Origin of the sequence: Pseudomonas cavernicola (assembly GCF_003596405.1) — a bacterium.
GTDB lineage: Bacteria > Pseudomonadota > Gammaproteobacteria > Pseudomonadales > Pseudomonadaceae > Aquipseudomonas > Aquipseudomonas cavernicola.
Map to the genome: position 1 here is coordinate 1,707,104 of NZ_QYUR01000002.1, position 228,143 is coordinate 1,935,246.

Sequence of the window (228,143 nt, forward strand, 5' to 3'; positions counted from 1 at the left end):
ATGAGGTGCATGCCGCGCTGGACGACCTGATCGCCATTGCCGATACGCTGAGCCGCCGTTATCCGGAAGTGCCGCTGTATTTTGATCTCGGTGAGCTGCGTGGCTATCACTACCACACCGGCGTGGTGTTCGCAGCGTTCGTGCCGGGGGTCGGTCAATCGATTGCTCAAGGTGGTCGCTATGATGATATCGGTGCGGACTTTGGTCGGGCGCGCCCGGCGACAGGCTTTTCCACTGATCTGAAAACGCTGGTGACCCTGGGGCAAATGGAGCTGGATGAGCCTGCTGCGGGTATTTGGGCGCCGGACAATCATGATCTTTATCTATGGAAAGCTGTGCAGCGGCTGCGTGGCGAGAACTCCCGTGTAGTTCAAGCGCTGCCTGGCCAGGATGTGGCTGCAGCGCGCGAGGCTGGCTGTGATCGCCAGTTGGTGCTGAATGATGGGCGCTGGCAGGTCGTGCCGCTGGCTTCTTAAGTTTTTCCGCCGGCCGCGGCCGGCATCAAGCTTCCGCGAAGAGGACAAGTGTTATGGGTAAGAATGTCGTAGTCCTGGGCACCCAGTGGGGTGATGAGGGCAAAGGCAAGATCGTCGATCTGCTGACCGAGCATGCTGCTGCCGTAGTGCGTTATCAGGGCGGTCACAACGCAGGTCATACCCTGGTGATCGACGGCGAGAAGACCGTGCTGCACCTGATTCCGTCAGGTGTTTTGCGCGAAGGCGTGCAGTGTCTGATTGGCAACGGCGTGGTTGTCGCGCCGGATGCGCTGATGCGCGAGATCATCAAGCTGGAAGAAAAAGGTGTGCCGGTGCGTGAGCGCCTGCGTATCAGTCCTTCTTGCCCGCTGATTCTGTCCTATCACGTGGCGCTGGATCAGGCGCGCGAGAAGGCTCGTGGCGAAGCCAAGATCGGTACCACTGGTCGTGGTATCGGCCCGGCTTACGAGGACAAAGTGGCTCGGCGCGGTCTGCGCATCGGTGATCTGTTCCATCGTGAGCGTTTCGCTGCCAAGCTCGGTGAGTTGCTCGATTATCACAACTTTGTGCTGGTCAACTATTACAAAGAGCCGGCGATCGACTTCCAGAAAACCCTGGATGAGTGCATGGAGTATGCCGAGCTGCTGAAGCCTATGATGGCTGACGTGACGGCTGTTCTTCACGATCTGCGTCGCGACGACAAGGACATCATGTTCGAGGGGGCCCAGGGCTCGCTGCTGGATATTGACCACGGTACTTATCCCTACGTCACCAGCTCCAACACCACTGCCGGTGGCATCGCCACCGGCTCCGGCTTTGGTCCGATGTACCTGGATTACATTCTCGGCATCACCAAGGCCTACACCACTCGTGTTGGTTCTGGTCCGTTCCCGACGGAGTTGTTCGACGACGTGGGCGCTTTCCTGGCCAAGCGTGGTCATGAGTTTGGTGCGACCACGGGCCGTGCTCGTCGTTGCGGCTGGTTCGATGCGGTCATCCTGCGTCGCGCGATCGAAATCAACAGCATTTCCGGCCTGTGCCTGACCAAGCTCGATGTGCTCGATGGTCTGGAGACTATCCGCATCTGTGTCGGCTACAAGAACGAACGCGGTGCGGTGATCGATGCGCCAACTGATGCGGACAGCTACATCGGCCTGCAGCCGGTGTACGAGGAAGTGCCGGGCTGGAGCGAGTCGACGTTGGGGGCGAAGAGCTTGGATGAACTGCCGGCGAATGCGCGGGCCTATATCAAGCGTGTGGAGGAGTTGGTCGGCGCGCCGATCGACATCATCTCCACTGGCCCGGATCGCAACGAGACTATCGTGCTGCGTCATCCGTTCGCTTAAGTCGCTGTAATCTGTCAAAGGGTCGCCATGTGCGGCCCTTTGTCGTTTTAGGATGCCTGTCGCACGGGCTGGCGGCATGGCCTTTGCTGTGAGCTATGCATCCCTGAGGTTGCCGTCATATTTGTGGCGGATGTTGGAGGTTCTAGCCGTGTCCGCCATTCTTTCCCTGTTGCGTAGCCGCTTGCTGCGCCCTGTATTCATTGCGCTCGGTATTGCGCTTCTGGTGCAAGTCCTGGTTGCTGTCGCGCTAACGCGGGGCACGGTCGGTGCGCTTGAGGTGGACTTGAGGAGTCGTCTGGGCGCCGATACGCAGCGTCTGTCCGCTGAGCTGGAGCTGGCTGGGCGTGAGGTTTCTTCCGGGCTCGATAAGCTATCGTCGCGAACCCGTGAGCGGCTCACGGCAGGCCTTTCTTCGCGTCTCGAAGAAGAGCAGGCGCAGCTGCGCGGCACTCTGGAGCAGAACCTCAAGGATTCCGCGAATGACATGGCGCAGCTGCTCGCGGCCGTGGCGCCGAGGGCAATGTGGGATGGCGATGTGCCAACGCTTTCAGAGTTCGCGCGCCGCGCGCAGCGCAATCCCAATGTGCTGTTTGTGGTTTATGACGATGCTCAGGGGCAGCACCTGACGCGCTATCTCAACCGGGAAAATGCTTCGATCAAGGTTTTGCTGGAGAAGGGGCGGGGCGCGCGGGCGTTGGACAAGGTGCTCGATGCTGCGCGTAGCGATCCTTCGGTGTACTTCATTGAGGCGTCGGTCAGCCCGAATGGAGTGGAGATCGGCAAGGTCTTGATGGGGGTTTCCACTGCGTCAGTTGATCGGGAGTTGGCGGCACTGGATAAGCGCTTCGCTGCACTGATTGCCAGTGGCGATCAATTGGTTGCCGACAGCCTGGCGGGTGCGGCGACAGACAGTTCTGCCGCGCTGACTGCGCGCTTGCAGGCTGCTCAGGCCGAGGCCGCCGGAATGTCTGAAGGCGCTCGGAGTGCTGTGCAGGAGGCGGCCGGCACGCTGCGTTGGCGTATCGGTGTTGGGCTGGCGCTGGTCGGGTTGGCGGTTTTACTGGCGTTGGCGTTGGTGCTGGGGCGACGCGTCGTCAGTAAGTTGCATTTGCTGATTGCCGCCCTGAATGACTTGGCCGCAGGTGAGGGTGATTTGACGCGGCGTATCGAGGTAAACAGTCGGGACGAGATCGGCGACATGGCGGCAGCGGTTAACCGGTTTGTCGCGAAGCTGCAGCCTATCGTGCGTGAGGCGGGCGAAGTGGCCGTGAGCACGGGGGTGGAAATCAAAGGCCTGGCGTCGCGCAGTGTGGCGGCGGAGGTGGCGGCTGAGCGCCAGCGTGATGAGGTCGCTGGCAGCCTGCAGGCGTTAGCGGTGATGGCAGGCGATGCGCAGGCTGAGAGCCGGGCCATGCAGGCGGCTTTGCAGCGCGTCGTATCGATTCGCCAGGCGGCTAGCGAAAATGCGGTGATTGCCGCCAAGGTCGGCACCTTGATCGAGGAGCTGGTGGCGCGAGTGGGGGCGGGCTCGGCTGTGATCGAGCGTCTCGCGCGCCAAAGCGAGCAGATCGAAGTGGTGTTGACGGTGATCCATGGCATCGCCGAACAGACCAATCTGTTGGCCTTGAATGCCGCAATCGAGGCGGCCCGGGCGGGTGAGAGTGGGCGTGGTTTTGCGGTGGTGGCTGACGAGGTGCGTGCGCTGGCAAGCAAGACCCAGCAATCCACTGGTGATATCCAGGCCCATATCGATGCCTTGCAGCAGGGCGCACGCGAGGCTGTATCGGTTATCGGTCGCGCCGGTCAGCAGGCTAACGAAGGTTTGCAGGCGCTGCGCGATAGCGCGCGACTGCAGCAGTCGGTGCAGTCGGCAGTCGATGACGTGCATGCTGCTATCAATGCTGCGACCCAGGCGGCGGCCCAGCAGGCCGATGGTGCGGATGCGGTGCGTGGGCGGGTCGAGGTCATTCATGTCGAGGCGCAACGAGCTGCAGCTGCTGGAGCGGCGACAGCCGCCAGTGGGCGAGTGCTGGATGGCCTGGCTGTGCGACTCAAGGCAAGCCTCGGGCAGTTCCGCGTTTAAGTGGTGCCAGGGCTCGTCAGGCGCTAAGCGCAGGAGCACGATAAGCCGGGCAGATGCTCGGCTTTTTATTGGGTGGTATTCCAGCTGGAGGCGTTTCGACGGATGTGGTCGGATGGGGTTGCGTGCCGATTCGCAGGCACAAAAAAACCGGCGCTAGGCCGGTTTCTCTGTTGCCAAGGATTGGTAGATCCTTGGTCTGTAATTGGTGCCCAGGAGAAGACTCGAACTTCCACGATGTTGCCATCGCTAGGACCTGAACCTAGTGCGTCTACCAATTCCGCCACCTGGGCGTTGATTTCGCTGATTGCTCATCTACTTTCAACTACAACGACGTTTGCCGTCGTTGTGGGCGCGAAATATACGGACCAGCTTTAAGGTTGTAAACCCCTGATGTGAAAAAAAACTTTATTCATGCCATCGGGCAGACCAAGATAGCGTTTTCGCGCTTCAATAGGCGTATGGCAAAAATACTTTATATAGATAAGGCGAACTCTCTCTAATGGCCGATTGGCAATCCCTCGATCCCGAGGCCGCCCGTGAAGCGGAAAAATACGAAAACCCCATCCCCAGTCGCGAGCTGATCCTGCAGCACCTCGCCGATCGCGGCTCGCCGGCGAACCGCGAGCAACTGGTGGAAGAATTCGGCCTCTCCACTGAAGAGCAGCTGGAAGCCCTGCGTCGTCGACTGCGTGCGATGGAGCGCGATGGTCAATTGATTTACACCCGCCGTGGCACCTATGCGCCGGTGGACAAGCTCGATCTGATCCTTGGTCGCATCAGTGGCCATCGTGATGGCTTCGGCTTCCTGATCCCTGACGATGGCAGCGATGACCTGTTCCTGAGCCCGGCGCAGATGCGCCTGGTATTTGATGGTGACCGTGCTTTGGCGCGAGTTTCCGGCCTCGATCGGCGTGGTCGCCGCGAGGGGGCGATTGTGGAAGTGATTTCGCGAGCCCATGAAAGCATCGTCGGGCGCTACTACGAAGAAAGCGGCATCGGCTTCGTGGTTGCCGACAATCCGAAGATCCAGCAGGAAGTGCTAGTGACGCCGGGGCGTAACGCGAATGCCAAGCAGGGTCAGTTCGTCGAGGTGAAAATCACCCACTGGCCGACTCCGCGCTTCCAGCCCCAGGGTGATGTGGTCGAAGTGGTTGGTAACTACATGGCGCCGGGGATGGAGATTGACGTAGCTCTGCGTAGCTACGACATCCCCCATGTATGGCCGGAGGCTGTGCTCAAAGAAGCCGCCAAGCTCAAGCCGGAGGTCGAAGAGAAAGACAAAGAGAAGCGTGTCGACCTGCGTCATCTGCCGTTTGTCACCATCGACGGTGAGGATGCGCGCGACTTCGATGACGCGGTGTTCTGCGAGAAGAGCGGCGGCAACTGGCGCCTGTTCTCCGGTGGCTGGCGCTTATATGTAGCCATCGCTGACGTTTCCCACTACGTCAAAATCGGCTCGGCTCTGGATGAAGAGGCCCAGGTACGCGGTAACTCGGTGTATTTCCCCGAGCGCGTGGTGCCAATGTTGCCGGAGCAGCTGTCAAATGGCCTGTGCTCGCTGAATCCGCAGGTCGATCGTCTGGCCATGGTCTGCGAGATGACTATCTCGAAAACCGGCAAGATGACCGACTATCAGTTCTACGAAGCGGTGATCCACTCCCATGCGCGTCTGACCTACAACAAGGTCAGCGCGATCCTCGAGCAGCCGAAAAGCGCTGAAGCCAAGCAGCTGCGTGGCGAGTACGCGGATGTCGTGCCACACCTCAAGCAGCTCTATTCGCTCTATCAGGTGTTGTTGGCGGCACGTCACGAGCGTGGTGCCATCGATTTCGAAACCCAGGAAACCCGCATCATCTTCGGCTCGGGCCGCAAGATCGCGGAAATCCGCCCGACCACGCGCAACGATGCACACAAGCTGATCGAGGAGTGCATGCTGGCCGCCAACGTGGCCACTGCAGAGTTCCTCAAGAAGCACGAAATCCCTGCACTCTATCGCGTGCATGATGGCCCGCCGCCAGAGCGCTTGGAGAAGCTGAAAGCCTTTCTGACCGAGCTCGGCTTGTCCTTGCACCGTGGCAAGGCCAAAGAAGGCCCGTCCCCCAAGGACTATCAAGCCTTGCTCGAGAGCATCCGCGAGCGTGCGGACTATCACCTGATTCAGACGGTGATGCTGCGTTCGCTGAGCCAGGCGGTTTACAGCGCCGACAACCAGGGTCACTTCGGTCTGAATTACGAGGCGTATACCCACTTCACTTCGCCGATCCGCCGTTATCCGGACTTGCTGACCCACCGTGCGATTCGCGGGGTGATTCGCTCCAAGTCCGACACGCCGCACGTTAAGCGCGCGGGTGCCATGACGATTCCAAAGGCGCGGATCTACCCCTATGACGAGCCGACGCTGGAGCAGTTGGGCGAGCAGTGCTCGTTGTCTGAGCGGCGCGCGGATGAAGCCACTCGCGATGTGGTGAATTGGCTCAAATGCGAGTTCATGAAAGATCGCGTCGGCGAAACCTTCCCGGGCGTGATCACCGCGGTGACCGGTTTTGGTCTGTTCGTCGAGTTGCAAGACATCTACGTCGAGGGGTTGGTGCATGTCACGGCGTTGCCGGGCGACTACTACCACTTCGACCCGGTCCATCATCGCCTGGCTGGCGAGCGTACCGGCCGCAGCTTCCGCCTGGGTGACAGCGTTGACGTGCGAGTGATGCGCGTTGATTTGGACGAGCGCAAGATCGACTTCGAGCTGACGCAAAGCGTGATCGATGCGCCGATCGGCCGTAAGGGTCGTGGTGCTGCACCTGCCGCAAAAGGCGGGCGCGAGCGGGCGGAGAAGAGTGCGGCGGCCAAGGGCGATGCTCTCCTGGCGAATACCGATGTGAGAAAAAGCCGGGAGGTGAAGCAGGCGCTGCTGGCCGAAGCCAAGGGCGGCGGTCGCTCGGGCAAGGCTAAGGCAAGTGCTTCCGCGCCAGCCAAGAGCGCAGCCAAGCCGGGCAAGCCGAGCAGTCATCGTAAAGGGCCGGCCAAGTCCGGTTCTGCACCTGCCGGGAAGAGCGGCGGGGCGCGTAAGCCTAAGGCCAAGTCATGAGTCAGTTGGAAAAAATCTACGGCGTACATGCCGTAGAGGCGCTATTGCGTCATCACCCCAAGCGGGTCAAGCAGATCTGGCTGGCGGAGGGTCGCAATGATCCGCGCGTACAGGTGCTGATCGAGCTGGCGGCGCAATCGCGTGTGTCGGTGGGTCAGGCCGAGCGCCGTGAGCTGGATGCCTGGGTCGAAGGCGTGCATCAGGGCGTAGTGGCGGAGGTCAGCCCCAGCCAGGTGTGGGGTGAGGCGATGCTCGAGGAGTTGTTGGATCGCGCCGAAGGCCCGCCGCTGCTGCTGGTGCTGGACGGCGTGACCGATCCGCACAACCTCGGTGCCTGCTTGCGTACGGCCGATGCGGCGGGCGCGCTGGCGGTGATCGTGCCGAAAGACAAGTCGGCCACCCTCAATCCCACGGTGCGCAAGGTGGCTTGCGGTGCGGCAGAGGTGATCCCGCTGGTGGCCGTGACCAATCTGGCACGCAGCCTGGAAAAGCTCCAGCAGCGCGGTCTGTGGGTGGTTGGCACGGCGGGCGAGGCTGAACAGGAGCTTTATCAGCAGGATATGACCGGCCCGACCGTGTTGATCATGGGCGCTGAAGGTAAAGGTATGCGCCGCCTGACTCGCGATCATTGCGATTACCTGGTGCGCCTGCCAATGGCCGGTAGCGTCAGCAGCCTTAACGTGTCTGTCGCCACGGGCGTCTGCCTGTTCGAAGCCATGCGTCAGCGTCGCGCCCAAGCACCGAAATAAGCCTGCGTGAGGCTAGGCCTGGGCTGCTCCAGCGTCTTGGTCTGGCCTGGGTCTGCTGTTCAAATAATCACCAATTGCCTTGCGCGGCCCAGGGCCCTTCTCTAGAATGGCGCCCCTTGCCGTGACGGCAGGCGCTTATGTGCCTTTCAGTTCAGCAAGACAAACAGTGTCATTCACTCCTTGTCTGACCGCTTTTGGCGGCAGGCTACAACCCGTAAGGAGCATTTATGCGTCATTACGAAATCATCTTTCTGGTTCACCCGGACCAGAGCGAGCAAGTCGGCGGCATGGTTGAGCGTTACACCAAGCTGATCGAAGAAGACGGCGGCAAAATTCACCGCCTGGAAGATTGGGGCCGTCGTCAGCTGGCCTACGCAATCAACAATGTTCACAAGGCTCACTACGTGATGCTGAACGTTGAGTGCACCGGCAAAGCCCTGGCTGAGCTGGAAGACAACTTCCGTTACAACGATGCCGTGATCCGTAACCTGGTCATCCGTCGCGACGAAGCCGTAACTGGCCAGTCCGAGATGCTCAAGGCTGAGGAAAATCGTAGCGAGCGCCGCGAGCGTCGTGATCGTCCTGAAAGCACTGACTCCGTCGATGGCGATGACAGTGACAGCAGCGACAGCGACAGCGATAACGCTGACGAGTAATCCACGGATCTATTGAGGAGCCACTCTCATGGCACGTTTCTTCCGTCGTCGTAAGTTCTGCCGTTTCACCGCTGAAGACGTGAAGGAGATCGATTACAAAGATCTCAACACTCTGAAAGCCTATGTGTCCGAAACCGGCAAAATCGTTCCTAGCCGTATCACCGGTACCAAGGCTCGTTATCAGCGTCAGCTGGCCACCGCTATCAAGCGCGCCCGCTTCCTGGCCCTGCTGGCCTACACCGACAGCCACGGCCGCTGAGACCGGAAGGTCGACAAGAAGTAAGGGATAGATCGCATGCGCGCCTTAGCTGAGTTCATCATGCGCGGTCGCATGCAGGCCACTCTCGTAGTGGTGGGTTGCGCAGCGTTGCCGCTGCTGTTCTGGTTAAGTGCTGCCGCAGGTTGCCTGGTGCTGCTGCGGCGCGGTCTGAGCGATGCTGCTGGCATCCTGGTTTGGGCCCTGCTACCGGCTTTGGTCTGGTGGTATTTCGGCGAGCCGCGCACCTTATTGGTGCTGCTCGGGTCGCTGGGGTTGGCGTTGTTGTTGCGCGCCGGCCAGTCCTGGACTCGTGTGCTGCTCTGCAGCGTGGTTTTAGGCCTGGTGTATGGCTTGGTTTTGGGTGCGGTGTTCCGCGAATTCATCGAGGCATTGGTGGGAGAGTTGCAGAAACTCTTGCCGCAGGCACTCGGTGAACTCCACCGACAGTTGTCGGTGGATGAGCGAGCGCATCTGGACGCCTTGCTGGCGCCTGTACTGACCGGATTGTTGGCAGCGGTGCTGCAGATTGTCAGTCTGCTATGCCTGATGCTTGGGCGTTATTGGCAGGCGGCGTTGTATAACCCTGGTGGTTTTGGCCGCGAGTTTCGCGCGCTGCGACTGCCGTCAGCGTTGGCGATGTTGCTGCTGGTGGGCATGCTGCTGGGGCCCAATCTGGGTTCGCAGCTGGCGATGCTGACACCGTTGTGCAGCGTACCGTTGGCGTTCGCCGGGCTGGCCTTGCTGCATGGGCTGGTGGCTGAAGGGCGACTAGGCAGGTTCTGGCTGGTCGGGTTGTACGTAACCCTGCTGCTGTTTATGCAGTTGATCTATCCGTTACTCGTGGTATTGGCCATTGTCGACAGTCTGATTGATTTTCGCGGACGCCTGGCGCGCAAGAACGGCGCCGGCCCTGCGAACGGTGAAGGTTAAAAGTTAAGAGGTAAGACCCAAATGGAAGTCATCCTGCTGGAAAAAATCGCCAACCTGGGCAACCTGGGCGATAAAGTGAATGTTAAGGCCGGTTACGGTCGTAACTTCCTGCTGCCGTTCGGCAAAGCCACCGCTGCTACCGCTGCGAACGTTGCTGCGTTCGAAGTGCGTCGCGCCGAGCTGGAAAAGCTGGCTGCAGAGAAGAAAGCTTCTGCCGAGGCTCGCGCCGCCCAACTGGCTGAGCTGGAGGTGACCATCACCGCCACCGCCGGTGACGAAGGCAAGCTGTTTGGTTCGATCGGTACTCACGACATCGCCGATGCCCTGACCGCCTCTGGCGTGGAAGTGGCGAAGAGCGAAGTTCGTCTGCCGAACGGCACTATCCGTCACGTTGGCGAGTTCGACGTCGCTGTGCACCTGCACTCCGACGTTGAAGCAACCGTCCGCGTTGTCGTGGTGGCTGCCTAAGAGCCTGCTCACGATCCAAACGAGCGAAGGTCAGGCAAGGCAAAAACTGGCGAAGAAGCGCAGTTTACGAGTTGTAAATGAGCATCTGAGCCTGTTTTTAACGCAGCATCACCGAGCGTAGCGGATCGTGAATAGGTTCTAAGCAACGCCAATCGCCTAGCACCTCGAGTGCCGGGCGGTTAACATCGGGCACGGCCCCGCGCGAGCGGAGTCGTGCCTTTTGTCTTTCTGTACCCCTGATTCTGTGTGGCCATGAACGATATCTCCATCCCTGAGCAGTACGATCTGCAAACCTCCGCCCTCAAGGTGCCGCCGCACTCCATCGAGGCCGAACAGGCCGTGCTCGGTGGCTTGATGCTCGACAACAACGCCTGGGAGCGGGTGTTGGACCAGGTTTCCGATGGTGACTTCTATCGGCATGACCACCGTTTGATTTTTCGCGCCATCGCCAAACTGGCCGACCACAATCAGCCGTTCGACGTCGTTACCTTGTCCGAGCAGCTGGACAAGGAAGGGCAGACTTCCCAGACCGGCGGCCTCGCCTATCTCGGTGAGTTGGCGAAGAACACCCCGTCGGTGGCCAACATCAAGGCTTATGCGCAGATCGTCCGTGAGCGGGCCACCCTGCGCCAGTTGATCGGCATCAGCAACGAGATCGCCGACAGCGCCTTCAATCCGCAAGGTCGGGCCGCGGCTGAGATTCTCGACGAGGCCGAGCGGCAGATCTTCCAGATCGCCGAAGCGCGGCCGAAGACCGGCGGCCCGGTCGGCGTCAACGCTTTGCTGACCAAGGCCATCGACCGCATCGACACTCTGTTCAATACCGGCGACGGCATCACCGGCCTGTCCACCGGTTACACCGATCTCGATGACAAAACCAGCGGCCTGCAGCAGGCTGACTTGATCATCGTCGCCGGTCGTCCGTCGATGGGTAAAACCACCTTTGCCATGAACCTGGTGGAAAATGCCGTACTGCGTAGCGACAAGGTGGTGCTGGTGTACTCCCTGGAGATGCCAGGCGAATCGCTGATGATGCGTATGCTGTCCTCCTTGGGGCGCATCGATCAGACCAAGGTGCGTTCCGGTCAGCTGGACGACGACGATTGGCCGCGCCTGACCTCGGCAGTCAACCTGCTCAATGACCGCAAGCTGTTTATCGATGACACCGCCGGCATCAGTCCCTCGGAAATGCGCGCGCGTACCCGCCGGCTTGTCCGCGAACATGGTGATATCGGTCTGATCATGATCGACTACCTGCAGCTGATGCAGATCCCAGGCTCCAGCGGGGACAACCGGACCAACGAGATTTCCGAGATCTCACGCTCCTTGAAAGCCCTGGCCAAAGAGTTCAACTGCCCGGTAGTGGCCCTGTCGCAGCTCAACCGCTCGCTGGAGCAGCGGCCGAACAAGCGCCCGGTGAACTCCGACTTGCGTGAATCCGGTGCGATCGAGCAGGACGCCGACGTGATCATGTTCGTCTATCGCGACGAGGTGTATCACCCGGAGACCGAACACAAGGGCATTGCCGAAATCATCATCGGCAAACAGCGGAACGGCCCGATCGGCTTCATCCGTCTGGCGTTTCTCGGCAAGTACACCCGCTTCGAGAACCTTGCCCCAGGCAGCTACAATTTCGACGACGACGAGTAATCACCGGCCCGAACCTACTGCGCGTCACCCAGGCTGTGTCGCGCGGTGCTCGCCATCCTCATGGACATTAAGTCCACTACGGTTGCTGCGTTCCGGGCTTCTTGCCTGTGTCGCGCTCGCTACGGTTTGGCAGGCGGTTTACCTCAATAAAACGGGCGCCAGGGGTTAAACTGGGCGCCCGTTTTGTTTTAGGACGACGTTGCATGCGCCCGCTTGTTGCCACCATCGATCTTGCGGCCATTCGCCATAACTATGCGGTCGCCAAGCGCTGCGCGCCGGGGCGTGAGGCATTTGCGGTGGTGAAGGCAAATGCCTATGGGCATGGTGTGCGTGAGGTGGTCGGCAGCCTGCCGGAGGCCGATGGCTTTGCGGTGGCCTGCCTGGAAGAGGCGGCTGAGGTGCGGCGGGTGAATGCCGAGGCGCGTGTCCTGTTGCTTGAGGGCTGCTTCGAGCCGGCGGAGTACCACTCTGCTGCGCAGCTGGCTCTGGATGTGGTGGTGCAGGGGGCGGAGCAGGCCGAGGCATTGCTCGCCGCTCAGCTGCCCGGGCCGCTGAATGTCTGGCTCAAACTCGACAGCGGCATGCACCGGCTGGGCTTTGCCGCTGATCAGCTGCGGCATTGGCATGCGCGTCTGGCTGGCGCGACGCAGGTCGCTGAACTCAATCTGCTCAGTCATTTCGCCTGTGCCGATGAGCGTGGTCACCCACTCACCGAGCAGCAGGTGGAGGCCTTCCTCGATCTGCTCGATCTGGACTTTGACCAGCGCTCGTTGGCCAATTCGGCCGCCATCCTGACCATCCCGGCGGCTCATATGGATTGGCTACGACCGGGCATCATGCTCTATGGCGCCACGCCTTTCGTCGATCTGACGGCCAAGGAGTTGGGGTTGCGCCCGGCGATGTGTCTGACCGCGCAACTGATCGGCCTGCGTGACGTCGCGGTTGGCGAGAGTGTCGGCTATGGCGCCTGCTGGGTCGCGCAGCGGCCTTCGCGGATCGGCACGGTCAGTTGCGGTTATGCTGACGGTTATCCGCGGCATGCGCCTTCAGGTACGCCACTGGTGGTGCGCGGCCAGCGCGTGCCACTGGCGGGGCGGGTGTCGATGGATATGTTGGCAGTCGATCTGACCGATCTTCCCGAGGCGCAGTTGGGCGATGCGGTCGAGTTGTGGGGCGCGCAATTGCCGGTCGATGAGTTGGCCCAGGCCTGCGGCACTATCGGTTACGAGTTGCTGACTAAGGTCACCGCTCGCGTGCCGAGGCGTTATCGCAGCTTTTGACTCTCTAGTCCGTAGGGCGGAACACCCGCAGGGTTTTCCGCCGGATGCGTAACTACCCTTCTCGATGGGTGTCGCTTGCCGCTCCCTACAGGCGTCGGAAACGCTGCGCGGTTCCGACCTACGCGACTGAAACCCAGCGCCACGGTCGGATTTGGTTAAATTTTGTGCTATATTCCGCGCCCGCGATTTTCCTCTTGAACGCCATCGGTCACCGACATGCAAGCAGCCAAGCCGTTATTCGACTATCCCAAATACTGGGCCGAATGTTTCGGGCCCGCACCTTTCCTGCCGATGAGCCGGGAAGAGATGGATCAGCTTGGCTGGGATTCTTGCGACATCATCATCGTCACCGGCGATGCCTACGTCGATCACCCGTCCTTCGGCATGGCTATCATCGGCCGCCTGCTCGAGGCCCAGGGCTTCCGCGTGGGCATCATCGCGCAGCCGAACTGGCAGTCGAAAGACGACTTCATGAAGCTCGGCGAGCCGAACCTGTTCTTCGGCGTCGCGGCCGGCAACATGGATTCGATGATCAACCGCTACACCGCCGACAAGAAAATCCGTTCCGACGACGCCTACACCCCAGGCGGTTTGGCCGGTAAGCGTCCGGATCGCGCCAGCCTGGTGTATAGCCAGCGCTGCAAGGAAGCCTACAAGCACGTGCCCATCGTCCTTGGTGGCATCGAGGCCTCCTTGCGCCGCATCGCCCATTACGATTACTGGCAGGATAAGGTTCGCCACTCGATCCTGATCGACGCCTGCGCCGACATTCTGCTTTACGGCAACGCCGAGCGCGCCATCGTCGAGGTCGCCCAGCGCCTGTCCTACGGTCAGAAGATCGAAGAGATCACCGATATCCGCGGCACCGCCTTTATCCGTCGGGATACCCCTGAGGGCTGGTTCGAGATCGACTCCACCCGCATCGACCGTCCGGGCAAGATCGACAAGATCATCAATCCCTACGTTAACACTCAGGATACCCAGGCCTGCGCCATCGAGCAGGAAAAGGGCCCGGTGGAAGATCCGCAGGAAGCCAAGGTCGTGCAGTTGCTGCCGAACCCCCGGTTGACCCGCGACAAGACCGTGATCCGCCTGCCGTCCTTCGAAAAGGTCCGCGGGGATTCGGTGCTCTACGCTCACGCCAACCGCGTGCTGCACCTGGAAACCAACCCGGGCAACGCCCGTGCGCTGGTGCAGAAGCATGGCGAGGTGGATGTCTGGTTCAACCCGCCACCCATCCCGATGACCACCGAAGAGATGGACTACGTGTTCGGCATGCCCTATGCGCGCATTCCGCACCCCGCGTACGGCAAGGAGAAAATCCCGGCCTACGACATGATCCGTTTCTCGGTGAACATCATGCGCGGCTGCTTCGGTGGCTGTACCTTCTGCTCGATCACCGAGCACGAAGGGCGGATCATCCAGAACCGCTCAGAAGAGTCGATCATTCGCGAGATCGAAGAGATTCGCGACAAGGTCCCCGGCTTCACCGGCGTTATCTCCGATCTTGGCGGGCCGACCGCGAACATGTACCGCATCGCCTGCAAGAGCCCGGAGATCGAGTCCGCTTGTCGCAAGCCTTCGTGCGTGTTCCCGGGCATCTGCGAGAACCTGAATACCGACCACTCGTCGTTGATCCAGCTGTATCGCAGCGCCCGCGCACTGCCGGGCGTGAAGAAGATCCTGATCGCCTCGGGCCTGCGTTACGACCTGGCGGTCGAGTCGCCGGAGTATGTGAAAGAGCTGGTCACCCACCACGTCGGTGGCTACCTGAAGATCGCCCCGGAACACACCGAGGAAGGTCCGCTCAACAAGATGATGAAGCCGGGCATCGGCAGCTATGACAAGTTTAAGCGGATGTTCGAGAAGTACTCGAAAGAGGCCGGTAAAGAGCAGTATCTGATCCCGTATTTCATCGCCGCGCATCCTGGCACCACCGACGAGGACATGATGAATCTCGCCTTGTGGCTGAAGAGCAGTGGCTTCCGGGCGGACCAGGTGCAGGCGTTTTATCCCTCGCCGATGGCCACCGCCACCGCCATGTACCACTCCGGGAAGAACCCGCTGCGTAAGGTCACTTACAAGAGTGACACGGTGAATATCGTCAAGAGCGAGCAGCAGCGCCGTCTGCATAAGGCCTTCCTGCGCTACCACGATCCGAAGGGCTGGCCGATGCTGCGTGAGGCGTTGACCAACATGGGCCGTGCCGACCTGATCGGTCCCGGCAAGAACCAGCTGATTCCGCTGCATCAGCCGGCCACCGACAGCTATCAAAGTGCTCGTCGCAAGAACTCGACACCGGCTGGCAGCCACAAGGTCGGTAAGACTCAGGCGCTACTGACCCAGCACACGGGCTTGCCGCCGCGCGGAAGTGATGGCAGCAACCCGTGGGACAAGCGCGAGGCCGCCAAAGCTGCCGCTTTCGCCAAGGGTAAAGAAGAAGCCAAGGCGCGCGCGGATGCGAGCAAGGGTAAAGGCAAGAAGCCTGTGAAACGGCCAGTCGTACCGCGCTAATTTGCCGCGATCAGCAAAACGCCAGCCTTCGAGCTGGCGTTTTGCGTTTTTGCAGATTGATCTGTGCGATAGCGCGGCGTCGGCAGGGGTTGGTTTTCGTTTTAATTGGTACTATGGTACCAATATTGTGAAAAGAACCTCCGCGGAGCCTGCCATGCGTATCGCCATTCTGTCCCTGCTTGCCGTATCTGTATTGCTCGCTGCCTGTGGTGAGCAAGGCAAGGCGCCGAGCACTCTGGTCGACTTCCAGAAGGAGCTGCAGGCCAAGCTGATCAAGGCTAAGGCCGGTGAGGTCATCGAGATCCCGGCCGGCACTTACCAACTCGACCGCAGCCTGAGCCTGAAAGCCAGCGGCGTGACCATCAAGGGCGCGGGCATGGACAAGACCATCCTCAGCTTCAAGGGCCAGAAGAGCGGCGCCGAAGGATTGCTGGTGGACGCCTCGGACTTCACCATCGAAGACCTGGCGTTCGAGGACACCAAAGGCGACTCGCTGAAGGTGGTCGGTGGCAAGAACATCGTCATCCGTCGCGTGCGAACCGAGTGGACCAACGGCCCAGCGGCCGAGAACGGCGCCTACGGCATTTATCCGGTGCAGACCGAGAACACCCTGATCGATGGCGCCATCGCCATCGGCGCCTCGGATGCCGGCATTTACGTCGGTCAGTCACGCAACGTGGTGGTGCGCAACAGCCGCGCCGAGCGCAACGTCGCCGGTATCGAGATCGAGAACACTATCGGCGCAGACGTTTACGACAACATCGCCACCGGCAACACCGGCGGCATCCTCGTGTTCAATATGCCCAACCTGCAGCAGGCTGGGCGCGCCACGCGGGTCTATCACAATCAGGTGCAGGGCAATAACCACGCTAACTTCGGCCACAAGGGCACACCGGTTGCCAGCGTGCCGGCTGGTTCTGGCGTGGTGATCAATTCCAACGACCTGGTCGAAGTCTTCGACAACGATATCGGCGAGCACAGGACCGCCAACGTAATCGTCAGCAGCTACTTCAGCACCGGTTACACCAATCTCTCCACCACCGAAGCCTTCGACCCTTATCCGGAAGGCATCTTCATCTATGGCAACCGTTTCGGGCCAGGTGGCGACAGCCCGGACAACCTCGAGCTGAAGGCGCTGAAAATCACTCAGTACGGCCTCAATGGCCGCCTGCCGGACATCCTCTGGGATGGCTACTTCAACCCGGCAAAACTGGTGGACGGCACGCTGCCGGCGGATCTGGCGATCTGCATCGATAACGGCGAGGCTGGCTTGATCAACGTCGACGGCCCGAATGGCTACAAGAACATCAGCACCGACATGAGCAGCCACAAATGCACGCTACCCAAACTGCCGGCCATCGACCTGGCTTCGGCCAAGGCGGGGCAGGGTGCATGAAGCGTTCGCTATTCCTGTTAGGTGCGTTGCTGCTTGCCGCTTGCGGTAAACAGCCGGCGCCGTTGTACCTGCCGGAAGGCGACAAGTATCCGCAAACGCTGAGCGAATGGGGCCTGCTCAAGCTCGGCGACGGCCACCTGCAAGCGGCCGCCGAGGTGTTGCCCTATGACCTCAATACACCGTTGTTTACCGACTACGCGCACAAGCTGCGCACGGTCTGGATGCCGGCGGGCGAGTCGGCGCAGTACGCGGAGGAGCATTTCGACTACCCCGTTGGCACTGTGCTGAGCAAAACCTTCTATTACCCGAAGGATCAGCAGGGCCGCCTGCGGCAAAGCAACCTCGATGATCGTGACCCGAAAAATGGCCTGACTCTGGCGCGGGTGCAGTTGATCGAAACGCGCATCCTGCTCAAGCAGAAAACCGGCTGGGTGGCATTGCCTTACGTGTGGGACGCGCAGCAGAAGGAGGCGCATCTGGAATGGGCCGGCGAGAGCCAGACGCTGAGCCTGCTCGATGATCAAGATCGGGCGCTGGCCGTCGACTACCAGGTGCCGGACGCCAACCAATGCGCCGGCTGCCATGAGGAGCGGCATGGTGAGGGCAGCAACCCGCTGGGCCCGAAAGCGCGTCATCTGAATAAGGATTTCGTCTACGCCGAGGGCTCGGACAATCAGCTCAAGCAGTGGCAGCAACGCGGCCTGCTCAAAGGCTTGCCGGTCGAATTTGCTGGCGTGCCACAGAACGCGTTGTGGGGCCATCCGCGCGAAGGCGAGAGCCTGGAGCGACAGGCGCGCAGTTACCTCGATGCCAACTGCGCGCACTGCCACAATCCCAAGGGGCCGGCGCGAACTTCCGGATTGCTGCTCGATCCAGCGACGCCGTTGGGTATTCCGGTCGGCCTGTGCAAGCAACCAGTGGCGGCGGGCAAAGGCTCGGGCGATCGGCTGGTGGATATCCACCCCGGCCATCCCGAGAAGTCCGTGCTGATCTATCGAGTGGAAAGCGTCGACCCCAGCGTGATGATGCCGGAACTCGGCCGCTCGGTCGTGCATCAGGAAGGGGGTGAGTTGCTCACCCGCTGGATCGTCAGCCTTGACGGCGGTTGCTGACGGCCTTGCGCAGAGGCGTGTCGTGAGCCGCCTGTGCAGCCCAGCAAGAGAGGTACTGCGGGCATTGGCATAACCTCAACCCTGACCCGGGGATTAGGTTCCGTACGGAAAGTGCCGGCGGGCTTCGCGCATGATGCTGCGTTAAACACAGGCTCAGCAGGCAGCTTGTTGCTAACGCGCTCTAGCGCGGCCTCGAAGGGGCGAGCGAAGCGAGTCATGCTCATTTACAGCGCGTAAACTGCGCTTCTTCGCCTGTTTTGACTCGCTGGAGCTCGCCCTTCGGGCCAGCCGGCGGCTGTTACTCCGCTCCGCTCCGCTGCGTTGCGCCTTGCCTGATCTTCGCTCGGCGACTTTTCATACAGAACCTAGGCGCTAGGGGTTGCGTCTGCCGGCGCTTGATCAGTAGCTTCGTCAGTGGACGACTCGGCTTGCTCCAGTTGCGCCTGCTCGGCCTGAGCGGCGTTTTTGCGCTGCAGTTTTTCCTCTTTCTTCTGCTCTTTGGCGAGATCGCGCTGACGCTTGGCGAAGGAATAATTAGGTTTGGCCATTGGTGATCCTCTCTCGTGGGGGCGATGTTGTTGTGGATTATGCCAGTGAGTCCTTTGACTTTGGGGTGTTCTCGACGATTCGCCCCGATTAAAACGTAATTATCCGCCTAGCAAGCCCCGAACGCTCCGACTACTTCACCTCAGCAGGTACATCCGGGCGGAGCGGCAACGCGCTGTTGTCGCTTGCCGGGCGCGGGTGCTGATGGATTTGCCTGGGTTTATCGCTGCGCAGCCCTGCCAACGGCTTTGCAAACCGCTCTACGGGCTTATCCGCGCTGCTTAATTTTCCAGCCAACCTGCGGTTGTCGTGCTAGCTTTTTTGAGTCATTCCCAAGCACTAGGCGCATAACCATGGACGAAACAACGATCGTTAATGTGGGTACGGAAAAATTCAACTCGCTGGTCAACCTGGCTTCGCAGTACGGCGCGGCGTTTGCCATCAAGATTCTCTCGGCGATTGCGTTCTGGGTGATCGGCCGCTGGCTGATCGGTTTCGCCGTCGGCCTGGTGCAGAAGTCATTGGGCCGGCAGAAGGTCGACCCGACCGTGCTGCGCTATGTCGGCTCCTTTATCACCGTGACACTGAACATCATCTTGGTGATCGGCATCCTCGGTTTCTTCGGGGTGCAGACTACGACCTTCGCGGCGTTGCTGGCGGCGGTCGGCCTGGCCATCGGTATGGCCTGGTCTGGGCTGCTGGCGAACCTGGCGGCGGGCGGTTTTATCATCGTGCTGCGGCCGTTCAAGGTTGGCGATTTCATCAGCGCCGGTGGCGTGACCGGCACAGTGGTCGAAATCGGCCTGTTCGTCACCGCGATCAACACCCCGGACAACGTGTTGACCTTGGTCGGCAATAACAAGATCTTCGCCGACAACATCCAGAACTACTCGCACAACACCTTCCGCCGGGTGGAGTTGAAGGCGCAGCTGTCGGGTGCGGCGGACTATCAGACGGCCATCGAGTTGCTGAAGAGTCGTATCGCCGCGATCCCCAACGTCCTGGCCGAGCCTGCGGTAGATGTCGAGATCCTCGAGATCAATCTGGTCGGCCCGGTGCTGGCGGTGCGCCCGTATTGCCATAACGACCAGTACTGGCAGGTGTATTTCGACACCAACAAGATGATCAAAGATGCCCTCGGCAAAGGCGGCTTCCCGGCGCCAATGCCGGCGCAGACGGTGATCATGCAACAAGCGAGCTAGTTGCAGGCTGGGCAGGAGGGCTGTGTACGGCGCAATTAACCGAGGGGCATGGCGCCGTATGCAGGGTAATGGGCTATTGCATTGACCCGGGGAAGGTCTGATCCGAGACAATCAGGCCTTTGACCAGGGTTCTAACCTGCTTATCCAGCTGTTGAAACTGGCCCAGTCGAGACGTTTCGAACTCGTAAGTCAGGACTAGATTCTTATCCAGCATGCTGTTGGCCCGGCACCATCTGAACGCGGCTTGCGGGTCAATGTCGCAGACCATGTAGAGCAATTCCGCGGTCTGCCCAGGCTTGGCAATCAGCAACTGTTGATTGCTCCAGGCCGAGCCTTTTGCCGGCGGCGGGGCGGTGCGGAAGATGCGAAAGCCATCCGCGGCGTTGGGTACTTCCTCGGTGAAAATATCGCCGGTCTCGTAGTTGAGGCCTCTTTCCACGGGCGTGTTGCCACACAAGTCGTCCTGGCAGCTAGGCTGACCCACGTCGAGCGTCAGGCTCAGTCTGATTTTGACCCGTTGTTTTAACGGGTGTCGGGCGGTTGGCGTTCTTCGCGGGCTAGCGCCGCCCGCATTCAGCTGCTGCATCCACAGGCTCAGTGGCACTAAGTCAGGACCGCCGGCATCAAACTCAATGTCGTGCTGCGGCTTCTCGTGGATGTATGGCGTCCAACTCAGATAGGCGCGCGGGATGTCCAACTTGACGATCCGCCGTGCGCTGCCTTCAGACGTCGCGATGAACTCACTGCCCTTGGCCGTGCCGGTCGACAGCGTGATGTGCACGAGATCAAGGCTGGCCGAACGTGAGGCCAGAGGGCAGCCAGGCGGGTAGACGGAGCAGGCGAAGTCGCTATAGCCCGGCCACAGGAGTTTTCCTGCAAGCCAGACCAGCAGGGCGACTAGCAGCACGCCGCCGCTCAGCAGGAGGTTTCTTTTACTCATGGCATGCAACCCCTCTGGGCCGCCCATCCGTGTTCAGGCATCTGCGTCAGCTCGGCTTACGATCCACCCACTTGGGCTCGACGGCCGGCTGCCAGTTGCCCAGCGCTGCCAGCAGCTCAGACGGTGACTCGTTGATCTGCAGCATGGCGCGATGATGGTCGCGGACGAAGCGCTCGACGACCAGATGGTCGAGGAAGTCGTTGAGCTTGGCGTAGAAGCCGTTCACTTCCAGCAGCCCGAGCGGCTTGCTGTGGTAGCCGAGTTGGCCCCAGGTCCAGACCTCGAAGAGTTCTTCCAGGGTGCCGAGGCCGCCGGGCAGCGCGATAAAGGCGTCGCTGAGCTCCGCCATACGCGCCTTGCGCGCGTGCATGCCGTCGACCACTTCCAGGCGGGTCAGGCCTTTGTGGCCGATCTCGGCTTCTTCCAGGCTCTGCGGGATGATGCCGATGACTTCGCCGCCGGCGGCGAGGGCGGCATCTGCCACGATGCCCATCAGGCCCACGGCGCTGCCGCCGTAGATCAGACGGATGTTACGTTCGGCCAAGCAGCGGCCGAGGGCGATGGCGGCTTCGCGATAAACCGGGTTGGCACCGGGGCTGGCACCGCAGAACACGCATATGGAACGCAGGGACATCATCTACTCCGCGGGTTGAGAATGCTCACAGAGTAATGGCTGCGGTGTCGGCGACCAAGCACTAGGCGGGGTGTCGTTCATCCGGGCAGGTACCACTGGCGCCGCAGGCATAGGCGGCGAGCAGGCTTTGCAGAAAGTTCATGGTGAATACCTCGCGGGTCGGTGAATGCGGCCATGCTAAGCCCGCCGCTGGCGCCAGTCCGGTTGATTGTCTCGATGGCGGCAATAGCTCGGTCCGGCCTCATTGGCTGCGCCCTGGTCATTCCGGAACCGACCCCGGCAGGCAGAGTCCGGAAAGCTGCGGTCTGTTGCCGCAGGTCATGGGAACTCGCTGGCGACTCAGGCAGTCTCCCCTTTGGGCCTGTTGCCCAGACCGCCAAGGAGATTCCCATGATTCGCAAGCTCGTCGTTGCATCCGTGCTGGCCCTGCTCAGTGCGCCCCTGCTGGCTGCTGAATGTTCGGTGGAGGTGCAAGGCACTGACCAGATGACTTTCGATGTCAAAGAGATCAAGGTCAGCAAAAGCTGCAAAACCTTCACCGTGAACCTCAAGCACGCCGGCCAGTTGCCGAAGAACGTGATGGGCCACAACTGGGTTCTGAGCAAAGCCGCCGATTTGAGCGGGATCGCCGCTGATGGCATCGCCGCTGGCGTGGACAAGAATTACCTGAAACCCGATGACGCCCGCGTGATCGCCCACACCAAGCTGGTCGGTGGCGGCGAGTCGGACTCGGTGAGCTTCGATGTAGCGAAGCTGGCCACCGGCGAAAGCTATGAGTTCTTCTGCTCCTTCCCAGGGCATTCGTCGCTGATGAAGGGCGCCGTGACCCTGGTCGACTGATCGCCGCAGGTAAAGCAAAGGCCGCTTTTTCGAGAGCGGCCTTTCTGCTTGTGCTAACGGGCGTTGCGCGAGTCGGTCATCTTGAAGATGCCCTGGGCATTGCTGCTGTCGAAATGCAGATCGAGCTGATCACTCTCGTCGTCGATCTCGCGTTGTATGAACTCGACGAAGGAGCCCGGCACTTCACGCTGGACGCGCTGGCCGGTGGCATTGAGAAAGGTCCGCTGCACCTGCACCGCTTTGTAGGCGGTTTGCATGACTCGGCGGGAGCTGGAGACTTCGATGCTGTCTTTCATCGGGCGGTCTTTGGCCCTTTGCTCTGCGACCACACGTTCGAGATCGCGGACCCGGTCGGTCAGGTGGTTGAAGCGATTGCCTTCGGTGGCGATCCAGGCCATTTCCGCGCTTTCCCTGAGCAACAGCTGATAGTCGCTTTCCCGCACCACGGAATGCTGACAGTCGAAGGCCCGATACAGCGCTGGCAGCAGGGTTCGTGCCTCTTCCGGACTACAGTGGCGAGTCAGGCGCAGGCCTTTGAGGATGCTTAAATGCTCTGCTTGCAGCGGGTCGCGGCTGCTCTCGACGACACGGCTGACCGCTTGCTGGAAGGCTTCGCTGAAGCGCCCCGGATGCAGCTCGGAGACGAAGAGCTGGGCGATATCCGCCGGCAAGTCCTGCTGCCGATAGGCATAGCCAGTCATGTTCAGCTTGGTCAGCGGGTAGGTGCGCACATCGGTGAAGCCCAGCGGTTCCAGCAAGCGGGTGAAGGCCAGGCGGCCGCGTGGCAAGTCACCGTTCTCCGGCCAGTCGACGGTGCGAATGGCGCCGTGGTCGAAGTTCACCTTGCGACCTTGCATGAGCTGTTCGGCGACATAGGTGCGGCCAGCGGGCACGGCCTCCACCAGTTTGTGGAACAGGCAGAGGTTGAGTGCCTCGGCCAACCAGGCGCGGTGCAGGGCTTGCTCGCTATTGGCGAATTCCTGCAACCCTTCAGGTATTTCGACGTGGGCGAAGACCCAACTGGCAGCAGGTTGGCCAATGGCCGAGGCGACCAGGTTCAACAAGCGTGTGGAGGTGGGCATGGTGTGGGTGGCTCTGAGGGTGAAAGCGAGCCTGTATAAAAGCCGGCGCCGACGCGCGCGGCAAGTGAAAAAAAACGCCGGGTTCATTCCATTTATTCTTGCTGGCCGCTGCGGTCTGCCTAGGCTCTGCCGGTAGGGTAGCGCGGCCTAAGCCTCTGGTGCCGTTTCGAGGTGCTCGCGTATCCAGCTCACAAAGTCGCGCACCTTCGGCACCTCGGCGGCGCGTTCCGCATAGGCCAGGTAGTAGGCATTGCTGCTCGCCAGGCTGTGTTGCCAAGGGATCACCAGTTTGCCCTCGGCCAACTCTTCTTCCACCAGGAACCGCGGCAGCAGCGCGACACCACAGCCGACCTGGGCAGCGCGGATGCACATGTAGAAAGTGTCGAAACGTGGCCCGTGATAGCTGTGTTCGGTTTGCCGATCCTGGCTCTGGAACCACTCGTGCCAGGCCTCCGGGCGGGTCGCGTTTTGCAGCAGCACCAGTTCGGTCAACTGGGTCGGATCGCTGAAAGGCTCGGCCGGTAAAGCACTGGGCGCGCAGACTGGGACCATTTCTTCGCCGAATAGTCTGATGCACTCAGCCCCAGGCCGCGCGCTCTGACCGAAGAAGAAGGCCACGTCGCTGCGGCCTTGCGCCAAGTCGTCGGGCTCCAGCTCATTGCGCACATCCAGGTGGATATTCGGGTGACGCAGGCGCCAGCCCTTGAGCCGCGGGATCAGCCAGCGTGAGCCAAAGGTCGGCAGCGTGGAAACCCGCAGCACCTCGGTCTCGCCGCCGTAGGAGCGCAGGTAGTGAGTGGACATCTCCACCTGGGTGAGGATCTTGCGCACCTCGACGAGGTACAGCGAGCCGGCTGGCGTCAGTTGCAGGCTGCGACGCACGCGACGAAACAGTAAGTGCTGAACCAGCTCCTCAAGTTGCGCGACCTGCTTGCTCACGGCGCTCTGGGTCAGGCTCAGCTCTTCCGAGGCGCGGGTAAAGCTCAGATGCCGCGCCACGGCTTCGAAACATTGCAGGGCGGTCAGTGAGGGCATGTGGCGCTTGAGCATGGCGATCCTCATTGTGTCTGGGAGGGCTTTGGCATGAATAAACGGAATGATATATGGAGTAAAGGTCGTTTGTTGGCGCGCAACAGTCCAGTTATTACTGCTGCCATTGCCCCGTCTGTTATTACCCGGCCGTTATTACTTAGTCACTTCAGGTGGAGAACTCATGGTTACCTCATTGCTCGATAAGTTGGGCGTCGCCCCGCAGCGTTATCAACAGGGCGGTCATGCCATCCACACCCCCATCGACGGCAGCCAGATCGCTACGGTGCAGTTGCAAAGTGGCGCCGAAGTCGAGCAGCAGATCGGTCGCGCCGAGCAGGCATTCCAGGCCTGGCGCAAGGTGCCGGCGCCGCGTCGCGGTGAGTTGATCCGGCTGTTCGGCGAAGCGCTGCGCCAGCACAAGGCCGAACTCGGCGAGCTAGTGTCCTGGGAGGCTGGCAAGATCACCCAGGAAGGCCTGGGCGAAGTGCAGGAGATGATCGACATCTGCGACTTCGCCGTCGGTTTGTCCCGTCAGCTCTACGGCCTGACCATCGCCTCCGAGCGCCCCGGCCACCACATGCGTGAGACCTGGCACCCGCTTGGCGTAGTCGGGGTGATCAGCGCGTTCAACTTTCCGGTCGCGGTGTGGGCCTGGAATACCACGCTGGCGCTGGTCTGCGGCAACTCGGTGGTGTGGAAGCCCTCGGAGAAGACGCCGCTGACGGCACTGGCTTGCCAGGCGCTGTTCGATGGCGTGGCCAAGCAGTTCAGTGAGGCGCCGGCTTATCTCAGCCAAGTCATCATCGGTGCGCGGGAGGCGGGCACGGCGTTGGTGGAAGATCCTCGCGTGGCGCTGATCAGTGCCACCGGTAGCACCCGCATGGGCCGTGAAGTGGCGCCGAAAGTGGCGGCTCGTTTCGCCCGCTCGATTCTCGAACTGGGCGGCAACAACGCGATGATCCTGACGCCCAGCGCCGACCTCGATCTGGCGGTGCGCGGCATCCTCTTCAGTGCCATCGGCACAGCTGGGCAGCGTTGCACCACGCTGCGTCGCTTGATCGCCCATGAGTCGGTTAAAGACGAGATCGTCAGTCGTTTGAAAACCGCTTACGCCAAGGTGCGCATCGGCCACCCGCTGGAAGGCAACCTGGTCGGCCCACTGATCGACAAACACGGCTTCGACAGCATGCAGGATGCGCTGGAGCAGGCGTTGAGCGAGGGCGGCAAGGTGTTCGGCGGGACACGGCAACTGGCCGAGCAATTCCCTAATGCCTATTACGTGGCGCCGGCTATCGTCGAAATGCCGGAGCAGAGCGAAGTGGTCTGCACGGAAACCTTCGCCCCGATTCTCTACGTGATCGGCTATAGCGATTTCAACGAAGCGCTGCGCTTGAACAACGCCGTGCCGCAGGGGCTGTCCTCCTGCATCTTCACCACCGATGTGCGTGAGGCGGAGCTGTTCATGTCGGCAGTCGGCAGCGACTGCGGCATCGCCAACGTCAACATCGGCCCCAGCGGCGCGGAGATTGGCGGCGCCTTTGGCGGCGAGAAGGAAACCGGTGGCGGTCGTGAGTCCGGCTCGGATGCTTGGCGCGCCTATATGCGCCGGCAGACCAATACGGTGAACTACTCCCACGAGTTACCGTTGGCGCAAGGTATTACCTTCGATTGAATGGCTCCTGCCGGTGTGGGCGTGACTAACACTGCGCTTACAGGAAATTTGTCGACGTTAAGGATTCGGGAATGACGCTGCGCCAAGAATGCTTGTGGGAAAAACTGACACCTGAGCGGCCAAAAGCCAACGCTCTGAGCGGCGCGCTGAAGGTCGATGTCTGCGTGATTGGTGCCGGCATCACCGGACTGTCCGCCGCGCTGCACCTGCTCGAGCAGGGCAAAAGCGTGTGTGTGCTGGAGGCCCACGAAACCGGGCAGGGCGGCTCGGGGCGCAACGTCGGGCTGGTCAACGCCGGCATATGGATTGCCCCGGACGAAGTCGAGTCCGGGCTGGGCCAGGCGGTCGGCAGCAAGCTGGTGACGACTATGGGAGCGGCGCCGGCACTGGTGTTTTCGCTGATCGACAAATATGCCATCGACTGCCAGGCGCGCCGCGAAGGCACCCTGCACATGGCGCATAACGCTCGCGGAGTGGCCGACCTGCAAAGCCGCTGCGGGCAATGGCAGCGCCGTGGCGCGCCGGTGGAGATGCTGACGGGCGCGGTTTGTCATGAAGCGACTGGCACGCAACGGATCGCGGCGGCCTTGCTCGACCGGCGCGCCGGCACGCTGAACCCGATGGCTTACACCAGCGGCTTGGCGAACGCGGTAACCAAGTTGGGTGGCAAGCTGTTTCACCATTCAGCGGTCACCCGTCTGGAGCGTCAAGGCTCGACGTGGTGCGTGATCACCGAACGCGGCGCGGTCAATGCCGAGCAGGTGGTTATCGCCTCGAATGCCTACACCGAAGGCGAGTGGACTGAGCTGCGGCGCAATTTCTTTCCCGGCTTCTACTATCAGGTCGCCTCCGCACCACTCGGCGGCGAGGCGGCCGCGCGCATTCTGCCGGGCGGCCAAGGGGCCTGGGATACTCGGCAAGTGCTCAGCAGTATTCGCCGGGATGCCGCGGGCCGTTTGCTGCTGGGCAGCCTCGGCAGTGGTACGAATAAACCAGCCTGGTTCCTGCGGGCCTGGGCCGATCGGATTCAGCAGCATTACTTCCCCGAGCTGGGCGCAGTGGATTGGGAAAGTACCTGGACCGGCACCATTGCCTTCACCCCGGATCACCTGATGCGCCTGTTCGAACCGGCGCCTGGCCTGGTCGCAGTGACCGGTTACAACGGCCGCGGGGTGACTACCGGCAGTGTGGTGGGCAAGGCTTTCGCCGACTACTTGGTGAGTGGCGACGCGCAAGCGTTACCGATGCCGTTACAACCCATGCAGAACGTTACCGCGGCCGGCCTGCGCAGCTGTTTGTATGAGGCGGGCTTCTCGCTGTACCACGCCGGGCAATGTTTGCGTGTCGTTATTTGACAGCTTGAGGTCGGTTTGACGGTGATCTTCCTGGGCCATCTGTGCGGCACTGGGGCCGGTATTTTGGGGGCTGGGGTTAACGCGGACTGGCTTAAGCCGACGCGGGGTTTTCACGGTTTTTCGGGCGAATCGCAACAGTGCGCAAGCCAGTAGATTGCGCACCAGTCATGTGCAAATATCAGCCCCCTGTCTATTGTTACTTGGCGTATTGGTGGATTCCGCCGATGCTGCGTCCAGGAATGTTTTCGGTTTCCTGTTTTATTCGAGTAAGTCTCTGATTTAAAACATTTAATGCGAGGTGAGCAGCGCACAAAAAAGACGTTAAGGGCGATCTCAAAATATAAAAATTAATGGCACGCCACTTGCTCTCGTTACTCCCCGAAGTACGAGCGCAACTCAAACCCTCAGGAGCAAAACTCCATGTCGCAGAAGATTTTCAGAAAAGGCTTTCTGGCTCTCGCAGTTACCACTGCATTAGGAATCTCTGCCGTCGCACAGGCGGACGTAGTAATTGGTGTAGCAGGCCCTCACACAGGCGCCAACGCATCGTTCGGTGAACAATATTGGCGCGGTGCTTCCCAGGCAGCTGAGGACATCAATGCTGCCGGTGGCGTGAACGGCGAAAAGATCAAACTGGTCAAGGCCGATGACGCCTGCGAACCCAAGCAGGCCGTGGCAGTGGCCAACCGCCTGGTGGATCAGGACAAGGCGCTGGCCGTGGTCGGCCACTTCTGCTCGTCCTCGAGCATCCCGGCTTCCGAGGTGTACGACGAGGCGGGCGTGATCGCCATGACCCCCGGCTCGACTAACCCAGTGGTCACCGAGCGCGGCCTGTCCGGCATGTTCCGCATGTGCGGGCGTGACGACCAGCAGGGGGTCGTCGCCGGCAACTATATCGTCGATACGCTGAAGGCGAAGAAGGTCGCCATCCTTCACGACAAGGACACCTACGGTCAGGGCCTGGCCGATGCGACCAAGGCGCAGCTGGCCAAGCGCGGCGTGAAGGAAGTGCTCTATGAGGGGCTGACCCGCGGCGAGAAAGACTTCAATGCCCTGGTCACCAAGCTCCGTGCCTCCGGCGCCGAAGTGGTCTACTTCGGTGGCCTGCACCCAGAGGCAGGGCCGCTGGTACGGCAGATGCGAGAACAAGGTCTGACCGCCGTATTCCTCTCCGGCGACGGCATAGTCACCGACGAACTGGTCACCACCGCCGGCGGGCCGCAGTACACCAAGGGCGTGCTGATGACCTTCGGTGCCGACCCGCGGAAGATTCCGGATGGCCAGCCGGTGATCGAGAAATTCCGCGCCGGCGGCTTCGAGCCGGAAGGCTACACCCTGTATGCCTACGCCACGTTGCAGGCATTGGCGGCGGGCTTCAATGGTGCTGGCGCGAACGATGCGGCCAAAGCCAGCGAATGGTTGAAAAGCCATCCGGTGCAGACCGTGCTGGGCAAGAAGGAATGGGACAAGAAGGGCGACCTGAAAGTCTCCGACTACGTGGTCTACGAGTGGGACGGCAACGGCAAATACCACCAGCAGTAAGCACTAGCTCGGCTAATCGCTCAGGTGCCACCCGCGCCTGAGCGGTTGGTGCCTTCCGGGAGCTGCTGAGTCGTCAACCCCGCTCACCGCTGCAATCAGTGCCGAGGTTATTCAGCAGTACCCGTCTGATTTCACTTGAGGAGGCCGGCCGAACCCAAGGCCGGTTGCCCCAACAGACGAGACTGAGTCAATGGACGGTATTTTCCTGCAGCAAATGATCAACGGGCTGACCCTCGGGTCAGTCTACGGCCTGATCGCCATCGGCTACACCATGGTTTACGGCATCATCGGCATGATCAACTTCGCCCATGGCGAGGTGTACATGATCTCCGCCTACCTCTCGGCGATCACCCTGGCGCTATTGGCCTACTTCGGCCTGGAATCCTTTCCGCTGCTGATCCTCGGCACACTGCTGTTCACCATTCTGGTGACCGCCGTGTACGGCTGGGTGATCGAGCGAGTCGCCTATAAACCGCTGCGCAACTCGACCCGGCTGGCACCGCTGATCAGCGCCATCGGTATGTCGCTGATCCTGCAGAACTACGTGCAGATCAGCCAGGGCGCGCGCCAGCAAGGCGTGCCCACGCTCCTCGACGGCGCGCTGAAGCTGAATATCGGTGAGGGCTATGTGCAGTTGACCTATACCAAGGTCTTCATCCTGATCGCCGCGTTCGCCGGCATGGGCTTGCTGACCTACGTGATCCAGCACACCAAGCTCGGGCGGATGTGCCGGGCGACCCAGCAGGACCGCAAGATGGCCTCGATCCTCGGCATCAATACCGACCGGGTGATCTCCTACGTGTTCGTCATCGGCGCCGCCATGGCCGCATTGGCCGGTGTGCTGATCACCATGAACTACGGCACCTTCGACTTCTATGCCGGCTTCATCATCGGTATCAAGGCGTTCACCGCCGCCGTGCTCGGCGGCATCGGTTCGCTGCCCGGCGCGATGCTCGGCGGGATCATTCTCGGCGTCGCCGAGGCGCAGTTCTCCGGCATGGTCAACACCGACTACAAGGACGTGTTCTCCTTCTCCTTGTTGGTGCTGATTCTGATTTTCCGACCACAAGGGTTACTCGGTCGCCCACACGTGGCAAAGGTGTAAGCATGTCCTCAGCCATTCATAGCAAGTCTCTGGAACTCAAGTCCTCAGCCATTCATAACAAGGCTCTGGATCTCAAGAAGAGCCTGGTCGATGCGATTCTCGCCGGGTTGATAGCGCTGATCGTGTTCGGCCCGATCGTCGGTGTAGTGCTCGACGGCTACAGCTTCAATCTGCAGTTCGAGCGGGTCGGCTGGATCATCGCGGCGGTGATGCTCGGCCGTTTCGCCATCAGCCTGTTCATGCAAACCAGCAAAGGCCTGGCCATCGCCCAGACGTTCGAAAACACTGGTTCGGGTGTGCATGTGCTGCCGGCGAACTACAAAACCAGACTGCGCTGGATCATCCCGCTGGTCATCGTCCTGGCGGTGATCTTCCCCTTCTTCGCCAGCAAGTACTTGCTGACGGTGGTGATCCTCGGCCTGATCTACGTACTGCTCGGCCTCGGCCTGAACATCGTGGTCGGCCTGGCCGGGCTGCTCGACCTGGGCTACGTAGCGTTCTACGCGATCGGCGCTTACGGGTTGGCGCTGGGTTATCAGTACCTCGGCCTGGGCTTCTGGACGGTGCTGCCGCTGGCGGCGCTGATGGCGGCGCTGGCCGGGGCGTTACTGGGCTTTCCGGTGCTGCGCATGCACGGCGACTACCTGGCCATCGTCACGCTCGGCTTCGGTGAAATCATCCGGCTGATCCTCAACAACTGGCTGTCCTTCACCGGCGGCCCGAATGGTATGCCGGCGCCGTCGCCGACCTTCTTCGGCCTGGAGTTCGCGCGTCGGGCCAAGGATGGCGGGGTGCCCTTTCATGAGTTCTTCGGCCTCGCCTACAACCCCAATATCAAGTTCCTGTTCATCTACGTCGTGCTGTTCCTGGTGGTGATGCTGGTGCTCTACATCAAGCACCGCCTCACGCGGATGCCGGTCGGCCGCGCCTGGGAAGCGCTGCGCGAGGATGAGATCGCCTGCCGCGCCATGGGGCTGAACCATGTGCTGGTGAAGCTTTCGGCCTTCATGCTCGGCGCCTCCACTGCCGGTCTGGCCGGGGTGTTCTTCGCCACCTATCAAGGCTTCGTCAATCCGTCGTCGTTCAACTTCTTCGAGTCGGCGATGATTCTCGCCATCGTCGTGCTTGGCGGCATGGGCTCGACCGTGGGGGTGGTGATCGCCGCCTTCGTGCTGACGGTGGCGCCGGAATTGCTGCGCAGCTTCGCCGAATACCGGGTGCTGCTGCTGGGCCTGCTGATGGTGCTGATGATGATCTGGCGTCCGCGTGGCTTGATTCGGATCAGTCGCAGTGGCTTCGTCCCGCGTAAAGGAGTAGCGCCATGAGCGACGAAATCGTCCTGTCCGTGGATCGCCTGATGATGCATTTCGGTGGGATCAAGGCGCTCAACGATGTCAGCCTGAACATCAAGCGCAACAGCATCTCGGCCCTGATCGGCCCCAACGGCGCCGGCAAGACCACGGTGTTCAACTGCCTGACCGGCTTCTACAAAGCCACCGGCGGCAGCATCAAGATGAAGGCCCGTGGCGCCACGACCGATGTGATCAAGGTGCTCGGTGAGCCCTTCCGGGCGACGGACTTCATCTCCCTGAAAACGCTCGGCAGCCGCCTCTACTACAAGATGTTCGGCGGCACCCATCTGGTCAACCGCTCGGGGCTGGCGCGGACTTTCCAGAACATTCGCCTGTTCCGGGAAATGTCGGTGATCGAGAACCTGCTGGTGGCGCAGCACATGTGGATCAACCGCAACATGCTCGCCGGGATCTTCAACACCCCGAGTTTTCGCCGCGCCGAAGAGGCGGCGCTGAACCACGCCTTCTACTGGCTGGAAGTGGTCGACTTGGTGGACTGCGCCAACCGCCTGGCCGGTGAGCTGTCCTACGGCCAGCAGCGCCGCCTGGAGATCGCCCGCGCCATGTGCACGCGGCCGCAGATCATCTGCCTGGACGAACCGGCGGCAGGCCTCAATCCGGCGGAAACCGAAGCGCTCAGCCGCATCATCCGGCTGCTGCGCGACGAACACGATCTCACCGTGGTCTTGATCGAGCACGACATGGGGATGGTCATGAGCATTTCCGATCACATTGTGGTGCTCGACCATGGTGAGGTGATTGCCGAAGGGCCGCCTCAAGCCATTCGCCACGATCCCAAGGTGATCGCTGCCTACCTGGGCGCCGACGAGGAGGAGCTGGTATGACTGCACCTCTTCTCGAACTGAAAGAAATCGATGTGTACTACGGCCCGATCCAGGCGTTGAAGCAGGTCAGCCTGCACATCAACGAAGGCGAAACGGTCAGCCTGATCGGCTCAAACGGTGCGGGTAAATCCACTCTGCTGATGTCGATTTTCGGCCAGCCGCGAGCGACAGGCGGGCAGATCATCTATCGCGGCACGGACATCACCCACAAGTCGTCGCACTACGTCGCCTCCAATGGCGTGGCGCAGTCACCGGAAGGGCGGCGGGTGTTCCCCGACATGAGTGTCGAGGAAAACCTGCTGATGGGCACCATCCCCATCGGCGACCAGCACGCCGACGCGGATATGCAGCGTATGTTCGAGCTGTTCCCAGTGCTCAAGGAACGGCGCAATCAGAGGGCGATGACCATGTCCGGTGGTGAGCAGCAGATGCTCGCCATCGCCCGGGCGTTGATGAGTCGGCCCAAGCTGCTGTTACTCGACGAGCCGAGCCTGGGCCTGGCGCCAATCGTGGTGAAGCAGATCTTCCAAACCCTGCGCGAACTGGCCAAGACCGGCATGACCATCTTCTTGGTGGAGCAGAACGCCAACCATGCGCTGCGGCTCTCCGATCGAGGTTACGTGATGGTCAACGGCGAGATTCGCCTGACCGGCACGGGGCAGGAGCTGCTGGTCAATCAGGAAGTGCGTAACGCCTATCTCGGCGGGCATTAGTACTGGCCGCCCCCTCTTTCACTGGGAGAGGGGGCGGGTTCGGCGGCGAGGGAAACTGCGCCGCCCCTTACAACCCGGGTCTCAACGCCGCCGTTTCCTTCACCCGTCAATCTTGCCGATGTCTCCTGGTGCGCGGGGTGAAGAAGGGGCGGCCCAAGGAGTCATCCGATGCAAACCCTACGGTTTTTCACCAACGCCGATGTCGCTGCGGCGCTGGCGTATGCCCCATTGATCGAAGCCTTGCGCAAAGGTCTGGCCGAGACTTGCTTGAGCCGGCGGGGGCGTAGGTTGGTGCTGAGCACAGCGATGCCCAACAAGGAGTCGCCTGCGACTCCCGTGCTCAGGGTTTACACATAGAAGCCCAGCCTTGCAGGCCGGTCGTTGGGCATCGCCTTCGGCTCAGCACCAACCTACGCGCCAACGGTTTTGCGCATTGCCTGCACCGTTACGAGAGCGGCATTAGGCACTTAGGCCGAGTTTATCCACCGTGCTGTCGCCCCCCACTATAAAGTGCAAAGTTTTCCCCAAAAGCTGTGGGGCGTTCTGTGGATAACGTGGGTAAAGCTGTCAGGCAGCCATAGCAGCAGCGCTCTTGCGGGCTTTGGTGGTTTTTTGATCATCTGCTTTTTTAGAGTCAAAACAGCGATTTATCCACTTTATCCACTGTCGTCTGAAGCGCTTTGCAGAGTTGCCCCCAACTACTGTGGGTAGGCTTGTGGGTAAGTGCGGGAGCAATGTCTTGAGCCCATAGCTGGTAGGGCTTTGCGCCGATTGATCAAGATTTGATCAGGTGCTTCGAATTGCCATCGGCGGCACGTAGGTCCCTCCTGAGTCAAGGGATAAAGCAGCTTTTTCAAAGGTTTAGCGCATGGTTTTGGTGGCCGTGGAAAAGTTATCCCAGGAGCCTGTGGAGCGAACTGTGGATAAGGTGGGCAAAGCTTAGCTTGAACCTATCCTGGCGTGGCTTCGGCAAAGTTGTACGTTATTTGATCAGGTGCTCGCTGTCGGGTCTGAATCAACTTGTGTGCTGCCGCGCCAAGCTGAAAACGATGACGTACCCTATGGCTTACTAACTGCGCCGCCAGTGTTGCACGTTACCCAATGGCCTGACTGTATTGATGGTCGTATTTCGCGGCGAGTAGCTGATCAAGGAGAACACTATGACTTCGACTTTGTTTATTACCGGCGCTACTTCCGGCTTCGGCGAAGCCTGTGCCCGGCGCTTTGCCCAGGCCGGCTGGTCGCTGGTGCTCAGTGGCCGCCGCGCGAGCCGCCTGCAGGCGCTCTGCGATGAGTTGTCGGCACTCACCGATGTATACCCGTTGGAGCTCGATGTGCGTGACCGGCATGCGATGGAGGCGGCGATTGCTACCTTGCCGGCGAAGTTCGCCAAGCTGCGTGGGCTGATCAATAACGCCGGGCTGGCGCTCGGTACTGACCCGGCGCCGCAGTGCGATCTGAATGACTGGGACACCATGGTCGACACCAACATCAAGGGCCTGATGTACAGCACCCGCTTGCTGCTGCCGCGGCTGATCGCCCATGGTCGTGGCGCGAGCATCGTCAACCTCGGCTCGATTGCCGGCAGCTATCCCTATCCGGGCAGCCATGTGTATGGCGCGACCAAGGCATTCGTGCGGCAGTTCTCGCTGAGCTTGCGCTGCGACCTGCAAGGCACCGGCGTGCGGGTGACCAATATCGAGCCGGGGCTGTGCGAGAGCGAGTTTTCCCTGGTGCGTTTCGGCGGTGATCAGGCGCGCTATGACGCGACATACGCGGGTGCCGAGGCGATTCAATCGGAAGACATTGCCGAGACGATTTTCTGGGTACTCAACCAACCGGCCCACATCAACATCAACACCCTGGAGTTGATGCCGGTGAGCCAGACGTGGGCGGGTTTCGCTATTGATCGCTCAGCGAACTGACCCGGGTCGAGCGACCGAGTAGTTGCAGGGCGCGATCCGGGTAATCGGTGATCAGGCCTTGGGCGCCCATGTCGAGCAGATGGCGCATCGCCGGCTGCTCGTTAATGGTCCACAGCTGCACATTCAGGCCGCGCGCCTGCGCGGTATGTAGCAGGCTGTTGCTGGCGACTTCCAGGCTGCCACTGCGTTCGGGGATTTGCAGGGCCTGGTAAGACGGCGACAGCAGCGCGCCGAGGCCGATCCAATTCAACGCGACGAGCAGGCGCACCGAGGTCGGCCCGGCGGATGTGGCCACGCCCGGGCACACTTCGCGAAAACTCTGCAGGCTGCGGTCGTAAAAACTGCCGACTAGCACCCGATCACGCTGGCCGCTGGCTTCGAGCAACTGGCACAGCTGCGCTTCCATGCCACTATCCGGCACCTTGATCTCGACTACTTTGGCCTTCTGCGGGAAGCGCGCCAGCACCTCGGCGAAGGTCGGGATGCGGATGCCCTGATCGCGGTACGGATAGCTTTCGCCACCGTCGGCGGTCCACCGGTAGCCGGCGTCCAGGGCTTGCAGCTCGGCCAGGCTGAGCTCGGCGACCTTCCCCGAACCATTGGTGGTGCGATTGATCTTCGCGTCGTGGATCACTACCAGTTCGCCATCACGGCTGCGTCGGAGATCCATTTCCAGCATGTCGACGCCCAACGCGTTGGCCCGCTCAAAGGCGAACAGGCTGTTTTCCGGCCACAGCCCACGGCCGCCGCGATGGGCAATCACCAGCGGCTGGTCACCCAGGCTAGCGAGCACCGCCGGGGTGCTGGTCGGCGTACTGGTCAGCGCCAGTCCAGCGAGAGCGGCAACGATCAACAGCAGCGGAGCGAGCAGAAAGCGGGCGAAGCGCAGCATGGCATTTTCCAATCAAGGGGAGCGGGCGTGGCACAGCAAACGCGCAGACTATGACAAAGGTGTGACGAGAGGGCGAGGGCTGCAAGGCGGACTTGATAACCACATGGCATTGCGTCCGATAACGGCGGGGGAAATGTCGAGTTAGTGCGTCAACCCGCGCAGACAGCTATCCAGCTGCCGCGTGCAACCTGGACATGTGGCTGTGCGATTCGAGGCCTAACCCGCCGATCTGCTCGTTGAGCTTTAGCTCTGCGCGCTACCCAGGCCTTGCCAGTGCTTGGCACCGATAAAGATGAAGCGCAGTTGCTGGATCATCTTCGCTTGCGGGGTAAGGTGTGCGGGCAGCTCCATGGCCGGTGGGTCGATCAGCTCCGGCAGGGTGGCGAATACGGTTTTCACCACCAAGTCGGCAATCACCGCCTGGGCTGAGGGATCCAGGTGCTGCAGCTTGGGCATGCTGGCGAGATCCGCCACCAGGTCGGCGGTGATGCCTTCGCGCAGGCTGCCGAGGGACTGACGCACCAACTGTGAACCGCCGTACTGCTCACGGGCGAGGAACAGGAACTGCGAGCGATTGGCGGTGACGGCGCTGAGGAAGATGCGCACCGAGGCGTCGATCACGCCGCCCAATTCGAACTCGTTATGGCGCACTACGCGGATGGTTTCGCGGAAGGTCTCGCCGACCTCGGTCACCAACGCTAGGCCGAGCTGATCCATATCGCTGAAGTGCCGATAGAAGCCGGTTGGCACAATGCCGGCGCTGCGCGCCACTTCACGCAGGCTCAAGCTGCCAAAACCGCGGCCGCTGTCCATCAAGTTGCGTGCCGCACCCATCAAGGCTTGGCGGGTTTGCTGTTTCTGTTCGGCGCGAGGCGGCATGCGGGACGGGTTTTCTCGGGAGTGGCGGCGGCTAGTGCGGGCACTCTAACAAATGGGCTTTGCAGGCGTCGAACCTGGCTCAGTGAACAAGGGTTGACTGAGCTGGCTGGATTCTGGCAGTTCAGTGAGCAACTGTTCACTGAGAGCCGTCGGCATGGCTGTTATTCCACTCGCTCTGGCTCGCCGCTGCGCCTGACGCCCTTGCTCGGCCTGCTCCGCAGCGCTTTGGCGCAGGGTTTTAATGCGCCAGTCAGCCTGCTGCATTACGTGCGTGAACAGGGGCAGCGGGCTTTTGTTGAAGGGCTGCATGCCCTGCAGGCGCAGTACAGCAATCTACAGGTGCGTTGGGTGCTGAGTGGTGATGCAGCGCGGCCTGGCGCTATGCGGCACTGGCTCGCGAGGTGCGCGAGATCGCCGAGCGTTACGGTCAGACCTACAACAGCGGGCGGCTGAGCGCGCAGTTCGCGACGGCGTTGCAGCGCATCTGGATCTATCGCCTGCCGAACTGCGAGCGGTTGACGGATTGATTAAACCTGCAGAATAAAAAGCCCGGCAATCAGACCGGGCTTTTTATTCTGGCAAGACGTTGCTTTATACCGCACGGCGTTGCTCCAGCAGACGGTCGGAGCCACCCTCGGCAACCCGCAGGTGCTGCTGACCAGGAGTGCGTTCAGCGCCGTCCGCGGCTACGCGGAAGCGGTCTTGCCCAGGCGTGCGGTCGGCACCGTCGGCGGCTACGCGAAGACGCTGCTGGCTTGGAGTACGGTCAGCGCCATCTGCGGCGACACGAACGCGCTCGAGAAGGCGATCAGCACCCCCTTCGGCTAGGTTGCGATCTAGCGGGCTGGCTTCTTGCTGGCTGTCTTTTACTTCTTCAAAGGTCGGTTGCGCGTCCCTTGGCAGGGCGAAGGCATTGGTCGCGAGGACGCTGAGGGTCAGGCTGAGCAGTAATTTGGTTTTCATGGCGATCTCCGAAGAGCGGGTGGTAGTGGGTTCGGAGGCAATACTAATTTCTACGTGGGGAATAAGAAGTTGAGCCGCTCGATAGTGCATATCGATGCTTTCAATGATGGCTTGGAAGGCTCTATCACGGTACTTTCAGGCGATCAATGGGGCGCTTGAGTTAAACGGCGCGGCGCTGTTCCTGTAGACGGTCGGAACCACCCTCGGCAACGCGATCATCCACGTCGATGCTACGGCGAACTTCAAAACCGAACAGTTGGATATGACCATCGATCCCGAGTCCAAGGGCATGCGCATCCTTTCCCTACGTTCATCGCTGTATGTGCGCGGCACCTTCAAGCAGCCGGATGCTGGAGTGAAAACCGTACCGTTGCTCGCCCGCGGCGCCGGCATGCTGCTGTTGGGTGCGGTTGTGGCTCCGGCCGCTGGCTTGCTGGCGTTGGTTGCGCCGAGCGGCGAGCGGGAAAACCAGTGCGCCCAGTTGCTACAACAGCTCCCGCGACCGGGGAAATAACCGCGGCAGACCCGCCAGGGCGTGCAGCCAGGCCGGAGCAACGTCGGCGTGCCCTTCGCCATGCGGGCGCTAGACTGAAAACAGTGGAAACGGCATTTCCCCGTGCGCCAGGTGGAGGTGCAGCATGGATATCCGTGAAGGCTTTATCGGCAGTATCGGCAACACCCCGCTGATCCGCCTCGGCCGGCTCAGCGCCGAGACCGGTTGCGAAATTCTCGGTAAGGCCGAATTCCTCAACCCCGGCGGCTCGGTGAAGGACCGCGCCGCGCTCTACATAGTGCGGGACGCCGAACGGCGCCGCGCGCTACGCCCCGGCGGCACCATAGTCGAGGGCACCGCCGGCAATACCGGAATCGGCCTTGCCCATATCAGCGCCGCGCGCGGCTACCGCTGCATCATCGTGATCCCCGACAACCAGTCGCCGGAGAAGCTGGAGCTGCTGCGGGTGCTCGGCGCCGAGGTGCGTCCAGTGCCGCCCAAGCCCTACAAGGACCCGGACAACTACCAGAAGATTGCCGGCCGCCTCGCCGCCGAATTGCCCAATGCGATTTGGGCCAACCAGTTCGACAACCTGGCCAACCGCCAGGCGCACTACGAGACCACCGGACCGGAGATCTGGCGTGATACCCAGGGCCAGGTGGACGCCTTCGTTTGCGCCACGGGCACTGGCGGAACCCTGGCCGGCGTCGCCCGCTACCTCAAGGAACGCAACCCCAAGGTCCGCATCGTCCTCGCCGATCCTATGGGCAGTGCGCTCTACCACTGGGTGCTGAGCGGCGAACTGCATGCCGAGGGTAGCTCGATCACCGAGGGCATAGGCACCACGCGGATCACCGCCAACCTGGAGGGCACGCCGATCGACAGCGCCGTGCAGGTCGACGACCAGCACTGTGTGAACATGGTCTACCGCCTGCTGCGGGAGGAGGGCTTGTTCCTTGGCGGCTCCTCCGGGATCAATCTGGTCGCTGCTGTGCGGGTGGCCCGCGAGCTGGGCCCAGGACATACGGTGGTGACCTTGCTGTGTGACCGCGGCGGGCTCTACTCCCAGCGCCTGTTCAACCCCGTTTGGCTGAGTGAGCGGGGCCTGTCGCCCGCCTAGGCCTCGTTCAGAAGTGGCTCCAGCAGCGCCTGCATGCTGCGCCAGTGCGAGCCTTCCCAGAACAGCCGGTGGCAGTGCTCGCAGGTCAGGAAGTGCTGGTAATGCTCGCGTACCGCCGGCGGTAGTTGCTCGACGATCTGCGCCTTGTCGACGCTGTGCAGAGGCGCGTTGCAGTGCAGGCAGAGGCTGAAGGGGAGCACGCTGCGTGCCAGGTCGAGCCGTTCGAACAGCTCGCGCAGCTGCTGGGCCGGCTTCAGCGCATGCACATAGCAGCCGTGGCTGATGATCCGGCGCTTGAGCAGTTCGCGGTCGCGGGTCAGCACGATGCGCCCTTCGGCGGCGGCCAGGGCGGCGATCTGTTCGTCGCGGAATTGGTTGTCGTAGAGAGTGTCGAAACCGGCCATACGCAGCAGGTGAGCCAGTGCTCCAAGATGAGCGTCGGCAACGAAGCGCAAGACCCGCAGAGGTTGCTCGCGCACCTTGAGCAATGGGCTGATATCCAGCGTCTCGAACTTGGGGTAGACCGCCACCCGATCGCCGTCCGCCAGCAGCCGCTCGAAGCCCACCGACTCGCCATTGACCAGCACCAGCTCGACCTCGGTATGCGGCACTCCAAGCGCCTCGATCATATGCTTGCAGGTCGCCGCTCGTGCACAGACACAGGTGAACGCCAGCCGACGGCGCTCGGCCGGGAGGAAATCGTTGAGCTCCTCGTAGAAGCGGAAGGTGGCGGTGACCATCTCAACACTATGGCAGTCGCCACGCAGGCTTGCCTGATGCTTGCGCTGCGCGGCGGATATTGAGCAGGTTCTAAGGTCTGCTGGTTGCTGCTTAGAGGGGGGCAGTGGTGGCTAATAGCCCCCTTCGTGCACGGGGCGCTTACTTACGCGCTCGTTGCTCTCCATCTGCGCACAGGTCATGAAGCCTTTGCCGTCCACTTCGCCGTCCGAGTCGAAGCTGACGTAATAGGCCTGCTGATGGCCATCCTTATCCAGAATGTAGTTGTTGCAAGTGCCGGGGCTCTCGGTGCGCCGCAGTTCTGTTGAGGGTGTGCCACCGATAGTCAGAACCTGAGCCTTGGTCATGCCTTTCTCGACATTTTTCGGTAACGGCTCGTTGTGGTAGGTCAGGTAATCGGTCGGGTTCTCCAGCTTGCTGGAGCAACCCGCCACTGCAGCCAGTACACAAAAAGCCACGAGGGTTTGCTTGTACATGGTGTCGTTCCTTGTGGTTAGCCTTTAAGGCTTGCTTGATTTGGAGTCGAAAGTACTTGGCTAGTTCGCCTGCGTTGCCCGGTAGGCCTGGGATGCGGGTGGCTAACACCTGCTTCAGAGTTTGATAAGTCGTGGCAATGCCATTAACCCTATGCCGATCGCCAACAGCCAGTACAGGTCGGTAACGAAATAGCTGTAGCCCATCAAGGCGATGCCGGCGATCAGGTGATCCTGCTTCTTTCCATAGATGAAATAACCCAGCCCAATCGAGCCAAATACAACGCCGCCCAGCAGTGACGCGGAACTGTCCAAAAACACCTCGTGCGCAGGCCGCCTAGGGGGGGGTGCCGTCAGCCCAAATTGGCCCTTTTGAGTGTAGGCGTGACGCCGGCAACATGAGGTTACGTCGCGCACGTTATGGCGTGCACGGCGCAATGCTCGTTTGGTTGTGTTTGCTAAAGTTGTGACTTGGGTAACCCGGCCGTTGAGAAAGGTAGCGAGCGACGCCAGGGCCGCACCCGTTCCCTACGGGTAGCGGCATTCCCCACATCCATGTGGGTCACAAGGTGCGACGCAGCAAAGCGGAGTAACAGCCGAAGGCTGGCCCGCAGGGCGAGCGTGGCGAGTTAATCCGTCGGAAAAGCACAGTTCACGTGCTGTAAATGAGCATTTTTAGGCTGACTTCAGCGCTGCATAGCGCGCGAAGCCCGCAGCAGTTTTTCAATGGCTTGCTAAGGCTGACGGCTGTGACAAGGCCTGGCATTGCGCTTGTTTAGTCGGTACGCCGCTCGTGCGAAAGAGACCGAGCGCTATATGGAGCTTGAAATAATGTACACGCAGCGCCTTCGCAGCATCAGTTTGGCAATCATCGCGGGCCTGGTTATCAGCGCGTGCTCCGAGCCGGTTGCGCCGGCTAAGGTCAGCTTTATCAACCAGGTTTGGCGTGTCAGCGAGTCGAGCACAATTGCGCGCGGCATGCTCTATGTCTTTCTCTCGGACGGTACGCTGGTGCTGGCCTCGGCTAATAACAAACCGGCTTTCGGTGCCTGGAAAGCCGAAGGTGCAGGGCTGACCATGATCGAGGAGGGCAGACCCTACAAAGTCGAGGTCCTGAAGTTGAGCCGCGACGAATTTCGGCTCCGTATTCACAACCCAGGTCAGCCGGTCGAGATCACCCTGGTGCCCGCTGACCAGCCCTAAGAGCTGGTTCTAAGCGGCGGAGCAGTTCCACGTGCGTGTCGGCAAAGGCAAAGCACTGGCTAAGCTTCGTCGGCATGCTGCGCCTATGCACAGTCCACCTAGTGGCCTGTGTGGCTAGTTCAATTAGTCAATTTCGGCGCCTGAAGCCCCGATACTGCGTTGCCGCTCCTCGCCATAGCCCAGCTATGACTCGTCACGGCGCCTTGTCTCAGGACTCCAGGCATCCGAACTTGAGTTAACCAACTAGCCGTACAGGCCACTAGAAGCCTCATGAATATGGTTCGTATCCCTGTGCTGGCGCTGGTTTTGCTGGTTTCCCCTCAGGTTTTTGCCGCTACCGCTCAGCAAGAGAAGATGACGTCGTGCAATGCCGAGGCCACCAGCAAGACGCTCAAGGGCGATGAGCGCCAAGCCTTTATGAGCACCTGCCTGAAAGCTGGTAGTACCCCGGCAGCGGCAACAGCAACCACCCCGCAAGAAAGAATGAAGTCGTGCAATGCCGATGCCGCCAGCAAAGCGCTCAAGGGCGATCCACGTAAGACCTTCATGAGCGAGTGCTTGAAGAAGAAATAAGTCGCTTAACATCGGGGCCGTCTCAAACGCACTGCTGTCAGTCAGTCGAGCCCGGACAAATTCCCGCCCATTCGTAGCTCGTCGCCATCGAGATTCGGCAGCGTCACTGGCGTAATCAGTGCGCTGACCGAGAGTGAGGCATTACTGCGCGTTTTCAGTCGCCTGCTGCAGGCGTTGGTTATTCAGCGCATTGGCCTGATCGATCTGTTGTTTGAGCTGGGTCATCTGTTGCTGCGCCTGCTCCGCTTGTTTGGCCTGCAGGGTCGCCGTTGCGGCAGTCTCCCCAAGCCCGCAAGCGGCTAACGCGAGTGTGGCGATCAGCGTAGTGGCTGCCTGAACGATATTCATGGGGGGCTCCTGCCGGTTGGGTTTGTCTGTGCAACGCTGGCCATGCATAGCCGGGTGGTTGGATGCGGCAACTGTAACGTGCGGAGCAGAAAGCTCGAAAGCGCTTCATAAACCGCCGCGGTTACCGACACACTGTGCTTGGCGTCGGCAAACGGCTGCCGCTTTGGGTTATGCCTCGCTGCCAAATGACCGGAATCATGAATAAACAACGTATCCATCAGCTGATTATCGACAAGCTCGTAGCCGACTTACAGATCGCGCAGGGTGCGCTGCAAACTGCCTATGAGGCGGCGACCCACGAGGAGAATATTGCCGAAAATAAATATGACACCCTCGGCCTGGAGGCCGGCTATTTGGCGCACGGCCAAGCGAAGCGGGTGGCCGAAATTGAGCAGGCGTTAACGGCTTATCGGCAGTTGCTGCTGCGGGCCTTCGATCCGTCGAACGGTATTCAACTGACCGCGTTGGTGCGGCTCGAGCTGGAAAGTGGCGCGCAACGCTTGCTGTTTCTCGGCCCGGATGCCGCTGGTTTGAAGATCGTGGATGCCGGCCAGGAAGTCATGGTCATCACCCCGCGCTCACCCATGGGCCAGAGCCTGCTGGGTAAGGCGCGGGGCGCGCTGGTAGACATCAGCGTGGCCAATCAGCGGCAGGAATTTGAAGTGCTGGAAGTCGTTTGACTTCTAGCCTCCCCCTGGTAGAGAGGGAGGCTGGGCTCTAGACCGTAGGCTGGGTAGAGCGATAGGTAAACGAATCAGCCGTAACGCTTCTTCGCCTCGATGGCCAAACCGCTGCCGATGCTGCCGAAGGTATTGCCCTCGGCATGCCGGGCGTTGGGTAGCAGCACATTGATGCTCTGGCGCAGGGCCGGGATGCCGCTGGAGCCACCGGTGAAAAACACCGTGTCGATGTGTTCGGTGCTGACATTGGCATCGCTGAGCAATTGCATGACGCTGCCGCTAATGCGTTCCAGCAAGCTGGCGATGGACTCGTCGAAACCGGCACGATCCAACTCGACCGACAGGCCTGATTCGATCCGGTCGAGTAACACGGTACGCCGCTCAACCTCGGTTAGCTCGATCTTGGTTTGTTCGATCTGCATCGCCAGCCAGTGTCCGGCGCGCTGTTCGATCAACTTGAAGAAACGGTCAAATCCGGGCGTGTCCAGCGCGTCGTAACGCATATTGCGCAACGCGGTCTGCGCCTGCTGCGAATAGACCGCGTTGATGGTGTGCCAGGTGACCAGATTGAGGTGATGACTGGTGGGCATGTAGGCCTGATTCTTCATCCGGCTGCCATAGCCGAACAGCGGCATGACCCCGCTCAGGCTCAACTGCTTGTCGAAATCGGTGCCGCCGATATGCACGCCACCGGTGGCCAGGATGTCCTCGTGGCGCTCGGCGAGCATGTGCCGCTCGGGGCCAGACGGATCAACGAGAAGTCCGAGGTGCCACCACCGATGTCGACGATCAGCACCAGTTCTTCACGCCCGATCGTGCTCTCGTAATCGAAGGCGGCGGCGATCGGTTCGTACTGGAACGAGATGTCCTTGAAACCGAGCTTCTTCGCCACGGCCACTAGGGTATCTTCGCCTTCCTGGTCGGCTTTTTCGTCATCGTCGACGAAAAATACCGGGCGTCCCAACACCACTTCTTCGAATGAGCGCTCGGCAACCGCTTCGGCGCGGTTTTTCAGTTCACCGATAAAGAAACCAAGGATGTCCTTGAACGGCAAAGCACTGCCGAGTACGGCGGTTTCGCTCTTGAGCAGTTTCGAGCCCAGCAGGCTCTTCAGCGAGCGCATCAGGCGGCCTTCGTAGCCTTCCAGATATTCATGCAGGGCCAGCCGGCCATATACCGGGCGGCGTTCTTCGAAGTTGAAGAACACCACCGACGGTAGGGTGATCTTGTCGTCTTCCAGCGCGATCAACGACTCCATGCCAGGGCGTAGCCAGCCGACAGTGGAGTTGGACGTGCCGAAATCGATGCCACAGGCACGAGCGGGAAGCGCGTTTTTCATGATGTGTTCCGGTTAAAGACAGCCGCGTAGTGTACCGCGAGAGGGTGGGGCGATGCTGTAGCAGGCTACGGCTTGGCGATGAAGGGGAGGCGGGACGGTTAATTGATCCTGGTCCGAAAGACCTGGGCTGGCGCAATCGGGCATTTACTATTCTTCGCGCCAGTCAGCGGCGACTAAGTCGCAAGGGACTCAGCCGCCGCTGTTCTGCTTCGCGCGCGATGCAGCCTGGTTTAATTGATCGTGTTCAGTTTCACCACGTCACCGGAAACCGTCGTGGTGTAACCGGTCAGCACCCAGGCCCAAAACCAGTCTTCTTGAATCTGTGTGTTGATCAGCGCGTCGCCGCCTTTGGATTTGATCGCGGCATTTTGCGCGCGAACAAAGCGGTTGTTTTGCTGAATTGGGATGAGCCCGAACAGGAGCAGGCCGGTGGCGCTCGCCTGGCTATGACCGACGACGGTGTATTGGCTGTTATCCAGGTTCTGCGCCTTCATCGGGGTGCCAGTGCAACCGCTGATAGTCAGGGTGAACAGCAGTGCGGCGATGATTTTGCTGACGTTTTTCACAGGTGTTTCTCCATGAGGTGATAGCCCAGGGATTCATTCCCTGAGGGCGGGTAATTTAAAGGTTGTTGCAGGAAATTAGAATCGGGAACTACCGAGTAAACCGGGTATTTCTCCGCTATCTGGAGTGAGATGAGCCCTGTTCGGAACGTAGGCCGGGTTAGCGGCGCAAGCAAATCCGTAACAACCCACGCAATCGTAAACGCCGCGTAACCCGGCAATGCGATGGCACTGGCGCGAGTGTATCGCCGGGTTACGGCGCGTCCTAGATTGCCGCATGGCTACGAGCCGGAGCGCGCCTCACCCAGCCTATCGCACCAGATAGTTCTTCACCCCGGTGAAGATGATTTGCGCCGCCAGTGCGCAGACGAACAAGCCCATCAGCCGGCTGACAATCTGCAGCCCTTGCTCGCCGAGCAGGCGCTCAAAGCGGTCGGAGAGGTAGAGCACGACACCGACCGTCAGGCTGGCCAGCACGATGCCCAGCACCGCCACCAGCTTATCGTCCCAATGCGGTTGGCCGGCACCCATCACCAGCATCGCACCGATGGTGCCGGGGCCCACTGTCAGCGGGATGGTCAGTGGCACTATGGTGACGTCCTGCTGCACGTTTTCGCTTTGCACCGCAGGGCTGCCCTGAGCCATGCCCAGCGCGGAAATGAATAGCACGCTGCCGGCGCCAATGCGGAACGCATCGATGGTGATGCCGAATACGGTGAAGATATTCTGGCCGAACAGGTACAGCAGCACGCTGGCGATCACCACGCCGCCGGCGACTTTCCAGGCCAGCTTCTTGCGTTCCTTCACCGTGTAGCCGCGGGTCAGGCTGATAAAGCAGGAGAGTACGAAGAAGGGGCTGTAGAGCACCAGCATCTTCAAGTACAGGCTGAATAGCTCGGACAGCATGGGCTTGGCTCGTAGTTGGAGGTGGGGCCCGCGCCGAGCTCGGGCCTTGTAACGTCAACCGACGCCATTCGCAGAGGGCTCAGATGACCGGGCGTTGTTAGCTTCGCGCTGGCGGCGCAGTTCGCGTTCAGAGACCCAGTGTTCGATCAGTTCACGCAGTTGCGAAAGCTCCACCGGCTTGGCCATATGCCCGTCCATGCCGACCAGGCGTGCGCGCTCTTTATGTTCGGCGAGGATATGCGCGGTGAGCGCCACCACCGGGGTGCGGCTGCGCTTCTCTGCGGCTTCCCAGGCGCGTAGTTGCTGGGTGGCGGAGAAGCCATCGAGTACCGGCATCTCGCAGTCCATCAGCACCAGGTCGTACTGCTGGGCTTTCATCGCGATCAATGCTTCCTCGCCATTGCTGGCGGTGTCCGGTTGCAGGTTGAGTTTGCCGAGCATGCCGCGGATCACCTTGGTGGAGATGCTGTTGTCTTCGGCGACCAGGATGCGGAAGTCGCTAGGCACATTCAGCGGCGCACTCGCCAGGGTTGGTGCCCAGTGTATGGCGCCGCCATGTTTGCGCTGCGCCAGCTCGTCGGCGAGGGTGGTTTTTAGCGTATAGCCGGCTACCGGCTTGGCCAGGATGCGTTTGATCCCGGCGTTGCGGGCGATGATTTTGCTCGGAGCGTTGCTGATGCCAGTGAGCATGACCAACAGGATGTCGTGGTTGAGGCTGGGGTCTTCCTTGATCTTCGCCGCCAGCTGCATGCCACTCATGCCGGGCATGTCCTGATCGAGCAGCACCGCATCGAAGTATTCGCGGATGTGCGCCTTGGTTCGTAGCAGGGCCAGGGCCTCTTTGCCGGAAGGCACCGCACTGACCGTCAGGCCCCAGGCACTGCACTGCTGCACCAGGACTTTGCGGCAGGTGTCATTGTCATCGACCACCAGCAAACGAGCGCCTTGCAGTGTGCCGTCGAGGTCGGCGGTGGGGTGTTCCAAGCGTTCGGCATCCAGTGGCAGGGTGAGCCACAGGGTGTTGCCCTGGTTGCTACCGCTCTGGATGCCGAATGCGCCGTTCATCAGGCGCACCAGTTGGCGGGCGATGATCAGGCCGAGACGGCCGCCGAGCTTGGTGGCGGCGAGGAAGTCTTTGCTGTGCAGTTCGGTGTTGAGCAAGGCGTCGCGCTCGCTGCTCTCCAGCGGGCGGCCGCTGTCCTGTACGGCAATCCGGAGGCGTGGGGCATCGGCGCTGGTGTCCAATGCGACCACCAATAGAATCTCGCCTTCGTCGGTTTGCTTGAAGGCGTTGTCCAGCAGGCTGAGCAAGGTCTGGCGCAGGCGTGTCGGGTCACCGCTGATCACCCGTGGCACTTGCGGCTGCATAAAGCTGATCAGCTCGACTTTCTGCTGTTCGGCTTTGGCGCGGAAGATGTCCAGGCAATCATCGATCAGCGCATTCAGGTCGAACTGCACGTCATCCAGCTCGATCTGTCCGGACTCCAGCTTGGAAATGTCGAGGATCTCGTTGATCAGCGTCAGCAGCTCGTTACCTGCGCTGTGAATGGTCTGCACATAGTCGCGTTGCTTGGCCGAGAGCGGAGTCCCAAGCAGCAATTCGGTCATGCCCAGCACACCGTTCATTGGTGTGCGGATTTCGTGGCTGATCTTGGCGAGGAATTCGGCTTTTGCCTTCAGTTCGGCGGAGCTGGCGGCGAGCTCCCGGCTGATGCTGAAGTCGTCCTGAATGATTCGTCGCTGGCGCTCGCTGAGTGCGATGCTAAGCATGAAACCGCTGAGGGCGGCCACGCTCAGCAGACCGAAAGCCAGCCATTCGGACTGCACCGCCCAGTAGCCGAACAGCGCCGGCAGGGCTCCGATGAAGGCTAGGTTAAACACCAGCAGGGCCAGGGTGAATAGTCGTGCTGGCTGATAGCCGTGCTGCCAGTGAAAGGCGGCAACGACCAAGATGCTCAGGCTGCTCACAGCGGCAATCACGTACACCAGTTGGTTGAACTGCAGGTTGCTGGCGATCAACAGCACGATGCAGGTCAGGCCGATCAGCACGCTTTCGCCGATCAGTACGCGCCGTAACGAAGTGCTTGGGCAGACCTTGTGGAAAAAGCTGCCGGTGAAGGACAAGCCACAGAGCATCGCCAGTAGCATCGACAGATTGGCAATCTGTGGCTGAGCGGTCTGCCAGTCAGCCAACCACGGAGTGCTGATCCCCAGCACGCTCAGGCTGGTTCCCAGAAAGCAGACTTGGGTGGCTGCTAGCCACAGGCTGCTGCGTATGCGGGCGTAGGCAAAGCGCACGAGGTTGTAGAGCAGCAACATGCCAAAAGCGCCGAGCAGCAGGCCATAGAGCAATGGGCGAGTGTCGTCGGCGGCCATCGCCGCGGCCGACTCGAGGCTGATGCTTGGGCGCAGAGCATGGGTTGAGGCCAGGCGCAGGTAGATATCCAGCGGCTCCTTGGCCGCCGGTAGCGGCAGCAGGAAATCGCGGCTGGGCAGCGGGCGGCTGGCAAAGGGTAGGCGGCTGCCGGTGCGGGTGTTGGCGAGTAGTTCATCGCCTTGCAGCGCATACAGATCGAGGAAGTCCACATACGGGGCGAAGACCCGCAGCAGGTGTTCCCGGTCACTGGCAGGCAGACGGTAGTGCAGCCACAGCGCAGTGTTCCCACCGGGGGTGTAGAGCTGCTTGAGATCGACCGGGCCGAACTGCGGGAGATAGCGCGGGGAGCGGACTTCATCCAGTTGCAATGAGGCTTCGCTATCGATCAGGGCGAACCATTGCCCTTGCTCGGTTGCCTGCGCCGGGGATAGATTGAGCGCAGTCAACAGCAGGCTGACAATGAGTCCTATGGCGATCCTAAGCCCGCGCACGGTGAAATCCCTTCGAATGTGAATCGACCGATTATAGCCAAGCGCCTGCTTGGCGGTAATACGCAAAAGGCAGCCAAATGGCTGCCTTTGCACGCTTTACAGCTTGTTCTACGAATTCAGGCGCTTAATCCTCGCCGCGTTCGCGGGCGATGGCCCGATAACCGATGTCGTGACGGTAGAAACAGCCATCCCAGTCGATCTTCGCCGCCAGCGCATAGGCGTTGTGCTGGGCCTCTGAGACGGTCTCGCCAAGGGCAGTGGCGCAGAGTACGCGGCCGCCTGAGGTGACTACCTGGCCGTCCTTGAGCGCTGTGCCGGCGTGGAACACTTTGCCCTGGTCGCTGACGGCAGCGTCCAGCCCCCTGATCGCCGCGCCTTTGGCGTAGTCGCCGGGATACCCACCGGCAGCCAGCACCACCCCCAGGCTGGGGCGCGGGTCCCACTGTGCTTCGATTTTATCGAGGGCTTCGGCCAAGGCGCCTTCGACCAGCAGCAGCAGGCTCGATTGCAGCCGCAGCATGATCGGCTGGGTTTCCGGATCGCCAAAACGGCAGTTGAACTCGATGACTTTCGGTTTGCCGGCCTTGTCGATCATCAGCCCGGCATACAGGAAGCCGGTGTAAACATTGCCCTCGCTGGCCATGCCACGCACGGTCGGCCAGATCACTTCGTCCATGGCCCGTTGGTGTACCTCGGCGGTAACCACCGGTGCCGGCGAATAGGCGCCCATGCCGCCGGTGTTCGGGCCGCTATCGCCGTCGCCAACGCGTTTGTGATCCTGGCTGGTGGCCATCGGCAGCACGTTGTGGCCATCGACCATGACGATAAAGCTGGCTTCTTCGCCGTCGAGGAACTCTTCGATCACTACGCGCGAACCAGCGTCACCGAAGGCATTGCCGGCGAGCATGTCGCGCACGGCATCTTCGGCCTCGCCCAGGGTCATGGCGACGATCACGCCTTTGCCGGCGGCCAGGCCGTCAGCCTTGATCACGATCGGTGCGCCTTTCTCGCGCAGGTAAGCCAGCGCCGGCTCGACTTCGGTGAAGTTCTGGTAGTCGGCGGTGGGGATATTGTGCCGTGCGAGGAAGTCTTTGGTGAAAGCCTTGGAGCCTTCCAGCTGTGCGGCGCCAGCCGTTGGGCCGAAGCACTTGAGGTTGCGGCTGCGGAACAGATCGACCACGCCCGCTACCAGTGGTGCTTCGGGGCCAACGATGGTCAGACCGACGTTCTGCTCGGCGAAGTCGGCCAGCTGCTCCAGCGCGAGTACGTCGATGGCGACGTTCTCGCACTTGGCTTCGGTGGCGGTTCCGGCGTTGCCCGGGGCGACGAAGACTTTCTCAACGCGCGGGTCTTGCGCAACTTTCCAGGCCAGTGCGTGTTCGCGGCCACCGCTGCCGATGATCAAAACATTCATTTCGAAACCTCGATGACGCTAATTCTTCGACCAGGAGGCTAAACCCCCAGCTCTTCTAAAATCTACACATTACGAGGTCGCAATGAAGTAGGTGGATGCAAGGCGTGGATGGCTACGACAAGCGCAGTTGCCTATTGGCAATGAGCATTGGCGAAGTCGTCCGCAACGCAGCAGACGCCTGCTTCAGTGCGGCCGTCTTCAATGACGGAAGTGGCGCATGCCGGTGAATACCATGGCAATACCGGCTTCGTCGGCGGCAGCGATCACTTCGTTATCGCGCATCGAGCCACCTGGCTGGATCACCGCGGTGATGCCAACCTTGGCGGCATTGTCGATGCCGTCGCGGAACGGGAAGAAGGCGTCCGACGCCATCACCGCCCCCTGCACCTGCAAGCCGGCATGTTCGGCCTTGATCGCGGCGATGCGGGCGGAGTTGACCCGGCTCATCTGCCCGGCGCCGACACCAATGGTCTGGCGGTTCTTGGCGTAGACGATGGCGTTGGATTTGACATATTTGGCGACTTTCCAGGCGAAGATCAGGTCGTGGATTTCCTGTTCGCTTGGCGCGCGCTGGGTCACCACCTTCAGATCATCTGCGCTGATCATACCGATATCGCGGCTCTGTACCAGTAGGCCACCGTTGACCCGTTTGTAGTCCCAGGCGGAAGTACGTTCGGCGGCCCATTCTCCGCATTCGAGCAGACGCACGTTGGCTTTGGCGGCGACCACTGCGCGGGCGGCAGCGCTGACTTTCGGCGCGATGATGACTTCGACGAACTGACGCTCGACGATGGCTTTGGCGGTTTCTGCATCGAGTTCGCGGTTGAAGGCGATGATGCCGCCGAACGCCGATTCGGTGTCGGTGGCGTAGGCCAGTTCGTAGGCCTGGCGGATGCCGCCTTCGCTGTCGAGGGCCACAGCCACGCCGCATGGGTTGGCGTGCTTGACGATCACGCAGGCCGGCTTGACGAAGCTCTTCACGCATTCCAGGGCGGCGTCGGTGTCGGCTACGTTGTTGAACGACAGCTCCTTGCCTTGCAACTGGATCGCGGTGGCGATGCTGGCTTCCACCGGCTTGGCTTCCACGTAGAACGCCGCGCTCTGGTGCGGGTTCTCGCCGTAGCGCATCTCCTGGGCCTTGATGAACTGGCTGTTGAAGGTCCGCGGGAAAGCGCCACGGTCTTCGGTGCTGAGCGTCTCGGCGGCCTGGTTCACGGTGCCGAAGTAGTTGGCGATCATGCCGTCGTAGGAGCTGGTGTGCTCGAAGGCCTTGAGCATCAGGTCGAAACGCTGGGCGTAAGTCAGGCCGCCGGCTTTCAGGCTTTCCAGCACGGCGCTGTAATCGCTGGCGTTGACCACGATGGCCACGTCTTTGTGGTTCTTGGCCGCCGAGCGGACCATGGTCGGGCCGCCGATGTCGATGTTTTCGATGGCGGTCGGCAGGTCGCAACCCGGTTTGGCAACGGTCGCTTCGAAGGGGTAGAGGTTGACTGCGACCAGGTCTATCGGCTTGATCCCGTGCTCGGCCATGATGGCGTCGTCGATGCCACGGCGACCCAGGATGCCTCCGTGAATTTTCGGGTGCAGGGTCTTCACCCGGCCATCCATCATTTCCGCGAAACCGGTGTAGTCGGCGACTTCCACGGCGGCCACGCCATTGTCCTTGAGCAGCTTGAAGGTGCCGCCGGTGGAGAGGATTTCAACCCCAAGGGCTGACAGCTCACGGGCGAACTCAAGGATTCCGGTCTTGTCGGAAACGCTGATCAGGGCGCGGCGGATAGGCAGACGGGTGGTTTGGTCGGTCATCTCAATTTCCATCTAAAGCAGAGAAATCAGCAAAAAAGGGCGGCCATTTCATCAACAGGGGCCGCCCTTTTTCGTTTGAGTGCATGCTTACAGCAGATCGTATTGCTTGAGCTTCTTGCGCAGCGTGCCGCGGTTCAGCCCGAGCAGTTCGGAGGCCTTGGTCTGGTTGCCCTTGACGTAGTTCATCACGGTCTCCAGCAGCGGTGCCTCGACTTCGGAGAGCACCAGGTTGTAGACGTCAGAGACATCCTGCCCATCCAGATGGGCAAAGTAGTTGTGCAGCGCCTTTTCCACATTGCCGCGCAGGGTCTGGCCCTCTTCGCTCGGCGTGCTCAGGTGCTGTTTCAAATTGACGTTATCGGTCACGGGTGCAATTCCACTCACTAGTGTCTCAGTCATCATCGTCATGCAGCCACCCCTTCTCCGTCGTTATGACGTTCGGCGAAATACTGCCGAACGTTGGCGCATTGCACGTCCGTGTTCTCCAGACGATTGAATTGGGCGCGAAACTCCCTGGCGCCCGGCAGGGTGGCTAGATACCAGCCGACATGTTTGCGGGCGATACGCACGCCCATCACATCGCCATAGAAACTATGTAGTTCGGCCAGATGCTCTAGCAGAATGCGTTCCACTTCGTGCAGCGTTGGCGCCGGCAATTTTACGCCGGTGCGCAGGTAATGCTCGATCTCACGAAAAATCCATGGCCGCCCTTGCGCGGCACGCCCAATCAGCAGGGCATCGGCGCCGGTGGCCGCGAGCACGTGCTGGGCTTTCTCTGGTGAGTCGATATCGCCATTGGCAAACACCGGAATCGACACCGCCTGCTTGATCGCGGCGATGGTCTCGTACTCGGCCTCGCCGGTGTACAGGTCCGCACGCGTGCGGCCATGCACGGCGAGCGCTTGAATGCCCGATTGTTCGGCGATCTTCGCTACAACAATGCCGTTTTTGTTCTCGCGATCCCAGCCGGTGCGGATTTTCAGGGTCACCGGCACGTTCACCGCGGCCACCACGGCCTGCAGAATCGCGCTGACCAGTGCTTCATCCTTCAACAGCGCAGAACCGGCGGCCTTGTTGCAGACCTTCTTGGCCGGGCAGCCCATGTTGATGTCGATGATTTGCGCACCCAGTTCGACATTCGCGCGCGCGGCATCCGCCAGCATCTGCGGATCGCCGCCGGCAATCTGCACCGAACGGGGTTCCGGGTCGCCGGCATGAATCAGCCGTAGGCTCGATTTGCGGGTGTTCCACAGGCTCATATCGCTGGTGACCATCTCCGATACCACCAGGCCCGCGCCAAGGCGGCGACAGAGTTGACGGAACGGGCGATCAGTGACTCCCGCCATGGGCGCGAGTATCAACTGATTGGGCAATGTGTATGGACCGATGCGTACCGCCGACATGGGGCTTCCCTGCTGAAAAGGCGGATATGGGAGTGCGAAAAAGGGTTGGCATGATACCCGCTCTCGATAACTGGATAAAGGCTGTTCTGGATAAATTATGAACAGTTATTGGCGGCTCACGGTGCCTGCGGATGGCCGTGAAAATGCCAAAAGCCAGTGCGCGGCGGTTACTCGGGCGAGTGGAAACTCAGGCTGTAATTCACGGCCTTGGTGCCTGGGTCGAGGATGTCGAGGGAAATGTGGATCGGCGTTTGCGGTGGCATTTCGGCCTGACCGGCAAGCTCACCCGCCAGATATTCGCTGGGCTTGAAACGACGACTGGCAAGTAATTGGCCGTTGATATCGGCGAAGCGTATTTCCAGCAAGGGGAAGGGTTGGGCGAAAGATGCGCGGTTGTAGAGAATCGCGTCTACCACCAGGGCGCCAGTGAACTCCGGGTGGCTGCGCACCACCAGGTTGCTGCTCTTGATCAGGCTGATCTCGACCTTGGACGGCAGGCTGCAGCCGAGGCTTGGGCAGAACTGCTCGAACCAGGGGCGGTACTGATCCTGACGCGCCAGTTCGTCGAAATGGTAGGCGATATATTGGCTGGCCAGGGCGACCGCGCCGATCAGGTTCAGCAGACCCCAGCCCAGCCAGCGGCCCCAGGGTTTGCGCCGTTCTTGCCAGTCGAGTTGCAGGGGCTCTTCAGCCAGATTGAATAGCCCGTCGTCACGCAGCCCAGGTTCGCTGCGTCCGGGGTTTTGCAAGGTTCTGACGGAGGCAAAGCTGTTGTCCTGATCGTCATGGTCGTCAGTGGCGGACAAGCTGACATCCGGCTTGTCGCGCTCGGCGCTGAGCTTGAAGTCGTGCTCCAGTTCCTCATCATCGCCCTCATTCGTGGCGTCTGCGTTGTCGCGGGCCAGTGCTGGCTCATCGCTCACCAGGCTGGAAGGTGGTACTTCGGCTGGCGGCGCGGCCACGGGCGGCGGCGCTACTGTCGATGCAAGAGGTGCGGTGGGGGCAGCACTAACCCTGGCCGGGCGTGACGCGGGCTCGTCCTTGAGGAGTGCCTCGGTCCAACTTTCGTCGTGCTGCTCGCGCGCTTTTTCCGGCGCTTTGAGGAGGTTCTCGGCCGATTTCGGGTTGGGCTCCAGGGCGAGAAACTCTTGCGAGAGTTGCAGTTCCTGCTGCTCAAGCTTGGCCAGCTCTTCATCGAGGCTGTCGAGGTCGAGGTCGTCATGAATCCACAGCGTGTCGCTGGCAGCTTTGCCGGGCGGCGTGGCGGGTTGGCTGGCAGGGGTTGCCGGGCGGGGCGGCTGCGCGGTGGTCGGCGGCGGGCTAGCGGCTGCTTTAGCGACGGCCGGTTGTGCGCCGAGAAGCTGTTGCGCGGCATTGAATACATGTAAGCAGGCTCCGCAACGCACTGCGCCATGGGCTGCGCCCAGCTGTGCGCGGCTCACGCGGAAGCTGGTGCGGCAATGGGGGCATTGGGTGACGAAGCTGGCGGTCATGCAGTAATCCGGCGTTCTACGCGAGTAAATCGGAGCGATTAGTCTAACTCAAGGCGGCTGCGGATGGCGCCTCAGAGCCTGTTCATGATCTGCTGCGCGCGCGACGATCTTGAACGGGCTCTCAGCGGCGGCGGCCGGTGATACGTACCCAGCCGTCTTTTTCTGCCGTGGGATCCAGCTCGAAGGCATCGCTGTAGGCCGCGCGCACTTCTTCCGCCTGTTCGGCGAGGATGCCCGATAGTGCCAGGCGCCCATTGGTCTGAACCAGCGAGGTGATTTGCGGGGCTAATTGCACCAGCGGGCCGGCAAGAATGTTGGCGACCACCACTTCGGCAGGTTGTTGTGGCAGATCGGCCGGCAGGTAGAGCGGAAACAATGCCGGATCGATGCCATTGCGCCCGGCGTTGTCGCGTGAAGCTTCCAGTGCTTGCGGGTCGATATCGGTGCCGACCGCCTGTTTGGCGCCCAAGAGCAGTGCGGCGATGGCGAGGATGCCGGAGCCGCAACCAAAATCCAGCACAGTGCACCCTTGCAGGCTTTGGCCGTCCAGCCACTCCAGGCAGAGTGCGGTGGTCGGGTGGGTGCCGGTGCCAAAGGCCAGGCCTGGATCGAGCAGCAGGTTGACGGCGTCCGGTTCCGGCGCGGCATGCCAGCTGGGCACGATCCACAGGCGCTGGCCAAAACGCATGGGCTGGAAGTTGTCCATCCAGCTGCGTTCCCAGTCCTGGTCTTCGATGCGTTCGAACTGGTGCGGCGGCAACGGCGTGCCGGTCAGCAGTTCGAGATGCGCGAGCAGGTTGGCTTCATCGGTGTCGGCTTCGAACAGGGCGAGCAGGTGCGTGTGCGACCAGAGTGGCGTAGTGCCGAGGTCCGGTTCGTAGATCGGCTGGTCTTCGGCGTCCATGAAGGTTACCGACACGGCGCCGACGCCGAGCAGGGCGTCTTCGTAGGTTTCCGCCTGTTCCGGGCTGATGGCGAGACGGACTTGTAACCAGGGCATGACAAACCTCTTGAGCGATGACGCAGCGAGCCGATGACAGGGGCTGGCGCAATTGGCGGGCAAGCTTACTTGAGGGGCGAGCTGGCTTCCACCGCTTCAGGTTAGGCGCAAACGACAAGGGCCGCCCGTGGGCAGCCCTTGTCGTGGTGCGGCATGCAGCTTAGTGCTTATCCATACCCAGTTTCTTTTCCAGGTAATGGATGTTGACACCGCCTTTGCAGAAGCCTTTGTCACGAACCAGATCGCGATGCAGCGGGATGTTGGTTTTGATCCCGTCGACGACGATCTCGTCCAGCGCATTGCGCATGCGCGCCATGGCTTCGTCACGTGTGGCGCCGTAGGTGATCAGTTTGCCGATCAACGAGTCGTAGTTCGGCGGCACGGTGTAACCGCTGTACAGGTGCGAGTCGACGCGCACGCCATTACCGCCCGGCGCGTGGAAGTGCTTGACCTTGCCGGGGCTCGGCATAAAGGACGAAGGGTCTTCCGCGTTGATCCGGCATTCCAGCGCGTGGCCACGGATCACTACATCTTCCTGCTTGATCGACAGCTTGTTGCCAGCGGCGATGCTGAGCATTTCCTTGACGATGTCGATGCCGGTGACCATCTCCGACACCGGATGCTCCACCTGCACGCGGGTGTTCATCTCGATGAAATAGAAATGGCCGTTCTCGTAGAGGAACTCGAAGGTGCCGGCGCCGCGGTAACCGATCTCGATGCAGGCACGCACGCAACGATCCAGCACTTCGGCCCGGGCCTTCTCGTCGATGCCCGGGGCTGGCGCTTCTTCCAGAACCTTCTGATGGCGGCGTTGCAGCGAGCAGTCGCGGTCACCCAGGTGGATAGCGTTGCCCTGACCGTCAGACAGCACCTGCACTTCCACATGGCGAGGGTTGGTGAGGAACTTTTCCAGATAGACCATCGGGTTGCCGAAGTATGCGCCGGCTTCGGTGCGCGTCAGCTGGGCCGACTTGATCAGCTCTTCCTCGTCCTGCACCACGCGCATGCCACGACCACCGCCGCCGCCAGCGGCCTTGATGATCACCGGGTAGCCGACTTCACGGCCAATCGCCAGAGCGGTTTCTTCGTCTTCCGGCAGCGGGCCGTCGGAGCCCGGTACGGTCGGCACGCCGGCTTTCTTCATGGCATCTTTGGCCGAGACCTTATCGCCCATCAGGCGAATGGTCTCGGCTTTCGGGCCGATGAAGGCGAAGCCGGATTTCTCGACCTGTTCGGCAAAGTCGGCGTTTTCCGCGAGGAAGCCATAGCCCGGGTGGATCGCCGTGGCGCCGGTGACTTCCGCCGCCGCGATGATTGCCGGGATATGCAGGTAGGATTGGGCGGCGGATGCCGGGCCAATGCACACCGTTTCGTCGGCCAGGCCCAGGTGCATCAACTCGCGGTCGGCGGTGGAGTACACCGCCACGGTCTTGATGCCCAGTTCCTTGCAGGCGCGGAGGATGCGCAGGGCGATCTCGCCGCGGTTGGCGATCAGAACTTTTTCCAACATCGCAGGCTCTCCGCGGTTCAAACGATGGTGAACAGCGGCTGGTCGTATTCCACCGGCTGGCCGTTCTCCACCAAGATGGATTCGATAACGCCGCTGGTTTCAGCTTCGATGTGGTTCATCATCTTCATCGCTTCGACGATGCAGAGGATGTCGCCTTTCTTCACGCTCTGGCCGATCTCGACGAAGGCCGGCGCGGTCGGCGCGGGGGTACGGTAGAAGGTGCCGACCATCGGCGAGCGCACCACGTTGCCGTTCAGCTTGGCGGCGGCCGGAGCGGCTGCTTCGGCGGCTGGCGCTGCAGCGACGGCAGCAGCAATTGGTGCCGGGACCGGGGCGGCATACATTTGCGGCGCGGCAAACTGTGGTTGTTTGCCATGGCGGCTGATCCGTACGGACTCTTCGCCCTCGCGGATCTCAAGTTCGTCGATACCGGACTCTTCCAGCAGCTCGATCAGTTTCTTAACTTTACGAATATCCATTAAGCGGCAACTCCCAAGGGTAAGGTCAGGGGCGTTCAAGTTGTTCCAGGGCAGCCTCCAGGGCCAGCCGGTAACCGCTGGCGCCAAGGCCGCAGATCACTCCCACGGCAACGTCGGAAAAGTAGGAGTGATGGCGGAAAGGTTCGCGTTTGTGCACGTTGGACAGGTGCACTTCGATGAATGGGATGCTCACCGCCAGCAACGCGTCACGTAATGCGACGCTGGTATGTGTAAATGCCGCCGGATTGATCAGGATGAAGTCCACCCCTTCGCCCGGTGCGGCGTGGATGCGGTCGATCAGTTCGTACTCGGCATTGCTTTGCAGATAGAGCAGGTGGTGGCCGGCTTCACGGGCGCGGCGCTCCAGATCAAGGTTGATCTGCTCGAGAGTGACGGCACCATAGACGCCGGGTTCGCGAGTGCCCAGCAAGTTCAGATTGGGACCGTGCAGCACCAGTAATGTGGCCATGTGGTTGTCTTCCTTCTTTTCACGCTGCGCAGGACTATGCCGCAGAGTGGTAAAGGCTGTCTAGTTGTCAGCAGTAGCCGACACGATGCCCGCTGTTTGCGGCAAATGTATGACACTCTGCGTTAAAGCCTGTTTTCAACGCAGCTTGGCCAGGTGCAGCAGATATTGAACAGATTCTTAGCGGGTGCTGGCTTTGCGCAGCCGTTCGGCAAAGTTGCCCGCATCGATCTCACCTACGACACGTAAATCCGCCCATTCGTCACCTTGGGGCGAAAAAAACAGAATCGCTGGTGGGCCGAACAGTTGGTAGCGATCGAGCAGGGCTCGTTGTTCGGGGGTGCTCGCGGTCATGTCGAAGCGAATCAGCCGGTAGCCGGCAAGTTGGCGGACGACTTCCGGCGCGGTCAGCACCTCGCGTTCGATCACTTTGCAGCTGATGCACCAGTCGGCGTACCAGTCGAGCAGCAGCGGTTGGTTGGCGGCTTTGGCGGCGGCGAGGGCAGTGTCCAGTTCGCTTTGGGTGTTCAGGGTTTGCCAGCTGCCGCTGACTACCGAACTGCTCGTGCTGGCTGTGCTGTCGGTCAGCGATGGGCGGCCGAGCGGGCGTAGCGGGTCGGATTCGCCTCGCAGAGCGCCGACCCAGGCGCTTAGGGCGTAAGCCAGCAGAGCCAGGCCAGCCAATTGGGCTAAGCGCTGACGGGGCGACTTATAGCTGAACTCCAAGGCCCCGAGGAACAAGGCTACGCCGCCGGCCAGCAGCCCCCAGAGCGCCAGCCCCCAGGCGCCGGGTAGCACGCGTTCAAGCAGCCAGACCGCCACCGCCAGCAACAACACACCGAAGGCGTTGCGCACGATGATCATCCAGGTGCCGCTCTTCGGTAGCAGGGCGGCACCGCCAGTAGCGAATAGCAGCAGCGGTGCACCCATGCCGAGGCCTAGGGCGAACAGCTTGAGCCCGCCGCCGAGGGCATCGCCGCTGGCGCTGATATACAGCAGCGCGCCGGCCAATGGCGCGGAAACACAGGGTGAAACCAGCAGGCTGGAAACCACCCCGAGCAGCGCCGCACCCCACAGCGAACCGCCGCGGGCGTTGCCGGCCAGGCGGTCCAGAGGCTCGCTGAGTAAACGCGGCAGGCGCAGCTCGAAGACCCCGAACATGGCCAGGGCGAACACGCCGAAGAACAACGCGAAGGGCACCAGTACCCAGGCCGATTGCAGGCGCGCCTGCAGATTCAGTTCGGCGCCGAATACGCCCATCAGTGCGCCGAGCAGGGCGAAGCAGGCGGCCATCGGCAGCACGTAGGCGAGTGACAGACTCAAGCCGCGCAGGCCGCCGATCTGCCCACGCAGCACGACCCCGGAAAGGATCGGCAGCATCGGCAGCACGCAGGGGGTGAAGGTCAGGCCGAGTCCGGCGAGGAAGAACAGCGCCAGTTCGTGCCACCTCCAGCCGCTCTGGCCTAGAGGTGGCGTGGTGGTGGCAGCCGCTACCTCGCCGACGTCCAGGCGTTCGGTTTCCGGTGGGTAGCACAGACCCTTATCCGCGCAGCCTTGATAAGTCACCTGCAGGCTAAAGGGCAGTTGGTTTGGATTTTTTAGCGGCAGTTCGACATCGAGTACGCCGTAATACACCTCGACATCGCCAAAGTAGGCGTCGGTCTTCTGTTGGCCGGTGGGCAGCTGAGCCACGCCGTTGGCGATATCCGTGGGCTCGAGCCGAAATTGGAAGCGGTGGCGGTAGAGGTAATAGCCCTCGGCGGCGACAAAGCGCAGCTTGACCGATTGCGCGCTGCTTTCCACCAGGCTCAAGCGGAAGGCTTCGCGCACCGGCAGGAAGTCCGCACTGTTATTCAGCGGCGCACCGAGCACCGGGCTTGGGCGGTTGTCGAAAAAGCCCGCGCTGGCAGGCAGGGCGAGCAACAGCAGGATCAGGCTGAGCAGGCGGCGCATGGAGGTCTCGCAAGTCGAAGATGGCGCAATGATAACGGAAAGCCGGCTGCTGCGACCGAGACACCGGGACGCTGGCGCGAGCACCGATGAGAGCGGCATCGCTGCGTGCGGGTTCCGGCTGCTGGGCGTGACATGGGGTCGCAGTCTTGGGTTTGCGCAAGAGGCTTGGGGGGTATCCCCGCTCGACCGGATGCTTTTCACCAGGCAGCAGAGACTTTGCTGAGTGTAGGAGCGAATTTATTCGCGATGGGGCAGCACCGAGTCGCTCTTGTTCGCGGATCAATCCGCTCCTACAGTCGGGCAGTCATTTCGGGGGTTACAGGCGAAACGCCTGCACGGCCGTATGCAACTGGCCGCCCAGCTCCAGCAACTGTTCGCCCTGGCTGCGCCCGTGGCCGATGCGCAGGAGGTTATCGCCGCCGAGTTGGTGGATGCGCTCGCTATGACCGCGGATTTCGCTGACGGCACCGCTTTGCTGGGCGGTGGCATCGGCAATACGTTCGGCCATGCTGGCGATGGTGCGGATCGCCGCGACGATTTCGTCCAGCGCACCGTCGGCGGCCTGGGCCTGACTGGCGGTGGCTTCGGCATGCTCGACCTGGCTGCGCATGGCTTCTAGCGACTGCCTTGCCGCCTGTTGCAGGCGGGCGATCAACTGCTGGATCTCACCGGTGGCACCGGCGGTGCGTTGAGCCAGGGAGCGCACTTCCTCGGCCACCACGGCAAAGCCGCGGCCGGTTTCGCCGGCGCGGGCCGCCTCAATGGCGGCGTTCAGGGCGAGTAGATTGGTTTGCTCGGCGATGGCGCGGATCACCGTCAGCACGCTGCCGATGGTCGCCGACTCCTCCGCCAGGCGCTCGATCGCCTGGGCATTGCCCTGCACCTCGCCAACCAACGCGTGTAGCCCGGTCAAACTTTGGCCGATCACGCTTTGCCCGTGTTCCAGTGCCCGGCCCGCTTCGCGGCTGGCGTCGGCGGCGTGGCTGGCATCGCCGGCGACCTGTTGGATGGTCGACTCCAGATCGCCCAGCGCGTCGCGGATTTGTTCGGTGTCGCCGGCTTGACGCTCGGCGCCGCTGTGCAGGCCGCTGCTCAGTTCGGCCAGGGTACGACTGCTGCCGGCGACCTGTTCGGCATGTAAGCGGATGGTGCCGACCAGGTCGACCAGATAGGCGCGCAGACGGTTGAGTGATTCTTCGATGTCGCGCAGTTCGCGGGTGCGCGCGTCCAGGCGGATGTCTGCGCCGAAGTCGCCCTCGGCCCAGGCTGAGAGTGCCGGTGCCAGGCGGCTGAGCACTTGGCTGAGGCGGCGCTGGATGGTGTCGATGGTCAGCGCGATCAGCAGAATCAGGCCGATCATCAGGCCCTGAAGCAGCCGAACCTCGCCTTGAATGCGCCCGTGTTCGGCACGCACGGCCGGGGCCAAGGCGGCCAGGGCTTGCTGCGCGGCGCTGACTTTGGCACGGGTGGTGTTGGCCAGTTCGGCGCGGCGCTGGATCAGTTCGCGGGTGCGCGCGAGTTCCGCCGGGTAGCGCTTCAGCAGGCTGGCGAAGTCGCGTTTGAGGGCAATGCCGCGATCTTCCGCCTGCCGACTGTTGTTAGGACTGAGGCTGTCACTGGCCAGGCCCATCAGCGCGGCAAAGTCATCGGCGCCCGAGTTGGTGCTTTCGGCAACGCCTAGCAGCGGCAGCGTTTCCAGGCTTTCGGCTTGGCGATTTAGGGCGCCGAGTTCGCGTTCGATATCCGCGGCCAGTTCGTCGCGGCCGCTGCTGATTAGCTTGCCGCGGGCATGGCTGAGGCGGGTAAGGTGCTGGGCCGCGCGCAGCAGCGGGGCGTGGTAGTCGGCGGCGGCGCTGTTGGCGCTGGCCTCGACATACTCTGCCAGTTGCTCAAGGGCGCCGCTCATCTCGCGTTCGGCTTGCAGTAAGAGGCCCTGGGGGTCGCCGGCTAGTTTGCCGGCGGCGAGCAGCTCGTTGGCGCTAAAGGCACGCAGCTCGCCGAGGCTCGGGCGCAGGTTGTCGGCGAGCTGCGCCGGCAGTTCGTCGAGTGCCTGTTGCAGGCTGTCGATGGCTTGGCTGGCACGGCTATGCCGTAGCGCGTCGCCGCTGGCGAGGTAGTCCTGGATATTGCCCGCGACGTCGGTCTGGAACTGTTGCGACAGGCTCAGGTAGCGCTCCATCAGTAGATAGGGGCGTTCCAGGGCGCGCTGCGACCACCAGAGGGTCGCGCCCAGGGCCAGGCAAACGGCAACCAGTAGCAGGGTATTGAGGTTGGTAAGTAGCTTCAGGCGCATGCGAGGCTCGACCGGCGGTGGGACGGTAAGTCTCGGAATTTATTGCGCTTTCATTGCAAGGTGATGACAGCGTGAGGGGCGTCACGGTTTGCCCGGGACGCCACTGCTGAGTCGGCGCGGCCTAATCGGCGAAGATTTCCACGCGGTTGCGGCCGCCATGCTTGGCAACATACAAGGCCTCATCGGCCTGTTTCGACAGGGTATTGATATCCATGCCTTCGTGCAGTTGGGCGATGCCACAGCTAAAAGTGCACGACAGATCCTTTGGCTGTGCCGGGTAGTGGATTTCGGCGAAGCGTCGGCGAATTTCGTCGAGCACCTTGCGCGCGGTGCTGGCATCGGTGTCCGGCAACACCACGGCGAACTCTTCGCCGCCGTAACGGCCGATATGGTCGGTTTTGCGCAGGCGCTGCTTGAGAAACAGCGCCAGGCTCTTGATTACCCGATCGCCCATCGGGTGACCGTAGGTGTCGTTGACCTTTTTGAAGTGGTCGATATCGAGCATGGCGAAGGTCAGCGGCTGGCTTTCGCGGCGTGCGCGAAAGCTCGTGTCTTCCAGCAGTTGGAGGATATGGGTGTGGTTGTACAAGCCGGTCAGGCTGTCGCGCACCATCCGTGCTTTCAGGTTGCGCGCACGGCCTGCGCGGTTGCGCACGGTAGCGATCAGATGGCGCGGTTTGATCGGCTTGGTGAGGAAGTCGTCGCCGCCTTCGCTCATCGCGTCGAGTTGCTTGTCCAGATCGTCTTCGGCCGACAGGTAGATGATCGGCACGCTGACGTAGCGGTCGTTATGGCGGATCACCTTGGCCAGTTCGGTGCCGTTGCACTCCGGCATATACATATCGAGGATGATCAGGTCCGGCTGGAACTCGGCCAGTGCGGCCATCGCCTGGATCGGATCGACCAGCGTGTGGGTGACGATGCCGGCGCTGTTGAGTACGCGCTCGGTATGCGTGGCCTGGGCGCGGGAGTCGTCGATGATCAGCACGCGGTAGGGTTCGTACTGGGCTACATGGGTGAGGACTTCGATCCGTTCCAGCAGGCTGGAGGCGTCCAGGCTGCCGGTGAAGAGTTCTTGGCCTCCGGCGCGCACGGCCGCCAGCCGGGTCGGGGTATCGGTGTCTTCGTGGCTAAAGAACAGCAGCGGCAACTTCTGCTCCAGGCCTTGCTGGATTTCGGCCGCTAGTTGCAGGCCAAGCCCTGTGCCTGCGAAGTCGATTTCCATGAGGATGGCGGCCGGATGACGCTCGAGCATGGCGGCGCGAAAGGCATTGGTATTGTCGAACGGCTGGGCGATCAGGCCGAAGAACTCCATCTGCTGGGCCAGACGCCCGGCACGCTCACGATCCTGCAAGGCCAGGTAGACCGGCTTGCGCAGCGGCGGCAGGAAGGTTTGTTCGAACTGGTCGCCATGCCGCAGGCCGGTACGCGACAGGCGCTGCATCAGTTGGTTGAGTTCGGTGATCAGGCTGCTGGTCAGGCGCCCGCGGTTGGCGGTGCTGGCCTCCAGGCAATTGGCGATGCCTTGTGCCAGTTGCGCGTGTTCGGCTTGCTCGAAGCGTTCGGCATACCGCAGCAGCCGCAGATTGGCTTCGGCCAGCTCCGCATCGCTCCATTCGCTTTGCTGTAGCCGTTGCCAGACTTCCAGCACTTGCCGCGCCTGGTGGATAACCCGTTGGGCAAAGTGGTGTTTGAGGCGGTCGCGATTGGGGTCTTCTTGCTCGGTCATGGACTGACTTCTTCTTATTTTGTAGCGCCGCAGGGTAGCCTGAATGATGGCTCTATGCTACCACTGGTCTTTAGGTACGCCAGTACCGCCGATCATTTGTGGCCAACCTTCGATCTGCTGCTGGGCGGTTAGTTCGTTTACCTGCCGCGGTATCCGTAGGCTGCGCAGAGCCGTTTTTGGCGAAACCCAGCCTACGTCCTGCGCCGACTATAAGTTTGCGCTGTCGGCGCTGCGCATCGACTAGCGCTTCCCTTATAGTGCGTGGCAGGACGGCAACCCTAGTGGGGGTTGTGGTCGAACACCTGAATTCGATGATTGAAGGACATGGCCATGCTGAACTGGAAGAACCGCGCGGGCAGCTTGCGCGACAGTGTCGACGACTCGGTGGATGACGTGCGCAGCTACCTTGGTGGCCTCTGGCTCAGCCGGGCGCTGGGTTCGCTGGTGGGCCTCTATCTGCTCGTGGCGCTGGTGGTCGGCTGGTATTGGAGCCAGGAGCCTGAGCTGTTCCCGGTGCAACAGAATGCTCAAGCGGCCGCCGAGAAGGCGCACCGCCAGTTGGTCAACGGTTACACCACGGTGGAAACCTTGAAACAGGTCGTCGGCACCCTGCTCGACAAGCCGGGCGGCTACCTGTCCAACGACATCGCCCCGCCGGGCTTGTGGCTGGACAATATGCCGAGCTGGGAATACGGCGTGCTGGTGCAGGTGCGTGACCTATCGCGGGCGCTACGCAAAGACTTCGCCCGCTCGCAAACGCAATCCACCGAAGACCCGGATCTGGCCAAGGCCGAGCCGCGTTTCAACTTCGATAATAAAAGCTGGGCACTGCCGGAGAGCGAGGCGGAATACCGCGAAGGGATCAAGTCGCTGGATCGTTACCTGGCGCGTCTGGCTGACCCGAGCCAGCCGAATGCGCAGTTCTATACCCGTGCCGACAACCTGAATAATTGGCTGGGCGATACCGCCACGCGTTTGGGCTCTTTGTCCCAGCGCTTGTCCGCCAGCGTCGGCCAGGTCCGCCTGAGTGCTGGGCTGAAGGACAACGCCGCGCTGGTCGCCGCCGGTGAGGGGGCGACAGCCGGTGAAACCACCTATGAAACGCCATGGCTGCAGATCGACAACGTGTTCTATGAGGCGCGCGGCCAGGCCTGGGCGTTGTCACACTTGCTGCGGGCGATAGAGGTGGACTTCGCCGACGTGTTGGCGAAAAAGAACGCCGCCGTCAGCGTGCAGCAGATCATCCGCGAGCTGGAGGCCTCGCAGGAGCCGCTGTGGAGCCCGATGATCCTCAATGGCAGCGGTTATGGGGTGCTGGCGAACCACTCGCTGGTGATGGCCAACTACATCTCGCGGGCCAACGCCGCGATCATCGACCTGCGTCAGTTGCTGAGCCAGGGCTGATCGATGGCTTTTTCACCCAGAGAGGCGGCCCACCGGGCAGCCTCCGACGCAGAACGGATCGCCTGGGTCGATGAGGTCGATCAACTCCTTGGTGGCATGCCGCGGTTAGCCCTGCGCGAGCGCGGGCTGATCGGCCGCGGCACCTTTATCCTGTTGTTCAACTCGGCCGGTGAGCTCTGCGTGCATCGGCGCACGCTGAGCAAGGCGCTGTACCCCGGTTATTGGGATGTGGCCGCTGGCGGTATGGTGCTGGAGGGCGAGAGTTACGCCGAGTCCGCGGCCCGTGAGCTGGAAGAAGAGCTGGGGATTGCTGGAGTGCCCTTGCGCGAGCACGAGCATTTCTTCTTCGATCAGCCGGACAACCGTCTCTGGTGCGCGGTGTTTTCCGCCGTCTCCGATGCGCCGTTACGGCTGCAACCGGAAGAGGTACTGGAAGCCCGCTTCATGCCGATCGAGGCCGCGCTGGCCGAGGCGCAAGACAAACCTTTCTGCCCCGACTCCCTGGCTGCTCTGAAGCGCTATCTGGCATAGGCTGGAATACGGCGAAGCCTTTCCCAGCGTATACCGAGGTGTTTGCTCATCAGGCGGATGGAAGAGTGTCATCCACCCTACGTCGTTAGGTGAAAACCGGTCAGGTCGCTAATCCGCCGAATAATGGCGCAATTTCGCTATTAGCATTGGTGGTTTTTGCCGTTACACTGCGCGGCCTTTTCAAGCCAGAGCCTCCCGGCTCAGGTGCGCTGCCCCTGCCAGAGTGGGGCTTCGCGGCTGACAACCGTCAGCCAGTCGCTTTCAGGTCTATTTCAATGATCAACTGCTGAGATAGCCCTTCTGACCCCTATGAGGATAGCCCGGTGGTCAAGAAAGCTTCGTCCTTTGCCGCCCTTGGCGGTTTGGTGTTTTCCACCGATGCAGGCCGGCATTGCCCGGACTGCAGCCAGCCGGTGGATGCCTGTATCTGCAAGCAGAGTGTCATCCCCGCCGGGGATGGGATCGCCCGTGTGCGTCGCGAAACCAAAGGTCGCGGCGGCAAAACGGTGACCACCGTGAGCGGTGTGCCGCTGGCCGAAGAACCGCTCAAGGAGCTGGCCAGCCAGCTCAAGCGGCGCTGCGGCTGCGGTGGTTCGCTGAAGGACGGGGTCATCGAGATTCAGGGCGACCACGTGCAACTGCTGCTGGATGAACTGATCAAACACGGCTTCAAAGCGAAGAAATCTGGCGGCTAGCCCGGCACTTTCTAAACTTCTGCTTTGGGGCGTCGGTCAATACCTCAGCAATCGTCATTTCCAATGCTTATTCTGCTTCGATCCGCCGTGGTCGGAGCTTTTGATTTCTTGATAGAAGGGGACCTCGATGTCCGTACGACGCACACGTAAAGATGACGGCAGCCAGTGGACCGTAGCGGACAGCCGTAGCGTCTATGGCATTCGCCATTGGGGCGCCGGCTATTTCGCGATTAACGACGCAGGTCGAGTTGAATCGCGCCCGAGTGGCCCGCACAGCGCGCCGATTGACCTGTTCGCCCAGATCGAAGAGCTGCGTAGCAGTGGCTTGTCGCTGCCGTTGCTGGTGCGCTTCCCGGACATTCTGCAAGACCGCGTGCGTCAGCTGACCGGTGCCTTCGACGCCAATATCGCCCGTCTCGAGTACCAGAGCCGCTACACCGCGCTGTACCCGATCAAGGTCAACCAGCAAGAAGCGGTGGTGGAAAACATCATCGCCACGCAGGACGTTTCCATCGGCCTGGAGGCCGGCTCCAAGCCCGAACTGCTGGCCGTGCTGGCGCTGGCGCCGAAGGGCGGCACCATCGTCTGCAATGGCTACAAGGACCGTGAGTTCATCCGCCTGGCGCTGATGGGGCAGAAGCTCGGCCACAACGTCTTTATCGTCATCGAGAAAGAATCCGAGGTGCAGTTGGTGATCGAGGAGGCGGCCGAGTTGAAGGTCGCTCCACAAGTCGGCCTGCGCGTGCGCTTGTCTTCCCTGGCCTCGAGCAAGTGGGCCGATACCGGTGGCGAGAAGTCCAAGTTCGGCCTGTCGGCGGCGCAGCTGTTGTCGGTGGTCGAGCGTTTTCGCAAGGCGGGCCTGGATCAAGGCATCCGTCTGCTGCACTTCCACATGGGGTCGCAGATCGCCAACCTCGCCGATTACCAGCACGGTTTCAAAGAAGCCATCCGTTACTACGGCGAGCTGCGTGGTCTGGGCCTGCCGGTCGACCATATCGACGTTGGCGGTGGCCTGGGCGTCGACTACGACGGCACCCACTCGCGTAATGCCAGCTCGATCAACTACGACATGGACGACTACGCCGGCGTGGTGGTGGGCATGTTGAAGGAGTTCTGCGACGCCCAGGAGCTGCCGCACCCGCATATCTTCTCCGAGAGTGGCCGTTCGCTGACCGCGCACCACGCGATGCTGGTGGTGCAGGTGACCGACGTCGAGAAGCACAACGACGATGTGCCGGTCATCGACGACAAGGAAAGCCTGCCGGAAACCGTGCAATGGCTGGTCGACCTGCTCGGCCCGACCGATCTCGAGATGGTCACCGAAACCTACTGGCGCGCCACCCACTACATGAGTGACGTCGCCAGTCAGTACGCCGACGGCAAGATCAGCCTGACCCAGAAGGCGCTGGCCGAGCAGTGCTATTTCGCCGTCTGCCGCCGTCTGCACAACTCGCTGAAGGCCCGCCAGCGTTCCCATCGTCAGGTGCTGGATGAGCTGAACGACAAGCTCGCCGACAAATACATCTGCAACTTCTCGGTGTTCCAGAGCCTGCCCGATACCTGGGCCATCGGCCAGGTGCTGCCGATCCTGCCGCTGCACCGTCTCGACGAAGAACCGCTACGCCGCGCGGTGCTGCAAGACCTGACCTGCGATTCCGACGGCAAGATCAAGCAGTACGTCGACGAGCAGAGCATCGAAACCAGCCTGCCGGTCCACGAAGTACGCGAGGGCGAAGACTATCTGCTGGGCATCTTCCTGGTCGGCGCCTACCAGGAAATCCTCGGCGACATGCACAATCTGTTCGGTGACACCGATTCGGTGAACATCTACCAGAACCCGGACGGCAGCGTGTACCACGCCGGGATCGAAACCCACGACACCATCGAGGACATGCTGCGTTACGTGCATTTATCGCCGGAAGAATTGATGACCCATTACCGCGACAAGGTCGCCAGCGCCAAGATCAGCGCCCGCGAACGCACGCAGTTTCTCGACGCTTTGCGTCTGGGCCTGACCCGTTCGTCGTACCTGTCGTCCTGAGGTTGTCTGCGTCTAGAAGCCCGGCCCAGGTCGGGCTTTTTTATGCGCAAGACGGGTAGGGCTGCCTCGCAGGTTGGTGCTGAGGGCAGTGATACCCAACAAGGAGTCGCCTAGCGATTCCCTATGTATCAGCCGATCACCCCATAACCGCGCGCCATCAGCGCCGCCAGCAGCGGCATGATCAACAGCAACAGCAGTTCCAGGCGAATGCTCATGATCGTCAACTTGGCTTGCCGTGGGCTGATTTGCGGAACTTGGCCGGCCTTCAGCGCATTGCGCCAGTTGAGGAAGGTGAAAGTTGGCAGGACCGAGACCAGCGCAATTAACAGAAACAACCCCAGCTTGGCGTGGAACAGGCTGTTATGCAGGTAATAGGTTGCGCCTTTGCCGTACCAGATGACTCGCGCCGCGCCGGTGGCCAGCACCAGGCCGGCCGTCAGGCCGTAGGCGATATCCACACGGGTCAGACTGCGCGCCCGCTCCAGATCCAGCGGCAGCTTGAACAGCCGATGCTCCAGCACCAGCAGGGCGAACAGCAGAAAGATCGACAGGTAATGCAGGTATGCGGCGATGGCTTCGGCCATGGGGATTCCTTTCAGGTCGTCACGGGGCTGGTGTTATTTATCAGGTGTAAGCGCTGTTAGCGGCGTACTCGACGGCTTGCTAACTCCTTCAAGCGTGGGCCGCTCTAAGCCAAGCATCGTTATAGCTCAGGCGCCAGGCGATCGCGCCGAGGCACAGCCCGCGCAGCAGCATAAAGCACAGAAACGCCAGCCACAGGCCGTGATTGCCCAGGCTTTGCAGGCTCCAGGCGAGTGGTATGGCCAGCAGTACGCTGAGCAGCATGGCGTTGCGCATTTCCCGCGCACGGGTGGCGCCAATGAACAGGCCGTCGAGCACATAGCTCCACACCGCAATCAGCGGCAACAGCGCGAGGTAGGGCAGGTAGATCTGGGCGATGGCGCGCACCGCGGGAATGTCGCTTTGTAGCTGGACAAACAATGGGCCGGCGAGCAGGAAGAACAGCGCAAAACCCAGGCTGGCCAACAGCGACCAGCCGCCGGCCACCACCAGGGAACGACGCAGAGCGGTGCGGTCACGGGCGCCAATCGCATGGCCGCACAGCGCTTCTACGGCATGCGCCAGGCCATCGAGGGCGTGCGCGGTGAGCAGCAAACCGTTGAGCAGCAGGGCATTGGCCGCGACAGTTGCGTCCCCCAGGCGAGTGCCCTGTACGGTGACCAGAAAGAACACCAGCTCCAGCGCCAGGGTGCGGATAAAGATGTCGCGGTTCACCGCCAGCAACGGTCGCCAGTTCAGCCAGCGGCGCAGCGCGGCCCAGTCGACTTGGCCCGGATACTTGAGCAGCGCCTTGCGCGTCAGCGCCAAGCCGAGCAGGGCGCCGCTCCATTCGGCCAGCACCGAGGCGCGCGCGGCACCGACCACGCCCCAGTCCAGGCCAAGGACGAACCACAGAGCCAGCAGCACATTGATCAGGTTGGTGGTCAGCAAAATCGCCAGCGGCGCACGGGCGTTCTGCGTGCCGAGAAACCAGCCGACCAGCGCGTAGTTGGCCAACGCGGCAGGCAGGCCGAACAGGCGGGTGGCGAGAAAGTCGCGGGTCAGTTGATTCAGCTCCGCCGACGGCTGCATCAGGCCCAAGGCGACGCCGCTCAAGGGCACGGCGAGTAACCCCAGCAGCAGCGCCAGGCCCAGCGCCAGCAGCAGGCCTTGGCAAAGGATCTGCCGCAGCGCGCCGCCATCCCCACGCCCGGCGGCCTGGGCGGCGAAGCCGGTGCTGCCCATGCGCAGGAACCCCATGGCCCAGACCAGCAAGGTGTACAGGCTACCGCCGACCGCCACCGCCGCCAGTTGATAGGCATGCGGCAGATGGCCGACCACGGCGCTGTCGACCAACGCCACCAGCGGCACCGAGAGGTTGGATAGAATCATCGGCGCGGCCAGCGCCCAGACTCGTCGGTGGGTCGGTGAGTGTTGCCAGGCGTCGCGCAGCATAAGGTCGCTCCAGAGGACGCAGCATTATAGGGGCCGCAGGTTGCCGTGTGCGTGGCGATGCGGGGCCTGTGGGCCGTTTCGTTGGTGGATAGAAGAGCGTTATCCACCCTCCGTCTGTAGGAGCGGATTTATCCGCGAACGAAAACGACTCGGTGTTGCCCCATCGCGAATAAATTCGCTCCTACAATCAGGGCGAAACCAGTGGCGTATGGATAACGCTTTTCTTATCCACCTGTGCTCTTTCCCCGGCATCAGCAGTGCCGCTCGGCTATAGTTCTCGGCTTCTGTTTCCCCGAAATGTCGGAGCACTAAATGCCGAAGAAAGGATTGCTTCTGGCGCTTGTCCTGAGCCTGCTCAGTGCTTGTGATTCCTCCACCCCCGAGCAGCCCGCCGCGACCTCGGCGCCGCCCGAAAGCCAACAGGCTAAGCCAAGGCCGGAGGTGGATCTACCTACCTTGGCCAAGCGCTACGCCGGTCGCGAGCTAACGGTGGTGGACGTCTCCGAAGTCCAGTTGGACGGCGCCAGCGCGCTGTCGGTGAGCTTCGGCGTGCCGCTCGATCCCGAGCAGAAGTTCGCCGACAAACTGCACCTGGTCGACAGCAAAAACGGCAAGGTCGACGGCGCCTGGGAGCTTTCCGACAACCTCATGGAGCTGCGCCTGCGCCATCTGGAACCGAGGCGCAAACTGGTGCTGACGGTGGACGCCGGCCTGCGCGCGGTGAACGATGCCACGCTGGCCGAGGACTTCATCAGCCAGCTGGAAACCCGCGACCTGGAGGCCAGCATCGGCTTCGCCAGCCGTGGTTCGCTGTTGCCGACCCGCCTGGCCGAAGGCCTGCCGGTGATCACCCTGAACGTCGACAAGGTCAACGTCGAGTTCTTCCGCATCAAACCGCAAGCCCTGCCGGCCTTTCTCAGCCAGTGGGGGCGCGGCACCAGCCTGGGCACCTGGGAGGCTCGCGAGTTATTGCCGATGGCGGATCTGGTCTATGGCGGCCGCTTCGATCTGAACCCCGCGCGCAACACCCGCGAAACGCTACTGCTGCCGATTGCCGGGCTGCAGCCGTTCAAGCAACCCGGCGTCTACCTGGCGGTGATGCGCGGCGCCGGCACCTACACCTATTCGCAGCCCGCCACGCTGTTCACCCTCAGCGATATCGGCCTGTCGGCGCACCGCTATCAGGATCGTCTGGACGTCTTCACCCAGGCCCTGGAAGGCGGCAAAGCGCTGGACAGCGTCGAGCTGGAACTGCTCGATGGCTCCGGCCGCGTGCTCGCCACGGGCAAGACCGATGGCGCCGGCCATGCCGAGCTGCCGCTGGCGCCCAAGGCCGAAGTACTGCTGGCCCGCCAGGGTGAGCAGACCAGCCTGCTCCGGCTAAACGCTGCGGCGCTGGACCTGGCCGAGTTCGATATCGCCGGGCCGCAAGCACACCCGCTGCAATTTTTCGTGTTCGGCCCGCGGGATCTCTACCGCCCCGGTGAAACCGTGCTGCTCAATGCCTTGCTCCGAGATGCCGATGGCCGCGCGGTGAAAACCCAGCCGGTGAGCGTCGAGGTGCGCCGCCCGGACGAACAAGTCAGTCGCAAATTCGTCTGGGAGGCGGACGCTTCCGGCCTCTATCGATACCAGCTGCAACTCGCTGGTGAAGCACCGACCGGGCGCTGGCAACTGCTGTTCGACCTCGGCGACGGCAAGCCGCAGCTGTATGAATTCCTGGTCGAAGACTTCTTGCCAGAGCGCCTGGCCCTGGAACTGAAGGGCAGTGATACGCCGTTCGCGCCAGCGGACAACGCCCAGTTCAGCGTTAATGGCCGTTACCTCTACGGCGCGCCAGCGGCGGGTAATCGCTTGAGCGGGCAACTGTATGTGCGCCCGCTGCGCGAAGCGGTTGCGGCGCTGCCGGGTTACCAGTTCGGTTCGGTGACTGAAGAGGAGCTGAGCCAGGATATCGAGTTGGACGAAACCGTCCTGGACGCCGATGGCGAAACCACCCTGGATATCCAAAGCAAGTGGGCCGATGCCAAGTCGCCGCTGAAGTTGATCCTCCAGGCCAGCCTGCAAGAATCCGGTGGGCGGCCGATCACCCGGCGCATCGTTCAGCCGGTCTGGCCGGCCGAACGCCTGCCGGGACTGCGGGGGTTGTTCGAGGGTGAAGAGATCGACGCCGATGGGCTGGCCGAATTCGAATTGTTGGTGGCCGACCCGGCCGGTAACAAGCTGGCTGCCGATAGCCTCAAGGTGCGCTTGATTCGCGAGCGTCGCGACTATTACTGGAACTACTCCGAGAACGACGGCTGGAGCTACCACTACAACGAGAAGTACCTGAACCTCAGTGAAGAAACACTCAGCGTGCGGGCCGGCGGCACCGCCAAGGTCAGCTTCCCGGTCGAGTGGGGCCCCTATCGCGTCGAGGTGGAAGATCCGCAAACCGGTATCGTCAGCAGCCTGCGCTTCTGGGCCGGCTACCGCTGGCAAGACAACACCGAAGGCGGCGCGGTGCGCCCCGACCAGGTCAAGCTGGCGCTGGACAAGCCCGCCTATGTCGACGGCGACACGGCCAAAGTCACGGTCACGCCGCCGTCGGCCGGCAAGGGGTATTTGCTGGTCGAGTCGAGCAATGGGCCGCTCTGGTGGCAGGAAATCGAAGTGCCGGCCGAAGGTAAAAGCTTCGACATCCCCATCGCCAAAGACTGGGCGCGGCATGATCTGTATGTCAGCGCCCTGATCATTCGCCCCGGCGAGCGCAAAGCCAATGTCACACCCAAACGTGCGGTCGGCCTGCTGCATCTACCGCTGGAGCGTGCACCGCGCAAGCTGGCGCTGACGTTGACGGCGCCGGAGAAAATGCGGCCCAAGCAGCCGTTGACGGTCAAAGTGCAGGCGAAGAATGCCGATGGCAGCGTGCCGAAACAGGTGCAAGTGCTGGTCGCGGCGGTGGATGTCGGCATCCTCAACATCACCGAATACCCGACACCGGACCCGTACTCCAGCTTGTTCGGGCGCAAGGCTTACGGCGTTGACCAGCTGGATATCTATGGTCAGCTGATCGAGGCCGGCCAGGGCCGTTTGGCCAGCCTGGCCTTCGGCGGTGACGCGGCATTGGCCAAGGGCGGCAAACGCCCGGACACCAGCATCACCATCGTCGCCTTGCAAAGCCAGCCGCTGAACTTGAACGAACAGGGCGAAGGTGAAGTCAGCCTGGATATCCCCGAGTTCAACGGCGAGCTGCGGCTAATGGCGCAAGCCTGGACGGATGAACGCTACGGCATGGCCGAGGGCAAAACGGTGGTGGCGGCGCCGCTGATCGCCGAGCTGTCGGCGCCGCGCTTCCTCGCCGGTGGCGATGAAACCACGCTGGCACTGGACCTGAGCAACCTCACCGATAAAACCCAGCAACTGGACGTGCAACTGAGCGCCGCAGGTCAACTGGACTTGGCGCAAAGCGCCGGCGGGCAAGTGGCGCCTGTGCAATTGGGCAAAGGCCAACGCATCACCCTACGCATTCCGGTGCGGGCCCTGGGTGGTTACGGACAGGGTCGTTTCAAGGTAACGGTGCAGGGTTTGGACCTACCGGGTGAAAACCTGCCGCCGTTTACCCGCGAGTGGACGCTGGGCATTCGTCCGGCTTACCCGGCGTTGCTCAAACACTTCCGTGCGGTGCTCAAAGGCGAAACCTGGAGCCTGCCGGACGGTGCGCTCGATGCCTACGAGCCGGCCAGTCGTGAGGGGCTGTTGGCGCTCTCGAGTCGCCCGCCGCTGAACCTCGGCGAGCAGATTCGCGCGCTCAAGGCCTATCCCTATGGTTGCCTGGAACAAACTACCAGTGGCCTGTACCCGTCGTTGTACGCCGACGCCGCCAGCCTCAAACGCCTCGGCCTGATTGGCGAGCCGGATGAACAGCGGCGCAAATCGATCGAACTGGGCATCGAACGCCTGCTCGGGATGCAGCGCTATAACGGCAGCTTCGGTCTGTGGGGGGCCGACGGCGATGAGGAATATTGGCTGACCGCTTACGTCACCGACTTCCTCCTGCGGGCCCGCGAGCAAGGTTTCGCCGTGCCGCCAGAGGCGCTGAAAAAGGCCAGCGAGCGGCTGTTGCGTTACTTGCAGGAGCGTAGCCTGATCGAGGTCAGCTATAGCGAAAACGCCGATCACACCCGCTTCGCCGTGCAAGCTTACGCCGGTTATGTGCTGGCGCGCAGCCAACAGGCGCCGCTGGGGGCTTTGCGCACGCTGTTTGAACGACGCGCCGACGCCTTGTCCGGCCTGCCGTTGGTACAGCTGGCGGTAGCCCTCAAGCAGATGGGCGACCAGCCGCGCGCCGACGACGCCCTGGCGGCGGGCTTGATGCGTGCGCGGAAAGCCGATGACTGGCTGGCGGACTACGGCAGCCCGCTGCGTGATCAGGCGCTGATCCTGGCCCTGCTGGAGGAGAACGACCTGGCGGCGAACAGCCGCGAGGAAAGGCTGTTCGCCCTAGCGGATGAGCTGGCGGCAAATCAGTACCTCTCGACCCAGGAACGCAACTCGCTCTACCTGGCGGGCCGCGGCTTGCTGAGCAAGCCTGAACGCGACTGGACGGCAGAGTTGAGCACGGCTGGGGTGGTGCGCGAGTTGAGCACCGCCCAACCGGCGCTGAAGCTGGAGGGTGCGGGGCTGGCCGCGCCGCTGACGTTGCGCAACGGTGGCAGCGAGCCGCTCTACCAGCGACTTACACTCTCCGGTTATCCGTTGGCCGCACCGGCTGCCGGTGGCGAGAATCTCAGCATCCGCCGCGAGTACTTAGGCATGGATGGCGAGCCGCTGGATCTGGCGGCGCTGGAGAGTGGCGAACTGGTGTTGGTGCATCTCGCCGTGGAAGCCAAGCAGCGCGTGCCGGATGCCCTGGTGGTAGACCTGCTGCCAGCCGGCCTGGAGCTGGAAAACCAGAACCTTGCCCAGAGCGCCGCCAGCCTGGCCGACGCCAGCAGTGCGGTGAAGGAATGGCAGCAGTCCATGCAGAACGCCAACCTGAAACACCAGGAGTTCCGTGACGACCGTTATGTCGCCGCGCTGGATGTGGGCGAATATGGCACTACCCACCTGCTCTACCTGGCCCGCGCCGTGACCCCCGGCCGCTACCGCGTGCCGCCGCCGCAAGTGGAGTCGATGTACCGTCCGAACTGGCAGGCACTCGGTGAAACCCCGGCAACTCTGGTGATAAAGGGCCGATAAGCCTGGTTGATTATTGATGGTTCCCACGCTCCCGCGTGGGAACCCCGCCTCGGACGCTCTGCGTCCGCTGTTGGCAGACGCGGAGCGTCTTGGGCTGCATTCCCACGCGGAGCGTGGGAACGATCAAAGGACAGTCAGCTAATTGATGGTTCCCACGCTCCCGCGTGGGAACCCCGCCTCGGACGCTCTGCGTCCGCTGTTGGCAGATGCGGAGCGTCTTGGGCTGCATTCCCACGCGGAGCGTGGGAACGATCCAAGGGCGATCAGCTGATGATCAAGCTCAGCAACCACAGCCCGAGCAGCAACATAAGCGTGCCCACGAGGAACGAGCGGCGGATGAAGGCGCGCCCGGCGTTGAACACCAGGAGGAGTCCGAGCACCAACGCGACAATGCTGAGCAGCGATGGTGTGATGCCCAGTGCGCGCGATAGGCCATTGATAAACTGGCTGCCGGCGTTGCCAATCAGGTGCAGAAAGCCACTCAGTCCTTCGACGATAAAACGGATCACGGCGCCAAGTGCTTGGCCGAGCCAATCGAAAAAGCCTTCTACCTGCATGCTGAATTCCTGGGTGGTGAGTGTTGTGGGCGTGCTGCGGATCGGTGCCGGCGCTGCAGTTTAGGCAGGGCTCTGGTGTCATAAATTCTGCCGCCCGTGGCGCTGCTCGAAGGCATTGCGCGCTAGCCGATCAGGCGGACGGAGCTCGCGACGCCGTAAGGTAACCGAACAGTGTGCGGCGCACTCGTTGTTCCAGGTGCGTGGCAGCGTTTTCCTCACGCTCGCCTGCCGCAGCGACCAGACCTTTGCTCATGACCAGCAGGTCGCCGGCGATGCCGCCCTAGGCGGCCAAGGCACCGTGCATCTGTGCATCTGTGCATCGGCGCGGTCGCGCAGGGCGACCCGTTCAAGTCGAATCGGGTCGGCGCCGCGCGCGTTACGGGTGCCAATGGGCAGGCGGCCTTCTGCAACATCCAGCCCCCGCGCCAGGGCCGGGCGGCGCATTGGGTGTTCGGCCGCGGCGCGCTCCCTTATGCTGTCCGCCGTGCTCCGTCGGACAGCAACCTTTGATGCCGGTTATCCCGCCTTTTCTCCACGTTTTCCATGCACGCTTGGCCAGGCTTTGGTCCTGGCTGCGGCGGCCCTGGATTGCTACGCCTTTGCTTCTGGTGGTGCTGCTTTGGTCGGCAGATAGGCTGTTCCCGCTGCAGTTGCCCGGCGATGACCTGGCCCGTGTGGTGTTGGCCGAAGACGGCACGCCCCTCTGGCGTTTTGCCGATGCCGAGGGTGTTTGGCGTTACCCGATCACACCCGAGGAAGTTTCGCCTTATTACCTGGAGGCGCTGCTGACCTACGAGGACCGCTGGTTCTATCAGCACCCGGGGGTTAATCCGCTGGCGTTGTTGCGTGCGGCTTGGCAGAACCTCAGCGGTGGGCGCGTGTTGTCGGGCGGCAGTACGTTGTCGATGCAGGTCGCGCGGCTGCTCGATCCGCATTCGCGAACCTTTGCCGGCAAACTGCGTCAGCTGTGGCGCACCGCGCAGTTGGAATGGCACCTGTCGAAAACGCAAATCCTCACCCTCTACCTCAATCGCGCGCCCTTCGGTGGCACGCTTCAAGGTGTTGCGGCAGCCAGTTGGGCTTACCTCGGCAAGCCGCCGTCGCAGCTGAGCCGTGGTGAAGCGGCCTTGCTCGCGGTGTTGCCACAGGCGCCCAGCCGCCTGCGCCCGGATCGGCACCCCGAGCGTGCGCAGGCGGCGCGCGATAAAGTGCTCAAGCGTGTCGCCGAGTTCGAGGTGTGGCCAAAGCTGGCGGTCAGGGAGGCCCTGGAAGAGCCGGTGCTGCTGGCTCCTCGCCAGGAACCACGCCTGGCGCCGTTGCTGGCGCGGCGGCTGAATAAAGCGGATAGCCCACCCTTGATTCGCACCACCCTCGATGCCGCCTTGCAGCGGCGCTTGGAAGATTTGTTGCTTGGCTGGCGCGCGCGCCTGCCGGAGCACACCTCGGCGGCGATTCTGGTGGTCGAGCACGAGAGCATGGCGGTGCGCGCCTATTTGGGGTCGGTGGATATCGGCGATCAGCGCCGCTTCGGTCATGTCGATATGGTCAGCGCCCAACGCTCGCCCGGTTCGACGCTGAAACCCTTTCTCTACGGCATGGCCCTGGACGCCGGGTTGATCCACTCCGAATCGCTGTTACAGGACGTACCGCGGCGTTACGGCGACTACCGCCCTGGCAACTTCTCCAGCGGCTTTACCGGCGCGGTGTCGGCCAGCGAGGCGTTGGCCACTTCGCTCAACTTGCCAGCAGTACAGTTGCTCGAAGCCTACGGGCCGAAGCGCTTTGCCGGCGAATTGCGCGGCGCCGGCGTGCCTCTGGCGCTGCCGCCGTTGGCCGAGCCGAATCTGGCGTTGATCCTGGGGGGCGCCGGTAGTCGTCTGGATGAGTTGGTCACGGGCTACAGCGCCTTCGCCCGCGCCGGCAAAACCGCGCGGCTGCGCTTTCAACCCGAGGACGGCTTGAGCGAGCGGCGCCTGCTGTCACCTGGTGCAGCCTGGATCGTCCGACGGATTCTCAGTGGCCAGGCCCGCCCGGATCGCGACCCGCGCGCGCAACTGGTACAGCGGCCGGTGCTGGCCTGGAAGACCGGCACCAGTTACGGCTTTCGCGATGCCTGGGCGATTGGCGTCGGTCCGCGCTATTTGATCGGTATCTGGATCGGTCGTCCGGACGGCACCCCAGTGCCCGGTCAATTCGGCCTGGCCTCGGCAGCTCCATTGCTGCTGCAGGTGCACGATCTACTGGTCAACCGCGACAGCCAGCGCGGCATCGCGGCGCCCGTGGACGTGGTGCCGCAGAGCATCGGTGTGGCGGCGATCTGTTGGCCACTCGGCCAGCCGCTGCTCAAGGGCGATCCGAATTGCCGATGCCAGCGTTTCGCCTGGACGCTCGACGGCACTACGCCGCCGACCTTGCAGGCCGAGGATCAGCCGCTGGGCTTGGGCCTGCTGCAAAAAGTCTGGCTCAACCCGAAAGGCCTGCGCGTGGACGCCAGTTGCCCCGCTGCCACGCCTCATGAGCTGGCGTTCTGGCCGGCGCCGCTGGAACCCTGGCTGCCGCGTCGCGAACGGCGTGCCGCTCGTCTGCCGGCGCTGGACCCAAGCTGCCCGGCGCAACTGCCGCCGGCAGTGGCACCGCTGTCCATCGTCGGCGTACGCGAAGGCGATAGCCTGCGCCGGCCGGCCGCCAGCGCCGAACCTCTGCGGCTGAAACTCACTGCCTTGGGTGGTGGCGGCCACCGCTGGTGGTTCCTGAACGGCGCACCGCTGGCCGATAGCGCGGCGGAAACTGCAATCAACCAACCCCTCGAGCGCAGCGGCCGTTATCAACTCAGCGTGCTCGACGAGTCCGGGCAAACTGCACGGATCGAGTTCAATGTGCTTGACTGAACCTTATGGCCCCGCTTCGCGCTGGGTTCAACGTGCAGCAAACACCGTCAGCGGCCCGCGTTTGCTTGCACACACCGCCGCTGCGCCCCGCGGCTATATCCCTGGCCGAGAAAGAATAGTTTCGTAGGATGGACAACGGGCTCCCCGGAATTCGCTGAGCAACCTAAGGTTTTCGACCTCGAGCAATAGGGGGTTTGATGATTTCTCTGGCGGTAGATAGTGGTGGTACGCATACCCGTCTGTTGTTGGTGGCGCAATTGTGCCGACCGTCAGCCGCCGCGCGGGGGACCGAGTAAATGGCTGGGCCGGCTGAGCTGCGGCAACCGCCGAGGCCGCGCTGGCTGTTCCTGCGACTGGTCGTGCCGTATTGGAACTCTGCCGGGAAGTGGAAGGTGCGCGGTTTCATCCTGGCACTGCTGCTGCTCACCCTGGCCCAGGTCAGCCTGGTGATCTGGATGAATTACTGGAGTCGCGCGCTCTTCGATGCCCTGGAAGATAGGTCGTTAAGCCGCTTTCTGTTGCAGCTCGGCACCTTCGCGGTGATCCTCCTGCTGACCATTGGCGTTACGGCGCTGCATATGCAGGCCAAGCGCTGGCTACAGCTGGACTGGCGCAGGTGGCTGACGGCAAAGGTCCTCGACCGATGGATGGCGCACGGGCATCACTACCAGTTGCAGCTGACCGAAGGTGAGCATGACAACCCCGATGGACGTATCGCTGAAGATATCCGCGTCGTCACCGAAAGCGCGATCGCCCTGACTCACTCACTGGTCTATTCGCTGCTGATTTTCGGTAGTTTTGTCGACATTCTGCTGGCAGTTACCGGCAGTGCCCACTTACCCGGGACCTCCCTGTTGGTGCCGGGTTACATGGTGATCCTGGCGTTTGCTTACGCCGGCGCCGGCACGTTGTTCGGCATGCTGCTCGGGCGTCCGTTGATCAATGCGACCAACAAGCTACAAACCGCGGAGGCGAATTTCCGCTTTGGGCTGGCGCATTCACGGGAGTGTTCCGAGTCGATTGCGCTGATGCGTGGCGAAGGGGTCGAGCGGCAGAACTCTACGGCTTATTTCGCCGAGTTGGGCCGCCGCTGGTATCGCCAGACCCTCGGCTACCTGGGGATTGTGTCGTTTTCTTCGGGCTACGGTGTGCTGTTGCCGGTATTCCCGATCCTGGTCGTGGCACCCCAGTACATTGCCGGCAGCATGACCCTGGGGGTGTTGATGCAGTCCGCGCAAGCCTTCCAGCAGGTGACCTCGGCACTCTCCTGGCCGATCGATAACCTCGCCGAGCTGGCACGCTGCCGGGCTTCCGCGGATCGGGTGATGAGCCTCTACAACGACCTGCTGCGACTCGAAGAGCAGGTAGCCAAGCCGCAAGAGCATCGCATCAACCTGGTGCAGTCGAACCGGGCCGAGCTGGTGCTGCGCGATCTGTGCATCGCCAACCCAGACGGGCAGATTCTGATCGAGGGTCTCAACACGGTCATCCAGCGTGGCGAGCGGGTGCTGATTGCCGGCGATCCGGCGGTCACCACCAGCCTGTTCAAAGTGCTGGCAGGCTTGTGGCCGTGGGGGCATGGCAAGGTCTGGCTGCCGGCGGGGCAGGCGATCAGTTTTCTGCCGCAGCGGCCATTTCTGCCGTTCAGCAGCTTGCAGTCGGTGCTGAGTTATCCGCTGCCGGCGGATACCTTCGCTGCCAGTGCCATGCAGCAAGCCCTGGAATGCGCTGGGATTGCCTGGCTGGCGTCGCGCCTGGGCGAGGTCGATAACTGGGATCGCGTGTTGCCGCTGCGTGTGCAGCAACGCCTCGGCATTGCCCGGCTGTTCCTGCAGCAGCCGGCCTGGGTGTTCATCGAAGAGGCGACCAATGCCTTTGACCCCAAGGGCGAGGAAAGCATGATGGACATGCTGCACCGCGAACTGCCCAGCGCGACGCTGCTGGCTATCAGTTTTCATACCGGCCTTGAGCCTTACTACCAGCGCAAACTGCTGCTCAATCGCCTGCCGCAAGAGAAGTTCCTCAGCAGCAGCGCGCCGGTCTACGCGCTAAGAGAAACTTGAGGGCAACCAGCCGCGCTGGACGCATTCGCGAAAACACCAGGCCGGCGTGGTTTCGGTTTTATAACTCCAGAAGAACCAGCCCAGGTATTTCTCGAAGGTCAGCAACTGGGCGGCGGCATAGCCACGATACGCGGTGTCTTGCTGGAAGCTGTCCATGCTCTCCAGGGCGTGGTTGAACGGCCCTTCTGCCCAGAGCGAGACCACTTTCAGGTCGAGGCCCAGGCTCCACTCGGCGCAATACGCCGGTATCCCCAGTTGCTCGATGAGCGCATCGGCTTCGGCTTTCCACTGGCCGCTGGCTTTATGCAGGTGCGTGTAGATATCGCTGTCAATGTCACCGCGCTCAAAGCACTGGTAGCGATGGATATCAAACACCACGTTGGCGAATTCCGGCGGCTGCATAAAACCCAGGTACTCCTCGAAGGAGCGGAAGCCGTCATGGAAGACCACGCTGACCCGGTCGGCCTTGCAGTACCGGCGGATGCGCTGGTAGGCGTCGAGGTTGTAGCTCTTCAGGTACTCGGTCGGCACGTCCCAGCGCGGTTCGTTGAGGACCTCGATGGCATGCAGGCTGGGCTGGCCGTGGTAGCGCTCGGCCAGGCGCTCCAGCACCTTCAGCGAGTGCTCGCGGTATTGCGCCTGGGTGTGCCATTCGCAGACATCCTTGATTCCGCCGTTATCGAAGCCGTTCTGGCAGCCGGGGGCGGCATGCAGATCCAGGACAATCTTCAGCTGGAGTTCTTCCGCCCAGGCGAACGCCCGGTCGAGTACCTCGAGCCCGCCTTCGACAAAGGGGTAGCGGCTCTCGCCATAGCTGCGGTGATAGGGGTAATCCGGGCCGAATATCCAGTGGCCGACTGGAATGCGCACGGCATTGATGCCGCGCTCGTGCAGCCAGACAAAGTCCTCGCGGCTGATAAAGCTGTTCCAGTGCTGCTGTAGTTTTGCCGTGGCCTGTGCGCCCATCTCGGCACACCAAGTGGTTTCATCGACGGCCTGCAACCCTTCGAACAGGCTGGGGGTCATCCATTTCTCCAGAACCAGCCAGCCGCCCAGATTCACCCCACGCAATTTCATGCCGGGGTTGGCGTGGACAGGGATTTTTTGCTCCATGACGGCGCTCCTTTAACCAGAAAGGACTGCGGCGAGAGACCGCGACGGCTTAAGCATAGATGGGCCGCCCATGCTGACAACCAACCCTTGAGCGCAGAGGCCGCTATCGGCTAGGCAACACAAGGTTGGCGCTGAACGCAGTGATGCCCAACAAGGAGTCGCTCCGCGACTCCCTTTGCCCGATCTCGCGCTTGGAAGCCCGGCCTTGCAGGCCGGTTGTTGGGCATCGCCTTTGGCTCAGCACCAACCTACGCGCCAACCCACCTCCGCGTGCTCGACAAGTCCGGGCAAACGGTGCGGGTCGAGTTCAGTGTGCTTGACTGAAACGTGTCTGGTGCAGCATCGCGCTAGGCTCCAAATGCAGCGAACACCGCCACCCCAAGCGTTTGCTGAAACACCGTCGTATTTCCTGGCCGAGAAAGAATAGTAAGCTGCCTACCTATGACTACAGTGCCGCAAGCAGGAAGCGCCCGCCTGGAAGCCTCAGCTACCCCGCCGAGTTTGTTTATCTCCGGGGACTGGACCCTGCCGTATTACACCGACCTTGCCCGCGAAGTCGCCGAAATTCGCTCGGGTCTCGACGCTGGTACTCAGGTGGTTCTCGATGGCCTCGGTGCGCTGGATACCGCTGGCGCGGCGCTGTTGGCTGAGCTGCTCGGGGCTGAGCGTTTGCAGAGCCTGGCGAGCAGTGCGCCGGGGCTGGCCGCTGCACGGCGCGCTTTGCTGCATACGGTTGGCAGCGCACTGACGGAATATTGCAAACCGGAAAAGCCCAAACACGGTTCGGTTTTGATCGAATTGCTGGCCCACATTGGCAGTGCGGTCGAAGCCATCTGGCGGCAGATCATTGCGCTGCTGGCCTTTATCGGCCTGACCTTGGAAACCCTGGCGCTCAGTCTGTTCCGGCCGCGTAGCTGGCGGGTTACCTCGCTGGTCGCGAACATTGAGCAGACCGGGCTGGATGCCGTGCCCATCGTTGTGCTGCTGACCTTTCTGGTCGGTGCGGTGGTGGCGTTTCTCGGCGCCACGGTGCTGGCTGAGTTCGGTGCCAGCATTTATACCGTCGATCTGGTGGCCTTCGCCTTTCTCCGTGAATTTGGCGTGCTGCTCACGGCGATCCTGATGGCCGGGCGCACCGCCAGCGCCTTTACCGCGCAGATCGGTTCGATGAAGGCCAACGAGGAAATCGACGCGATCCGCACTCTGGGCCTTAATCCAATCGAGCTGCTGGTACTGCCGCGGGTGCTGGCGATGCTGGTGACGCTGCCGATCCTGACGTTTCTGGCCATGTTCGCGGGGATCATCGGTGGCGCCGTGGTTTGCGTTCTGGCGCTGGATATTTCGCCGGCGATGTTCATGTCGATCCTGCAACGCGATATCGATGTCCGGCATTTCATCGTCGGCTTGGCCAAGGCGCCGGTATTTGCCTTCCTGATTGCGGTAATCGGTTGCCTGGAGGGCTTCAAAGTCAGTGGCAGCGCTAAATCGGTCGGCGACCACACCACCTCCAGCGTGGTGCAGTCGATCTTCGTGGTGATCCTGCTGGACGCCGTCGCTGCGTTGTTCTTCATGGAGATGGGCTGGTGAGCACGAGTCCCGCAGTTGCCCGCGAGGCGATTATCCAAGTGCGCGACCTGAGCAACCGCTTTGGCGCGCAGGCGGTGCATGAGCACCTCGATCTGGATGTCCAGCGCGGCGAGATACTCGGCGTGGTCGGTGGCTCGGGTACCGGCAAGTCGGTGCTGCTGCGCACCATCGTCGGTCTGCGGCGCCCGACTTTCGGCAGCGTGCAGGTGTTCGGTGAGGATTTGTTGAGCCTGTCAATCGGGCGCCGCTCGCAACTGGAGCGCCGCTTCGGCGTGCTGTTCCAGGCCGGCGCGTTGTTTTCCTCGCTGACCGTGACGGAGAACATCGCCCTGCCGCTGATCGAGCATGCCGGGCTCAGCCGCGCCGACGCCGAGCACTTGGCCGGGGTGAAGTTGGCGCTGGTCGGTTTGCCTGCCAGTGCCGCGAATAAATATCCCGACTCGTTGTCCGGTGGCATGGTCAAGCGCGCTGCGCTGGCCCGCGCGTTGGCCCTGGACCCGGAAATTCTGTTTCTCGATGAGCCGACCGCCGGCCTCGATCCGATCAGCGCGGCGGCTTTCGATCAGTTGCTTTTGACCCTGCGCGATGCACTCGGCCTTACGGTTTTTCTCGTGACCCACGACCTCGATACGCTCTACACCATTTGCGACCGGGTCGCGGTGCTCTCACAAAAACGCGTGCTGGTAGTCGGTAGCCTTGAGACGGTGGCGGCCGCTGACGATGCCTGGGTGCACGCCTATTTCCACGGTCCGCGCGGCCGTGCGGCCCAGCAGGCGGGCGAACGTCTGCCGGAGACTCTTTGATATGGAAACCCGTGCCCATCATGTATTGATCGGCCTGTTCACCGTGCTGGTGGTGGCCGCTGCGTTGTTGTTCGGCTTATGGCTGACCAAGTCCAGCGCGGACAGCGAGTTCACCCTCTACGACATCGTCTTCAACGAGGCGGTGACTGGTCTGTCGAAAGGCAGTGCGGTGCAGTACAGCGGGATCAAGGTCGGCGATGTCGTCCAGCTCAAGCTCGACCCGAAGGACCCGCGTAAGGTGCGGGCGCGCGTGCGGCTGGCTGGCGATACGCCGGTCAAGCAGAACACGCGGGCCAAACTGGCGCTGACCGGCATCACCGGTGGCGCATTTATCCAGCTGCACAGCGGTTCGCCAGATAGCCCAAAGCTGGAGAGCGAAAATGGCGAGGTGGCGGTGATCGTCGCCGACCCGTCGCCGATCAGCACGCTGCTGGCCAATGGCGAAGACCTGCTGACCAACATCAATAAATTCGTCGATAGCGCTAACCAGATGCTCTCCCCGGAGAATGCCGCGCGTATCAGCCGAACCCTGGAGCATCTGGATCTGGCGACCGGGGTGCTCGCCGAGCAGCGCAACGATATTCGCGAGATGGTGCAGCAGTTGGCCAGCGCCAGTAAACAAGCCAGTCTGACCCTCGAGCAGAGTGCGCAATTGATGCGCACAGCCAATGGCTTGCTGGACAAGCAGGGCAAGGGGGCGTTCGACGGCGCGCAGCAGGCGATGGCCGCACTGGAACGGGCCAGCCGCAACATTGCCCACTTGCTGAACGACAACCATGACTCGCTCAACGCGGGTGTTCAGGGCTTGAGTGAAATCGGCCCGGCGGTCAGTGAGCTGCGGGAAACCCTCAGTGGGCTGCGCTCGATTACGCGTCGGCTCGAAGAAGACCCGGCGAGTTACCTGCTCGGCGGCGACAAGACCAAGGAGTTTGAGCCATGAGGCCATCCCTGCAGCCGCTTCGTTTGTGCTGCCGTTTGCGTTTGCTCTGCGCGAGTGCGCTGTTGGGCCTGCTGTCGGGTTGCTCGCTGCTGCCACATGCCGAGCCGAACGATGTGTACCTGTTGCCTGGTAGTGTTAGCCGCCAGACCAACAGCGGCACTGCTGTCGATTGGTCTTTGCGCGTCGCCAAACCGCAGGCTAACCAGGTGCTGGATAACTCGCGCATCGCGGTGCTACCCGAAGGCAGCCTGATCAGCAGCTACAAGGGCGCCCGCTGGAGCGATGCCGGCCCGGTGCTGCTGCGCGACCGTCTGATCGAAGCCTTCCAGGCCGATGGCCGGATCACCTCGCTCAGCAGTGACGACACGCAACTTCAGGCCGATCTGGAACTGCTCAGCGACCTGCGGGCGTTTCAGAGCGAATACCGCACCGGGCAGCCCGAGGTGGTGATCCGTCTGGATGTGCGGCTGGTGCAAAGCGCTACCCGCAAGATCGTCGCGATGCAGCGCTTTGAGACGCGTCAGGCGTCCAGCAGCGCGCAAGTCGCGGATGTGGTCACGGCGTTCGGCCTGGCCAGCAATGCGCTCGCCGGGCAACTGCTGACCTGGACCCTGCAACAAGGGCAGCTGCAGGCCCGGAACCTGCGCTGACACGCGGCCTCAATACATACAGTCCGCGTCAAGGGGCCCGTTGTCGTTCAATTAGGGACAACTCGCAGACAGGAGGCAGCCGTAGGTTGGCGCTGAGCGCAGTGATGCCCAACAAGGAGTCGCCCGCGACTCCCTATGCTCGGTCCCGCGTTTGGCAGCCCGGCCTTGCAGGCCGGTTGTTGGGCATCGCCTTTGGCTCAGCGCCAACCTTGTATGTTGTTTTCCGTCAACCGGGTTAGCCTTTCAGGCCCTGCGCTTGACGCAGAGAAGCAGTTACTGGGGAGGCCGTTCCAACCTGGAGGTGAGTTCACACTCAACCTCGTCCGTAGATTGGCCCCCCGCCTCATTGCCCACCGCGTGGAGTATCTGGAAGCCAGCTCATTGAGGTGGACTTCGCATCACAAGGTTGCAGCGGCAAGAAGTGCGAGGTCGGGGAACCGGTAGCTATTGTTGCTCAAATGCCGGGCGAGATGAAATCAATGAGCGTATTTGTCGGTGTGGATGTGGGTGCCAAGACAGTTGTCTTGGCATGGCGAAAGGGTGGTCGCACGCGGGGCAAGCTGGACATCCAGCAAACGCCCGAGGGGCACGCCCAGGCGGTGGAGCGGATTAAAGCGCTAGAAGCCGTCCAAGTCGTGATGGAGGCCACCGGCGTTTACTACTTGGACTTGGCCGTTGCCTTGAGCAAGGCCGGGATCGTCGTGTCTGTCATCAACCCCAAAAGCTTCCACCACTTTGCCCAACTCAAGTTGGCGCAAAGCAAGACCGACCCGCTAGACGCGGCCCTCCTGGCCGAGTACGCCGAGCGGATGACGCCAGCCCCTTGGACTGCGCCGGATACCCTCCGTATGGCGCTGCGTGACATCGGCCGACAAATCAATCGGCTGACCGCGACCCGTACACAAGCCAAGAACCGCCTGCACGCCTTGCGCTCCAAACGTGACACGCTGGCGCTGCTGATTGAAGACGAAGTTGAAGCGGTCGAGAGGCTGGATCAGCGCATCGAGCGACTCAGCAACGCTGCACAGCGCCTGATTGCCGAGGACGCCGTGTTGAACAGTCAGTTTCAGCATCTGCTGGCAGCCAAAGGTGTTGGCGTTGCCAGTGCTATTGCGTTACTGGCTGAACTCAGTGTCCTGCCCCAGCATCTGAAGGCGCCGCAAGTCAGTCGCTATGCCGGGCTAGATATCCGCCTGTGCCAATCGGGCAGTAGCGTCAATAAGGCTTCACGGCTGAGCAAGGCGGGTAATGCCTATCTACGAAGCGCCCTCTACATGCCGGCACTGAGCGCGGTACGACATGACCCAAACGCCAAGGCCTTCTACCTGTCCCTACAACGCCGTGGCAAAAAGAAAATACAGGCCGTATGCGCCGTCATGCGCAAGTACCTGACCGGGCTTTGGGCTTGCATCCAACTGGGCGAACCCTTCGACTCCAGCAAGCTATTCAGCAAAATCCATCTGGCTGAAGCTTGACGTCCAACAGAGTATCTACGGATTTACAGAGTGCCGGCACAGTTGTCCGACGCTTAACTGAACAGCATTAGCCCCTTGTCGCACTTTTTCGGCTCGCTTCAGGGCCTGCGTTTGTCGCTTCTTCTAAGCGAGGAGGCTAATGGTGCTTTGGCTTTTCCGGTACGCTCGTACAGCTATTGTGCACAATGTAAAACATCTCTCAAGCCCCTATAGCCTCTGGTCGATAACTCGGAGCGGCGGTCACAAAACAGCAGTATTTATGGTTGTTTTGTATACAATCAGCCGCGACTTTTTCCGGATAAAGGTAACTCTCCATGCGCCTCTGGCAACGCAGTATTCAGTGGCAGCTGATCCTCAGCATGGGGGCGGCACTGCTCGCCAGCATCCTGATCGTGGTCGGCATTTATACGGTGGTGGTCAACCGCCTGGCCGAGCGGGCACTGGTCGAACAGGCTTTGCCAGCCAGTGTGGCGGTAATCGGTAATGATCTTGAGCGGATCCTCACCGAGCCGTTGACCGCCGCCCGCGGCATCGCCGAGAACAGCATGGTGCAGGAGTGGCTGGCCGGCGGCGAAGATCCGGCGCAGCAGGAGGCTTTTCTGCGTTACCTGAAAAGTGTGCAGAGCCAGCAGCAGGCCTTGACGACGTTTATCGTCGGCCTGGACAGCGGCCATTACTTCACCGACAAAAAGCTGGACCGCACTTTGACCCGCGGGCCGACGGAAAATGCGTGGTTCTATAGTTTTGTCGATGGCGGCGAAAACCGTGCGGTGGTTATCGACACGGACAAGTCTACTCACCTGCCAACCCTGTTTATCAACCAGCGCATCAGCCTGGGCGGCAAGACCCTGGGGATCGCAGGCTTGGGTTTTGACCTGGACGCCATGTCGGAATTGGTACGCAACTTTCGCTTCGGTGAAAGCGGGCGGATCTTCCTGATCAGCGCCGATGGCCGGGTCAAGGTGCATGCGCAATCCGAGTTCAACGACAGTCGTGAGTTGCGTGATTTGCTCGGCGCAGACGCCGCCCGCGAACTGCTCGCCAGCAAGGGCAAAGCGGTGCATTTCGAGCGTGATGGCGAGGCCTACCTAGCCCTGGCTAAACCCTTGAAGAGCCTCGGTTGGCTGTTGGTGAGCGAGGTGCCAGAGGCGGAAATTTACGCCGAAGCACGCCAGGCGCTGCTGACCAGCAGCCTGATTGGCCTGGTGGTGGCGTTGTTCTCGCTCGGCTTGGTGGTGTTGCTGGCCCGTGGTTTGGTGCGGCCGATTCGCCAGGTCACCGCGGCGTTGGTAGAGATTGGCGGCGGCGGTGGCGATCTGACGCGGCGTTTGGATGAGTCGCGCGCGGATGAACTGGGCGATCTGGCGCGCGGTTTCAACCGTTTTATCGGCAGCCAGCGGGAGCTGATCGGTGCCGTGCTGGCCACCAGCGAGCGGCTGGGCACGGCCGTCGGCCAAGTGGCTCAGGTGGTGGAGAACACCGCCGGGCGTGCCGGCCAGCAACAGGAAATGACCGATATGGTGGCCACCGCGGTGCACGAGATGGGCCTGACCGTACAGGAAATCGCGCGCAACGCCAGCAGTGCGGCGAGTACCTCGCAGAGTGCGCGTGACGAGGCGGTGCAGGCGCGTCAGGTGGTGGGCAGCTCTATCGCGCAGATCAAGAAGATGTCCGGCGATATCGGCCACGCGGCTGGGGCGGTTAGCGAACTGGCTGACGAGGTCGCATCGATTGATCAGGTGCTCTCGGTGATCCGGGGGATTTCCGAGCAGACCAACTTGCTTGCCCTGAACGCAGCGATCGAGGCGGCACGGGCCGGCGAGATGGGCCGTGGTTTTGCCGTGGTCGCCGATGAGGTGCGCACCCTGGCCAGCCGTACTCAGGCTTCCACCGGTGAGATTCAGCAGATGATCCAGCGGCTAAAAACCGGGGCGCAAACCGCAGTTAGTTCCATGCACGCGGGGCAAGCGGCGACCGGCACGGGCGTTGAGTCCAGCCAGCGCACTGGCGAGGCGCTGGGCTCGATCACCGAGCAGATCGAAAAAATCAGCGATATGAATACGCAAGTGGCGGCGGCGACTGAAGAGCAGTCCTCGGTGACCGAGGAGATCAACCGCAACGTGCAGGGCATTGCCGACCTGGCTCACGCGACCTCTGGCGAGGTGCAGGTTTGCCGCGAGGATTGCCAGACGCTGCGCCGTCTGGCGAATGACCTGGCGCAGCAGATGGGCAGTTTCCGCCTCTGAGCCGCCGGGGTGCGGCCCAGTGGCCTGTGTGGCTAGTTCAATTAGTCAATTTCGGCGCCTGAAGCTCCGATGCTGCGTTGCCGCTCCTCGCCATAGCCCAGCTATGACTCGTCGCGGCGCCTTGTCTCAGAACTCCAGGCATCCGAACTTGAGTTAACCAACTAGCCGTACTGGCCACTAGCCTTCTGGCTGAGCCAGCACCAGGCGGTCGCGGCCGGCTTCCTTGGCCCGGTAGAGGGCGTCGTCGACCCGCTTGTAGAGGGCTTCGGCGCTGCCGCCGCGCAGTGGGTCGTAGGTGCCGACGCCGAGGCTGGCGGTCAGCGGCATCCACTGCTGCTGGCAACTGAAGCCGCTGGCGGCGAGCTCGGCGCGGAAGCTTTCCGCCAGTTGCCGGGCCTGTTCCAGGGGGGTGTCCGGCATCAGCACGCCGAACTCCTCGCCGCCCAGACGCAGCAGGGCATCGCTGTCGCGGCGGAACGCCCGGCACATGCGCTCGGCGAAGGCGCGCAGGCATTCGTCGCCCACCGCGTGACCGTACTCGTCGTTGACCTTCTTGAAGAAGTCGATATCCAGCAGCACCAGCGACAGCGGGCTGCCGTGGCGCAGGGCGTTGGCCAGCAAGGCCGGGAACAGGCTGTTGAACCGATGGCGGTTGCCCAGCTGGGTCAGGCCGTCGGTGTGGCCCAGCGCTTCCATCCGCTCGCGCTGCTCCAGCAGTTGCAGTTCCAGGTCCAGGGTGTTGCAGTATTCGCGGTGGCTGCGGCTCTGGGCCAGCAGCAGGTAGCTGAGGTAGAGGGCCAGGGTCGCCAGCTCGCCGAGGTGCGCCGCGGCATCCGGCAGGAGCACCGCGAGCCCTGGCAGATAGAGCAGCAGGATGGCCAGGGCACCGCGGCTGCGATCCATCGAGAAGGTGAAGGCCATCGCCGCACTGATGGCGATGGTGCTGATGGCGGCGATCGACTGCGAGGGGGCGAAGTCAATGGTCTGCAGGGTCCAGGCCTGAACTAAGCCCCAGCCCAGGGCGTTGCCGCAGACCAGCCAGGCTTGCAGGTCCAGCCAGCGGCGCAGATCGCTTTCTGCATGCCCGGCGGGCAGCCGGTGCAGCCAGCGCAGGATCAGAATCAGGCTGAAGAAGGCCGTGGTGCCCAGGCCCAGCAACAAGTGCGCGCCCGGCGCGGCGCTGAAGCCCCAGACCAGCAGCCAGGCCAGCAGGTAATAGATGCCGCCTAGGCGCGTCCGTGATTGGGTGTGCTGGGCCTCGCGCCAGAGGCGGAAGGCGTTCGGTGCGCGGGGGAGGTCGGCGTCGGTCATGCGTTGTGACCAAAAGTACGGCATGAATTGAGCTTAGGTCGGCGCTGTCAAAGCGCCATCTTTTGTTGCGGTCAGCCGCGACGAATCAACCAGATGCCGACGACGATCAGTAGCAGCCCGGCGATCTTGCCTAAGCCCACTGGCGTCTCGCGAAAGCCTGCCCAGCCGAAGTGATCGAGTAGCAGCGCCATGCCGAGCTGCCCGGCCAGCACCAGCGTCATAAACAGCAAGGCGCCGATCCGTGGGCCGGTGAAGGCGGCGGTGGTGATAAAGAACGCTCCGAGCAGGCCACCGCTCCAATGCCACCAGGTCAGCCCTTTGAGGGCCGCCAGGGTTGGCACCTCGCGTTGCATCAGTACTAGCAACAGCAGCGCCAACGAGCCAATCAGAAAGGAAATCAGCGCTGCGGCCAGCACACTGGATACCTGTTTGGCTAACTGGCCATTGATACCGGCTTGCAGCGGCAGAAAGGCGCCAGCGATGAGTGGCAGGGTTAGCAGCCACCAGGCGGGAGCAGGCATGGCAAATTCCTTGAGGGGAAAGGCCGCCTAGTATGCCGTAAGCATGCCTGACGAATTTTCTGCGGTGCATAACTGTGGGTTGCGACTATGTACGCAAAAGAAAATCTATGTTTGAAATTTTAATTCAGTGTTTACAGAGATTGAGGTTTTTTTGTTGTGCGTATTCTAACTGCTTGAATGGCTGCTGTTGTTAGGTGGTCAACTAGCTGAGGTGATTTTTATAAAGCTTTGGCTGTTTTTATGAGACTGATTTTATTGGATTTTTGGTTATATCCTTTGGATTGCTTAGTTTGGGGTGGAGTGGCTGTTATATAAGTTGTTAATACCAAGTTCAGGGTTGTTGTGTTGGTCCGGATGCTCTGTTATCTCGCCAACGGATGAAAAGTCTTCTTGGAACTTAAGATATTTTCGGTGTGGTGGAGTTGAGCAGAAGGGATCGCCGTTCCTGGGAACGCTTGCTACAACTCTATGTCGTGATTAATGCCGCGCGTACCTGGTTCAACCAGCAGCCGATAGTGGATTCACGGTTGTCCTCCGCCGCGCTGGACCCGCGTTTTGGTGATGCGCATGACTACAACTTTGCCTTGGGGTTGCCAAGCCGATGTCCGACGAGGCATTGGACAGCCACAACCGCCGGTCGCGTGTCCGCTCAGCTCCAGTTATCAACTCTAAATGAACGCGTGCAAATGAATACGCCCAAGCGCTGGATCATGGTGCTTGGGCGTATTCACTAAACAGGAGCGATTCAGCATTTGACGGCCTGCACCCGCGGTAACGGAAACAGGCAGTTGAGGGTCTCGAACAAGCGTTCGTGGTAAATCGGCTTGCGGAAGAAATCGAGTACCTGCAAACGCAGGACGCCAATCACATCGTCCATCTCCGCGTGCCCGGAGGTGACGATTACCGGCAGGTGCTGCCGTGAAGTGTGTTCCCGGAGTCGCTGAATCAAACGCAGGCCGCTTTCCTCAGGCATGCGCAGGTCGGTGATGACCAACGCGATATCCGGGTGACGGCTGAGTTGAGCCAGGGCAAGTTTGACCGAGGTGGCGGTATGGCAACAGAAGCCTTCACCTTCGAGCAGTTCCGTCAGCTCGAGGAGAATGGCTTCGTCGTCATCCATCAAGAGCAGTTCCTGACGTATTGGGACGTGGAGGTTCATGGGATGGGCTCCTGCCGAGGTGTGTCCATTGCTTGGCATTAAACATTTTCGTGGGCCCTCAATGAGCCATGCACCTGAGAGCCCCTTAAAAGCTTAGTGGCGCCCCTACAACGTGGGGCTGAATCGCCCCGGGTTTCGTGGAGGCCTCAACTCTTGAGAAGATGAGGCCATGAGAAAGACCACGACCTACTCCCCCGAAGTCCGTGAACGTGCTGTACGCATGGTTCTGGAGCACCTGAACGACTATCCGTCCGAGTGGGCGGCCATCGAGTCCATCGCCCCCAAGATTGGCTGTGCAGCGCAAACCCTACATGGCTGGGTGCGTCGTTATCAGACCAACACCGGGCAGCGGCCCGGTCAAACCACGGAAGAGCATGAGCGCATCAAGACGCTGGAGCGAGAAGTGCGAGAGCTGCGCAAGGCCAACGAGATCCTGCGCCTGGCCAGTGCGTATTTTGCCCAGGCGGAGCTCGACCGCCGCACCAAGTCCTGAGGGCGTTTGTTGACCAGCATCGTGACCGTCTTGGGGTCGAGTCGATCTGCCGCGTCTTGCGGATCGCCCCATCCGGTTACCGGAAGCATGCAGCCCGGCTTCGTAACCCCGCACTGCGCTCCTGTCGTGCTCGGCGTGACGAGGTGTTGATCGCGGAAATCCAGCGAGTGTGGAATGCCAACATGCAGTGCTATGGCGCGATGAAGGTCTGGAAGCAACTCAGGCGAGAGCGCGTCGATGTGGCCAGGTGCACCGTGGAGCGTTTGATGCGTCAGGTCGGATTACAGGGCATACGGCGTGGTCAGGTCGTGCGGACAACGGTATCGGGCGACCAAACCGTATGCCCGCTGGATCGTGTCCAGCGTCAGTTCCATGCCGACCGGCCTAACCAGCTGTGGGTGTCGGACTTCACCTACATTTCGACCTGGCAGGGATGGTTGTATGTGGCCTTCGTGATCGACGTATTTGCACGCCGTATCGTCGGCTGGCGAGTCAGTACCAGCATGAAGACCGACTTCGTACTGGATGCCTTGGACCAGGCCCTGTATGACCGCCAGTCCAGTCGTACGGGCGGCCTGATCCATCACAGCGACCGCGGCAGCCAGTACGTCTCGATTCGCTACACCGAACGCCTGGCCGAGGCCGGCATCGAGCCCTCGGTCGGCAGCAAAGGCGATAGCTATGACAATGCCCTGGCCGAAACCATCAACGGGCTGTACAAGGCAGAGCTGATTCACCGGCAATCATGGAAGAGCCGCGAGGCTGTCGAGCTGGCCACCCTGAAGTGGGTGCACTGGTACAACCACCAGCGTCTGCTGGGCTCAATCGGCTATATCCCGCCGGCGGAGGCTGAGACAAACTTCTACCGGCAACAAGCCAGTCAGGCCATTGCGGCCTGACTTAAACGAAACGGCCTCCACAATAGCCGGGGCGATTCAGGCTGATGGCCGTGAAGATGGCACTCACGCGTGTGCTGATTGGGCCGCTGAACGTTACCAAAACCACCGCCACATTGGCGTACTCGATACCGGAGGCACTCTCTTCTTCTTTTGCGAATACTTTGCATCTCTGCAGCAGAGACTTCATGGGCATGATGTCGCTCCTTGCGGGTGGTTAAGGGCAGTCTGAATAAGTCGTCATGCCCGCGCTGGCGGGCATCCAGCTACACCGTAACTCCTACGTTCCCGCCTACTCGGGAACGACGTAAAAAAACTTGGTCAGAGCTTCCTTAAATTGCGTGCAACGAGCTGAGCGATGTCGATGCTGCTGTGCTTTGTAAATGTAAGAAGTTATAGGACTAAAGTCGAGTCGATAGCTATAAATGCTGACGATAATCAGTGCTGATTCGGCGTCATGGCAGTGCGCAAGCGGTTTTAACGCCTTGCGTTAGCCGCTGACTAAAGTATTACTAAATTACTGTTCGTTCTTTGCATCTGTATCTATGCTTCAAAAAAGCTTGAGATGGGGTGATGGCCATGTGCCGTCATGGCAGCAAGCGTAATAAGTCTCAAGGGTAAAGGGGGGCGACCGAATGGATAGTCGGGTGAACGAACGCTTACCCAACCGCCAGTTGGGCAAGCTTACGGCCTTGTTTTGCCGCCAGCAGGATGCCGACGCGACGTTGCTGGCCACCCATCTGGCCTTGGCCGTGCAGCAGACAGGGCAGCAGACGCTATTGCTCGATCTGGGCCTGCCGCATGGCGACAGCCTGGACCTGTTGAGTCTGGAGGCTTCGTTCCAGTTCGCTGACGCACTGCGCAACCTGCGCCGCTTGGATAATGCCCTGATCGACAGCGCCTTCTGCACCCATGCTTCGGGCCTGCGTTTGCTGGTGCTGTCGGCCGCGGGCGAGACGCTTGAGCATGCCAGTGCAGCAGAGCTTTACCTGCTGCTGGGTGCATTACGTCAACACTTCCAGCACATCGTCGTGAACCTTGCGGGGCAGCCGGATAGTGAGGCTTTGCGCTTGCTGGTCAGCAACTCCGACCAACTGCTTTGGTGTGCCGACCAGAGCGTGCCGAGCTGCCGGCGCAACCTCTCGCTGCTCAGCCAATGGCGCGAGCATGGGGTAAAGCTGGGGCACGCCAGTTTGCTGATCGATCGTTACTTGCGCGGGGTGGTACCGGATGATCAAGCCCTGAGTAAATCGTTCGCTCTTCCGGTTATTGAGGTGCTGCCATTTAGCGTTGAGGTGCGGATGAATGCCAAGAACCAAGGCCGTAGTCTGTTCGAGGTCGCGCCGCGGGAGCGTTTGAGCCAGCGTCTGAAATTGCTTGGTGAACAGCTGGCCGAGATCGACAAACCTGCGCCGCCGCCGCGTGGCTGGCTACGCCGGTGGGGAGGCTCGAAATGAGCGTCGACGCACTCTTTGGCGCTACCGTGCGGGGCATGCCCAGGCCGGGCAATACGACGCCCAGGGCCTCAAGCTGGTGCTGCACCGCTACATCATCGATGCCATCGACGATGACGGGGTGAATATTCTCGAAGGCGTGCGCTCGGCGGTTGCCCAGTACGTCATCGACAAGGTGGTCGAGTATGCCGGCCGCCATCAACTGGCTGTCTCGCGTTATGAAATGGAGCAGATGGCCGAGGAGCTGGTCGATGGGTTGACCGGTTTTGGCGCGAAACCAACCCCGATTTCGACCCCTGGATTGCCTTACGCGCAGAGAAAACCGAGGCCGTGGTGCGACTGCTGGTCGAGGACAACGGTGGCGGTATCGATCCACGGCTGTTGGAGCGCATCTTCGAGCCCTTCTTTACCACCAAGCCGGTGGGCAAGGGCACGGGCCTCGGGCTGTCGGTCAGCTACGGTATCGTCGAGCAGATGGGTGGGCTGCTGAGTGCCGAGAATTCGGCTGAAGGCGCACGCTTTATTATCAGCCTGCCGTTGGCAGAGGCCGCCATCCCCGCGCCATGATGCCGAGCGGCAGCCTATTGGAGTGCACAAATCCATCCGCACGGCTTAGCGAGACGGTACCAGCGCAGGGGTCAGTGCGGTGGATATTGCGAGAGCACCTTGCCGACTGTCTCGCGGATTGCCGCTTCGCGCTCGGTGGGGCTCGGCGGGACGCTACGCATGATCTGCTCGGCACTGCCGCGCCAGACCAGCTTGCCGTCCTTGCCGTCGAACAGGTCGACCTGGATGGTGGCGACTTTGTAGTCGTAGTTGCGTGTCTCGGTGTAAGCCGGACCACCCCAGTAGCCGTTCCAGTAACCGCCCCACATACCTCCGTAGCTGGTGCTGACCTGGTTCTGGCGATTTTCGACGATCAGCCATGTCTGGGCCTTGAGGTCTGACTTGGCACCGACCGGCGCCGGGTGTAGGCCGCGTTGGTCGAGCTGCTGGCTGACCGCTTCACGGATGCGTTGTTCGGTGAGATCGCTTTTGATCCGCGGGTCGTCCGGTCGGTACTGCAACGCCGGTTCTTGCCAGCTCCAGCTGCGATATGCGCCGAAGTCGCGAGTAGCGTCGAAATCACGGCTGAGTTGGTCGGTCTGGCAAGCGGCCAGCAACAACAGGATGGGGACTAAGAAAAAACGGGGGGACATGATTGCATCTCCGGAGCTAGAGCCTCTATCCAAGCGCAAGCGGAGAGCCGCCGCAAGCGCATATTGCAACGGCGCGTGAACCCCTATCCGTAGGCTGGGTAGAGCCTTTTTTTGGCGAAACCCAGCTTGCGGTCTTGATTGCTGGGTTTCGCTTCGCTCTACCCAGCCTACGCAAACGGTATGACCTAGTTCGGCGGGTAGTCGCTCAGGGCTTGCTGTACCGCGGAACGCAGAGCAGTGGCGCGTTCCGACTGGCTGCCGCGGCTATCCGTTTCGGCGCTGCCACTCCACACCGCCTGGCCATTGCCGGCGTCGAACAAGTCAATGCGCACCACCATGACTTCCTCCTCGTAGGTGCGCACCAGCGGCACGCTGCCATACAGGCCATAGTTGTTGCCGTAGGGGCCGTAGCCGTAATAGCTGCCGTAGTTATCCTGCACTTGGCGCAAGCGGCGCTCCACATGCATATTCGCGGCGACGCGCAGGTCGGCCTTGGCGCCTTGTTGAGCCGGGCGCAGGCCGCGTTGATCGAGGCTGGTGCTCAGGGTTTCCTGCACGAGTTCCGGGCTGGCCCAGGAGGTGCCGGCCGGTAGGTGGCCATCCAGCCAAGCCCAGGTACGGTAGCGCCCGTAATCGCGCGGCGCGGCGGGGTAAGAGCTGAGATCGAGGGTATTAGCCGCCTGAGCTGGAGCCGGTGGTAAGGGGTTGGAGCTGGCGGTATAGGGGTTGCTGCCCTGACAGGCAACAAGGCTCAAACAGCACGCCAACATACAAATACGGCGATTCATCACGTCCTCCGGGGCGACTCGTTAGAGCGGGCGGCAGATCCAGTGCAGATAGCGTCCAAGGCCCATGAAGCTCGGGTGGCGGCGGTGCGCTAGCTCCATTTCCAGCAGGTCGATCAGCTCGGCCTTGGCTTGGAATTCCACCGGCATATAGTCGTGAAATACTCGCACACCGCTTTGAGTTTCGACCTTCCAGTGGCCGGCTAGTTGCGCTGCCAGCTCACGTGGGTCAAGCGGCCGCTGCGGTGTCAGGCTTTGTTTTTCACCGGCAAACTCTTGTTTGCGCAGCTTGCGGAAGTGGCCCTTGAGCAGGTTGCGGTAGATCAGCGCATCGCGGTTGTAGAAGGCCAGCGACAGCCAGCCGCCAGCCGCCGTCAGTTGGTGCAGTACCGGCAGGATCGCGTGAGGTTCGGCCAGCCACTCCAGCACCGCGTGGCAGATCACCAGGTCATAGGGTTCGGTCAGTTGGCCGAGCAACTCCTGCCAGGGCGCCTGAATGAAGGTCGCGCTCTGCCCGGCCGCGGCGAAGCGCTCGCGGGCGCCCAGCAGCATGGGCTCGGCGGGTTCGCTGACGGTGACCTGATGGCCGCGCTCGGTCAACCACAACGACATATGCCCCAAGCCGGCGCCGATATCCAGCACCCGCATTGGGCGGTCCGGCAGGCTTTCGGCGAGGTCGGCCTGGAGCACCGCCAAGCGAATCGCGCCCTTGGCGCCGCCGTAGATCTTCTCGGCGAAACGCGTCGCCAGTTCATCGAAGTGTCGGTCGCTCATTTTCCGAACCGCCGTTCGCCATCGGCCAGTTTGGCGCGCACGGCCTGCTCCATATCGATGCCGAGTTCAGCGCAAAGCAGCAAGAGATACAGCACGATGTCGCCGACTTCCTGGCCGGCGTGCTCCAACTGGTCGGCCGGCAATTGCCGTGACTGGTCTTCGGTGAGCCACTGGAATATTTCCACCAGCTCAGCCATCTCTACGCTGGCGGCCATGGCCAGGTTCTTCGGGCTGTGGAAGCCGCTCCAGTCATTGCTGTCGCGAATGGCGTGCAGGCGGGTGGTGAGTTCTTCGAGGTTCATGCGGCTCTCCGGGTCAGAGCCGCATTGTTTCACGGGGCGCGCCCTAGATCACCCGCCAGCTACCGCTCATATGCGGGATGCCGTCTTGCCCCTGCAGTTTGAACTGCCCGCTGGGCGCCACATCGCTGGCTAGCAGGGTGGCTTCGCCGGGCAGCAGTAGCGGTTTCTGGAAGCGCACCTCAACCACATAACCGGCGGCCGGCAGCCGTTCGCCGAGGGCGGCCAGCGCGCGGGCCTTGTTCCACAGGCCATGGGCGATGGCGCGGGGGAAGCCGAACAGCTTGGCGCTGAAGGCGGACAGATGGATCGGGTTGTAGTCGCCTGCCACCCTGGCGTAGCGCCGGCCAATATTCGCCGGCGCCTGCCACTGCGCGATTTCGCCCAGCGCCAGCGGTTCGTCCTCGGCGCGCTGGATTGGCTGGCCGTTCAGGCGCAGGGCTCGGCAGAGGATGCGGCTGTCGCCTTCCCAGAGCAGACCGAGCTGGTCTTCGAGACGGGTAATCAGGCTGAAGACCGCGCCCTTTTCGTGTGGCTGGAGGTTTTCCACCTGCACGCTGACGCTGAACGGGCCGAGGCCGCCGAGCTGGCGCAGCACGCGGATGCGATTTTCCAGGTGTACCAGGCCGAGCAACGGGAAGGGGAAGGTCTTGTCAGTGAGCAACTGCATTTGCAGCGCGAAGGCGAGGATATGCGGGTAGGTCGGCGGTAACCGGCCGTCATCACTAAAGCCGCAGATCTGCCGGTAACGCGTCAAATGCCCTGGGTCGACGCTGACCGAGCAGCGCAGACCGTGGCTGGGCAGGGTCTGCCCGGTTACGCCGCGGCGCAGTGCGGCACGAGCGAATAGACCGGGCAGAGCCGGCGGGGCGGGCAGGTCGAGCCAAGCGGTGGCCATGGATAATCTCCTTGTTCAGATGCCAGCAGCTTAGTCCGCCACACTGCGGCTACATTGGCCGCGCGGCGTGCTCGCCTGGCAGGCGAGTCAATCAGCTTGAGCCGCAAGGCCAAAGCTGCATAAGATGACCACGCCTCACGGACAATAAGAACCTATAAAAAATGCTGCGTGATCTGACCGACGATGTGGCGCTGATGCGCCCGGTGATCGACGCCTTGCGGGCCAGTGGAACCGACCCCGATCGGGTGCTGGTGCGTGTCGGCTTACCACCCGGTGGCTTGCCCGCCGGGCGCTTCCCCCATTCTGCCCAGGCGCTGTTCTGGAAGGCCGCCGCCGACGAGTGCGCCCAGGAGCACATCGGCCTGTATTTGGCGCGCAATCTGCCGGCGTTCCATGGCCTGCTGCTGGAGTATCTATTCCTCTCCAGCGAAACCTTCGGCGACGGTTTACGCCATGCCCTGCGCTACGTGCGTCTGCTTTCCGACACCTTGAACGCCAAGCTGGAAGTCGAGGGCGAGCGTGCCACCCTGGTGCTCGGCATGATGGTCGGGGTGCCGCGACATTTTCCGGAAATGCTCGCCGGTGCGGTGATTCGCCTATTTGCCGCGTTGACCGAGGGCAACTTCAGGCCCTACGCCGTGCAATTGATGCACTGCGAGGGCGCGCCAGCAGAGCATTACGTCGATGTTTACGGCTGCCCCGCGCAGTTGGGGGCCGAGCGTTATGCCTTGCTGTTCGACGCCGCCGTGCTGAACCAGGCCTCTCGCCATGCCGCACCGGAATTGCTGCGGATGCACGAGTCCCTGGCGCGCCGGCAATTGGCCGAGGTGGAACGTCTGGACCTGGTGCGCAAGGTGCGCGAACTGATCGGCGAGCTGTTGGTTGAGAGCGGCGCCACCCTGGAACAGGTTGCCGGTAGCTTGAACATGCCGCCGCGCCGGCTGCGTGAACGGTTGGCTATGGCCGGGGTGCGCTTCAACGATCTGGTCACCGACTACCGTTGCCGGCTGGCCAAAGAGTTGCTGCTCAAGACCGATGAACGCATCGAAGTGATAGTCGAACGCACCGGCTTCTCCGAGCCAAGCACGTTCTACCGGGCGTTCAAACGCTGGGTCGGAGAGACCCCGGTGGAGTTTAGGAAACGCGGCAAATTGTAGGCTGGGTAGAGCCGTTTTTTGGCGAAACCCAGCTTTGCGACGGTGGCCTAGCTGGGTTTCATGAGGTGCATCCATGCACCTCGCTCTGCGGGTAGCTAAAGTTGTGCAAAACGGCTTTCCTGCTGTTTCGTCGCTGCGCTCTACGCCAGTGCGTAGGGTGGGTTAGCCGCGAAGCGGCGTAACCCACCGACCGGTCCGGCAGCACCCTACGCCCCCAGCAAACTCTGCCCACACACCCGCAGTACCTGCCCGCTTACCGCCCCGGAACTCGGTTGAGCGAACCAGGCCACGGCTTCGGCGACATCTTGCGGCAGGCCGCCCTGGCCCATGGAGTTCATGCGCCGGCCGGCTTCACGGATGGTCAAGGGAATGGCGGCGGTCATCTGTGTCTCGATAAAGCCTGGCGCCACCGCATTGATGCTGATGCCGCGTTTGCCGAGTGCGGGAGACCAGGCCTGGGCCAGGCCGATCAGGCCGGCTTTGCTGACCGCGTAGTTGCTCTGGCCCATGTTGCCGGCGATGCCGCTGATCGACGCGAGCAATACCACGCGAGCGTTATCGTGCAGCTTGCCAGCCTCCAGCAGGGCCTGGGTCAGCAGTTGTGGCGCGCGTAGGTTGACGTCGATCACCGAGTCCCAGAAAGCATCGCTCATCTTCGCCAGGGTCTTGTCGCGGGTGATACCGGCGTTGTGCACCAGAATATCCACCCCTTCTGGCAGCGCTTCGATTAGTTGCGCCGCCGCATCTGTCGCGCAGATATCCAGCGCTATGCTGCGCCCGCCGAGGCGAGCGGCGAGGGCGTCGAGGGCGTCTTTGACTTGCGGCACATCCAGCAGCAGCACTTGTGCACCATCGCGCGCCAGGGTTTCCGCGATGGCGGCGCCGATACCACGGCTGGCGCCAGTCACCAGGGCTGTCTGCCCGGCCAGCGGCCGAGTCCAGTCTTTCACTTGCTCCGCACAAGCGCTCAGGCGGATGACTTGGCCAGAGACGTAAGCGCTTTTCGGTGAGAGGAAAAAGCGCAGGGCACCTTCCAACTGATTTTCGGCACCCTTGCCGACATACAGCAGTTGCACGCTGCCACCACGGCGGATCTCCTTGCCGAGCGAGCGGGTGAAACCTTCCAGCGAACGTTGCGCGCTGGCGGCGAACGGGTCTTTGAGCGACTCCGGCGGCCGTCCGAGTACCACCACCCGAGGGCATTGAGCCAAGCCTTTGAGGGCCGGCTGGAAGAAGTCGCGCAGCTCACGCAACTGCTCGGCGTTGCTGATACCGCTGGCGTCGAAGATCAAGGCCTTAAGTTTTGGGCCGTGCTCGGCGGTCCAGCGGCTCAGGCCGAACTGGCCATCCTGCTGGGCGAAGGCGGCATCGGTCAGGCGATTCAGGCAGCCACTGGCGGCTTCGGCCAGCACTCCGCCGCTGATCAGCAGGGCCCCATCGACCGGCCGAGTCCGTCCGGCCATCCAGCGCTCCAAACGCAGCGGAGCAGGCAGACCGAGGGCGCCGACCAGGCGACGGCCCAGAGCGGAGTTGGCGAAGTTCAGATAACGGTCGGACATGGCAGTCGGCTCCTGCTGGCGAATCAAATGTGGGCCCACTCTACGCAGCCCGACAGACTGCGCAATTGACCGTGCCGCCTGCCGTGCTGGCAAGGCGGCCAATGCGAGGCGGGCGGGGCAAGCTAGTCTTGTGCCCACTTATCCCGCAAGGAGTCACCCATGACCCAGCTGCGTCGGGTCGCCATTGTCGGCGGCAACCGTATCCCCTTCGCCCGCTCTAATACCGTGTACGCCACCGCGAGCAATCAGCAGATGTTGACGGCGGCACTTGAAGGCCTGATCGAGCGCTACAACCTGCATGGCGAGCGCTTGGGTGAAGTGGTGGCTGGCGCGGTGCTCAAGCATTCACGCGACTTCAACCTGACCCGTGAATGCGTGCTGGGCTCGCGGCTGGCGCCGGAAACCTCGGCTTATGACCTCCAGCAAGCCTGCGGAACCGGCCTGGAAGCGGCGATTCTGGTGGCCAACAAGATTGCCCTCGGGCAGATCGACAGCGGCATCGCCGGCGGCGTCGACACCACCTCCGATGCGCCGATCGGGGTCAACGAAGGGCTGCGGCAGATTCTGCTGGAGGCCAATCGCGGCAAGTCCACGGGCGACAAGCTGAAAACCCTGCTGAAGATTCGTCCGCGCCATCTGGCGCCGCATATCCCGCGCAATGGCGAGCCGCGTACCGGCTTGTCGATGGGTGAGCATTGCGAGCAGATGGCACAGACCTGGGCCATCCCCCGCGATGAACAGGACCAACTGGCCGTCGCCAGCCACCAGAAGCTCGCAGCCGCTTATGCCGAGAGCTGGCACGACGACCTGCTGACGCCGTTCCTCGGCTTGACCCGCGACCAGAACCTGCGCCCGGAGATCAGCCTGGAGAAGTTGGCGACCCTCAACCCGGTGTTCGACAAAGGCCCGCGCGGCACCCTGACCGCCGCCAACTCGACGCCGCTGACCGACGGCGCCTCGGTGGTGCTGCTGGCCAGTGAAGAGTGGGCCAAGGCCCGCGGCCTACCGATTCTGGCCTACTTCAAGGATGGCGAAGCGGCGGCGGTGGACTTCGTAAAAGGTAAGGAAGGCCTGCTGATGGCGCCGGTGTACGCCGTGCCACGTCTACTGGCGCGCAACAAGCTGAGTTTGCAGGACTTCGACTATTACGAAATTCACGAGGCCTTCGCCGCCCAAGTGCTTTGTACGCTGAAGGCCTGGGAAGATCCTGAGTACTGCAAGACCCGGCTCGGCCTGGACCAGGCGCTAGGTTCGATTGACCGTAGCAAGATGAACGTCAAAGGCAGCTCGCTGGCCGCCGGCCATCCGTTCGCGGCCACCGGCGGGCGCATCGTCGCCAACCTGGCCAAGCTGCTGTCGGTGGCGGAGCAGGGCCGTGGCCTGATCTCAATTTGCGCCGCCGGCGGTCAAGGTGTGACTGCGATCATCGAAAAGTAATCCAACCGCTGTGACCGCAATTCAGCGCGGCCACAGGATGTAAGCAACTCCGTGATTCTCTTCGTTTTGAGAGCGGCGGCCCGTTTCGGCGGTGCCGCCTTTTTTTGTTCTGTATGGAGCGGACACAGGGTGTAGGAGCGAATTTATTCGCGATGGGGCAGCACCGAGTCGCTCTTGTTCGCGGATGAATCCGCTCCTACAAAACCCAAGCCCTCAGTGCTGGCCATTCCCCGGCTGCAACAGCGAAGTCGGCACCCGGCCATTGAAGGGGGTGGAGAGGATGATCGAGGTCTTGCTCGCGCCGTACTCCGAGAGCCGGTCGATCAGCGATTGCAGCTCGTTCATCGAGGCGACGGCGGCGTGCATGATCACGCAGGCATCGCCGGTCACACGGTAGCAACTGGTCAGCTCTGGGAAGCGTTCGAGTGCCGCCAGGCTTGAGTGCGATTGGTGAGTGGCGATGCGCAGCTCGATCATGCACTCGATCGGCAGGCCGAGTTTGCTGACGTCGACATTGGCCTGATAGCCGCTGATCACGCCGCTGCTCTCCAGCTTGGCCACCCGTTCGGCGACGGCGGGTGGCGACAGGTTGACCCGCCGCGCCAACTCGGCAAATGACAGGCGGCCGTCTTCGATCAGGGCGGTCAGAATCAGGCGGTCGTATTTATCCATGCTGAAACTCCAGGCCGTGTGAAAACTACTGTGCTCGGTTATACCGCGTTAAAAACAGGCTCAAAATGCTCATTTACACTACGTAAACTGCGCTTTTTCATCTGTTTTTGCCTTGTCTAACCTTCGCTCGCTACGTTTTCACACGGCCTAACTCGCAAATTTCGAATCGTTGGTTATTCGCTAAAAATACCATTGAGAATAAAGTTTTCACGCTAATAAACGTTTGTTCGCTATTAGCTCTCCTGGATAAGCCTCATAAACTATCCGCTCACTTCTTCGCCTTGTCGAGTCGAGCATGAGCACGCGCGTCGTCCGTTTTCCCCTGTTGCTGCTCGGTGCGTTTGCCGCGCTGTATCTGATCTGGGGCTCCACCTACCTGGCTATCCGTATCGGCGTGGAGTCCTGGCCGCCGCTGTTGATGGCTGGTATCCGCTTTCTCGTCGCCGGCTGCCTGATGTATGCCTGGCTGCGTTGGCGTGGCGTGCCGGCGCCAACCGGGCGTGAATGGCGCGCGGCTGGGAAGATTGGGTTTCTGCTGCTGGCCTGCGGCAACGGCGGGGTGACGGTGGCCGAACATTGGGGCGTAGCTTCCGGCGTGGCGGCGTTGGCGGTGGCGACGGTGCCGCTGTTCACCTTGTTGTTCGGGATGTTCTGGGGCCAGCGCAATACCAAATTGGAATGGGCCGGCATTGCCCTCGGCCTGCTGGGGATCGCCTTGCTTAACCTGGGTTCGAACTTGCAGGCGAGCCCGGCGGGCGCGGCGTTGATCCTGTTCGCCGCGGCCAGTTGGGCGTTTGGTTCGATGTGGGGCAAGTCACTGCCGTTACCCAACGGACCGATGGCCAGTGCGGCGGAGATGCTCGTGGGGGGCGCGGTGCTGCTGATCGGTAGCCTGCTCAGTGGCGAGCGGCTGACGCAGATGCCCAGCGCCGCCGGTTGGGGCGCCTTGGCCTATCTGGTGCTGTTCGGCTCGATCATCGCCTTCAGTTCCTACCTCTACCTGCTCAAGCATGTGCGTCCGGCGGCGGCGACCAGTTATGCCTACGTCAATCCGGTGGTGGCAGTGCTGCTCGGCATCCTCTTCGCTGGCGAACAGATCGGCAGTGCGGAATGGCTGGCGATGGTGGTGATCGTCAGTGCGGTGCTGCTGATCGGCCTGCCGCAGTGGCGCCAGCGTCAGGACGAACTGGCGGCTGCGGCTGATTAATGCTCGCCCGGGGCCGACCTAGGAGCCTGTTCATGATCTGCTGCGCGTCGGCCTCCGGCCCACCCTGATCACCGGTAGTGCATATACGTGCTGGTGTCCGTCGATGAAGTCGGGAAGCCGGTTGAAGTGCCGCCCGATGGCGGTCTATGTGGCCATTGCCCTCAGGTCTTTGGCTAGCTCTGGCCAGAGCGGCGATTGGCTCATGACGCGGGTGGCAGAGATGCGCTGCTGGCCGAGCAGTTCGAAAATGGCTGCGCTGATGGACAGCGATTGGGCGAAATCGTCGGCGCACAGCGTCAGCCGTTTCACTAGGCCTTGGCCCCGTAAAACGCCCAGAGCCGGCTCAAGACGAAGGTCACCCCAGCCACCACCAGCAGCACTATGAGCAACGCTACGCGGTAGTCCAGCGGAGTGGTGCACAGCAGGATGAAATACAGCGTCTCGTTGAGCAGAAAGCCAAAGCTGGCCACGGCGAAAAAGCGCGGCAAGGTCTGGCGGTGGGGCAAGTGCCCCGCCTCGAAAGTCTTCAGGCGGTGGCCCCAGTAACTTACCTGGAAGGCCACCAGATAGGCCAGGACGTTGGCGAACAAGGGCGCCAGGCCCAGCGGCACCAGTAGGCTGACCACCAGAAAATGCACCAGCAGGGCGGTTACGCCGACGATGGCAAACCAGAACAGTTCACGACTCATGGTTTGCCGGGTTCATTGAATCGGGTGATTTTGCTGATCAGGTAGGTCGGCCGTTGTTTCACCTCGTTGAAGATCCGCCCGATGTATTCGCCGAGAATCCCGATCGATAACAGTTGCACGCCGCAGAGGAAGGTAATGGCCACCGTCAGGGTTAGCCAGCCGGACAGCGGGTTGCCGAACAGCTGTGTGCGCAAGAACGCCCAGCCGGCGTAGGCAATCGCCAGCAGCGAGATGCAACTGCCGAGCAGGGTCCAGATGCGCAACGGCATGTTGGAGAAGGCAGTCATCCCGGTCATGCCGAGGCTCAGCAAGCGGCGGAAGTTGAAGCTGCTGGTGCCGGCACGGCGTTCCTGGTATTCGATTTCCAGGGCCAGTTGGGAAAACCCCACCCAGTTGTAGAGCCCTTTCATAAAGCGGTTGCGTTCCGGCATCTGGCGCAGGGCGTCCAGCACGCAGCGGTCGAGCACGCGGAAGTCCTGAGTGTTCTGCGGAATCTTGTGCGCTGTGCCGCTGTTGACCAGGGCGTAGAACGTGCGAGTGAAGAGCCGCGTCGCCAGCCTCTGGTGTCCGCGGTAGGGGCGTACGCTGTAGACCATGTCATAGCCGTTGCGCCATTGCCTGAGGAACTCGGGCACCCTTTCCGGCGGATGCTGAAAGTCGCAGTCGATCAATACCGCGACATCGCCCTGGGCATGGTCGATCCCGGCGGTCAGGGCCATTTCTTTGCCGAAGTTGCGCGACAACTGAATCAGGGTCACCGGCAAACCGATGGTTTCGCTGCAGACACGCTTGACGGTGTCGTCCTGGCTGCCGTCGTCCACCACCAACAGCTCATGCCGGTAGCCGGCCGTGCTGAGCACACGGTGCAGGGTTTGCAGCATCGGGACGATATTACTTTCTTCGTTGTAGGCCGGGATGATGCAGCTCACCAGCGGGTCTAGCGGGCGCTGGATCGCGCGTTGTTCGAGGGGGTAGGAGTGCACAAAGGTGTCCATCATGGCTTCACCTGACTGGTCCTGAATCCGTTGCGTTCGCGCAACAACAGTATGTGGTCTTTTCTCACCGGGATGCTGGCGACCTGTTCGAAACGCGCCAACAGCTCGGCGGGGAGTTGCGGGCGGTCGGCGGCGTTGAGCACCAGATAATCGCGACTCGGGTGGTCGGTCAGTTGCTCGAGTTGCGCGGCGTCATGGGTGGTTTTCGCGCGGCCGGCGGAATAGAACTCGGCAGAGAATTCGCGGCGGCTGTCCCAGTACACCAGAGCACTGTCCTGGGTCGGCTGCGCATGCTGCCAGGCGGCAATCACGGCCTTCTGCGTGCGCAGGAACTGATCCGAGCTCAGGGCATTGAGCAGCAACAGCACGCCGAACAGTGCCCCGGTGCTAGCGGCGATCCAGGGCAGGCTGCTGCGCTCGGAAGGGCTGCGCGCACGGCTCCACAGCTCGGCGAACAACAGTGCGCAACCGGGCAGCATGGGCAACGAGTAGGGGAAAATGATATGGCCCGAGAGGCTGAAGAACAGCGGCGTCATCACCGTCCATAGGCACAGATAAAGCAGCCAGCCTTCCTGATCCGGCAGCAATGCACTGAGCTGGTGGCGCTGGCGGAACAGCCAGACGAGCATGGCGATCGACCAGGGGAACAGGGCGCCGAGTGCATAGAGCCAGATCAGCCCGTGCGGGGTGTTGTGGGCGAAGCCGTACTTGTCGCCGTGCCAGCCAGGGTCGAGGAAGCGGTGGACGTTTTCGCCCATGATGAAGTAGTCGAGAAAGCCGGGGGTCCGCGCTTCGGCCAGCAGGTACCAGGGCAGCGCGATGACCAGCATCAGCAGGCTGCCGGTGATCCACGGCAGGTTATGCCAGAGGTCCTGCCACTGCTTGCGGAGCAGCACCCAGAAGAAAATCGGCAGGCCGGCGAGCACCAGAGCCAGCGGCCCCTTGGCCAGCAAGCCGAGGCCCAGCCCGACAAAGAACAGATAACGCCACAGGCGCTCTGGCTGGCGCATAGCGTGCCAGAACGCCACTTGGCTCAATGTGACGCAAAACAGAAAGGCGGGGTCGGTCATCACGCTGCCAGCGGCGATGAAGAACAACAGACCACCGGCGAGAAACAGCGTCGCCGCGGTTGCGGCATCTCGACCGCTATGCCGCCGCGCGAGATCGAAGGTCAGCCACAGCGTGGCGAGTGAGACCAATAACGAGGGGAGTCGTGCGGCCAACGCGTTCTGCCCAAACAGGCCCATGGCCGAGGCTGACAGCCAGGTCGACAGCGGCGGCTTGGCCCAGAACGGCACGCCATAGTCATGCAGCGGGGTTACCCAGTTGCCGGTTTCCAGCATCTTGCGGGCAATCTCGGCATAGCGGGCTTCGGTCGTGTCGGTCAGCGGGATGTAGTACATCAAGACCACACGCATGACCAGCAGGGCCAGGAGAACCAAGAGCGCCGTGCGTTGCCAGGTCAGGTGTCGAGAATCTTGCATGGGGGAAACGGCCTCTAAACGCGACATCGAAGCGTGCTGGCCGTGCTCGGTACAGCAGCGCTGATACTGGGGTTGAAGGCTGTCAAACGATTCTGGCTAATCATCGCGCTACCCTGCGGTTATCCGGTTGGTAAAAATCTTGGTCGATGAGCAGGCTCTGCCGTAGCGGCCGCACAGCACCGTCTGTATTAAGTAAAGATGGCATTGCGACAAAGCACATAAGCGCCGAGCGGACACCCGTAGCATTCGCTGGGCGTCCACCAGAGAAAGCCTGCGGTGGGGCTAATCGAATGTTTGTGAAAAATTGCGCCTTAGCTAGCGCTCAGGTAACGAGGCTCGGTTGGCGCCGGTTGCAGGTTTGTGCGGCAATAAAAAGCCCCGCACGCGGGGCTGAGACGTTGCTTGATACGGTCGTTGAGGACGGCCGCGCGTGATCAATAACCGACGGTAAAGCGCTGTTGCCGATGCTGTGGCTGCTCGGTCTCGTCGAGCAGGGCTACAGCCAGGTCGGCGACGCTGATGCTGGCCGGCGCCTCGCCATTCATCAGCAACTGTTCGCCACCGAGGCGGAACTGCCCAGTGCGCTCGCCCGGTTGCAGCAGCGCCGGCGGGGAGAGGAAGGTCCAGTCCAGTGAGTGTTCTTCGCGCAGCAGTTGCAGGGCCTGGCGTGCGCCCTCCGCACCGTCTCGGTATTTGGCCGGGAAGTCCGGGGTATCGATCAGTTGCAGCCCCGGTGCGACGTACAGGCTGCCGGCACCGCCGACTACCAGCAGGCGCTCCACTCCGGCCTGCTTGACCCCGGCCACGATGGCTTGGCTACCTTGAATAAACAGCGCCCGGATATCCGCCTTGCCCCAGCCTGGGTTGAAGGCGCTGATCACCGCGTCATGCCCGGCGACAGCCTGCGCGACTGCGGCGGCGTCATAGGCATTAACCTTTAGCGCAGTCAGATTGGCGTGTCGCGGCAGCTTCTCCGGGTGCTGGACGATAGCGCTGACCTGATGGCCGCGATTCAAGGCTTCTTGCAGAACTGCTGCGCCAACAAAGCCGCTGGCGCCGATCAGTGCGAGTTTCATGAGCTGTCTCCAAGTGTGGTGATTCGACGGGAAAGATAATCTCAGATGGATAAATGTGAGAAAAATAGGCTAAAAAGGCTTTAACAATTAAGCAGGGCTTAATAATGGAGCAGTTAAAACGTATGGCGGTGTTTGCCACGGTGGTGGACAACGGCTCGATGGTGGCCGCCGCCGAGGTACTGGGCATGACGGCCTCGGCGGTTAGCCAGCAGATCCGTCGGTTGGAGGAGAGCACTCAGATCAGCCTGCTGCACCGCACCACCCGCAAGCTGACCCTCACCGAGGCTGGCGCCACCTTCTACCGCAGCTGCGCGCAGGTCCTGGAACTGGCCCAGCAGGCCGAACAGCGGCTGGCCGAGTTGCGCGATGCGCCGGTCGGTGAGCTGCGTATCGCCGCACCGGTGGGGTTTGCCGGCGCACGGCTGTGCGCGGCGTTGGCACCATTGCTGGCGGCGCACCGGCAACTCAGGCTCAAACTGTTCTTTCATGATGAACAGATCGATCTGATCGAGCAGCGCATCGATATCGCCATCCGCGTCGGCAACCTGGAAAGCTCCAGCCTAGTGGCGCGGCATATTGCCGACTGGAACTCGGTGCTGTGCGCGGCGCCGGCTTATCTGGCGCGCCAAGGCCCGATCGACCGGCCGGAGCAGTTGATTGGCCTGGACTGGCTAAGCCTGAGTGCCAATCCGCAGCCGCAGCAGTTGATCCTGCGCGGGCCGGGTGGGGCGGAGCAGCGGTTACGGATCGACAGCCGGATCTGCAGTAACAACATCATCGCCGCGCGCGAGTTTGCCCTGGCTGGCATGGGCATTTCCCTGCAGCCGGAGCCGGAAATCCGTGCCGAGCTGGCCAGTGGTCGGCTGCTGCGGGTGTTGCCGGAGTGGCAAGCACCACAACTCGGCATCTATATAGTGACCCCACGGCGCGATGCGCAGCCGGCCAAAGTGCGCTACGCCATCGAGGCGCTGCGGCAACACTTACTCGCCGTCTGAGTTCAACACATAAGCGCGCCACTTCGCGTTCAGTGGTCGGCATCTGCGGCGCGCTGTGAGAGGATGGCGCACATTACAGCTGTTGAGCTTGGCAACACCTGAATCCAGGAGTCTGTCGGGCTCAGGCTTTTTGCAGTACAACCGTTCTAAGATCGACAGACTCCAAGCAACAAAGGACCCGCGATAAAAACTGATGAAGACTCCAAAACGCATTGAACCCCTGATTGAAGATGGCTTGGTCGATGAGGTGCTGCGCCCGCTGATGAGCGGTAAGGAAGCCGCCGTCTATGTGGTGCGCTGCGGTAAAGAATTGCGCTGCGCCAAGGTCTACAAAGAAGCGAACAAACGCAGCTTCCGCCAGGCCGCCGAGTATCAGGAAGGCCGCAAGGTGCGTAACAGCCGTGATGCGCGGGCCATGGCCAAGGGCTCCAAATACGGCCGCAAGGAACAGGAAGACAACTGGCAGAACGCCGAAGTGGCCGCCTTGTTCCGCCTGGCCAACGCCGGCGTGCGGGTGCCCAAGCCGTATGACTTCCTCGAAGGCGTGCTGCTGATGGAGTTGGTGGCCGACGGCTACGGCGATGCGGCGCCGCGTTTGAATGATGTGGTGATGGAGTCGGAGCAAGCGCGCGAGTACCACACCTTCCTGATCCGCCAGATCGTGCGGATGCTTTGCGCCGGGTTGGTGCATGGCGATTTGTCCGAATTCAACGTACTGCTCGACGCCGACGGCCCGGTGATCATCGACCTGCCGCAGGCGGTGGACGCGGCGGGCAATAACCACGCCTTCAGCATGCTCGAGCGGGATGTCGGCAACATGGCCACCTACTTCGGCCGTTTCGCCCCGGAGCTGAAAACTACCAAGTACGCCAAGGAAATGTGGGCGCTGTACGAGGCCGGCACCCTGCATCCGCTCAGCCCGCTGACTGGCGAATTCGACGAGCCGGAGGAGTTGGCCGATGTCGATGGCGTGATCCGCGAAATCGAAGCGGCGCGTTTGGACGAGATCCGCCGCCAGGCCGCCCGCGCCGAGGTGGATGGCCCACCGAAAGCCGAAGAACCGCCACCGCCGCCGTGGCTGCAGTAGGCTTCGACTGAAGCCTTATCCGTAGGCTGGGTAGAGCCGTTTTTTAGCGAAACCCAGCTTGCGGCTGAATCGACGCCGACTGTTGCCCAGTAACGGTACTCATACATTCCCCAGACAAGCTGCTAGCGTGCTCTGAGCCACCTCGGAGCGTTCGCCATGTCCTTGCCTCACGCTTTGCTCGCCTTGCTGGTGACCCTGATTTGGGGCATCAACTTCGTGGTGATCAAGGTCGGCCTGCTGTTCGTCGGCATGCATCTGGGTATGCCAGCCGGGCTGTCTTCGCTGGTGCTGCAAAGCCAGGTGTTCTTTACCGTGCTGATCGCCACGCTGTTGCTGGGTGAACGCCCCACGCTGCGCGCCCTGGCTGGCTTGCGCACTGGTGTTCGTCGGGCTGGCGATCACCGTGCTGCCAAAAGATCTGTTGCGGCGGCTGGTCAGTTGGTAGGGTGGCTAACCTTTTTTTCTCCACCGAGCGCTGCTTCTTCAGTGGCAAGCGCCATTCGACGCCAGGTCTTTAAGGATCGGGCAATCCGGACGCTGATCGCCGTGGCAGTGTTCGACCAGATCCTCCAGGGTGTCGCGCAGGCCACTGAGTTCGGCGATCTTGAGGTTGAGTTCGTCGATATGGCGGTGCGCCAGCGCTTTTACATCGGCGCTGGCGCGTTGGCGGTCTTGCCAGAGGGCGAGCAATTTGCCGACTTCCTCCAGCGAAAACCCCAGGTCGCGTGAACGCTTGATAAACGCCAGGGTGTGCAAGTCCTGCGCATTGTAGCGGCGGTAGCCGCTGTCGCTGCGGCTGGCTGGCTGGAGCAGGCCAATGGCTTCGTAATAACGAATCATTTTGGCGCTCAGGCCGCTGATTTTGGCTGCTTGGCCGATGTTCATCACTCTCTCCAGGTCATTCTGCTAGGAGCCAGTTCTGCTCGCGATCGCCAGCAGAGCTGGCTCCTACAGGTTCAACGTCGGGCACCGCACGGGTTAGGTGTGATCTTTAGGTTTCCAGGTTTTCAGTAGCAGCGCGTTGCTCACCACGCTGACACTGGACAGCGCCATGGCGGCTCCGGCGAGCACCGGGTTGAGCAGACCGAAAGCCGCCAGCGGAATACCGACCAGGTTGTAGATAAAGGCCCAGAACAGGTTTTGCCGAATTTTGTTGTAGGTGCGCCGGCTGATCTCCAGCGCCGCCGGCACCAGCCGTGGGTCGCCGCGCATCAGGGTGATGCCGGCCGCGTGCATGGCCACATCGGTGCCGCCGCCCATGGCGATGCCGACATCCGCGGCGGCCAGGGCTGGGGCGTCGTTGATGCCGTCACCGACCATCGCCACCACGGCGTTTTTTTGCAGTTGGGCGATGATCGCGGATTTGTCGGCAGGTAGCACTTCGGCATGTACATCGGTGATCCCCAGAGCGGCGGCCACAACCTGGGCGCTGCCGTGGTTATCGCCGGTAATCAGGTGGCTGCGGATGCCGCGCGCGTTCAACTGGCGGATCGCCTGCGTGGCGCCAGGCTTGAGACTATCACCAAAGGCGAACAGGCCGAGCACCCGGGGCTGCGGCGCCTGTTCGATCAGCCAGGACAGGGTGCGGCCCTCGGCCTCCCAGGCCTGAGCCGAGGCCGCCAGTTCGCCGGCCGGCAAGCCGCTTTCTGCCAACAGTCGGCGATTGCCCAGGGCCAGTTGGCGACCGTCCACGGTGCCGGCTATGCCACGACCGGCCAGCGCCTGGCTGGCAGTGGCGCTACTCACCTCGAGGCCGCGCGCCTGGCAGGCGGCCAGCACGGCCCTGGCCAATGGATGTTCGCTGCCCCGTTGCAGCGCCCCCGCCAGTTGCAATAAACCATTGTGATCCCCGCCAACACCGTGATCCTCTTTGCCGCCGTCATCCCCGCGAAGGCGGGGACCCAATAAAGAGGCAAGGTGGACGATTTGCGCGGTGCCCGAGGTCAGGGTTCCGGTCTTGTCGAAGGCAATGGCGCTTATCGCATGGGCGACCTCCAGGGCTTCGGCGTCCTTGATCAGGATGCCGTGGCGCGCGGCCACGCCGGTGCCGGCCATGATCGCAGTCGGTGTGGCCAGGCCCAAGGCGCAGGGGCAGGCGATCACCAGCACCGCCACCGCGTTGAGCAGCGCGGTTTCCAGCGAGCTGCCGGCCCTCAGCCAGCCGAGCAGAGTGGCGGCGGCAATGGCGATGACCAGCGGGACGAAGACCGTGCTGACCTTATCCACCAGCTTCTGGATCGGCGCCTTGGCCGCCTGCGCGTCTTCCACCAGGCGGATGATCCGCGCCAGCACGGTTTCCCCGCCGAGGGCGCGGGTGCGCACTAACAGCCGGCCTTCGCCGTTGATGGCGCCAGCGGTAACCGGGTCGCCGGGTTGCTTGGGCACCGGCAGGTTTTCGCCGCTGATCAGCGCTTCGTCGGCGTGGCTCTGGCCTTCGATGACATCGCCATCTACCGGGAAGCGCTCACCGGGCTTGACCACGATGAGATCGTCCAGCCGCAACGCGGCAATGGCGACCGGCTCTTCGTGACCGTCGCGCAGGCGAATGGCGTGCTCCGGGCGCAGCGCTTCGAGGGCGCGGATGGCGCTGGCGGTCTGGCGCTTGGCACGGCTTTCCAGGTATTTGCCGAGCAGCACCAGGCTAATCACCACGGCAGCGGCTTCGAGGTACAGGTGCGGCATGGCGCCGGCGGGGGCCGTCCACCATTGATAGAGGCTTAGGCCATAGGCCGCGCTGGTACCCAACGCGACCAGCAGATCCATATTCCCGGCGCCAGCGCGCACGGCTTTGTAGGCCGCTTTATAGAAGCGCGCGCCGAGGATGAACTGCACCGGCGTGGCCAGGGCGAACTGGGCCCAGACCGGCAACATCCAGTGCAGGCCAAACCATTCCAGCAACATTGGTGCGAGCAGTGGCAGCGCCAGCGCAATCGCCAGCAACACGGCCCAACGTTCGTGTTGCAGGTGCTGTTCGGGAGAGGTGGCGGGGCGGCTCTCATCCAGTCTTTCTGCGTGATAGCCGGCGGCCTCGATGGCTTGGAGGAGAAGGCTGCTGTCGAGGCTGTCGAGCACTTGCAGATGCGCGCGTTCACTGGCCAGGTTGACGGTCACCGAGCGCACTCCGGGGACTTTTTCCAGGGCGCGTTCGACGCGGCCGACACAGCTGGCGCAGGTCATACCGTCGATGGCGAGTTCCAGGCGCTGGCTGGGGACCTGGTAACCGGCGCTTTCCACCGCGTCGATCAGGGCCGGCAGGTCGGTGTCGGCCGCCTCGATGCGCGCTTGCTCGGTGGCCAGGTTGACGCTGGCGCGTTGTACCCCTGGGACTTTCTGCAAAGCCCGTTCGACGCGGCCGGCACAGCTGGCGCAGGTCATACCGGCGATGGGCAGGTCGAAGGCGGTCAAGCTGGACATGGAGCGATCTCCTGTGAGTTCGCCCACAGGATCAACCTTGACCCCTGGGCAAGGTCAAGCCTTTGCTCAGAACTTATTCTCAGCGGCTGGTCGGGGCCGCCAGCAGGTACAGGCCTTCGGTGCTGAGGGCGATGCGGTATTTGCGGATTTCACCGGCCCGCAGGTTGATCAACTGGCTTTTGAGCTGGGCGATACCAGGCCGACAGATACCGGGGCCAACCAGGCTGAGACGCACCGAGACAGTGCCCGGCGGTAAGTTGAAAGAGACCGACTGCCCCTGGTAAAGGCGTGCGGCCAGTTGATCCTGCAAATACAGGCCAATGTCGCAGGGATTGGCGACCTCTAAACGTTCGCGGGAGATGATCAGCACGCCATAGCCGTCGGATTGTGGCGTCTTGGCATCGGGTACTTCAGCCAAGGCCCAGGGCGGCAGCACCAGTACGGCAAGCCAACTAAGGTTGAAGCGACGCATGCAACACCTCCTGGTCGGCAAGAGCCTGCTGGAATGTTGGCCGAGTTGTGGGTTGTCGACAAGTTTAGGCCGGTCACGGTCTTGACCTTACCCAGGGGGCAAGGTCGATGCTTGAAGCACAAGATTCAGTTATCCGTTCACTCAGGAGAGTAAGCATGCAAACGTTCAAGGTGCAGGGCATGTCCTGCGGACACTGCGCGCGGGCCATCACTCAGGCGCTGCAAGCGCGTGATCCGCAGGCCGAGGTGCAGGTGGATATCGCCGCCGGCGAGGTGCGGGTGGCCAGCCACTTGCCGCGGGAAACGGTAGCTGCGGCAATTCGAGAGGAAGGTTACGCGGTGAGTCCGTAGGGCGGGCTTCAGCCCACCGATGCAAGGTTTTCGGTGGGCTAAAGCCCACCCTACAAAGCCGCGCGCGGGCCATCACTCAGGCGCTGCAAGCGCGTGATCCGCAGGCCGAGGTGCAGGTGGATATCGCCGCCGGCGAGGTGCGGGTGGCCAGTCACTTGCCGCGGGAAACGGTAGCTGCGGCAATTCGCGAGGAGGGTTACGCGGTGAGTCCGTAGGGTGGGCTTCAGCCCACCGATGCAAGGTATTCGGTGGGCTGAAGCCCACCCTACAAAGCTCGCTGCTATTGCCAGTCGCGGGCCAAGCCGCGAAACAATGCGTCGATCATCGCGGCGGTGTCGTGCAAGGGATCGAACAGCGTCGGGTCGCGCAGCCAGTCACTGAACAGGCCGACGATCATCGCGTGCAGGGCGCGAGCGGCGAGGTGCGGGGTCATGCCCGGTTGCAGGCGGCCGCGCGCATCGGCACGGCTCAGCAGCTCCTCACAGAGGGCGATGAACTGGTTGATAAAGGCATTGTGGCGGTCTTCGGCGTCACGCAACTCATCGGTGAATTCGCAACGGTGCAACAGGATGGTGAGGATACGCCGCCGCTGTTCATCCCGTGCCAGGTTCTCCAGGGCTTCCACGCAGAGATTGCGCAGAGTCTGCAGGGGGTCTTGCTCGTTGCAGCAGGATAGGAATTCGGCCATTTGCTCCGGAGGCAGGCGCACTTGATTGAGCATTTCGTGAAACAAATGGGCCTTGTTCTGGAAATGCCAATACACCGCACCGCGGGTCACCTCGGCGCTGCGGGCGATCTGCTCGAGCGTGGTGTGGGCCACGCCCTTTTCCAGAAACAGCATTTCCGCCGCCAGGAGGATGGCACTGCGGGTCTTCTCGGCTTCTTCTTTAGTGCGGCGCATGGCGGCTAGGGTATTTCTGGCTAGGCTCTTGTTTGGGGACTGAGTGTAATGAGTTTTATGCCGATATTCTGTTTACAAGCATGAATGTATGTAATTAGCATCGCTGCTCGGTTGCTTTCGCCCGCTTTGGCTTGTCATGGAGACCTCTATGTTGTTTGCTCGCCGCTTTTCTTCTGTCCTCAGGATTTTTGCGCTCAGTACCGCTTTGGGACAGTACGCACTGGCGGCCGACGCCCCTGTTGCAGCCCCGCCTGCGCCAGAGGTCACGGTGGAAACGGTCAGCGTCGCGCCCTTTCCGCTGGAGCTAGAGTACGCCGGGCGCACCGCTGGTTACCGCGAGGTGGAGGTGCGGGCGCAGGTCAGCGGCATTCTGCAGCAGCGCACCTACGATGAGGGCAGTCGGGTCAAGCAGGGGCAAATTCTGTTTCGCATCGACCCCAGGTCTTACCAGGCCGCTCTCGGGCAGGCCAAGGGCGCGCTCGCCCAAGCCGAGGCGCGCTATCGGCAGACCGGTCGCGATCTCAAGCGGATCCGCGAGCTGGAGAAAAAGGGCTACGCCAGCGAGAGCGAGCTGGATAACGCGATCTCCAACTTCGAGCAGAGCAAGGCCAATGTCGAGGCGGCCAAGGCCGAGGTGCAGGCCAAGCAGATCGACCTCGACTACACCACGGTAGAAGCGCCGATCTCGGGCATGACCAGCAAGGAAACCCGCTCGGAAGGTAGCCTGGTCGCGGCGAACGATCCGAATACCAGCCTGCTGACCCAGCTGACCCAGCTCGATCCGCTCTATGTCAACTTCGCCTACCCGGACACCGAGGCCGAGCGCCTGCGTGACGGGGTGCAGAGCGGCGAGCTGGTGCTGCCGGCGGACGGTAAGTTGTTTGCCGTGCTCAAGTTCGGCGACGGCAGCGCCTACCCACTCGAAGGGCGGGTGGACTTCACCGACAGCTTCGTCAATACCGGCACCGGCACGGTCAGCGCCCGTGCCGTGGTGCCCAATCCTGAGCAGAAACTGCTGCCTGGGCAGTTCGTGCGGGTGCTGATCAAAGGCATCAGCCGACCGAATGCCGTGACCGTGCCCGAGCGCGCGCTGGCACAGGGGCCGCGTGGCACCTTCGTGTATGTGGTCGACGACCAGGGGATGGCGCGGGTGCGCCAGGTCGCCACTGGGCAGACCTCCGGCGGTCGCTGGGTGATCGAGTCCGGCGTCGCCGCCGGCGACCGGGTGATTGTCGAGGGCCTGCCGAAGGTGCGCCCCGATCAGCCGGTCAAGGCGGTCGAGGCCAGCGCCAAACCGTCTGAAACCCAACCCGCCAAAAAGTCCTAAGGAGCGCCTAACGTGATTTCGCGCTTCTTTATCGACCGACCGATCTTCGCCACGGTCATTTCCATCGTCATCGTGCTGGCCGGCCTCGCCGCCATGCGTGCGCTACCGATCGCCCAATACCCGGAGATCCTGCCACCGCAGGTCTCGGTCAGCGCTTCCTATCCGGGCGCCAGCTCCCAGGTTATCGCGGAAACCGTGGCCGCACCGCTGGAGCAGGAAATCAACGGTGTCGAGAACATGATCTACCAGCTGTCCAACTCCGACAGCAGCGGGGCCATGAGCCTGACGGTGTATTTCCAGGTCGGCACCGACCCGGACCAGGCCACCATCAACGTCAACAACAAGGTGCAGGCGGCGCTGGCTAAATTGCCCGAGGAGGTGCGCCGACAAGGGGTGAAGGTGGAGAAGAAATCCTCCGACATCCTCCAGGTGATCACCCTGTACTCGCCGGACAATTCGCGCGATCCGATCTTCATCAGCAACTACGCGCTGATCAACGTGATCGATGAGATCAAGCGTCTGCCCGGTGTCGGCGACGCCAGCCAGTTCGGCTCCAAGGACTACTCCATGCGCATCTGGCTGCGGCCGGACAAGCTGGCACAGTACGACCTGACCCCGAGCGATGTGGTTAATGCGATTCAGGAGCAGAACTCGCAGTTCGCCGCCGGCAGCTTTGGCCGGCAGCCGCTCAAGCAGGAGCAGGACTTCACCTATACGGTGACTACCCAGGGTCGCTTCACCAAACAGGCGGAGTTCGAGAACGTCATCCTGCGCACCGATGCGACCGGTGCCAGCCTGTTGCTCAAGGACGTCGCCAGGGTCGAGTTGGGCGCCCAGGACTACTCACTGATGACCTCGCTGAACGGCCAGCAGAATGCCGCATTCGGCATCTACCTGCAGCCGGGGGCGAATGCCCTGGACACCGCCGATGCGGTAGAGGCGACCATGGAGCGTCTGGCCAAGCGCTTCCCGGAGGGCATCACCTACAAGATCCCCTACGACACCACCAAGTTCGTCAAGGTCTCGATCAAGGAGGTGATCCACACCTTCTTCGAGGCGCTGGCGCTGGTGGTGCTGGTGGTTTTCGTCTTCCTGCAGAACTGGCGCGCCACGCTGATCCCGGTGCTGGCGATTCCGGTGTCGTTGATCGGCACCTTCGCCGGTATGTACATGCTCGGTTTCTCGATCAACCTGTTGACCCTGTTCGGCATGGTGCTGGCCATCGGTATCGTCGTGGACGACGCCATCGTGGTGCTGGAGAACGTCGAGCGGGTAATGCGCACCGAGAAGCTCGGCCCGCGTGACGCGGCGATCAAGGCGATGGAAGAGGTGACCGGGCCGATCATCGCGATCGTGCTGGTGCTCTGTGCGGTATTCATCCCGGTCGGTTTTCTCGGTGGCCTGGCTGGGCAGATGTACAAACAGTTCGCGATCACCATCGCGGTCTCGGTGGCGGTTTCCGGGCTGGTGGCGCTGACCTTGTCGCCGGCACTCTGCGCACTGCTGCTCAAGCCCGGCGAGCATGAGCCGGCGGCGCCGTTCCGCTGGTTCAACCGGGTCTTCGATCGTGCCACCGCCGGTTATGGCGCCGGGGTGCAATTCTTTCTCAAGCGCTCGGCGGTGGGTCTGTTGCTGTTCGGCGGGATGATCGCGCTGATGGTCGTGCTGTTTGGCCGGGTGCCAGGCTCTCTGGTGCCGGACGAGGACCAGGGGTATGTGCTCAACGCCTACTTCCTGCCGCCAGCGGCCTCGCTGACCCGTACCGAGAAAGTCACCGGTGCCGTCACCGAGGAGTTGATGAAGCACCCGGCGGTGCAGGATGTGGTGACCTTTGCCGGCTTCGACATTCTCACCTTTGGCACTCGCAGCAACGCCGGGGTTTCGTTCGTGCCGTTGAAGGATTGGGACGAGCGGACCACGCCGGAGCTGGACGCGCGCAACCTGACCCATGAGTTCATGGCCATGGGCGCGAAGCAGAAAGATGGGGTGGTGATGACGTTCAATCCGCCGCCGATCACCGGTATGAGTACCACCGGTGGCTTCGAGGCGTACATCCAGGATCGCAGCGGTGGCAGCAGCGAGCAGCTGCAAGCGATGGTGCAGAAGTTCCTCGCCGAGGCGGCCAAGCGCCCTGAGCTGGCGGGGGTCAACACCACCTTCAACGCCGATGTGCCGCAGTACTACATTGATCTCGACCGCACCAAGGCACGTGCCTTGGGCGTGGCGGTCAACGATGTGTTCACCGCCATGCAGGCGACCTTCGGCAGCTACTACGTCAACGACTTCACCCTCTACGGGCGAACCTGGCAGGTCAGCCTGCAGGCCGAGTCGGAGTTCCGCCGCAAGCCGGAAGACCTCAGCCAGGTTTACGTGCGCTCGGCCAGCAATGACCTGGTGCCGCTGTCGTCGCTGGTGAGCGTGCAGCGCATCCTTGGGCCAGACAGCTACGCGCGCTTCAACGTCTACCCGGCGGCCAAGGTGCTCGGCGGGCCGGCCAAGGGCTACAGCTCGGGGCAGGCGCTGGCGGCCATGCAAGAGGTGGCCGATCAGGTGCTGGGCGAGGATTACAGCATCGGTTGGATTGGCTCGGCCTACCAGGAGCTGGCGTCCCAGGGCTCCGGCAGTACTGCGTTCGTTTTCGGCTTGATCATGGTGTTCCTGATCCTCGCCGCGCAGTACGAGCGCTGGACCTTGCCGGTGGCAGTGGTCACCGCGGTGCCCTTCGCGGTATTCGGCGCGATCCTGGCGATCTGGCTGCGGGGTATCCAGAACGATGTGTACTTCCAGGTCGGCTTGGTGACCTTGATCGGTCTGGCGGCGAAGAACGCCATCCTGATCGTCGAGTTCGCCGTGCTCTGCCGGGAACAAGGCATGGGTATCTACGAGTCGGCGCTGGAGGCAGCCAAGCTGCGCTTCCGGCCGATCGTGATGACCTCGCTGGCCTTCATCCTCGGTTGCGTACCTTTGGCCATTAGCAGCGGCGCGGGTTCGGCCAGCCGCCACTCGATCGGTACCGGGGTGATTGGTGGCATGCTGGCCGCGACCATCCTGGCGACCTTCATGATTCCGATGTTCTACCTGTTGGTGGAGTCGGCGGCAGCGAAGCTCAGCAAAGATAAGACCCCCGAGGCTGTGGTTCACGACGAGTAGAAGAGTAGGGGGGCAATCCACCAACCGAGCCAACGGGCCGGCCGCCTGTTGGCGGTGCCTTCGGCACCGATGGTGGGTGCAACCACCCTACATTGCTGAGTGCGTCTGTTGTTGGATATCCGATGAATCTACGAGTGCTCTTGATCCTCGGTGCGTTAAGCGCTTTCGCACCGTTGGCGATCGATTTTTACCTCCCGAGTTTTCCCACGCTGGCGCGGGTTTTCGCGACAGATGTCGAACATGTGCAGCTGTCACTGGCGGTCTACTTTATCGGCTTGGCGATCGGCCAGTTGGCTTATGGGCCGCTGGCGGATCGTTATGGCCGGCGCGGGCCGCTGCTGGTCGGCGTGCTGCTGTTCACCCTGGCGTCGGTGGCTTGTGCGCTGGCTCCGAGCTTGGAGTGGCTGATCGCTGCCCGTTTCGTTCAGGCGCTTGGCGGCTGTGCCGGGATGGTGGTGTCGCGCGCGGTGGTGCGCGACCTCTGTGACCCTATCCATTCGGCCAAGGTGTTTTCCCAACTGATGCTGGTGATGGGCCTGGCGCCGATTCTGGCGCCGTTCGCCGGTGGTGTGCTGTTGGGGGTTTTTGGCTGGCAGTCGATTTTCTATTGCCTGACCGGGTTCAGTGCGTTGTGCGCAGTAGGTGTTGCGCTCTGGTTGCCGGAGACCATCCCCGTTGGTTTGACGCGCCCGCCACTGCGCGGTGCCTTCAGGCAATACCAGCGGCTGTTCGCCAATAGCCAGTTCATCGGTCATGCGTTGACCGGCGGGGTGGCGATGGCCGGGATGTTCGCTTACATCGCCGGTTCGCCGTTCGTGTTCATCGAACTGTATGGCGTGCCGGCCGAGCACTACGGTTGGCTGTTCGGTAGCAATGCGGCGGGCTTCATCCTAATGGCTCAGGTCAACGCGCGGATGTTGCGCCGCCATGGCCCGGCGTATTGGTTGGTCAGGGTGGTGTGGTTCTACCTGGCTTGTGCGCTGATCCTGCTCGGGCTGACGGCACTGCGCCCGGCGGCACTATGGCCGCTACTGATTCCACTCTTTGGTTGCATCGCCAGCCTCGGTTGCATCATCCCCAACGCCTCCGCGTGCGCCATGGCCGGGCAGGGCACGCATGCGGGCAGTGCTTCGGCTTTACTGGGCTGTTTGCAATTCGGCGTAGCCGCCGGTGCGGCGGCTTTGGTCGGTGCGCTACACAATGGCACTGCCTTGCCGATGGCGCTGGTGATCAGTCTGTGTGGTGTCTCGGCAGTGGTGATCGCGCAGCTCACCGCTCGCGCCGGGCCAACCTCACCGCACGGTTTGGGGCCGTACCCTTAGCCGGCGACTCGTTGCTCTATGGCTGGGAAAACGTGTGGCGCGCGCAGCCGCGCTTCGAGGGTGGCGACGAACGCACGAGCCTCGGCCTCGCTGCGAAAGGTCACCGCATGTTGATCCAGGCGTACCTGCCAGCAGGTCCCTTGGGGCTTGGAGAGCGTACGAATAAGGATGTTCATGGCTGCCTCCCGCTGATCGAAGAATGTGCAGTCTAGTCCGCACGCATGAACTTTCTTTGACCTGGATCATCCGCCCGACTGACGGTCGCCAGTCTTTCAGACAGGCAATTGTTCGGGACTTAACGCGGCGCTGCTGAAACGCTAATCCTGGCCACGCCGCAGGTTGCCGCATGGCTGCCGACAACCTGCAGCTCGCAGATCAAAAGCTTTCCAGCACGATTTTGCCTTTGGCCTTGCCGCTTTCAAGCAGGGCATGGGCGCGGCGCAGGTTGCTCGCATTGATACTGCCGAAATGTTCGCCCACGGTGGTTTTCAAAATGCCGCTGTCAATCAACTCCGCCACCCGATTGAGCAGCTTGTGCTGTTCGAGCATGTCCGCGGTTTCGAACAGCGAGCGGGTGTACATGAACTCCCAATGCAGCGACAGGCTCTTGCGCTTGAGCTTGACCACGTCCAGCGCTTTCGGGTCGTCGATCAGCGCCAGTTTGCCTTGCGGTGCCAAGGCTTCGATCAGTTGATCGAAGTGTTGGTCGGTCTGCGTCAGGCTGGCGACATGGGTGACCTGCCCGATGCCGATGCGCTTGAGCTCGGCACTCAGCGGCTGGCTGTGGTCGATCACGTGATGGGCGCCAAGCTCGCGCACCCAGGCTTGGGTTTCGGGGCGTGAGGCGGTGCCGATCACGGTCAGGCCGGTGAGCTGGCGTGCCAGTTGGGTCAGGATCGAACCGACGCCGCCGGCCGCGCCAACGATCAGCAGGCTTTGTTGCTGGTCGGTTTTGTTCTGCGCAATCTGCAGGCGCTCAAACAGCAGTTCCCAGGCTGTGATCGCGGTCAGCGGCAGGGCGGCCGACTGGGTGAAGCTCAGGTTTTTCGGCATGTGTCCGACGATGCGCTCATCGACCACGTGCCGCTCGCTGTTGCCCCCCGCGCGGTTGAGGGCGCCGGCGTAGAACACCTTGTCGCCGACTTCAAACAGGCTGACGTCGCTGCCGACGACTTTGACCACGCCGGCCACATCCCAGCCGAGTACTTTGGCCTGGCCGTTTTCTGGCTGCACGTTCTGGCGGATCTTGGTATCCACCGGGTTGACCGAGATGGCTCTGACTTCGACCAACAGGTCGCGCGGCCCAGGTGTTGGTTCCGGCAGTTCGATGTCTTGCAGCGACTCGGGGTTGTCGATGGCGAGGGACTGGTAATAGGCGATGGCTTTCATGTTGGCTCCTTAGAACCTGTTCAATATCTGGCTGCGCTTGCTCATGCAGCGTTGAAAACGAACTCAAAATGCTCATTTACCACACGTAAACTGCGCTTTTGACTCGCTACGCTCGCCCTGCGGGCCAGCCTTTGGCTGTTACTTCGCTGCGCTACGTTGCGTCCGTTTTCGCCTTACCTGAGCGGCGCTCGCCTAGATCTTGAACAGGCTCTTGGGTGAGCGGATCAGGCGATGCATTACAGCGGGTTGGCGCAGTGGGGCAGCGGTGCTTATCCGTTAACTGAATCCATGGTCGACTATTTCGCGAAGTAGAAAAACCGGGTAGAGATAGAGTCTCCTTCAACTATTTGTTGAAAATAAAGGGCTGAACCATGTTGCGCCTGGATGACCTGCAAATCGTGGTGCGGACTGCCGAGCTCGGCAGTTTGTCCGCCGCAGCCCGTGCCTTGGACGTGTCGCCGGCAGTCGCTAGCGGGGCGCTCAAGCGCTTGGAGCGCCAGCTGGATGTACGACTGTTTGCCCGCTCCACCCGCAGCTTGCGCCTGACCCCGGAGGGCGAGCAATTCCTCGGCTATGCGCGGGCGGCTTTGCAAAACCTAGAAGAAGGTCAGCAACAACTGGCCGGGAGTAAGGTTGGCATCAGCGGCGTATTGCAGCTCTCGGCACCGTCCGATTTTGGCCGCAACGTGCTCCTGCCCTGGCTCGATGAGTTCCAGCAGGAGCACCCGCAACTGAGCCTGCGGCTGCTGCTCGGCGACCGGGTGGCCGATCTGTATCGCCAGCAGGTGGACATCGCCATTCGCTATGGCACGCCGGAAGACTCCAGCCTGGTGGCGTTGCCCCTGGCGGCAAGCAACCGGCGAGTGCTCTGCGCAGCGCCGGCGTACCAGCACCAGCACGGCGAACTGCGGCGGCTGGATCAGCTGGCGCAGCACAATTGCCTGCTGTACATGCTCGGCGGGCGGCTGCATGAACGCTGGCGCTTTCAAGACGGCAAGCGCGAACTCAGCGTGACGGTGAGTGGCAATCGCGTCAGCGATGATGCAGACGTGGTACGCCGCTGGGCCGTGGCTGGTCGCGGCGTGGTCTACAAGTCTTGGCTGGATGTCGCGGACGATGTGCAGGCCGGCCGTTTGCGGGTGTTGTTGCCTGAGCTGCGTGGCGAGTTGGCACCGCTTAACCTAGTCTGTACTCATCGCGCCCAACTGAGTAAAGCGGTGCATTTGCTCCGTGAATTTATCCAGCGCCGCTGCGCCGAACTGCTGGTACGGAAGCCGTGGTCTGGCTAGTTCAGGAGCTTCTGGCTGCGGCAATCGAGCACAGGGCTGGAGCTTGCTATCCGAGGGTGCAATGCTAATGTGCTGTTTCAAAAATAACTGTTCAATTTTGGCGGCGTCTTTTGCCGCCATACTGCGTTGCCGCTCCTCGCCATAGCTGAGCTATGACTCGTCGCGGCGCCTTGTCTGGCAACAAAATCCACTCGCCAATTCTTGAACGTATTTCCGAGACAGCACACTAGAGTCGCGGCCATGGAACTAGCGCGTACTGATCGTTCGCTCATTGCATGGATGCTGTATTTCAGCGTCCTGTTCAATGTGCTCGCCTGCGGTATTGGTCACGGGCAAATGCTCGGCTTGAGCCTGAATGGCGTCGGAGGGGCATTCTGCTCGGCCGAAGGCAACTCCGGCCCGACCCTGGATTCCGGTGCTGGAACCGTATCGGACAGTACCTGGTCGAGCACCTTCAGTTGCCCGCTGTGCGGTACGCTCAGCCTCGGTCTGGCCTTGCTGTTCTGCCTCAGCTGGTTGCGCCGCGCGCCTGACAGTCTGCGCCCTGCGCATGAACCATTCAGTAAGGCTCCTCCCCGCTATACCTGGCCCTCGGCCAACCCCCGCGCCTCCCCCTTCTAACTCTCCTGCTCGGCCCCCGTAGTCGCCTATCGGTGCGCGTTTCCGTGCGTCTGACTTGGCCCGAGGGCGCCGTCACAGCCAGCAGCTGCGCGGGCATGGCAAAGCCTATCCCGCTGCAACCGTGACCAATTACGAGCAGTTCTTTCCCCGAGTCCAATGGGCTGCTGTGGCCTTGCGCTACAGCTAAGAGGTGGCCGGGGGTCGCCAAGTGAAAGTTATAAGAAGAATCCGAGGAGAGCGGTATGCGTAATTTTCCTATCCTGAGCTTGTTTGCGCTGGGCGCCGGCATTTCACCCTGGGCTTTGGCCGAGCACGTGGAGCTCAAAGACACCTTGGTCACAGGTGAATATCAGAAGGACCCAACTGCACCGACTATTGCCGAGAAACGCGCGGACTTCTCGCACGTGCCTGGCGGCGCATCGGTAGTCGATGCGGAAACTTACAAGACAGGCCGCAGCAGCACCCTGCAAGATGCCCTGGGCCTGGCCACCGGGGTGTTCATCCAGCCGCGCTTTGGAGCCGAGGAGGCGCGCCTGTCGATTCGTGGCTCCGGCCTGCAACGCACCTTCCACGGCCGTGGCCTGCTGCTGATGCAGGACGGCGCCCAGGTCAACCTTGCCGACGGCAGCTTCGACTTCCAGACCATCGAGCCGCTGGCCGCCGACCACATCGAAGTCCTGCGCGGCGCCAACGCCTGGCGCTATGGCGCGGCGAACCTCGGCGGGGCGATCAACTTCGTCACGCCCACCGGCAAGACGGCGCCACCGGTGGATCTGCGCTATGAAGGCGGCAGCTTTGGCTATCACCGCCTGTATGGCGCTTTTGCCCAGGACTTCGGCGACTGGGACGGTTACCTGAGCATTTCCGACTCAGCCCAGGACGGCTTTCGCGACCACGCAAAGCAGGACAACCAGCGTTACTTCGCCAACCTCGGCGGGCGCATCAATGAGCGACTGTCCACCCGGGTTTACCTGACCCATGTGGAGACCGACTCCGAACTGCCCGGCAACCTGACCAAGGCGCAGCTGCGCCGCGACCCCGAGCAGGCCGCAGCGGGCAACATCACCGGCGATCAACGCCGTGACTTCACCCTCAACCGCGTCGGCAACATCACCACGCTGCAACTGGATGACGGTCACAGCCTGGAGCTGTCCAGTTACTACAGCGAGAAATCGCTGTGGCACCCGATTTTCCAGGTGTTGGATATCAACAGCGAAGACTACGGCCTGCGTCTGGCGCACAAATGGGAGAACGAGCAAGGCTGGCGTTGGACTGGCGGCGTCGAAGCCAGCCAGGGGCGCAACTGGGACTCGCGCTACGTTAACGTCCGCGGGCACAAGGGGCGCAAGGTCAACGAACTGCACCAGACCGCGCGCAACCTGAACGCCTTTGGCGAGCTGGAGGTGCCGCTGGCCGAGCGCTGGGCCTTGATCGGTGGCGTTGCCTGGCTGCACCAGGAGCGCGATGTCGACGACCGCTTCAAGTGCAACGCCTTCGTCACGGCCTTCTGCTTGCCGCAGGATGAGTCGTTCAACGAAACCTACCTGGGTCGTGTTGGTCGTATCGGCCTGCGCCATGACTTGGCCGAGGGCGTGCAGTTGTTCAGCAACTTCAGCCAGAGCTTCGAGCCGCCGACCTTCAGCGAGCTGACCGGCGGCCAGGTGGTGACCAGGAACGACGCACAGAAGGCCAACTCCCTCGAAGCCGGCCTGCGTTGGTCGCGTGACAACCTCGACCTGGATCTGGCGGTCTATCGCAGCGAAATCCGCGATGAGCTGCTGGCGCTCAACGACGGCAACGGCCAGCCGCTGGGCACCATCAACGCCGACCGCACTGTCCACCAGGGCGTCGAGCTGGGCGGGGCGCTGACTCTTGGCCAGATCGTGCTGCGCGGCCAGTACCTGTTCAATGATTTCCGCTTCGACAACGACGAGGTCTACGGCGACAACCGCCTGGCCGGCACTCCCCGCCAGTTCATCAAGGGTGAGGCGTTGTGGCGGCAGGAAGGCTGGTATGCCGGCCCGACCTTTGAGTGGGCGCCAAACCACTACAACGTCGACCAGGCGGAAACCCTGTTCGCTGAAGGCTATGCGATCTGGGGCCTGAAGGGTGGCTATCGACCGAGCGAAGGTTTCGGCTTCTTCGTCGAAGGCCGCAACCTTTCCGATAAAACCTACATCGCCACCACGGGCGTGATCGCCGATGCCAAAGGCCGGGACAGCGCGCAGTTCCTCCCCGGCGATGGCCGCAGCGTGTTCGCCGGCCTGGAGTGGCGGCTATGAGCCCTGTCCGAATTTTCGATTGCTTACCTACAACCGCTGAGTCGCAACCCAGGAGAGACACCATGACCCTGACCAAATCCCTGTTGTTGACCACCCTGCTGACCTGCGCCTGGGGCGTCTCGGCGCAGGAGTACCAGGCCGGAGACCTGCACATCGAGCATCCGTGGTCCCGGGAAATGCCCACGAATGCGCCCACCGCCGCGGCCTACTTCGTCGTGCATAACCAAGGCACCAGCGCCGACCGCCTGCTCGGTGCGGACACCCCGGCAGCAGGCAAGGCCGAACTGCATGAGCATGTGCACAAAGACGGCCTGATGAAGATGCAGCAAGTCCAGGCCGTGGACATCCCCGCTGGTGGCGAGGCGGCCTTCGCATCCATGGGTTACCACGTGATGTTGTTCAACCTGACGCAGCAACTGCGTGACGGTGAGCGCTTCCCGCTGACCTTGCACTTCGAGAAAGCCGGTGACGTGAAGGTTGAGGTGGCGGTGCAGAAAGAAGCGCCCGCAGAACATAAGCACGAACAACAGAACTGAGCCGACGAGCCCTTTTCGCTGAGGGCTCATTCAAGAGGAGTCTTAATCATGACCGAGCCAAGTGGTTCCTTCTACAACCAGGCCTGGCGTTGGCATTTCTATGCCGGGCTGTTCGTGATCCCGTTCCTGATCATGCTGTCGCTGACCGGCATCGTCTACCTGTTCAAACCGCAACTGGATAACCTGCTCTACGCCGACCTGCTGTTGGTGCCGCAGGGCGAGCAACTGCTCAGCGCGGATCAGCAACTGGCGCTGGTCAAACAGGCCTATCCGCAGGCGGCGATCAGCCAGTACTTGCCTCCGGTGGATGTGCAGCACAGCGCACAATTCGTGGTGACTGAAGGCGAGCGCAAGCTCAATGTGTTTCTCGATCCCTACCAAGGCACCGTGCTTGGCACGCAAGACGCCGTGAATAACCTGCAAGCGATCGCCCGCGCCCTGCACGGCGAGTTGCTGATCGGTAAGTTCGGTGATCGGCTGATCGAATTGGCCGCCGGCTGGGCCGTCGTCCTGGTGGTGTCCGGGCTGTATCTCTGGTGGCCGCGCGGCAATGGTTTGCGCGGTGTGCTGTGGCCACGCCTGGCCAATCGCGGCCGGCTACTCTGGCGCGATGTGCATGCGGTTACCGGCTTCTGGGGGGCGCTGCTATTGCTGTTCATGCTGCTGACGGGCATGACCTGGACCGGCTTCTGGGGGGAGACCTTCGCTGGTGTCTGGAACCGCTTCCCAGCCGTGATGTGGAATGAGGTGCCGAAGTCCGCTCAGCAAGCGCGCAGCCTCAACACGGCAGAGGGGCAGACCGTCGCCTGGGCGGTGGAAAATACGCCGATCCCGGCCTCCGATCCGCATGCCGCGCACACTGGGCAGGCCATGAACTCCTCGGCGCCGGTTGCTGCGCAAGTCAGCCTGCAGCAGATTCTCGACATAGCCCGCGCCCAGGACGTGGTAGCGGGTTACAGCGTGACCCTGCCCAAGGGTGGGGAAGGGGTTTACACCATCGCGGTATTCGCCGACGACCCGCGCAACGATGCGACCCTGCATGTCGATCAATACAGCGGCAAGGTGTTGGCCGACGTGCGCTGGCAGGACTATGGCGCGGTGGCGAAAAGCGTGGAAATGGGCGTGGTGCTGCACGAAGGCAAGTTCTTCGGTCTGGCCAACCAACTGCTGATGCTGGCGGTCTGCCTGCTGATTTTGCTCAGTTCGATCAGCGGTCTGGTGATCTGGTGGATGCGCCGCCCACAAGGCAGTCTTGGCGTGCCACCGCTGCGTCACGACCTGCCGCTGTGGAAAACCGCGTTGGTGATCGTTGCCGTGCTCGGTGTGGTTTTCCCATTGGTCGGTGCTTCGCTGGTGGTGATTGGCGCGCTGGATTGGTTGCTGTTTTCGCGCCTGGCGCGTCCCCGAGCAGTGTTGGAAAGATGACGAGAAGCAGTAGCGGCTGAGAATTATTGCTGGCTTAAACCGGCGCATGGACTTATTTTTACGCGGCAATCCCAACCGCTCGAGGAGATTCACATGCGTAAACTTCTGTTGCTTGCTCTCGCCGTCGCTAGCCCGCTGGCGTTCGCCGGGCCGGAATGCACCACTGCCGACAAGGCGCAGTGGCAGGATCAAACCAAGTTCCAGGAGAACCTCAAGACCCAGGGCTACGAGATCAAGAAGTTCAAGGTGACCAAGGGCAACTGCTACGAAATCTACGGCTTCGATAAGGACAAGCGCAAAGTCGAGATCTACTTCGATCCGGTCAGCGGCAAGGTGGTCAAGGAAGAAGTCGAGGGCTAATCCATGAGCCAGGAAACCCTACGCCTTTGGGACCCGGTGGTGCGTGTGTGCCACTGGTCACTGGTAGTCGCCTTTTTCTCCGACTACTTCTTCAATGAAGCGGGCGATGGCTGGCACCGTTGGCTCGGTTACTACGCAGTGGCTTGCGTATTGCTGCGTCTGGTGTGGGGTTTCATTGGTTCAGGAGCGGCGCGTTGGGAGGACTTTTGGCCGACCCCGGCGCGCCTCACCGAGCATGTGCGGGCACTGCTCGGCAGGCAGCCGCATCACCGCCTCGGGCATTCGCCGCTGGGCGGGTTGGTGATGATTTTGATGTTGTCGTTGATGCTGGGGCTGGGCATCACCGGCTTTATGCTGGAAGAAATCGACTACTTCTGGGGCGAAGACCTGCCGCGGGATGTGCATGTGTTCTTCGCCGATGCCCTGTTTGCCCTGATCTGCCTGCATGTGACGGCGGCGCTGGTCGAGAGCTTTAGGCTGAAGGAAAACCTGCCCTTGTCGATGATCACCGGGCGCCGTCGGCAGCGTTAGCGCAGGCGCTTACTCCGCGAGCCGCGTGGGCTGAAGCCCACCCTACAGAGCTGGTAGATCACTGGGTTTGACCCATCCCCGCTGGCAAGCTGGCACCGTTGCGTGCGGCAATTTGTACACCGCCGTTGGCAATGGCGCTGGTGGCCAGATCGAAGACGATGGGATCGCCGCCGTCACGGGGGGCCGCGAAGGCGATCGGGTTGGTGCCGAACAATGCGCTATGGCCGCCATGGGGCACGACGCAGGCAAAGCTGTTGACCAGGTTGAGCGCCACCAGCCCTTCGCGGGCAAAGGGCTCGACATCGGGCCAGAACGCGGTGAAGTGGTGGGAATTGCGAATAGCCAACACAGCGATACCTGAGTTTCGGGCCTTTTCCACCAGCAATTGGCAGGCTGCGGCCAAGGCCGGTTGGGCGAAGCCGTTCGCCGCATCGACCCGCACAAAGCTCGCTGCGACATCCTCGACCACGGGCAGCGCCCGGCGTCCATCCAGCTCGCCGTAAAGCGGGCAAACGGGCTGTTATGACTTGAAGTATTTTTCCCGCACGGCGGCAACGGCGGCCGCCCTGAGCATAGCGATAAACAGCTGCTCGACATCGCTGAGTGGCAGGTTTTCCGGGGTCACCAGGTACACCTCGTTGACCGGCAAATTTTCATAGGGCGGCAGCTGGAAGAGGATGTTCTGCTTCACGAAGGGTTTGGCCCCCTCGACCGTCAGAGCACCAAAACCGACCCCCGCCAGAATCAGGCGGCGCACCTCCTCCTCGTTCGAGGATACCGCCACCAGCTTGCCCCAGAACTGCTGCTCGGCGCGTACCGAGCTGACCGCGCTAAGCCCCTCGCCCGGCTGGTCGCTTTCAAAGGACACGTACGACAGGCCGCGCAAATCCGCGGCCGTCAGCTCTGTGCGACCGTACAAGGGATGCCGGGAGCCACAGTAGAAGGCCATCTGTTCATAACCGAGCAAGTCGAAATGCAGGCCGGTCTGGGCGGTTTTCTTGTTGCTGATACCAATATGCAGCCGCCCTTCCGCCACCGCATTGACGATATCGGCGCTGGGCTGGGCATTGATGCTGATCAACACATTGGGATACAGGCCATGGAACTGCGCCAGGCTGTCATCGAACGACTGACAACTCACATGGCTGGCGACCTGCATATTCAGCTCGCCCAGCACCGCGTCGGCTTCGCCGGCAAACTGTTCGGCCATGTTGTCGATGATGCTGCCGGCCGACGAAACATATTCGTACACCCGCAGCCCCTGCTCGGTTAAGGAAAACATGCCTTTCTTGCGATGGATCAGGCGCATGCCCAGGTGCGCCTCCAGGCGCTTCAAGGCATTGCTGACACTCGGCTGGCTCAGCGACAGTTTGCGCGCCGCGCCGGTGATGCTGCTTTCCTCGACAATCACCAGGAAGGTGTACAACAGGTTCCAGTCCAGATTGCGCAACAAACGCTCACGCGGTGACAACATACGATTCTCTCCCAGGCCAGCCGTCACGGCATGTGCACCGGGCACAACATAGCACTGGCAGCCAGGCCGCGGGCAACTGCACGCCAGGCCGCAAGGGCGCCAAACAAAGCGCCCGAATCGTGAGATCCGGGCGCCTGTGGTTGCACCATCAGTGGGGACGACGCCTCAGTCGACGTCATAGGCCAGCAGGTCCTGGTATTCGGCACGGCGGCGGATCAGGCGGCTGCCTTGCTGCAGATCCACCAGCACCGCGGCGGCAGACTGGCGACCGCAGTACTCGGTCATGTTTTCCAGTGCGTAGGCGCCGACATCGAGCAAGGCGATCACATCACCGATCGCGGTGGCGGCCGGCAATTCACGCATATTGGGTTGATTGATCAATACCTCTTCCAGCAGGCCCCGGTGCTCCTGCAGCGCCGGCGCGGCATTCAGCAAGGCGTTCACCGCACCCTCGCCTTCGATGTCGTAATAGGTGTCGCTGCTGTCGCACAGCGGCCCCACCATGCGGCAGTGCTTGGTCAGCACGTCATCGGCGCGCGAGGCGTTGAGCATATGGAAATACCAGCCGTTATAGATATCGAACAGCACGCTGTAACCGGCATCCAGGTAATACACCGGGTGCTGCTGACGCTGTTTTTCCGCCTCGATGCGGGTGAGCAAAATCGCCGTATCGCTGACCATGCTGCGGCCCGGCTCGACAATGATTTCAATCTGCTCGCCCAACGCCTGGGCAATCGGCTTGATCAGATGTTTGGACAACAGGGCGAAATCGATCGTGGTGCGATAGTTCTCGCAATAATGCGCGGCGACGGTTTGGAAGTTGTCCGCCGCGCTGCTGTAGTTTTTCGGAAAGCCACCGCCCAGGTTCACATGCTCAAGCGGGTAAGGCAGCATCTCCGCCACCTGCTGGAAATAGCCGATCAGGAAGTCCGCTTCCGCCTCATACACCGCAATGTCATTCACCTGGGTGCCGATATGGGCGTGGATGCCGACCATCTTCAAGGCCGCCGGATGTTGCACGATCAGCGCGATGGCTTCGGCCTGCTCCAGGCTGGTCATACCGAACTTGGAGGCCGAGGTGCCGGTCTGCCAGCCGGCCGCCGCGCCGCCCTTGATTTCCGGAATGATGCGCAGGGTCACCTGCGCCTGCTGCTGCAACTCAGTCGCCACCGCGAGGATGCGCGCAAGCTCCGACAGCGAGTCGACGTTGATGGCCTTGATTCCGGCGGCAATCACTTCGCGCAGTTCGCCGATCTGTTTGGCCACTCCGTTGAACACCATGTCCGCCGGGGAATATCCGGCGGCCCGCGCCTTGTAGAACTCGCCGCCGGAATTGACTTCCACCGACAAGCCGCAGTCTTTGAATACCTTCAACACCGCCAGGTTGGCGCAGGCCTTACTGGCAAAGCAGACGCGGGTATTGGCATGTTCGCGGCGGAAGTTACCCAGAATATCCAGGGCATTTTCCCGCAATTTGGCTTCCGAGTAGACATACAGCGGTGAACCATAGCGCGCCAGCAACTCAGCGGCGTTAACCCCATCGATCAGCAATCGATTATTTTCACTATTAAGGTGCTGTTTTCTTTTCCATGGGTGCAACGAGACAACTTGACTCATAATTGATCACTCATTTATGCAAGGGCAGTATTTAAGTTTTGGCTAATTAATCAGTGCTGGCTGGCTAACAACCGACGCAAGTTGCTGGACTGCGGAGAGTTGAATAACTGTTCCGGGCTGCCCTGCTCTTCAATCCGCCCCTGGTGCAAATACACCACCTTGGACGACACCTCGCGGGCAAAGCGCATTTCATGGGTGACCATGATCATGGTGCGGCCTTCCTGGGCCAGCTCGCGAATGACCAGCAGCACCTCGTTGACCAGCTCCGGGTCCAGCGCCGAGGTGGGCTCATCGAACAGCATCACCTCCGGGTCCATGGCCAAGGCGCGGGCAATGGCGACCCGCTGCTTCTGCCCACCGGACAGGCATTCCGGGTACATATGACATTTTTCCAGCATGCCAACCCGTGCTAGCAGGGTTTTCGCCTGCGCCTCGACCTCGTCCTTGTTGCGCTTGAGCACGATGCAAGGCCCCATCATCACGTTCTCCAGCACCGTCATATGCGGCCACAGATTGAACGACTGGAAGACCATGGCCAGACGCGAACGCACCCGCTCGATTTGCCGCTTAAAGCGCCGGGAACGGCCGCCGCGCAAGTTGGGCGCCAGATCGAGTTCCTCGCCATGCACCCGCAACTTGCCGCTGTCCGGAAACTCCAGCAGGTTCATGCAGCGCAGCAAGGTGCTTTTGCCCGAACCGCTGGAGCCGATAATGCTGATGACATCATGCTTTTGCGCCGACAACGAAACGCCTTTCAGAACTTCGACGCCGTCAAACGACTTGTGCAATTCCTCAACTTGCAACGCCGCATTGTTATTGTTAATTGCGTTCATGATGAAGCCCCTGTCTGTACCCGCGTTGCGAGTGGTAGGTCTTTACGTGGTTCGGCAACCCGACAACGCATATGCCGCGTCAAATATCTTTCCAGCCGGCGCCAGAGCAGAACAAACACCGTGGTCATCGCCAGATAAATAAGTGCCGCCCAGAAATACACCGACAAATCGAAGGTCTGCGAGAATATCCGCCGTGTTTGCCCCATCACATCGAGCACCGTAATCACGCTGACCACGGCACTGCCCTTCAACAGCAGAATGATTTCATTACCCAGGGCCGGAAACGCAATCCGGTAGGCATTCGGCAAGATGATCTTTCGATATTGCTGGAACTTGGACAAACCCAGGGCAATGCCAGCCTCGATTTCGCCATAGGGCACGGCCCTCAGGCCACCACGCAATATTTCCACTTGATAGGCGGTGGAGTTGAGGGCGAAGGTCAGCAGTGCACAGTAATAAGGGTCGCGGAAGAACCACCACAGGCCGATCTCGGTCAACTCTGCGCGAAACTGCCCCGAGCCGTAATACACCAGGAACAACTGCGCCAGTAATGGCGTGCCGCGGAAAAACGACACATAGACCCTGATTGGCCAGCGGTAATATGCCTGTTCGCTGCGCCGCAGAATGGCCAGCGGCAACGACAGCGAGCAGGCAATCACTACGGCAATCACCGTGATCTGCAGGGTCATGTTGGCGCCGGCCGTTAACTGACTGGCATAGCGGGTTAAAATTTCAATCATGCTGTTTACCCTCTGCCGTTATGCCGCGCGCAAGCCGCGGTTGGCCCGTTTTTCCATGCGCGCCAGGCAACACTCGAACAGGATGCAAATCGCCCAATAAATCAGGCATACCGCCAGAAAGAATACGAACGGCTTCTTGGTTGTCCCGACCGCCACATTGGCCATGCGCATCAGGTCATTCAGGGCAATCACCGAGACCAGCGCCGTGTCTTTCAACAGGTTGATCCACAAGTTGCCCAGGCCCGGCAGCGCCAGGCGCAGCAGCTGCGGCAACTCGATCAGGCGGAAGATGGTGAAGCGCCGCACGCCCAGGGCCTGAGCGGCTTCCAGCTGGCCCCTGTCCAGCGCCTGCCAGGCCCCGCGCAGGACTTCGCTGGCATAGCCGCCGAAGACCATGCCCAGCGCCAGCACCCCGGCCAGAAACGGGCTCAACTCGAAATAGCCGGACTGCGGGCTGTACCACTTCAGCAGGCTGTTAATCCCCAGCCCGACGCCGTGATAAATGATGAACAGCGTCAGCAACTCGGGCAGCCCGCGGATGGTGGTGGTAAAGGCCACCGCCAGTGAACGGGACACGGGGCGACCGAATAGGCTCACCGCCGCCACCAGCAAACCCAGCAACAAACCCACCGGCAAGGTCGCCACGGCGAGTGACAGGGTGACCCCCAGGCCACTCAGCAACTCATCGCCCCACCCGCCATCACTGAAGCTCAGGTATTTGAGCCACTCCATAGGACATCCTCTTCGCGATCACCAAGGCACACATCTCAACCGGCGCGGAATTACTTTTTCAGCGTCAGCAGGTTGACCGAGAAGAACTTGTCGTTGATGGCTTTATAGGTGCCGTCGGCAATCAGCGCGGCCAGGGCAAGGTTCAGGGATTCACGCAGCTTGTCATCGTCCTGGCGCAGGGCGATGCCGACACCCTGGCCGACATATTGCGGATCGCTGATCGGCTCGCCGGCCAGCTTGCAGCAACTGCCGTCGTCCGACTTCTGGGTCCAGTCGAGCATGGGAATCATGTCGCCTACCTGCGCATCCAGACGCCCGGAAACCAGGTCCAGGTTCACCGCATCCTGGGTTGGATACAGGCGCACATCGGAATCGGGGAAGACGGCGGTCAGATAGTCGGCCTGGGTGGTCGAGCCTTGCGCGCCGATGGTTTTACCGGCCATGGCGGCCGGGGAGAAATCACTCAGGGACGAGTCCTTCGGCACCACGAAGGTCATCGCCGATTTTTGGTAGGGGTCGGTGAAATCGACTTTCTGCCGGCGCTCATCGGTAATGAACATCGAGGCGATGATCAGATCGTATTTGTTCGCCAGTAAGGCCGGGATGATGCCGTCCCAGTCCTGGGCCACGAACGAACATTGGGCCTGCATTTTTGCACACAGCGCGCGGCCAATTTCGATATCAAAGCCGGCCAACTTGCCGTCGGCGGTAAAATAATTGAACGGTGGGTACGCCCCTTCCGTGGCGATGCGCAAGGTAGGTGCTTCAGTCGCTATGACTGCGGTGACCGGAAGCATGGCGACCACGGCAGACAGTGCCAACGAACGTAGAGTCTTATTCATATTGTTTTCCTCTGGAGTCAGGTTTCGCGCTGAGAGGGCTAGCCGCATCGCCACCCCCTTTGGAAGCAGGCGTTGCTGGAGCCTGCGAATTAGCATCTGCCGCGCCCTAGCATTTATCAAATGCATAGTTTTTATATCATGCATAATCGCAGGCTATGCATTTGCCCTGCAGTGGCTCCAACCTTCCACGTCAGCTAGTTGTCGCCTGAACTGACTCATCAAAACGGCAAATCAGGCCAGCGCCTAGGCCGGGAGCGGCGCCATCGCGGGAGTGTCGAGCAGAAGCTGGCCATGGCTCGCGAGAGCCTGGATCCAGGACAAAGCGTTTCGGTTGTGGTTCGACGCAACGGCATCAATGCCCACGTATGGTCACGACCAAGCTGGCCTTCTCGCGCAGCTTCGACTTCCAGATCTACCTCTGGGCGGCAGTGCTGTATCTGCTGATTGTCGAAGTCGTGAGGCGTAGTTTGAAAATCATCGAAGGGCGCTTGAGGCGTCACCTGGGTTAGGCCACTTTTCACTGGGCGCTGCGCGGTGAACCGTGTGCGCCAGAGTCCGAAGGATTAATCCATGCACTGCGAAACCATGGTTCTGGGGGCCGGCATTGTCGGCGTCTGCACCGCGCTACACCTGCAAGCCCGTGGCCGCAAGGTCGTGCTGATCGACCGCGGCGAGCCGGGCAGCGGCACCAGCCATGGCAATGCCGGGCTGATCGAGCGCTCCCGCGTGATCCCTTACGCCTTCCCCCGACAGCTTTCCAGCCTGCTGCGTTATGGGCTCAACCGCGAGTCAGACGTGCGCTACAGCTTTAGCTACTTGCCCAAAGTCGGACCTTGGCTGTTCAAGTACTGGCAGAACTCGTCGCCACAGCGCCTGGCAGAAGCCACCCGGGCCATGTTGCCGTTGGTGGAGCGTTGTGTGGTTGAGCACGACTTGCTCGCCGAGGCGGCCGGGATCACCGAACTGATCAAAGCCAGCGGCTGGATCGGGGTCTTCCGTAACCAGCCGGCCTTTGACAAGGGCTTGGCCGAAGCAGCGGCACTCAAACCCTATGGGTTACGTTATGAGGTGCTGAATAAACAGCAGCTGCACGAACGCGAGCCGAGCCTGCATGACAACGCTCTGGGCGGCATTCACTGGCTGGACCCGAAAACCGTCAGCGATCCCGGCGCCTTGACCCGTGGCTATGCGGATTTATTCGTTAAGCGTGGCGGCCAGTTCGTCAAAGGTGATGCTTTGACTTTGCAACAGGTTTCCGGTCAATGGCAGGTCAGCAGTGAGCAGGGGCAAGTGCTGGCAGCCGAAGTGGTCGTCGCCCTCGGCCCGCAATCCGCGGCGTTGTTCGAGCCCTTGGGTTATCGGATTCCGCTGGCGATCAAGCGCGGTTATCACATGCACTATGGCTCACCACCGGGCGTGCAATTGCTGCACTCGATTGTCGATACCCAAGGCGGCTATGTCCTGGCGCCCATGGCCCAAGGCATACGCCTGACCACCGGTATCGAATTTGCCGCCAGCGACGCACCGGTCAATGAAATCCAGTTACGCCGCTGCGAAGTCATCGCCCGCACGCTCTACCCACTGGGCGAACGCCTCGACCCGGAGCCGTGGCTCGGTCTGCGCCCGTGCTTGCCGGATATGCGCCCCGTGATCGGTCCGGCACCCCTGCACAAAGGGCTGTGGTTCAACTTTGGTCACGCCCACCATGGCCTGACGCTGGGTCCGGTCAGCGGTCGCTTGCTGGCGGAAATGATGACCACCAATACGCCCTTTACCGATCCCGCACCCTACAGCGCCGAGCGCTTCAACTAGGTTGGAGGCAAGACCATGTCAGCGACCAACACCCAAGCGCAGCGTGTCGAGACGCTCGCCCAGCCAGTCGCCGCTGCGCTTGATACGCGCAAGGTGGCCGTGGCTATCGAAGGCTTGAACAAGTTCTATGGTGCTTATCATGTACTGCACGACATCAACCTGAGTGTGCGTGCAGGCGAGCGCATCGTTTTGTGCGGGCCGTCGGGCTCAGGTAAGTCCACCTTGATTCGCTGCATCAACCGCCTGGAAATTGCCGAGGTCGGTAGCATTCTGGTTAATGACACCGACCTCTCCCTATCGACCCGTCAGGCGGCGAAAGTGCGCGGTGAGGTGGGTATGGTGTTTCAGCACTTCAACCTCTTTCCCCATATGAGCGTTCTGCAAAATTGCACCTTGGCGCCGATGTCGGCGCTCGGCTATTCGCGGAAAAAAGCCGAAGAGCTGGACCGAGGGATTTAAAAGCGCAAGGCCAGGTTGGCACCCAGCAGCAATAACCCACAGAAGAACCACTGGCGAAAGCGCTCCTGGCTGATCCGTTGACGTAGCCACTGGCCGAGGAACATCCCGCCCAGCGCCGGTAGCAAGGCCAGCAGCGAAGCACCGAATAACGGCCCCTGTTGCAGCGTATCGCTATGCATCAGGCTGATGGCTAGGGCAAGGGTGGAGGCCATGAAGGATAATCCCAGCGCCTGAATCAGCTCCTCCTTCTGCAAACCCAGCGCCTGCAGATAGGGTACGGACGGAATCACAAAGACCCCGGTGACAGCCGTGACGGCCCCCGTGAGTGCGCCGATCACCGGGGCAAGCCAGTGCTCGGTGGCCGGCGTCACCTGGAAATGCACCTTGCCCAGCCCGAGCAGCGCATAGGCCACCAGTGCGATACCGAGCACCGAAGTGGCGTAGTGGAGTGGTTGACTGCCGAGCAGCCAGCTGGCGGCCAGGGTGCCGATGAAGATCCCCAGCAGCATTGGCCAGAGCCTGTGCAACAGCGCAGTGAAGCGTGAACCGCCGGTCAGTTGCCAGATATTGGTGACCACCGAGGGCGCAATGAGCAAGGCGGCCGCCTGCAATGGCGGCATGCTCAGACCGAGCAGGCCAACCGCGATGGTAGGCAGGCCGAGGCCGACCACGCCTTTGACGAAGCCGGCGAGGAGGAAGGTCAGGGCGATGAACAGGATCAGTGGAGCGCTAGGTTCGAACATGGCCGGTTTTGCATCCTTGTATGGGAGCCCGCTATGCGGCTGGCTTGGCGGGCGTTGATTTCCTGTTCAGTATGTTGGCCTGCCCAGTGGGTTGTTTCGCCATGGAGTGAACAATGGATTACGCACCGAATATCAGCTTGATCGCCTCCCTGCTCGCCGACCCTGGGCGGGCGGCAATAATCTGGGCATTGATGGATGGCACCTCAAGGCCGGCTGGTGAGCTGGCGATTCTCGCCGACCTGTCGCCATCTTCTGCCAGCGGCCACTTGGCACGCCTGACCGAGGGTGGCGTGCTGACCTTGGAGGCGCGCGGCCGGAGTCGCTATTACCGGATCGCGGCAGCGGAAATCGGCGCAGCGGTAGAGGCCCTGGTCAGTGCTTCACAAGCCAGTCAGACGCAGCGTGCCCGCGCCATCCCGACTTCGCGCAGTACGCCGTTGCCTCTGCGTCATGCACGCACCTGCTATGACCACTTGGCCGGAGAGCTGGCGGTTGCGGTGTACGAGCGCATGCTCGGCGCGGGCTGGATAGTGCAGGACGGCAAACGCGTGGAACTCACGGCAAGCGGCGCCAGCGGCCTGGCGGAGCTGGGCATCGATGTGCAGGCCGAAAGCAAACGCCGCCGCCAATTCGCCTGTGCCTGCCCCGACTGGAGCGAGCGTAAGCCGCATCTGGGCGGCGCCTTGGGGGCGGCGTTGTTGCAAGCGTGTGTGCAGTTGCGTTGGCTGCGGGCGATGAAGGACTCGCGGGCGTTGCATGTGTCCCCCAGCGGTAGCCGGGAAATCCCGCGCATTGCGGCGCAGGTCTCCCGCTAGCGCTCAGCCTTTGACCAGTCGTGCATCCAGGCTGTTCTGCGCCAGGCGCTTGGCCTGCTCTTCGGTCATGCCCAGGCTTTGGTGCAAGGCGGCGAAGTTCTCGGTGACGTAGCCGCCGAAGTACGCCGGGTCGTCCGAATTCACCGTGACCTTCACGCCTTGCTCGAGCATGTCGAGGATGTTGTGGTGCTTCATGTCCTCGAACACGCAGAGCTTGGTGTTCGACAGCGGGCAGACGGTCAGCGGGATTTGCTCGTCGATCAGCCGCTGCATCAGGAGCGGGTCTTCGCTGGCGCGTACGCCATGGTCGATGCGGCTGACCTTCAACAGGTCCAGGGCTTGCCAGATGTATTCCGGCGGGCCTTCTTCGCCGGCGTGGGCGACGGTCAAAAAGCCTTCGCTGCGCGCGCGGTCGAACACCCGTTGGAACTTGCTCGGCGGATTGCCCATCTCGGAACTGTCCAGGCCGACGGCAAAAAAGGCGTCGCGATAGGGCAGGGCTTGCTCGAAGGTTTTCTGTGCGTGTTCTTCCGGCAGGTGGCGGAGGAAGCTGAGGATCAGGCCGCTGCTGATACCGAGCTGCTGGCGACCATCTTTCAGTGCCGTGGCGATCCCGTTGAGGGCGACCTCGAAAGGAATACCGCGCTCGGTGTGGGTTTGCGGATCGTAGAACGGTTCGGTGTGAATCACGTTCTGGGCTTTGCAGCGTTGCAGATAAGCCCAGGTCAGATCGTAGAAGTCCTGCTCAGTGCGCAGTACAGCGGCGCCCTGGTAATAGAGGTCGAGGAATTCCTGCAGGTTGTTGAAGGCGTAGGCACTGCGCAGGGTTTCCACGTCGGCCCAGGGCAGGGCGATCTTGTTGCGCTCGGCCAGGGCGAACAGCAGCTCCGGTTCCAGTGAGCCTTCCAGGTGCAGGTGCAGTTCGGCCTTGGGCAAGGCGTTGAGCCAGTCGTACATAAGTCAGAGCCTGGTTTGCGGGTAATGCCGAGCAGTTTAGCTGACCGGCAGGACAGAATCCCCAGTGAAGCAACGGCTTTGTCTACGCTGCCTGTTGCGCAGTCGCGTGACAACAACTACCTGGCCACAACGTCGAACCCGTAGGAGCGAGCCTGTGACCCACATGGATGTGGGGAATGCCGCAAGCCGTAAGGAACGGCTGCGGCCTCGCGAAGCTTTTGTGTTGCCTGCCTTCGCTAGCAGAGCTAGCTCCTACAAAGAGCTGCCGTTGCGCAACTGCCTGACGACAACGCCGAACCCGTAGGAGCGAGCTTGCTCGCGAAGCTTTTGCGTTGCCTGCCTTCGCTAGCAGAGCTAGCTCCTACAAAGAGCTGCCGTTGCGCAACTGCCCGACGACAACGTCGAACCCGTAGGAGCGAGCTCTGCTCGCGAAGCTTTTGCGTTGCCTGCCTTCGCTAGCAGAGCTAGCTCCTACAAAGAGCTGCCGTTGCGCAACTGGCTGACGACAATGCCGAACCCGTAGGAGCGAGCTCTGCTCGCGAAGCTTTTGTGTTGCCTGCCTTCGCTAGCAGAGCTAGCTCCTACAAAGAGCTGTCGTTGCGCAACTGGCTGACGACAACGCCGAACCTGTAGGAGCGAGCTTGCTCGCGAAGCATGTGATTGCCTGTGTTCGCGAGCCAGCCCCTGCGGTTGCTTTACCCCGCGATCAACTGGCGCGCCGCCTCACGGTGCGAGCGGATCAGCTGTTGCAGGTCGAGCCCTTCAATCTGCCCATCGACTACCCGCCAATTGCCGCCGATCATCACCCGGTCGGCCCTATCGGCGCCGCAGAGCAGCAAGGCCGAGAGCGGATCGTGGCTGCCGGAGAAACGCAGTTCATCCAGCTTGAACAGCGCCAGGTCAGCCTGTTTGCCGACCGCCAACTCACCGATATCGCTGCGACCGAGTAGCTTGGCCGAGCCGCGGGTGGCCCAGCCGAGGGCCACTTGCGGGGTGATCTTCTCGGCACCATAGCGCAGCCGTTGCAGGTACAGGGCCTGGCGGGCTTCGAGGATCAGGTTGGAGGCATCGTTGGAGGCCGAGCCATCGACTCCCAGACCAATCGGCGCGCCGGCTGCTTCCAGATCCAGGGTCGGGCAGATGCCCGAGGCCAGGCGCATATTCGAGCTGGGGCAGTGGCAAATGCCAGTGCCGGCGGCGCCGAGGCGGGCGATTTCGTCCGGGTTGAAGTGGATGCCGTGGGCCAGCCAGGTACGCGGGCCGAGCCAGCCGACGCTGTCCAGATAATCCACGGTGCGCAGACCAAAGCGTTGCAGGCAGAAGTCCTCCTCATCGAGGGTTTCCGCCAGGTGCGTATGTAGGCGCACGTCATGTTTTTCTGCCAGTTCGGCGCTGGCGCGCATGATTTCCGGGGTGACTGAGAACGGCGAGCAGGGAGCCAGGGCGATCTGGATTTGCGCCCCGTCGCCACGCTCATGGTACTGGCCGATCAGCCGTTGGCTGTCCTCCAGAATCACTTCGCCCTGCTGCACGGTCTGCTGCGGTGGCAGGCCGCCATCGGCTTCACCCAGACTCATCGAACCACGGGTGAGCATGGCGCGCATGCCCAACTCACGGACTACGTCGACCTGGACGTCGATGGCTTCTTCCAGGCCACCGGGGAACAGATAGTGGTGATCCGCCGCCGTGGTGCAGCCGGACAGCAGTAGTTCGGCCAGCGCCACCTGTGTGGCCAGCGCCAGTTTCTCCGGCGTCAAGCGGGCCCACACCGGGTAGAGGGTTTTCAGCCAGGGAAACAGCGGTTGATTGACCACCGGCGCCCAGGCGCGGGTGAGGGTTTGGTAGAAGTGGTGATGGGTGTTGATCAGCCCCGGCAGCAGCACATGCTCGCGGGCATCGAAGGTTTGATCGCAGGGTGTCGCGGGTTGCTGGCCGGCAGCGAGAACTTCGGCGATCACGCCGTTTTCAATCACCAGGCCACCACGGGCGTCGAGGTCATTGGCGGTGAAGATGGCTTGCGGGTTACGCAGCCAGAGACGGTTAGCAGCCATTGGCAGGCTCCTCTGAGGTTTAAGTTCAGGTTCGCCAGCTCAGTTTTACCCTGTCTGCTGATCCAGGTACGCCCCGCTCGATAGCCGCGGGGCGTGGCGGCAAAGATAAAGCCTTAAGCCGCACTTGTCATGTGTCGTGCTGGCTTTGGTAAGTGTGGACTTATCCCCACGTCGTTGCCGCGCAGGCGGGAAACCAGAGCGTTACACGCCTGAGCTCTAGGCCTTCACCAGGGAATGGTCTGGCCCTGATAGTCGATGAAATGATGCTCACCGCTGCCGGCGTAGCGCTCAATCTGCGCCAGCAGCCCCAGGCAGCTGGTCTCGACATCCAGGGTGGCCCCTGCGCCGCCCATGTCGGTCCGTACCCAGCCCGGATGCAGCGACAATACGGTCAGTTGGTTCTCGCCCAGTTCGCAGACGAAGCTGTTGGTCAGCGAGTTGAGGGCGGCCTTGCTCGCCTTGTACAGCGCCAGATTGCTGCCTTCCTGGTTGGCGACACTGCCCAGCACCGAACTCATGAAGGCCAGCACGCCGCTGCCCTTGCGGAGATGCAGGGCGAAGCGTTCGGCCAGGCGAATCGGCGCTATCGCATTGGTCATAAACAACTGCGCGACTTCTGCCGCGGTGGCGGCGCTGGCGGATTGGTGCGCCGGGCCGGAGATCCCGGCGTTGACGAACAGTAGATCGAACACCTGCCCCTCAAGCCGCTGCTCCAGCGCGCTTAATTGCTGGGCGTCGTCGATATCCAACTGTTCGATCTGCACGCCGGGCAGTGCTTGCAGCGCTTCGGCGCGCGCCAGATCGCGCACGCTGGCGGTGACGTGCCAGCCGTCCGCCTGCAACTGTTTCACCAAGCCCAGGCCAAGCCCGCGCGAGGCGCCGATGATCAATGCTGTTTTTGCCTGTGCCATAGCCGTACCGATGCCCCGTCACGATGAGTTCAAGCCACAGCATACCGGCAAGCAGGTGCGAGGCCGAACCCGCTTTGACTCATCAGTTAACGGGTACATAGCCAATTTAGTCCGTCGGCGCCTGACTCCGTAGGCTGGGTAGAGCGCAGCCTACGGTCTGCAGCCCACCACCGTCGCCAGCTCGGTCCGCGACCGTAGGTTGGTGCTGAATGAAGTGATGCCCAACAAGGAGCCGCTTGCGGCTCCCGGCACAAACGTGGTTCCAGGGCACCGAGCGCCGGCTCGCCGTTTCATAGACACCGCAGCGCCTCGCGGCCACGGCTGATATCCGTCACCAGCCGCTGCAGTTCATCGAAACGTGCCGCCGGTACAGCCAGTTGCAGCTCGGCGCCGCTGGCATCGAAGGCTTCGCTTTCGAGCAGCGCTTCCAACTCAGGCAGGCGCGCCTTGAACAGCGGCAGTTCGGCAAAGCTACAGTGAAAGCCGCAGCGCGTGCGCGCCACCAATGCGACCCGTTCGGCTGCCTGCAGGCACTTGCTGGCGCTGCCGCCATAGGCGCGCGCCAAACCGCCGGTGCCAAGTTGGATGCCGCCGTACCAGCGAGTAACGACCACCGCCACCTGATCGCAGTCCTGCCCTTCGATGGCCGCGAGGATCGGCCGGCCTGCCGTACCACCGGGTTCGCCGTCATCGCTGAAACGGTACTGCTGGCCGACCTTCCAGGCCCAGCAGTTGTGCGTGGCGCTGCGATCGCTGACCTGCTCGATAAAGGCCTGTGCTTCGGCCGCGCTGCTGACCGGTGCGGCCTGGGCGAGAAAGCGGCTTTTGCGGATATCCTCGCGGTACTCGCAAGGCGCACTGAGGCTGAAGGGCATGCTTAAACGGCCGGCGGTGTCAGCCCACAACCTTTGAGGATGATGTGGGTCAGGTTGGCGGTGGCGGTGCTGAAGTCGCCCTTGCTCAGCTTCTTGCGCCCGGTCAGGCGGCAGATCTGCACGGCAAAGTCGGCGTAGTGCTGGGTGCTGCTCCAGAGCAGGAAGATCAGGTGCACCGGGTCGACCGGATCCATCTTGCCGGCGGCGATCCAGGCGGCGAACACCGCCGCACGGCCACGAAACCAGTGCTGGTAATCCTGGTTGAAGTGTTCGGACAGGCATTCGCCGCCGCTGATCACTTCCATGGCGAAGATCTTCGAGGCGAGCGGCTGACGGCGGGAGAACTCCATCTTGCCTTCGATGTAGCGAGCCAGCGCTTCGGCCGGATCGTCGTCGACGGTGAGGGTGTTGAAGGTGTTGTCCCAGAGCCCGATGATATTGCGCATCACCTCGATATACAGCCCCAGCTTGTTGTTGAAGTAATAGTGCAGGTTGGCCTTCGGCAGGCCGACAGCCTGCGCGATGGTGTTCATGCTGGTGCCCTTGAAGCCGTGGCGGGCGAACTCTTCTTCGGCGGCGGCAAGGATCGCTTCTTCGTTTTTCTGGCGTATGCGCCCGACAGGTTTGCCGACGGGTCTGGCGCTGTGCGCGGGGACTTCAAAGGTCATGGGGCGATTCCGGACTGTTCAGGGAGCGGAGCGAAAGCACAGATAACCCACTGTCGGCGAGGTGACAAGCGCAAGGCGCAGAAAAGCGCCGCCGCTCACTCCCCCCTAGGCAGCGAAAACATAACTCTACGTAGGTTGGCGCTGAGCCTGTGATGCCCAACAACCGGTTCAAAGAACCGGCGCTTGGAGTTCCGTTTGGTTCACGTCTGCAATGGGAACCGCAAGCGGCTCCCTGTTGGGCATCGCTTCGCTCAGCGCCAACCTACCGATAGCGGATCGGCCCGGTGGTTGTGGTGGGCTATTGCTCACGTGGTTCGAGTTGCTGCTCCTTCCGCCCGCCCAGGTACCAACCCAGCAGGCCCCACAGGGCGGCGCAGATTGCGCCCACTAGCGCGACCAGCAACACGCCCTGGGCGAGGGTGTCGAGCAGTGCCTTGGCCCAGCCGCTGATGGCGTCGCCGGCGCGGTAGACCACGGTATCGATGAAGTTCTTCGCCTTGTATTTGGTCTGCGCGTCGAGCGGTGCGAAGAGCATTTCCCGACCGGGCCGGATGAAGGCGTATTCGCCCACGCGACGCACGATCATCAACGCTGCCAGCGCGGCGAAGGTCGGCGCCAGGGCCAGGCCGAGGAAGCCCAGGCAGACCAGCAGCGGCACCCCGGCGAGCAGCACGCGCAGACCCAGGCGTTGGGCGATGCGTCCGGTGATGAACAACTGGGCGAGCAGGGAAAGCAGCTGCACGGTGAAGTCGATCAGGCCGAACACGCGAATCTGCTCGTTGCCGTCGGGGAAGGTCTGCGCCACCAGCCGCGCCTGCTCGAAGTAGAGGAAGGTGCTCGCTGTGGCCAGGAGGATGACGAAAGCGCCGATGCCCAGCAGGTAGGGCGAGGTCAGCACGCCGGTGATGCCGCTGAACGGGTTGCCCGACACCGGTTCGCCCGGGTGCTCGCTGATAGGCGCGCCGGGTCGCCCCGCGCCGCCCACCGCGCGCCAGGCCATCAACTGATGCTTGGCCAGCAGGGTGACGCCCAGCAAAAGGGCGGCGCACAGGGTTAGCCCGCTCTCGCCGAGGATATTGATGAACAGCGCCCCCAGCGCCGGGCCGGTCAAGCCGCCACAGCTGGCACCGGCGGCGATGAAGGCGAACAGACGGCGCGCCTGGGGGGCGTCGAACACATCGGCCATCAGGCTCCAGGCCACGGACACCACGAACAGGTTGTAGACGGATATCCACACGTAAAACACTCGCGCCAGCCAGAGGTTGTCCCCGGCTTGTTTGAACAGCACGGCGAACGCCAGCAGGTTTAGGACGAAGAAACCGTATACCCAGTCGATGTAGCGTGCACGCGGCACCCGCGAGTTGAGCCAGGCGAACAGCGGCACGGCGGCGAGCATGACGACGAAAGTGGCGGTGAACAGCCATTGCAAGTTCTCCACGCCGCCCCGGATGCCCATCGCCTCGCGAATCGGCCGCAGCATGAAATAGCCGCTGAACAGGCAGTAGAACAGGCCGAAGCCACTCAATGCAGCGAGCAGTTCGGCGGGCCTGGCGTTGATCGCCATAGCCAGGCGCTGAGCTGGTGTCATGGGTGCTCCCTCTCCCCCTGCCCCTCTCCCAAGGGGAGAGGGGAGGTGATCGGCGTTGCAGTACATGCATTGGAAAAGCGCAAAACCTGTAGGAGCGGGCGATGCCCGCGAAGCTCTTGCTTGAATGGCTTTCGCGAGCTGAGCTCGCTCCTACGAAGAGCTGCAGTCTGGCTCGACATCTAATCTCCCGCGTCCCCTATCCCAGAGGGAGAGGGGAGGTCTTATCCCGGCAGCATCTCAGGCAAACGCCTGCGCGATCTTCTCCCGCAGTGCCGCATCCGGCAGGCGGCCAAGGCCTGCCTTGAGATTGTCGGCCATGTAGCGCGGGTTGGAGGTGGCGGGGATCACCACCGTCACGGCCGGGTTGGCGAGGATGAACTTGAGCAGCAGTTGCGCCCAGGAAGTGGCGTCGGTCTCCATCGCCCAGTCCGGCAACGGCTCGCCCTTGACCCGGCTGAGCAACTGGCCGCGCTGGAATGGGCGGTTGATCAGGGTGGCGATGCCGTGCTCGGCGCAGTAGGGCAGCAGGCGTTTCTCGGCGTTGCGTTCGGCCACCGAGTAGTTGACCTGGACGAAATCCACCCGCTCCTCGGCCAGCACTTCGAGCAGGTCGTCGTGGGCAGCCTCGCGGGAATGAGTGATGCCGATGTAGCGCACCTTGCCCTGCTCCTTGAGCTCGCGCAGCAAGTCGAGCTGGGTGCGGGTGTCTTGAAGGTTATGCACCTGCACCAGATCGAGCTTGTCGGCCTGCAATGCGCGCAGGCTGGCTTCGAACTGCGCCATACCGCGCGAGCGGCCAGTGGCGGAAACCTTGGTGGCGAGAAAGGCCTTGCCCTGGGTGCCGGTGCGTTTCAGCAGCTCGCCGGTGACCGCTTCCGAGGCCCCGTAGCTGGGTGCGGTGTCGATCACCCGGGCGCCACCGTTGATGAAAGTGCGCATCACCTCATCCAGGGGCTCGAGGCTGTCATCGTCGAGATCGACGTCGAAGGTGCGCGAGGTGCCCAGGCCGATCACCGGTAGTGCCTCGCCGCTGGAGGGAATCTTGCGTTGCAGCAGTTGGCCGGGCACGGCGAAGGTGAAGCGCGGCAGCAGGGGCGTGACGGCGGCGAGGGTGAGCAGGGTGGCGCTGCATTGAAGGAAGTGACGACGGCTAGGCATGGTGTCCTCCGTGGTAGCACTGCACTGGGATGTTGGAAGCCCGTGTGGGATGCGCCAGTGGCGCACCGTTCGAGCATAGTCCGGTGACCGCTGCGCTCTACAGGCTGCGGCCGCCTAGTTGTTACCTGTTGTGTCGACCTTCGACAACGCGGCGCCCTTGCCCAGACTGATACGGAAGCAGGGCGCTAGCTGGTCGCTGCCAACGCATCGAGAAAACTCTCCAGCACCAGATGCGGCCTGCGTCCCTTGCGCGTCACCGAAGCGAGGCTGAGGTCATAGAAGCGCGTCGCCGCTTTCAACGCCCGCAAGCGGCCTTGCTGCACCCACAGGCTGGCGTAGTGGTCCGGCAAGTAACCGATATAGCGCCCGGTGAGAATCAGAAAGGCCATGCCCTCACGGTCCGAGGCGCTAGCCGTGCAGTTCAACGCCTGGTATCGCGCTTGAATCTCAGGCGGCAGGCGGAAGGTCGGGGCGATGGCATCCTGGCTATTCAGGCGCTCATCCGTCAGCTGCTGGTCATCGACATAGAACAGCGGATGGCCGACCGCGCAGTAGAGCAGTGAGCGTTCGCTATACAGCGGCTGATACTCCAGCCCCGACAGCGTGCTGGCCTGCGGCACCACGCCAACGTGCAGGCGGCCGTCGAGCACGCCTTGCTCCACCTCGCTCGGCGGGGTCATGCGGATCTGGATGTGCACATCCGGCCCGCGCTCCTTCAGCAACGCCAAGGCGTGGGTAATGCGCATGTGCGGCAGGGTCACCAGGTTATCGGTCAGGCCGATGTTCAGCTCGCCGCGCAAATGCTGGTGCAGGCCGTTCACTTCGGTGCGAAAGCTTTCCAGGGCACCGAGCAGTTGCAACGAGGATTGGTAAACCTCGCGGCCTTCCTCGGTCAGGGCAAAACCGGCACGCCCGCGTTGACACAGACGCAGGCCCAGGCGCTGCTCCAGGTCGCTCATCTGTTGGCTGATCGCCGAGCGGCCGATGCCCAGTACGCTTTCCGCCGCGGAGAAGCCGCCACACTCCACCACGCTGCGAAAGATCCGTAGCAGACGGATATCGAAGTCGCTGACTTGGGCCAAGGGGGCGGGGCGGCGGTTGCTCATGGTTTAGTAAAAGCCAATCTGAGGATTAGAAGAGTCGTGTTTTTCAGACTTTATGCCCGTGGCACCTTATCGGCAAGACATTGAACCGTAGGAGCGAGCTTGCTCGCGAACAGTTCGCTAGCAAGCTCGCTCCTACGCTTGCCTTATCCGCCCAAAACGAGGCCGCCCATGAACATGCCGCAAACCGCCGATCTCTCCCTGGCCAGCCAGCTGAAGCTGGACGCCCACTGGATGCCGTTTTCCGCCAACCGTAATTTCCAGCGTGATCCGCGTTTTATCGTCGGCGCTGAGGGCAGCTACCTGATCGATGATCAGGGCCGCAAGATTTACGACAGCCTGTCCGGCCTCTGGACCTGCGGCGCCGGGCATACCCGTAAGGAAATTCAGGAAGCCGTGGCCCGTCAACTGGGCACCCTCGACTATTCGCCGGCCTTCCAGTACGGCCACCCGCTGTCGTTCAGGCTGGCTGAGAAAATCGCCGACCTGACCCCGGGCGAGCTGAACCACGTGTTCTTCACCGGCTCCGGCTCCGAGTGCGCCGACACCACCGTGAAGATGGCCCGCGCATACTGGCGCCTGAAAGGCCAGGCGAGCAAAACCAAACTGATCGGCCGTGCCCGTGGTTACCACGGCGTCAACATCGCCGGCACCAGCCTCGGCGGCATCAACGGCAACCGCAAGCTGTACGGCCAGTTCATGGACGTCGACCACCTGCCGCACACCCTGCAGCCGGGCCTGGCGTTTACCCGTGGCATGGCTGAAACCGGTGGCGTCGAGCTGGCCAACGAGCTGCTGAAACTGATCGAACTGCATGACGCCTCCAACATCGCCGCCGTGATCGTCGAGCCGATGGCCGGCTCCGCTGGTGTGCTGGTGCCGCCGCAGGGCTACCTGCAACGCCTGCGCGAGATTTGCGATGCGAACAACATCCTGCTGATCTTCGACGAAGTGATCACCGCCTTCGGTCGTATGGGCAAAGCCACCGGTGCCGAATACTTCGGCGTGACCCCGGACCTGATGAACGTCGCCAAGCAAATCACCAACGGCGCCATCCCGATGGGCGCAGTGATCGCCAGCCGCGAGATCTACCAGACCTTCATGAACCAGGCGACCCCGGAGTACGCCGTGGAGTTCACCCACGGCTACACCTACTCGGCCCACCCGGTCGCTTGCGCGGCTGGCTTGGCCGCACTGGAGTTGCTTGAGCGCGAGAACCTGATTCAGCAATCCGCCGAACTGGCGCCGCACTTCGAGAACGCCCTGCATGGTTTGAAAGGCGCGAAGAACGTGGTCGATATCCGCAACTGCGGTCTGGCCGGTGCGATCCAGATCGCCCCGCGTGACGGCGACGCCATCGTCCGTCCGTTCGAGGCTGGGATGAAGCTGTGGAAAGCCGGCTTCTATGTACGCTTCGGTGGCGACACCCTGCAATTCGGGCCAACTTTCAACGCCAAACCGGCTGACCTCGACCGCCTGTTCGATGCAGTCGGCGATGCCCTGAATCAGCTTGATTGAACGGAACGCCAAGATGAAACGACCCCAGGCCGTGCCAACCGTGCAAGTGAACAACGAGCGGGTGATCGTCACCGAATGGCGCTTTGCGCCAGGTGCCGAAACCGGCCACCACAGCCACGGTTACGACTACGTAGTGGTGCCCATGACCAATGGCACCCTGCTATTGGAAACCCCCGAGGGCGACAAGCACGCACCTCTCACGGCTGGGCAGGCGTATTTCCGCAAAGCGGGAGTCGAGCACAACGTGATCAACGCCAGCGCGCATGAAATCGTCTTCGTCGAAACCGAAATCAAATAAGCGCTGCCCAACGCAACGCTGACGCAATTTACCCCCTCTCCCTTCCAGGGAGAGGGCGGGGGAGAGGGTAAAAACTCACCCCAACCCTACAAGCCTTAAACAAGAGAGCCGACCATGAGCACCATCAAGCACCTGATCAACGGCGAGTTCGTGACCGACACCGGCCGCACTGCCGACGTGTTCAACCCGTCCACCGGCGAAGCGATCCACAAAGTCCCGCTGGCCAGCCGCGCCACCGTGCAACAAGCCATCGACGCCGCTAAAGCCGCCTTCCCGGCCTGGCGCAACACCCCGCCAGGCAAGCGTGCCCAGGTCATGTTCCGCTTCAAGCAACTGCTCGAAGCCAACGAAGCGCGCATCGCCCAGATGATCAGCGAAGAGCACGGCAAAACCCTCGAAGACGCTGCCGGCGAACTTAAGCGCGGCATCGAGAACGTCGAGTACGCCAGCGCCGCGCCGGAAATCCTCAAGGGCGAATACAGCCGCAACGTCGGCCCGAACATCGACGCCTGGAGCGACTTCCAGCCGCTCGGCGTGGTTGCCGGCATCACCCCGTTCAACTTCCCGGCGATGGTGCCGTTGTGGATGTACCCGCTGGCGATTGCCTGCGGTAACTGCTTCATCCTCAAGCCGTCCGAGCGCGACCCAAGCTCCACCCTGCTGATCGCCGAACTGCTGAACCAGGCCGGCCTACCCAAAGGCGTGCTCAACGTAGTGCACGGCGACAAAGAAGCCGTCGACGCGCTGATCGAAGCCCCGGAAGTCAAAGCCCTGAGCTTCGTCGGCTCCACCCCGATTGCCGAATACATCTATGCCGAAGGCACCAAGCGCGGCAAGCGCGTACAAGCCCTGGGCGGCGCGAAAAACCACGCGGTGCTGATGCCCGACGCGGACCTGGACAACGCCGTCAGCGCGCTGATGGGCGCCGCCTATGGCTCCTGCGGCGAGCGCTGCATGGCCATCTCCGTGGCAGTTTGCGTGGGTGACCAAGTCGCCGACGCGCTGGTCGCCAAACTGGTGCCGCAAATCAAGGCGCTGAAAATCGGTGCTGGCACTTCCTGCGGCCTCGACATGGGTCCGTTGGTCACCAGCCAACACCTGGACAAAGTCAGCGGCTATGTCGCCGACGGCGAAAATGCCGGTGCGCAACTGGTGGTAGACGGCCGTGGCCTGCAAATCGCCGGCAACGAGGGCGGCTTCTTCCTCGGCGGCTGCCTGTTCGATCACGTGACCCCGGACATGCGCATCTACAAAGAAGAAATCTTCGGCCCAGTGCTCTGCATCGTTCGGGTGAACAGCCTGGAAGAAGCCATGCAACTGATCAACGACCACGAATACGGCAACGGCACCTGCATCTTCACCCGTGACGGTGAAGCGGCCCGCCTGTTCTGCGACGAGATCGAAGTCGGCATGGTCGGCGTCAACGTACCCCTGCCGGTGCCGGTGGCCTACCACAGCTTCGGCGGCTGGAAGCGCTCCCTGTTCGGCGACTTGCACGCCTACGGCCCGGACGGCGTGCGCTTCTACACCCGCCGCAAAGCCATCACCCAGCGCTGGCCGCAACGTGCCAGCCATGAGGCGTCGCAGTTCGCGTTCCCAAGCTTGTAAGGGTTCGCGGAAAACAAAAAGGCCAGTCGAGAGACTGGCCTTTTTGTTTTTATGTGATCGCTCCCATGCTCCAGCGTGGGAGCGCAGGCTCCGCGTCCGAGCAGACCAACGCCGAGCCTAATGGACGCTGGAGCGTCGAGGGCTGCATTCCCATGCAGAGCATGGGAACGATCACGCGTTAGCCACCGGGCTGGCTTAAACCTTTTTCACAAACTCCGACTTCAGCTTCATCGGGCCAATGCCGTCGATTTTGCAGTCGATGTCATGGTCGCCATCGCATAGACGGATGTTTTTGACTTTGGTGCCGACCTTCACCACCAGCGAGGTACCTTTGACTTTCAAGTCCTTGATCACGCTAATCGTGTCGCCATCTTGCAAGACATTGCCGACCGCATCCTTGATCACCTTATCGCCATCGGTCGAGGCTTCAGCCGCGTCACCCGCAGACCATTCATGGCTGCACTCCGGGCAGACCAGTTGCTGGCCGTCTTCATAGGTGTATTCGGAATTGCATTTGGGGCAGGGCGGCAGAGTGCTCACGAAGGATCCTCACGATCAGGAATGCTAAAGGCCGCAAATTGTATAAGGTTTTGATGGCCTTGAGGCTTTGGCGGGCCAGAGGGTAAAGGGGGGCTCATACCTGATCGTTGATCGTTCCCACGCTCTGCGTGGGAACGCAGCCCTCGACGCTCCAGCGTCCATCAGGCTCTGAGTGGGAACGATCAATAGGGTGGGTTGAGCCCGCCACAATCGCCCGGCCGATCTGCCACGACTCATGCCTTATGGAGCCGGTGCTGGTGCGGGCTCCGGTAGGTTCAGCACGCCCGCATCGGTAAAGCGCACGGTTCCCCAGAAGCCACCAGCCAGCTTGCCGCGCATTACATAAGGCAAGTTCTGGCGCGGCACAGTGCCGGCCATGCCCCAGGCCTGGCGCACCACGGAGAAGGCCGAAATCGTCACCGGCACGCTGAGCAGCGATTCGCCAAAGCGCGGCACCTGCCCGCGCTGGTCACTCACCCCGCTGGCCAGCGGCAGGTCGTTTACCTCGAGTTCCAGTGCCACACCGTTGTAGTCGATGGCGGCGTCATTCGGGTTCTGCACCCGCAGCTTCACCGCAAAGCGTATCTCCAGGCCCTGGCCCGGCAGCGGTTCCAGCCCCACCAGATCGATGCGTAGCGGGTCGCGCTGGCTCAGGGTGCTGCAGGCCACCAGGCTTAGTGCCAGCAAGCTGCAGGCAGCAAGGCGCAGAAGGTTGAGGAGGGGCTGACTGGCGTTGCGGCGCATGGCATGGCTTCCGGTTCGGGGTTGTTGCATAGAGTAAAGGACAGGTTCCGGCCAGGGCTTTGCTCAATCTGGCGTTGCGGAGGGGGCCGTCGGCCTTGATGGTTCCCGCGCTGCGGACGCTCTGCGTCCGGTGTTGCAGACGCGAAGCGTCTAGGGCTGCATTCTCACGCGGAGCGTGGGAACGATCAGCACCGCATTCCCCTTTTTAGTCGTATTCCGCTTCCTCATGCTCCCCCAGCAGCCTGCGCTGTCTCGGCGTGCATGCTGCAATCACTTCGGGATTGAACTGCCACACCAGGTAGGGCGAGAACTTCTGCGCCAGCATGCGCCGGCCGTAATGCACTTGTAGCAGGTAGCGCGTCCGGTCTGCCGTGCGGTTGCGGCTGCCGGCGTGCCAAAGCTCGCTGCGAAAGAACAGCACATCGCCGGCCTGGCACAGCACCGGCTCCGCAGCCCTGCCTTGCCACTGATTTTCTCCCGCCACAGGCTTGCGCCCGGCGCGATGGCTGCCAGGTACGACCAGGGTGGGGCAGAGGTCTTCGCTGATGTCATCGAGGTAGAGGTGAGCCGTGCAGATCTGCATAGGCAACACGAAGGCCGGGGTGGCCAGCAGGGCTGGCGGCAATTCCATCGCCAGATAATCCAGATGCAACTCGGCGCCGATAAAGCCGGGGTGGCAGCGCCACGCCGTTTGGCCGATCACATGACAGTCCGCCCCCAAGGCGGCCTCGGCCAATTCGATTACGCCCGGCGGGTCGAGGTAGGGCAGCCACAGGGGATCGCGGTTGAACACGCATTTGTAGTGATCGAGCAGACCGGTGTAATCCCAGTGCTCCGGTCTGAGCCGGTCGATGGCTTCACGCAGTTCGGCGGTCTGCTGCGCGCCCAGTACGCCGGGGAGCAGCACGAAACCCTGTTCATGCAAGGCTTGCTGGCGGGTGGCGGTAAGCCTTGGGTCGATGGTGGCAGTACTCATGGCGCGCTCCCTTCAATCCCCACTTAGCATGCTTGCATGATCGCTGCGGTTTGAAAATTACCCCTGCGAAGTGCCTGAAGACTGGAGCCCGGAGGATGGGTGTCACTACGCTCCTCGGCCCTGACGGTCTGCGCTTCTACATCCGCCGCAAGGCCATCATCCAGAGCTGGCCACTGCGTGCGAGTCATGAGGCTTCGCAGTTTGCGTTCCCACATTTGCTATGGGCGATGGGTGCGTCCGCTGCGGCCAGTGGTGGATAAGAGAAGCGTTATCCACCCCTACGAAGACTGATGATCCAACGCTGGGTGGAAAACCCGCGAAGCGGTTTCCCAACGAGCGGACTTCTTGGCTGGCTCGCTGCATCCGTGCACGCCGAATTGAATATAGATCAGCCTCTTCGATGATTTGCAGATTGCGCCCCGCCGCTGTGAACGGAGCGACGAGTTGTTCGTCTGATTGGCTATGGAAGTTTATAGCGATTAGTTTTATTAAATAAAAAAACGTAACAATATCAATAGATTACTAATCAAAACTTACTATTCTTGAATGCAGACAAAATATTGACTTGGTTGTGCCGCGCAACTAATACCTTAAACACGCTCAAGCAATAAAAGTGTTCGATGCGCTTGAGTGGGGTGCTCAGACATATGTGCCGGCTAGGGCAATGGCGCGCAGTCTGTCTGGGCCGCCCTTCAGGTATCGGCTGGCGCTTTTATCACGCCTGCCCGTGCAGGCAGATGGTGTGACAACTTCTTCAGTGCCATCCGCAACATCCGGCAGAGCGTGCCGTGACTTTGGCTCTTTGGCGTCGTGCAGTGAGAGGGAGGCTGTGAAATGGACAGAGTGGGCGCCGAGGCAGAAAAGATACAGCCAGCATCGGCTCGCGTCACCGCTACACGAGCCGCTAGCAGATATCCCGTCAGGCGCCTTTTGTGCTTTCTAGCCGGCCTGCTTGTGGCAGCGCTGGGCGCGGCTGACGAACCTCAGGGCAATGACAATCAGGGTAATGACAAGTGGCTGGAGCCGGCACGTTCCAAGCTCATGCATGTGATTGGTGGGATGCCGTTCTTTCCGCATCGGGCCAATACCACGGACAACGCCGTTTTGAATGTGAAGGACTTCGACGATGCCCAGGTCTGTGGCGCTTGCCATACGGAGATCTACAGGCAATGGCGCTCTTCGATGATGGCCCAAGCCTGGGATGAACCCATCTATCGGGCCTTGCTCAAGCATGCGAGCGAGGCCACCGATGGGCGGGTCGATAACTTCTGCACCGGCTGCCATAGCCCGATCGGCCTCACGACCGGGCAGATTACTTCGGAACTCAACCGCTCCTCGATTGAAGACAGCACAAAGAATCATCCGATGCCTGGGGTCGACTGCGAGACCTGCCACAACATCAGTGCCCGCACCGGCCTCGATAACGGCGCTTATGTCTTGAGCCCGCGAGCGAACGGTAAACCGACTAAGTTCGGCCCGCGTAAAGATGCCGTTTCGCCTTATCACGACACCGTGTATTCCGCTCTGCACACGCGCTCGGACTTTTGCGCGACCTGCCACAATGTCACGCACCCGTTCAGCAGCGTGGCGGTCGAGCGTACCTATGACGAATGGCTGGAGAGCCCCTACAGCCTCAACGATGAAACCTGCCAGGACTGCCACATGCCGGGTTTTGCGGGTAAGGCCGCGATCATGGGGCCAGACCGCGAGCAGGTCGCCTCGCATTGGTTCAGCGGGGCCAACGCTACGGTGCTTGCGTATCTAGGCCAGCACGAAGGCGCGCAACGTGCGCGCGACATGCTCGCACGCGCGGCGGCAATTCATTTTCAGCAACTGCCGGCAGCCATCATGCCCGGGCACTACACCTCGGTAGCGGTCAAGGTTGCCAATGTCGGCGCCGGGCACAAGCTGCCGACCGGTTTTCCGGAGGGGCGAGAGATCTGGATCGATTTCCGGGTGCTGGATGCCAGTGGTCGCGAGCTCTATCGCCTGGGCTCGATCAAGGACGGTAAGACCGAGAACGGCACGCGAAACTTCAAGGTGCGCCTGGGCGACAAGGACGGCAATGAGCTAGATGTAGAGGTCTGGAATGCCACGCAAATTCTCTCGGATAACCGCATTCTGCCCAAGGGCTACGATACTCGGGAGTTCTCCTTCCTAGTGCCGGCCGATGCCGTCGGGCCGCTCACATTGACTGCGGAGCTGAACTACTGGCCGTTTTCGCAGAAGCTGGCCGACTACCTGCTCGGCAAGGATAAGTTGCAGGTGGAAATCTCCCGGATGGCCAAAGTCACGCAGAGCGTACCCCTCTCGACAAATCTGCCAACCGCAGGGACAGGAGGCGCTGCCAGCGCCGTGCAGTTTTAGGTGTGCATAGTCGGTGTCTGGGTTGTGCCCAGGCCTCTCTCACCCCGCCCCGCTCTGGTGTCCTGGCCACTGCGCATGCTTCACCTCGTTGCGCCTTGCTTCGAGGGGAGGAGGGCTTTCGACAGGGGTTCGCTGTGCAACAAATACCTTTAGTTGGAGCCTCGGGAAGCGCTACGGACTCATGCGGGGCTGAGGCCGCGAATGCTCTGTTTCAGGTTCACCCTTGGTGTAAAAAATAAAAAACTAACAAAACGTCTGCATTTGTAAAAAAACGTTTAGTTACAGCATGTTAAATGATTATTTAGCCTCCTAAACAAAACGATTTGGCGACTTTTATGGAGCCTTTCGGCTGTAATCGTTTGACATATTTTACGAGCTAGGCAGACTGCGCCGCCGTGGAGTCAGGCAAATAGGCCGCTGCTGGGGCCGTAACAGCCCATTCCGTGGTGCGCTTTGCCTGGCCTGCCAAGCTAAAAACAAAAACATCTGCCGGTCGCGGCAACGTCTGCTTGAGCTTCCCTTGTGTGAGCGTGCAGACCGACGACGGGCTAGAGCCATTGGAACAAGAGCAAATGCTGATTTGGTTTGTTACAGGTTACCTGCTGATCACTCTGGGTATTGGTTTCTACGCCTCCACCCGCGTACGCAACTCGAATGACTTCGCTGCTGGGGGGCGCAGTATGTCGTTCCCGATTGTGGCGGCAATGGTCTTTGCCACATGGTTCGGCTCGGAAGCCGTGCTGGGCATTCCGGCCACGTTTATCGAAGAAGGTTTCGCCGGGATCATCGAAGACCCCTTCGGCTCATTCGGCTGCCTGATGCTGGTGGGCCTGGTCTTCGCCCGCCCGCTGTACCGGATGAACCTGCTGACCATCGGCGATTTTTTCCGCAAGCGCTTCGGCCCCAAAGTCGAGCTGATCACCAGCCTGGTGATCATCGGCTCTTACCTGGGCTGGATCGCTGCGCAGCTCACCGCGCTGGGCCTGGTCTTCAATGTGCTCTCTGATGGTTCCATCAGCACCACCAACGGCATGCTGATCGGCACGGCGATCGTGCTGGTCTACACCTTGTTTGGCGGCATGTTGTCGGTGGCGTTTACCGACTTCTTCCAGATGGTCATCATCGTCGTCGGCCTGGGATATCTGACTTGGCTGATTGGCGACATGGCCGGCGGCGCCGACGTGGTGATCAGCCATGCGGCGGCAGCGGGCAAGTTCACCTTTATCAACAGCTTCGAGCCCAAGGATATCGTCGCCTTCATCGGTGCGGCGGTGACCCTTATGTTCGGCTCGATTCCGCAGCAGGACGTGTACGCTCGCGTGATGTCGGCCAAGACCGAGAACATCGCCGTGCGCGCCACGGTGGTCGGCGGGGTGTTCTACCTGTGCTTCTGCATGCTGCCGATCTTCCTCACCTATGCCGCGTTGATGATCGATCCGGAAATGGTCAAGAAATGGCTGGCGGAAGATGCGCAGATGATCCTGCCGCACCTGATCCTCGAGCGCACGCCACTGTTCGCCCAGATCATGTTCTTCGGCGCGCTGCTCTCGGCGATCCTGTCGACCGCTTCTGGCACCCTGCTGGCGCCATCGGTGACTTTCACCGAGAACGTGCTCAAGCGCTTTATGCCGGAGATGAACGACCGTCAGTTCCTTAAGGCCATGCGCGTCAGCATCTTCTTCTGCGCCATCGCGACCTTGAGTTTCGCGCTGTACTCCGATGCGAGCATTTACGAGATGGTCGGCAATGCTTACAAAGTGACGCTGGTGGCTGCCGTGGTGCCGTTGTTCGCCGGGCTGTTCTGGAAGCGCGCCACGACCCAGGGCGCTTTGTTGGCGGTTGCTTTCGGTCTGCTTTCCTGGGGGACGTTGGAGATGACTTATCAGGACGCTGATTTCTGGCCGCCCCAGTTGGCCGGTTTGCTATTCAGTCTGCTGGGCATGCTGCTGGGTTCGCTGTTGCCGCAGTTCTTGCAGGACAAGCAGGCGCCTGCAGAGGCCCCGGTTTTCGCTGGGCAAGAAGCCTATTAAGGCATTGCAAATGCGGTCATAGAAAAGCTGGCGGTTCTGTAGGTCTCGCTTCTTCTCGCAACTCTCTCAGCCCCGATTCGCTCCCCGCGGATTGGGGCTGACTTTTTCCAGGCTGGAAAGTGGGGCTGGCGAGGTAAGCGTCTTAAGTCGCTTCTTCTATATATAGGTAGAGATACGCCAGGTGAGACCGTTTCAGGCTTGCGGGTCGCAAGTCGTAGGGTATGACAAAAAGCTTTCAATAAGTGCTTGACGGTTGATTTGCTGGGCCTATAATGCGCACCACTTCCGGCGCAGACCTCTCGGAAAACTTCTTAGATAACAAGAAGTTAGCTTTAAAAGAGGGGTTGCAAAGCAGCGAAGCTGTGTAGAATGCGCCGGGCTGACAGGGTGGTGGTTGAGCCGTGTTGTCGGTCTGCTGGAGGATCGAAAGCGGTTGAATGAGGTGGTTGACAGCGGTTTGAAACGCTGTAGAATTCGCCTCCCGCTGACGAGAAGCCTGGCTTGATCGGAAGCGCAAGTGGTTGAAGTTAATCAAGAAAATTTGAAACTTCGTTGAAATAACCGCTTGACAGGATGTGAGGCTGCTGTAAAATGCGCGCCTCGGTTGAGACGAAAGACTTAACCAACTGTTCTTTAACAACTGAATCAAGCAATTCGTGTGGGTGCTTGTGAGGTAAGACTGATAGTCAACTGATTATCAGCGTCACAAGTAACTCTTCGTGAATTCAAAGAGTTTAATTGCGATTGCTGAGCCAAGTTTAGGGTTTTCTCAAAACCCAAAGATGTTTGAACTGAAGAGTTTGATCATGGCTCAGATTGAACGCTGGCGGCAGGCCTAACACATGCAAGTCGAGCGCAGCACGGGTACTTGTACCTGGTGGCGAGCGGCGGACGGGTGAGTAATGCCTAGGAATCTGCCTAGTAGTGGGGATAACGTTCGGAAACGGACGCTAATACCGCATACGTCCTACGGGAGAAAGTGGGGGATCTTCGGACCTCACGCTATTAGATGAGCCTAGGTCGGATTAGCTAGTTGGTAGGGTAAAGGCCTACCAAGGCGACGATCCGTAACTGGTCTGAGAGGATGATCAGTCACACTGGAACTGAGACACGGTCCAGACTCCTACGGGAGGCAGCAGTGGGGAATATTGGACAATGGGCGAAAGCCTGATCCAGCCATGCCGCGTGTGTGAAGAAGGTCTTCGGATTGTAAAGCACTTTAAGTTGGGAGGAAGGGCATTAACCTAATACGTTAGTGTTTTGACGTTACCGACAGAATAAGCACGGCTAACTCTGTGCCAGCAGCCGCGGTAATACAGAGGGTGCAAGCGTTAATCGGAATTACTGGGCGTAAAGCGCGCGTAGGTGGTTCGGTAAGTTGGATGTGAAATCCCGGGCTCAACCTGGGAACTGCATCCAAAACTGCCGAGCTAGAGTATGGTAGAGGGTGGTGGAATTTCCTGTGTAGCGGTGAAATGCGTAGATATAGGAAGGAACACCAGTGGCGAAGGCGACCACCTGGACTGATACTGACACTGAGGTGCGAAAGCGTGGGGGAGCAAACAGGATTAGATACCCTGGTAGTCCACGCCGTAAACGATGTCGACTAGCCGTTGGGATCCTTGAGATCTTAGTGGCGCAGCTAACGCATTAAGTCGACCGCCTGGGGAGTACGGCCGCAAGGTTAAAAACTCAAATGAATTGACGGGGGCCCGCACAAGCGGTGGAGCATGTGGTTTAATTCGAAGCAACGCGAAGAACCTTACCTGGCCTTGACATGTCGAGAAGTCTGCAGAGATGCGGATGTGCCTTCGGGAACTCGAACACAGGTGCTGCATGGCTGTCGTCAGCTCGTGTCGTGAGATGTTGGGTTAAGTCCCGTAACGAGCGCAACCCTTGTCCTTAGTTACCAGCACGTTATGGTGGGCACTCTAAGGAGACTGCCGGTGACAAACCGGAGGAAGGTGGGGATGACGTCAAGTCATCATGGCCCTTACGGCCAGGGCTACACACGTGCTACAATGGTCGGTACAAAGGGTTGCCAAGCCGCGAGGTGGAGCTAATCCCATAAAACCGATCGTAGTCCGGATCGCAGTCTGCAACTCGACTGCGTGAAGTCGGAATCGCTAGTAATCGTGAATCAGAATGTCACGGTGAATACGTTCCCGGGCCTTGTACACACCGCCCGTCACACCATGGGAGTGGGTTGCACCAGAAGTAGCTAGTCTAACCGCAAGGGGGACGGTTACCACGGTGTGATTCATGACTGGGGTGAAGTCGTAACAAGGTAGCCGTAGGGGAACCTGCGGCTGGATCACCTCCTTAATCGACGACATCAGCTTCCTTATAAGCTCCCACACGAATTGCTTGATTCATTGCGAAAGACGATTGGGTCTGTAGCTCAGTTGGTTAGAGCGCACCCCTGATAAGGGTGAGGTCGGCAGTTCGAATCTGCCCAGACCCACCAATTGTTGTGGGGTTGGCCTTGTACGAATATGGGGCCATAGCTCAGCTGGGAGAGCGCCTGCCTTGCACGCAGGAGGTCAGCGGTTCGATCCCGCTTGGCTCCACCATACAGACGCCGCGAGAGTTCAGAATTGAATATTCCTGGGGTGACCTGGTTGAATATTGACTTCTGGTCTTTGACTAGTAAGTAACAATCGTTCTTTAAAAATTTGGGTATGTGATAGAAAGAATAGACTGGTCACCCTTTTCACTGGGGGTGTGATCAGGCTAAGGTAAAATTTGCGAGTTTAATTGCGAATTTTCGGCGAATGTCGTCTTCATAGTATAACCAGATTGCTTGGGGTTATATGGTCAAGTGAAGAAGCGCATACGGTGGATGCCTTGGCAGTCAGAGGCGATGAAAGACGTGGTAGCCTGCGAAAAGCTTCGGGGAGTCGGCAAACAGACTGTGATCCGGAGATATCTGAATGGGGGAACCCACCTAACATAAGTTAGGTATCTTGCACTGAATACATAGGTGTAAGAAGCGAACCCGGGGAACTGAAACATCTAAGTACCCGGAGGAAAAGAAATCAACCGAGATTCCCTTAGTAGTGGCGAGCGAACGGGGACTAGCCCTTAAGCTTCTTTGATTTTAGCGGAACGCTCTGGAAAGTGCGGCCATAGTGGGTGATAGCCCTGTACGCGAAAAGATCTTAGAAGTGAAATCGAGTAGGACGGAGCACGAGAAACTTTGTCTGAATATGGGGGGACCATCCTCCAAGGCTAAATACTACTGACTGACCGATAGTGAACTAGTACCGTGAGGGAAAGGCGAAAAGAACCCCGGAGAGGGGAGTGAAATAGATCCTGAAACCGTATGCGTACAAGCAGTGGGAGCCCACTTTGTTGGGTGACTGCGTACCTTTTGTATAATGGGTCAGCGACTTATTTTCAGTGGCGAGCTTAACCGAATAGGGGAGGCGTAGCGAAAGCGAGTCTTAATAGGGCGTTTAGTCGCTGGGAATAGACCCGAAACCGGGCGATCTATCCATGGGCAGGTTGAAGGTTGGGTAACACTAACTGGAGGACCGAACCGACTACCGTTGAAAAGTTAGCGGATGACCTGTGGATCGGAGTGAAAGGCTAATCAAGCTCGGAGATAGCTGGTTCTCCTCGAAAGCTATTTAGGTAGCGCCTCGTGTATCACTGCTGGGGGTAGAGCACTGTTTCGGCTAGGGGGTCATCCCGACTTACCAAACCGATGCAAACTCCGAATACCAGCAAGTGCGAGCACGGGAGACACACGGCGGGTGCTAACGTCCGTCGTGAAAAGGGAAACAACCCAGACCGTCAGCTAAGGTCCCAAAGTTATGGTTAAGTGGGAAACGATGTGGGAAGGCTTAGACAGCTAGGAGGTTGGCTTAGAAGCAGCCACCCTTTAAAGAAAGCGTAATAGCTCACTAGTCGAGTCGGCCTGCGCGGAAGATGTAACGGGGCTCAAACCATACACCGAAGCTACGGGTATCACTTAGGTGATGCGGTAGAGGAGCGTTCTGTAAGCCTGTGAAGGTGAGTTGAGAAGCTTGCTGGAGGTATCAGAAGTGCGAATGCTGACATGAGTAACGACAATGGGTGTGAAAAACACCCACGCCGAAAGACCAAGGTTTCCTGCGCAACGTTAATCGACGCAGGGTTAGTCGGTCCCTAAGGCGAGGCTGAAAAGCGTAGTCGATGGAAAACAGGTTAATATTCCTGTACTTCTAGTTATTGCGATGGGGGGACGGAGAAGGCTAGGCCAGCTTGGCGTTGGTTGTCCAAGTTTAAGGTTGTAGGCTGGGTGCTTAGGTAAATCCGGGCGCCTAAGGCTGAGAACTGATGACGAGTGCTCATTAGAGCGCGAAGTGGTTGATGCCATGCTTCCAAGAAAAGCCTCTAAGCTTCAGATAACTAGGAACCGTACCCCAAACCGACACAGGTGGTTGGGTAGAGAATACCAAGGCGCTTGAGAGAACTCGGGTGAAGGAACTAGGCAAAATGGCACCGTAACTTCGGGAGAAGGTGCGCCGGTGAGGGTGAACGATTTACTCGGTAAGCCCATGCCGGTCGAAGATACCAGGCCGCTGCGACTGTTTATTAAAAACACAGCACTCTGCAAACACGAAAGTGGACGTATAGGGTGTGACGCCTGCCCGGTGCCGGAAGGTTAATTGATGGGGTTAGCTAACGCGAAGCTCTTGATCGAAGCCCCGGTAAACGGCGGCCGTAACTATAACGGTCCTAAGGTAGCGAAATTCCTTGTCGGGTAAGTTCCGACCTGCACGAATGGCGTAACGATGGCGGCGCTGTCTCCACCCGAGACTCAGTGAAATTGAAATCGCTGTGAAGATGCAGTGTATCCGCGGCTAGACGGAAAGACCCCGTGAACCTTTACTATAGCTTTGCACTGGACTTTGAATTTGCTTGTGTAGGATAGGTGGGAGGCTTTGAAGCGTGAACGCCAGTTTGCGTGGAGCCAATCTTGAAATACCACCCTGGCAACTTTGAGGTTCTAACTCAGGTCCGTTATCCGGATCGAGGACAGTGTATGGTGGGTAGTTTGACTGGGGCGGTCTCCTCCTAAAGAGTAACGGAGGAGTACGAAGGTGCGCTCAGACCGGTCGGAAATCGGTCGTAGAGTATAAAGGCAAAAGCGCGCTTGACTGCGAGACAGACACGTCGAGCAGGTACGAAAGTAGGTCTTAGTGATCCGGTGGTTCTGTATGGAAGGGCCATCGCTCAACGGATAAAAGGTACTCCGGGGATAACAGGCTGATACCGCCCAAGAGTTCATATCGACGGCGGTGTTTGGCACCTCGATGTCGGCTCATCACATCCTGGGGCTGAAGCCGGTCCAAGGGTATGGCTGTTCGCCATTTAAAGTGGTACGCGAGCTGGGTTTAGAACGTCGTGAGACAGTTCGGTCCCTATCTGCCGTGGACGTTTGAGATTTGAGAGGGGCTGCTCCTAGTACGAGAGGACCGGAGTGGACGAACCTCTGGTGTTCCGGTTGTCACGCCAGTGGCATCGCCGGGTAGCTATGTTCGGAATAGATAACCGCTGAAAGCATCTAAGCGGGAAACTAGCCTCAAGATGAGATCTCACTGGAACCTTGAGTTCCCTAAAGGGCCGTCGAAGACTACGACGTTGATAGGTGGGGTGTGTAAGCGCTGTGAGGCGTTGAGCTAACCCATACTAATTGCCCGTGAGGCTTGACCATATAACACCCAAGCAATTTGCTTAACGGCGAATTGATGAGTGTGAAGACGAGACCGAAAGTTCGTCAAACTCGCGCAAGACTGTCTATCACAGACCCAATTAGGAGTAGCGCGTCAGCGACACTCCAGCCGAATTGCTTGACGACCATAGAGCGTTGGAACCACCTGATCCCATCCCGAACTCAGTAGTGAAACGACGCATCGCCGATGGTAGTGTGGGGTCTCCCCATGTGAGAGTAGGTCATCGTCAAGCTTAATTCCAAACCCCACACACCATCGGCGATGCGTCGTTCACTACTGAGTTCGGGATGGATCAGGTGGTTCAACGCTCTATGGTCGTCAAGCAATTCGGCTGGAGTGTCGCTGACGCGCTACTCCTAATTGGGTCTGTGATAGACAGTCTTGCGCGAGTTTGACGAACTTTCGGTCTCGTCTTCACACTCATCAATTCGCCGTTAAGCAAATTGCTTGGGTGTTATATGGTCAAGCCTCACGGGCAATTAGTATGGGTTAGCTCAACGCCTCACAGCGCTTACACACCCCACCTATCAACGTCGTAGTCTTCGACGGCCCTTTAGGGAACTCAAGGTTCCAGTGAGATCTCATCTTGAGGCTAGTTTCCCGCTTAGATGCTTTCAGCGGTTATCTATTCCGAACATAGCTACCCGGCGATGCCACTGGCGTGACAACCGGAACACCAGAGGTTCGTCCACTCCGGTCCTCTCGTACTAGGAGCAGCCCCTCTCAAATCTCAAACGTCCACGGCAGATAGGGACCGAACTGTCTCACGACGTTCTAAACCCAGCTCGCGTACCACTTTAAATGGCGAACAGCCATACCCTTGGGACCGGCTTCAGCCCCAGGATGTGATGAGCCGACATCGAGGTGCCAAACACCGCCGTCGATATGAACTCTTGGGCGGTATCAGCCTGTTATCCCCGGAGTACCTTTTATCCGTTGAGCGATGGCCCTTCCATACAGAACCACCGGATCACTAAGACCTACTTTCGTACCTGCTCGACGTGTCTGTCTCGCAGTCAAGCGCGCTTTTGCCTTTATACTCTACGACCGATTTCCGACCGGTCTGAGCGCACCTTCGTACTCCTCCGTTACTCTTTAGGAGGAGACCGCCCCAGTCAAACTACCCACCATACACTGTCCTCGATCCGGATAACGGACCTGAGTTAGAACCTCAAAGTTGCCAGGGTGGTATTTCAAGATTGGCTCCACGCAAACTGGCGTTCACGCTTCAAAGCCTCCCACCTATCCTACACAAGCAAATTCAAAGTCCAGTGCAAAGCTATAGTAAAGGTTCACGGGGTCTTTCCGTCTAGCCGCGGATACACTGCATCTTCACAGCGATTTCAATTTCACTGAGTCTCGGGTGGAGACAGCGCCGCCATCGTTACGCCATTCGTGCAGGTCGGAACTTACCCGACAAGGAATTTCGCTACCTTAGGACCGTTATAGTTACGGCCGCCGTTTACCGGGGCTTCGATCAAGAGCTTCGCGTTAGCTAACCCCATCAATTAACCTTCCGGCACCGGGCAGGCGTCACACCCTATACGTCCACTTTCGTGTTTGCAGAGTGCTGTGTTTTTAATAAACAGTCGCAGCGGCCTGGTATCTTCGACCGGCATGGGCTTACCGAGTAAATCGTTCACCCTCACCGGCGCACCTTCTCCCGAAGTTACGGTGCCATTTTGCCTAGTTCCTTCACCCGAGTTCTCTCAAGCGCCTTGGTATTCTCTACCCAACCACCTGTGTCGGTTTGGGGTACGGTTCCTAGTTATCTGAAGCTTAGAGGCTTTTCTTGGAAGCATGGCATCAACCACTTCGCGCTCTAATGAGCACTCGTCATCAGTTCTCAGCCTTAGGCGCCCGGATTTACCTAAGCACCCAGCCTACAACCTTAAACTTGGACAACCAACGCCAAGCTGGCCTAGCCTTCTCCGTCCCCCCATCGCAATAACTAGAAGTACAGGAATATTAACCTGTTTTCCATCGACTACGCTTTTCAGCCTCGCCTTAGGGACCGACTAACCCTGCGTCGATTAACGTTGCGCAGGAAACCTTGGTCTTTCGGCGTGGGTGTTTTTCACACCCATTGTCGTTACTCATGTCAGCATTCGCACTTCTGATACCTCCAGCAAGCTTCTCAACTCACCTTCACAGGCTTACAGAACGCTCCTCTACCGCATCACCTAAGTGATACCCGTAGCTTCGGTGTATGGTTTGAGCCCCGTTACATCTTCCGCGCAGGCCGACTCGACTAGTGAGCTATTACGCTTTCTTTAAAGGGTGGCTGCTTCTAAGCCAACCTCCTAGCTGTCTAAGCCTTCCCACATCGTTTCCCACTTAACCATAACTTTGGGACCTTAGCTGACGGTCTGGGTTGTTTCCCTTTTCACGACGGACGTTAGCACCCGCCGTGTGTCTCCCGTGCTCGCACTTGCTGGTATTCGGAGTTTGCATCGGTTTGGTAAGTCGGGATGACCCCCTAGCCGAAACAGTGCTCTACCCCCAGCAGTGATACACGAGGCGCTACCTAAATAGCTTTCGAGGAGAACCAGCTATCTCCGAGCTTGATTAGCCTTTCACTCCGATCCACAGGTCATCCGCTAACTTTTCAACGGTAGTCGGTTCGGTCCTCCAGTTAGTGTTACCCAACCTTCAACCTGCCCATGGATAGATCGCCCGGTTTCGGGTCTATTCCCAGCGACTAAACGCCCTATTAAGACTCGCTTTCGCTACGCCTCCCCTATTCGGTTAAGCTCGCCACTGAAAATAAGTCGCTGACCCATTATACAAAAGGTACGCAGTCACCCAACAAAGTGGGCTCCCACTGCTTGTACGCATACGGTTTCAGGATCTATTTCACTCCCCTCTCCGGGGTTCTTTTCGCCTTTCCCTCACGGTACTAGTTCACTATCGGTCAGTCAGTAGTATTTAGCCTTGGAGGATGGTCCCCCCATATTCAGACAAAGTTTCTCGTGCTCCGTCCTACTCGATTTCACTTCTAAGATCTTTTCGCGTACAGGGCTATCACCCACTATGGCCGCACTTTCCAGAGCGTTCCGCTAAAATCAAAGAAGCTTAAGGGCTAGTCCCCGTTCGCTCGCCACTACTAAGGGAATCTCGGTTGATTTCTTTTCCTCCGGGTACTTAGATGTTTCAGTTCCCCGGGTTCGCTTCTTACACCTATGTATTCAGTGCAAGATACCTAACTTATGTTAGGTGGGTTCCCCCATTCAGATATCTCCGGATCACAGTCTGCTTGCCGACTCCCCGAAGCTTTTCGCAGGCTACCACGTCTTTCATCGCCTCTGACTGCCAAGGCATCCACCGTATGCGCTTCTTCACTTGACCATATAACCCCAAGCAATCTGGTTATACTATGAAGACGACATTCGCCGAAAATTCGCAATTAAACTCGCAAATTTTACCTTAGCCTGATCACACCCCAGTGAAAAGGGTGACCAGTCTATTCTTTCTATCACATACCCAAATTTTTAAAGAACGATTGTTACTTACTAGTCAAAGACCAGAAGTCAATATTCAACCAGGTCACCCCAGGAATATTCAATTCTGAACTCTCGCGGCGTCTGTATGGTGGAGCCAAGCGGGATCGAACCGCTGACCTCCTGCGTGCAAGGCAGGCGCTCTCCCAGCTGAGCTATGGCCCCATATTCGTACAAGGCCAACCCCACAACAATTGGTGGGTCTGGGCAGATTCGAACTGCCGACCTCACCCTTATCAGGGGTGCGCTCTAACCAACTGAGCTACAGACCCAATCGTCTTTCGCAATGAATCAAGCAATTCGTGTGGGAGCTTATAAGGAAGCTGATGTCGTCGATTAAGGAGGTGATCCAGCCGCAGGTTCCCCTACGGCTACCTTGTTACGACTTCACCCCAGTCATGAATCACACCGTGGTAACCGTCCCCCTTGCGGTTAGACTAGCTACTTCTGGTGCAACCCACTCCCATGGTGTGACGGGCGGTGTGTACAAGGCCCGGGAACGTATTCACCGTGACATTCTGATTCACGATTACTAGCGATTCCGACTTCACGCAGTCGAGTTGCAGACTGCGATCCGGACTACGATCGGTTTTATGGGATTAGCTCCACCTCGCGGCTTGGCAACCCTTTGTACCGACCATTGTAGCACGTGTGTAGCCCTGGCCGTAAGGGCCATGATGACTTGACGTCATCCCCACCTTCCTCCGGTTTGTCACCGGCAGTCTCCTTAGAGTGCCCACCATAACGTGCTGGTAACTAAGGACAAGGGTTGCGCTCGTTACGGGACTTAACCCAACATCTCACGACACGAGCTGACGACAGCCATGCAGCACCTGTGTTCGAGTTCCCGAAGGCACATCCGCATCTCTGCAGACTTCTCGACATGTCAAGGCCAGGTAAGGTTCTTCGCGTTGCTTCGAATTAAACCACATGCTCCACCGCTTGTGCGGGCCCCCGTCAATTCATTTGAGTTTTAACCTTGCGGCCGTACTCCCCAGGCGGTCGACTTAATGCGTTAGCTGCGCCACTAAGATCTCAAGGATCCCAACGGCTAGTCGACATCGTTTACGGCGTGGACTACCAGGGTATCTAATCCTGTTTGCTCCCCACGCTTTCGCACCTCAGTGTCAGTATCAGTCCAGGTGGTCGCCTTCGCCACTGGTGTTCCTTCCTATATCTACGCATTTCACCGCTACACAGGAAATTCCACCACCCTCTACCATACTCTAGCTCGGCAGTTTTGGATGCAGTTCCCAGGTTGAGCCCGGGGATTTCACATCCAACTTACCGAACCACCTACGCGCGCTTTACGCCCAGTAATTCCGATTAACGCTTGCACCCTCTGTATTACCGCGGCTGCTGGCACAGAGTTAGCCGGTGCTTATTCTGTCGGTAACGTCAAAACACTAACGTATTAGGTTAATGCCCTTCCTCCCAACTTAAAGTGCTTTACAATCCGAAGACCTTCTTCACACACGCGGCATGGCTGGATCAGGCTTTCGCCCATTGTCCAATATTCCCCACTGCTGCCTCCCGTAGGAGTCTGGACCGTGTCTCAGTTCCAGTGTGACTGATCATCCTCTCAGACCAGTTACGGATCGTCGCCTTGGTAGGCCTTTACCCTACCAACTAGCTAATCCGACCTAGGCTCATCTAATAGCGTGAGGTCCGAAGATCCCCCACTTTCTCCCGTAGGACGTATGCGGTATTAGCGTCCGTTTCCGAACGTTATCCCCCACTACTAGGCAGATTCCTAGGCATTACTCACCCGTCCGCCGCTCGCCACCAGGTACAAGTACCCGTGCTGCCGCTCGACTTGCATGTGTTAGGCCTGCCGCCAGCGTTCAATCTGAGCCATGATCAAACTCTTCAGTTCAAACATCTTTGGGTTTTGAGAAAACCCTAAACTTGGCTCAGCAATCGCAAATAAACTCTTTGAATTCACGAAGAGTTACTTGTGACGCTGATAATCAGTTGACTATCAGGCTTACCTCACAAGCACCCACACGAATTGCTTGATTCAGTTGTTAAAGAACAGTTGGTTAAGTCTTTCGTCTCAACCGAGGCGCGCATTTTACAGCAGCCTCACATCCTGTCAAGCGGTCATTTCAACGAAGTTTCAAAATTTCTTGATCAACTTCAACCACTTGCGCTTCCGATCAAGCCAGGCTTCTCGTCAGCGGGAGGCGAATTCTACAGCGTTTCAAACCGCTGTCAACCACCTCGTACCACCGCTTTCGATCTCTCCAGCAGACCGACTGACAAGACGCAAACACCACCCTGTCAGCCCGGCGCATTCTACACAGCTTGCGCTGCTTTGCAACCCCTCTTTTAAAGCTAACTTCTTGTTATCTAAGAAGTTTTCCGAGAGGTCTGCGCCGGAAGTGGTGCGCATTATAGGCCCAGCAAATCAACCGTCAAGCACTTATTGAAAGCTTTTTGTCATATATGACGAAAAGCATCGCGAGGCGGCAGCCGTTCCTACGCAGGCCGTCAGCACACTAGCAGTCCCTATATATAGAAGAAGCGATAAGACGCTTTGCTGCCGGCTTCCCGCACGGGTGGAAAGCCAGCATCTATTACCGCCGCGTACCCGTAGGAGCGAGCTCTGCTCGCGATGCTTTTGTGCTATGCCCGATCGCGAGCAGGGCTCGCTCCTAAAAGAGCAATCGCGCTGCGAGACAGGCCATTTATTGACGCTTCGCCCGCTCTTGCAGGTAAGCCACTACGTCAGGTTGCTCACCGGAAAACTCGATTCGACCGTCCTTGCTTTCGCGCTGGAAGGCGTACATGGGGTCGTAGTAATCCTTCAGCAGTACCTCGATCCAGCCGCGATGCAGCTCGACCGCACCACTGCGCTGCTGCTCAAGCAGGGCGCCCTGCATGATCGTCGCCAGCCGCTGATAGCGCTCGCCGCCCAAGCGTTTGAGGATGTTCGCCAGACTCTGCTGCAGGCGCTCGGCAAAGCGCACGAAGCCGTGTTCGTCACCATGCTCGGCGATGAATTCGGCACAAAGGTCGATCACGTAATCGCGCAGGATGCGTTCGACTCGACCTTCGAGGCTGTCCTCCAGCCACACCATCGGGTAGTGCTGCATACCCTGATACAGCTCCAGCGGTTGCGAGCAACTGCCCACCGTACGGCCCTCATCCTCCAACACGAACCGCTCTATCCCGGCCGCGCGCTTTTTCAGAATGTCCACCGCCAGGCGATTCTCGAAATCGATCTGCGCCGGTTGCCCGGTCACCCGCTTGCCGAAGCTGGAACCACGATGATTGGCATGACCTTCCAGGTCCAGACCATTGGCCAGTTGGCTCAGCGCCTCGGTCTTGCCGGTGCCGGTGAGGCCGCCGATCAAAACGAAATCGCACTGCGCCACGGCCTGCTGAGTGGTCTCCAGCAGGAAGGTCCGCATGGCCTTGTAACCGCCGATCACCCGCGGGTAGTCAATGCCCGCCTCGCGCTTTAACCATTGCTGGACGATTTGCGAGCGCAGGCCGCCGCGAAAGCAATACAGATAACCGTCGGGGTTGGCGCGGGCGAACGCGGCCCAGGCCTCAACCCGCTCGGCCTTGATCTGGCCGGCGACCAGTTGGTGACCCAGTTCGATGGCGGCTTGCTGGCCGTGCTGCTTGTAGCAGGTGCCAACCTTTTGCCGTTCGATGTCATTCATCAGCGGCAGGTTGAGCACCCCTGGGAACGCGCCCTTGTGGAATTCCACCGGGGCACGGGCGTCCATCATCGGCGTGTCGTTGAGGAAGATTTCGCGGTAATTCGACGTGTTCTCGCGCATCAGCACACCTCGACCGCGTAGCGCTGTCGCTCAAGCATCTGGCCAATCGGCGCCAGCGTCAGACCCAGTTCAGCGGCTACGGCCAAGAACTCGGCCTCGCCCTCCGGCGTGACCGCGACCAGCAGCCCGCCACTGGTTTGTGGATCGCACAGCAACAGTTTCTGTGCTTCCGGCAGCGGCGCGATCTTCTCGCCATAGCTTTCGAAATTGCGATGAGTACCACCCGGTACGCAGTCCTCAGCCAAGTAATACTCGACACCGGGTAAACGTGGCACCGCGGCGAATTCAAGCCGAGCGGTCAGCGCACTGCCATCGGCCATTTCGATCAGATGGCCGAGCAGGCCAAAGCCGGTGACATCGGTCATGGCCTGTACACCGGCGAGTTTGCCGAAACGGCTGCCGGGCTTGTTCAGGGTGCACATCCAGTCGCGGGCCAGCCCCACATCCTCGGCCCGCAGTTTGGCCTTTTTTTCGGCCGTGGTAAGGATGCCGATACCCAGAGGTTTGCTCAGGTAGAGTTTGCAGCCTACCGTCGCGGTGTCATTGCGTTTCATGTGACGCTTTTCCACCACCCCAGTGACCGCCAGGCCGAAGATCGGTTCGGGCGCGTCGATCGAGTGCCCGCCGGCCAGCGGAATACCTGCGGCCTCACAGGCGGCGCGGCCACCGGCGATCACCTCACGCGCGACCTCTGGGGCCAGAACGTTGACCGGCCAGCCCAGGATGGCAATGGCCATCAATGGGTCGCCGCCCATGGCGTAGATATCGCTGATCGCATTGGTCGCAGCGATACGGCCGAAATCAAACGGGTCATCGACAATCGGCATAAAGAAGTCGGTGGTGGACACCACTCCTCTCTCATCATCCAGGGCATAAACCGCCGCATCGTCACGCGAAGCGTTGCCGACCCAGAGCTTCGGATCGAGGTTTTGCGCACCGCTGCCGGCCAGTATCACGTCCAACACCTTGGGGGAGATCTTGCATCCACAACCGGCGCCGTGGCTGTACTGGGTCAAGCGGATCGGTTCGCTCATCGGGAATTCACTCGCTACGGATAACAGGGGCGGATTCTAGCAAAGTACAAAGGCTAAGCCTTAGCGCACGGAAGATTGCCCGCGCAGGCCCACCGCCCTCTATAATTCGCCGGCTTTTTTCCGCTATTTAACCGGAGAACCCCTATGTTCAAGCGTACCTTGGCGCTCGCCGCCGGCTTTGCCCTGACCCTGTCCGCCGTATCCACTTTTGCCGCTGAGACCCTGAAAGTCTCGGCCATACCCGACGAAGCGCCGACTGAACTGCTGCGCAAGTTCAAACCACTGGGCGCCTACCTGGAACAACAGCTCGGCATGAAGGTCGAGTTTGTCCCGGTAACGGATTATGCCGCCGTGGTCGAAGCGCTGGCCGCCGACCGTATCGATATGGCCTGGCTGGGCGGCTTCACCTTTGTCCAGGCGCGGCTGAAGACCGGTAATGCCATTCCGTTGGTACAGCGTGAGCAGGACGAGAAATTCACCAGCAAGTTCATCAGCGCGGATCCGCAGATCAAGAACTTGCAAGACCTGAAGGGCAAAACCTTCGCCTTCGGTTCGGTCTCCTCCACCTCCGGCAGCCTGATGCCGCGCTATTTCATGCTTAAAGATGGGATCAAGCCGGAAGAGTTTTTCAGCCGTGTGGCCTATTCCGGCGCCCATGACGCCACCGTGGCCTGGGTGCAGGCCGGTAAGGTCGATGGCGGCGTACTTAACGCCTCGGTCTGGGAAAAACTGGTCGCCAGCGGCAAAGTCGACACACAAAAAGTCAAAGTCTTCGCCACCACCCCGACTTACTACGATTACAACTGGACGGTACGCGGCAGCCTAGACCCGGCACTGGCCGAGAAGATCAAAGCCGCCTTCCTCGCCTTGGACCCAGCTAATCCAGAGCAAAAGGCGATTCTCGACCTGCAAGCCGCCAGCCGCTTCATCGCCACCAAGCCGGAAAACTACAAAGGCATCGAGGAAGCAGCCCGCGCCGCCGGCCTGTTGAAGTGATCATTCGCCTGAACGCGGCAACCCTTCGCCACGCTAACGGACAGGTCGCCCTGAGTGGGATAGACCTGAACGTTGAGCGCGGCGAACGAGTTGCCATTATCGGGCCATCCGGTGCTGGCAAAACCAGTTTGCTGCACCTGCTGGCCACGGCCACACAGCTCTCTAGCGGGCAACTCGAGTTGTTCGGCGAGTCACCCTGGGCGCTATCCGGCGCGGCGCGGCAAAGGCTGCGCACACACATCGGCCTGATTCATCAAGCACCACCCCTGCCCCCTCGGCAACGGGTGGTGACAGCGGTGCTGGCCGGTAAACTCGGCCAATGGGGGCTGCTCAAGGGCCTCCTCAACCTGCTCTACCCGCTGGACATTGCCGGTGTGCGAACAACGCTCGGTCGACTCGATCTGGCGGATAAGCTGTTCCAGCGCTGCGCTGAGCTTTCCGGTGGCCAGTTGCAGCGCGTCGGGGTTGCCCGCGTGCTCTACCAGGCACCGCAGTTGCTGCTCGCTGACGAACCTGTCTCGGCCATGGACCCGGTCCTGGCCGAACATACCCTCGGCGTGCTCTGTCAGCATGCCGCCGCACACGACGTCACCTTGCTCGCCAGCTTGCATGCAGTCGACCTGGCACTGGCACACTTCCCGCGGATCATTGGGGTGCGCGACGGGCGGATTGTCTTCGACCGTGCAGCCAAGGAGGTCACCCCAGCTCAGCTCGATGCGCTGTATGCCAACGAGCAACTGAACCCCATGCCGGCATCGCCTGTATCGGCTCCCGTCACCCTGCCAATTCCACGATGCTGAGTTCGGCTACTCGCGACCCCGCAGGCCTGCCACGTCTACTGCTGACGCTGTTGGCCGTCGCGCTGCTGTGGCCCGGGATTCAGCTCAGTGAATTGAACCCACTGGTGCTGTTCGACAGCGACAACGCCCACAACATGGGCCAATTCGTCGCGGCCTTCTGGCCACCGGCGCATGACGCCGAGTTTCTGCAACTACTCTGGCCAGCCACCCTGCAAACCCTGGCTATCGCCACCGCCGGCATGTGCCTGGCCTTGTTGATTGCCCTGCCGGCTGCCCTATTGGCCAGTCGCGCCCTGTCACTCTCGGCCGTGCCTCGCGGCGGCAAGCCCAGTTGGCCAGCCCAGCTCTTGCGCTGGCCGCCACGCGGACTGTTGATCTTCCTGCGCAGCGTGCCGGAAATCGTCTGGGCCCTGCTCTTCGTGCGGGCCGTGGGCCTCGGCCCAACCGCCGGCGTACTGGCCATTGCCATCACCTACAGTGGCATGCTCGGAAAGGTCTACGCCGAGACTTTCGAATCGGTCGATCAACGGCCGGCACGGGCGCTGATGATCGCCGGTAGCAGCCGCTTGGACGCCTTCATCTACGGCATCCTGCCCAACGCCGCAGCGGAAATGCTCTCCTATACCGTCTACCGCTGGGAGTGCGCGATCCGCGCTTCGGTGGTGATGGGCTTCGTCGGTGCCGGCGGGCTTGGCCAGCAGATCGATTTATCCCTGCGCATGTTTGCCGGGGGCGAAGTGGCCAGCCTGCTGCTGACCTTTCTCGGCCTGGTATTACTGGCCGATCAACTCAGCCGGTTGTTGCGGGTACGACTGACATGAACCGCGCGCTCAATGTTCTTCTGCTGTTGGCGATCGGCAGCGCCATGCTGGCATCGTTCCTCTACCTCGGCATCGATCTCACCGCCCTGTTTGGCGGCGACAGCCTGCAGCAAATGGCCGGCTATGCCCGGCGCTTCCTTGAGCCAGACCTTAGCGGCGAGCATCTGAGCGCTATCGCTCGCGGCGCCCTGGAAACCCTGGCCATGTCGGCACTCGGTACACTGCTGGCGGCGCTGCTCGGTTTGTTCCTCGCGCTACCCGCCGCCAAGCGCTTTGGCTGGCCGGCCCAGAGCGCGGCACGTCTGCTGCTCAATGCATTGCGCGCCATACCCGAACTGGTCTGGGCGGCCTTGATGGTGCTGGCCGCAGGGCTGGGGCCGAATGCCGGCACTCTGGCGTTAGCGCTGCATACCTCGGGAGTACTCGGCCGGCTGTTTGCCGAGGCGCTGGAAAATGCCCCGCCCGGCCCGGCCGAAGCCATTCGCCTGAACGGCGGCAGTCAGGTTGCAGCTTTCTGTTACGGCACCCTGCCGGGCGTCTGGCCACAATTGCTGGCCTACACCCTGTATCGCTGGGAAAACAATATCCGTATGGCCAGCGTGCTCGGCTTCGTCGGCGCGGGTGGCCTCGGGCAGATGCTCTATATGAGCCTCAGCCTGTTCCAGGAAGCACAAGCCAGCACGGTGATCCTGGCCATGTTGCTACTGGTTCTGGGTGTGGATGCGCTGAGTAGTTGGGGACGGCAGCGCTGGGTGAATGCCTGACAGGCCGTTGAAAAACTACTGCGCTAGGCTATGCGGCGTTGAAATCAGCCTCAAAATGCTCATTTACAGCGCGTAAATTGCGCTTTTTCGGCTGATTGACTCGCTACGCTCGCCCTGCGGGCCAGCCTTCGGCTGTTACTCCGCTTCGCTGCGTTGCGCCTTGTGACCCACATGGATGTGGGGAATGCCGCTACCCGTAGGGAACGGGTGCGGCCCTAGCCGTCGCTCGCTACGTTTTTTCAACGGCCTGTTAACCCGAGTGAGCCCCGATGATGGCCAGGCAAACCTCGGAAAGCAGACCGAATCTGTTAGCTGCGAACTCAGCGCAACCGCTCGAGCATCTGGTAGTACCACATGCCCACGGCCATCATCTGATTGCCCAGCCAGGCACCAACCGGCAGGCGGATATGGCTGACACCGGCAAAAGTGTCGAACCTCTCCAGCGAGCCGGTGACCGCATTGGCCATGATCTCGCCAACGATATGCGTAGTGGCAACCCCATGCCCGGAGTAGCCCTGGGCATACCAGACATTTTTTGAAAGTTTGCCCAGTTGCGGAATGCGGTTGATCACGATGCCCATCATGCCGCTCCACTGGAACTCGATCTCGACGCCCTTCAGGCGCGGGAAGGTGTGCTCGATCGCCGGACGCAGTTCGGCTTCGATGTCGCGCGAATCACGGCCGGAATAGTTGGCACCACCGCCGAATAGCAGGCGTTTGTCGGCCGTCATACGGTAATAATCGAGCACGAAACGGCAGTCGTAAACGGCCAGGTCGTGAGGATTGAGCATGGCTGCGACCTCTTCGCCCAGCGGTTTGGTAGTGACGATGCCACCCGAAGCCGGAAAGATCATTCCACCCATCTTGCGCTGTTCGAGCTTGTGGTAGGCGTTACCGGCTAGGATCACCGAGTTGGCGGTGATCCGCCCATGCTCGGTCACCACCACCGGCAGATCGTTGTGGATAATCTCCACGACCGGCGAATTTTCGAAAATCAGTGTGCCCAAGCTGGCGGCGGCCTTGGCTTCACCGATACACAGGTTCAGCGAGTGCAGATGCATGTTGCGCTTGTTATGCAGGGCACCATGGTAGACATCGGTTTCCAGGTAATTCGGCATCTCACTGGCACTGATCATGCGCACCTCATCGCCCATGCCGCGACGAACCGCCTCGTCATAGTTGGCCTGCAGGCCTTCCATGTGGCTCGGTTTGTAGGCGGCGTGCAGGTGACCGTGCTTGAGGTCGCACCGGATGCCGTACTTGGCCACGCGCTTCTTGATGATTTCGTGACCACGCCAGCGCAGATTCCAGATGAAGTCGTCAACCTCGGAACCGAGCTTGGCGCGCATCTGTTTGCGCATCGCCTCGTCACCGGACAGGCTGCCCGTAACCTGACCGCCATTGCGGCCAGTGGCGCCCCAGCCAATTTTCTTGGCTTCGATAATCGCCACTTTCAGGCCACGCTCGGCCAGCTCTAGTGCGGTTGATACCCCGGTAAAGCCGCCGCCGATTATCGCAACATCCACCCGCTGTTCGCCCTCAAGGCGAGGGTAGTTGGTCTCTTCATTGAGGGTGGCCGTGTAGTAAGAGTTGCAGCGCTGTGTAGTCATAGCACTCAAGTTCCCAATTCTATTTTTGCTGATACGGAGCCTGAAAAGACGCCAGAGCATTGCTGCCAAGGCCAGCCAGGTTCAGGCCCCTCATTGATCTTGCCTCACGGCTCGTAGGCCATCGCCAGGGAGCAGGCTAAGACGCGGCCCGCCCAGAACTCGATGGCCAACGAGCGCTTATCACGCCTGCTGCAGATACCAGCGCCAGTCCTGCTCGCCTACCTCACCCATAAATTGCTGATATTCGGCACGTTTAACCGCGAGATAGACCCGCAGGAACTCATCACCGAGGGCATCGCGGGCCCAGACGGAGTTTTCCAGCGCGCGCAAGGTGGTCAGCCAGTCCGTCGGTAAAACCTCCTTGGCCTGGGCATAACCGTTGCCCTCGATAGGTGCGCCGGGGTCGAGCTGTTCGCGGATGCCCCGGTGGATACCGGCGAGGATCGCAGCGGCGGCCAGATAGGGGTTGGCATCGGCGCCGCAAATGCGGTGTTCGATATGCCGGCTGTTTGCCGGGCCACCGGGCACGCGCAGGCTCACGGTGCGGTTGTCCACCCCCCAGGTTGGCGCCAGTGGCGCGTAGCTGTTGGCCTGGAAGCGGCGGTAGGAGTTGGCGTTGGGGCAAAAAAACAGCAGCGAATCGAGCAGCGTAGAAAGCATGCCGCCAATCGCCTGTTTGAGCAGCGGCGTGCCCTCTGGCGCCTCACTGGCGAACAGGTTGTTACCCTGCTCATCCGCCAGACTGACGTGCATGTGCATGCCCGTACCGGCGATATGGTCAAAGGGTTTGGCCATGAAACAGGCAATCATCCCGTGCTTGTGCGCCACGCCCTTAACCAGGCGCTTGTAGCGCACGGCTTCGTCCATCGCTTGCAAGGCATCGGCACGATGCTCCAGGGTAATTTCCACCTGCCCTGGGGCATATTCGGAGATCGCGGTGCGGGCCGGTATGCCTTGCGCTTTGCACGCGGCGTACAGGTCCGCAAGGAACGGTTCGATCTGCTCAAGCTCACGCAAACCATAGACTTGCGTGCTGTAGGGGCGACCGCCATCGGCATCCAGCGCAGGCTGTGGGCGGCCGTTACTGTCGCGCTTTTGGTCGAGCAAGTAGAACTCCAGCTCGGCGGCCATGACCGGGTAATAACCATCGGCTTTGAGCTCGTCGATGACTTTGGCCAGTAGCCGGCGCGGGTCAGCCACCGCAGCCGGCATGCCCTGTTGCGGGTGCATGCTGACCTGCACCGCCGCGGTCGGCATCAGCCGCCAAGGCAGGCGTGTCAGGCTACCGGCTAGCGGGTAGGCGCGGCAGTCGATATCACCGACATCCCAGACCAAACCGGAGTTCTCGACATCGTCGCCATTGACCGTCAACCCAAGAATGGTGCTAGGCAACGGCCGCCCCGTTTCATAAACCGCCAATAACTCATCGCGGTGCAGCAACTTGCCGCGCGGTACACCGTTGTTATCGAGGATGAACAGCTCGAAGGCTTCGATATCGGGGTTCTGCTCAAGGAAATTCAGGGCTTCTTGCGGTGTGGCAAAGCTCATGGGGACTCTCTTGTTTTCGCGTCGTCTTGACGCTCACGGCGCATAGCCTCCGGATAAGCCCAGGCCTGATCTGCTCTCAAAAGGAGATCGGGTTACTGAATTGCCGAAGAATGCACGCAGGAAACAGTGCTGCTGTTTTGCAGGCGCACGCTCAGATAGCGGACAGGGCAAGGTGCCTGTCAGAGGGTGGGAGCGTCTGGCGGCCGCGCATGGCGGCAGTGCCACAATGCCCAAAACGCTAGTTCAAGAGGAAGGGAGGTGCTCAATTGGAATGGCTCTGCTCAACAGTTTGCTGTGGCTTATGGTTGCTGAAAGCAGCAGGCGACAAAGGAACTCTTGAGGCGATATCCATGTGGCCAAACTGCTTCAGGTAAAGGTGCCAGGGCAAGCATTTGGCGGGCAGAATCACACAACAGTTAAGCGGCGTTAAATCTAATTTTATCTATGTTTGGTTATTGCAACGCTAAACATTGAGGCTCGAAATTTTGCATTCGAGCCACACCAAAGTGGCCATTTGTACATTCTCGGGAGCGCCCAATATGCCTACTCCAACTGGGCGACGCCCGCAACGCACTGGGTATGACTCCTGCTACGTTTTCTCCTTTAACGGCCAGAATATTGGCTAGTTCTTTACCTTGACCACTCCACGGTCCTCGAGAACATCGGCCTCGAAGAGGTTTTCCAGCTCGGCACGCGCCTCACGGGCGGTCTGTATTACCGCTGCCTCGTCGTCATAGACACGGTGTTGCTGCTTCAGAACCTCCTCGTCATGCCGCTGAAAGCGCCTGATCCGTGCAGCGGCTTGCTCCTCGGACAGCCCCAGCCCCAGCAGAACCTGGCGGCTCATTTCCAGGCTCGAGTGAAAAGACTCCCGCACAGGGCTGGCATCAAGATCCATCAGGTGGAAGACATGCTGGCGGTTACGGGCGCGCGCGATGATTTTTAGCTGCGGGTACAACTGGCGAACCAGGCGAGCGGTTTCGATGTTGGTTTGCGGATTATCGGTAGCCACGATAAAGAACTCGGCCTTATCGACCTGCGCTGCGCGGAGGATTTCCGGACGCAGGGGATCGCCATAGAAGATCGGCATACGGCCCAGGCTACGGGACAGTTCGATGCTCTCGACCGAGGTATCCAACGCCACAAAAGGCACCCGCTGCGCGCGCAACACGCGAGCGATGATTTGCCCCATGCGGCCCATACCGGCGATGACCACACGGGGAGCGTCACTGTCGATATCGGTGTACTCTGCCGGCGGCTTGATTAGCGGTGCCGGCTTGGGCTTGATCAACTTGGCCAGCAACAGCAGCAAAAGCGGCGTCACCGCCATCGACAAGGTGATGGCGAGCACCAACAGCCCATGCAATTGGCCGCTGAATAGGCCCTGCTCACGAGCCAGCTTGAACACCACGAAAGCGAACTCACCGCCAGCGGCAAGCACTATGCCCAGACGCAGCGCTGATCGGCGATCCAGCCCGCCGGAAAAGCGCCCCACGAAGTACAGCAGTGGCATCTTCAACAAGATCAGTAAAGCGGTGAGCCCCAACACTAAACCAGGTGCGCTCAGCAGTAAGCGAATATCCGCGGTCATCCCCACACTGATGAAAAACAGCCCAAGCAGCAGGCCCTTGAAGGGCTCGATCTGCGCTTCCAGTTCGTGCCGGTACTCCGAGTCTGCCAGCAACAGGCCCGCGAGGAAGGCCCCCAGGGCCATGGACACACCCGCGAGCTCCATCAACCAAGCGGTGCCCATCACCACCAGCAGCGCGGTGGCCGTCGAGACTTCTTGCAGGCCGGTTTTGGCTACCACGCGGAACACCGGGCGCAGCAGATAGCGCCCGCCCACCACGACGACCGCAATGCTGCCCACCACCTTCAGCAGTTGCTCGAACTGATTGCCTGCCGCGCCACTGCCGTAAGCCCCGCTGAGCAAGGGAATCATGGCGATTAGCGGAATTGCCGCGATGTCCTGGAACAGCAGGATGGCAAAAGCCAGGCGACCGTGTGGACGGGTGAGTTCCTTGCGTTCGGCGAGGATCTGCAATCCAAAAGCCGTGGACGAAAGCGCCAACCCAAGGCCCAGCACCACTGCGCTGTTCAGTGGCTGACCGAAGCCCAGCAACGCGACGCCGCCGATGACCAAGGCGGTCAGCAATACCTGGGCAAGACCCACACCAAATACCGACTTGCGCATCACCCAAAGGCGCCGTGGCGAGAGCTCCAGGCCGATGATGAACAACAACAGAACGACACCCAGCTCGGAAATCTGCCAGACACTTTCCGGCTTCCCGATCAGCCCCAGCACCGAGGGGCCGATAAGCACTCCGGCCAACAGATACCCCAGCACGGCGCCCAGCTGCAGGCGCTTGGCCAAGGGCACAACCAGCACCGCAGCCAGCAGGAAAATCACACCCGACTGCAGAAAACTATCGCCATGCTCCACGCTCAACGCTCCCCTTGCGCAGCGAACTGGGCACGGATCAATTGGATGGTTTCGATGTCCATCGCGATGTAGGCCTGCTGTATGAAGACGTCATAAGGCAGCTCTTCCCCTAGCGCTCGCTGGTCGTCTGTGCAGTAGGCAAAACGCACGAACAGCGCATTGGGTTCAGGTTCTTCAATGCTGATCGTCAGTGAACCGCCAGCGGCCTTGGCGTTAGCTTCGACCTCGAAATGAATACTCTGTAGCAGCTGAAAAGTGACCTCATCCTCAACCGTCACTCCTGGCAAATACAAGCGGCGACGGATACCCGCCGCGCGTTCGACGAGAATTTCAAAACGCTCCAGGCCGACGATAAAGCGCAGCGGATCATAGGCACGGTCCAGCAGGCCCTCCCAGAGTTGCGCCCGGCTCAGGGCCGGGATATCCGTGCGCGACAGGTCGTTAACCTGTACCAAATGCTCGAACTGCATAAAACGCCCTTCCTATTCCACGTGCTCGGTCATACTGGTGCCGCCAGGTGCTTGCAACGCCACGAAGCGCGATTACTCATCTGCTCGCCCATCGGATATGCCCACAGCCCTTTACATACAGTAAAGGGCTGCAATTTTGGCGCTAATACCCTCGGTATCTTCGCGCAGAACGAGGGTACTCAAGGTCGTTACTTGCCGCCCTTGAGCGTGGTGTAGCTGGTGATCAGGTTACGGTAGTCGGGGATGTGGTTGGAGAACAGCGTACCCAGCCCTTCGACGTCGTTGCGCCAATCCCGATGCAGCTCGCAGGCCAGGCCGAACCAGGTCATCAGTTGCGCGCCGGCAGCGTTCATGCGGTGCCAGGCCGACTCACGGGTGACTTCATTGAAGGTGCCCGAGGCATCGGTGACCACGAACACGTCGTAACCCGCCTCAATCGCCGAAAGCGCAGGGAAAGCCACGCAGACTTCGGTGACCACGCCGGCAATGATCAGTTGCTTCTTACCGGTGGCCTTCACGGCCTTGACGAAGTCTTCGTTGTCCCAGGCGTTGATCTGGCCGGGACGGGCAATGTAAGGCGCCTCCGGGAACTGTGCCTTGAGTTCGGGAACCAGCGGGCCGTTGGGGCCATCCTCGAAACTGGTGGTAAGAATGGTCGGCAACTTGAAGTACTTGGCCAGGTCGGCCAAAGCCAGCACGTTGTTCTTGAACTTGTCCGGATCCAAGTCGCGCACCAGCGACAGCAGGCCCGTCTGGTGATCCACCATCAGTACCGCGGCTTGGTTCTTGTCGAGGCGTTTGTAGGAAGTGGCCATGATCAGTCTCCTTGCATTTTTTTGAGGGAAGCCCGCCAACCGGATTGCGCAATGGCACCCAGGCTGTCACGGGGTCATGCTACGGATGAGCCGAAATCCATCGGCTACTGCGGAACATGCTGGGCGGGAGTGGCTGGATGGCTAGTCATCCCCGCCGCACGATTATTTGCGCTGCGAATCCAGCGTTTCGTGATTGCTCACAACCGCTTGAGCCTTCATGTAGCTCTCGATCAACAGCTGGTAGTGCGGGAAGACGGCACTGTAGGCCTCGGCCCACTGGGCGGCGTCGGGGCGGTTCCAGGTCTGTTGCACTTCGGAGCACACCGACGCCGTGTCCATCGGCACCACGCCGGCCTGGACGATGCGGGCCAGGGTGATTTCCTGGGCCATCTTCGAGTAGGTGCCGGAGGCGTCGACCACCGCGAACACCTTGTAGCCGGCGTTCACCGCGCTGATGCTGGGGAAGGCCATGCACACGCTGGTGATGGTGCCGGCGATGATCAGGGTCTTCTTGCCGGTCTTCTCGACGGCAGCGACGAAATCGGGGTTGTCCCAGGCGTTGATCTCGCCCTTGCGCGCCACGTACTGGGCGTGGGGAGCGGCTTCGTGGATCTCGGGGATCAACGGGCCGTTGGGGCCCTGGGGCACCGAGGCAGTGGTGATAACCGGTATCTTGGCCAGGCTGGCGATCTTCGCCAGGGTAATGGCGTTGGCCCGCAGCTCGGTCATGGGCATGTCCTTGACCGTCTGGAACAGCCCGCTCTGATGGTCGATCAGCAGCATCGCGGCGTCATTGGGGTCGATCTTCGGAATCTTGCCATTGAAGTTAGCGACATTAGCGAAGGTGTTCATATTCCATTTCCTCGTGGGTGGTTGATGTTGCAGAGGCCGCGCCGGCCGGGCCGGACGAATCGATCAATGCGGCGCACACCTCCCGTGTGAGCCGGTCTATCCAGACTAGTCAGCTACCCGATCGGGATGCGGCAATCAGTGGTTCATTCGTCCGAAACCGCCGTTATTGAAGTCCTTTATCGCCTGCTCGATTTCCTCCCGGCTGTTCATCACGAAGGGCCCGTAACCGACGATAGGTTCGTCGATGGGTTCACCATCGAGCAGCAGAACCGTTGCCTCGTTGTTGGCCTCCAGCTCCAGTTCGTCGCCCGCACGATCGAGCAAGACCATCTGGGCCTCCCTCGCAACCTGAGTGCCGTTGACCAGCACGCTACCGCGCAGCACGATCAGCGCGGCGGTGCGCCCTTCCGGCAGATTGAGCGCGACGCTCTTGCCGGCATTCAGACGAATATCCCAGACATCCATCGGCGTGAAAGTGCGCGCCGGCCCCTTGTGGCCGGCGTATTCCCCGGCGATCAGACGCAGGCTGCCGGCGGCGTCCGGCAGCGGCACGAGCGGAATATCCTGATCGAGAATGGTCTGGTAGCCCGGTTCGGCCAGCTTGTCCTTGGCCGGCAGGTTCACCCACAGCTGCACCATTTCCAGGGTGCCGCCGCTGCGGGTGAACTCATGGGAGTGGAACTCCTCATGCAGGATGCCCGAGGCCGCGGTCATCCACTGCACATCGCCGGGGCCGATGCGCCCGCCGCTGCCAGTGGAGTCACGGTGCTCCAACTCACCCTGGTAGACGATGGTCACCGTTTCGAAACCGCGATGCGGGTGCTGACCGACGCCGCGCGGGCGCTGTGTCGGGGTGAAGTCGGCAGGGCCGGCGTAATCCAGCATCAGGAACGGACTGGTGTGTTTACCCAAACTGTCGTAGGAAAACAGCGTGCGAACCGGGAAGCCATCGCCGACCCAGTGCTGTTTGGGGGCGCTGTAGATACCGAGGATCTTTTTCATATCGATCTCCTTAACCAATGGAGATAACGATAGATTCGCAACGCTGTGCTCGGTAGAGCCGATGTTTTACTCTCAGCGTTCTATTTGGTGAACGATGAGCTGGCGATGGACGACCTGAACGATCTCTACTTTTACGCCCAGGTGGTGGAACACGGCGGCTTCGCTCCGGCCGGGCGAGCGCTGAACACACCCAAGTCGAAACTGAGTCGGCGCATCGCCCTGCTTGAGGAGCGCCTTGGCGTGCGTCTGATTCAGCGCTCCACCCGCCGTTTTTCGGTCACCGAGATCGGTCAGGAGTATTACCGCCACTGCGTGGCCATGCTGGTCGAGGCGGATGCCGCGCGGGCGGTGATCGAGCGGACCCGATCCGAACCGCAAGGCATTGTCAGAATGAGCTGCCCGACCGCGCTGCTGAACTTCCAGGTCGGCGATGTCGTTAGCCGCTTCATGGTGGAAAATCCACGGGTACAAGTGCACCTTGAAGCCACCGATCGACATGTCGATGTCATCGGTGAAGGCCTCGATATCGCCCTGCGGGTTCGCTTTCCGCCGCTAGAAAACAGCGACCTGGTGATGAGAGTACTCAGAGATAGCCCGCAACGACTGGTGGCCAGCCCCGAACTTCTGCGCAGCCTGAGTGTGCCCCTGGTGCCCGCCGACCTGAGTGGCCTGCCGAGCCTGGACTGGGGGCCGGCGAACCGCGATCACGCCTGGTGCCTGGAAGGCCCAAACGGCGCCACCGCGCTGGTGCCGCACACGCCGCGCCTGGTGACGGATGACATGGCGACCCTGCGCCAGGCCGCCCTGCACGGCGTGGGCGTGGTGCAACTGCCTTATATGGTGGTGATCAACGATTTGCAGCAAGGCACTCTGCTGAACATTGTCGCGGACTGGGCTCCGCGCAGTGGCATCGTCCATGCCGTGTTCCCTTCGCGCCGCGGATTGCTGCCGTCGGTACGCAGCCTGATCGATTATTTGGCGGATGAATTGCCGCAGTAACCCGAAGATGTAAAACGCCTGGCCAATTCTGAAGCGCTATTCGGTTGTGCAGAAACGCCGACAAACCCTCTGCACTGCCTCGCATACCACTCAATGTAGTTCTTGGTCCCCCCGCCACTCGGTGCCCAAACTGAAGACGGATCAGCGTCTGAAGAGCGGGTACGTTTCGCTGGCCAACACCATGCCGAAAGTCCGCCGTATCGCCCTGCACACGCTGATCTACACCGACATGCGCTGGCATGTACGCGCGTGCTGCGAGAAGAACCGTGATTACCCGGACTTTGTGCTCAGCTGCTTCGCGGTAATGAGCCGGAGCGTAGCCCCCAGGCCCAGATTTACCACAGGCTATTCGCGGGCAGCCGGACGGCTATCTGGCTCTGCCGATCCATAAGCCAGTCGCGCCAATAGCAGGAGTACGCCGCCGAAAGCCATCACAACCAGAGCATTTTCAAGAATCGAACCCGTAAGCCACATGAGCGCACCTCTTCAATCAGGGAGTCGTGATTGCAGATCCAGCCCTAGGTAGCCCTGAACACCGGTCGATCTATCAAGCTTTCGTGCGTAACCAAATTGCACGCATCGCTATCAGACTCATCCGGCCTATCGGTGGGACGACCATACGCCGACTGCCGATTGACTATAAGTCACTCGCCCTACTACTGTATATACATACAGATAAATAGGTTTCCCCATGCCCAACATGATCTATCTCGGGCCCGTAAGCAGCTCAACCTGCGAGCTGCCGTTCTTCTCTGCACGAGTACCTGCGGGTTTTCCCAGCCCGGCAGAGGATCACTTGGACCAGAAAATCTCGCTCGATGCACTGCTGAACATCGACGCGCCCCACACCTACCTCGTGCGCGCCTCAGGTGACAGCATGATAAATGCTGGGATCTTTGACGAGGATGTGTTGATAGTCAGTCGTGCGCTGCCACCTACTGATGGCGATATCGTCATCGCCGCCATCAATGGCGACATTTTTATCAAGCGGCTATCGAAAGCGGGCGAGCAGATTATCCTGCAGCCAGAGAACCCCAAATACCTGCCCCGCTACATCCTCGAAAGCGACGAACTGGTGATTTGGGGTGTGGTCACCGCCAGCATCCGTAGGCATCACGGTCATGCCTAAGAGCGTTTTTGCCCTGATCGACTGCAACAGCTTCTACGCCAGTTGCGAGCGGGTGTTCCGGCCAGACCTACAACGCACGCCCATCGTGGTGCTGAGCAATAACGACGGTTGCGTGATTGCCCGCTCGGCCGACGCCAAACCCTTTGTGAAGATGGGCGCGCCTTACTTCCAGATCAAAAACGACCTCAAACGCCACGGCATTGAGGCTTTCAGCAGTAACTACGCGCTCTACGGCGACATGAGCCAGCGAGTCATGACGATCCTGGAAAACCTGCTGCCAGTGGTGGCGGTGTATAGCATCGATGAAGCCTTCGCTGAGTTGACCGGTATACCAGAACCCTTGGAGACACTCGGCCACCAACTGCGCGCCGAGGTGCTGCAAAAAACTGGCCTTCCCGTCGGCGTGGGCATTGCCGAGACCATGACCTTGGCCAAACTGGCCAATCACGCCTCCAAGCGTTGGCAACGGCAGACCGGCGGCGTGGTCAATATTTGTGATCCGGAGAAGCGGAATAAGTTACTGAAGGTCACGCCAGTCGAAGAGGTTTGGGGCATAGGCCAGCGTATGAAAGCGAGTCTTCAGGCCATGCACATTACTACTGCGTGGCAGCTGGCCCTGGCCGATCCCCGGACGCTGCGTAAAAAATTCAGCGTCATTATCGAAAAGACCGCACGAGAACTGCGCGGCACGCCCTGCCTGGAACTCGAAGAAAGCCCCCTGCCCAAACAGGAGATCTGCTGTAGCCGGATGTTCGGTGACCGTCAGTACGAGCTATCGCCAATCCGTGAGGCGGTTGCAACCTACACCGCCCGAGCGGCGGAGAAACTACGCGCGCAGCAGTCTCTGTGCAGCCGCATTCGGGTGAGCATTCGCACCGGAATGTTCAACCCGGACGAGGCTAAAAAATATGCCAAGGGCGTGATCTACCAACTTCCCTACCCGACCGACGACACACGCTTGCTGAACCAAGCCGCTCAGACGTGTCTGGAGAGCATTTATCGCCCCGGCTATGCCTACAGCAAGGCCGAGGTCATGTTGCTTGAGCTATGCCGACGTAACGAACACACCCCAGACCTTTTTGCCCCAATGCAGCAACCCGAGGTGGATCGAGTGATGAGCGTACTGGACCAAATCAATGCCCGTTGGGGGCGTGGAACCATAGGCTCCGGTCGAATTCCCGCGGCACCCGGCTGGACCATGCGCCGCGAAATGCTCAACCCTAGTTACACAACACGACTAGACCAGCTATGGCGCATTCGAGCCGAGTAAGAGCCTGGCTTCTTGCAGGACCACACTTCATTCGCACCGAGTCGCCCTTAGCTTCGTAGATACCATCCCTACTTGAGAAGGAGCCTGCTCCTACGAGAGGCGATACGCGCCAACGCGCCCCAATAAAAAACGGGCCATTAAGGCCCGTTAAATACTCGGCAAGCTCAGGCCTTGGCCAGTTGCTCACGGAAAAAGGGAATCACCTGCTCGCCGATATTTTTCAGGGTCTCCAGCTGCGCCCATTGCGGCACTGTGCCCATCTGGCAGATGAACAGGATTTCATCGGCACCGGCTTCCTGCAAGCGCTGCACGTAGCCGATGCAGTCTTCGACCGTGCCGTAGGCGTGGTTGGGGTTCATCATCGCCATGGTCGGGTCGGAGAAGTCCGCAGTGATCTCTTCCGAGGCGAAGCGCGATTTGATCACGCTCTGGCCGTTGCCGTCGGTGAAGGTGTCGTCCTTCCACTTTTCCGGGTCCGGGCGTTCGCCGCCGGCGTACCAGTAGGCCAGGGATTCCATGAAGTAGCGCTGGCCACGGATACCGATCTTGCGCGCCTGCTCGTTATCGTCGAGAACGATGGCCGGACACAGGGCGGCAATGTGGCGGATGGGGCGGAAACCAACCTGGTCCTTCAGGTCACGGTTGTCCCAGGCCTCATGGTAGACGGCGACCTTCTTGGCGATTTCCTCCGGGCCGCCGAAACCCAGCACCAGGGCGCCCATGCCGCGCTCGCCGGCGCGCTTGAGCGATTCGGTGTTGGTGCAGGCCAGGTACATCGGCGGGTGCGGGTCCTGATACGGCTTGGGATGGATCGGCCGCAGGGGGATCTGTACGAAATCGCCGTGATGTTCGATCTCGTCCTGCACGAACATCTTCGGGATCAGGTACATGGCTTCGTCGATCTGCGGCTGCAGGGTCGCCAGGTCGTAGCCGAAGGTGCCGGCTTCCTGCTGGGTGCCGCCCTTGCCGACACCGAAGTGCACGCGGCCCTTGGACAGCAGGTCGAGGGTGGCGATGCGCTCGGCCACCTTGACTGGATGGTTCATCGCCGGCGGCAGGCAAACCACACCATGGCCGATGCCGATGCGCTCGGTCTTGCCGGCGACGAACGCCAGCATGGTCTCGGGTGCCGACATGTGCGAGTAGTTGCTCAGCGCGGTGTGCTCGACGCACCAGAAGGTGTCGAAGCCGAGCTTATCGGCTAGCACCGCCTGCTCCACGGTCTCTTCGAAAATCCGGCGGTCGCCTTCACGGCTGGAGTCCACCGTCTGGGCTTCATAGATCAGTGAGAATTTCATGATTGATCCTTGTACTTATTGGCTGGTCTGTCGGCGGTCAGGGAGTGCGCCTTGCAGCCATGTTCGGGGATAGCCGAGGCGCTGGAATCGCTCAAACGGACTAGCCCGCAGGCCTTGATGCATGGGTTTTTCTGGGTCTGTGGCCGGCCCTTTTTTGTAGGAGCGGCTTTAGCCGCGATGCTGTGTTAGGCAGAGGTCCCTATCGCGGATAAATCCGCTCCTACACCCCAACCTCAGCATCCGCGCCGCTCTTGTAGAACCGTAGGGTGGGCTTCAGCCCACCGTGTTGCGCTTTTCGGTGGGCTGAAGCCCACACCCTACGACCGGCTCAGAGGAAGAAGTCGCTGCTGTCCTGCCCCATGCTCACGCCACCGAGGTTCCAGGCGTATTTGGCCGGGCTGTTGGCGACGTGAGCGCGGCCGGTGTGGATGTCGCGGAAGGCGCGGTTGATCACGTGGCTGCGGAAGATGGTCGAGGCACCGCTGTTGAACATCAGCTCGGAGACCGCCCGCGCGCACTTGTCGGCCACCAGTGCCGAGTCGTAACGCATCTTCACCCGCTCCGGCATGCTCAACGGCTCGCCATGTTGCGCGCGTTGCAGCATCAGGGCGAAATTGCGCAACAGCACCGTCTTGCATTCGTCGACGCAAACCATCGCGTTTGCCAGCGCGGTCTGCGCCGCCGGGTCCTGGACCATCTTGCGCCCGTCGTTGACGCCGACCCGCGCACGGTTGTGTTCGACGAACTGGTCGACTGCACCCTGCAAGGCGCCGATCGCCGAGGAAGACACGGCGCGCACGAAGATCTGTCCGAACGGCAGGCGAAACAGCGGCGCGGTGTTCACCGCGTTGCCCGGGCTGTGCTGCATAAAACCATCCAGGGCGCGATGCGTGCGGTACTCGGGAACGAAGGCGTTCTCCACCAGAATATCGTGGGAGCCGGTGGCTTCCAGGCCCATCACGTTCCAGTTGTCGAGGATCTGGTAATCGCCGCGTGGTAGCAGGAAGGTCCGGTAGTCCGGCGCCCCGCCCACCTCTGCCGGTGGCACCATGGCGCCGAGGAACACCCAGTCGCAGTGTTTGCTGCCGGAGGAAAACCCCCACCGGCCGCTCAGGCGAAAGCCGCCGTCGACCCGCTCGACCTTGCCCACCGGCATATAAGAGGAAGAGATCAGCACGCTGGAGTCCTGGCCCCAGACGTCCTGCGCGGCGCGGTCGTCGAACAGCGCCAGCTGCCAGTTGTGGATGGCCACCACGCCGAGTACCCAGGCTGAAGACATGCAGCCTTCGGCGAGGGTCATCTGCACCTCGAAGAAGTCCTTGGGCTCCAGCTCGTAGCCCTCCCAGCGGGCGGGTTGGAGGATGCGAAAGAAACCGGCCTCCTGGAAATCGCGAATGGTCTCCTCCGGCAGTTGGCCGAGCTGCGCGGCCTGTGGCGCGCGTTCGCGCAGCAACGGCACCAGCTCGCGGGCACGTTGGATCAGACGCTGGCGAATCAGGTCTTGGTCGAGCATCTTGTTGTTCTCCTGTGTTCACCCCGTCCGCCGGGGCGCGCGTTCTGCGGGTAGCGGGCCGCGCTACAGAAGACCGGCGGCCGACCCTACGCGGGCATTCAAACAACGCCTGGGCCGGCGAACATCCCTCAAACGGACCATATGGATGTTCTCTCTCGCCCACTTCCTGCAGGAGCGGATTTATCCGCGATGGGGCCTTCCGCTCAACGCAGCTATCGCGGCCCATGCCCAGGCTTCTTTCTGCAGGATCGGTGTCGTTTTCGGGCTCTGCTTCGCGGATAAATCCGCTCCTACAAAAGCTCCGCAGCCGCAGCCATTTCGCAGGCGGGATACGCTCCTACGGTATGCAGCCCGGCCCACCGGGATTCCGCGCTCGACTAGTCCCCTCGGACGATGTTGCCGCCGTGAGCCGTTGCAAGAATCCATCGCACTCCATGCACAACGAGAGGGCCGTGCGATGAACGAAGCCAATCTGAAAGCCGAGATGCTCCAGGCCATGCGCCGCCTGGCCAAGTCCGTGACCATCATCACCACCAGCAACGGCCGCGAGCGTTTCGCCATGTCCGCCACCGCGGTCGACTCGCTGAGCACCGAGCCGCCTTCGCTGCTGATCTGCGTCAACCAAACAGCCTCCCTGCATGCGGTGCTGGATACCGGCGCGGACTTCTGCGTGAACATCCTCGGCCTGGAACAGGAAGAGCTGTCGCTGCTGTGCAGCGGGCCGATCAAGGGCGAGGCGCGGTTCCAGCGCGGCAACTGGCTGAGCAGCGCCGAAGGTATTCCCTACCTGGGCGATGCACAGTCGGCCATCCTCTGTCGCCAGGACGGTAAGTTCACCTACGGCACCCACAGCATCTTCATCGGCCGCATCCAACAGATTTACAACGGCGAGACGATCAGCCCGCTGGTTTATCTGGATGGTTCCTACACCACCACCGCTGCACCCGTGCCGACCCTCGCGGCGGCCGGCTGAGGCGCGCAACATGAATGGAATAGAGGCTTTGCCGCCATTGCGGGTTGCGACCGCCGAGCAGTTGACCTGGGACGACCAAGCCGAACTGCTGGTGGTCGGCTTCGGCGGCGCCGGGGCCTGCGCGGCTATCGAGGCGGCCAGCCGTGGGTTGTCCGTGCTAGCCCTGGAACGCTTCGCCGGCGGCGGCGCTACCGCGATCAGCGGCGGCGTGGTCTATGCCGGCGGCGGTACGCCTTACCAGCAGCAAGCTGGTTACAGTGATGGCAGCGAGGCGATGTTCCGCTACCTGCGCCAAGAGGTCGGCGAGGCGGTGTCCGCTGCGACTCTGCGCGATTTTTGCGAACGCAGCTGTGAACAGCTGGCTTGGTTGGAACGCCAAGGCGTGACTTTCGAAGCCAGCGTGCCGCCGCATAAAACCTCCTACCCGACCGACCAGTACTACCTCTATTACTCCGGCAACGAAGCGGTGCCGGCCTATGCCGAGCAAGCGCCGCCGGCACCGCGCGGGCACCGGGCAAAAGGCCCGGGGATGTCCGGCGCCAGTCTATTCGCTCCGCTGAAAGCTGCCGCCCTCAGCCGTGGCGTGCGCCTGCACAGCCAGTGCGAAGTGCGCCGCCTGGTGCTCAACGAGCGCGATGAAGTGCTCGGGGTCGAAGCCTGGCAATTGCCTGCCGGCAGCCGCGCGGCGCGCTGGCATGGGCGCCTGGCACGCTGGGCCACGGCAATCCACATGTACGCCCCGGCATTGGCCGATAGTTTGCGTGTGCGTCTGCGGCGGATCGAACAGGTCCACGCCGAGCGCCGGCTGATCCGCGCCGAACGCGGCGTGCTGCTGAGCGCCGGTGGTTTTATCTTCAACCGCGCGCTGGTTCGTCAGCACGCACCGCACTACTTGGCCGGCCTGCCACTGGGCACCACCGGCTGCGACGGCAGCGGCATCCGCCTCGGACAGAGCGCCGGCGCCGCGTTGGCGCGGATGGACAAGGTCAGCGCCTGGCGCTTTATCAACCCGCCGCTGGCCTGGGCCCGTGGACTGATCGTCAACGGCGCCGGCCAACGTTACTGCAACGAAGAGGTGTATGGCGCCACGCTCGGCCACGCCATGGTCGAGGAACAGGGCGGCCGCGCCATCCTGATCCTCAATAAGGCTCTGGTGCGCGAAGCGCTGCGTCAGGTCGGACCCGGCAAAGTCTGGCAGTTCCAGCGTTTGCCTGTGCTGATCAACCTGCTGTTTAACGCCAAACGCGCCACCAGCCCGGCCGCACTGGCCGAGCGCTGCGGCCTGCCGGCGGTGCAGTTGGAGCAGAGCCTGGCCGCCTACAACCGCGCCGCCCGCGGTGAGGTGGCCGATGCCTTCGGTAAGTCGTCGGCCATGCTCGCCTCCCTGGAACAAGGGCCCTGGTACGCCCTCGACCTGTCCTTCGACAGCCGCCTGTTCCCCTGTCCGGCCATCACCCTCGGCGGACTCAAGGTCTGCGAGCGCAGCGGGCAGGTACTGAACGACTCGGGCGCACCGATTACCGGCCTGTACAGCGCCGGGCGCAATGCCGTGGGCATAGCTTCCAACCTCTATGTGTCCGGCCTGTCACTGGCCGACTGCGTCTATTCCGGCCGCCGCGCCGGCGCCCATGTAGCCACACACACTTCACTCGAAACCGCCTGATCAGGAGAACAACAATGAAACGCGTAGAAGGCAAAGTTTGCATCATCACCGGTGCCGCCAGCGGCGTTGGCCGCGAGGACGCGCTGCTACTGGCCCGCGAGGGCGCCAAGGTGGTGCTTACCGACTTGAACGACGAGGCCGGCCGCCAGGTCGCTGCCGAGATCGGCGCCAACGCCCTGTTTATCCACCAGGACATCGCTAGCGAGGCCGATTGGCAGAACGTCATCAAGGTCACCCTGGAAACCTTCGGCCGCCTCGACGTGCTGGTGAACAACGCCGCCATCCTCGCCCTCGGCAGCATCGAAGACACCAGCCTGGAGCTATGGCAGAAAGTGCAGAAAATCAACGGCGAGGGCTACTTCCTCGGTTGCAAGTACGCGGTGCAGGCGATGAAGGAAAGTGGCGGCGGTTCCATCGTCAATATGTCCTCGGTGGCGGCCCTCGGCGGCATGCCGATGTTCTGCGCCTACTCCGCCTCCAAGGGCGCAGTGGCGGCCATGACCCGTTCCGTCGCCCTGCACTGCAAGCAGCAGGGCTACCGCATCCGCTGCAACAGCGTGCACCCGGACGGCATCAACACGCCGATGACCCAAGCCCTCGCCGGTGGTCAGCCGATCCCCCAAGAAATCCTGGACCAGGACCCGATGAACCGTATGTGCGCGCCGCAGGATATCGCCAGCGTAGTGCTGTTCCTCGCCTCGGACGAGTCGCGCTTCGTCAACGGCGCCGAGATCCGCGTGGACAACGCCCAGTTGATCAGCGGTATCTGAGACGGAGGTGAGCATGGGCACGCAGCAGCTGAACCTGACGCCTGCCGGACAGGCGCCGCTAGGCGTCTACCGGTTGGAAGTGGCCGAGGTGATCGACGAAACGGCCGACGCCCGCTCGCTGGTACTGCGCGTGCCAGCGGAACTGAGCGAACGCTTCCACTACAAACCGGGGCAGTTCCTCAGCTTTCGCGTGCCTTATGAAGGCAAGTTGCTGACCCGCTGTTACTCCATGGCCAGCTCGCCGGATTGCGATGCCTTGCCCAAGGTAACGGTCAAGCGGGTCGAGGGCGGCCGGGTGTCCAACTGGATGAACCAACGGGTGCAAGCCGGCGACTGGCTGGAGGTGCTGCCCCCAGCGGGACACTTCTGTTTAAACCAGAGCCACCAGACGGCGAGCGACAGCGACATAGTCCTGTTCGGCGGCGGCTCTGGCATTACCCCGGTGTTCTCCATCCTCAAGTCGGCGCTGCGGACCAGCCAGCGGCGGATCAAGCTGATCTACGCCAATCGCGACGAGAGCTCGGTGATCTTCCGCGACGAACTGCGCCAGCTGGCCAAGGCCAACGGCGAGCGGTTGGAAGTGATACATGTACTGGATTCGCTGCAGGGATATCTGACGACGGAAGAAGTCCGACACCTGGTACGCGGCCATGCTGGTGCCGAGTTCTTTATCTGCGGCCCCGGCCCTTTTATGGACACGGTGGAACGGGCGTTACTAGGCCTAGGCGAGGCACCGGCGCGCATTCATGTCGAACGCTTCGTCTCGCCGCCCGATCCGGATGAACTGTTGGCGCAGGAGGTCGAGGCGCGTGCGGCAGCTGCCGGCTCGGCCTGCGAAGTCTTGGCCGTCGAGTTGGATGGCCAGCTTCACGAAATAACCTGCCGGCCTGGCGATACCCTGTTGCAGAGCTGCAAGGTGGCCGGGCTGGATGTGCCCTCCTCCTGCGAGGAGGGCTTCTGCGGCGCCTGCATGTGCCGGGTACAAGAAGGTGAAACCCTGTTGGCGCGCAACGATGTACTGAGTACGCAGGAGTTGGCCGAGGGTTGGACCCTGGCCTGCCAGAGCCGGCCGACCAGTGCACGGGTGCGGCTGAAATTTCCAGATTGAGGAGTTGGCCTGAACGCCTACCCCTTTTTTCCCGGCTTCGGCCGGGTTTTTTTATTGGCCTCTGTAGGAGCGGATTTATCCGCGATGCTTTGGCGGCCCCATCGCGGATAAATCCGCTCCTACAAAAGCTAGTCTCTTCCCGCCGGCCGGCGCTTGCCCACCGGTTAGTCCCAATGGACGATCACCGGCGGCCGAGCTGCGGTTAGACTCCGAACGAAGAACTTGGCCCACAACAATAATGAGGTTCAGTTATGGCACGTTTGCAGAACAAGGTGGCGGTCGTGACCGGTGCCGCTTCGGGTATAGGTCTGGCTTGTGTGCGCCGCTTCGCCGAGGAAGGCGCGCAGGTGGTGGGGCTGGATATCGGCGCTGCACCGGCGGAGTTTCCCGGCCTGTTCATGACCCTGGACGTACGCGACGAGGCCCGTATCCAGCAGCTGATGAGTGAGATCATCTCGCGCTTTGGCCGCATCGATGCCTTGGTTAACGCCGCTGGCATCGCCGATCAGGGCAGTGTCACCGCCATCGAAACCGCCAGTTGGCAACGGGTGCTGGACATCAACCTGACCGGCAGCATGCTCACCAGCAAGTACGTATTGCCGCAGATGGAAGCCCAGCGCAGCGGTTCGATCATCAATATCGGCTCGATCTTCGGCCTGCAGGGCTGCGACGGCAACGTCGCCTACAACGTGGCCAAGGGCGGCATCAACCAGCTGACCCGCTCCATGGCGATCGATTATGGTTATGCGAATATCCGCGTCAACGGCCTCTGCCCTGGGCTGATCGAAACGCCAATGACCCATATGGTGCGCGAGCATGAGGCCTTCCACGCTTACTTCACCTCACAGCACATGCTCTGCCGCTCCGGGCAGCCGGAGGAAGTGGCCAACGTGGCACTGTTCCTCGCCTCCGACGAGGCCTCCTTCGTCAGTGGGCAGATGATCGCGGTGGATGGTGGTTTCTCCGCCGGCCGCCGTTTCGCCCCACCGGCGCAGTAACACGCATCACTGGCCGGGCACCCTGCCCGGCCAACTCCCATCCGCTTTTATCCTCTGCTGGAGGAGGCCCCATGCCGTCCGTGGAAAACGCCGTAACCATTCCGCAACTCATAGCCGCCGCGGCCCGGGCCTACGGCGACAGCTCAGCCATTGAGGAAGCCGGCCGGCGAATCAGCTACCGCGAACTCGACCAACTGCGCCGCCAGGCCGCCCGCGCCTTGCTGGCGCTGGGTGTGCAGGCCGGTGAGCGGGTGGCGATCTGGGCACCGAATATCTGGGAATGGATAGTCGCGGCCACGGCGCTGCAAAGCATCGGCGCCGCCCTGGTGCCGTTGAACACGCGAATGAAGGGCGCCGAGGCCGGTTTCGTCCTGCGCGAGAGCGGTGCCAGCCTGTTGTTCGTGATCGGCGAATTTCTCGGTGTCGACTATCCGCGCCTGCTGGAGGGCGAATCCTTGCCGGCCTTGCGCCGAATCGTCAGCCTGCGCGGCGCCAGCCACGGCGCTCTGGCCTGGGCAGATTTTCTCTCCCTGGCCGCCGAAATTTCACCGGCCGAGTTGGTGGTGCGCGAAGAGGCGGTCAACCCGCAGTCGCTCTCCGATCTGCTGTTCACCTCCGGCACCACCGGCAATCCTAAGGGGGTCATGACCCAGCATGGGCAGAACCTTATGGTGGTACGCGACTGGAGCGCGGTGGTCGGCCTGCGCGAGGGCGACCGCTACCTGATCGTCAATCCGTTCTTCCACTCCTTTGGCTACAAGGCCGGCTGGCTGGCGGCGCTGATGCGCGGCTGCACCATCCTGCCGCAACAGGTGTTCGATGTGCAGGCGGTGCTGGAGTGTGTGGCGCGCGAGCGTATCAGCGTGCTGCCGGGGCCACCGACTCTGTATCAATCGCTCCTCGCCCACCCGCAACGGGCGCAGTACGACCTGTCCTCGCTACGCGTGGCGGTGACCGGCGCGGCGGCAATTCCGGTGCAGATGATCCATCGCATGCGCGACGAGCTGGGCTTCCAGACCATCATCACCGCCTACGGGCTGACCGAAGTCTGCGGCTTCGCCACCATCTGCCGTGCCGGGGATGCGCCCGAGCTAGTCGCCACTACCAGCGGGCGAGCCATGCCCGGCATCGAGATCTGCTGCGTGGATGCCGAGGGCCACCTGCTACCGCCAGGCGAGCCCGGTGAGGTGCTGGTGCGCGGCTACAACCTGATGCAGGGCTACTTCAACGATCCCCAGGCAAGCCTGGAGACCATCGACAGCGACGGCTGGCTGCATACCGGGGATATCGGCGTACTCGACGAACAGGGCTATCTGCGCATCACCGACCGGCTGAAGGACATGTTTATCACCGGCGGCTTCAACGTCTACCCGGCGGAGATCGAGCAGTGCCTACTCAAGTACCCGGGGCTGGCCCAGGTCGCGGTGATCGGCATCCCCGACGAACGCCTCGGCGAGGTGGCCATGGCCTTCCTGCTGCCGACGCCCGGTAACACGGTCGAAGAGCCGGCCTTTATCGCCTGGTGCCGCGAGCAGATGGCCAATTACAAAGTGCCGCGGCGGGTGCAGGTGGTGCAGGCCATGCCGTTGAATGCCTCGGGCAAAGTGACCAAGAATGCCTTGCGCGAACTGGCTTCGGCGGCGGTTTGAAGCACCTGAAAATGTAGGCGCGAGGGGGACGCCGAGCCCTCTGCTCGCGATGCGTGCGCAGACCTGGTTCCAATACGTCGAGCATTAGTCTGGATAGACGATGTGGCGGCACTCCCTGGCTATAGCATGGTCACCAGGCCAAGGCATAGGAGCCTGTCTGATCTGGCCTAATGATTCTGGACACCCCTACTCCGACACCGACAACCGAGGGCACTGCCTGCCATGGAAAAAGTCATCTATAGCGTCTGGCGCGATACCCAGACCAGCAATGAAGAGTTCGCCCGGCGCCTGCGCAACGAAGTCGCAGAACAGCTTCTCGTCCTCGGCGCCAGAGGGCTGCAGGTGAATGTCGTGGACAAGCAGGTCGAGCCGGCCGCCGGACTGCGCCAGGCGAACAACCAGCCGCTGATGGATGGCACTGTGTCGTTCTGGCTCGATAGAGCCAATGGGCAGTTCCGCCGCCCCTTCGAAGAAGTCATAGCCGCCGCGGTTTCCCGGCTGGCCGGCTATCTGGTCAGCGAATCCGTGCCGATCCGCAACACCCGCTATCCAGCGAGTGTGGGCGAGCGAACCCATGGTTTTTCCCAGCTCGCATTCCTCACCCGCCCGCCCCGGCTGACGCCCGCCGCCTGGCTGGATATCTGGCGTAACCACCACACCCAAGTGGCTATCGACACCCAGGACACCTTCCTCTATGTGCAGAACCTGGTGGTAAACCCATTGACCCCGGGTGCACCGCAGATCGACGCCATAGTCGAGGAAGGCTTCCCCCCAGAGGCCATGACCGATCCACAGGCGTTCTTCGACGCCGTGGGCGATGAGGAGAAATACCAACGCAACCTGGCCGCGATGATAGAGAGCTGCCAGCGCTTTATCGACTTCGACAAGATCGATGTGCTGCCAACCAGCCAGTACATCCTCAACGCGCCGGCGGCAGTATCGTAGGACGCAATAGCGCAGCGTATTGCGCCGAATCAAAACAACACATCACTCCCAGCCAGTCATGTAGGTGCGAGCTTGTGACCCACATGGATGGGGGAAATGCGGCGAGCCGCCAGGAACGCCGCACGTAAGCAAATGGTGGGTTACGGCCTGCGGCCTAACCCACCCTACGCTCTAACCCACCCTACACAACCCGGGCCGGATGCTGCAGCCGCGGCGCGCCGAGCATCTCGCGGTAGGACGGCGGCTGGCGGCCTTCGGCCTCGCTGATGCCATAGCGCGGGGCGATCTCGGCGGTGACCAGGGTCTGCCCGCTCAAGCTCAACAGTTCAGGATCATTGAGCAGCGCATGGATCACCTGGCCATTGAACTGCGGCGTCTCGGCTTGGGCCAAAAACGCCTCATATTGCTCGCCGTGGTTTTCGCCGGCGATACGTGTGCGCTCGGTCAGCTGCGGCCCCAGCCAGAGGGACAGCGCAGCCACCCCAGTGCCTTCGAAATCGACTGCCATGTCCGCTGCCAGCTTGTCGCAACCGGCCTTCTGCGCGCCGTAGGCCGGCCCGTGCATATAGCAGCCGGCACCGAACGAGGAGGTAAAGGCGATCAGTCCGTGGCCGCCGCGCACCAGCAACGGTGCGGCATGGTAGCTGGCGACATAGGCCGAACGCAGCCCGACCTCGAGGATTCGCACCAGCTCTAGCGGCTTCTCCCAGAAGGGCCCCGGATCGATCAGGTTCTCGTGGAGAAAGGCGGCGTTGTTCACCAGCAAATCGAGACGCCCGCATTCGCGCTCGACCCGTTCGAACAGCGCCCGCACCTGGGCATCGTCGGCATGGTCGCAGATCACCGCAATACCCCGGCCGCCGGCGCGGGTGATGGCTTCTGCGGTCTCCTCGAGCGAGCCGGTGAGTGCCTGGCCATGCAGCCTGGAACCAGCCTGTTCGGGGGCGCGGCCGCTGACGAAGACGGTCATACCGGCAGCGCCGAGAGCCAGAGCAATGCCCTTGCCGACGCCACGACTGGCGCCAGTGACGACGGCGACCTGGGTTAGTTCTGTATTCATATGCAGCTCCTGGATTTTGTGCACGATCGGCGCCGTTTTCAGGCTCAGCTTCGCGGATAAATCCGCTCCTACAAAAGCCCCGCAGTCGCGGCCATTTCACAGGCCGGACACGGCTCCCTGTGGGAGCGGATTTATCCGCGATGGGTGGCACCTACGGCACTAGTTAGGTTAATAGCGACGGACTGCTCAAGCGCTGGATCATCAGGCTCTGGTTCTTGATATGGTTCGCCGCCAGGTAACCGAAGGTCATGGCCGGGCCTATGGTGGAGCCGGCACCCGGGTAGGTACGGCCCATCATCGAGGCCGCGCTGTTGCCGATCGCATACAGGCCGGCGATCGGCTGACCATCCACATGCAGTACGCGGGCATGCACGTCGGTGAGCAGGCCGCCCTTGGTACCGATATCGCCGGCGTCGATGCGCACGGCATAGAACGGCCCCTTGTGCAGCGGTGCCAGGCAGGGATTGGGCTGCACATTGGGATCACCGTAGTAGCGGTCGAACAGCGACTCGCCCTTATGGAAATCCTCGTCGCGCCCCTGCACGGCCATGGCGTTGAAGCGCTCCACGCTGCGCGCCAATCCAGCGGGATCGACGCCGATCTGCCCGGCCAGGGCCTCCAGGCTCGCGGCCTTGTGGAAATAGCCACGCAGGTGCTTTGGCAATTGCCAGTCTGGCTGGGCGTAACCGGGCAGCAGCGCGCCGCAGGGGTATTTGCGCCGGAACTCGGCGTCGAAGACCATCCAGCAGGGCACGCTCACCGCGCCTTCGCGGTTGTTGGCATACATGGCGTAGACGATGTCGGTGTAGGGCGCTGCCTCGTTGACGAAGCGCTGGCCGGCGGAGTTGACCAGCACGCAGCCGGGCAAGGTACGTTCGACGAACAGCGCGCGCTGTTTTTCCTCACCCGCAACATGGGTGGTGGGCGCCCACCAACTGTGCCCCATCAGGGCTGTGTTCGCGCCTATGGCCTGGCCGGCGCGGATGGCGTCGCCGGTATTGTTCGGCGGCGTGGCGCTCCAGGTGGTCAGCGAAGGTTGTGGCAGATACTGCTCGCGCATCGCCTGGTTACGTTCGAAACCACCGGCGGCGAGGATCACCCCATGGCGCGCCTTGATCCGTAGCGGACGCCCCTCACGGCTGGCCAGCACGCCACTCACCCGGCCGTCCTCGACTATCAACTCTTCTAGCGCGCAGTTCAGCCACAGGGGTAGCGCGCGGTCCAACAGGGAGGCGCGCAAGGCGCCGATCAGCGCATTGCCCAGGGTCAGGAAACGGTCGCGGCGCGACAGCCGCCGACCCTCCCTATCCCGCCAGTAGCGCCAGATCACCCGCAGGGTCAGGCCGAGCCAACCCGGCCCACGGCAGAGCAGCACCTGCGCCTCCTTCATGGTCATGGCCATGCGCCCCATCATCAGGGTGCCGGGCGACGGCGGGCGCATGCGCAAAAATTCCTCACCCAGTTCGGCGGCATCGAACGGCTGCGGGTCCATGGAGCGGTAACCCGGCTTGCCGCCCTCCACCTCCGGGTAATAGTCGGCATAGTGGGGCTGCGCCTCGAAGCGCACCCGGCTGTGCCGCTCGAGGTACTCGACCATCTCGCGGCCGTGCTCGACATAGGCCTCGATGCGCCCATCGTCGATTTCCCCGTGGGTCACCGCTTTGATATAGCGAATCGCCTCCTCCACCGAGTCCGTACCGCCGAGCGCGGCGATCCGATGGTTATTCGGAATCCAGATGCCGCCGCCGGACACCGCCGAAGTGCCGCCATACTCCGCGCTCTTCTCGAGCAGCAGCACATTCAGCCCCAGGTCATGGGCGCGCAGCGCGGCGGTCATGGCCCCCGCTCCCGAGCCGACCACCAGCACATCGCAGCAGTCATCCCAGTTGATTTTGCCGTCACTCATGCGGCTCGCTCCTTTCTTGTTATACGAAGAGGCGCGCGCCGGACGGGCCGGCGGCAGTTAGACGGATTCTTATCCCCGCCCCGGCGAGCAACATCGTCCGATGGGACTACGGGCAAAGGGGTATGGGCGATGTGAATGCGGGCGCTCTGGTATGGGCTGTCTTCGTAGGGCGGGTGAAACCCGCCAAATAAAAACAAGCCCACACTATTAGCCAACCATCAGTTCTTTACCGCGCGGGTTTTACCCGCCCTACAAGGCTGTCGCTTTCTTCGGCGGCTTTGGGCGGCGCAGACAGTCTGCCCGGCGGGCAGCGCCATGCCGGAGCGGACGATCAGCAGCGGCGCTCCGGCAGTCGAAGCCTGGAATTTGAACCAAACTGATCTTAGGGGATCGTCCGCGCTCACTAGTCTTTATGGACGATGTTGCGATTCCCCCCGTGACCACATAGTCAGTCGCGCCTCACTTAACTGAACCTTGAGCGTAGGGCCTCGATGCCTTGCCTCACCGAGAGGAACAAAATGATAAGAACAACAAAAAGCCAACTCCGTACACCGCTGAACAGCGCCATTCGCTTTGCGCTGGTAAGCCTGGCTGGCGGTTTGAGCCTGCAAGCCCAGGCGCTGTCCTTCCAGCCCAGCGATGAGGTGGCCATAGATCTGGACACCACCCTGAGCTATGGCCTGGCCTGGCGTACCGACGACCGCGACCACCGACTGACCGCTGACGCCAATGGCAACGACGGTGACAACGCCTTCGACAAAGGCAGCCTGATCAACAACCGCGTCGGCTTCCTCACCGAAGCCAACGTCAAATGGCGCGAAGACTACGGCCTGTTCGTTCGCGCCGCCGGCTTCTACGACAACGTCTACGACCAGGGCAACGACAATGACACCGGCACCTCCAACTGTTTCGCCGGTGGTCAGTGCGCAAGACCCGACCGCTTTCCCCAGGACACCATCGACCAGCACCGCGAGGACCTGCGCCTGCTCGACTCCTACTTCTATGGCACCTGGGATGTAGCCGGCCGCGACCTCAACCTGCGCCTCGGCGATCAGGTGGTGAGCTGGGGTGAGAGTCTGTTCTACCAAGGCATCTCGTCCGCGCAGAGCCCGGTGGACGCCACCAAGGCGACCACCCCCGGCGTCGAGGTCAAGGAGATCCTGCTGCCGGTCGGCCAGCTGTTCGCCCAGTACAGCCTGACCGACAACCTCAACCTGCAGGCCTACTACCAGTACGAGTGGGAAAAAACCGAACTGTTCGGGGTCGGCAGCTACTTCTCCACCACCGACCTGATCGACGAAGGCGGCTTCAACGACGCCAGCGGTTTCCTCAAGCGGCTGGACGACGACGAACCGTCCGACAGCGGTCAATACGGCGTGGCCATGACCTATACCGCCGAATCGCTGAACAATACCGAGTTCGGTGTTTACTATTCGCGTTTCCACGACAAGGCTCCGACGCTGGATTTCCTCAGCGACTTTGGCAGCTACCGGGTGCGCTACTTCGACGACATCGACCAATACGGCGCCAGTTTCGCCACCGTACTCGGCGACACCAGTTTCTCGGGTGAGGTCAGCTACCGCGATGGCCAGCCGGTGCTGGTCGATACCGCCACCACGTTCAACGGCTTCGGCTTCCCCATCGACATCCCGCTCCCGCCGCACGCGGTAAGTGCCGAAACCCTGCAAGCGCAGATGTCCATGATCCATGTGGTTGGCCCAACCTCCTGGGCGGACAACACCACCCTGGTCGGTGAAGTGGTTTACAACAACGTCATGGACAACGACAAGGCGGAGTCTTTCACCGTCTTCATTCCTGGCATAGGCCCCTCAACACTCCGGAAACCGACAAGCTCTTCAAGGACCGAGACGCCTGGGGCTACACCGTCCAGGCCTCGTTCGACTACAACAACGTGTTCAGCGGCTGGGACATGTCGGTTCCCATCACCTACAGCACCGCAGCGCAACGCGATAGCTCGCTACTGGGCTCGATCAACTCGGGCGAGGGCGACGATCGCATGAGTGTCGCCAGCTCCTGGCGTTACCTCAACAACTTCACCGTGGAGGCTAGCTACAACGCTTTTCTGGGCAACTCGAAGAATGCCCCCTTGGCAGACCGCGACAACGTCGCCCTCAACTTCAAATACCGTTTCTGAAGCCTCTGACGGAGGAACCCAGCATGACCAGAAGCACCCAAACCCTGTTCCGCACGGCCCTGGCCGTTACCCTGCTCAGCGGCAGCCTTGCCGTTCAAGCCAAGGTCAGCAACGAAGAGGCCGCTCGCCTGGGTCAAGATCTGACCCCCATGGGCGCCGAGAAAGCCGGCAACGCCGACGGCAGCATCCCCGCCTGGTCCGGCAAATGGCGCGGCGCCCCGCCCCAGGTGAAATTCGCGGGCCCCGGCACGCCCTATCCAGACCCTTACGCCGATGAAAAACCCTTGTTCACCATCACCGCAGAGAACGTGGCGCAGTACGCCGACAATCTCAGCGATGGCCAGAAGGCGCTGCTCAAACGCTATCCCACCACGTTCAAGATCCCGGTTTACCCGAGTCACCGCGACTTCCGCTACGACCAGAAGACCGATGACAACATCAAACAGAATGCCCTCAACGCCGAGCTGATCGACGGCGGCTACGGCACCAAGAACGCCTTCGGCGCCTCGCCCTTCCCGATCCCGAAGAACGGCAGCGAGCTGATGTTCAACCACGTCCTGCAGGGGCGCGCCGCGAAAGAAGAGGCCGACTACCTTCAGGTCGTGAACTATGCCGATGGCAACAAGGTCTTCGAGAAGGTCAACTACAAGATCCTCTCGACTTGGTCCGACACGAACCTTACGTTGGAGTCAGTCAATGGCGTTATGTCGCACTTCCTGCTGACCACTATGGAGCCCGTGCGCAAGAAAGGTGAGATGGTCGTTGGCCACGAATTCATCAACCCCGTAGCCTCACCCCGGCAGGCGTGGATGTACGCACCAGGCCAACGCCGGGTACGTCGCGCACCCACTGTGGGCTATGACTCGCCCACCGGTGCTGGCGGCTTTCGCGTCTATGACGAGGACCGTCTGTTCAACGGCGCACCAGACCGCTACGAGTGGACGATCCTGGGCAAGAAAGAGCTCTACATCCCCTACCACAACTACAAGCTCGACGATCCCAGCGTGAAGGCCGAGCAGTTGCTGGCCACCAAGGGCCACGTCAACCCTGACTATATGCGGTATGAGAAACACCGCGTCTGGGTGCTGGAAGCCAAGCTGAAGGAAGGCAGCCGCCACATCTACGCCAAGCGCGTGCTCTACCTCGACGAGGACTCCTGGGCGGCTACGCTGGCTGACAACTACGACAACCGTGGCCAGTTTTGGCGCACCAACATGCAAGCCTCGATCTACACCTACGACACCCAGCGTTATCACGCCCGGTTGGGTATGTACCATGACCTGATCGCCGGCTCCTATCTGGTCGACCGGCTGCTGGTTGACCAGCAACCGGCGAAGTTGAATGCCAGCAACTTCACGGAAAGCGATTTCACCCCAGGCAACCTGCGCAAGTTGGGTACGCGCTAAGAACCTGCTCAAGATCGTCGCGAGCGCAGGTCAGGCAAGGCGAAAACAGGCGAGGACGCGGAGTTTACGAGTGGTAAATGAGCAGTCCGAGCCTGTTTTCAACGCAGCATGGCCAAGCGCAGCAGATATTGAATAGGTTCTGAGCCTAGCTCCCTGATCGGCCCGTTCGCTCAGGGAGCCCAATTGCAGCCGGCGTGCGGCACAGCACAATCCGCACGCCAGCAGCATATCTGTCGAACCTCTGTAACCAAGCCTTGCCAGACTGGCGGTGCCGCTGCGCCCCGCCGGTGATGGCCTTACTTTGATCGCATGGAGACGATAATAATGAATAAGTTGTTAACCGCCGCCCTGGGCGTGGCCGGTGTGAGCCTGTCACTGCAGGCCAATGCTTTGAACATCCTGCTAACCAACGATGACGGCTGCCGTGCGCCGGGCATCGGCTTCGTCTACCAGGCACTGGTTGGCGCCGGTCACCAGGTCACCCTGGTCGGCCCGCTGAACGACAGCAGTGGTATCGGTGCCGCCAGCGTGGTCAACCCCGGCCAGGCCGTGGCGGTGACCGAGCTGGCGCCCGGCAAGTTCTGCGTCGGCCCGCCGGAAGGCTACACCCCTCCGGCCGGCAAGACCTCGGCAATCGGCACGCCGGTGGATGCGGTCAACGTCGGCCTTGGCCTGCTGCTCAAGGACAACCCACCGGATCTGGTGGTCTCCGGGACCAACTTCGGCGACAACGTCGGCCCACTGACCCAGATGTCCGGCACAGTGAACGCTGCCGTACGCGCCATGTTCAAGGGGGTGCCGGCGGTGGCGGTGTCTACCGCGATCGACATGGAGCTGTTTATGCGTGACCGCCAGGCTGGCTACCTGAAGACCCTGAACGCCATGGACGACACGGCCAACTTCGCGGTGAAGGTGATCGACAAGGCCTCTGCAACCGGTGCCCAGGCCAAGCGTCAGTGCGAGCAGAGCAAGGACAAAGCCAAGCCGTTCTGCGAGCTGAACGTACTCGGTTTGCCAGGCACCACCGGGCTGAACATCAACTACCCGGCCCGCGAAGCCAGCGAGGTGACTGGCGTCAGCTATGCACCGATCGGCGACTGGGGCACCGTGAACTTCGTCCCGCAGCGCGGCGCGGATGGCATTGTACGGGTCAATCTGGTGTCGCCACCGACCCCGACAGCAGCCCAGCAGCAGGCCGATGCTTATCAGCTGTGGTCGGGCAATGCGGTGATCACCGTAATCGACGGCAATATGACCGCGTTACCGGCGCTGCAGGAGAAGGCCAAGCTGATGCTCGAAGGTCTGAAACCCTGATTCAGCAGATATAAAAAAGCCCCGCCTAGTGCGGGGCTTTTTTATGGGGCTAATCAGCGCAGATCAATCTTCGCGATAGCGACGCAGCTTCAACTGCTTACCTGCCACACGAGTGTCCTTGAGCTTGGTCAGCAGACGCTCCAGGCCATCTTCCGGCAGCTCTACCAGGCTGAAGCTGTCACGCACCTGAATGCGACCGATCGCCTCACGAGCCAGGCCGCCTTCGTTGAGGATGGCACCAAGCAGATTCTTCGCGGCGATACCATCACGGGCACCCAGCGCAGTACGGCAACGCGCACGGCCATCGGCCAGCGGCATCGGCGCGCGACGCTCACGCACATCACCACGCTCGGAACGCTCACCGCTACGCTCGCTACGTTCACGCGGTGCACTGTTCGGCACCAGCGGCTGCTCACGCTCGACTTCAGCCAGGGTCAGCGCTTGGCCGTTGGTGGCTTTGCGCAGCAAAGCCGCGGCCAGCGCACGCGGGCTGCAACCGATATCGGCGGTCAGACGATCCAGCAGATCGCCATGCGTCGCTTCAGCATCAGCCACCAGCGGCGCCAGGCTGCTGGTCAGCTTCTTGATGCGTGCCGTTAGCACAGCAGCAGCATCTGGCAGGCGCACTTCGGCGACTTTTTGTCCAGTCACACGCTCGATCACCTGCAGCATGCGGCGCTCACGCGGCGTCACCAGCAGCAAGGCGCGACCGGTACGACCGGCACGCCCGGTACGACCGATACGGTGCACATAGGATTCCGGATCGTACGGCATATCCACGTTCATCACGTGAGTGATGCGCGGCACGTCAAGGCCACGGGCCGCGACGTCGGTAGCAACGACGATGTCCAGGCGGCCATCTTTCAGCGAGTCGATCACACGCTCGCGCTGATTCTGCGCGATGTCACCGTTCAAGGCCGCAGCCTTGTAGCCTTTGGCTTCCAGCGCGGCGGCCAGGTCCAGCGTGGCTTGCTTGGTACGGACGAAAGCGATCAGTGCATCGAACTCTTCCACCTCCAGCAGGCGCAGCACCGCAGAATGCTTCTGGTCAGCGTGCACCAGCAGGTGCGCCTGCTCGATGGCGGTAACGGTCTGGGTTTTGGTTTCGATTTTGACGTGCTTCGGGTTGCGCAGGTGCTTTTCGGCAATAGCGCGGATCGAATGCGGCAGGGTCGCGGAGAACAGTACGCTCTGGCGGGTTTCCGGCATGGCCTTGAAGATCACTTCGAGGTCATCCATGAAGCCCAGCTTGAGCATTTCGTCCGCTTCGTCGAGCACCAGGTGCTGAACGGTGGACAATACTTTCTCGTCACGGCGCAGGTGATCGACCAGACGACCCGGGGTCGCTACTACGATCTGTGCACCATTACGAATAGCTTTGAGCTGCGGGCCCATCGGCGCGCCGCCGTAAACAGCAACGACGTTAACGCCCGGCATTTGCTTGGCGTAGGTTTCGAATGCGGTGGCCACTTGCAGGGCCAGCTCGCGAGTTGGCGCCAGAATCAGGGCTTGCGGCTCGCGCTTGGCCGGATCGATACGGCTGAGGATTGGCAGGGCGAAGGCCGCGGTTTTACCGGTACCGGTCTGCGCCTGACCAATCATATCGTGGCCATCGAGAATTACAGGGATAGACTGCAATTGGATCGCCGAAGGCTCTTCGTAGCCAGTAGCGATAACAGCAGCAAGAATATTGGGGTGAAGTCCGAGTGCGGCGAAGCCGCCGGATAGCTGGGTCATGGGTCTGCCTCTAGTGCATCCGCAAAGACCCATGCTCCAAAGCTGCGCATGCCGTGTAAGACCCGAAAGTCACCCTGGCAGCCCTGTGGCGGGGGATTTGCGAAAACGTATTGATGAATGAATCGTCAAGGATAGTCCGCTGTGCGGACACGCAGCCGAAGCTGGCTTCGGGGGAATTGCATTACCTGAACGTGGCCAGTCAAATGGCCGGCGCGCACTATACCGGAAAAACCTGACCACTGTGCGGGTTTTTCCCACAAAAAAAGCAGGGCTCCGCCAGCCGGTCGGCAAACACGATGACCGCTGATCGGATCGGCAAATACTTTGGACAAGCCAAACAGGGGCGGCTATACACCTCGAATTGCCCCTCCCGCACAAGGATTTCCACCATGCCTCAAAGCTCCAGCGGCCGTGTCAGCCGTGCGAAACGCGGCCAGACCATGCTGATCGGCCTAGATCGTACAGCTAAACGCAACGCATTCGATCTGAATCTACTCAATGACCTGACCCTGGCCTATGGCGAGTTCGAGCGTGACCGTGACGCCCGAGTGGCCCTGGTATTTGCTCACGGCGAGCACTTCACCGCAGGCCTGGACCTGGCCAATGTCGCAGCAACCTTCGCCAGCGGCTGGACACTCCCGCAAGGCGGCTTTGACCCCTGGGGCGTGTTCGGCGGCCCACGGGTGAGCAAACCGGTGATAGTCGCCGCACAGGGCTATTGCTACACCATCGGCATCGAACTGATGCTGGCCTCGGACATCAACCTGTGCGCCAGCAATACCCGCTTCGCGCAGATGGAAGTGCAGCGCGGGATACTCCCCTTCGGCGGCGCCACCTTGCGCATGCACCAAGTGGCGGGCTGGGGCAACGCGATGCGCTGGCTGCTCACCGGCGACGAGTTCGATGCCCACGAAGCCTACCGCCTCGGCTTGGTGCAAGAAGTGCTCGCCAGTGAAGACCTGATACCCCGCGCTCTGCATCTCGCCGAACGCATTGCCGCACAAGCGCCGCTGGGCGTGCAGGCGACTCTGGCCTCGGCCCGTCAGGCCGTGCGTGAAGGTGAAAAAGCTGCCGCACACGGCTTGGCCGCGAATGCCGCCAAACTGATGGCCACTGAAGACGCCCAGGAAGGTCTGCGCGCCATGCAAGAGCGCCGCCCTGGCCACTTCAAGGGACATTGAGCAGCGTCGCGCTGACGCGGAACTGGCCGACCAACTGTTGCAACTTGTTAGCGGTGTACCGCACACGTTCGGCACTGCTGTGCAGCACCCCGACGCTCTGCCCCATTTCCCTGGATGCCTGATCGACGCCCTGGATGGTTTGCCCGTAATGCAGGCTGCGCTGGTGCAACTGTTTGATGATCTCGAACATGCGCTCTACGGTCTGATGCAGGTGGAGATTCTCCGATGAGGCCTCCTCGGTCAGCCGCAGGCTGGCATCGACGTTCTCCACCCCGCCTTCCATAAAGGCCACCGCCTGCTGGGTTTGCGCCTGCAAGCCCTCGACCATGCGGCGGATCTCCTCGGCGGCACTGGCCGTGCGTGACGCCAGGGTACGCACCTCCCCTGCCACCACGGCAAAGCCGCGGCCGTGGTCGCCGGCACGCGCCGCCTCGATCGCCGCATTCAGCGCCAAGAGGTTGGTTTGGTTGGTGATGTCGGTGATCAGGCCCACGATATTGCCGATCTCGGTCATCCGGCTGTCCAGCGATTGCACGCTCTGCGCCGAACGTTCGACCACATCGCGGATCGACTGAGTGCCGGCGCGCACTGCCTCGAACTGTTCACGGGCGCGAATGACGACGTCATCCATGGCTTGTTTCATCTGCTCGGCGGTCATCGACGCTTGCTGGATTTCACCGAGCTGCTCCTCGACCAGCAGCAACATACGGTGGATCGCGCCGGCGACTTCGTCGGAGCTTTGCCCGGCCAGGCTGCTGCGGCTAAGCATGGTTTCGTTGGTCTGTTTGACGCAGTGCGACACGCTGATCACCTGGCCGACGATACCGTCCAGGTTGTCGATAAAACTGTTGATCCAGCGCCCCATATCACCGGTTTCATCGTTGCCCAGCCGACTGCTGTCGAGACGCTGACGCAAGTTGCCCTCGCCTTCAGCGATGGTGCGGATAACCTCGGTCATCTCAACCATACGCGCCGCCAGCCGGCTGGGGCCGAAGGTCGAGAACAGCCAGGCGCCGAGCACCAACAAACCGCCATTGAGCAAGTACAACAGCTGCTGCGGCAGGCCGCTGAAATGCTGCAACAGGGTGCTCACGGCGAACAACGAGATCCCCGTCAGCAGGTAGGTCTTCATCAGTCCGACGCTCAGCGAACGACGTCGGTACACCTCTTCCAGGTCGGCCTCGCACATCATCCCCCAGCGATCCGCTGAGCCTGGCAGTTGGAAGGTCACGCCCTTGCCGATCACCGGGATATGCCGGTAGTCCGAATACCCCGGGTAGGTGACGAACAGGTTCGAGCCTTTATGGATGGTTTCACGCACGCCAGGGTGCAACTGGCCGGTGGCCGGATCGACGAAGCGCAACTCCAGCTCGGTGTGTTTCTGTACGCGCACCACACCCCAATCGGTGTGCACGCCGCTTTTCAGGTTCTCGCCGTGGCTGAAGGTGTTGTCCTCGAAGCGCGAACGCGACAATGCGGTGCCGGCCTGGATGCTCGCATCGAAGCGCGAGTCGACCATAAACAGATAGTTGTCGCCGGACTCCGGGTAGACATGCCCGGCCTCGCGCTGGATCAGATCGCCCAACACATCGTTCGGCACCCGCCCGCAAACGCAGCCCAGGCTTTGCCCGGCGACTACGATCGGCTGGTAGAACATCAAGGTCACCGCATCATGAAAGCGCGACGTGGACGGGCCGATGCTCAAGGTCAACGGATCGCTGTAAGGCCCGTGCAGGAACGGCTGCGTCAGCCCACGCGCCACGGCCTGAGGGTGTGGATCGCGCTGTTTGCAATGCGCCGGCCAAGTCGACGCCAGCACCTGACCGGCGCGGTCGATGACGAACAGCTCGGAAAAATCCGCCGCCTGCTCACGCTTGCTGCGCAGCACCTGCGGATCGACCTGGGCGAAATCCTTGCCCAGGCTGTCAGCCAACTCCGCCAGGTGCTCCCAATGCGCCGTCGTCCAGTTCTGCAGAATCCGCACACGGGTCTGGGCAATGCCTTCGAAGGTTTGCTCGACCAGGGGATAAATGTTGCGGTTCAACCGACACGACCAGCCCATGGCCAGCTTGCCAGTCTTCCCCAGCCAGGACAGCCAGCCCCGCTCGCTGGCAGTCAAATGCATCCGAGTGCTTTGCAGAATGGCCATGCCGACTCCTTACAACAGACTTCTAGGATATCGTTAGCACAGCAATTAATAGACCAACCGCGCAGCCCACTGAATGCGCCAAACTCTCTAGATCGATGGTTTCAGCTTGGTGCGCGGCATCTTGCCAGCACCAAAACAGGGCGGACAGGCTCAGCTGGCCGGGCGCAGTACCTCGATCAAGGGTTGCAAGGAATACCCCAGGCGCGGCTTCAATGCCTCGGCCCGGCGCTCCAATTCGTCAAAATCAAGCTGCTGATCCAAATCCTCTGGCACCAGCAGGATCACATTGCCCTCCTTCACCGGGCACTCCCAATAATGCCGATGGAAGAGACCGCGCAGCAGTGCGGCACCAAGGGGCTTGCCGTCATCTCCGGCCCATTGATTGATCACCAACCACCCCCCCGGATTCAGGCGCTTCTGGCAACTGTCCAGAAAGCGCCAAGCCAGATGGCCAACACCCGGGCCGTGATCGGTATACAGGTCGACGAAGATCAAATCGGCAGGCTCGGCGCTCTCCAGCAACTCCAGCGCATCACCAATGCGCACATAGAGACGCGGGTCGTCGTCCAGACCGAGGAATTCCATCGCCAGGCGCGGCACGTCCGGGCGCAGTTCGATGGCTTCGACATCTTCCAGCGGCAAGAACTTGAGACAGGCCTGAGTCAGCGTACCCGCGCCCAGACCGAGGAACAGCGCGCTTTCCGGCGCCTCGTGGCACAGTGCTCCGATCAGCATGGCGCGGGTGTAGTCGTACTCCAGCCAGGTTGGATCGGCGGTGAATACGCAACTCTGCTCTATCGCATCACCGAACTCTAGGAAGCGGTATTCGCCGACTTCCATCACCCGAATCACACCAAACTCGTCGTGCACCTCGGCCAGCAAAAGCTCCTCGGTCAATTCATCCCGCGGCGGCAGCCCAGGCATCACACACCCTCCAACCATGACATCCCCGACCAGCATGAATCCGGGAAAGGCGCCGATTGTCATTGAAGAGCCCGGCCTCGGTCACGCGATAATTCACCAACGGAAAAACCGGCGCAACGCTGGTGCAACGGCAGAACAAAAACAATCTCGAGGTTCCCGTATGTACGCCATTATCGGCGCTGGCCCCATGGGCCTGTGCACCGCGCGACAACTGCAAAAACACGGCATCCCCTTCGTTGGCTTCGAACTGCACAACGAAGTGGGCGGCCTGTGGGATATCGATAACCCGCACAGCACCATGTACGAATCGGCGCACCTGATCTCCTCCAAAGGCACTACCGAGTTCAGCGAGTTCCCGATGCGCGACGAGGTAGCGCCCTACCCGCACCACAGCGAGATGCGCCGTTACTTCCGCGACTACGCCCAGCACTTCGGCCTGTATGAGCATTACCAGTTCGGCACCCGGGTGCAGCGCCTGGAGCGTCTCGACAAGGGCTGGCGACTGGTCAGCGAGCAAAACGGCGCCACCCGCGAATGGCTGTTCGAGGGGGTATTGCTCGCCAACGGCACGCTGCACAAGCCGAATCGGCCAGCACTACCGGGTGAGTTCACCGGCGAACTGCTGCACTCCAGCGATTACTCCTCGCCGGCGATCTTCGATGGCAAACGCGTGCTGGTGATCGGTTGCGGCAACTCCGCCTGCGATATCACCGTGGACGCCGTACACCGCGCCGCCTCGGTCGACCTCTCGGTACGCCGTGGCTATTACTTCCTGCCAAAATTCTTGCTCGGGCGGCCGATCGACACCTTTGGCGGCATGATCAAACTGCCGCGCAAGCTCAAGCAGCGCATCGACGGTTGGCTGATCCGCGCGCTGATCGGTAAACCGTCTGACTACGGCCTGCCCGATCCGGACTACAAACTCTACGAGTCGCACCCGGTGGTGAATTCGCTGGTGTTGCATCACCTCGGCCACGGCGATATCAAGGCGCGCCGAGACATCGCCAAGGTCGAAGGGCGGCGAGTGACCTTCAGCGATGGCGAACAAGCCGACTACGACCTGATTCTGCAGGGCACCGGCTACAAACTGGACTACCCGTTCATCGACCGCAGCCACCTCAACTGGCCCGAGCGAGTCGGTGCACCGCAGCTCTACCTCAACGTATTTCACCCTGAATATGATGACCTGTTCATGATGGGCATGGTCGAAGCCTCCGGCCTTGGCTGGCAAGGCCGCGCCGAGCAGGCTGAATTGGTCGCGCTGTTCATCCGCCAACTGCAGGCCGGCAGCGAAGCAGCGAAGAAATTCCAGGCGATCAAACGCGAGCGCGCGAGCCTCCGTCTGGACGGTGGCTACCAGTATCTCGAACTGGAGCGCATGGCTTACTACGTGCACAAAGACACCTACCGCAGGAGCATCCAGCAGCACACCCAAGAGCTGCAACAAGCCCTGCCGGCGCATGCTTCAAGCCAATCCCCACAACCCGCCCAGGTTCAGCCATGACGCTCACGTGTCTTAGCCTGGCCGCGAACGGCCGCGGTTGGTGGCTTGCGCCAGGCACGCGCGCAGAAAGTACTGCAGAGCATGATTGACCCGTGGCTCTGGCTCGGGACCTGTATCTTTCTCGCCTACACCCTGGAGGCCATGACCGGCTTCGGCAGCGTGGTGATCGCCCTGTCGCTTGGCGCACTGGTGCTGCCGATCAAGGAACTGCTGCCGATTCTGGTCGCACTGAACATCTGCATGAGCGGCTACCTGACCTATAGGCATCGCCAACTGATCGACTGGCGCCTGCTGCTTAGCCTGATTTTGCCGGGCATGTCGGTCGGCACGCTGATCGGCTTCGGCCTCGGCCCCTGGCTCAGCGACGGCTCACTCAAACAAGGCTTCGGCGTTTTGATTGTGTGGTTCGCGCTGCGCGAACTGCTGCGCTTGGGCAAAAGCCAGCCAACGGGCCGTACACCACTGTGGGTGACCCGCCTGCAAATCGGTGCAGCCGGAATCAGTCATGGTCTGTTCGCCTCTGGCGGGCCGCTGCTGGTCTACGCGCTGGCGGCCACAGCGCTGGACAAGGCCCGCTTTCGCGCCACCCTGGTCTGCGTCTGGTTCAGCCTCAATGGCCTGCTGACCCTGGCCTTTCTCGCCAATGGCAGCCTTCAGCCAGCCTTACCGCGCGTCGCCAGCTATCTGCCGCTGCTGGCCATCGGCGTACTGCTCGGCGAGCACCTGCATCATCGGGTTGCCGAACAGCACTTTCGCCTCGGTATTTACCTGCTGCTGTGCATCACCGGCGTCCTGCTCGCCTGGCGGAGCTGAGCAATATAGCCAGCCTGCAGGCTGTGTGAAAACGTCACGAGCGAAGGTTAGACAAGGCGCAACGCAGCGAAGCGGAGTAACAGCCGCAGGCTGGCCCGAAGGGCGAGCGCCAGCGAGTCAAAACTGGCGAGAAAGCGCACGACTGCAGGGATGCAGGAGGTAGAGCGAAGCAGGATGCCCGAGCCGAGTTTACGTAGTGTAAATGAGCATTCTGAGCCTGTTTTTAACGCTGTATAACCGAGCGCAGTAGTTTTCACACGGCCTGCTATGGCCGCCATCGGCTGGCAGCGCCGAGGCTAACTGTTACCATGCAAGTTCCTAGAAAGCAGCCGTATCGAGTCCGTGATGAGCCAAGCCTGGAGCCCCGAAAGCTGGAGAGCCAAACCGATCCAGCAGCAACCCCAATACCCCGACGCCGTGCACCTGGCACAGGTCGAGCAGACCCTGGCCGGTTATCCGCCGCTGGTATTTGCCGGCGAAGCCCGCGAACTGCGTCGCCAGTTTGCCGAGGTCACCCAGGGCCGCGCCTTCCTGCTGCAAGGTGGCGACTGCGCCGAGAGCTTTGCCGAGTTCTCCGCAGCGAAAATCCGCGACACCTTCAAGGTGCTGCTGCAGATGGCGATCGTTATGACCTTCGCCGCCGGCTGCCCAGTGGTGAAAGTCGGGCGCATGGCCGGCCAATTCGCCAAACCGCGCTCTGCCAACGATGAAACCATCGGCGGCGTGACCCTGCCGGCTTATCGCGGCGACATCGTCAACGGCATCGGCTTCGACGAGAAGAGCCGCGTGCCGGACCCAGATCGTCTGCTACAGGCCTATCACCAGGCCACCGCCACCCTGAATCTGCTGCGCGCCTTCGCCCAGGGCGGCTTTGCCGACCTGCATCAGGTGCATCAGTGGAACCTCGACTTCATCGCCAACTCGGCGCTGGCCGAGAAGTACAGCCATCTGGCCGACCGCATCGACGAAACCCTGGCCTTTATGCGCGCCTGTGGCATGGACACCTCGCCGCAACTGCGCGAAACCAGCTTCTTCACCGCGCACGAAGCATTGCTGCTGAACTACGAAGAAGCCTTCGTCCGCAAAGACAGCCTGACCGGCGGCTACTACGGCTGCTCTGCGCATATGCTCTGGATCGGTGATCGCACCCGCCAGCTAGACGGCGCACACGTGGAATTCCTACGCGGCGTCGGCAACCCGATCGGGGTGAAAGTCGGTCCGAGCATGGACAGCGAGGAGCTGATTCGCCTGATCGACATCCTCAACCCGGATAACGATCCCGGCCGCCTCAACCTGATCGTGCGCATGGGTGCGGACAAGGTCGAAGCCGGTCTGCCACGCCTGATCCAGACCGTGCAGCGTGAAGGTCGCCAGGTGCTGTGGAGTTCAGACCCGATGCACGGCAACACCATCAAGGCCTCCAGCGGCTACAAAACCCGCGACTTCGCGCAGATCCTCGCCGAGGTTAAGCAGTTCTTCGCCGTGCATCAGGCCGAGGGCAGCTACGCCGGCGGCATCCATATCGAGATGACCGGGCAGAACGTCACCGAGTGCATCGGCGGCGCCCGCCCGATTACCGAGGACGGTCTGTCGGATCGCTACCACACCCATTGCGACCCACGGATGAATGCCGACCAGTCGCTGGAGCTAGCCTTCCTGATTGCCGAGACGCTGAAGCAGGTACGCCGCTGATCTGGTTGTCGATTGGGTCCCCGACTTCTCGGGGATAACGGTATTCACAGCCGGGAACGGCGGGGCTCACAACAAAGAGCAGCACTCCGCCTCCGCCGTCGCCCTCGCGAAGGCTGGGGCCCAGTAAATCGTGCAATTCCCCGACTGACATACGGCTACAACCCGGCCAGGGCCGCCTTCAAACGCAACGTCCCCGGCCGCTTGCAGGTGATCGCCACCTCATCCAGGCCCAGCCAGTGCGCCATGCTGAGCAGGTTCAGCGACAACGCCGCCATACCCTCATCGTCCAAACCCCGTTCTTCCTCATGCACGGCATGCACCGCCAAGCGGCCATGGGCCCGTTCGGCACGCAGGTCGACCCGCGCGGCCAAGCGTTCGTTGTGCAGAAACGGCAGCACGTAGTAGCCATAAACCCGTTTGTGCTGCGGGGTGTAGATCTCCAGACGATAACGAAAATCGAACAGTCGTTCGGTGCGCGCCCGCTCCCAGATCAGCGAATCGAACGGCGACAACAGCGCATTGGCGCTGACCTTACGCGGGATTTTTAGCTCGCCCAGGCAGTAAGCCGGCTGACGCCAACCTTGCACCTGTGCCGGCAGCAACTCACCCGACTCGACCAACTCAGCCAGCCGCGCCTGGCTGTCGGCAGCCTCCAGGCGGTAGTAATCACGCAGATCCTTTTCCGTGGCGACCCCCAGCGCCGTGGCCGAGCGCAGCAACAATTGGCGTTGCGCCTCAGCCTCATCCAGCTCGGGATGTTCCAGCAAGGCACTCGGCAGTACGCGCTCCGGCAGGTCATAGAGACGCTCGAATCCACGGCGCCCGGCCACCGTCACCTCACCGGCGGCGAACAACCATTCCAGCGCATGCTTTTCGGCGCTCCAATCCCACCACGGCCCGGCTCGCTCCTCGCGCGTGGCCAGTGCACCAGCCCCCACCGCGCCCTGCTCGCGCACAGTCTGCAACACCCGCCGGATCACGCTTTGCTGCTCGCGACCAAAGCGTGCCAACTGACCGTAGATACCCTCCCCCTGAGCCGCACGGCGCATGCGCCAACGCAGCAACGGATAGACCGACTGCGGCAACAACGAGGCTTCATGCCCCCAATACTCGAACAAGGTGCGCCGCCGCCCACTACCCCAGGCCGCTTGCTCCAGCAGCTCCGCGGAGTAGTTGCCCAGTCGGGAAAACAGCGGCAGGTAATGCGAACGCACCAAAGCGTTGACCGAGTCGATCTGCAGCACACCCAGGCGCTCGATCATCTGATTGAGCCGCTGTGGTTTGACCGCTGCAGACGTTGCCCGCCCAACAAAGCCCTGGGCACTCAGGGCCAGACGACGGGCTTCACTCAAGGACAGAGAGAGCGTGGCGGACATCGAGTCACTCCTGCCAGCTGAGCGCTCAACCGACCTCGAAGGCGGTAGATTGAAAGCTCTGCTCGGACGCAGCCGGCGAGTCAGATAGATGCGGTGCAGGATAAGGCTTAGCGAAGGTAAATGCTGCCGGCGATGGGCCAATTTCCTGCAGCGCCGCGAGCGCCAGCTTAGCCGACTCGGGGGACGGGATGTGCCCTTGCGGCACCCACCACAACACCAAGGAGGGAGAGTCGAGCTTCTCCATCCAGCTCTTCTTATTTCTTAAAAGCGCCAAATGCTCGCCGCTATACACATAATCCTTGAGCGCTTCGAACGACTCCCACACCGACATATTGACGATAATCCGCTCATCGTCGAACAGCTTGATCGCGGTCGCATCGCCCTCTTCGGTCTGCAAGCGCCAGACAAACCCCGGGCTGTTTTCTGCCAAGCGATTAATCGGCTCCAGTTGCTCAACAAAGCCCCTCATCAGCGGATCGTCGAGAGGGGCTTTGGCCCGAGCAATGTTGACCTGAGCGAGTTGGTATTTCTGACTCATTTATCCTTCCTTGATTACCAGCATCTTGCGTTAACCGCTGGTCACTTGATTGTTTTAGCGCATTCAGTGCTTGAGCGGATCATCCCAGAACGGCCGCTCGCTTTCCCCCATGACATCCGCCCGACTGAAGCCAAGATCCTTAAGCGCTGCGTCACTCAAACTCGCCAACTGACGACGCTGTGCGGCTAACTGATGCCAACGCTGCACTTGCATCCAAACCCGGCTCAACAGCCGCCCGAGACTAAAATGAAACTTGGGCAGTGCAGTGGCGATGGCATAACCTTTTTGACCTTTCATCATCAATCCCTCCGTTCAGCTCTGCCCCCAAGGGTTGCGCGACTGCCTGCTGCGCTTGGGGGATGGCGTAAGTGTCCGGCCAGGACTAAGATCAATCCAACGAATGTTTCTTATGCAACCCATCTTGGAGATTGATGAGATGAGCAGCTATCCAGGCATCGACAGCGAGCTATTGCGCACTTTCGTCGCGATTGCCGACTTGGGCGGCTTTACCCGCGCGGCCGAAGCGGTCAACCGCACGCAATCGGCAGTCAGCATGCAGATGAAACGGCTGGAAGAAGACGTGGTGCAGCGCTCACTGTTCGAGCGCGATGGACGTCAGGTTCGCCTGACCGCCGAAGGCCAAGTGCTGCTCGGCTATGCCCGACGCATCCTCAAGCTGCATGGCGAGGTCATCAACACCTTGCGCGAGCCGCACATGGTCGGCTCGGTGCGCATCGGCACGCCAGATGACTATGTGATGCGCTTTCTACCGGGGATTCTCTCGCGCTTCGCCCAGGCCTATCCGATGGTGCAGGTGGAAGTGCACTGCGAGTCTTCCTCGCAGCTCTTGCAACGCCAGGATCTCGACCTGTCGATTGTCACGCGCATGCCGGGCGATGAGATCGGCCAACTGCTGCGCCAAGAGCGCTTCGTCTGGGCCGAGGCACAGGGTTTCAGCCCCCATGAACAAACGCCGTTGCCGCTGGCCATGTTCAACAGCGATTGCTTCTGCCGCACCTGGGCCTGCAACGCGCTGGATGCCATGGAGCGTGACTATCGCGTTGCCTACACCAGCCCCAGCCTGTCGGCGATCATGGCGGTGGTTAGCGCCGGCCTGGCCGTGACCGCGCAGTTGCAAAGCCTGATCACTCCTGACCTGCGCATCCTCGGCAAAGCCGAAAACCTGCCAGAGCTGCCTATGTCCAGCATCGTTCTGCTGCGCAACACTCGCACCCAATCACCGGTGACCGAATGCCTGGCCGAGCATATTGCCGAGGGTTTTCGTCTCTAAAGCCAAACGCTGTTCAGCCAGAGTTATCTACCGCAGCGTCAGCGACACTGCACAAAGCACCAGAAAGCCACAGAACAGCGAGCGCAGCACCCGCTCAGGCAGGGCATGGGCCAGCTTTACGCCCCAACTGATACTAAGCAAGCCACCTACTGCCAAGGGAACCCCCATGGCCCAGGCCACATGGCCGTGCAGCCCGTAGGCCAGCAAGGTGACCGCCGTACTCGGTGCCGCCAGCGCCAGTGATAGGCCTTGGGCCACGACCTGAGTGGTACCGAACACGCTGGTCAAGACCGGTGTGGCCAGCACCGCGCCCCCAACACCGAACATGCCGCCTAGCACCCCGGAGCAACTGCCCAACAGGCCAAACCAAGGCCAGGGATAACGCAACTCGCTGCTCGGCGGAGTCGGCCGGATAAACAGCCGGCTTAGGTTGTAGACAGTCAGCGCCAACAAGAAGCCCACGAACGCCATGCGCATGCTCCCGGCATCCAGGCTCACCGCATAGGTCGAAGCTAGCCAGGCACAGAAGAAGCCGGAGAGCCCCAGCGCCAGGGCATAGCGCAGGTCGATGCGGTTGTGCTGGTGATAGCGCCACAGCGCCAGCAGCACATTCGGCACCACCATCACCAGTGCCGTGCCCTGAGCCAACTGTTGATCGAGACCAAACAGTACGCCAAGCGCCGGAATGGCGATCAGGCCACCACCGATACCGAAAAGCCCACCCACTGAGCCTAATGCCAGGCCCAGCACTAAATTCAACAACACGTCGATCAGGCTCATCGGCAGCTCCAGTTCTCAAGCCGCCTAGGGTACGCAGTAGCCGCTAGCACTGAAACGCATAGCCACGCACAATGGCTATGCGCCAACCGCACAGGCAACACCACCACCATGAACCCAGACGCCCTGACTGACCAACTCAACCTGTTTCTCGATGTGCTGGAAAGCGGCAGTTTTTCCGCCGCCGCGCGCCGCCATCCATTGACCCCGTCGGCAGTGGCACGCCGGATCGATGCCCTGGAGCGCTCGCTGGGCAGCAGCCTGTTCAGCCGCAGCACCCACGCCGTGCGTGCCACGCCCGCCGGTCTGGCATTCGCGGAGCGGGCCAAACGCGTGCTGGCCGAATTGCGCCTGGCGCGCGCCGAGGCGGTGTCCCTGAGCAGCGCACCGGAAGGCTTGATCCGCATCGACGCACCCTCACCGTTCGGCCGCCGTCACCTGGCACCGGCGATTGCCGAGTTTCTGCTCGCCTACCCGGGCCTGGATGTACAGCTGCGACTGATCGACAGCTTTGTCGACCTGCATGGCGAGCATCTCGGCGAAGTCGATCTGGTGCTGCGCATCGGTCCACTGGCCGACACTCGTCTGGTCGCCACCCCTTTGGCGCCGCTGGTACGAGTGGTCTGCGCCAGCCCTGAATACCTCAAGCGGCGTGGTGTGCCACGTAATCCGAGCGAACTCGCCGAGCACGACGGCCTGGATTGGGATGCGCTTGCCCCGCCCCACGCCTGGCGTTTCGAACAGGACGGGCGGATACAGGTTTTTCGCCCGCAGCGCCTGCGAATGACCGCCAACAATGCCGAAACGCTGGTCTTCGGTGCGCTGGCAGGTCTCGGCATCGCCCATCTACCGACCTGGCTGATCAGCGAATACCTGCTGCGCGGCGAGCTTGTGCCGTTGTTTTGCGAAAATGGCCTACCGCCGCCGGAGCCCAGCGGCATCTACGCCCTGCGCCTGGAAAGCAAAACCAGCTCACGCAGCCGATTACTGCTGGAGTTTCTGAAAACCCGCTTCGGCCCGGTACCACCTTGGGATCTGGCGCTCCAGAGCGGCCTGGGCCGTAGCTAAGCAGCGTGGCAGCAATCATCGGTCGCTATTGCAGGGGTTTCCGAACCACCAGAATCGTCACACGTACGCAGCACTAAAACGTGGCGCACGAAAGTCAAGCGCGCTAACTTTAGCCTCATCACCTATGGAGGCACTTATGAACCACCCCACCCCTTGCGCGCAATTGCGGCTCGACAACCAGCTGTGCTTCGCCCTCTATTCCACGTCATTGATGATGACCAAGGTCTATAAACCTCTGCTTCAAGAACTCAACCTGACCTACCCGCAATACCTGGCGATGCTGGTGCTGTGGGAGGGTGACGGCATCACCGTCGGCGAGCTAAGCCAGCGCCTGCTCACCGACCCGGGCTCGGTCACCCCGCTGCTCAAGCGCCTGGAAGGCGAAGGTTTGCTGACCCGCACTCGTAGCAGTGTCGACGAACGCGTAGTGGAGCTGCGCCTGACAGACAAAGGTCGTGCGCTACAACAACAAGCCCAAGCCGTACCAAGCTGCGTGCTCAAGGCCACCGAACAGTCTATCGGTGAGTTGACCGCCCTCACGAAAGAGCTGGTCACTCTGCGCAATAGCCTGCAGAAGGCCGTTTAGGGCCTTATTCCAAAAAGCCTCAAGGCTTATCGCAAATATTTCCAAAAATTAACTTGCGCGCAAAACACATTCACACTAACTTTCGCCTCGCGCACTTACTTAGCGCGCAAACGTTTAGCTAGCAAAACTAATTTGGAGATACTCGCATGCAAACCATCAAAGCTCTCTACACCGCTTCCGCTACCGCAACTGGAGGTCGTGACGGCCGCGCTGTGTCCTCTGACGGTTTCCTCGACGTCAAGCTGACCACCCCACGCGAACTCGGCGGCCAAGGCGGCGAAGCCACCAACCCCGAGCAACTGTTCGCTGCCGGCTACTCAGCCTGCTTTATCGGCGCCTTGAAATTCGTCGCCAGCCAGAGCAAACGCCAACTTCCAAACGACACCTCGATCACCGGCAAGGTCGGCATCGGCCAGATCCCTGGCGGTTTCGGCCTCGAAGTCGAATTGAACATCAGCCTGCCAGGCCTGGAACAAGCCGACGCAGACGCACTGGTAGCCGCAGCCCACCAGGTTTGCCCCTACTCCAACGCCACCCGCGGCAACATCCAAGTCAGCCTGAACGTCACCGTCTAAGACGCGACCCAGCCACCCCGATTACGAGGAGCCCGATGATGAAGTCGTTTAGCAAGGTACTTACCGGTAGCGTTCTTGCCCTCTCCATCAGCAGCGCTTTCGCGGCGGGCAGCCCAGGTGTCGAGCACAACACCCAGGCCTTCCTCGAAGCCCTCGCAGCCGGGGGTGGCAAACCTCTCGAGCAACTCGCGCCCAAAGACGCCCGCGCCGTGCTGGTAGGCGCTCTGGCTGGTGCAAATGCAAGAATCCAATGAAGTGGTTCCGGGACAACTACACCACTGACTCCAAGCAGCGTAAGGACATCTATGCCTCGCCGCTGCAAGCCACGACTGCACAGCTGAAAGGCCTGCCACCAACCTTGATCCAGACCGCCGAGTTCGACGTGCTGCGCGATGAAGGCGAGGCCTACGGCCGCAAACTGGATGCCGCCGGCGTGGCAGTCACCTCGATGCGCTACAACGGCATGATCCACGACTTCGGCCTGCTGAACGTGGTCAGCCAGGTTCCAGCAGTTCGCTCGGCCATGCTGCAGGCGGCCGAAGAGCTGAAAAAACACCTGAAATAAACCATCGCCATCGGGTAGGAGGCGGGGTCACCCCCGCCGTCCTCCCACACCACCGTACGTACGGTTCCGTATACGGCGGTTCCTGCCTACTGACAAACTGCATCAGCGAGCTTGGTTTCGTTCGATGTGTCGCCCGCGTAGTCTAAGCACCCGGACAGGCTCTCGGGACTTCCGGCCCCTACCTCCTGATTGTCCAGGCCTCCGTATCAGGGAGCTTGTGCCTGCGACCCGCTCAGAGAGCACACCTGACTATCCGCTCATGGCAGGTTCAGCCCTTCATTGCTCCGGTTCCGAGCAACTACTACGGCCTCGGCTGACTTCTGCTCGCCCATCCCGTCACCTCACGATGCCGGTAGCACATGGCAGGCGAACAGATCTCCCAGGGTAATTCGCGCGACCTTCCTGCTTATGCCTGTCGGATCTACGTCGTAGCGTTCCGTGCAAGTATCGGGCTTTGGCAATTATGGCTACCTCACCCCGCTACGCCGCCTAATCCGCTTCCTGTTCGTCAGGCCAGCAGTTTGCCTTCGGCTTCCTTCAGATTCGCAGTCGCCCGCGACACCCTTGCCTTCAGCTAACACTTCCCCTTGCCGGGTGTGTAGAGGACTTCCACCTCCAAGTCATCCAGCTCACCACCACAGTGAGCCAGACAGCGCCAGTCACGGCGCTACGCGCCATGCCTGGCGCACCATAAAAAAGCCCGACTCGCTGGTCGGGCTTTTTCTTGCTCGCGACTTAAGCCAAGGCTCAGGCCTGTGGTGCCTTGGTGCGGCCTTTGTAGGAACCACCTTCACGGGTATCGATTTCGATCCAGTCACCGATTTCCACGAAATCAGCAACGCTCAGCTCGGTACCGTTTTTCAGCTTGGCAGGCTTCATCACCTTGCCCGAAGTGTCGCCGCGAGCGGAACCTTCGGTGTAGTCGATCTGACGGACGATGGTAGTCGGCAGGTCAACGGAAACCAGACGCTCTTCGAAGAACACGGCCTCGCAGATGTCGGTCATGCCTTCTTCGATGAACGGCAGAACGCCTTCGATGTCTTCGGCGTTCAGCTCGTACATGGTGTAGTCGGTGGTGTCCATGAACGTGTAGATGTCGCCGTTGATGAAGGACAGGGTCGCTTCTTTACGGTCGAGGATCACGTCGTCCAGCTTGTCGTCTGCACTGTAGACGGTTTCGGTCTTGTAACCGGTCAGCAGGTTTTTCAGCTTGGTCTTCATGATCGCGCTGTTACGACCGGACTTGGTGAACTCAGCTTTCTGAACCAGCCAAGGATCGTTGTCGATACGAATCACGGTACCGGGTTTCAGTTCTTTACCAGTTTTCATCACGAATATCCGAATTTGGATGGAGATTTACAAAAATCTAGGCCGCATATCATATCCAATTTAGGTAAAACTGCACCAGAGCCGCTGCAAGGTCAGCCTGGGAGGCCTGCCCCAGACACCATTTCTCGGCATG

183 protein-coding genes, 5 tRNA genes, 5 rRNA genes, 18 pseudogenes and 2 other annotated features (2 of these 213 running past the window's edge) are annotated in these 228,143 nt (G+C 61.2%); of the genes and pseudogenes, 111 read left to right on the plus strand and 100 right to left on the minus strand.

Features of this window, described 5'->3' with window-relative positions; all coding sequences use genetic code 11:
• The 4 genes and pseudogenes from D3879_RS08260 to D3879_RS27795 form a co-directional block, all read left to right on the plus strand.
• Positions 1–476: the 3' portion of an ATP phosphoribosyltransferase regulatory subunit gene (locus D3879_RS08260; protein WP_119953573.1), read on the plus strand. Its footprint begins 712 nt before the window's first position; 476 of the gene's 1,188 nt are visible here — the last part of the coding sequence; the start codon falls outside the window, past its left edge; its stop codon occupies positions 474–476.
• A 53-nt stretch (positions 477–529) separates the two neighbouring features.
• A complete protein-coding gene (locus D3879_RS08265; RefSeq protein WP_119953574.1) occupies positions 530–1,822 on the plus strand; it encodes an adenylosuccinate synthase in 1,293 nt (430 codons plus the stop codon).
• Positions 1,823–2,786: 964 nt separating this feature from the next.
• Positions 2,787–2,999, plus strand: a pseudogene (locus tag D3879_RS27790) (methyl-accepting chemotaxis protein); the annotation flags it as partial.
• 411 nt (positions 3,000–3,410) lie between these two features.
• A pseudogene (locus D3879_RS27795) lies at positions 3,411–3,905 on the plus strand (methyl-accepting chemotaxis protein); the annotation flags it as partial.
• 203 nt (positions 3,906–4,108) lie between these two features.
• On the opposite strand, the gene D3879_RS08275 reads toward D3879_RS27795, so the two are convergent.
• Positions 4,109–4,195: transfer RNA gene (locus D3879_RS08275), tRNA-Leu, on the minus strand.
• Between the two features lie 209 nt (positions 4,196–4,404).
• On the opposite strand from D3879_RS08275, the gene rnr reads away from it, so the two are divergent.
• The 11 genes from rnr to D3879_RS08330 all read left to right on the plus strand — a co-directional run bounded on the left by rnr (position 4,405) and on the right by D3879_RS08330 (position 18,004).
• Complete coding sequence (gene rnr / locus D3879_RS08280) at positions 4,405–6,990, plus strand: ribonuclease R (protein WP_119953576.1); 2,586 nt, start codon at positions 4,405–4,407, stop codon at positions 6,988–6,990.
• On the plus strand, positions 6,987–7,739 hold the full coding sequence (gene rlmB, locus D3879_RS08285) for a 23S rRNA (guanosine(2251)-2'-O)-methyltransferase RlmB (RefSeq protein ID WP_119953577.1): 753 nt from the start codon (positions 6,987–6,989) through the stop codon (positions 7,737–7,739). The genes rnr and rlmB overlap by 4 nt, the downstream gene beginning before the upstream one ends.
• 227 nt (positions 7,740–7,966) lie before the next feature.
• Positions 7,967–8,395 (plus strand): 30S ribosomal protein S6, encoded by a 429-nt coding sequence (rpsF, locus tag D3879_RS08290; protein WP_119953578.1) that lies wholly within the window; start codon positions 7,967–7,969, stop codon positions 8,393–8,395.
• Between the two features lie 28 nt (positions 8,396–8,423).
• Positions 8,424–8,654 carry a 30S ribosomal protein S18 gene (gene rpsR, locus D3879_RS08295; RefSeq protein ID WP_002551829.1) on the plus strand — a complete coding sequence of 77 codons (231 nt, stop codon included), beginning with the start codon at positions 8,424–8,426 and terminating at the stop codon, positions 8,652–8,654.
• Positions 8,655–8,690: 36 nt separating this feature from the next.
• A complete protein-coding gene (locus D3879_RS08300) occupies positions 8,691–9,584 on the plus strand; it encodes a YybS family protein (protein ID WP_119953579.1) in 894 nt (297 codons plus the stop codon).
• A 21-nt stretch (positions 9,585–9,605) separates the two neighbouring features.
• The gene (gene rplI, locus D3879_RS08305; RefSeq protein WP_119953580.1) at positions 9,606–10,052 is read left to right on the plus strand and encodes a 50S ribosomal protein L9; all 447 of its coding nucleotides are present in this window, start codon (positions 9,606–9,608) and stop codon (positions 10,050–10,052) included.
• A 252-nt stretch (positions 10,053–10,304) separates the two neighbouring features.
• The gene (gene dnaB, locus D3879_RS08310; protein WP_119953581.1) at positions 10,305–11,702 is read left to right on the plus strand and encodes a replicative DNA helicase; all 1,398 of its coding nucleotides are present in this window, start codon (positions 10,305–10,307) and stop codon (positions 11,700–11,702) included.
• 203 nt (positions 11,703–11,905) lie between these two features.
• A complete protein-coding gene (gene alr, locus D3879_RS08315) occupies positions 11,906–12,982 on the plus strand; it encodes an alanine racemase (RefSeq protein WP_119953582.1) in 1,077 nt (358 codons plus the stop codon).
• A gap of 216 nt (positions 12,983–13,198) precedes the next feature.
• Complete coding sequence (locus tag D3879_RS08320) at positions 13,199–15,496, plus strand: YgiQ family radical SAM protein (RefSeq protein ID WP_119953583.1); 2,298 nt, start codon at positions 13,199–13,201, stop codon at positions 15,494–15,496.
• A gap of 154 nt (positions 15,497–15,650) precedes the next feature.
• A complete protein-coding gene (locus D3879_RS08325; RefSeq protein ID WP_119953584.1) occupies positions 15,651–16,892 on the plus strand; it encodes a parallel beta-helix domain-containing protein in 1,242 nt (413 codons plus the stop codon).
• Complete coding sequence (locus D3879_RS08330) at positions 16,889–18,004, plus strand: SO2930 family diheme c-type cytochrome (protein WP_119953585.1); 1,116 nt, start codon at positions 16,889–16,891, stop codon at positions 18,002–18,004. The genes D3879_RS08325 and D3879_RS08330 overlap by 4 nt, the downstream gene beginning before the upstream one ends.
• Before the next feature lie 365 nt (positions 18,005–18,369).
• Here D3879_RS08330 and D3879_RS08335 read toward each other — a convergent pair whose 3' ends face one another.
• Positions 18,370–18,552, minus strand: a complete 183-nt coding sequence (locus D3879_RS08335) for a hypothetical protein (protein ID WP_119953586.1) — start codon at positions 18,550–18,552, stop codon at positions 18,370–18,372.
• A 351-nt stretch (positions 18,553–18,903) separates the two neighbouring features.
• On the opposite strand from D3879_RS08335, the gene D3879_RS08340 reads away from it, so the two are divergent.
• Complete coding sequence (locus D3879_RS08340; protein ID WP_119953587.1) at positions 18,904–19,752, plus strand: mechanosensitive ion channel family protein; 849 nt, start codon at positions 18,904–18,906, stop codon at positions 19,750–19,752.
• A 73-nt stretch (positions 19,753–19,825) separates the two neighbouring features.
• Here the strand turns inward: D3879_RS08340 and D3879_RS08345 are convergent, their stop codons facing one another.
• Together D3879_RS08345 and D3879_RS08350 are read right to left on the minus strand one after the other, a co-directional pair.
• Positions 19,826–20,692, minus strand: a complete 867-nt coding sequence (locus D3879_RS08345) for a hypothetical protein (RefSeq protein WP_147411117.1) — start codon at positions 20,690–20,692, stop codon at positions 19,826–19,828.
• Between the two features lie 46 nt (positions 20,693–20,738).
• On the minus strand, positions 20,739–21,326 hold the full coding sequence (locus D3879_RS08350) for an LOG family protein (RefSeq protein WP_119953589.1): 588 nt from the start codon (positions 21,324–21,326) through the stop codon (positions 20,739–20,741).
• Between the two features lie 390 nt (positions 21,327–21,716).
• Here D3879_RS08350 and azu point away from each other — a divergent pair, with 390 nt between their 5' ends.
• Entirely contained in the window at positions 21,717–22,166 is a 450-nt protein-coding gene (gene azu, locus D3879_RS08355) for an azurin (protein WP_119953590.1), read from the plus strand.
• A 53-nt stretch (positions 22,167–22,219) separates the two neighbouring features.
• Here azu and D3879_RS08360 read toward each other — a convergent pair whose 3' ends face one another.
• Both D3879_RS08360 and D3879_RS08365 read right to left on the minus strand, forming a co-directional pair.
• Positions 22,220–23,248: a 2-oxoadipate dioxygenase/decarboxylase family protein gene (locus D3879_RS08360; protein WP_119953591.1), complete on the minus strand. Its 1,029-nt coding sequence runs from the start codon at positions 23,246–23,248 to the stop codon at positions 22,220–22,222.
• 147 nt (positions 23,249–23,395) lie between these two features.
• Positions 23,396–24,298, minus strand: coding sequence for a LysR family transcriptional regulator (locus D3879_RS08365; protein WP_119953592.1), 903 nt, complete (start codon positions 24,296–24,298; stop codon positions 23,396–23,398).
• A gap of 163 nt (positions 24,299–24,461) precedes the next feature.
• Here D3879_RS08365 and amaB point away from each other — a divergent pair, with 163 nt between their 5' ends.
• The 9 genes from amaB (at position 24,462) to D3879_RS08410 (ending at position 34,789) form a co-directional block, all read left to right on the plus strand.
• Entirely contained in the window at positions 24,462–25,952 is a 1,491-nt protein-coding gene (amaB, locus tag D3879_RS08370) for an L-piperidine-6-carboxylate dehydrogenase (RefSeq protein ID WP_119953593.1), read from the plus strand.
• Between the two features lie 71 nt (positions 25,953–26,023).
• Entirely contained in the window at positions 26,024–27,307 is a 1,284-nt protein-coding gene (amaA, locus tag D3879_RS08375) for an L-pipecolate oxidase (protein WP_119953594.1), read from the plus strand.
• 420 nt (positions 27,308–27,727) lie between these two features.
• On the plus strand, positions 27,728–28,849 hold the full coding sequence (locus D3879_RS08380; protein WP_119953595.1) for a branched-chain amino acid ABC transporter substrate-binding protein: 1,122 nt from the start codon (positions 27,728–27,730) through the stop codon (positions 28,847–28,849).
• A gap of 190 nt (positions 28,850–29,039) precedes the next feature.
• Positions 29,040–29,954 (plus strand): ABC transporter permease subunit, encoded by a 915-nt coding sequence (locus D3879_RS08385; RefSeq protein ID WP_119953596.1) that lies wholly within the window; start codon positions 29,040–29,042, stop codon positions 29,952–29,954.
• A 2-nt stretch (positions 29,955–29,956) separates the two neighbouring features.
• Complete coding sequence (gene livM / locus D3879_RS08390; protein ID WP_119953597.1) at positions 29,957–31,279, plus strand: high-affinity branched-chain amino acid ABC transporter permease LivM; 1,323 nt, start codon at positions 29,957–29,959, stop codon at positions 31,277–31,279.
• Positions 31,276–32,151 (plus strand): ABC transporter ATP-binding protein, encoded by an 876-nt coding sequence (locus D3879_RS08395; protein WP_119953598.1) that lies wholly within the window; start codon positions 31,276–31,278, stop codon positions 32,149–32,151. The genes livM and D3879_RS08395 overlap by 4 nt, the downstream gene beginning before the upstream one ends.
• The gene (locus D3879_RS08400) at positions 32,148–32,864 is read left to right on the plus strand and encodes an ABC transporter ATP-binding protein (protein ID WP_119953599.1); all 717 of its coding nucleotides are present in this window, start codon (positions 32,148–32,150) and stop codon (positions 32,862–32,864) included. Before D3879_RS08395 ends, D3879_RS08400 begins: the two co-directional genes overlap by 4 nt.
• Before the next feature lie 168 nt (positions 32,865–33,032).
• A complete protein-coding gene (locus tag D3879_RS27800; protein WP_420800907.1) occupies positions 33,033–33,221 on the plus strand; it encodes a hypothetical protein in 189 nt (62 codons plus the stop codon).
• 803 nt (positions 33,222–34,024) lie between these two features.
• The gene (locus D3879_RS08410; protein ID WP_119953600.1) at positions 34,025–34,789 is read left to right on the plus strand and encodes an SDR family oxidoreductase; all 765 of its coding nucleotides are present in this window, start codon (positions 34,025–34,027) and stop codon (positions 34,787–34,789) included.
• On the opposite strand, the gene D3879_RS08415 is transcribed toward D3879_RS08410, so the two are convergent.
• A complete protein-coding gene (locus tag D3879_RS08415) occupies positions 34,767–35,681 on the minus strand; it encodes a glycerophosphodiester phosphodiesterase family protein (protein WP_119953601.1) in 915 nt (304 codons plus the stop codon). The genes D3879_RS08410 and D3879_RS08415 overlap by 23 nt on opposite strands.
• Before the next feature lie 243 nt (positions 35,682–35,924).
• The gene (locus D3879_RS08420) at positions 35,925–36,560 is read right to left on the minus strand and encodes a TetR family transcriptional regulator (RefSeq protein WP_119953602.1); all 636 of its coding nucleotides are present in this window, start codon (positions 36,558–36,560) and stop codon (positions 35,925–35,927) included.
• Between the two features lie 371 nt (positions 36,561–36,931).
• Between D3879_RS08420 and D3879_RS08430 the strand changes: the two are divergent.
• Positions 36,932–37,087: pseudogene (locus D3879_RS08430) on the plus strand (acyl-CoA desaturase); the annotation flags it as partial.
• 64 nt (positions 37,088–37,151) lie between these two features.
• On the opposite strand, the gene D3879_RS08435 reads toward D3879_RS08430, so the two are convergent.
• Positions 37,152–37,523 carry a hypothetical protein gene (locus tag D3879_RS08435; RefSeq protein WP_119953604.1) on the minus strand — a complete coding sequence of 124 codons (372 nt, stop codon included), beginning with the start codon at positions 37,521–37,523 and terminating at the stop codon, positions 37,152–37,154.
• Between the two features lie 208 nt (positions 37,524–37,731).
• On the opposite strand from D3879_RS08435, the pseudogene D3879_RS08440 reads away from it, so the two are divergent.
• Positions 37,732–38,037, plus strand: a pseudogene (locus tag D3879_RS08440) (AsmA family protein); the annotation flags it as partial.
• A gap of 124 nt (positions 38,038–38,161) precedes the next feature.
• Positions 38,162–39,136: a cysteine synthase A gene (locus D3879_RS08445; RefSeq protein ID WP_119953605.1), complete on the plus strand. Its 975-nt coding sequence runs from the start codon at positions 38,162–38,164 to the stop codon at positions 39,134–39,136.
• Here the strand turns inward: D3879_RS08445 and D3879_RS08450 are convergent.
• The 3 genes from D3879_RS08450 to D3879_RS08460 all read right to left on the minus strand — a co-directional run bounded on the left by D3879_RS08450 (position 39,133) and on the right by D3879_RS08460 (position 40,662).
• Positions 39,133–39,876 carry a Mut7-C RNAse domain-containing protein gene (locus D3879_RS08450; RefSeq protein WP_119953606.1) on the minus strand — a complete coding sequence of 248 codons (744 nt, stop codon included), beginning with the start codon at positions 39,874–39,876 and terminating at the stop codon, positions 39,133–39,135. The two genes, D3879_RS08445 and D3879_RS08450, sit on opposite strands and share 4 nt — an antisense overlap.
• A gap of 111 nt (positions 39,877–39,987) precedes the next feature.
• Entirely contained in the window at positions 39,988–40,350 is a 363-nt protein-coding gene (gene osmE / locus D3879_RS08455) for an osmotically-inducible lipoprotein OsmE (protein ID WP_119953607.1), read from the minus strand.
• Between the two features lie 114 nt (positions 40,351–40,464).
• The gene (locus D3879_RS08460; RefSeq protein ID WP_119953608.1) at positions 40,465–40,662 is read right to left on the minus strand and encodes a hypothetical protein; all 198 of its coding nucleotides are present in this window, start codon (positions 40,660–40,662) and stop codon (positions 40,465–40,467) included.
• A 516-nt stretch (positions 40,663–41,178) separates the two neighbouring features.
• Between D3879_RS08460 and D3879_RS08465 the strand changes: the two genes are divergently transcribed.
• Together D3879_RS08465 and D3879_RS08470 are read left to right on the plus strand one after the other, a co-directional pair.
• Positions 41,179–41,550, plus strand: a complete 372-nt coding sequence (locus tag D3879_RS08465) for a hypothetical protein (RefSeq protein ID WP_119953609.1) — start codon at positions 41,179–41,181, stop codon at positions 41,548–41,550.
• 270 nt (positions 41,551–41,820) lie between these two features.
• Positions 41,821–42,123 (plus strand): PsiF family protein, encoded by a 303-nt coding sequence (locus tag D3879_RS08470; RefSeq protein WP_119953610.1) that lies wholly within the window; start codon positions 41,821–41,823, stop codon positions 42,121–42,123.
• Between the two features lie 141 nt (positions 42,124–42,264).
• On the opposite strand, the gene D3879_RS08475 is transcribed toward D3879_RS08470, so the two are convergent.
• The gene (locus tag D3879_RS08475) at positions 42,265–42,471 is read right to left on the minus strand and encodes a hypothetical protein (RefSeq protein ID WP_119953611.1); all 207 of its coding nucleotides are present in this window, start codon (positions 42,469–42,471) and stop codon (positions 42,265–42,267) included.
• A 197-nt stretch (positions 42,472–42,668) separates the two neighbouring features.
• On the opposite strand from D3879_RS08475, the gene D3879_RS08480 reads away from it, so the two are divergent.
• Positions 42,669–43,151: a GreA/GreB family elongation factor gene (locus D3879_RS08480; RefSeq protein ID WP_119953612.1), complete on the plus strand. Its 483-nt coding sequence runs from the start codon at positions 42,669–42,671 to the stop codon at positions 43,149–43,151.
• Positions 43,152–43,225: 74 nt separating this feature from the next.
• Here the strand turns inward: D3879_RS08480 and D3879_RS08485 are convergent.
• The 16 genes and pseudogenes from D3879_RS08485 to D3879_RS08565 form a co-directional block, all read right to left on the minus strand.
• Positions 43,226–44,490 (minus strand): annotated as a pseudogene (locus D3879_RS08485) (Hsp70 family protein).
• A gap of 230 nt (positions 44,491–44,720) precedes the next feature.
• Positions 44,721–45,056 carry a hypothetical protein gene (locus tag D3879_RS08490; protein WP_119953613.1) on the minus strand — a complete coding sequence of 112 codons (336 nt, stop codon included), beginning with the start codon at positions 45,054–45,056 and terminating at the stop codon, positions 44,721–44,723.
• Positions 45,057–45,362: 306 nt separating this feature from the next.
• Entirely contained in the window at positions 45,363–45,956 is a 594-nt protein-coding gene (locus D3879_RS08495) for a MarC family protein (RefSeq protein ID WP_177412423.1), read from the minus strand.
• A gap of 57 nt (positions 45,957–46,013) precedes the next feature.
• Positions 46,014–48,827 carry a hybrid sensor histidine kinase/response regulator gene (locus D3879_RS08500; RefSeq protein ID WP_119953615.1) on the minus strand — a complete coding sequence of 938 codons (2,814 nt, stop codon included), beginning with the start codon at positions 48,825–48,827 and terminating at the stop codon, positions 46,014–46,016.
• 124 nt (positions 48,828–48,951) lie between these two features.
• Positions 48,952–50,241: a phosphoribosylamine--glycine ligase gene (gene purD / locus D3879_RS08505; protein ID WP_119953616.1), complete on the minus strand. Its 1,290-nt coding sequence runs from the start codon at positions 50,239–50,241 to the stop codon at positions 48,952–48,954.
• Between the two features lie 198 nt (positions 50,242–50,439).
• Complete coding sequence (purH, locus tag D3879_RS08510; protein WP_119953617.1) at positions 50,440–52,047, minus strand: bifunctional phosphoribosylaminoimidazolecarboxamide formyltransferase/IMP cyclohydrolase; 1,608 nt, start codon at positions 52,045–52,047, stop codon at positions 50,440–50,442.
• A gap of 87 nt (positions 52,048–52,134) precedes the next feature.
• A complete protein-coding gene (gene fis, locus D3879_RS08515) occupies positions 52,135–52,455 on the minus strand; it encodes a DNA-binding transcriptional regulator Fis (RefSeq protein WP_119953618.1) in 321 nt (106 codons plus the stop codon).
• Positions 52,452–53,450, minus strand: coding sequence for a tRNA dihydrouridine synthase DusB (gene dusB, locus D3879_RS08520; protein ID WP_119953621.1), 999 nt, complete (start codon positions 53,448–53,450; stop codon positions 52,452–52,454). The genes fis and dusB overlap by 4 nt, the downstream gene beginning before the upstream one ends.
• Before the next feature lie 167 nt (positions 53,451–53,617).
• Complete coding sequence (locus tag D3879_RS08525; RefSeq protein ID WP_119953623.1) at positions 53,618–54,943, minus strand: DUF3426 domain-containing protein; 1,326 nt, start codon at positions 54,941–54,943, stop codon at positions 53,618–53,620.
• A gap of 121 nt (positions 54,944–55,064) precedes the next feature.
• Positions 55,065–55,943, minus strand: a complete 879-nt coding sequence (prmA, locus tag D3879_RS08530) for a 50S ribosomal protein L11 methyltransferase (protein WP_119953625.1) — start codon at positions 55,941–55,943, stop codon at positions 55,065–55,067.
• A gap of 160 nt (positions 55,944–56,103) precedes the next feature.
• Positions 56,104–57,453 (minus strand): acetyl-CoA carboxylase biotin carboxylase subunit, encoded by a 1,350-nt coding sequence (accC, locus tag D3879_RS08535; RefSeq protein WP_119953628.1) that lies wholly within the window; start codon positions 57,451–57,453, stop codon positions 56,104–56,106.
• Between the two features lie 17 nt (positions 57,454–57,470).
• Positions 57,471–57,932 (minus strand): acetyl-CoA carboxylase biotin carboxyl carrier protein, encoded by a 462-nt coding sequence (accB, locus tag D3879_RS08540; RefSeq protein ID WP_119953630.1) that lies wholly within the window; start codon positions 57,930–57,932, stop codon positions 57,471–57,473.
• A gap of 25 nt (positions 57,933–57,957) precedes the next feature.
• Positions 57,958–58,401 (minus strand): type II 3-dehydroquinate dehydratase, encoded by a 444-nt coding sequence (gene aroQ, locus D3879_RS08545; RefSeq protein WP_119953632.1) that lies wholly within the window; start codon positions 58,399–58,401, stop codon positions 57,958–57,960.
• Between the two features lie 177 nt (positions 58,402–58,578).
• A complete protein-coding gene (locus D3879_RS08550) occupies positions 58,579–60,351 on the minus strand; it encodes a protein-disulfide reductase DsbD (RefSeq protein ID WP_119953634.1) in 1,773 nt (590 codons plus the stop codon).
• Positions 60,352–60,667: 316 nt separating this feature from the next.
• Complete coding sequence (locus D3879_RS08560; RefSeq protein WP_119953637.1) at positions 60,668–62,644, minus strand: methyl-accepting chemotaxis protein; 1,977 nt, start codon at positions 62,642–62,644, stop codon at positions 60,668–60,670.
• A 121-nt stretch (positions 62,645–62,765) separates the two neighbouring features.
• A complete protein-coding gene (locus D3879_RS08565) occupies positions 62,766–64,373 on the minus strand; it encodes a diguanylate cyclase (RefSeq protein WP_119953639.1) in 1,608 nt (535 codons plus the stop codon).
• A 330-nt stretch (positions 64,374–64,703) separates the two neighbouring features.
• Here D3879_RS08565 and D3879_RS08570 point away from each other — a divergent pair, with 330 nt between their 5' ends.
• From D3879_RS08570 to speA, 4 genes are all read left to right on the plus strand, one after another.
• Entirely contained in the window at positions 64,704–65,777 is a 1,074-nt protein-coding gene (locus D3879_RS08570) for a DUF2333 family protein (protein WP_119954929.1), read from the plus strand.
• A 3-nt stretch (positions 65,778–65,780) separates the two neighbouring features.
• Positions 65,781–66,308 carry an NUDIX hydrolase gene (locus tag D3879_RS08575; protein WP_119953640.1) on the plus strand — a complete coding sequence of 176 codons (528 nt, stop codon included), beginning with the start codon at positions 65,781–65,783 and terminating at the stop codon, positions 66,306–66,308.
• A gap of 323 nt (positions 66,309–66,631) precedes the next feature.
• Positions 66,632–67,003, plus strand: coding sequence for a translation initiation factor Sui1 (locus D3879_RS08580; RefSeq protein WP_119953642.1), 372 nt, complete (start codon positions 66,632–66,634; stop codon positions 67,001–67,003).
• Positions 67,004–67,130: 127 nt separating this feature from the next.
• On the plus strand, positions 67,131–69,044 hold the full coding sequence (speA, locus tag D3879_RS08585; RefSeq protein WP_119953644.1) for an arginine decarboxylase: 1,914 nt from the start codon (positions 67,131–67,133) through the stop codon (positions 69,042–69,044).
• 128 nt (positions 69,045–69,172) lie between these two features.
• Here speA and D3879_RS08590 read toward each other — a convergent pair whose 3' ends face one another.
• A complete protein-coding gene (locus tag D3879_RS08590; RefSeq protein WP_119953647.1) occupies positions 69,173–69,628 on the minus strand; it encodes a DUF2214 family protein in 456 nt (151 codons plus the stop codon).
• Positions 69,629–69,716: 88 nt separating this feature from the next.
• Positions 69,717–71,060 (minus strand): MATE family efflux transporter, encoded by a 1,344-nt coding sequence (locus D3879_RS08595; protein WP_119953648.1) that lies wholly within the window; start codon positions 71,058–71,060, stop codon positions 69,717–69,719.
• A gap of 312 nt (positions 71,061–71,372) precedes the next feature.
• Here D3879_RS08595 and D3879_RS08600 point away from each other — a divergent pair, with 312 nt between their 5' ends.
• The gene (locus D3879_RS08600; RefSeq protein WP_119953650.1) at positions 71,373–76,280 is read left to right on the plus strand and encodes an alpha-2-macroglobulin family protein; all 4,908 of its coding nucleotides are present in this window, start codon (positions 71,373–71,375) and stop codon (positions 76,278–76,280) included.
• Between the two features lie 263 nt (positions 76,281–76,543).
• Here D3879_RS08600 and D3879_RS08605 read toward each other — a convergent pair whose 3' ends face one another.
• A complete protein-coding gene (locus D3879_RS08605; protein WP_119953652.1) occupies positions 76,544–76,837 on the minus strand; it encodes a hypothetical protein in 294 nt (97 codons plus the stop codon).
• A gap of 509 nt (positions 76,838–77,346) precedes the next feature.
• Between D3879_RS08605 and pbpC the strand changes: the two genes are divergently transcribed.
• The gene (gene pbpC, locus D3879_RS08615; protein ID WP_119953657.1) at positions 77,347–79,725 is read left to right on the plus strand and encodes a peptidoglycan glycosyltransferase PbpC; all 2,379 of its coding nucleotides are present in this window, start codon (positions 77,347–77,349) and stop codon (positions 79,723–79,725) included.
• A 296-nt stretch (positions 79,726–80,021) separates the two neighbouring features.
• On the plus strand, positions 80,022–81,788 hold the full coding sequence (locus D3879_RS08620; protein WP_119953659.1) for an ABC transporter ATP-binding protein/permease: 1,767 nt from the start codon (positions 80,022–80,024) through the stop codon (positions 81,786–81,788).
• Here D3879_RS08620 and D3879_RS08625 read toward each other — a convergent pair.
• The gene (locus D3879_RS08625; protein WP_119953661.1) at positions 81,774–82,901 is read right to left on the minus strand and encodes a glycoside hydrolase family 5 protein; all 1,128 of its coding nucleotides are present in this window, start codon (positions 82,899–82,901) and stop codon (positions 81,774–81,776) included. The two genes, D3879_RS08620 and D3879_RS08625, sit on opposite strands and share 15 nt — an antisense overlap.
• 441 nt (positions 82,902–83,342) lie before the next feature.
• Between D3879_RS08625 and D3879_RS08630 the strand changes: the two genes are divergently transcribed.
• The 7 genes and pseudogenes from D3879_RS08630 (at position 83,343) to D3879_RS27810 (ending at position 90,602) form a co-directional block, all read left to right on the plus strand.
• Positions 83,343–84,488 (plus strand): MlaE family ABC transporter permease, encoded by a 1,146-nt coding sequence (locus D3879_RS08630; protein WP_119953663.1) that lies wholly within the window; start codon positions 83,343–83,345, stop codon positions 84,486–84,488.
• Complete coding sequence (locus D3879_RS08635) at positions 84,485–85,291, plus strand: ABC transporter ATP-binding protein (protein WP_119953665.1); 807 nt, start codon at positions 84,485–84,487, stop codon at positions 85,289–85,291. The genes D3879_RS08630 and D3879_RS08635 overlap by 4 nt, the downstream gene beginning before the upstream one ends.
• A gap of 1 nt (position 85,292) precedes the next feature.
• Positions 85,293–86,231 (plus strand): MlaD family protein, encoded by a 939-nt coding sequence (locus D3879_RS08640; RefSeq protein WP_119953667.1) that lies wholly within the window; start codon positions 85,293–85,295, stop codon positions 86,229–86,231.
• The gene (locus tag D3879_RS08645; protein WP_119953669.1) at positions 86,228–86,881 is read left to right on the plus strand and encodes an ABC-type transport auxiliary lipoprotein family protein; all 654 of its coding nucleotides are present in this window, start codon (positions 86,228–86,230) and stop codon (positions 86,879–86,881) included. Before D3879_RS08640 ends, D3879_RS08645 begins: the two co-directional genes overlap by 4 nt.
• A 479-nt stretch (positions 86,882–87,360) precedes the next feature.
• Positions 87,361–88,356, plus strand: a complete 996-nt coding sequence (locus D3879_RS08650; RefSeq protein WP_119952286.1) for an IS110 family RNA-guided transposase — start codon at positions 87,361–87,363, stop codon at positions 88,354–88,356.
• A 359-nt stretch (positions 88,357–88,715) separates the two neighbouring features.
• Positions 88,716–89,738, plus strand: a pseudogene (locus tag D3879_RS27805) (cache domain-containing protein); the annotation flags it as partial.
• A gap of 135 nt (positions 89,739–89,873) precedes the next feature.
• Positions 89,874–90,602 carry a methyl-accepting chemotaxis protein gene (locus D3879_RS27810; protein ID WP_420800922.1) on the plus strand — a complete coding sequence of 243 codons (729 nt, stop codon included), beginning with the start codon at positions 89,874–89,876 and terminating at the stop codon, positions 90,600–90,602.
• A gap of 177 nt (positions 90,603–90,779) precedes the next feature.
• Here D3879_RS27810 and D3879_RS08660 read toward each other — a convergent pair whose 3' ends face one another.
• Together D3879_RS08660 and D3879_RS08665 are read right to left on the minus strand one after the other, a co-directional pair.
• Positions 90,780–91,913 carry a GGDEF domain-containing protein gene (locus tag D3879_RS08660; RefSeq protein WP_119953673.1) on the minus strand — a complete coding sequence of 378 codons (1,134 nt, stop codon included), beginning with the start codon at positions 91,911–91,913 and terminating at the stop codon, positions 90,780–90,782.
• A 71-nt stretch (positions 91,914–91,984) separates the two neighbouring features.
• On the minus strand, positions 91,985–92,434 hold the full coding sequence (locus tag D3879_RS08665) for a DMT family transporter (protein WP_119953675.1): 450 nt from the start codon (positions 92,432–92,434) through the stop codon (positions 91,985–91,987).
• Positions 92,435–92,877: 443 nt separating this feature from the next.
• On the opposite strand from D3879_RS08665, the pseudogene D3879_RS26930 reads away from it, so the two are divergent.
• Positions 92,878–93,106: pseudogene (locus tag D3879_RS26930) on the plus strand (ShlB/FhaC/HecB family hemolysin secretion/activation protein); the annotation flags it as partial.
• Between the two features lie 73 nt (positions 93,107–93,179).
• On the opposite strand, the gene D3879_RS08670 reads toward D3879_RS26930, so the two are convergent.
• Positions 93,180–93,593, minus strand: coding sequence for a response regulator (locus D3879_RS08670; RefSeq protein ID WP_119953677.1), 414 nt, complete (start codon positions 93,591–93,593; stop codon positions 93,180–93,182).
• 169 nt (positions 93,594–93,762) lie between these two features.
• Between D3879_RS08670 and D3879_RS08675 the strand changes: the two genes are divergently transcribed.
• Positions 93,763–94,985 (plus strand): IS3 family transposase gene (locus tag D3879_RS08675; RefSeq protein ID WP_119953679.1). Its coding sequence is split into 2 segments (ribosomal slippage): positions 93,763–94,048 and positions 94,048–94,985, totalling 1,224 coding nucleotides; the frame shifts between segments, so codons are not numbered across the junction.
• Positions 94,041–94,157: a sequence feature (AL1L pseudoknot), on the plus strand. (Overlaps the previous gene by 117 nt.)
• A 1-nt stretch (position 94,986) precedes the next feature.
• On the opposite strand, the gene D3879_RS08680 is transcribed toward D3879_RS08675, so the two are convergent.
• Positions 94,987–95,178, minus strand: a complete 192-nt coding sequence (locus D3879_RS08680; RefSeq protein WP_119953681.1) for a Flp family type IVb pilin — start codon at positions 95,176–95,178, stop codon at positions 94,987–94,989.
• Positions 95,179–95,614: 436 nt separating this feature from the next.
• Between D3879_RS08680 and D3879_RS08685 the strand changes: the two are divergent.
• The 3 pseudogenes from D3879_RS08685 to D3879_RS08690 all read left to right on the plus strand — a co-directional run.
• A pseudogene (locus tag D3879_RS08685) lies at positions 95,615–96,439 on the plus strand (CpaE/TadZ family protein); the annotation flags it as partial.
• Positions 96,436–96,707, plus strand: a pseudogene (locus D3879_RS26935) (CpaF family protein); the annotation flags it as partial. The pseudogenes D3879_RS08685 and D3879_RS26935, both read left to right, overlap by 4 nt.
• A pseudogene (locus D3879_RS08690) lies at positions 96,707–97,003 on the plus strand (sensor histidine kinase); the annotation flags it as partial. The pseudogenes D3879_RS26935 and D3879_RS08690, both read left to right, overlap by 1 nt.
• 71 nt (positions 97,004–97,074) lie before the next feature.
• Here the strand turns inward: D3879_RS08690 and D3879_RS08695 are convergent.
• The 5 genes from D3879_RS08695 to D3879_RS08715 form a co-directional block, all read right to left on the minus strand.
• Positions 97,075–97,635: a DUF4136 domain-containing protein gene (locus D3879_RS08695; RefSeq protein WP_119953687.1), complete on the minus strand. Its 561-nt coding sequence runs from the start codon at positions 97,633–97,635 to the stop codon at positions 97,075–97,077.
• Between the two features lie 185 nt (positions 97,636–97,820).
• Positions 97,821–98,423, minus strand: coding sequence for a DUF4136 domain-containing protein (locus D3879_RS08700; RefSeq protein WP_119953689.1), 603 nt, complete (start codon positions 98,421–98,423; stop codon positions 97,821–97,823).
• 21 nt (positions 98,424–98,444) lie between these two features.
• Positions 98,445–99,194, minus strand: a complete 750-nt coding sequence (locus tag D3879_RS08705; protein ID WP_119953691.1) for a methyltransferase — start codon at positions 99,192–99,194, stop codon at positions 98,445–98,447.
• Positions 99,191–99,496 carry a nucleotide pyrophosphohydrolase gene (locus tag D3879_RS08710; RefSeq protein WP_119953693.1) on the minus strand — a complete coding sequence of 102 codons (306 nt, stop codon included), beginning with the start codon at positions 99,494–99,496 and terminating at the stop codon, positions 99,191–99,193. The genes D3879_RS08705 and D3879_RS08710 overlap by 4 nt, the downstream gene beginning before the upstream one ends.
• 43 nt (positions 99,497–99,539) lie before the next feature.
• Positions 99,540–100,391, minus strand: a complete 852-nt coding sequence (locus tag D3879_RS08715) for a MaoC family dehydratase (protein ID WP_119953694.1) — start codon at positions 100,389–100,391, stop codon at positions 99,540–99,542.
• A 164-nt stretch (positions 100,392–100,555) separates the two neighbouring features.
• Between D3879_RS08715 and D3879_RS08720 the strand changes: the two genes are divergently transcribed.
• Positions 100,556–101,548, plus strand: a complete 993-nt coding sequence (locus D3879_RS08720) for an AraC family transcriptional regulator (protein ID WP_119954930.1) — start codon at positions 100,556–100,558, stop codon at positions 101,546–101,548.
• A gap of 206 nt (positions 101,549–101,754) precedes the next feature.
• Here the strand turns inward: D3879_RS08720 and D3879_RS08725 are convergent, their stop codons facing one another.
• Entirely contained in the window at positions 101,755–103,107 is a 1,353-nt protein-coding gene (locus D3879_RS08725; protein ID WP_119953696.1) for a 3-oxoacyl-ACP reductase, read from the minus strand.
• Positions 103,108–103,266: 159 nt separating this feature from the next.
• Between D3879_RS08725 and D3879_RS08730 the strand changes: the two genes are divergently transcribed.
• Positions 103,267–104,544 (plus strand): acetyl-CoA C-acetyltransferase, encoded by a 1,278-nt coding sequence (locus D3879_RS08730; protein WP_119953698.1) that lies wholly within the window; start codon positions 103,267–103,269, stop codon positions 104,542–104,544.
• 213 nt (positions 104,545–104,757) lie between these two features.
• Here D3879_RS08730 and D3879_RS08735 read toward each other — a convergent pair whose 3' ends face one another.
• Positions 104,758–105,216 (minus strand): Lrp/AsnC family transcriptional regulator, encoded by a 459-nt coding sequence (locus tag D3879_RS08735; RefSeq protein ID WP_119953700.1) that lies wholly within the window; start codon positions 105,214–105,216, stop codon positions 104,758–104,760.
• Between the two features lie 295 nt (positions 105,217–105,511).
• Here D3879_RS08735 and yedA point away from each other — a divergent pair, with 295 nt between their 5' ends.
• Complete coding sequence (gene yedA / locus D3879_RS08740; protein WP_119953701.1) at positions 105,512–106,423, plus strand: drug/metabolite exporter YedA; 912 nt, start codon at positions 105,512–105,514, stop codon at positions 106,421–106,423.
• Positions 106,424–106,567: 144 nt separating this feature from the next.
• Here the strand turns inward: yedA and D3879_RS26820 are convergent, their stop codons facing one another.
• The 5 genes from D3879_RS26820 to D3879_RS08765 all read right to left on the minus strand — a co-directional run bounded on the left by D3879_RS26820 (position 106,568) and on the right by D3879_RS08765 (position 110,667).
• Entirely contained in the window at positions 106,568–106,732 is a 165-nt protein-coding gene (locus D3879_RS26820) for a ChbG/HpnK family deacetylase (protein ID WP_218567815.1), read from the minus strand.
• Entirely contained in the window at positions 106,732–107,112 is a 381-nt protein-coding gene (locus D3879_RS08750; RefSeq protein WP_119953704.1) for a GtrA family protein, read from the minus strand. The genes D3879_RS26820 and D3879_RS08750 overlap by 1 nt, the downstream gene beginning before the upstream one ends.
• Positions 107,109–108,110 carry a glycosyltransferase family 2 protein gene (locus tag D3879_RS08755; protein WP_238474217.1) on the minus strand — a complete coding sequence of 334 codons (1,002 nt, stop codon included), beginning with the start codon at positions 108,108–108,110 and terminating at the stop codon, positions 107,109–107,111. The genes D3879_RS08750 and D3879_RS08755 overlap by 4 nt, the downstream gene beginning before the upstream one ends.
• Positions 108,107–109,591, minus strand: a complete 1,485-nt coding sequence (locus tag D3879_RS08760; protein WP_119953709.1) for an ArnT family glycosyltransferase — start codon at positions 109,589–109,591, stop codon at positions 108,107–108,109. Before D3879_RS08760 ends, D3879_RS08755 begins: the two co-directional genes overlap by 4 nt.
• Before the next feature lie 434 nt (positions 109,592–110,025).
• Positions 110,026–110,667, minus strand: coding sequence for an NAD(P)-dependent oxidoreductase (locus D3879_RS08765; protein WP_119953712.1), 642 nt, complete (start codon positions 110,665–110,667; stop codon positions 110,026–110,028).
• Positions 110,668–110,771: 104 nt separating this feature from the next.
• Here D3879_RS08765 and D3879_RS08770 point away from each other — a divergent pair, with 104 nt between their 5' ends.
• From D3879_RS08770 to D3879_RS08780, 3 genes and pseudogenes are all read left to right on the plus strand, one after another.
• On the plus strand, positions 110,772–111,662 hold the full coding sequence (locus D3879_RS08770) for a LysR family transcriptional regulator (protein WP_119953714.1): 891 nt from the start codon (positions 110,772–110,774) through the stop codon (positions 111,660–111,662).
• Positions 111,663–111,855: 193 nt separating this feature from the next.
• A complete protein-coding gene (locus D3879_RS08775) occupies positions 111,856–112,749 on the plus strand; it encodes a PA4780 family RIO1-like protein kinase (RefSeq protein WP_119953717.1) in 894 nt (297 codons plus the stop codon).
• A 156-nt stretch (positions 112,750–112,905) separates the two neighbouring features.
• Positions 112,906–113,121: pseudogene (locus tag D3879_RS08780) on the plus strand (EamA family transporter); the annotation flags it as partial.
• Between the two features lie 111 nt (positions 113,122–113,232).
• Here the strand turns inward: D3879_RS08780 and cueR are convergent.
• The 3 genes from cueR to D3879_RS08795 form a co-directional block, all read right to left on the minus strand.
• Entirely contained in the window at positions 113,233–113,634 is a 402-nt protein-coding gene (gene cueR / locus D3879_RS08785) for a Cu(I)-responsive transcriptional regulator (RefSeq protein WP_119953718.1), read from the minus strand.
• Positions 113,635–113,727: 93 nt separating this feature from the next.
• A complete protein-coding gene (locus D3879_RS08790) occupies positions 113,728–116,163 on the minus strand; it encodes a heavy metal translocating P-type ATPase (RefSeq protein WP_119953721.1) in 2,436 nt (811 codons plus the stop codon).
• 79 nt (positions 116,164–116,242) lie between these two features.
• Complete coding sequence (locus D3879_RS08795) at positions 116,243–116,635, minus strand: hypothetical protein (protein ID WP_119953723.1); 393 nt, start codon at positions 116,633–116,635, stop codon at positions 116,243–116,245.
• A gap of 155 nt (positions 116,636–116,790) precedes the next feature.
• Between D3879_RS08795 and D3879_RS08800 the strand changes: the two genes are divergently transcribed.
• Positions 116,791–116,985: a heavy-metal-associated domain-containing protein gene (locus tag D3879_RS08800; RefSeq protein WP_119953725.1), complete on the plus strand. Its 195-nt coding sequence runs from the start codon at positions 116,791–116,793 to the stop codon at positions 116,983–116,985.
• A gap of 280 nt (positions 116,986–117,265) precedes the next feature.
• On the opposite strand, the gene D3879_RS08810 is transcribed toward D3879_RS08800, so the two are convergent.
• Positions 117,266–117,886, minus strand: coding sequence for a TetR family transcriptional regulator (locus D3879_RS08810; RefSeq protein WP_119953729.1), 621 nt, complete (start codon positions 117,884–117,886; stop codon positions 117,266–117,268).
• A gap of 148 nt (positions 117,887–118,034) precedes the next feature.
• Between D3879_RS08810 and D3879_RS08815 the strand changes: the two genes are divergently transcribed.
• The 3 genes from D3879_RS08815 (at position 118,035) to D3879_RS08825 (ending at position 123,685) form a co-directional block, all read left to right on the plus strand.
• On the plus strand, positions 118,035–119,213 hold the full coding sequence (locus tag D3879_RS08815; protein WP_119953731.1) for an efflux RND transporter periplasmic adaptor subunit: 1,179 nt from the start codon (positions 118,035–118,037) through the stop codon (positions 119,211–119,213).
• Positions 119,214–119,225: 12 nt separating this feature from the next.
• Positions 119,226–122,363 carry an efflux RND transporter permease subunit gene (locus tag D3879_RS08820; protein ID WP_119953733.1) on the plus strand — a complete coding sequence of 1,046 codons (3,138 nt, stop codon included), beginning with the start codon at positions 119,226–119,228 and terminating at the stop codon, positions 122,361–122,363.
• 122 nt (positions 122,364–122,485) lie between these two features.
• Positions 122,486–123,685, plus strand: coding sequence for a multidrug effflux MFS transporter (locus D3879_RS08825; protein WP_119953735.1), 1,200 nt, complete (start codon positions 122,486–122,488; stop codon positions 123,683–123,685).
• Here D3879_RS08825 and D3879_RS08830 read toward each other — a convergent pair.
• Together D3879_RS08830 and D3879_RS08835 are read right to left on the minus strand one after the other, a co-directional pair.
• The gene (locus D3879_RS08830) at positions 123,682–123,861 is read right to left on the minus strand and encodes a hypothetical protein (RefSeq protein WP_119953736.1); all 180 of its coding nucleotides are present in this window, start codon (positions 123,859–123,861) and stop codon (positions 123,682–123,684) included. The genes D3879_RS08825 and D3879_RS08830 overlap by 4 nt on opposite strands.
• Positions 123,862–124,060: 199 nt before the next feature.
• Positions 124,061–125,074: a zinc-binding alcohol dehydrogenase family protein gene (locus tag D3879_RS08835; RefSeq protein ID WP_119953738.1), complete on the minus strand. Its 1,014-nt coding sequence runs from the start codon at positions 125,072–125,074 to the stop codon at positions 124,061–124,063.
• 371 nt (positions 125,075–125,445) lie between these two features.
• Here D3879_RS08835 and D3879_RS08840 point away from each other — a divergent pair, with 371 nt between their 5' ends.
• From D3879_RS08840 to D3879_RS08870, 7 genes are all read left to right on the plus strand, one after another.
• Complete coding sequence (locus tag D3879_RS08840) at positions 125,446–126,363, plus strand: LysR family transcriptional regulator (protein WP_119953740.1); 918 nt, start codon at positions 125,446–125,448, stop codon at positions 126,361–126,363.
• A 240-nt stretch (positions 126,364–126,603) separates the two neighbouring features.
• Positions 126,604–126,984 (plus strand): DUF2946 domain-containing protein, encoded by a 381-nt coding sequence (locus tag D3879_RS08845; RefSeq protein ID WP_119953742.1) that lies wholly within the window; start codon positions 126,604–126,606, stop codon positions 126,982–126,984.
• A 242-nt stretch (positions 126,985–127,226) separates the two neighbouring features.
• On the plus strand, positions 127,227–129,266 hold the full coding sequence (locus tag D3879_RS08850; RefSeq protein WP_119953744.1) for a TonB-dependent receptor family protein: 2,040 nt from the start codon (positions 127,227–127,229) through the stop codon (positions 129,264–129,266).
• Positions 129,267–129,328: 62 nt separating this feature from the next.
• Positions 129,329–129,802, plus strand: coding sequence for a copper chaperone PCu(A)C (locus D3879_RS08855; RefSeq protein ID WP_119953747.1), 474 nt, complete (start codon positions 129,329–129,331; stop codon positions 129,800–129,802).
• A 48-nt stretch (positions 129,803–129,850) separates the two neighbouring features.
• Positions 129,851–131,227, plus strand: coding sequence for a PepSY-associated TM helix domain-containing protein (locus tag D3879_RS08860; RefSeq protein ID WP_119953749.1), 1,377 nt, complete (start codon positions 129,851–129,853; stop codon positions 131,225–131,227).
• Positions 131,228–131,320: 93 nt separating this feature from the next.
• Positions 131,321–131,587, plus strand: coding sequence for a PepSY domain-containing protein (locus tag D3879_RS08865; protein WP_119953751.1), 267 nt, complete (start codon positions 131,321–131,323; stop codon positions 131,585–131,587).
• Between the two features lie 3 nt (positions 131,588–131,590).
• Positions 131,591–132,118 carry a cytochrome b/b6 domain-containing protein gene (locus tag D3879_RS08870; RefSeq protein WP_119953753.1) on the plus strand — a complete coding sequence of 176 codons (528 nt, stop codon included), beginning with the start codon at positions 131,591–131,593 and terminating at the stop codon, positions 132,116–132,118.
• A gap of 70 nt (positions 132,119–132,188) precedes the next feature.
• Here D3879_RS08870 and D3879_RS08875 read toward each other — a convergent pair.
• From D3879_RS08875 to D3879_RS08905, 7 genes and pseudogenes are all read right to left on the minus strand, one after another.
• A pseudogene (locus D3879_RS08875) lies at positions 132,189–132,599 on the minus strand (Ldh family oxidoreductase); the annotation flags it as partial.
• Between the two features lie 39 nt (positions 132,600–132,638).
• Entirely contained in the window at positions 132,639–133,592 is a 954-nt protein-coding gene (locus tag D3879_RS08880; protein ID WP_119953755.1) for a LysR family transcriptional regulator, read from the minus strand.
• 165 nt (positions 133,593–133,757) lie between these two features.
• Positions 133,758–135,209 (minus strand): diaminopimelate decarboxylase family protein, encoded by a 1,452-nt coding sequence (locus tag D3879_RS08885; RefSeq protein WP_119953758.1) that lies wholly within the window; start codon positions 135,207–135,209, stop codon positions 133,758–133,760.
• A 50-nt stretch (positions 135,210–135,259) separates the two neighbouring features.
• Positions 135,260–136,042, minus strand: a complete 783-nt coding sequence (locus tag D3879_RS08890; protein WP_119953760.1) for an ATP-binding cassette domain-containing protein — start codon at positions 136,040–136,042, stop codon at positions 135,260–135,262.
• A complete protein-coding gene (locus D3879_RS08895; RefSeq protein WP_119953763.1) occupies positions 136,039–136,782 on the minus strand; it encodes an ABC transporter permease in 744 nt (247 codons plus the stop codon). The genes D3879_RS08890 and D3879_RS08895 overlap by 4 nt, the downstream gene beginning before the upstream one ends.
• 18 nt (positions 136,783–136,800) lie before the next feature.
• The gene (locus D3879_RS08900; RefSeq protein ID WP_119953765.1) at positions 136,801–137,514 is read right to left on the minus strand and encodes an ABC transporter permease; all 714 of its coding nucleotides are present in this window, start codon (positions 137,512–137,514) and stop codon (positions 136,801–136,803) included.
• A 50-nt stretch (positions 137,515–137,564) separates the two neighbouring features.
• Positions 137,565–138,356 carry a transporter substrate-binding domain-containing protein gene (locus D3879_RS08905; protein ID WP_119953767.1) on the minus strand — a complete coding sequence of 264 codons (792 nt, stop codon included), beginning with the start codon at positions 138,354–138,356 and terminating at the stop codon, positions 137,565–137,567.
• Between the two features lie 365 nt (positions 138,357–138,721).
• Here D3879_RS08905 and D3879_RS08915 point away from each other — a divergent pair.
• From D3879_RS08915 to D3879_RS08925, 3 genes and pseudogenes are all read left to right on the plus strand, one after another.
• Positions 138,722–138,865, plus strand: a pseudogene (locus tag D3879_RS08915) (ABC transporter permease); the annotation flags it as partial.
• A 61-nt stretch (positions 138,866–138,926) separates the two neighbouring features.
• A complete protein-coding gene (locus D3879_RS08920) occupies positions 138,927–140,168 on the plus strand; it encodes an NAD(P)/FAD-dependent oxidoreductase (protein WP_119953771.1) in 1,242 nt (413 codons plus the stop codon).
• A gap of 15 nt (positions 140,169–140,183) precedes the next feature.
• Positions 140,184–140,618, plus strand: a pseudogene (locus D3879_RS08925) (ATP-binding cassette domain-containing protein); the annotation flags it as partial.
• A gap of 5 nt (positions 140,619–140,623) precedes the next feature.
• On the opposite strand, the gene D3879_RS08930 reads toward D3879_RS08925, so the two are convergent.
• Entirely contained in the window at positions 140,624–141,370 is a 747-nt protein-coding gene (locus D3879_RS08930) for a sulfite exporter TauE/SafE family protein (RefSeq protein WP_119953773.1), read from the minus strand.
• A gap of 113 nt (positions 141,371–141,483) precedes the next feature.
• On the opposite strand from D3879_RS08930, the gene D3879_RS08935 reads away from it, so the two are divergent.
• On the plus strand, positions 141,484–142,185 hold the full coding sequence (locus D3879_RS08935) for an ArsR/SmtB family transcription factor (RefSeq protein ID WP_119953775.1): 702 nt from the start codon (positions 141,484–141,486) through the stop codon (positions 142,183–142,185).
• 3 nt (positions 142,186–142,188) lie between these two features.
• Here D3879_RS08935 and D3879_RS08940 read toward each other — a convergent pair whose 3' ends face one another.
• From D3879_RS08940 to D3879_RS08975, 8 genes are all read right to left on the minus strand, one after another.
• Positions 142,189–143,142, minus strand: coding sequence for an adenosine deaminase (locus D3879_RS08940; protein WP_119953777.1), 954 nt, complete (start codon positions 143,140–143,142; stop codon positions 142,189–142,191).
• A 695-nt stretch (positions 143,143–143,837) separates the two neighbouring features.
• Positions 143,838–145,193: an 8-oxoguanine deaminase gene (locus D3879_RS08945; RefSeq protein WP_119953780.1), complete on the minus strand. Its 1,356-nt coding sequence runs from the start codon at positions 145,191–145,193 to the stop codon at positions 143,838–143,840.
• A gap of 224 nt (positions 145,194–145,417) precedes the next feature.
• On the minus strand, positions 145,418–146,104 hold the full coding sequence (locus D3879_RS08950; RefSeq protein WP_119953782.1) for an SDR family oxidoreductase: 687 nt from the start codon (positions 146,102–146,104) through the stop codon (positions 145,418–145,420).
• Between the two features lie 290 nt (positions 146,105–146,394).
• Positions 146,395–146,979: an IMPACT family protein gene (locus tag D3879_RS08955; protein WP_119953784.1), complete on the minus strand. Its 585-nt coding sequence runs from the start codon at positions 146,977–146,979 to the stop codon at positions 146,395–146,397.
• Between the two features lie 2 nt (positions 146,980–146,981).
• Positions 146,982–147,647, minus strand: coding sequence for a TetR/AcrR family transcriptional regulator (locus D3879_RS08960; RefSeq protein WP_119953786.1), 666 nt, complete (start codon positions 147,645–147,647; stop codon positions 146,982–146,984).
• Between the two features lie 298 nt (positions 147,648–147,945).
• Positions 147,946–149,235, minus strand: coding sequence for an NTP/NDP exchange transporter (locus D3879_RS08965; RefSeq protein ID WP_119953789.1), 1,290 nt, complete (start codon positions 149,233–149,235; stop codon positions 147,946–147,948).
• 237 nt (positions 149,236–149,472) lie between these two features.
• Positions 149,473–150,393 (minus strand): aldo/keto reductase, encoded by a 921-nt coding sequence (locus D3879_RS08970; protein ID WP_119953791.1) that lies wholly within the window; start codon positions 150,391–150,393, stop codon positions 149,473–149,475.
• Positions 150,394–150,578: 185 nt separating this feature from the next.
• Entirely contained in the window at positions 150,579–151,499 is a 921-nt protein-coding gene (locus D3879_RS08975) for a LysR family transcriptional regulator (protein WP_119953793.1), read from the minus strand.
• Between the two features lie 168 nt (positions 151,500–151,667).
• Between D3879_RS08975 and aptA the strand changes: the two genes are divergently transcribed.
• The 3 genes from aptA (at position 151,668) to D3879_RS08990 (ending at position 154,920) form a co-directional block, all read left to right on the plus strand.
• The gene (gene aptA / locus D3879_RS08980) at positions 151,668–153,014 is read left to right on the plus strand and encodes an omega-aminotransferase AptA (RefSeq protein WP_119953795.1); all 1,347 of its coding nucleotides are present in this window, start codon (positions 151,668–151,670) and stop codon (positions 153,012–153,014) included.
• 13 nt (positions 153,015–153,027) lie between these two features.
• Positions 153,028–153,312 carry a cupin domain-containing protein gene (locus tag D3879_RS08985; protein ID WP_119953797.1) on the plus strand — a complete coding sequence of 95 codons (285 nt, stop codon included), beginning with the start codon at positions 153,028–153,030 and terminating at the stop codon, positions 153,310–153,312.
• A 114-nt stretch (positions 153,313–153,426) separates the two neighbouring features.
• Positions 153,427–154,920 carry a CoA-acylating methylmalonate-semialdehyde dehydrogenase gene (locus D3879_RS08990; RefSeq protein WP_119953799.1) on the plus strand — a complete coding sequence of 498 codons (1,494 nt, stop codon included), beginning with the start codon at positions 153,427–153,429 and terminating at the stop codon, positions 154,918–154,920.
• A gap of 195 nt (positions 154,921–155,115) precedes the next feature.
• Here the strand turns inward: D3879_RS08990 and D3879_RS08995 are convergent, their stop codons facing one another.
• The 3 genes from D3879_RS08995 to D3879_RS09005 all read right to left on the minus strand — a co-directional run bounded on the left by D3879_RS08995 (position 155,116) and on the right by D3879_RS09005 (position 157,180).
• Complete coding sequence (locus D3879_RS08995) at positions 155,116–155,460, minus strand: zinc ribbon domain-containing protein YjdM (protein WP_119953802.1); 345 nt, start codon at positions 155,458–155,460, stop codon at positions 155,116–155,118.
• Positions 155,461–155,700: 240 nt separating this feature from the next.
• Positions 155,701–156,204 carry an LEA/WHy family protein gene (locus tag D3879_RS09000; RefSeq protein ID WP_119953804.1) on the minus strand — a complete coding sequence of 168 codons (504 nt, stop codon included), beginning with the start codon at positions 156,202–156,204 and terminating at the stop codon, positions 155,701–155,703.
• A gap of 205 nt (positions 156,205–156,409) precedes the next feature.
• Positions 156,410–157,180: a phytanoyl-CoA dioxygenase family protein gene (locus D3879_RS09005; RefSeq protein WP_119953805.1), complete on the minus strand. Its 771-nt coding sequence runs from the start codon at positions 157,178–157,180 to the stop codon at positions 156,410–156,412.
• Between the two features lie 116 nt (positions 157,181–157,296).
• On the opposite strand from D3879_RS09005, the pseudogene D3879_RS26505 reads away from it, so the two are divergent.
• From D3879_RS26505 to rrf, 8 genes and pseudogenes are all read left to right on the plus strand, one after another.
• A pseudogene (locus D3879_RS26505) lies at positions 157,297–157,440 on the plus strand (hypothetical protein); the annotation flags it as partial.
• A gap of 574 nt (positions 157,441–158,014) precedes the next feature.
• Positions 158,015–159,547 carry a multiheme c-type cytochrome gene (locus tag D3879_RS09010; protein WP_119953807.1) on the plus strand — a complete coding sequence of 511 codons (1,533 nt, stop codon included), beginning with the start codon at positions 158,015–158,017 and terminating at the stop codon, positions 159,545–159,547.
• A gap of 572 nt (positions 159,548–160,119) precedes the next feature.
• Entirely contained in the window at positions 160,120–161,577 is a 1,458-nt protein-coding gene (locus D3879_RS09015) for a high affinity choline transporter 1 (protein WP_119953810.1), read from the plus strand.
• 788 nt (positions 161,578–162,365) lie between these two features.
• Positions 162,366–163,902, plus strand: a 16S ribosomal RNA gene (locus tag D3879_RS09025).
• A 65-nt stretch (positions 163,903–163,967) separates the two neighbouring features.
• A tRNA-Ile gene (locus D3879_RS09030) sits at positions 163,968–164,044 on the plus strand.
• A 30-nt stretch (positions 164,045–164,074) separates the two neighbouring features.
• Positions 164,075–164,150 (plus strand) — tRNA-Ala (locus D3879_RS09035).
• 242 nt (positions 164,151–164,392) lie between these two features.
• Positions 164,393–167,281: ribosomal RNA gene (locus D3879_RS09040) — 23S ribosomal RNA — on the plus strand.
• Positions 167,282–167,416: 135 nt separating this feature from the next.
• Positions 167,417–167,532: ribosomal RNA gene (gene rrf / locus D3879_RS09045) — 5S ribosomal RNA — on the plus strand.
• 10 nt (positions 167,533–167,542) lie between these two features.
• Positions 167,543–167,623 (minus strand) — a sequence feature (5S ribosomal RNA rRNA prediction is too short).
• A gap of 135 nt (positions 167,624–167,758) precedes the next feature.
• On the opposite strand, the gene D3879_RS09050 is transcribed toward rrf, so the two are convergent.
• The 6 genes from D3879_RS09050 to selD form a co-directional block, all read right to left on the minus strand.
• Positions 167,759–170,648: ribosomal RNA gene (locus D3879_RS09050) — 23S ribosomal RNA — on the minus strand.
• A gap of 241 nt (positions 170,649–170,889) precedes the next feature.
• Positions 170,890–170,965 (minus strand) — tRNA-Ala (locus tag D3879_RS09055).
• Positions 170,966–170,995: 30 nt separating this feature from the next.
• Positions 170,996–171,072: transfer RNA gene (locus D3879_RS09060), tRNA-Ile, on the minus strand.
• Between the two features lie 65 nt (positions 171,073–171,137).
• A 16S ribosomal RNA gene (locus D3879_RS09065) occupies positions 171,138–172,676 on the minus strand.
• 814 nt (positions 172,677–173,490) lie between these two features.
• Positions 173,491–174,594: a tRNA 2-selenouridine(34) synthase MnmH gene (gene mnmH / locus D3879_RS09075; protein ID WP_119953814.1), complete on the minus strand. Its 1,104-nt coding sequence runs from the start codon at positions 174,592–174,594 to the stop codon at positions 173,491–173,493.
• Positions 174,594–175,628 carry a selenide, water dikinase SelD gene (gene selD / locus D3879_RS09080; RefSeq protein WP_119953816.1) on the minus strand — a complete coding sequence of 345 codons (1,035 nt, stop codon included), beginning with the start codon at positions 175,626–175,628 and terminating at the stop codon, positions 174,594–174,596. The genes mnmH and selD overlap by 1 nt, the downstream gene beginning before the upstream one ends.
• A 144-nt stretch (positions 175,629–175,772) precedes the next feature.
• Between selD and D3879_RS09085 the strand changes: the two genes are divergently transcribed.
• From D3879_RS09085 to phnE, 4 genes are read left to right on the plus strand one after another with little or no spacing between them, the layout of a single operon-like run.
• Positions 175,773–176,624: a putative selenate ABC transporter substrate-binding protein gene (locus tag D3879_RS09085; protein WP_119953818.1), complete on the plus strand. Its 852-nt coding sequence runs from the start codon at positions 175,773–175,775 to the stop codon at positions 176,622–176,624.
• Positions 176,621–177,424, plus strand: coding sequence for a phosphonate ABC transporter ATP-binding protein (locus D3879_RS09090; protein WP_119953820.1), 804 nt, complete (start codon positions 176,621–176,623; stop codon positions 177,422–177,424). Before D3879_RS09085 ends, D3879_RS09090 begins: the two co-directional genes overlap by 4 nt.
• Entirely contained in the window at positions 177,418–178,245 is an 828-nt protein-coding gene (locus D3879_RS09095) for a PhnE/PtxC family ABC transporter permease (RefSeq protein WP_119953822.1), read from the plus strand. The genes D3879_RS09090 and D3879_RS09095 overlap by 7 nt, the downstream gene beginning before the upstream one ends.
• Positions 178,242–179,009, plus strand: a complete 768-nt coding sequence (gene phnE / locus D3879_RS09100) for a phosphonate ABC transporter, permease protein PhnE (protein ID WP_119953825.1) — start codon at positions 178,242–178,244, stop codon at positions 179,007–179,009. Before D3879_RS09095 ends, phnE begins: the two co-directional genes overlap by 4 nt.
• A gap of 320 nt (positions 179,010–179,329) precedes the next feature.
• Here the strand turns inward: phnE and D3879_RS09105 are convergent, their stop codons facing one another.
• The 7 genes from D3879_RS09105 to D3879_RS09135 form a co-directional block, all read right to left on the minus strand.
• Positions 179,330–180,619 carry an NAD(P)/FAD-dependent oxidoreductase gene (locus D3879_RS09105; protein WP_119953827.1) on the minus strand — a complete coding sequence of 430 codons (1,290 nt, stop codon included), beginning with the start codon at positions 180,617–180,619 and terminating at the stop codon, positions 179,330–179,332.
• Between the two features lie 180 nt (positions 180,620–180,799).
• Entirely contained in the window at positions 180,800–182,167 is a 1,368-nt protein-coding gene (locus D3879_RS09110) for a glutamine synthetase family protein (RefSeq protein ID WP_119953829.1), read from the minus strand.
• A 622-nt stretch (positions 182,168–182,789) separates the two neighbouring features.
• Positions 182,790–184,610: a glutathione-regulated potassium-efflux system protein KefB gene (gene kefB, locus D3879_RS09115; protein WP_119953831.1), complete on the minus strand. Its 1,821-nt coding sequence runs from the start codon at positions 184,608–184,610 to the stop codon at positions 182,790–182,792.
• A 2-nt stretch (positions 184,611–184,612) separates the two neighbouring features.
• The gene (locus D3879_RS09120) at positions 184,613–185,080 is read right to left on the minus strand and encodes an SRPBCC family protein (protein ID WP_119953833.1); all 468 of its coding nucleotides are present in this window, start codon (positions 185,078–185,080) and stop codon (positions 184,613–184,615) included.
• A gap of 188 nt (positions 185,081–185,268) precedes the next feature.
• Entirely contained in the window at positions 185,269–185,895 is a 627-nt protein-coding gene (gene ycaC, locus D3879_RS09125; protein ID WP_119953835.1) for an isochorismate family cysteine hydrolase YcaC, read from the minus strand.
• A 162-nt stretch (positions 185,896–186,057) separates the two neighbouring features.
• On the minus strand, positions 186,058–186,747 hold the full coding sequence (locus D3879_RS09130; protein ID WP_119953838.1) for a hydrolase: 690 nt from the start codon (positions 186,745–186,747) through the stop codon (positions 186,058–186,060).
• Between the two features lie 135 nt (positions 186,748–186,882).
• A complete protein-coding gene (locus D3879_RS09135) occupies positions 186,883–187,749 on the minus strand; it encodes a pirin family protein (RefSeq protein WP_119953840.1) in 867 nt (288 codons plus the stop codon).
• A gap of 105 nt (positions 187,750–187,854) precedes the next feature.
• On the opposite strand from D3879_RS09135, the gene D3879_RS09140 reads away from it, so the two are divergent.
• The 4 genes and pseudogenes from D3879_RS09140 (at position 187,855) to umuC (ending at position 191,147) form a co-directional block, all read left to right on the plus strand.
• Positions 187,855–188,748, plus strand: coding sequence for a LysR family transcriptional regulator (locus D3879_RS09140; RefSeq protein WP_119953842.1), 894 nt, complete (start codon positions 187,855–187,857; stop codon positions 188,746–188,748).
• A 145-nt stretch (positions 188,749–188,893) separates the two neighbouring features.
• A pseudogene (locus D3879_RS26950) lies at positions 188,894–189,046 on the plus strand (WYL domain-containing protein); the annotation flags it as partial.
• Between the two features lie 393 nt (positions 189,047–189,439).
• The gene (locus D3879_RS09150; RefSeq protein WP_119953845.1) at positions 189,440–189,877 is read left to right on the plus strand and encodes a LexA family protein; all 438 of its coding nucleotides are present in this window, start codon (positions 189,440–189,442) and stop codon (positions 189,875–189,877) included.
• Entirely contained in the window at positions 189,870–191,147 is a 1,278-nt protein-coding gene (gene umuC / locus D3879_RS09155; protein WP_119953847.1) for a translesion error-prone DNA polymerase V subunit UmuC, read from the plus strand. The genes D3879_RS09150 and umuC overlap by 8 nt, the downstream gene beginning before the upstream one ends.
• A gap of 164 nt (positions 191,148–191,311) precedes the next feature.
• Here the strand turns inward: umuC and D3879_RS09160 are convergent, their stop codons facing one another.
• The gene (locus D3879_RS09160; protein WP_119953849.1) at positions 191,312–192,445 is read right to left on the minus strand and encodes an LLM class flavin-dependent oxidoreductase; all 1,134 of its coding nucleotides are present in this window, start codon (positions 192,443–192,445) and stop codon (positions 191,312–191,314) included.
• 328 nt (positions 192,446–192,773) lie between these two features.
• Positions 192,774–193,958 (minus strand): flavin-dependent monooxygenase, encoded by a 1,185-nt coding sequence (locus D3879_RS09165; protein ID WP_119953851.1) that lies wholly within the window; start codon positions 193,956–193,958, stop codon positions 192,774–192,776.
• Between the two features lie 457 nt (positions 193,959–194,415).
• Between D3879_RS09165 and D3879_RS09170 the strand changes: the two genes are divergently transcribed.
• From D3879_RS09170 to D3879_RS09200, 7 genes are all read left to right on the plus strand, one after another.
• Positions 194,416–194,931 carry a flavin reductase family protein gene (locus D3879_RS09170; RefSeq protein ID WP_119953853.1) on the plus strand — a complete coding sequence of 172 codons (516 nt, stop codon included), beginning with the start codon at positions 194,416–194,418 and terminating at the stop codon, positions 194,929–194,931.
• Between the two features lie 10 nt (positions 194,932–194,941).
• On the plus strand, positions 194,942–196,594 hold the full coding sequence (locus D3879_RS09175) for an FAD-binding protein (protein ID WP_119953856.1): 1,653 nt from the start codon (positions 194,942–194,944) through the stop codon (positions 196,592–196,594).
• A gap of 14 nt (positions 196,595–196,608) precedes the next feature.
• A complete protein-coding gene (locus D3879_RS09180; protein ID WP_119953858.1) occupies positions 196,609–197,364 on the plus strand; it encodes a glucose 1-dehydrogenase in 756 nt (251 codons plus the stop codon).
• 13 nt (positions 197,365–197,377) lie between these two features.
• Positions 197,378–198,472, plus strand: coding sequence for a ferredoxin--NADP reductase (locus tag D3879_RS09185; protein WP_119953860.1), 1,095 nt, complete (start codon positions 197,378–197,380; stop codon positions 198,470–198,472).
• Positions 198,473–198,723: 251 nt separating this feature from the next.
• The gene (locus tag D3879_RS09190; protein ID WP_119953862.1) at positions 198,724–199,470 is read left to right on the plus strand and encodes an SDR family NAD(P)-dependent oxidoreductase; all 747 of its coding nucleotides are present in this window, start codon (positions 198,724–198,726) and stop codon (positions 199,468–199,470) included.
• A gap of 71 nt (positions 199,471–199,541) precedes the next feature.
• Complete coding sequence (locus D3879_RS09195; RefSeq protein ID WP_119953864.1) at positions 199,542–201,119, plus strand: FadD3 family acyl-CoA ligase; 1,578 nt, start codon at positions 199,542–199,544, stop codon at positions 201,117–201,119.
• Between the two features lie 222 nt (positions 201,120–201,341).
• The gene (locus D3879_RS09200) at positions 201,342–202,064 is read left to right on the plus strand and encodes an EthD domain-containing protein (RefSeq protein ID WP_119953866.1); all 723 of its coding nucleotides are present in this window, start codon (positions 201,342–201,344) and stop codon (positions 202,062–202,064) included.
• Between the two features lie 181 nt (positions 202,065–202,245).
• On the opposite strand, the gene D3879_RS09205 is transcribed toward D3879_RS09200, so the two are convergent.
• Positions 202,246–203,124: an SDR family NAD(P)-dependent oxidoreductase gene (locus D3879_RS09205; RefSeq protein WP_119953869.1), complete on the minus strand. Its 879-nt coding sequence runs from the start codon at positions 203,122–203,124 to the stop codon at positions 202,246–202,248.
• A 163-nt stretch (positions 203,125–203,287) separates the two neighbouring features.
• The gene (locus D3879_RS09210) at positions 203,288–205,030 is read right to left on the minus strand and encodes an FAD-binding protein (RefSeq protein ID WP_119953871.1); all 1,743 of its coding nucleotides are present in this window, start codon (positions 205,028–205,030) and stop codon (positions 203,288–203,290) included.
• A gap of 518 nt (positions 205,031–205,548) precedes the next feature.
• Between D3879_RS09210 and D3879_RS09215 the strand changes: the two are divergent.
• From D3879_RS09215 to D3879_RS09225, 3 genes and pseudogenes are all read left to right on the plus strand, one after another.
• Positions 205,549–207,185: pseudogene (locus D3879_RS09215) on the plus strand (DUF1302 domain-containing protein).
• 23 nt (positions 207,186–207,208) lie between these two features.
• Positions 207,209–208,591, plus strand: coding sequence for a DUF1329 domain-containing protein (locus D3879_RS09220; RefSeq protein ID WP_119953873.1), 1,383 nt, complete (start codon positions 207,209–207,211; stop codon positions 208,589–208,591).
• A gap of 324 nt (positions 208,592–208,915) precedes the next feature.
• The gene (locus tag D3879_RS09225) at positions 208,916–209,905 is read left to right on the plus strand and encodes a 5'/3'-nucleotidase SurE (protein ID WP_119953875.1); all 990 of its coding nucleotides are present in this window, start codon (positions 208,916–208,918) and stop codon (positions 209,903–209,905) included.
• A 63-nt stretch (positions 209,906–209,968) separates the two neighbouring features.
• Here D3879_RS09225 and D3879_RS09230 read toward each other — a convergent pair whose 3' ends face one another.
• Positions 209,969–211,642: a DEAD/DEAH box helicase gene (locus tag D3879_RS09230; RefSeq protein WP_119953877.1), complete on the minus strand. Its 1,674-nt coding sequence runs from the start codon at positions 211,640–211,642 to the stop codon at positions 209,969–209,971.
• Positions 211,643–212,031: 389 nt separating this feature from the next.
• Here D3879_RS09230 and D3879_RS09235 point away from each other — a divergent pair, with 389 nt between their 5' ends.
• On the plus strand, positions 212,032–212,823 hold the full coding sequence (locus tag D3879_RS09235) for a crotonase/enoyl-CoA hydratase family protein (protein WP_119953880.1): 792 nt from the start codon (positions 212,032–212,034) through the stop codon (positions 212,821–212,823).
• On the opposite strand, the gene D3879_RS09240 is transcribed toward D3879_RS09235, so the two are convergent.
• Together D3879_RS09240 and D3879_RS09245 are read right to left on the minus strand one after the other, a co-directional pair.
• Positions 212,810–214,972: a methyl-accepting chemotaxis protein gene (locus tag D3879_RS09240; protein ID WP_119953882.1), complete on the minus strand. Its 2,163-nt coding sequence runs from the start codon at positions 214,970–214,972 to the stop codon at positions 212,810–212,812. The two genes, D3879_RS09235 and D3879_RS09240, sit on opposite strands and share 14 nt — an antisense overlap.
• A 150-nt stretch (positions 214,973–215,122) precedes the next feature.
• Positions 215,123–215,896: a spermidine synthase gene (locus D3879_RS09245; RefSeq protein ID WP_119953884.1), complete on the minus strand. Its 774-nt coding sequence runs from the start codon at positions 215,894–215,896 to the stop codon at positions 215,123–215,125.
• Positions 215,897–216,056: 160 nt separating this feature from the next.
• Between D3879_RS09245 and D3879_RS09250 the strand changes: the two genes are divergently transcribed.
• The 3 genes from D3879_RS09250 to D3879_RS09260 all read left to right on the plus strand — a co-directional run bounded on the left by D3879_RS09250 (position 216,057) and on the right by D3879_RS09260 (position 219,905).
• Positions 216,057–217,400 carry a flavin-containing monooxygenase gene (locus tag D3879_RS09250; RefSeq protein ID WP_119953886.1) on the plus strand — a complete coding sequence of 448 codons (1,344 nt, stop codon included), beginning with the start codon at positions 216,057–216,059 and terminating at the stop codon, positions 217,398–217,400.
• Between the two features lie 81 nt (positions 217,401–217,481).
• Positions 217,482–218,213: a sulfite exporter TauE/SafE family protein gene (locus D3879_RS09255; protein ID WP_119954931.1), complete on the plus strand. Its 732-nt coding sequence runs from the start codon at positions 217,482–217,484 to the stop codon at positions 218,211–218,213.
• Between the two features lie 345 nt (positions 218,214–218,558).
• A complete protein-coding gene (locus D3879_RS09260; protein ID WP_119953888.1) occupies positions 218,559–219,905 on the plus strand; it encodes a class II 3-deoxy-7-phosphoheptulonate synthase in 1,347 nt (448 codons plus the stop codon).
• Between the two features lie 155 nt (positions 219,906–220,060).
• Here the strand turns inward: D3879_RS09260 and D3879_RS09265 are convergent, their stop codons facing one another.
• From D3879_RS09265 to D3879_RS09275, 3 genes are all read right to left on the minus strand, one after another.
• Entirely contained in the window at positions 220,061–221,281 is a 1,221-nt protein-coding gene (locus D3879_RS09265) for a winged helix-turn-helix domain-containing protein (protein ID WP_119953890.1), read from the minus strand.
• 25 nt (positions 221,282–221,306) lie between these two features.
• Positions 221,307–221,819 (minus strand): DUF3291 domain-containing protein, encoded by a 513-nt coding sequence (locus D3879_RS09270; RefSeq protein ID WP_119953892.1) that lies wholly within the window; start codon positions 221,817–221,819, stop codon positions 221,307–221,309.
• A gap of 63 nt (positions 221,820–221,882) precedes the next feature.
• Complete coding sequence (locus D3879_RS09275; RefSeq protein WP_119954933.1) at positions 221,883–222,116, minus strand: DUF1127 domain-containing protein; 234 nt, start codon at positions 222,114–222,116, stop codon at positions 221,883–221,885.
• A 139-nt stretch (positions 222,117–222,255) separates the two neighbouring features.
• Between D3879_RS09275 and D3879_RS09280 the strand changes: the two genes are divergently transcribed.
• Positions 222,256–223,110: a LysR substrate-binding domain-containing protein gene (locus D3879_RS09280; protein ID WP_119954932.1), complete on the plus strand. Its 855-nt coding sequence runs from the start codon at positions 222,256–222,258 to the stop codon at positions 223,108–223,110.
• A 27-nt stretch (positions 223,111–223,137) separates the two neighbouring features.
• Here the strand turns inward: D3879_RS09280 and D3879_RS09285 are convergent, their stop codons facing one another.
• The gene (locus D3879_RS09285; RefSeq protein ID WP_119953894.1) at positions 223,138–223,890 is read right to left on the minus strand and encodes a sulfite exporter TauE/SafE family protein; all 753 of its coding nucleotides are present in this window, start codon (positions 223,888–223,890) and stop codon (positions 223,138–223,140) included.
• A gap of 108 nt (positions 223,891–223,998) precedes the next feature.
• On the opposite strand from D3879_RS09285, the gene D3879_RS09290 reads away from it, so the two are divergent.
• The 5 genes and pseudogenes from D3879_RS09290 to D3879_RS28005 form a co-directional block, all read left to right on the plus strand.
• Positions 223,999–224,955: a LysR family transcriptional regulator gene (locus tag D3879_RS09290; RefSeq protein WP_119953896.1), complete on the plus strand. Its 957-nt coding sequence runs from the start codon at positions 223,999–224,001 to the stop codon at positions 224,953–224,955.
• A gap of 136 nt (positions 224,956–225,091) precedes the next feature.
• Entirely contained in the window at positions 225,092–225,541 is a 450-nt protein-coding gene (locus tag D3879_RS09295; RefSeq protein ID WP_119953899.1) for a MarR family winged helix-turn-helix transcriptional regulator, read from the plus strand.
• A 146-nt stretch (positions 225,542–225,687) separates the two neighbouring features.
• Positions 225,688–226,116, plus strand: coding sequence for an organic hydroperoxide resistance protein (locus tag D3879_RS09300; protein ID WP_119953901.1), 429 nt, complete (start codon positions 225,688–225,690; stop codon positions 226,114–226,116).
• A 38-nt stretch (positions 226,117–226,154) separates the two neighbouring features.
• A complete protein-coding gene (locus tag D3879_RS28000; RefSeq protein WP_476644156.1) occupies positions 226,155–226,370 on the plus strand; it encodes a hypothetical protein in 216 nt (71 codons plus the stop codon).
• Positions 226,355–226,681: pseudogene (locus tag D3879_RS28005) on the plus strand (alpha/beta hydrolase fold domain-containing protein); the annotation flags it as partial. The gene D3879_RS28000 and the pseudogene D3879_RS28005, both read left to right, overlap by 16 nt.
• 747 nt (positions 226,682–227,428) lie before the next feature.
• Here D3879_RS28005 and D3879_RS09310 read toward each other — a convergent pair.
• Together D3879_RS09310 and earP are read right to left on the minus strand one after the other, a co-directional pair.
• Positions 227,429–228,010, minus strand: a complete 582-nt coding sequence (locus D3879_RS09310; RefSeq protein WP_119953903.1) for an elongation factor P — start codon at positions 228,008–228,010, stop codon at positions 227,429–227,431.
• Positions 228,011–228,059: 49 nt separating this feature from the next.
• Positions 228,060–228,143, minus strand: partial view of an elongation factor P maturation arginine rhamnosyltransferase EarP gene (gene earP / locus D3879_RS09315; protein ID WP_119953905.1) — the 3' portion only. 1,047 nt of this gene lie beyond the right edge of the window; only the last 84 of its 1,131 coding nucleotides appear in the window; its start codon lies off the right edge, out of view; it ends in the stop codon at positions 228,060–228,062.

What these genes read in the sequence shown, in the direction of transcription:
- D3879_RS08920 (WP_119953771.1), top strand. Translation starts at nt 138,927, where the DNA reads ATGCACTGCGAAACCATGGTTCTGGGGGCCGGCATTGTCGGCGTCTGC.
- D3879_RS08480 (WP_119953612.1), top strand. Translation starts at nt 42,669, where the DNA reads ATGAATAAACAACGTATCCATCAGCTGATTATCGACAAGCTCGTAGCC.
- D3879_RS08335 (WP_119953586.1), bottom strand. Translation starts at nt 18,552, where the DNA reads ATGGCCAAACCTAATTATTCCTTCGCCAAGCGTCAGCGCGATCTCGCC.
- D3879_RS08365 (WP_119953592.1), bottom strand. Translation starts at nt 24,298, where the DNA reads ATGCTCAAGCGCCACATGCCCTCACTGACCGCCCTGCAATGTTTCGAA.
- D3879_RS08945 (WP_119953780.1), bottom strand. Translation starts at nt 145,193, where the DNA reads ATGGCTGCTAACCGTCTCTGGCTGCGTAACCCGCAAGCCATCTTCACC.
- D3879_RS08880 (WP_119953755.1), bottom strand. Translation starts at nt 133,592, where the DNA reads ATGTTGTCACCGCGTGAGCGTTTGTTGCGCAATCTGGACTGGAACCTG.
- D3879_RS09095 (WP_119953822.1), top strand. Translation starts at nt 177,418, where the DNA reads ATGCTGAGTTCGGCTACTCGCGACCCCGCAGGCCTGCCACGTCTACTG.
- selD (WP_119953816.1), bottom strand. Translation starts at nt 175,628, where the DNA reads ATGAGCGAACCGATCCGCTTGACCCAGTACAGCCACGGCGCCGGTTGT.
- D3879_RS08470 (WP_119953610.1), top strand. Translation starts at nt 41,821, where the DNA reads ATGAATATGGTTCGTATCCCTGTGCTGGCGCTGGTTTTGCTGGTTTCC.
- D3879_RS08415 (WP_119953601.1), bottom strand. Translation starts at nt 35,681, where the DNA reads ATGCTGCGCTTCGCCCGCTTTCTGCTCGCTCCGCTGCTGTTGATCGTT.
- mnmH (WP_119953814.1), bottom strand. Translation starts at nt 174,594, where the DNA reads ATGCGCGAGAACACGTCGAATTACCGCGAAATCTTCCTCAACGACACG.
- D3879_RS08890 (WP_119953760.1), bottom strand. Translation starts at nt 136,042, where the DNA reads ATGAACGCAATTAACAATAACAATGCGGCGTTGCAAGTTGAGGAATTG.
- D3879_RS08705 (WP_119953691.1), bottom strand. Translation starts at nt 99,194, where the DNA reads ATGAGCGACCGACACTTCGATGAACTGGCGACGCGTTTCGCCGAGAAG.
- speA (WP_119953644.1), top strand. Translation starts at nt 67,131, where the DNA reads ATGTCCGTACGACGCACACGTAAAGATGACGGCAGCCAGTGGACCGTA.
- D3879_RS08905 (WP_119953767.1), bottom strand. Translation starts at nt 138,356, where the DNA reads ATGAATAAGACTCTACGTTCGTTGGCACTGTCTGCCGTGGTCGCCATG.
- D3879_RS08985 (WP_119953797.1), top strand. Translation starts at nt 153,028, where the DNA reads ATGAAACGACCCCAGGCCGTGCCAACCGTGCAAGTGAACAACGAGCGG.
- D3879_RS08700 (WP_119953689.1), bottom strand. Translation starts at nt 98,423, where the DNA reads ATGAATCGCCGTATTTGTATGTTGGCGTGCTGTTTGAGCCTTGTTGCC.
- D3879_RS09225 (WP_119953875.1), top strand. Translation starts at nt 208,916, where the DNA reads ATGAATAAGTTGTTAACCGCCGCCCTGGGCGTGGCCGGTGTGAGCCTG.
- D3879_RS09005 (WP_119953805.1), bottom strand. Translation starts at nt 157,180, where the DNA reads ATGAGTACTGCCACCATCGACCCAAGGCTTACCGCCACCCGCCAGCAA.
- aptA (WP_119953795.1), top strand. Translation starts at nt 151,668, where the DNA reads ATGAACATGCCGCAAACCGCCGATCTCTCCCTGGCCAGCCAGCTGAAG.
- D3879_RS08320 (WP_119953583.1), top strand. Translation starts at nt 13,199, where the DNA reads ATGCAAGCAGCCAAGCCGTTATTCGACTATCCCAAATACTGGGCCGAA.
- D3879_RS08710 (WP_119953693.1), bottom strand. Translation starts at nt 99,496, where the DNA reads ATGAACCTCGAAGAACTCACCACCCGCCTGCACGCCATTCGCGACAGC.
- D3879_RS09165 (WP_119953851.1), bottom strand. Translation starts at nt 193,958, where the DNA reads ATGCTCGACCAAGACCTGATTCGCCAGCGTCTGATCCAACGTGCCCGC.
- D3879_RS09185 (WP_119953860.1), top strand. Translation starts at nt 197,378, where the DNA reads ATGGGCACGCAGCAGCTGAACCTGACGCCTGCCGGACAGGCGCCGCTA.
- D3879_RS09255 (WP_119954931.1), top strand. Translation starts at nt 217,482, where the DNA reads ATGATTGACCCGTGGCTCTGGCTCGGGACCTGTATCTTTCTCGCCTAC.
- D3879_RS08865 (WP_119953751.1), top strand. Translation starts at nt 131,321, where the DNA reads ATGCGTAAACTTCTGTTGCTTGCTCTCGCCGTCGCTAGCCCGCTGGCG.
- amaB (WP_119953593.1), top strand. Translation starts at nt 24,462, where the DNA reads ATGGTTACCTCATTGCTCGATAAGTTGGGCGTCGCCCCGCAGCGTTAT.
- dnaB (WP_119953581.1), top strand. Translation starts at nt 10,305, where the DNA reads ATGAACGATATCTCCATCCCTGAGCAGTACGATCTGCAAACCTCCGCC.
- umuC (WP_119953847.1), top strand. Translation starts at nt 189,870, where the DNA reads ATGCCTAAGAGCGTTTTTGCCCTGATCGACTGCAACAGCTTCTACGCC.
- D3879_RS09175 (WP_119953856.1), top strand. Translation starts at nt 194,942, where the DNA reads ATGAATGGAATAGAGGCTTTGCCGCCATTGCGGGTTGCGACCGCCGAG.
- D3879_RS09140 (WP_119953842.1), top strand. Translation starts at nt 187,855, where the DNA reads ATGGACGACCTGAACGATCTCTACTTTTACGCCCAGGTGGTGGAACAC.
- D3879_RS08645 (WP_119953669.1), top strand. Translation starts at nt 86,228, where the DNA reads ATGAGGCCATCCCTGCAGCCGCTTCGTTTGTGCTGCCGTTTGCGTTTG.
- D3879_RS09230 (WP_119953877.1), bottom strand. Translation starts at nt 211,642, where the DNA reads ATGACCCAGCTATCCGGCGGCTTCGCCGCACTCGGACTTCACCCCAAT.
- D3879_RS09260 (WP_119953888.1), top strand. Translation starts at nt 218,559, where the DNA reads ATGAGCCAAGCCTGGAGCCCCGAAAGCTGGAGAGCCAAACCGATCCAG.
- D3879_RS09000 (WP_119953804.1), bottom strand. Translation starts at nt 156,204, where the DNA reads ATGCGCCGCAACGCCAGTCAGCCCCTCCTCAACCTTCTGCGCCTTGCT.
- pbpC (WP_119953657.1), top strand. Translation starts at nt 77,347, where the DNA reads ATGCCGGTTATCCCGCCTTTTCTCCACGTTTTCCATGCACGCTTGGCC.
- D3879_RS08410 (WP_119953600.1), top strand. Translation starts at nt 34,025, where the DNA reads ATGACTTCGACTTTGTTTATTACCGGCGCTACTTCCGGCTTCGGCGAA.
- rpsR (WP_002551829.1), top strand. Translation starts at nt 8,424, where the DNA reads ATGGCACGTTTCTTCCGTCGTCGTAAGTTCTGCCGTTTCACCGCTGAA.
- D3879_RS08475 (WP_119953611.1), bottom strand. Translation starts at nt 42,471, where the DNA reads ATGAATATCGTTCAGGCAGCCACTACGCTGATCGCCACACTCGCGTTA.
- D3879_RS09010 (WP_119953807.1), top strand. Translation starts at nt 158,015, where the DNA reads ATGGACAGAGTGGGCGCCGAGGCAGAAAAGATACAGCCAGCATCGGCT.
- D3879_RS27810 (WP_420800922.1), top strand. Translation starts at nt 89,874, where the DNA reads ATGGTGGCCACCGCGGTGCACGAGATGGGCCTGACCGTACAGGAAATC.
- ycaC (WP_119953835.1), bottom strand. Translation starts at nt 185,895, where the DNA reads ATGGCCACTTCCTACAAACGCCTCGACAAGAACCAAGCCGCGGTACTG.
- D3879_RS09160 (WP_119953849.1), bottom strand. Translation starts at nt 192,445, where the DNA reads ATGAAATTCTCACTGATCTATGAAGCCCAGACGGTGGACTCCAGCCGT.
- D3879_RS08300 (WP_119953579.1), top strand. Translation starts at nt 8,691, where the DNA reads ATGCGCGCCTTAGCTGAGTTCATCATGCGCGGTCGCATGCAGGCCACT.
- yedA (WP_119953701.1), top strand. Translation starts at nt 105,512, where the DNA reads ATGAGCACGCGCGTCGTCCGTTTTCCCCTGTTGCTGCTCGGTGCGTTT.
- D3879_RS08330 (WP_119953585.1), top strand. Translation starts at nt 16,889, where the DNA reads ATGAAGCGTTCGCTATTCCTGTTAGGTGCGTTGCTGCTTGCCGCTTGC.
- D3879_RS08870 (WP_119953753.1), top strand. Translation starts at nt 131,591, where the DNA reads ATGAGCCAGGAAACCCTACGCCTTTGGGACCCGGTGGTGCGTGTGTGC.
- D3879_RS09110 (WP_119953829.1), bottom strand. Translation starts at nt 182,167, where the DNA reads ATGAGCTTTGCCACACCGCAAGAAGCCCTGAATTTCCTTGAGCAGAAC.
- D3879_RS08970 (WP_119953791.1), bottom strand. Translation starts at nt 150,393, where the DNA reads ATGCCTAGCCGTCGTCACTTCCTTCAATGCAGCGCCACCCTGCTCACC.
- D3879_RS09150 (WP_119953845.1), top strand. Translation starts at nt 189,440, where the DNA reads ATGCCCAACATGATCTATCTCGGGCCCGTAAGCAGCTCAACCTGCGAG.
- D3879_RS09285 (WP_119953894.1), bottom strand. Translation starts at nt 223,890, where the DNA reads ATGAGCCTGATCGACGTGTTGTTGAATTTAGTGCTGGGCCTGGCATTA.
- D3879_RS08650 (WP_119952286.1), top strand. Translation starts at nt 87,361, where the DNA reads ATGAGCGTATTTGTCGGTGTGGATGTGGGTGCCAAGACAGTTGTCTTG.
- D3879_RS08735 (WP_119953700.1), bottom strand. Translation starts at nt 105,216, where the DNA reads ATGGATAAATACGACCGCCTGATTCTGACCGCCCTGATCGAAGACGGC.
- D3879_RS08565 (WP_119953639.1), bottom strand. Translation starts at nt 64,373, where the DNA reads ATGACCGAGCAAGAAGACCCCAATCGCGACCGCCTCAAACACCACTTT.
- D3879_RS08965 (WP_119953789.1), bottom strand. Translation starts at nt 149,235, where the DNA reads ATGACACCAGCTCAGCGCCTGGCTATGGCGATCAACGCCAGGCCCGCC.
- D3879_RS09300 (WP_119953901.1), top strand. Translation starts at nt 225,688, where the DNA reads ATGCAAACCATCAAAGCTCTCTACACCGCTTCCGCTACCGCAACTGGA.
- D3879_RS09240 (WP_119953882.1), bottom strand. Translation starts at nt 214,972, where the DNA reads ATGGCCATTCTGCAAAGCACTCGGATGCATTTGACTGCCAGCGAGCGG.
- D3879_RS08345 (WP_147411117.1), bottom strand. Translation starts at nt 20,692, where the DNA reads ATGAGTAAAAGAAACCTCCTGCTGAGCGGCGGCGTGCTGCTAGTCGCC.
- D3879_RS08385 (WP_119953596.1), top strand. Translation starts at nt 29,040, where the DNA reads ATGGACGGTATTTTCCTGCAGCAAATGATCAACGGGCTGACCCTCGGG.
- D3879_RS08660 (WP_119953673.1), bottom strand. Translation starts at nt 91,913, where the DNA reads ATGACCGACGCCGACCTCCCCCGCGCACCGAACGCCTTCCGCCTCTGG.
- D3879_RS08940 (WP_119953777.1), bottom strand. Translation starts at nt 143,142, where the DNA reads ATGTACGACTGGCTCAACGCCTTGCCCAAGGCCGAACTGCACCTGCAC.
- rpsF (WP_119953578.1), top strand. Translation starts at nt 7,967, where the DNA reads ATGCGTCATTACGAAATCATCTTTCTGGTTCACCCGGACCAGAGCGAG.
- rnr (WP_119953576.1), top strand. Translation starts at nt 4,405, where the DNA reads ATGGCCGATTGGCAATCCCTCGATCCCGAGGCCGCCCGTGAAGCGGAA.
- D3879_RS08830 (WP_119953736.1), bottom strand. Translation starts at nt 123,861, where the DNA reads ATGAACATCCTTATTCGTACGCTCTCCAAGCCCCAAGGGACCTGCTGG.
- D3879_RS09270 (WP_119953892.1), bottom strand. Translation starts at nt 221,819, where the DNA reads ATGAGTCAGAAATACCAACTCGCTCAGGTCAACATTGCTCGGGCCAAA.
- D3879_RS08725 (WP_119953696.1), bottom strand. Translation starts at nt 103,107, where the DNA reads ATGTCCGACCGTTATCTGAACTTCGCCAACTCCGCTCTGGGCCGTCGC.
- D3879_RS08855 (WP_119953747.1), top strand. Translation starts at nt 129,329, where the DNA reads ATGACCCTGACCAAATCCCTGTTGTTGACCACCCTGCTGACCTGCGCC.
- D3879_RS09210 (WP_119953871.1), bottom strand. Translation starts at nt 205,030, where the DNA reads ATGAGTGACGGCAAAATCAACTGGGATGACTGCTGCGATGTGCTGGTG.
- D3879_RS08840 (WP_119953740.1), top strand. Translation starts at nt 125,446, where the DNA reads ATGTTGCGCCTGGATGACCTGCAAATCGTGGTGCGGACTGCCGAGCTC.
- D3879_RS08795 (WP_119953723.1), bottom strand. Translation starts at nt 116,635, where the DNA reads ATGCGTCGCTTCAACCTTAGTTGGCTTGCCGTACTGGTGCTGCCGCCC.
- rplI (WP_119953580.1), top strand. Translation starts at nt 9,606, where the DNA reads ATGGAAGTCATCCTGCTGGAAAAAATCGCCAACCTGGGCAACCTGGGC.
- D3879_RS09190 (WP_119953862.1), top strand. Translation starts at nt 198,724, where the DNA reads ATGGCACGTTTGCAGAACAAGGTGGCGGTCGTGACCGGTGCCGCTTCG.
- cueR (WP_119953718.1), bottom strand. Translation starts at nt 113,634, where the DNA reads ATGAACATCGGCCAAGCAGCCAAAATCAGCGGCCTGAGCGCCAAAATG.
- D3879_RS09280 (WP_119954932.1), top strand. Translation starts at nt 222,256, where the DNA reads ATGAGCAGCTATCCAGGCATCGACAGCGAGCTATTGCGCACTTTCGTC.
- D3879_RS08860 (WP_119953749.1), top strand. Translation starts at nt 129,851, where the DNA reads ATGACCGAGCCAAGTGGTTCCTTCTACAACCAGGCCTGGCGTTGGCAT.
- D3879_RS08960 (WP_119953786.1), bottom strand. Translation starts at nt 147,647, where the DNA reads ATGACCTTTGAAGTCCCCGCGCACAGCGCCAGACCCGTCGGCAAACCT.
- D3879_RS08955 (WP_119953784.1), bottom strand. Translation starts at nt 146,979, where the DNA reads ATGCCCTTCAGCCTCAGTGCGCCTTGCGAGTACCGCGAGGATATCCGC.
- D3879_RS08560 (WP_119953637.1), bottom strand. Translation starts at nt 62,644, where the DNA reads ATGCGCCTGAAGCTACTTACCAACCTCAATACCCTGCTACTGGTTGCC.
- D3879_RS08525 (WP_119953623.1), bottom strand. Translation starts at nt 54,943, where the DNA reads ATGACCGCCAGCTTCGTCACCCAATGCCCCCATTGCCGCACCAGCTTC.
- azu (WP_119953590.1), top strand. Translation starts at nt 21,717, where the DNA reads ATGATTCGCAAGCTCGTCGTTGCATCCGTGCTGGCCCTGCTCAGTGCG.
- D3879_RS08570 (WP_119954929.1), top strand. Translation starts at nt 64,704, where the DNA reads ATGCTGAACTGGAAGAACCGCGCGGGCAGCTTGCGCGACAGTGTCGAC.
- D3879_RS08465 (WP_119953609.1), top strand. Translation starts at nt 41,179, where the DNA reads ATGTACACGCAGCGCCTTCGCAGCATCAGTTTGGCAATCATCGCGGGC.
- D3879_RS08950 (WP_119953782.1), bottom strand. Translation starts at nt 146,104, where the DNA reads ATGGCACAGGCAAAAACAGCATTGATCATCGGCGCCTCGCGCGGGCTT.
- purD (WP_119953616.1), bottom strand. Translation starts at nt 50,241, where the DNA reads ATGAATGTTTTGATCATCGGCAGCGGTGGCCGCGAACACGCACTGGCC.
- accB (WP_119953630.1), bottom strand. Translation starts at nt 57,932, where the DNA reads ATGGATATTCGTAAAGTTAAGAAACTGATCGAGCTGCTGGAAGAGTCC.
- alr (WP_119953582.1), top strand. Translation starts at nt 11,906, where the DNA reads ATGCGCCCGCTTGTTGCCACCATCGATCTTGCGGCCATTCGCCATAAC.
- accC (WP_119953628.1), bottom strand. Translation starts at nt 57,453, where the DNA reads ATGTTGGAAAAAGTTCTGATCGCCAACCGCGGCGAGATCGCCCTGCGC.
- D3879_RS09205 (WP_119953869.1), bottom strand. Translation starts at nt 203,124, where the DNA reads ATGAATACAGAACTAACCCAGGTCGCCGTCGTCACTGGCGCCAGTCGT.
- D3879_RS09180 (WP_119953858.1), top strand. Translation starts at nt 196,609, where the DNA reads ATGAAACGCGTAGAAGGCAAAGTTTGCATCATCACCGGTGCCGCCAGC.
- D3879_RS08850 (WP_119953744.1), top strand. Translation starts at nt 127,227, where the DNA reads ATGCGTAATTTTCCTATCCTGAGCTTGTTTGCGCTGGGCGCCGGCATT.
- D3879_RS09235 (WP_119953880.1), top strand. Translation starts at nt 212,032, where the DNA reads ATGCCTCAAAGCTCCAGCGGCCGTGTCAGCCGTGCGAAACGCGGCCAG.
- D3879_RS08630 (WP_119953663.1), top strand. Translation starts at nt 83,343, where the DNA reads ATGACTACAGTGCCGCAAGCAGGAAGCGCCCGCCTGGAAGCCTCAGCT.
- D3879_RS08810 (WP_119953729.1), bottom strand. Translation starts at nt 117,886, where the DNA reads ATGCGCCGCACTAAAGAAGAAGCCGAGAAGACCCGCAGTGCCATCCTC.
- D3879_RS09290 (WP_119953896.1), top strand. Translation starts at nt 223,999, where the DNA reads ATGAACCCAGACGCCCTGACTGACCAACTCAACCTGTTTCTCGATGTG.
- D3879_RS08885 (WP_119953758.1), bottom strand. Translation starts at nt 135,209, where the DNA reads ATGAGTCAAGTTGTCTCGTTGCACCCATGGAAAAGAAAACAGCACCTT.
- D3879_RS08605 (WP_119953652.1), bottom strand. Translation starts at nt 76,837, where the DNA reads ATGCAGGTAGAAGGCTTTTTCGATTGGCTCGGCCAAGCACTTGGCGCC.
- D3879_RS08575 (WP_119953640.1), top strand. Translation starts at nt 65,781, where the DNA reads ATGGCTTTTTCACCCAGAGAGGCGGCCCACCGGGCAGCCTCCGACGCA.
- D3879_RS08625 (WP_119953661.1), bottom strand. Translation starts at nt 82,901, where the DNA reads ATGGAGCAAAAAATCCCTGTCCACGCCAACCCCGGCATGAAATTGCGT.
- D3879_RS08450 (WP_119953606.1), bottom strand. Translation starts at nt 39,876, where the DNA reads ATGGTCACCGCCACCTTCCGCTTCTACGAGGAGCTCAACGATTTCCTC.
- D3879_RS09220 (WP_119953873.1), top strand. Translation starts at nt 207,209, where the DNA reads ATGACCAGAAGCACCCAAACCCTGTTCCGCACGGCCCTGGCCGTTACC.
- D3879_RS09105 (WP_119953827.1), bottom strand. Translation starts at nt 180,619, where the DNA reads ATGACTACACAGCGCTGCAACTCTTACTACACGGCCACCCTCAATGAA.
- D3879_RS08935 (WP_119953775.1), top strand. Translation starts at nt 141,484, where the DNA reads ATGGATTACGCACCGAATATCAGCTTGATCGCCTCCCTGCTCGCCGAC.
- D3879_RS08435 (WP_119953604.1), bottom strand. Translation starts at nt 37,523, where the DNA reads ATGAAAACCAAATTACTGCTCAGCCTGACCCTCAGCGTCCTCGCGACC.
- D3879_RS08695 (WP_119953687.1), bottom strand. Translation starts at nt 97,635, where the DNA reads ATGTCCCCCCGTTTTTTCTTAGTCCCCATCCTGTTGTTGCTGGCCGCT.
- D3879_RS08990 (WP_119953799.1), top strand. Translation starts at nt 153,427, where the DNA reads ATGAGCACCATCAAGCACCTGATCAACGGCGAGTTCGTGACCGACACC.
- D3879_RS08665 (WP_119953675.1), bottom strand. Translation starts at nt 92,434, where the DNA reads ATGCCTGCTCCCGCCTGGTGGCTGCTAACCCTGCCACTCATCGCTGGC.
- osmE (WP_119953607.1), bottom strand. Translation starts at nt 40,350, where the DNA reads ATGTACAAGCAAACCCTCGTGGCTTTTTGTGTACTGGCTGCAGTGGCG.
- D3879_RS08420 (WP_119953602.1), bottom strand. Translation starts at nt 36,560, where the DNA reads ATGCCGCCTCGCGCCGAACAGAAACAGCAAACCCGCCAAGCCTTGATG.
- D3879_RS08765 (WP_119953712.1), bottom strand. Translation starts at nt 110,667, where the DNA reads ATGAAACTCGCACTGATCGGCGCCAGCGGCTTTGTTGGCGCAGCAGTT.
- D3879_RS09265 (WP_119953890.1), bottom strand. Translation starts at nt 221,281, where the DNA reads ATGTCCGCCACGCTCTCTCTGTCCTTGAGTGAAGCCCGTCGTCTGGCC.
- dusB (WP_119953621.1), bottom strand. Translation starts at nt 53,450, where the DNA reads ATGTCGGCGGTACGCATCGGTCCATACACATTGCCCAATCAGTTGATA.
- D3879_RS08595 (WP_119953648.1), bottom strand. Translation starts at nt 71,060, where the DNA reads ATGCTGCGCGACGCCTGGCAACACTCACCGACCCACCGACGAGTCTGG.
- D3879_RS08600 (WP_119953650.1), top strand. Translation starts at nt 71,373, where the DNA reads ATGCCGAAGAAAGGATTGCTTCTGGCGCTTGTCCTGAGCCTGCTCAGT.
- purH (WP_119953617.1), bottom strand. Translation starts at nt 52,047, where the DNA reads ATGACCGACCAAACCACCCGTCTGCCTATCCGCCGCGCCCTGATCAGC.
- D3879_RS08325 (WP_119953584.1), top strand. Translation starts at nt 15,651, where the DNA reads ATGCGTATCGCCATTCTGTCCCTGCTTGCCGTATCTGTATTGCTCGCT.
- D3879_RS08825 (WP_119953735.1), top strand. Translation starts at nt 122,486, where the DNA reads ATGAATCTACGAGTGCTCTTGATCCTCGGTGCGTTAAGCGCTTTCGCA.
- D3879_RS08715 (WP_119953694.1), bottom strand. Translation starts at nt 100,391, where the DNA reads ATGGCCACCGCTTGGCTCGACCTGCCCGCCCCGCCGGCTCTGCCCGGT.
- D3879_RS08400 (WP_119953599.1), top strand. Translation starts at nt 32,148, where the DNA reads ATGACTGCACCTCTTCTCGAACTGAAAGAAATCGATGTGTACTACGGC.
- D3879_RS09310 (WP_119953903.1), bottom strand. Translation starts at nt 228,010, where the DNA reads ATGAAAACTGGTAAAGAACTGAAACCCGGTACCGTGATTCGTATCGAC.
- D3879_RS09130 (WP_119953838.1), bottom strand. Translation starts at nt 186,747, where the DNA reads ATGAACACCTTCGCTAATGTCGCTAACTTCAATGGCAAGATTCCGAAG.
- D3879_RS08395 (WP_119953598.1), top strand. Translation starts at nt 31,276, where the DNA reads ATGAGCGACGAAATCGTCCTGTCCGTGGATCGCCTGATGATGCATTTC.
- D3879_RS08775 (WP_119953717.1), top strand. Translation starts at nt 111,856, where the DNA reads ATGAAGACTCCAAAACGCATTGAACCCCTGATTGAAGATGGCTTGGTC.
- D3879_RS08670 (WP_119953677.1), bottom strand. Translation starts at nt 93,593, where the DNA reads ATGAACCTCCACGTCCCAATACGTCAGGAACTGCTCTTGATGGATGAC.
- D3879_RS08770 (WP_119953714.1), top strand. Translation starts at nt 110,772, where the DNA reads ATGGAGCAGTTAAAACGTATGGCGGTGTTTGCCACGGTGGTGGACAAC.
- D3879_RS08445 (WP_119953605.1), top strand. Translation starts at nt 38,162, where the DNA reads ATGGATATCCGTGAAGGCTTTATCGGCAGTATCGGCAACACCCCGCTG.
- D3879_RS28000 (WP_476644156.1), top strand. Translation starts at nt 226,155, where the DNA reads ATGAAGTCGTTTAGCAAGGTACTTACCGGTAGCGTTCTTGCCCTCTCC.
- D3879_RS08350 (WP_119953589.1), bottom strand. Translation starts at nt 21,326, where the DNA reads ATGTCCCTGCGTTCCATATGCGTGTTCTGCGGTGCCAGCCCCGGTGCC.
- D3879_RS08835 (WP_119953738.1), bottom strand. Translation starts at nt 125,074, where the DNA reads ATGAAAGCCATCGCCTATTACCAGTCCCTCGCCATCGACAACCCCGAG.
- D3879_RS08800 (WP_119953725.1), top strand. Translation starts at nt 116,791, where the DNA reads ATGCAAACGTTCAAGGTGCAGGGCATGTCCTGCGGACACTGCGCGCGG.
- livM (WP_119953597.1), top strand. Translation starts at nt 29,957, where the DNA reads ATGTCCTCAGCCATTCATAGCAAGTCTCTGGAACTCAAGTCCTCAGCC.
- D3879_RS08975 (WP_119953793.1), bottom strand. Translation starts at nt 151,499, where the DNA reads ATGAGCAACCGCCGCCCCGCCCCCTTGGCCCAAGTCAGCGACTTCGAT.
- amaA (WP_119953594.1), top strand. Translation starts at nt 26,024, where the DNA reads ATGACGCTGCGCCAAGAATGCTTGTGGGAAAAACTGACACCTGAGCGG.
- aroQ (WP_119953632.1), bottom strand. Translation starts at nt 58,401, where the DNA reads ATGGCCACATTACTGGTGCTGCACGGTCCCAATCTGAACTTGCTGGGC.
- fis (WP_119953618.1), bottom strand. Translation starts at nt 52,455, where the DNA reads ATGACGATGATGACTGAGACACTAGTGAGTGGAATTGCACCCGTGACC.
- D3879_RS09135 (WP_119953840.1), bottom strand. Translation starts at nt 187,749, where the DNA reads ATGAAAAAGATCCTCGGTATCTACAGCGCCCCCAAACAGCACTGGGTC.
- D3879_RS08900 (WP_119953765.1), bottom strand. Translation starts at nt 137,514, where the DNA reads ATGGAGTGGCTCAAATACCTGAGCTTCAGTGATGGCGGGTGGGGCGAT.
- D3879_RS09295 (WP_119953899.1), top strand. Translation starts at nt 225,092, where the DNA reads ATGAACCACCCCACCCCTTGCGCGCAATTGCGGCTCGACAACCAGCTG.
- D3879_RS08640 (WP_119953667.1), top strand. Translation starts at nt 85,293, where the DNA reads ATGGAAACCCGTGCCCATCATGTATTGATCGGCCTGTTCACCGTGCTG.
- D3879_RS08620 (WP_119953659.1), top strand. Translation starts at nt 80,022, where the DNA reads ATGGCTGGGCCGGCTGAGCTGCGGCAACCGCCGAGGCCGCGCTGGCTG.
- D3879_RS08550 (WP_119953634.1), bottom strand. Translation starts at nt 60,351, where the DNA reads ATGCGCCGCCTGCTCAGCCTGATCCTGCTGTTGCTCGCCCTGCCTGCC.
- D3879_RS27800 (WP_420800907.1), top strand. Translation starts at nt 33,033, where the DNA reads ATGCAAACCCTACGGTTTTTCACCAACGCCGATGTCGCTGCGGCGCTG.
- D3879_RS08340 (WP_119953587.1), top strand. Translation starts at nt 18,904, where the DNA reads ATGGACGAAACAACGATCGTTAATGTGGGTACGGAAAAATTCAACTCG.
- D3879_RS09250 (WP_119953886.1), top strand. Translation starts at nt 216,057, where the DNA reads ATGTACGCCATTATCGGCGCTGGCCCCATGGGCCTGTGCACCGCGCGA.
- D3879_RS08845 (WP_119953742.1), top strand. Translation starts at nt 126,604, where the DNA reads ATGGAACTAGCGCGTACTGATCGTTCGCTCATTGCATGGATGCTGTAT.
- D3879_RS08730 (WP_119953698.1), top strand. Translation starts at nt 103,267, where the DNA reads ATGACCCAGCTGCGTCGGGTCGCCATTGTCGGCGGCAACCGTATCCCC.
- D3879_RS08755 (WP_238474217.1), bottom strand. Translation starts at nt 108,110, where the DNA reads ATGATGGACACCTTTGTGCACTCCTACCCCCTCGAACAACGCGCGATC.
- D3879_RS08930 (WP_119953773.1), bottom strand. Translation starts at nt 141,370, where the DNA reads ATGTTCGAACCTAGCGCTCCACTGATCCTGTTCATCGCCCTGACCTTC.
- D3879_RS09120 (WP_119953833.1), bottom strand. Translation starts at nt 185,080, where the DNA reads ATGCAGTTCGAGCATTTGGTACAGGTTAACGACCTGTCGCGCACGGAT.
- D3879_RS08760 (WP_119953709.1), bottom strand. Translation starts at nt 109,591, where the DNA reads ATGCAAGATTCTCGACACCTGACCTGGCAACGCACGGCGCTCTTGGTT.
- D3879_RS09015 (WP_119953810.1), top strand. Translation starts at nt 160,120, where the DNA reads ATGCTGATTTGGTTTGTTACAGGTTACCTGCTGATCACTCTGGGTATT.
- D3879_RS08380 (WP_119953595.1), top strand. Translation starts at nt 27,728, where the DNA reads ATGTCGCAGAAGATTTTCAGAAAAGGCTTTCTGGCTCTCGCAGTTACC.
- D3879_RS08360 (WP_119953591.1), bottom strand. Translation starts at nt 23,248, where the DNA reads ATGCCCACCTCCACACGCTTGTTGAACCTGGTCGCCTCGGCCATTGGC.
- D3879_RS08815 (WP_119953731.1), top strand. Translation starts at nt 118,035, where the DNA reads ATGTTGTTTGCTCGCCGCTTTTCTTCTGTCCTCAGGATTTTTGCGCTC.
- D3879_RS09200 (WP_119953866.1), top strand. Translation starts at nt 201,342, where the DNA reads ATGGAAAAAGTCATCTATAGCGTCTGGCGCGATACCCAGACCAGCAAT.
- D3879_RS09195 (WP_119953864.1), top strand. Translation starts at nt 199,542, where the DNA reads ATGCCGTCCGTGGAAAACGCCGTAACCATTCCGCAACTCATAGCCGCC.
- rlmB (WP_119953577.1), top strand. Translation starts at nt 6,987, where the DNA reads ATGAGTCAGTTGGAAAAAATCTACGGCGTACATGCCGTAGAGGCGCTA.
- D3879_RS09085 (WP_119953818.1), top strand. Translation starts at nt 175,773, where the DNA reads ATGTTCAAGCGTACCTTGGCGCTCGCCGCCGGCTTTGCCCTGACCCTG.
- D3879_RS08590 (WP_119953647.1), bottom strand. Translation starts at nt 69,628, where the DNA reads ATGGCCGAAGCCATCGCCGCATACCTGCATTACCTGTCGATCTTTCTG.
- D3879_RS08790 (WP_119953721.1), bottom strand. Translation starts at nt 116,163, where the DNA reads ATGTCCAGCTTGACCGCCTTCGACCTGCCCATCGCCGGTATGACCTGC.
- D3879_RS08680 (WP_119953681.1), bottom strand. Translation starts at nt 95,178, where the DNA reads ATGCCCATGAAGTCTCTGCTGCAGAGATGCAAAGTATTCGCAAAAGAA.
- D3879_RS09275 (WP_119954933.1), bottom strand. Translation starts at nt 222,116, where the DNA reads ATGAAAGGTCAAAAAGGTTATGCCATCGCCACTGCACTGCCCAAGTTT.
- phnE (WP_119953825.1), top strand. Translation starts at nt 178,242, where the DNA reads ATGAACCGCGCGCTCAATGTTCTTCTGCTGTTGGCGATCGGCAGCGCC.
- D3879_RS08895 (WP_119953763.1), bottom strand. Translation starts at nt 136,782, where the DNA reads ATGATTGAAATTTTAACCCGCTATGCCAGTCAGTTAACGGCCGGCGCC.
- D3879_RS09170 (WP_119953853.1), top strand. Translation starts at nt 194,416, where the DNA reads ATGAACGAAGCCAATCTGAAAGCCGAGATGCTCCAGGCCATGCGCCGC.
- D3879_RS08750 (WP_119953704.1), bottom strand. Translation starts at nt 107,112, where the DNA reads ATGAGTCGTGAACTGTTCTGGTTTGCCATCGTCGGCGTAACCGCCCTG.
- prmA (WP_119953625.1), bottom strand. Translation starts at nt 55,943, where the DNA reads ATGCCCTGGTTACAAGTCCGTCTCGCCATCAGCCCGGAACAGGCGGAA.
- D3879_RS08265 (WP_119953574.1), top strand. Translation starts at nt 530, where the DNA reads ATGGGTAAGAATGTCGTAGTCCTGGGCACCCAGTGGGGTGATGAGGGC.
- D3879_RS09245 (WP_119953884.1), bottom strand. Translation starts at nt 215,896, where the DNA reads ATGCCTGGGCTGCCGCCGCGGGATGAATTGACCGAGGAGCTTTTGCTG.